This window comes from Streptomyces sp. NPDC042201, from assembly GCF_055582185.1.
This window is the reverse complement of record NZ_JBVJDS010000008.1, coordinates 167181-390549: the sequence shown is the minus strand read 5'-3', so window position 1 is coordinate 390549 and position 223369 is coordinate 167181. Positions and strand designations below refer to the sequence as shown.

Annotated in this window: 203 protein-coding genes, 2 pseudogenes and 1 riboswitch (1 of these 206 running past the window's edge); of the genes and pseudogenes, 92 read left to right on the top strand and 113 right to left on the bottom strand. The window is 70.9% G+C overall.

Annotated elements, in window-relative coordinates:
- Nucleotides 1-19: 19 nt before the first annotated feature.
- The 11 genes from ACZ6MZ_RS21915 to ACZ6MZ_RS21865 form a co-directional block, all read right to left on the bottom strand.
- Complete coding sequence (locus tag ACZ6MZ_RS21915; RefSeq protein WP_469353705.1) at nucleotides 20-250, bottom strand: hypothetical protein; 231 nt, start codon at nucleotides 248-250, stop codon at nucleotides 20-22.
- Nucleotides 251-480: 230 nt separating this feature from the next.
- Entirely contained in the window at nucleotides 481-1587 is a 1107-nt protein-coding gene (locus ACZ6MZ_RS21910) for a response regulator (protein ID WP_469353703.1), read from the bottom strand.
- A gap of 48 nt (nucleotides 1588-1635) precedes the next feature.
- Nucleotides 1636-2985, bottom strand: a complete 1350-nt coding sequence (locus tag ACZ6MZ_RS21905; protein WP_469353701.1) for a sensor histidine kinase — start codon at nucleotides 2983-2985, stop codon at nucleotides 1636-1638.
- Nucleotides 2986-3026: 41 nt separating this feature from the next.
- Entirely contained in the window at nucleotides 3027-3899 is an 873-nt protein-coding gene (locus tag ACZ6MZ_RS21900) for a DUF5936 domain-containing protein (protein ID WP_469353699.1), read from the bottom strand.
- Between the two features lie 11 nt (nucleotides 3900-3910).
- Nucleotides 3911-4849, bottom strand: a complete 939-nt coding sequence (locus ACZ6MZ_RS21895) for a type II secretion system F family protein (protein ID WP_469353698.1) — start codon at nucleotides 4847-4849, stop codon at nucleotides 3911-3913.
- Between the two features lie 17 nt (nucleotides 4850-4866).
- Nucleotides 4867-6204 (bottom strand): CpaF family protein, encoded by a 1338-nt coding sequence (locus ACZ6MZ_RS21890; RefSeq protein ID WP_384181028.1) that lies wholly within the window; start codon nucleotides 6202-6204, stop codon nucleotides 4867-4869.
- A 52-nt stretch (nucleotides 6205-6256) separates the two neighbouring features.
- Entirely contained in the window at nucleotides 6257-6670 is a 414-nt protein-coding gene (locus ACZ6MZ_RS21885) for a TadE family protein (RefSeq protein ID WP_469353696.1), read from the bottom strand.
- 3 nt (nucleotides 6671-6673) lie between these two features.
- Entirely contained in the window at nucleotides 6674-7114 is a 441-nt protein-coding gene (locus tag ACZ6MZ_RS21880; protein WP_469353695.1) for a TadE/TadG family type IV pilus assembly protein, read from the bottom strand.
- On the bottom strand, nucleotides 7111-8394 hold the full coding sequence (locus ACZ6MZ_RS21875; protein WP_389678694.1) for a CpaE/TadZ family protein: 1284 nt from the start codon (nucleotides 8392-8394) through the stop codon (nucleotides 7111-7113). Before ACZ6MZ_RS21875 ends, ACZ6MZ_RS21880 begins: the two co-directional genes overlap by 4 nt.
- A gap of 7 nt (nucleotides 8395-8401) precedes the next feature.
- The gene (gene cpaB, locus ACZ6MZ_RS21870) at nucleotides 8402-9112 is read right to left on the bottom strand and encodes a Flp pilus assembly protein CpaB (RefSeq protein WP_384181021.1); all 711 of its coding nucleotides are present in this window, start codon (nucleotides 9110-9112) and stop codon (nucleotides 8402-8404) included.
- Nucleotides 9113-9241: 129 nt separating this feature from the next.
- Nucleotides 9242-10120, bottom strand: coding sequence for a hypothetical protein (locus ACZ6MZ_RS21865; protein WP_389788977.1), 879 nt, complete (start codon nucleotides 10118-10120; stop codon nucleotides 9242-9244).
- Nucleotides 10121-10465: 345 nt separating this feature from the next.
- On the opposite strand from ACZ6MZ_RS21865, the gene ACZ6MZ_RS21860 reads away from it, so the two are divergent.
- The 6 genes from ACZ6MZ_RS21860 (at nucleotide 10466) to ACZ6MZ_RS21835 (ending at nucleotide 16678) form a co-directional block, all read left to right on the top strand.
- Nucleotides 10466-11968 carry a hypothetical protein gene (locus ACZ6MZ_RS21860; protein WP_469353693.1) on the top strand — a complete coding sequence of 501 codons (1503 nt, stop codon included), beginning with the start codon at nucleotides 10466-10468 and terminating at the stop codon, nucleotides 11966-11968.
- Between the two features lie 25 nt (nucleotides 11969-11993).
- Entirely contained in the window at nucleotides 11994-12545 is a 552-nt protein-coding gene (locus ACZ6MZ_RS21855; RefSeq protein WP_469353692.1) for a hypothetical protein, read from the top strand.
- A gap of 9 nt (nucleotides 12546-12554) precedes the next feature.
- Nucleotides 12555-12977 carry a DUF3592 domain-containing protein gene (locus tag ACZ6MZ_RS21850; protein ID WP_469353690.1) on the top strand — a complete coding sequence of 141 codons (423 nt, stop codon included), beginning with the start codon at nucleotides 12555-12557 and terminating at the stop codon, nucleotides 12975-12977.
- Nucleotides 12978-13083: 106 nt separating this feature from the next.
- Nucleotides 13084-13527 (top strand): hypothetical protein, encoded by a 444-nt coding sequence (locus ACZ6MZ_RS21845; protein WP_469353689.1) that lies wholly within the window; start codon nucleotides 13084-13086, stop codon nucleotides 13525-13527.
- 143 nt (nucleotides 13528-13670) lie between these two features.
- A complete protein-coding gene (locus ACZ6MZ_RS21840; protein ID WP_469353688.1) occupies nucleotides 13671-15386 on the top strand; it encodes a chitinase in 1716 nt (571 codons plus the stop codon).
- Nucleotides 15387-15646: 260 nt separating this feature from the next.
- The gene (locus ACZ6MZ_RS21835; RefSeq protein ID WP_469353686.1) at nucleotides 15647-16678 is read left to right on the top strand and encodes a chitinase; all 1032 of its coding nucleotides are present in this window, start codon (nucleotides 15647-15649) and stop codon (nucleotides 16676-16678) included.
- 156 nt (nucleotides 16679-16834) lie between these two features.
- Here ACZ6MZ_RS21835 and ACZ6MZ_RS21830 read toward each other — a convergent pair whose 3' ends face one another.
- The 3 genes from ACZ6MZ_RS21830 to ACZ6MZ_RS21820 form a co-directional block, all read right to left on the bottom strand.
- Nucleotides 16835-18148: an Nramp family divalent metal transporter gene (locus ACZ6MZ_RS21830; protein ID WP_469353684.1), complete on the bottom strand. Its 1314-nt coding sequence runs from the start codon at nucleotides 18146-18148 to the stop codon at nucleotides 16835-16837.
- A gap of 112 nt (nucleotides 18149-18260) precedes the next feature.
- Nucleotides 18261-18764: a hypothetical protein gene (locus ACZ6MZ_RS21825; RefSeq protein WP_469353682.1), complete on the bottom strand. Its 504-nt coding sequence runs from the start codon at nucleotides 18762-18764 to the stop codon at nucleotides 18261-18263.
- A gap of 150 nt (nucleotides 18765-18914) precedes the next feature.
- Entirely contained in the window at nucleotides 18915-19787 is an 873-nt protein-coding gene (locus ACZ6MZ_RS21820) for a trypsin-like serine peptidase (RefSeq protein WP_386878453.1), read from the bottom strand.
- 257 nt (nucleotides 19788-20044) lie between these two features.
- Between ACZ6MZ_RS21820 and ACZ6MZ_RS21815 the strand changes: the two genes are divergently transcribed.
- Nucleotides 20045-22105 (top strand): serine/threonine-protein kinase, encoded by a 2061-nt coding sequence (locus tag ACZ6MZ_RS21815; RefSeq protein WP_469353680.1) that lies wholly within the window; start codon nucleotides 20045-20047, stop codon nucleotides 22103-22105.
- On the opposite strand, the gene ACZ6MZ_RS21810 is transcribed toward ACZ6MZ_RS21815, so the two are convergent.
- From ACZ6MZ_RS21810 to ACZ6MZ_RS21795, 4 genes are all read right to left on the bottom strand, one after another.
- On the bottom strand, nucleotides 22102-22224 hold the full coding sequence (locus ACZ6MZ_RS21810; protein ID WP_389789045.1) for a hypothetical protein: 123 nt from the start codon (nucleotides 22222-22224) through the stop codon (nucleotides 22102-22104). The genes ACZ6MZ_RS21815 and ACZ6MZ_RS21810 overlap by 4 nt on opposite strands.
- A gap of 81 nt (nucleotides 22225-22305) precedes the next feature.
- Nucleotides 22306-22725, bottom strand: a complete 420-nt coding sequence (locus tag ACZ6MZ_RS21805; protein WP_469353678.1) for a RidA family protein — start codon at nucleotides 22723-22725, stop codon at nucleotides 22306-22308.
- A complete protein-coding gene (locus tag ACZ6MZ_RS21800; protein ID WP_389789002.1) occupies nucleotides 22722-23483 on the bottom strand; it encodes an IclR family transcriptional regulator in 762 nt (253 codons plus the stop codon). Before ACZ6MZ_RS21800 ends, ACZ6MZ_RS21805 begins: the two co-directional genes overlap by 4 nt.
- A complete protein-coding gene (locus ACZ6MZ_RS21795; RefSeq protein ID WP_469353676.1) occupies nucleotides 23480-24631 on the bottom strand; it encodes a sugar kinase in 1152 nt (383 codons plus the stop codon). Before ACZ6MZ_RS21795 ends, ACZ6MZ_RS21800 begins: the two co-directional genes overlap by 4 nt.
- A gap of 139 nt (nucleotides 24632-24770) precedes the next feature.
- Between ACZ6MZ_RS21795 and ACZ6MZ_RS21790 the strand changes: the two genes are divergently transcribed.
- Both ACZ6MZ_RS21790 and ACZ6MZ_RS21785 read left to right on the top strand, forming a co-directional pair.
- Nucleotides 24771-26069, top strand: coding sequence for an alanine racemase (locus ACZ6MZ_RS21790; protein WP_389789006.1), 1299 nt, complete (start codon nucleotides 24771-24773; stop codon nucleotides 26067-26069).
- 11 nt (nucleotides 26070-26080) lie between these two features.
- Nucleotides 26081-27691 carry an N-acyl-D-amino-acid deacylase family protein gene (locus ACZ6MZ_RS21785; protein ID WP_469353674.1) on the top strand — a complete coding sequence of 537 codons (1611 nt, stop codon included), beginning with the start codon at nucleotides 26081-26083 and terminating at the stop codon, nucleotides 27689-27691.
- 44 nt (nucleotides 27692-27735) lie between these two features.
- Here the strand turns inward: ACZ6MZ_RS21785 and ACZ6MZ_RS21780 are convergent, their stop codons facing one another.
- The gene (locus tag ACZ6MZ_RS21780) at nucleotides 27736-28083 is read right to left on the bottom strand and encodes a DoxX family protein (protein WP_469353673.1); all 348 of its coding nucleotides are present in this window, start codon (nucleotides 28081-28083) and stop codon (nucleotides 27736-27738) included.
- Between the two features lie 193 nt (nucleotides 28084-28276).
- On the opposite strand from ACZ6MZ_RS21780, the gene ACZ6MZ_RS21775 reads away from it, so the two are divergent.
- The 4 genes from ACZ6MZ_RS21775 to ACZ6MZ_RS21760 all read left to right on the top strand — a co-directional run bounded on the left by ACZ6MZ_RS21775 (nucleotide 28277) and on the right by ACZ6MZ_RS21760 (nucleotide 31586).
- Nucleotides 28277-29137 (top strand): helix-turn-helix domain-containing protein, encoded by an 861-nt coding sequence (locus ACZ6MZ_RS21775; protein WP_469353671.1) that lies wholly within the window; start codon nucleotides 28277-28279, stop codon nucleotides 29135-29137.
- A 100-nt stretch (nucleotides 29138-29237) separates the two neighbouring features.
- A complete protein-coding gene (locus ACZ6MZ_RS21770) occupies nucleotides 29238-30449 on the top strand; it encodes a pyridoxal phosphate-dependent aminotransferase (RefSeq protein ID WP_384180985.1) in 1212 nt (403 codons plus the stop codon).
- Nucleotides 30450-30553: 104 nt separating this feature from the next.
- On the top strand, nucleotides 30554-30955 hold the full coding sequence (locus ACZ6MZ_RS21765; RefSeq protein ID WP_384336195.1) for an SCO4983 family protein: 402 nt from the start codon (nucleotides 30554-30556) through the stop codon (nucleotides 30953-30955).
- Nucleotides 30956-31133: 178 nt separating this feature from the next.
- Nucleotides 31134-31586, top strand: a complete 453-nt coding sequence (locus ACZ6MZ_RS21760; protein ID WP_469353668.1) for a VOC family protein — start codon at nucleotides 31134-31136, stop codon at nucleotides 31584-31586.
- Nucleotides 31587-31836: 250 nt separating this feature from the next.
- Here ACZ6MZ_RS21760 and ACZ6MZ_RS21755 read toward each other — a convergent pair whose 3' ends face one another.
- Nucleotides 31837-33660 (bottom strand): phosphoenolpyruvate carboxykinase (GTP), encoded by a 1824-nt coding sequence (locus ACZ6MZ_RS21755; protein ID WP_469353666.1) that lies wholly within the window; start codon nucleotides 33658-33660, stop codon nucleotides 31837-31839.
- 298 nt (nucleotides 33661-33958) lie between these two features.
- Here ACZ6MZ_RS21755 and trhA point away from each other — a divergent pair, with 298 nt between their 5' ends.
- Together trhA and ACZ6MZ_RS21745 are read left to right on the top strand one after the other, a co-directional pair.
- A complete protein-coding gene (gene trhA, locus ACZ6MZ_RS21750; RefSeq protein ID WP_384180978.1) occupies nucleotides 33959-34672 on the top strand; it encodes a PAQR family membrane homeostasis protein TrhA in 714 nt (237 codons plus the stop codon).
- 81 nt (nucleotides 34673-34753) lie between these two features.
- Complete coding sequence (locus ACZ6MZ_RS21745) at nucleotides 34754-35377, top strand: TetR/AcrR family transcriptional regulator (RefSeq protein WP_469353665.1); 624 nt, start codon at nucleotides 34754-34756, stop codon at nucleotides 35375-35377.
- Nucleotides 35378-35426: 49 nt separating this feature from the next.
- Here the strand turns inward: ACZ6MZ_RS21745 and ACZ6MZ_RS21740 are convergent, their stop codons facing one another.
- Nucleotides 35427-36224: a hypothetical protein gene (locus ACZ6MZ_RS21740; protein ID WP_469353663.1), complete on the bottom strand. Its 798-nt coding sequence runs from the start codon at nucleotides 36222-36224 to the stop codon at nucleotides 35427-35429.
- Between the two features lie 124 nt (nucleotides 36225-36348).
- Between ACZ6MZ_RS21740 and ACZ6MZ_RS21735 the strand changes: the two genes are divergently transcribed.
- From ACZ6MZ_RS21735 to ACZ6MZ_RS21720, 4 genes are read left to right on the top strand one after another with little or no spacing between them, the layout of a single operon-like run.
- Nucleotides 36349-37824, top strand: a complete 1476-nt coding sequence (locus ACZ6MZ_RS21735) for a hypothetical protein (protein WP_469353662.1) — start codon at nucleotides 36349-36351, stop codon at nucleotides 37822-37824.
- Nucleotides 37824-39017, top strand: coding sequence for a hypothetical protein (locus ACZ6MZ_RS21730; protein ID WP_469353660.1), 1194 nt, complete (start codon nucleotides 37824-37826; stop codon nucleotides 39015-39017). Before ACZ6MZ_RS21735 ends, ACZ6MZ_RS21730 begins: the two co-directional genes overlap by 1 nt.
- Nucleotides 39017-40672: an ATP-binding protein gene (locus ACZ6MZ_RS21725; protein ID WP_469353659.1), complete on the top strand. Its 1656-nt coding sequence runs from the start codon at nucleotides 39017-39019 to the stop codon at nucleotides 40670-40672. The genes ACZ6MZ_RS21730 and ACZ6MZ_RS21725 overlap by 1 nt, the downstream gene beginning before the upstream one ends.
- On the top strand, nucleotides 40666-42003 hold the full coding sequence (locus ACZ6MZ_RS21720; RefSeq protein WP_469353657.1) for a CHAT domain-containing protein: 1338 nt from the start codon (nucleotides 40666-40668) through the stop codon (nucleotides 42001-42003). The genes ACZ6MZ_RS21725 and ACZ6MZ_RS21720 overlap by 7 nt, the downstream gene beginning before the upstream one ends.
- Nucleotides 42004-42102: 99 nt before the next feature.
- On the opposite strand, the gene ACZ6MZ_RS21715 is transcribed toward ACZ6MZ_RS21720, so the two are convergent.
- The 11 genes from ACZ6MZ_RS21715 to ACZ6MZ_RS21665 form a co-directional block, all read right to left on the bottom strand.
- The gene (locus ACZ6MZ_RS21715) at nucleotides 42103-43527 is read right to left on the bottom strand and encodes an aldehyde dehydrogenase family protein (RefSeq protein WP_469353655.1); all 1425 of its coding nucleotides are present in this window, start codon (nucleotides 43525-43527) and stop codon (nucleotides 42103-42105) included.
- Nucleotides 43527-45287 (bottom strand): asparagine synthetase B family protein, encoded by a 1761-nt coding sequence (locus tag ACZ6MZ_RS21710; RefSeq protein ID WP_469353654.1) that lies wholly within the window; start codon nucleotides 45285-45287, stop codon nucleotides 43527-43529. Before ACZ6MZ_RS21710 ends, ACZ6MZ_RS21715 begins: the two co-directional genes overlap by 1 nt.
- Before the next feature lie 57 nt (nucleotides 45288-45344).
- A complete protein-coding gene (locus ACZ6MZ_RS21705) occupies nucleotides 45345-45866 on the bottom strand; it encodes a hypothetical protein (RefSeq protein ID WP_469353652.1) in 522 nt (173 codons plus the stop codon).
- Nucleotides 45832-46776 (bottom strand): hypothetical protein, encoded by a 945-nt coding sequence (locus ACZ6MZ_RS21700; protein ID WP_469353650.1) that lies wholly within the window; start codon nucleotides 46774-46776, stop codon nucleotides 45832-45834. The genes ACZ6MZ_RS21705 and ACZ6MZ_RS21700 overlap by 35 nt, the downstream gene beginning before the upstream one ends.
- Nucleotides 46773-47798 carry a hypothetical protein gene (locus ACZ6MZ_RS21695; protein WP_469353649.1) on the bottom strand — a complete coding sequence of 342 codons (1026 nt, stop codon included), beginning with the start codon at nucleotides 47796-47798 and terminating at the stop codon, nucleotides 46773-46775. Before ACZ6MZ_RS21695 ends, ACZ6MZ_RS21700 begins: the two co-directional genes overlap by 4 nt.
- Nucleotides 47795-48538, bottom strand: a complete 744-nt coding sequence (locus ACZ6MZ_RS21690) for a cupin domain-containing protein (RefSeq protein WP_469353646.1) — start codon at nucleotides 48536-48538, stop codon at nucleotides 47795-47797. The genes ACZ6MZ_RS21695 and ACZ6MZ_RS21690 overlap by 4 nt, the downstream gene beginning before the upstream one ends.
- Before the next feature lie 197 nt (nucleotides 48539-48735).
- A complete protein-coding gene (locus tag ACZ6MZ_RS21685; protein ID WP_469353750.1) occupies nucleotides 48736-51144 on the bottom strand; it encodes a galactose oxidase-like domain-containing protein in 2409 nt (802 codons plus the stop codon).
- 122 nt (nucleotides 51145-51266) lie between these two features.
- Nucleotides 51267-52520, bottom strand: coding sequence for a glycosyltransferase (locus ACZ6MZ_RS21680; RefSeq protein WP_469353644.1), 1254 nt, complete (start codon nucleotides 52518-52520; stop codon nucleotides 51267-51269).
- On the bottom strand, nucleotides 52517-54178 hold the full coding sequence (locus ACZ6MZ_RS21675; RefSeq protein ID WP_469353642.1) for an ArnT family glycosyltransferase: 1662 nt from the start codon (nucleotides 54176-54178) through the stop codon (nucleotides 52517-52519). Before ACZ6MZ_RS21675 ends, ACZ6MZ_RS21680 begins: the two co-directional genes overlap by 4 nt.
- Complete coding sequence (locus ACZ6MZ_RS21670; RefSeq protein WP_469353640.1) at nucleotides 54175-55431, bottom strand: glycosyltransferase; 1257 nt, start codon at nucleotides 55429-55431, stop codon at nucleotides 54175-54177. Before ACZ6MZ_RS21670 ends, ACZ6MZ_RS21675 begins: the two co-directional genes overlap by 4 nt.
- A 202-nt stretch (nucleotides 55432-55633) precedes the next feature.
- Nucleotides 55634-57664: a thioredoxin domain-containing protein gene (locus tag ACZ6MZ_RS21665; protein WP_469353638.1), complete on the bottom strand. Its 2031-nt coding sequence runs from the start codon at nucleotides 57662-57664 to the stop codon at nucleotides 55634-55636.
- Between the two features lie 199 nt (nucleotides 57665-57863).
- Here ACZ6MZ_RS21665 and ACZ6MZ_RS21660 point away from each other — a divergent pair, with 199 nt between their 5' ends.
- Together ACZ6MZ_RS21660 and ACZ6MZ_RS21655 are read left to right on the top strand one after the other, a co-directional pair.
- Entirely contained in the window at nucleotides 57864-58430 is a 567-nt protein-coding gene (locus ACZ6MZ_RS21660) for a Uma2 family endonuclease (protein ID WP_469353637.1), read from the top strand.
- 437 nt (nucleotides 58431-58867) lie between these two features.
- Nucleotides 58868-60088, top strand: coding sequence for an AAA family ATPase (locus ACZ6MZ_RS21655; protein WP_469353635.1), 1221 nt, complete (start codon nucleotides 58868-58870; stop codon nucleotides 60086-60088).
- 34 nt (nucleotides 60089-60122) lie between these two features.
- Here ACZ6MZ_RS21655 and ACZ6MZ_RS21650 read toward each other — a convergent pair whose 3' ends face one another.
- On the bottom strand, nucleotides 60123-61856 hold the full coding sequence (locus tag ACZ6MZ_RS21650) for a phosphodiester glycosidase family protein (RefSeq protein WP_469353633.1): 1734 nt from the start codon (nucleotides 61854-61856) through the stop codon (nucleotides 60123-60125).
- Between the two features lie 224 nt (nucleotides 61857-62080).
- Between ACZ6MZ_RS21650 and ACZ6MZ_RS21645 the strand changes: the two genes are divergently transcribed.
- Nucleotides 62081-65311, top strand: coding sequence for a tetratricopeptide repeat protein (locus ACZ6MZ_RS21645; protein ID WP_469353631.1), 3231 nt, complete (start codon nucleotides 62081-62083; stop codon nucleotides 65309-65311).
- Between the two features lie 70 nt (nucleotides 65312-65381).
- Here the strand turns inward: ACZ6MZ_RS21645 and ACZ6MZ_RS21640 are convergent, their stop codons facing one another.
- Both ACZ6MZ_RS21640 and mca read right to left on the bottom strand, forming a co-directional pair.
- Complete coding sequence (locus ACZ6MZ_RS21640; protein ID WP_389946606.1) at nucleotides 65382-65615, bottom strand: hypothetical protein; 234 nt, start codon at nucleotides 65613-65615, stop codon at nucleotides 65382-65384.
- A gap of 1 nt (nucleotide 65616) precedes the next feature.
- Nucleotides 65617-66498, bottom strand: a complete 882-nt coding sequence (gene mca, locus ACZ6MZ_RS21635; protein ID WP_386878472.1) for a mycothiol conjugate amidase Mca — start codon at nucleotides 66496-66498, stop codon at nucleotides 65617-65619.
- A 98-nt stretch (nucleotides 66499-66596) separates the two neighbouring features.
- Between mca and ACZ6MZ_RS21630 the strand changes: the two genes are divergently transcribed.
- Together ACZ6MZ_RS21630 and greA are read left to right on the top strand one after the other, a co-directional pair.
- Nucleotides 66597-66998 carry a DUF4307 domain-containing protein gene (locus ACZ6MZ_RS21630; RefSeq protein WP_386878473.1) on the top strand — a complete coding sequence of 134 codons (402 nt, stop codon included), beginning with the start codon at nucleotides 66597-66599 and terminating at the stop codon, nucleotides 66996-66998.
- A gap of 249 nt (nucleotides 66999-67247) precedes the next feature.
- Nucleotides 67248-67745, top strand: a complete 498-nt coding sequence (gene greA / locus ACZ6MZ_RS21625) for a transcription elongation factor GreA (protein ID WP_384180929.1) — start codon at nucleotides 67248-67250, stop codon at nucleotides 67743-67745.
- Between the two features lie 83 nt (nucleotides 67746-67828).
- Here greA and ACZ6MZ_RS21620 read toward each other — a convergent pair whose 3' ends face one another.
- The 3 genes from ACZ6MZ_RS21620 to ilvA form a co-directional block, all read right to left on the bottom strand.
- Nucleotides 67829-68677: an ABC transporter permease gene (locus ACZ6MZ_RS21620; protein ID WP_389791088.1), complete on the bottom strand. Its 849-nt coding sequence runs from the start codon at nucleotides 68675-68677 to the stop codon at nucleotides 67829-67831.
- A complete protein-coding gene (locus tag ACZ6MZ_RS21615) occupies nucleotides 68674-69648 on the bottom strand; it encodes an ATP-binding cassette domain-containing protein (protein ID WP_469353629.1) in 975 nt (324 codons plus the stop codon). The genes ACZ6MZ_RS21620 and ACZ6MZ_RS21615 overlap by 4 nt, the downstream gene beginning before the upstream one ends.
- 186 nt (nucleotides 69649-69834) lie before the next feature.
- Nucleotides 69835-71064: a threonine ammonia-lyase gene (gene ilvA, locus ACZ6MZ_RS21610; protein ID WP_469353627.1), complete on the bottom strand. Its 1230-nt coding sequence runs from the start codon at nucleotides 71062-71064 to the stop codon at nucleotides 69835-69837.
- Between the two features lie 145 nt (nucleotides 71065-71209).
- Between ilvA and ACZ6MZ_RS21605 the strand changes: the two are divergent.
- From ACZ6MZ_RS21605 to ACZ6MZ_RS21595, 3 genes and pseudogenes are all read left to right on the top strand, one after another.
- Nucleotides 71210-71719: pseudogene (locus ACZ6MZ_RS21605) on the top strand (MarR family winged helix-turn-helix transcriptional regulator); the annotation flags it as partial.
- A 152-nt stretch (nucleotides 71720-71871) separates the two neighbouring features.
- Nucleotides 71872-72387: a sigma factor-like helix-turn-helix DNA-binding protein gene (locus ACZ6MZ_RS21600; RefSeq protein WP_469353626.1), complete on the top strand. Its 516-nt coding sequence runs from the start codon at nucleotides 71872-71874 to the stop codon at nucleotides 72385-72387.
- Nucleotides 72380-72631, top strand: a complete 252-nt coding sequence (locus ACZ6MZ_RS21595) for a hypothetical protein (RefSeq protein WP_384180920.1) — start codon at nucleotides 72380-72382, stop codon at nucleotides 72629-72631. The genes ACZ6MZ_RS21600 and ACZ6MZ_RS21595 overlap by 8 nt, the downstream gene beginning before the upstream one ends.
- A gap of 49 nt (nucleotides 72632-72680) precedes the next feature.
- Here the strand turns inward: ACZ6MZ_RS21595 and ACZ6MZ_RS21590 are convergent, their stop codons facing one another.
- Nucleotides 72681-73841, bottom strand: coding sequence for a cystathionine gamma-synthase (locus ACZ6MZ_RS21590; RefSeq protein ID WP_384180918.1), 1161 nt, complete (start codon nucleotides 73839-73841; stop codon nucleotides 72681-72683).
- 79 nt (nucleotides 73842-73920) lie between these two features.
- Between ACZ6MZ_RS21590 and ACZ6MZ_RS21585 the strand changes: the two genes are divergently transcribed.
- The 4 genes from ACZ6MZ_RS21585 to msrA all read left to right on the top strand — a co-directional run bounded on the left by ACZ6MZ_RS21585 (nucleotide 73921) and on the right by msrA (nucleotide 78711).
- Nucleotides 73921-75024 (top strand): tetratricopeptide repeat protein, encoded by a 1104-nt coding sequence (locus ACZ6MZ_RS21585; protein WP_384336149.1) that lies wholly within the window; start codon nucleotides 73921-73923, stop codon nucleotides 75022-75024.
- A gap of 123 nt (nucleotides 75025-75147) precedes the next feature.
- A complete protein-coding gene (locus tag ACZ6MZ_RS21580) occupies nucleotides 75148-76734 on the top strand; it encodes a M48 family metallopeptidase (protein ID WP_389791079.1) in 1587 nt (528 codons plus the stop codon).
- Between the two features lie 172 nt (nucleotides 76735-76906).
- Nucleotides 76907-77968 carry a hypothetical protein gene (locus ACZ6MZ_RS21575; RefSeq protein WP_469353624.1) on the top strand — a complete coding sequence of 354 codons (1062 nt, stop codon included), beginning with the start codon at nucleotides 76907-76909 and terminating at the stop codon, nucleotides 77966-77968.
- An 80-nt stretch (nucleotides 77969-78048) separates the two neighbouring features.
- Nucleotides 78049-78711, top strand: a complete 663-nt coding sequence (gene msrA, locus ACZ6MZ_RS21570) for a peptide-methionine (S)-S-oxide reductase MsrA (RefSeq protein WP_469353622.1) — start codon at nucleotides 78049-78051, stop codon at nucleotides 78709-78711.
- 31 nt (nucleotides 78712-78742) lie between these two features.
- Here msrA and ACZ6MZ_RS21565 read toward each other — a convergent pair.
- Nucleotides 78743-79521, bottom strand: a pseudogene (locus ACZ6MZ_RS21565) (ABC transporter permease).
- Between the two features lie 541 nt (nucleotides 79522-80062).
- Nucleotides 80063-81976, bottom strand: a complete 1914-nt coding sequence (locus ACZ6MZ_RS21560; protein WP_469353621.1) for a glycosyl hydrolase family 28-related protein — start codon at nucleotides 81974-81976, stop codon at nucleotides 80063-80065.
- Nucleotides 81977-82683: 707 nt separating this feature from the next.
- On the opposite strand from ACZ6MZ_RS21560, the gene ACZ6MZ_RS21555 reads away from it, so the two are divergent.
- From ACZ6MZ_RS21555 to abc-f, 7 genes are all read left to right on the top strand, one after another.
- On the top strand, nucleotides 82684-83253 hold the full coding sequence (locus tag ACZ6MZ_RS21555; RefSeq protein WP_469353620.1) for an RNA polymerase sigma factor: 570 nt from the start codon (nucleotides 82684-82686) through the stop codon (nucleotides 83251-83253).
- On the top strand, nucleotides 83250-84083 hold the full coding sequence (locus ACZ6MZ_RS21550) for a zf-HC2 domain-containing protein (RefSeq protein WP_469353618.1): 834 nt from the start codon (nucleotides 83250-83252) through the stop codon (nucleotides 84081-84083). The genes ACZ6MZ_RS21555 and ACZ6MZ_RS21550 overlap by 4 nt, the downstream gene beginning before the upstream one ends.
- 133 nt (nucleotides 84084-84216) lie before the next feature.
- Entirely contained in the window at nucleotides 84217-85026 is an 810-nt protein-coding gene (locus ACZ6MZ_RS21545; protein WP_469353617.1) for an ABC transporter ATP-binding protein, read from the top strand.
- A gap of 5 nt (nucleotides 85027-85031) precedes the next feature.
- The gene (locus ACZ6MZ_RS21540; protein ID WP_469353615.1) at nucleotides 85032-86489 is read left to right on the top strand and encodes a hypothetical protein; all 1458 of its coding nucleotides are present in this window, start codon (nucleotides 85032-85034) and stop codon (nucleotides 86487-86489) included.
- The gene (locus tag ACZ6MZ_RS21535; protein ID WP_469353613.1) at nucleotides 86486-87055 is read left to right on the top strand and encodes a hypothetical protein; all 570 of its coding nucleotides are present in this window, start codon (nucleotides 86486-86488) and stop codon (nucleotides 87053-87055) included. The genes ACZ6MZ_RS21540 and ACZ6MZ_RS21535 overlap by 4 nt, the downstream gene beginning before the upstream one ends.
- A gap of 251 nt (nucleotides 87056-87306) precedes the next feature.
- Nucleotides 87307-88740, top strand: coding sequence for a ParB/Srx family N-terminal domain-containing protein (locus tag ACZ6MZ_RS21530; protein WP_469353611.1), 1434 nt, complete (start codon nucleotides 87307-87309; stop codon nucleotides 88738-88740).
- 169 nt (nucleotides 88741-88909) lie between these two features.
- On the top strand, nucleotides 88910-90586 hold the full coding sequence (gene abc-f, locus ACZ6MZ_RS21525; RefSeq protein ID WP_469353609.1) for a ribosomal protection-like ABC-F family protein: 1677 nt from the start codon (nucleotides 88910-88912) through the stop codon (nucleotides 90584-90586).
- An 84-nt stretch (nucleotides 90587-90670) separates the two neighbouring features.
- Here abc-f and ACZ6MZ_RS21520 read toward each other — a convergent pair whose 3' ends face one another.
- The 5 genes from ACZ6MZ_RS21520 to ACZ6MZ_RS21500 form a co-directional block, all read right to left on the bottom strand.
- Nucleotides 90671-91654, bottom strand: a complete 984-nt coding sequence (locus tag ACZ6MZ_RS21520; RefSeq protein ID WP_469353607.1) for a GNAT family N-acetyltransferase — start codon at nucleotides 91652-91654, stop codon at nucleotides 90671-90673.
- Between the two features lie 215 nt (nucleotides 91655-91869).
- Complete coding sequence (locus ACZ6MZ_RS21515; RefSeq protein ID WP_384180892.1) at nucleotides 91870-92553, bottom strand: ABC transporter ATP-binding protein; 684 nt, start codon at nucleotides 92551-92553, stop codon at nucleotides 91870-91872.
- A 57-nt stretch (nucleotides 92554-92610) separates the two neighbouring features.
- Nucleotides 92611-94083 carry an ABC transporter permease gene (locus ACZ6MZ_RS21510; protein ID WP_389678659.1) on the bottom strand — a complete coding sequence of 491 codons (1473 nt, stop codon included), beginning with the start codon at nucleotides 94081-94083 and terminating at the stop codon, nucleotides 92611-92613.
- Between the two features lie 218 nt (nucleotides 94084-94301).
- Entirely contained in the window at nucleotides 94302-95573 is a 1272-nt protein-coding gene (locus ACZ6MZ_RS21505) for a L,D-transpeptidase (protein WP_469353748.1), read from the bottom strand.
- Between the two features lie 163 nt (nucleotides 95574-95736).
- Nucleotides 95737-96126 carry a hypothetical protein gene (locus ACZ6MZ_RS21500; RefSeq protein WP_469353606.1) on the bottom strand — a complete coding sequence of 130 codons (390 nt, stop codon included), beginning with the start codon at nucleotides 96124-96126 and terminating at the stop codon, nucleotides 95737-95739.
- Nucleotides 96127-96235: 109 nt separating this feature from the next.
- On the opposite strand from ACZ6MZ_RS21500, the gene ACZ6MZ_RS21495 reads away from it, so the two are divergent.
- Nucleotides 96236-96526, top strand: a complete 291-nt coding sequence (locus ACZ6MZ_RS21495; protein WP_389793033.1) for a hypothetical protein — start codon at nucleotides 96236-96238, stop codon at nucleotides 96524-96526.
- A gap of 75 nt (nucleotides 96527-96601) precedes the next feature.
- Here ACZ6MZ_RS21495 and hutH read toward each other — a convergent pair whose 3' ends face one another.
- The 5 genes from hutH to ACZ6MZ_RS21470 form a co-directional block, all read right to left on the bottom strand.
- The gene (gene hutH / locus ACZ6MZ_RS21490) at nucleotides 96602-98149 is read right to left on the bottom strand and encodes a histidine ammonia-lyase (protein WP_469353604.1); all 1548 of its coding nucleotides are present in this window, start codon (nucleotides 98147-98149) and stop codon (nucleotides 96602-96604) included.
- Between the two features lie 507 nt (nucleotides 98150-98656).
- On the bottom strand, nucleotides 98657-99796 hold the full coding sequence (locus ACZ6MZ_RS21485; RefSeq protein ID WP_389793031.1) for a GGDEF domain-containing protein: 1140 nt from the start codon (nucleotides 99794-99796) through the stop codon (nucleotides 98657-98659).
- A 50-nt stretch (nucleotides 99797-99846) separates the two neighbouring features.
- Nucleotides 99847-100656: an enoyl-CoA hydratase/isomerase family protein gene (locus tag ACZ6MZ_RS21480; protein WP_469353602.1), complete on the bottom strand. Its 810-nt coding sequence runs from the start codon at nucleotides 100654-100656 to the stop codon at nucleotides 99847-99849.
- A gap of 43 nt (nucleotides 100657-100699) precedes the next feature.
- A complete protein-coding gene (locus ACZ6MZ_RS21475) occupies nucleotides 100700-101851 on the bottom strand; it encodes an adenylate/guanylate cyclase domain-containing protein (protein ID WP_389793027.1) in 1152 nt (383 codons plus the stop codon).
- 471 nt (nucleotides 101852-102322) lie between these two features.
- The gene (locus ACZ6MZ_RS21470) at nucleotides 102323-103180 is read right to left on the bottom strand and encodes a biotin--[acetyl-CoA-carboxylase] ligase (protein WP_469353600.1); all 858 of its coding nucleotides are present in this window, start codon (nucleotides 103178-103180) and stop codon (nucleotides 102323-102325) included.
- A gap of 140 nt (nucleotides 103181-103320) precedes the next feature.
- Between ACZ6MZ_RS21470 and ACZ6MZ_RS21465 the strand changes: the two genes are divergently transcribed.
- From ACZ6MZ_RS21465 to ACZ6MZ_RS21450, 4 genes are all read left to right on the top strand, one after another.
- Entirely contained in the window at nucleotides 103321-104937 is a 1617-nt protein-coding gene (locus ACZ6MZ_RS21465) for an acyl-CoA carboxylase subunit beta (protein WP_389793024.1), read from the top strand.
- A 35-nt stretch (nucleotides 104938-104972) separates the two neighbouring features.
- Nucleotides 104973-105182 carry an acyl-CoA carboxylase epsilon subunit gene (locus tag ACZ6MZ_RS21460; protein ID WP_389793022.1) on the top strand — a complete coding sequence of 70 codons (210 nt, stop codon included), beginning with the start codon at nucleotides 104973-104975 and terminating at the stop codon, nucleotides 105180-105182.
- Nucleotides 105183-105308: 126 nt separating this feature from the next.
- A complete protein-coding gene (gene mmpB / locus ACZ6MZ_RS21455; protein ID WP_384182191.1) occupies nucleotides 105309-105437 on the top strand; it encodes a morphogenic membrane protein MmpB in 129 nt (42 codons plus the stop codon).
- Nucleotides 105438-105478: 41 nt separating this feature from the next.
- On the top strand, nucleotides 105479-106093 hold the full coding sequence (locus ACZ6MZ_RS21450) for a Maf family protein (protein WP_384337677.1): 615 nt from the start codon (nucleotides 105479-105481) through the stop codon (nucleotides 106091-106093).
- A gap of 28 nt (nucleotides 106094-106121) precedes the next feature.
- On the opposite strand, the gene ACZ6MZ_RS21445 is transcribed toward ACZ6MZ_RS21450, so the two are convergent.
- A complete protein-coding gene (locus ACZ6MZ_RS21445; RefSeq protein WP_384182197.1) occupies nucleotides 106122-106565 on the bottom strand; it encodes a hypothetical protein in 444 nt (147 codons plus the stop codon).
- 348 nt (nucleotides 106566-106913) lie between these two features.
- On the opposite strand from ACZ6MZ_RS21445, the gene ACZ6MZ_RS21440 reads away from it, so the two are divergent.
- Entirely contained in the window at nucleotides 106914-108668 is a 1755-nt protein-coding gene (locus tag ACZ6MZ_RS21440) for an acetyl/propionyl/methylcrotonyl-CoA carboxylase subunit alpha (RefSeq protein ID WP_469353596.1), read from the top strand.
- A 113-nt stretch (nucleotides 108669-108781) separates the two neighbouring features.
- A complete protein-coding gene (locus tag ACZ6MZ_RS21435) occupies nucleotides 108782-109372 on the top strand; it encodes a TetR/AcrR family transcriptional regulator (RefSeq protein ID WP_469353595.1) in 591 nt (196 codons plus the stop codon).
- Between the two features lie 62 nt (nucleotides 109373-109434).
- On the opposite strand, the gene ACZ6MZ_RS21430 is transcribed toward ACZ6MZ_RS21435, so the two are convergent.
- Nucleotides 109435-110397 carry a DeoR/GlpR family DNA-binding transcription regulator gene (locus ACZ6MZ_RS21430; protein WP_384182206.1) on the bottom strand — a complete coding sequence of 321 codons (963 nt, stop codon included), beginning with the start codon at nucleotides 110395-110397 and terminating at the stop codon, nucleotides 109435-109437.
- Between the two features lie 123 nt (nucleotides 110398-110520).
- A complete protein-coding gene (locus ACZ6MZ_RS21425; RefSeq protein ID WP_384182209.1) occupies nucleotides 110521-111960 on the bottom strand; it encodes an NAD(P)H-quinone dehydrogenase in 1440 nt (479 codons plus the stop codon).
- A gap of 200 nt (nucleotides 111961-112160) precedes the next feature.
- Between ACZ6MZ_RS21425 and ACZ6MZ_RS21420 the strand changes: the two genes are divergently transcribed.
- From ACZ6MZ_RS21420 to ACZ6MZ_RS21410, 3 genes are all read left to right on the top strand, one after another.
- Entirely contained in the window at nucleotides 112161-112598 is a 438-nt protein-coding gene (locus tag ACZ6MZ_RS21420; RefSeq protein WP_319684561.1) for a gamma-glutamylcyclotransferase family protein, read from the top strand.
- 106 nt (nucleotides 112599-112704) lie between these two features.
- Nucleotides 112705-113541: a purine-nucleoside phosphorylase gene (locus tag ACZ6MZ_RS21415; RefSeq protein ID WP_389784154.1), complete on the top strand. Its 837-nt coding sequence runs from the start codon at nucleotides 112705-112707 to the stop codon at nucleotides 113539-113541.
- A gap of 111 nt (nucleotides 113542-113652) precedes the next feature.
- Nucleotides 113653-115305: a phospho-sugar mutase gene (locus tag ACZ6MZ_RS21410; protein WP_469353592.1), complete on the top strand. Its 1653-nt coding sequence runs from the start codon at nucleotides 113653-113655 to the stop codon at nucleotides 115303-115305.
- Nucleotides 115306-115853: 548 nt separating this feature from the next.
- Here ACZ6MZ_RS21410 and ACZ6MZ_RS21405 read toward each other — a convergent pair.
- Nucleotides 115854-116489, bottom strand: coding sequence for a PH domain-containing protein (locus ACZ6MZ_RS21405; RefSeq protein ID WP_384182214.1), 636 nt, complete (start codon nucleotides 116487-116489; stop codon nucleotides 115854-115856).
- Nucleotides 116490-116625: 136 nt separating this feature from the next.
- Between ACZ6MZ_RS21405 and deoC the strand changes: the two genes are divergently transcribed.
- Genes deoC through ACZ6MZ_RS21390 form a run of 3 tightly spaced genes read left to right on the top strand, consistent with a single transcriptional unit; the run spans nucleotide 116626 to nucleotide 119915 of the window.
- Entirely contained in the window at nucleotides 116626-117573 is a 948-nt protein-coding gene (deoC, locus tag ACZ6MZ_RS21400) for a deoxyribose-phosphate aldolase (protein ID WP_384182464.1), read from the top strand.
- A gap of 7 nt (nucleotides 117574-117580) precedes the next feature.
- Nucleotides 117581-119011, top strand: coding sequence for an aldehyde dehydrogenase family protein (locus tag ACZ6MZ_RS21395; protein WP_469353590.1), 1431 nt, complete (start codon nucleotides 117581-117583; stop codon nucleotides 119009-119011).
- Nucleotides 119004-119915: an aldehyde dehydrogenase family protein gene (locus ACZ6MZ_RS21390; protein WP_469353589.1), complete on the top strand. Its 912-nt coding sequence runs from the start codon at nucleotides 119004-119006 to the stop codon at nucleotides 119913-119915. Before ACZ6MZ_RS21395 ends, ACZ6MZ_RS21390 begins: the two co-directional genes overlap by 8 nt.
- Nucleotides 119916-120021: 106 nt before the next feature.
- Here the strand turns inward: ACZ6MZ_RS21390 and ACZ6MZ_RS21385 are convergent, their stop codons facing one another.
- Nucleotides 120022-120429, bottom strand: a complete 408-nt coding sequence (locus ACZ6MZ_RS21385; protein ID WP_469353587.1) for a hypothetical protein — start codon at nucleotides 120427-120429, stop codon at nucleotides 120022-120024.
- A gap of 157 nt (nucleotides 120430-120586) precedes the next feature.
- Between ACZ6MZ_RS21385 and ACZ6MZ_RS21380 the strand changes: the two genes are divergently transcribed.
- Nucleotides 120587-121252 carry a hypothetical protein gene (locus ACZ6MZ_RS21380; RefSeq protein ID WP_384182467.1) on the top strand — a complete coding sequence of 222 codons (666 nt, stop codon included), beginning with the start codon at nucleotides 120587-120589 and terminating at the stop codon, nucleotides 121250-121252.
- Nucleotides 121253-121457: 205 nt separating this feature from the next.
- Here the strand turns inward: ACZ6MZ_RS21380 and ACZ6MZ_RS21375 are convergent, their stop codons facing one another.
- A complete protein-coding gene (locus tag ACZ6MZ_RS21375; RefSeq protein WP_384182224.1) occupies nucleotides 121458-122210 on the bottom strand; it encodes a SigE family RNA polymerase sigma factor in 753 nt (250 codons plus the stop codon).
- Between the two features lie 192 nt (nucleotides 122211-122402).
- On the opposite strand from ACZ6MZ_RS21375, the gene afsQ1 reads away from it, so the two are divergent.
- The 5 genes from afsQ1 to ACZ6MZ_RS21350 all read left to right on the top strand — a co-directional run bounded on the left by afsQ1 (nucleotide 122403) and on the right by ACZ6MZ_RS21350 (nucleotide 126435).
- Nucleotides 122403-123080: a two-component system response regulator AfsQ1 gene (gene afsQ1, locus ACZ6MZ_RS21370; RefSeq protein WP_173476453.1), complete on the top strand. Its 678-nt coding sequence runs from the start codon at nucleotides 122403-122405 to the stop codon at nucleotides 123078-123080.
- The gene (locus ACZ6MZ_RS21365) at nucleotides 122978-124738 is read left to right on the top strand and encodes an ATP-binding protein (RefSeq protein ID WP_389784117.1); all 1761 of its coding nucleotides are present in this window, start codon (nucleotides 122978-122980) and stop codon (nucleotides 124736-124738) included. Before afsQ1 ends, ACZ6MZ_RS21365 begins: the two co-directional genes overlap by 103 nt.
- A 5-nt stretch (nucleotides 124739-124743) precedes the next feature.
- On the top strand, nucleotides 124744-125400 hold the full coding sequence (locus tag ACZ6MZ_RS21360; RefSeq protein ID WP_384182230.1) for a hypothetical protein: 657 nt from the start codon (nucleotides 124744-124746) through the stop codon (nucleotides 125398-125400).
- A gap of 206 nt (nucleotides 125401-125606) precedes the next feature.
- Nucleotides 125607-126128, top strand: coding sequence for a VanZ family protein (locus ACZ6MZ_RS21355; RefSeq protein WP_389784115.1), 522 nt, complete (start codon nucleotides 125607-125609; stop codon nucleotides 126126-126128).
- A 91-nt stretch (nucleotides 126129-126219) separates the two neighbouring features.
- A complete protein-coding gene (locus ACZ6MZ_RS21350) occupies nucleotides 126220-126435 on the top strand; it encodes a PspC domain-containing protein (RefSeq protein ID WP_384182236.1) in 216 nt (71 codons plus the stop codon).
- Nucleotides 126436-126518: 83 nt separating this feature from the next.
- Here ACZ6MZ_RS21350 and ACZ6MZ_RS21345 read toward each other — a convergent pair whose 3' ends face one another.
- Together ACZ6MZ_RS21345 and ACZ6MZ_RS21340 are read right to left on the bottom strand one after the other, a co-directional pair.
- Nucleotides 126519-126962: an ATP-binding protein gene (locus tag ACZ6MZ_RS21345; protein WP_384182239.1), complete on the bottom strand. Its 444-nt coding sequence runs from the start codon at nucleotides 126960-126962 to the stop codon at nucleotides 126519-126521.
- Between the two features lie 151 nt (nucleotides 126963-127113).
- On the bottom strand, nucleotides 127114-128247 hold the full coding sequence (locus ACZ6MZ_RS21340) for an adenosine deaminase (RefSeq protein ID WP_469353583.1): 1134 nt from the start codon (nucleotides 128245-128247) through the stop codon (nucleotides 127114-127116).
- 241 nt (nucleotides 128248-128488) lie between these two features.
- On the opposite strand from ACZ6MZ_RS21340, the gene ACZ6MZ_RS21335 reads away from it, so the two are divergent.
- Nucleotides 128489-129169 carry an alpha/beta hydrolase gene (locus ACZ6MZ_RS21335; protein WP_386877938.1) on the top strand — a complete coding sequence of 227 codons (681 nt, stop codon included), beginning with the start codon at nucleotides 128489-128491 and terminating at the stop codon, nucleotides 129167-129169.
- A gap of 30 nt (nucleotides 129170-129199) precedes the next feature.
- On the opposite strand, the gene ACZ6MZ_RS21330 is transcribed toward ACZ6MZ_RS21335, so the two are convergent.
- A complete protein-coding gene (locus ACZ6MZ_RS21330; RefSeq protein ID WP_384182246.1) occupies nucleotides 129200-130186 on the bottom strand; it encodes a LysR family transcriptional regulator in 987 nt (328 codons plus the stop codon).
- 62 nt (nucleotides 130187-130248) lie between these two features.
- On the opposite strand from ACZ6MZ_RS21330, the gene ACZ6MZ_RS21325 reads away from it, so the two are divergent.
- Nucleotides 130249-131556: an MFS transporter gene (locus tag ACZ6MZ_RS21325; protein ID WP_469353581.1), complete on the top strand. Its 1308-nt coding sequence runs from the start codon at nucleotides 130249-130251 to the stop codon at nucleotides 131554-131556.
- A gap of 137 nt (nucleotides 131557-131693) precedes the next feature.
- The gene (locus ACZ6MZ_RS21320) at nucleotides 131694-132677 is read left to right on the top strand and encodes a sigma-70 family RNA polymerase sigma factor (protein WP_384182251.1); all 984 of its coding nucleotides are present in this window, start codon (nucleotides 131694-131696) and stop codon (nucleotides 132675-132677) included.
- Nucleotides 132678-132684: 7 nt separating this feature from the next.
- Here the strand turns inward: ACZ6MZ_RS21320 and ACZ6MZ_RS21315 are convergent, their stop codons facing one another.
- From ACZ6MZ_RS21315 to ACZ6MZ_RS21255, 13 genes are all read right to left on the bottom strand, one after another.
- Nucleotides 132685-132990, bottom strand: coding sequence for an STAS domain-containing protein (locus ACZ6MZ_RS21315; RefSeq protein WP_469353579.1), 306 nt, complete (start codon nucleotides 132988-132990; stop codon nucleotides 132685-132687).
- 110 nt (nucleotides 132991-133100) lie between these two features.
- The gene (locus ACZ6MZ_RS21310; protein WP_389784098.1) at nucleotides 133101-133685 is read right to left on the bottom strand and encodes a Uma2 family endonuclease; all 585 of its coding nucleotides are present in this window, start codon (nucleotides 133683-133685) and stop codon (nucleotides 133101-133103) included.
- 97 nt (nucleotides 133686-133782) lie between these two features.
- Entirely contained in the window at nucleotides 133783-135060 is a 1278-nt protein-coding gene (locus ACZ6MZ_RS21305) for a thymidine phosphorylase (RefSeq protein WP_389784096.1), read from the bottom strand.
- Between the two features lie 62 nt (nucleotides 135061-135122).
- On the bottom strand, nucleotides 135123-135530 hold the full coding sequence (locus ACZ6MZ_RS21300; protein WP_389784093.1) for a cytidine deaminase: 408 nt from the start codon (nucleotides 135528-135530) through the stop codon (nucleotides 135123-135125).
- Nucleotides 135527-136816, bottom strand: a complete 1290-nt coding sequence (locus tag ACZ6MZ_RS21295) for an ABC transporter permease (protein ID WP_384182264.1) — start codon at nucleotides 136814-136816, stop codon at nucleotides 135527-135529. The genes ACZ6MZ_RS21300 and ACZ6MZ_RS21295 overlap by 4 nt, the downstream gene beginning before the upstream one ends.
- Nucleotides 136813-137940, bottom strand: a complete 1128-nt coding sequence (locus ACZ6MZ_RS21290) for an ABC transporter permease (protein WP_384182267.1) — start codon at nucleotides 137938-137940, stop codon at nucleotides 136813-136815. The genes ACZ6MZ_RS21295 and ACZ6MZ_RS21290 overlap by 4 nt, the downstream gene beginning before the upstream one ends.
- Entirely contained in the window at nucleotides 137937-139481 is a 1545-nt protein-coding gene (locus ACZ6MZ_RS21285; RefSeq protein ID WP_384182470.1) for an ABC transporter ATP-binding protein, read from the bottom strand. The genes ACZ6MZ_RS21290 and ACZ6MZ_RS21285 overlap by 4 nt, the downstream gene beginning before the upstream one ends.
- Before the next feature lie 212 nt (nucleotides 139482-139693).
- The gene (locus ACZ6MZ_RS21280; RefSeq protein ID WP_384182270.1) at nucleotides 139694-140755 is read right to left on the bottom strand and encodes a BMP family lipoprotein; all 1062 of its coding nucleotides are present in this window, start codon (nucleotides 140753-140755) and stop codon (nucleotides 139694-139696) included.
- Between the two features lie 138 nt (nucleotides 140756-140893).
- The gene (locus tag ACZ6MZ_RS21275; RefSeq protein ID WP_469353745.1) at nucleotides 140894-142117 is read right to left on the bottom strand and encodes an amidohydrolase; all 1224 of its coding nucleotides are present in this window, start codon (nucleotides 142115-142117) and stop codon (nucleotides 140894-140896) included.
- 219 nt (nucleotides 142118-142336) lie between these two features.
- The gene (locus tag ACZ6MZ_RS21270; RefSeq protein ID WP_384182273.1) at nucleotides 142337-143422 is read right to left on the bottom strand and encodes a P-loop NTPase family protein; all 1086 of its coding nucleotides are present in this window, start codon (nucleotides 143420-143422) and stop codon (nucleotides 142337-142339) included.
- Nucleotides 143423-143426: 4 nt separating this feature from the next.
- A complete protein-coding gene (locus ACZ6MZ_RS21265) occupies nucleotides 143427-144353 on the bottom strand; it encodes an N-acetylneuraminate synthase family protein (protein WP_384182276.1) in 927 nt (308 codons plus the stop codon).
- Between the two features lie 10 nt (nucleotides 144354-144363).
- Nucleotides 144364-145566: a cytidylyltransferase domain-containing protein gene (locus tag ACZ6MZ_RS21260; RefSeq protein WP_469353576.1), complete on the bottom strand. Its 1203-nt coding sequence runs from the start codon at nucleotides 145564-145566 to the stop codon at nucleotides 144364-144366.
- Nucleotides 145567-145595: 29 nt separating this feature from the next.
- Nucleotides 145596-146915 carry a DUF6716 putative glycosyltransferase gene (locus ACZ6MZ_RS21255; protein WP_389784085.1) on the bottom strand — a complete coding sequence of 440 codons (1320 nt, stop codon included), beginning with the start codon at nucleotides 146913-146915 and terminating at the stop codon, nucleotides 145596-145598.
- 208 nt (nucleotides 146916-147123) lie between these two features.
- Here ACZ6MZ_RS21255 and ACZ6MZ_RS21250 point away from each other — a divergent pair, with 208 nt between their 5' ends.
- Together ACZ6MZ_RS21250 and ACZ6MZ_RS21245 are read left to right on the top strand one after the other, a co-directional pair.
- Complete coding sequence (locus ACZ6MZ_RS21250; protein WP_384182282.1) at nucleotides 147124-148104, top strand: glycosyltransferase family 2 protein; 981 nt, start codon at nucleotides 147124-147126, stop codon at nucleotides 148102-148104.
- Nucleotides 148104-149486: a polysialyltransferase family glycosyltransferase gene (locus ACZ6MZ_RS21245; protein WP_469353574.1), complete on the top strand. Its 1383-nt coding sequence runs from the start codon at nucleotides 148104-148106 to the stop codon at nucleotides 149484-149486. Before ACZ6MZ_RS21250 ends, ACZ6MZ_RS21245 begins: the two co-directional genes overlap by 1 nt.
- Nucleotides 149487-149628: 142 nt before the next feature.
- On the opposite strand, the gene ACZ6MZ_RS21240 is transcribed toward ACZ6MZ_RS21245, so the two are convergent.
- The 6 genes from ACZ6MZ_RS21240 to ACZ6MZ_RS21215 form a co-directional block, all read right to left on the bottom strand.
- Complete coding sequence (locus tag ACZ6MZ_RS21240) at nucleotides 149629-151872, bottom strand: polysaccharide pyruvyl transferase family protein (protein WP_469353573.1); 2244 nt, start codon at nucleotides 151870-151872, stop codon at nucleotides 149629-149631.
- On the bottom strand, nucleotides 151869-153359 hold the full coding sequence (locus ACZ6MZ_RS21235) for a glycosyltransferase family 29 protein (protein WP_469353571.1): 1491 nt from the start codon (nucleotides 153357-153359) through the stop codon (nucleotides 151869-151871). The genes ACZ6MZ_RS21240 and ACZ6MZ_RS21235 overlap by 4 nt, the downstream gene beginning before the upstream one ends.
- A gap of 399 nt (nucleotides 153360-153758) precedes the next feature.
- A complete protein-coding gene (locus ACZ6MZ_RS21230) occupies nucleotides 153759-154862 on the bottom strand; it encodes a pyridoxal-phosphate dependent enzyme (protein WP_469353569.1) in 1104 nt (367 codons plus the stop codon).
- The gene (gene leuE, locus ACZ6MZ_RS21225; protein WP_469353568.1) at nucleotides 154859-155515 is read right to left on the bottom strand and encodes a leucine efflux protein LeuE; all 657 of its coding nucleotides are present in this window, start codon (nucleotides 155513-155515) and stop codon (nucleotides 154859-154861) included. Before leuE ends, ACZ6MZ_RS21230 begins: the two co-directional genes overlap by 4 nt.
- Nucleotides 155516-155624: 109 nt before the next feature.
- Complete coding sequence (locus ACZ6MZ_RS21220) at nucleotides 155625-157223, bottom strand: acyl-CoA mutase large subunit family protein (protein WP_389784069.1); 1599 nt, start codon at nucleotides 157221-157223, stop codon at nucleotides 155625-155627.
- Between the two features lie 154 nt (nucleotides 157224-157377).
- A complete protein-coding gene (locus ACZ6MZ_RS21215; protein ID WP_469353566.1) occupies nucleotides 157378-158307 on the bottom strand; it encodes a class I SAM-dependent methyltransferase in 930 nt (309 codons plus the stop codon).
- Between the two features lie 399 nt (nucleotides 158308-158706).
- On the opposite strand from ACZ6MZ_RS21215, the gene ACZ6MZ_RS21210 reads away from it, so the two are divergent.
- Nucleotides 158707-159594 carry a L,D-transpeptidase family protein gene (locus ACZ6MZ_RS21210; RefSeq protein WP_469353565.1) on the top strand — a complete coding sequence of 296 codons (888 nt, stop codon included), beginning with the start codon at nucleotides 158707-158709 and terminating at the stop codon, nucleotides 159592-159594.
- A 211-nt stretch (nucleotides 159595-159805) separates the two neighbouring features.
- Here the strand turns inward: ACZ6MZ_RS21210 and ACZ6MZ_RS21205 are convergent, their stop codons facing one another.
- Both ACZ6MZ_RS21205 and ACZ6MZ_RS21200 read right to left on the bottom strand, forming a co-directional pair.
- On the bottom strand, nucleotides 159806-161029 hold the full coding sequence (locus tag ACZ6MZ_RS21205) for a hypothetical protein (protein ID WP_469353563.1): 1224 nt from the start codon (nucleotides 161027-161029) through the stop codon (nucleotides 159806-159808).
- Entirely contained in the window at nucleotides 161029-161832 is an 804-nt protein-coding gene (locus tag ACZ6MZ_RS21200; RefSeq protein ID WP_389784146.1) for an RNA polymerase sigma factor, read from the bottom strand. Before ACZ6MZ_RS21200 ends, ACZ6MZ_RS21205 begins: the two co-directional genes overlap by 1 nt.
- 627 nt (nucleotides 161833-162459) lie before the next feature.
- Here ACZ6MZ_RS21200 and ACZ6MZ_RS21195 point away from each other — a divergent pair.
- The 7 genes from ACZ6MZ_RS21195 to ACZ6MZ_RS21165 all read left to right on the top strand — a co-directional run bounded on the left by ACZ6MZ_RS21195 (nucleotide 162460) and on the right by ACZ6MZ_RS21165 (nucleotide 167213).
- Nucleotides 162460-162723 (top strand): hypothetical protein, encoded by a 264-nt coding sequence (locus tag ACZ6MZ_RS21195; RefSeq protein WP_469353562.1) that lies wholly within the window; start codon nucleotides 162460-162462, stop codon nucleotides 162721-162723.
- Nucleotides 162701-163213 (top strand): DUF6879 family protein, encoded by a 513-nt coding sequence (locus tag ACZ6MZ_RS21190; RefSeq protein WP_469353560.1) that lies wholly within the window; start codon nucleotides 162701-162703, stop codon nucleotides 163211-163213. The genes ACZ6MZ_RS21195 and ACZ6MZ_RS21190 overlap by 23 nt, the downstream gene beginning before the upstream one ends.
- A 27-nt stretch (nucleotides 163214-163240) precedes the next feature.
- Nucleotides 163241-164083 carry a helix-turn-helix domain-containing protein gene (locus ACZ6MZ_RS21185; protein ID WP_469353559.1) on the top strand — a complete coding sequence of 281 codons (843 nt, stop codon included), beginning with the start codon at nucleotides 163241-163243 and terminating at the stop codon, nucleotides 164081-164083.
- Between the two features lie 320 nt (nucleotides 164084-164403).
- The gene (gene dapF / locus ACZ6MZ_RS21180) at nucleotides 164404-165204 is read left to right on the top strand and encodes a diaminopimelate epimerase (protein ID WP_469353557.1); all 801 of its coding nucleotides are present in this window, start codon (nucleotides 164404-164406) and stop codon (nucleotides 165202-165204) included.
- On the top strand, nucleotides 165201-166292 hold the full coding sequence (locus ACZ6MZ_RS21175; protein ID WP_469353556.1) for a D-alanine--D-alanine ligase family protein: 1092 nt from the start codon (nucleotides 165201-165203) through the stop codon (nucleotides 166290-166292). The genes dapF and ACZ6MZ_RS21175 overlap by 4 nt, the downstream gene beginning before the upstream one ends.
- Before the next feature lie 37 nt (nucleotides 166293-166329).
- Nucleotides 166330-166851, top strand: a complete 522-nt coding sequence (locus ACZ6MZ_RS21170; protein WP_469353554.1) for a C39 family peptidase — start codon at nucleotides 166330-166332, stop codon at nucleotides 166849-166851.
- On the top strand, nucleotides 166851-167213 hold the full coding sequence (locus tag ACZ6MZ_RS21165; protein ID WP_469353552.1) for a glutamate ligase domain-containing protein: 363 nt from the start codon (nucleotides 166851-166853) through the stop codon (nucleotides 167211-167213). Before ACZ6MZ_RS21170 ends, ACZ6MZ_RS21165 begins: the two co-directional genes overlap by 1 nt.
- 168 nt (nucleotides 167214-167381) lie before the next feature.
- On the opposite strand, the gene ACZ6MZ_RS21160 is transcribed toward ACZ6MZ_RS21165, so the two are convergent.
- The 3 genes from ACZ6MZ_RS21160 to ACZ6MZ_RS21150 form a co-directional block, all read right to left on the bottom strand.
- Nucleotides 167382-167996, bottom strand: a complete 615-nt coding sequence (locus tag ACZ6MZ_RS21160; protein WP_389784048.1) for a hypothetical protein — start codon at nucleotides 167994-167996, stop codon at nucleotides 167382-167384.
- A gap of 248 nt (nucleotides 167997-168244) precedes the next feature.
- Nucleotides 168245-169072 carry a DUF4328 domain-containing protein gene (locus tag ACZ6MZ_RS21155; RefSeq protein WP_469353550.1) on the bottom strand — a complete coding sequence of 276 codons (828 nt, stop codon included), beginning with the start codon at nucleotides 169070-169072 and terminating at the stop codon, nucleotides 168245-168247.
- A gap of 182 nt (nucleotides 169073-169254) precedes the next feature.
- Nucleotides 169255-170892: a beta-N-acetylhexosaminidase gene (locus ACZ6MZ_RS21150; RefSeq protein WP_469353742.1), complete on the bottom strand. Its 1638-nt coding sequence runs from the start codon at nucleotides 170890-170892 to the stop codon at nucleotides 169255-169257.
- A 291-nt stretch (nucleotides 170893-171183) separates the two neighbouring features.
- Here ACZ6MZ_RS21150 and ACZ6MZ_RS21145 point away from each other — a divergent pair, with 291 nt between their 5' ends.
- The 6 genes from ACZ6MZ_RS21145 to ACZ6MZ_RS21120 all read left to right on the top strand — a co-directional run bounded on the left by ACZ6MZ_RS21145 (nucleotide 171184) and on the right by ACZ6MZ_RS21120 (nucleotide 176126).
- Nucleotides 171184-171807 carry a 2-oxo-4-hydroxy-4-carboxy-5-ureidoimidazoline decarboxylase gene (locus ACZ6MZ_RS21145; protein ID WP_469353549.1) on the top strand — a complete coding sequence of 208 codons (624 nt, stop codon included), beginning with the start codon at nucleotides 171184-171186 and terminating at the stop codon, nucleotides 171805-171807.
- 187 nt (nucleotides 171808-171994) lie between these two features.
- Nucleotides 171995-172375, top strand: coding sequence for a succinate dehydrogenase, cytochrome b556 subunit (gene sdhC / locus ACZ6MZ_RS21140; RefSeq protein WP_384182336.1), 381 nt, complete (start codon nucleotides 171995-171997; stop codon nucleotides 172373-172375).
- A 7-nt stretch (nucleotides 172376-172382) separates the two neighbouring features.
- Nucleotides 172383-172874, top strand: coding sequence for a succinate dehydrogenase hydrophobic membrane anchor subunit (locus ACZ6MZ_RS21135; protein WP_384182339.1), 492 nt, complete (start codon nucleotides 172383-172385; stop codon nucleotides 172872-172874).
- A gap of 21 nt (nucleotides 172875-172895) precedes the next feature.
- Nucleotides 172896-174650 carry a succinate dehydrogenase flavoprotein subunit gene (gene sdhA / locus ACZ6MZ_RS21130; protein WP_384182342.1) on the top strand — a complete coding sequence of 585 codons (1755 nt, stop codon included), beginning with the start codon at nucleotides 172896-172898 and terminating at the stop codon, nucleotides 174648-174650.
- Nucleotides 174650-175408: a succinate dehydrogenase iron-sulfur subunit gene (locus ACZ6MZ_RS21125; protein ID WP_384182343.1), complete on the top strand. Its 759-nt coding sequence runs from the start codon at nucleotides 174650-174652 to the stop codon at nucleotides 175406-175408. Before sdhA ends, ACZ6MZ_RS21125 begins: the two co-directional genes overlap by 1 nt.
- A 127-nt stretch (nucleotides 175409-175535) precedes the next feature.
- Nucleotides 175536-176126, top strand: a complete 591-nt coding sequence (locus tag ACZ6MZ_RS21120; RefSeq protein WP_469353547.1) for a hypothetical protein — start codon at nucleotides 175536-175538, stop codon at nucleotides 176124-176126.
- Between the two features lie 70 nt (nucleotides 176127-176196).
- Here the strand turns inward: ACZ6MZ_RS21120 and ACZ6MZ_RS21115 are convergent, their stop codons facing one another.
- Complete coding sequence (locus tag ACZ6MZ_RS21115; protein ID WP_469353546.1) at nucleotides 176197-177186, bottom strand: nitroreductase/quinone reductase family protein; 990 nt, start codon at nucleotides 177184-177186, stop codon at nucleotides 176197-176199.
- Between the two features lie 385 nt (nucleotides 177187-177571).
- Here ACZ6MZ_RS21115 and ACZ6MZ_RS21110 point away from each other — a divergent pair, with 385 nt between their 5' ends.
- Genes ACZ6MZ_RS21110 through ACZ6MZ_RS21100 form a run of 3 tightly spaced genes read left to right on the top strand, consistent with a single transcriptional unit; the run spans nucleotide 177572 to nucleotide 179223 of the window.
- Nucleotides 177572-178006 carry a hypothetical protein gene (locus tag ACZ6MZ_RS21110; protein WP_389784034.1) on the top strand — a complete coding sequence of 145 codons (435 nt, stop codon included), beginning with the start codon at nucleotides 177572-177574 and terminating at the stop codon, nucleotides 178004-178006.
- A gap of 6 nt (nucleotides 178007-178012) precedes the next feature.
- Complete coding sequence (locus tag ACZ6MZ_RS21105; protein WP_469353544.1) at nucleotides 178013-178450, top strand: thiol-disulfide oxidoreductase DCC family protein; 438 nt, start codon at nucleotides 178013-178015, stop codon at nucleotides 178448-178450.
- Nucleotides 178451-178509: 59 nt separating this feature from the next.
- On the top strand, nucleotides 178510-179223 hold the full coding sequence (locus tag ACZ6MZ_RS21100; protein WP_389784140.1) for a TetR/AcrR family transcriptional regulator: 714 nt from the start codon (nucleotides 178510-178512) through the stop codon (nucleotides 179221-179223).
- Between the two features lie 22 nt (nucleotides 179224-179245).
- On the opposite strand, the gene ACZ6MZ_RS21095 is transcribed toward ACZ6MZ_RS21100, so the two are convergent.
- The 3 genes from ACZ6MZ_RS21095 to ACZ6MZ_RS21085 form a co-directional block, all read right to left on the bottom strand.
- Complete coding sequence (locus tag ACZ6MZ_RS21095) at nucleotides 179246-180799, bottom strand: ABC transporter substrate-binding protein (protein WP_469353543.1); 1554 nt, start codon at nucleotides 180797-180799, stop codon at nucleotides 179246-179248.
- A gap of 167 nt (nucleotides 180800-180966) precedes the next feature.
- Entirely contained in the window at nucleotides 180967-182280 is a 1314-nt protein-coding gene (locus ACZ6MZ_RS21090) for a metallophosphoesterase (protein WP_469353542.1), read from the bottom strand.
- 10 nt (nucleotides 182281-182290) lie between these two features.
- Entirely contained in the window at nucleotides 182291-182548 is a 258-nt protein-coding gene (locus ACZ6MZ_RS21085; RefSeq protein ID WP_384182361.1) for an SCO4848 family membrane protein, read from the bottom strand.
- 79 nt (nucleotides 182549-182627) lie between these two features.
- On the opposite strand from ACZ6MZ_RS21085, the gene ACZ6MZ_RS21080 reads away from it, so the two are divergent.
- Nucleotides 182628-183899, top strand: a complete 1272-nt coding sequence (locus ACZ6MZ_RS21080; protein WP_469353540.1) for a D-alanyl-D-alanine carboxypeptidase family protein — start codon at nucleotides 182628-182630, stop codon at nucleotides 183897-183899.
- On the opposite strand, the gene ACZ6MZ_RS21075 is transcribed toward ACZ6MZ_RS21080, so the two are convergent.
- Nucleotides 183847-184761: a YihY/virulence factor BrkB family protein gene (locus tag ACZ6MZ_RS21075; protein WP_469353539.1), complete on the bottom strand. Its 915-nt coding sequence runs from the start codon at nucleotides 184759-184761 to the stop codon at nucleotides 183847-183849. The genes ACZ6MZ_RS21080 and ACZ6MZ_RS21075 overlap by 53 nt on opposite strands.
- A 128-nt stretch (nucleotides 184762-184889) precedes the next feature.
- Between ACZ6MZ_RS21075 and ACZ6MZ_RS21070 the strand changes: the two genes are divergently transcribed.
- Together ACZ6MZ_RS21070 and ACZ6MZ_RS21065 are read left to right on the top strand one after the other, a co-directional pair.
- Nucleotides 184890-186287 (top strand): FAD-binding protein, encoded by a 1398-nt coding sequence (locus tag ACZ6MZ_RS21070; RefSeq protein WP_469353538.1) that lies wholly within the window; start codon nucleotides 184890-184892, stop codon nucleotides 186285-186287.
- Nucleotides 186288-186353: 66 nt separating this feature from the next.
- Complete coding sequence (locus ACZ6MZ_RS21065) at nucleotides 186354-187109, top strand: decaprenylphospho-beta-D-erythro-pentofuranosid-2-ulose 2-reductase (RefSeq protein ID WP_384182372.1); 756 nt, start codon at nucleotides 186354-186356, stop codon at nucleotides 187107-187109.
- Nucleotides 187110-187290: 181 nt separating this feature from the next.
- Here the strand turns inward: ACZ6MZ_RS21065 and ACZ6MZ_RS21060 are convergent, their stop codons facing one another.
- Both ACZ6MZ_RS21060 and trpS read right to left on the bottom strand, forming a co-directional pair.
- Entirely contained in the window at nucleotides 187291-187878 is a 588-nt protein-coding gene (locus tag ACZ6MZ_RS21060; RefSeq protein WP_469353536.1) for a 2'-5' RNA ligase family protein, read from the bottom strand.
- Between the two features lie 76 nt (nucleotides 187879-187954).
- On the bottom strand, nucleotides 187955-188968 hold the full coding sequence (gene trpS, locus ACZ6MZ_RS21055; protein ID WP_384182378.1) for a tryptophan--tRNA ligase: 1014 nt from the start codon (nucleotides 188966-188968) through the stop codon (nucleotides 187955-187957).
- 155 nt (nucleotides 188969-189123) lie between these two features.
- Between trpS and ACZ6MZ_RS21050 the strand changes: the two genes are divergently transcribed.
- The 3 genes from ACZ6MZ_RS21050 to ACZ6MZ_RS21040 all read left to right on the top strand — a co-directional run bounded on the left by ACZ6MZ_RS21050 (nucleotide 189124) and on the right by ACZ6MZ_RS21040 (nucleotide 191496).
- The gene (locus ACZ6MZ_RS21050) at nucleotides 189124-189753 is read left to right on the top strand and encodes an RNA polymerase sigma factor (RefSeq protein ID WP_469353533.1); all 630 of its coding nucleotides are present in this window, start codon (nucleotides 189124-189126) and stop codon (nucleotides 189751-189753) included.
- Nucleotides 189746-190630 carry a hypothetical protein gene (locus ACZ6MZ_RS21045; RefSeq protein ID WP_469353532.1) on the top strand — a complete coding sequence of 295 codons (885 nt, stop codon included), beginning with the start codon at nucleotides 189746-189748 and terminating at the stop codon, nucleotides 190628-190630. The genes ACZ6MZ_RS21050 and ACZ6MZ_RS21045 overlap by 8 nt, the downstream gene beginning before the upstream one ends.
- Before the next feature lie 167 nt (nucleotides 190631-190797).
- A complete protein-coding gene (locus ACZ6MZ_RS21040; protein ID WP_469353531.1) occupies nucleotides 190798-191496 on the top strand; it encodes a hypothetical protein in 699 nt (232 codons plus the stop codon).
- Here the strand turns inward: ACZ6MZ_RS21040 and ACZ6MZ_RS21035 are convergent.
- Nucleotides 191493-192761 (bottom strand): serine hydroxymethyltransferase, encoded by a 1269-nt coding sequence (locus tag ACZ6MZ_RS21035; protein ID WP_469353530.1) that lies wholly within the window; start codon nucleotides 192759-192761, stop codon nucleotides 191493-191495. The two genes, ACZ6MZ_RS21040 and ACZ6MZ_RS21035, sit on opposite strands and share 4 nt — an antisense overlap.
- 37 nt (nucleotides 192762-192798) lie before the next feature.
- Nucleotides 192799-192889, bottom strand: a riboswitch (ZMP/ZTP riboswitch).
- A 132-nt stretch (nucleotides 192890-193021) separates the two neighbouring features.
- On the opposite strand from ACZ6MZ_RS21035, the gene rocD reads away from it, so the two are divergent.
- Nucleotides 193022-194227, top strand: a complete 1206-nt coding sequence (gene rocD, locus ACZ6MZ_RS21030; RefSeq protein ID WP_384182392.1) for an ornithine--oxo-acid transaminase — start codon at nucleotides 193022-193024, stop codon at nucleotides 194225-194227.
- Between the two features lie 21 nt (nucleotides 194228-194248).
- Here the strand turns inward: rocD and ACZ6MZ_RS21025 are convergent, their stop codons facing one another.
- Both ACZ6MZ_RS21025 and ACZ6MZ_RS21020 read right to left on the bottom strand, forming a co-directional pair.
- Nucleotides 194249-195433 (bottom strand): glutathionylspermidine synthase family protein, encoded by a 1185-nt coding sequence (locus ACZ6MZ_RS21025; RefSeq protein ID WP_384182395.1) that lies wholly within the window; start codon nucleotides 195431-195433, stop codon nucleotides 194249-194251.
- Nucleotides 195434-195461: 28 nt separating this feature from the next.
- Nucleotides 195462-195740, bottom strand: coding sequence for a hypothetical protein (locus ACZ6MZ_RS21020; RefSeq protein ID WP_469353528.1), 279 nt, complete (start codon nucleotides 195738-195740; stop codon nucleotides 195462-195464).
- Between the two features lie 124 nt (nucleotides 195741-195864).
- Between ACZ6MZ_RS21020 and ACZ6MZ_RS21015 the strand changes: the two genes are divergently transcribed.
- A complete protein-coding gene (locus ACZ6MZ_RS21015) occupies nucleotides 195865-196812 on the top strand; it encodes a DMT family protein (RefSeq protein WP_469353526.1) in 948 nt (315 codons plus the stop codon).
- 22 nt (nucleotides 196813-196834) lie between these two features.
- On the opposite strand, the gene pdxR is transcribed toward ACZ6MZ_RS21015, so the two are convergent.
- Nucleotides 196835-198277, bottom strand: a complete 1443-nt coding sequence (gene pdxR, locus ACZ6MZ_RS21010) for a MocR-like pyridoxine biosynthesis transcription factor PdxR (protein WP_469353524.1) — start codon at nucleotides 198275-198277, stop codon at nucleotides 196835-196837.
- Nucleotides 198278-198324: 47 nt separating this feature from the next.
- Here pdxR and ACZ6MZ_RS21005 point away from each other — a divergent pair, with 47 nt between their 5' ends.
- Together ACZ6MZ_RS21005 and ACZ6MZ_RS21000 are read left to right on the top strand one after the other, a co-directional pair.
- Nucleotides 198325-198834, top strand: coding sequence for a carboxymuconolactone decarboxylase family protein (locus ACZ6MZ_RS21005; protein ID WP_384182405.1), 510 nt, complete (start codon nucleotides 198325-198327; stop codon nucleotides 198832-198834).
- Between the two features lie 42 nt (nucleotides 198835-198876).
- Nucleotides 198877-199602, top strand: a complete 726-nt coding sequence (locus ACZ6MZ_RS21000; protein ID WP_389783993.1) for an isocitrate lyase/PEP mutase family protein — start codon at nucleotides 198877-198879, stop codon at nucleotides 199600-199602.
- Between the two features lie 21 nt (nucleotides 199603-199623).
- On the opposite strand, the gene ACZ6MZ_RS20995 is transcribed toward ACZ6MZ_RS21000, so the two are convergent.
- The 15 genes from ACZ6MZ_RS20995 to ACZ6MZ_RS20925 all read right to left on the bottom strand — a co-directional run bounded on the left by ACZ6MZ_RS20995 (nucleotide 199624) and on the right by ACZ6MZ_RS20925 (nucleotide 216397).
- A complete protein-coding gene (locus ACZ6MZ_RS20995) occupies nucleotides 199624-200595 on the bottom strand; it encodes a LysR family transcriptional regulator (RefSeq protein WP_469353522.1) in 972 nt (323 codons plus the stop codon).
- Between the two features lie 69 nt (nucleotides 200596-200664).
- A complete protein-coding gene (locus tag ACZ6MZ_RS20990; protein WP_469353520.1) occupies nucleotides 200665-201660 on the bottom strand; it encodes an ABC transporter substrate-binding protein in 996 nt (331 codons plus the stop codon).
- Nucleotide 201661: 1 nt separating this feature from the next.
- A complete protein-coding gene (locus ACZ6MZ_RS20985; protein ID WP_469353519.1) occupies nucleotides 201662-203620 on the bottom strand; it encodes an ABC transporter permease subunit in 1959 nt (652 codons plus the stop codon).
- A complete protein-coding gene (locus ACZ6MZ_RS20980) occupies nucleotides 203620-204828 on the bottom strand; it encodes a quaternary amine ABC transporter ATP-binding protein (protein WP_469353517.1) in 1209 nt (402 codons plus the stop codon). The genes ACZ6MZ_RS20985 and ACZ6MZ_RS20980 overlap by 1 nt, the downstream gene beginning before the upstream one ends.
- Nucleotides 204825-206363, bottom strand: a complete 1539-nt coding sequence (locus ACZ6MZ_RS20975) for a GMC family oxidoreductase (protein WP_469353515.1) — start codon at nucleotides 206361-206363, stop codon at nucleotides 204825-204827. Before ACZ6MZ_RS20975 ends, ACZ6MZ_RS20980 begins: the two co-directional genes overlap by 4 nt.
- Nucleotides 206364-206436: 73 nt before the next feature.
- A complete protein-coding gene (locus ACZ6MZ_RS20970) occupies nucleotides 206437-207939 on the bottom strand; it encodes an aldehyde dehydrogenase family protein (protein ID WP_469353514.1) in 1503 nt (500 codons plus the stop codon).
- Between the two features lie 165 nt (nucleotides 207940-208104).
- Nucleotides 208105-208647, bottom strand: a complete 543-nt coding sequence (locus ACZ6MZ_RS20965; protein ID WP_469353512.1) for a hypothetical protein — start codon at nucleotides 208645-208647, stop codon at nucleotides 208105-208107.
- On the bottom strand, nucleotides 208644-208892 hold the full coding sequence (locus ACZ6MZ_RS20960; RefSeq protein ID WP_469353511.1) for a helix-turn-helix transcriptional regulator: 249 nt from the start codon (nucleotides 208890-208892) through the stop codon (nucleotides 208644-208646). Before ACZ6MZ_RS20960 ends, ACZ6MZ_RS20965 begins: the two co-directional genes overlap by 4 nt.
- Nucleotides 208893-209017: 125 nt before the next feature.
- On the bottom strand, nucleotides 209018-209941 hold the full coding sequence (locus ACZ6MZ_RS20955) for a hypothetical protein (protein WP_469353509.1): 924 nt from the start codon (nucleotides 209939-209941) through the stop codon (nucleotides 209018-209020).
- Between the two features lie 3 nt (nucleotides 209942-209944).
- The gene (locus tag ACZ6MZ_RS20950; RefSeq protein ID WP_389783976.1) at nucleotides 209945-210319 is read right to left on the bottom strand and encodes a hypothetical protein; all 375 of its coding nucleotides are present in this window, start codon (nucleotides 210317-210319) and stop codon (nucleotides 209945-209947) included.
- On the bottom strand, nucleotides 210306-212027 hold the full coding sequence (locus ACZ6MZ_RS20945) for a hypothetical protein (protein ID WP_469353507.1): 1722 nt from the start codon (nucleotides 212025-212027) through the stop codon (nucleotides 210306-210308). Before ACZ6MZ_RS20945 ends, ACZ6MZ_RS20950 begins: the two co-directional genes overlap by 14 nt.
- 200 nt (nucleotides 212028-212227) lie before the next feature.
- Nucleotides 212228-213217, bottom strand: a complete 990-nt coding sequence (locus ACZ6MZ_RS20940; protein ID WP_384182434.1) for a malate dehydrogenase — start codon at nucleotides 213215-213217, stop codon at nucleotides 212228-212230.
- Between the two features lie 191 nt (nucleotides 213218-213408).
- Complete coding sequence (locus tag ACZ6MZ_RS20935; protein WP_469353506.1) at nucleotides 213409-214464, bottom strand: XRE family transcriptional regulator; 1056 nt, start codon at nucleotides 214462-214464, stop codon at nucleotides 213409-213411.
- A 302-nt stretch (nucleotides 214465-214766) separates the two neighbouring features.
- Nucleotides 214767-215498 (bottom strand): DUF3017 domain-containing protein, encoded by a 732-nt coding sequence (locus ACZ6MZ_RS20930; protein WP_389783966.1) that lies wholly within the window; start codon nucleotides 215496-215498, stop codon nucleotides 214767-214769.
- Between the two features lie 35 nt (nucleotides 215499-215533).
- Entirely contained in the window at nucleotides 215534-216397 is an 864-nt protein-coding gene (locus ACZ6MZ_RS20925; RefSeq protein WP_384182443.1) for a bifunctional methylenetetrahydrofolate dehydrogenase/methenyltetrahydrofolate cyclohydrolase, read from the bottom strand.
- A gap of 254 nt (nucleotides 216398-216651) precedes the next feature.
- Here ACZ6MZ_RS20925 and ACZ6MZ_RS20920 point away from each other — a divergent pair, with 254 nt between their 5' ends.
- Complete coding sequence (locus ACZ6MZ_RS20920; RefSeq protein ID WP_469353503.1) at nucleotides 216652-217260, top strand: hypothetical protein; 609 nt, start codon at nucleotides 216652-216654, stop codon at nucleotides 217258-217260.
- Between the two features lie 115 nt (nucleotides 217261-217375).
- On the opposite strand, the gene purH is transcribed toward ACZ6MZ_RS20920, so the two are convergent.
- Entirely contained in the window at nucleotides 217376-218938 is a 1563-nt protein-coding gene (gene purH, locus ACZ6MZ_RS20915) for a bifunctional phosphoribosylaminoimidazolecarboxamide formyltransferase/IMP cyclohydrolase (protein ID WP_469353501.1), read from the bottom strand.
- Complete coding sequence (gene purN, locus ACZ6MZ_RS20910; RefSeq protein ID WP_384334270.1) at nucleotides 218935-219615, bottom strand: phosphoribosylglycinamide formyltransferase; 681 nt, start codon at nucleotides 219613-219615, stop codon at nucleotides 218935-218937. The genes purH and purN overlap by 4 nt, the downstream gene beginning before the upstream one ends.
- 293 nt (nucleotides 219616-219908) lie before the next feature.
- On the opposite strand from purN, the gene ACZ6MZ_RS20905 reads away from it, so the two are divergent.
- The gene (locus tag ACZ6MZ_RS20905; RefSeq protein ID WP_469353500.1) at nucleotides 219909-220841 is read left to right on the top strand and encodes a hypothetical protein; all 933 of its coding nucleotides are present in this window, start codon (nucleotides 219909-219911) and stop codon (nucleotides 220839-220841) included.
- Here the strand turns inward: ACZ6MZ_RS20905 and ACZ6MZ_RS20900 are convergent.
- Nucleotides 220831-222699, bottom strand: a complete 1869-nt coding sequence (locus ACZ6MZ_RS20900; RefSeq protein WP_469353498.1) for a cell division protein PerM — start codon at nucleotides 222697-222699, stop codon at nucleotides 220831-220833. The two genes, ACZ6MZ_RS20905 and ACZ6MZ_RS20900, sit on opposite strands and share 11 nt — an antisense overlap.
- 116 nt (nucleotides 222700-222815) lie before the next feature.
- Between ACZ6MZ_RS20900 and ACZ6MZ_RS20895 the strand changes: the two genes are divergently transcribed.
- Nucleotides 222816-223369 carry the start of a sigma factor-like helix-turn-helix DNA-binding protein gene (locus tag ACZ6MZ_RS20895; RefSeq protein ID WP_469353496.1) on the top strand. It continues 802 nt past the right edge of the window, so 554 of the gene's 1356 nt are visible here — the first part of the coding sequence; its start codon is at nucleotides 222816-222818; its stop codon lies beyond the right edge, outside the window.

The window sequence follows — 223369 nt, the reverse complement described above, 5'->3', positions numbered from 1 at the left end:
TTCCGTGTGACAGCGATCGTCAGCCGGCCGTTCCGACAACTTCCTTGATCTTCTTGCCGATCTCGTCGCCGATGTCCGTCATGCCGGCGACCACAGCAATGATCGCGATGACCGCGACCAGCATGCCGATGTACTCGACCGCGGTCTGGCCCTTGTCGCCCTTGCGCTGCATCGCCTCGACGGTCGTGTTCGCCCAGCCACTGACACGGACCTTGGTCTCGACGGCAGCCTTCAGAACGATGTTCGACATGATGTTCCCCTCCGCGTTCGGCCGACCGTGTGCCGGCCGACTCGTAAGTCTCTTCGGTGTCTCCGTCGGTTCCGGCTTCCTCCTGGCCGGTGCCGCTTTCGACACGAGAAATGTACGACGCGTCGGGGGTTCCGGAAGAGGGCCCCAGGGCCCAATCCAAGGCCCAAAGCGAAGATTGGGCCCCCCTGTTCACGGTCCTGGCCTCACGGCTCGGACCCGCCGCCCCCCGTTCAGCCATGGCTTGCCGCACCCCTCCCCGTACCGCCGCCGTCGCCCCGCCCGCGAGCCGTGCCGAGCCACATCGCGATGGCTTCACTGCGGCTGGCGCTGCCGAGCTTGGCGAAGATGCGGTTGATGTGATTCTTGACGGTCTTCTCACTGATGAAGCAGGTGGCGGCGATCTGCTGATTGGTCATTCCGGCCGAGATCAGGTCCATCACTTCCACCTCCCTGGAACTCAGTCCGAAGTCTTCCTTGGAACGTGGCTGTTGCGCAGGTACCGACTGTCCCACATTTGATTGCACATGCGAAGACCCCTGGGGTCCTCGCAATGCAATCGGTACCTGACTTCCCGCTCCGCGACCCGAATCGGGGCCCCATGTGGGTGCATCGTGCAACGGAAAACCGTGTGCACTCGCACCGCCCTGCGGTGTGGGGACCGCCTGTCCCGTCCCGAAGGGCACTCCGGTGGTGAACACCGCGCCGAGACCTTCGGGAAGCTGCTGCGGGGTCGCCGGCTGCGCGCCTCCACGCATGTGGGCCAGCAGAGCGTTGGCCGCCGACGCCGTGAAGTGGGCCCTGCCCTCCTTGATGTCCTTGACGGCTCCCACGAGTTGGTCCGCAGTGAACTCCCCGTGGACCAAGTAGCCGCCGGCTCCGAGGCGCAGTGCCTCCCGCACGATCTCGCTCTCGCGGCTGTACGTCAGCATCATCACGGGCGCGATGCGCACCAGGTGCGGCAGCGCGGAAATGCCGTCCACACCCGGCATGCGCACGTCGAGCAGTACGACATCCGGACGGTGCTGCTGGGTTGCTTCATAGGCCTGGCGTCCATCGGCCGCCTCGGCGACCACCGTGATGTCATCACGCCCCGAGAGCAGGACCTGAAGTCCTGCCCGGACGACCGGGTTGTCGTCCGCGATCACCACCCTCAATGGCTGGGACTCAAGGGCGGGCAGAGCGGGGAAGCCTTCGGATGCTGCGGCCGGCTGGGGAATCGGTACCTGCGCGGGTGTGTGCTCCGAACGGATCGGAGTGCTGTGCGACGACGAGTGCTGGGAGACATGCGACGAGGGCGTGTTCTGCTGCCCTGATGCGAAAGACATGTCGTCCGGCATGATGCGGCCTCCTCTCGGGGTGTGGGGTGGAGAGTGCGGGTGAACTGACTACTTCTCGAGCGTTGGTGCCGGTGCCTGCTGCCAGGCCGGTCGCAGGGCCCCGAGGGGGAACTCGAGACGGACCTCGGTGCCTTTGGCCGCGCGCCCTTTTCCGATCCGGATACGGGCGCCGATGCCGGCCGCCCGTTCGACCATGCCGACGAGACCGAAATGGCCCGCCCGCCTGAGCTCGTCCAGTGAGGTGCCCGCCGGAAGCCCGCGGCCGTCGTCGTAGACCCTGATGCGCAGTGCTCCGTCCACCACTCCGGCTCCCACATCCACATACGTCGGGTGGCCATGGCGGTGGGCGTTCTCCATCGCCTCGGAGGCAATGGTGAGCAGGTGTCGCGCGACGGCGTGCGGGACCTCGGGGACCGGAGTGTCACCGAGCTGGTGACAGGAGGCATGGATGCCGCTCCGGCGGGCGAAGTCATCGACGCGCGCGTTCAGTTCGGACATCACATCCACCCCCTCTGCTCCGAGATCGCTCTTGCGGCGCAGGTCGGAGAGAAGTTCACGGGACTCTGCGGCGGCCCGCCGGGCGGAGCGTGCGACGAGTTCGGCCTGATTCCTGACGGTGAGCGGATCCATCCGGCCCGCCGAACTGGCGAGACCGTCGGCGGCCATGGCCACGCCGTGCAGTGTCTTGGCCACTGAGTCGTGCATCTCCCGTGCGAGACGGGCCCGTTCGCCGTCCACGGCCTCGGTGACCGCCAGGCGGGCCCGGACCTCGCTGAGCGCCTCCGTCGCCGTCCCGAAGCGCAGCATCATGCCGCGCAGGGTGACTCCGACCACTCCGACGATGACACAGAGCCCCGGGAGAAGAGTGGAGTCGACGAGAGATACATCGATCCTGTCGTCGGCCAGATACGCCAATGCCATGATCAGCACCGTGAGCGAGGCGAAGAATCCCGCGCCACGCCAGCCGTAGACCAGGCCGGCCAGCAGCGGAGTGCAGATCGTGACATAGCTCAGCGGGCTGGCAGGCGTCGCGGTGAACAGCAGCAGCGCGCCGAAGAACAGGTCTATACCGAGCAGCGCGGGATGCTTCAGCAGAGCGGGCCCGAAGCGCTCCCAGTCACGGAAGAGCAGGTAGGAACCCATGAATGTGACGATGATGGCGAGGCCGACGAGCCAGGTGGGCCAGCCCTTCTCCATTCGATGGAGGGCGAACGGAGTCGCCAGACCGATCATGGCCAGCCGGAAGCCGAAAACCTGTCGGCACATGGCCTGAAGCGCGCTGAGCTGAATCTTGAAAGCGGGCTCTGCGGCAGCATCGGGCACAGGTCCGGTACCCACGAGACTGCCGCCCGCGGTGATCGGCTCCGACGGGCCGGTGGACGCGGAGTGCGCCGACATGGTCTTCACTCCCCTCTTGGTCTGAGTGCCAGGTCTTCTCGTCAGCCGATGCCCATGCCCGACCCCAGGAACATGCCGACACCGATCAGGAGGATCGTGGCCGGGACCATCAGCATCGTCACGATGCCGGTGGCTTGGGGTACGGCCTTGGACGCCTTGCGGCGGGCGTTCTGGGCATCCGTGCGGCGCATGTCGTTGGCGATGGCGATCAGCGTGTCCACGATCGGAGCACCAAGTTCCTCGCCCTGCTGAAGTGCTGTGACGAACTGGGCCACCTGGTCGGATTCGTTGCGCTTGCGGAGTTGCTCGAAGGCATCCCGCCGGCTGACACCCATGTCCATCTGGCGCAGAGTGATCTTGAGCTCGTCGCTCCAGGGACCTACGTACTTCTGGGACACACGATCGAGGGCCTGCCGAAACCCCAGGCCGGCGGAGACGACCACCGCGAGGACGTCGAGAAAGTCAGGCAGTGTCCGTTCAATGGCCGCCTTGCGCTCGCGCATCGCCGACCAGATACCGACGTCGACCCACCAGATGCCGAATGCCGCCATCCCCAGGGCGAAGAACGGATGCGAATTCACGAGCATGGCCAGTGCGCCCAGGAGGCCGACAAAGCCATAGACGGCCCGGCGCGCGGCGTAACGGTCGACGGTCAGACCACCGGGGTTCCCCGCCATGTCGAGCTTCACCCGCAGCTGGTTGACCCGCTTGGGCCCCATCATGCGCAGTATCGAGGGCGCGTACCGCATGCCCAGGCGGTCGATACCCGAACCGACAAGGCTGGTACGGGTAGACCCGACCTCCAGGGCGATGGCGAGATCACCGGGGAGCTTGGCGTCAGCACGGTAGAGCCTGACGCCGTAGAAGACGCCCGCCGTGCAGAGACCGGCGGCGAGAGAAAGCAGCAATTCCATGAGGGCCCCTCTCAAACTTCGATCTTGGCAAGGCGACGGACGAGGAAAAAGCCGAGGCTGTACAGGGCGAGCGACATCAACACCGCCACCTGGCCGAATGCGGATCCGGTGACCTTGTCGAGGGCGCCGGGATAGAGGTTGTCGATGAACAGCAGACAGCCGAGTCCCATAGCGGGGACGATGTAGGCGGTCATGGTCACCTGTGACAACTGGGTCCGGACTTCCCGGCGGGTCTCCTTGCGCTCTTCCAGCGTCTCGGTCAAGTTCCGCAGCGAACTGACGATCGTGCCACCGGAGCGATTGGAGAGTACGAGCGTGGTGACAAGGACGACCAGCTCACGCGAGGGCAGACGTTCGGCCAGATCGCCGAGGGCGTCGTCGAGGGAGTGGCCGACGGCCAGCGCGTTGGCGACCTTGGCGAGTTCCTCACCGGCCGGCTCTTCGAGTTCGTCGGCCGCCATCGTCAGAGCCATCCGGAGCGCAAGCCCCGCCTGGGTGGCATTGGCGAGGATGCGGGACAGCTCGGGCAGCTGGTTGATGAAACGCTCGATGCGCTTCTGCCGCTGCCAGTTGAGGAAGGCAAACGCCGCCCAGAGGGCGATGAGCGCTGCGATCGGTCCGAAGAAAGAGGCCAGCAGGGAACTGGCGACCAGCCAGCAGCCCACGACGGAGACAATCATGTAGACGAAGAACTCGCCGGGCGTCACGTCGAGTCCGGTCGAAGCCAGCTTGAGTTCGACCTTTCTGCCGAAACTCGTATTCCTGACCCTGCGGTCCACGCCCTGGAAGCGCCTGCGGCGCCCCACCACGGGTATCTGCTGGGTGGACGAGAGACGGTGCACGAGCGCCTCGCGCTGGGCCTTGCCCGACACGAATACGTGGACGCCCGCGACCGCGAGCACGCAGAAGACCAGCGTGGCACCGATCGTCAGCTGAGCGAGGTTATCCATTTCTGTCTTCCTACTGGCTACTTGGCTTCGCGGGTGGCGAGCTGTGCGTCGGACGCGGCGACACCGAAGGCCTGCGGGATCGGCTGGCCCGCCATGTAGAGGCGGTCGGCGATCTTGCGCGGGACCGGGTAGTACTCGAACTCTCCGTAGATCTTTCCGTCGGCCGCCATGGGCTGCGCGACGAAGCGGCACACCGAGGTGATCTTGAAGGGCTCGCGGCCGTGCGAGTCGAGGATGGCGATCTCGGTGATCCGACGGGAACCGTCGCCATGCCTGGTCAGCTGGACGATGACGTCCAGGGCGCTGTTGATCTGGTCCTGGAGTGCCACGAAGGGGACTTCGACCTCGGACATGGACGCCAGGGTCTGCAGTCGCATCAGCGCGTCCTCCGCGCTGTTGGCGTGGACGGTGGCGAGCGAGCCGTCGTGACCGGTTGACATTGCCTGGAGCATGTCAAGCGTTTCGCCGCCTCGGACCTCACCGACGATGATGCGGTCCGGGCGCATACGCAGGGAGTTGCGGACCAGGTCACGGATGGTGATCTCGCCCTTGCCCTCCACGTTCGGAGGGCGGGTCTCCAGCCGGATGACATGCGACTGCTGGAGCTGGAGTTCGGCCGAGTCCTCGATGGTGATGATGCGCTCGCCCTCCGGGATCAGTCCGGAGAGGGCGTTGAGCAAGGTCGTCTTTCCGGTACCGGTGGCCCCCGACACGATGACGTTCAGCTTGGCCTGGATGAGTCCGGAGAGCAGATAGAGCATGTGCTCGTCGAGCGAGCCGAGGCCGATCATCTCGCGGAGGGTGAAGGCGCGGGGGAAGCGCCGGATCGTGAGGGTCGCGCCCGTGAGGGACAGCGGCGGGATGATCACGTTGACACGCTCGCCGCTCGGGAGACGGGCGTCGACCATGGGGTTCGCCTCGTCCACCCGCCGGTTCACCGTGGAGACGATGCGCTCGATGGTCTGCATCAGCTGATCGTTGGAGGCGAACCGCATCGGCAGGAGTTCCACCCGGCCGCCGCGCTCCACGAAGATCTGGTCCGGGCCGTTGACCATGATCTCGGAGACGGAGGCGTCTTCGAGGAGGGGTTCGAGAATGCCGAGGCCCAGAGCCTCGTCGACAACCCGCCGGATGAGCTGGGCGCGTTCGACGGTGGAGAGGACCGGGCCCTCGCGGCTGATGATGTGGCCGAGGACCCGCTCCAGGCGGATCCTGCGTTCGGCGGCCGCGAGCGCGGACATCTCCGCGAGATCGATCTCCTGGAGCAGCTTCGACCGGTAGCTGGCGACGAGATGGCCGTCCTCACGGTTCCCCCCGTTCTCCTCGGGGGCGCCCCTGCGCTCCAGAAGACCCATCTGTCCCAACTCCTTATTCCGTGCTCGGCTGTTCCGTCGATCCGTACGTCGGTCAGTCGCGCGGCATCGTCGCCGACCGCTCGATCGGGGCGAAGTCGATCCACGGGATGATCTTCGGGATCTCCACCCGCGCCGTCGCCTTCGCCGCGTCGTACGAACCGCCCGCCATGGAGATCTGGGTTCCGTCGCGGATCCAGTCACTGACCGCGGCCCTGCCCGCCGCCACCGGGTCGCCCGCGTTGTTGTGCGAGGCGATGCGCGCGGCGGTACGGGACGCCGTGCCGGCCTGCTGGATCGCGTACGCCGCCATGCCCAGCTGGATGACCACGATCCCGATCAGGATCAGGAACGGCAGGAAGCCGATGTACTCGACGGCCGTCTGGCCCCGGTCCCTGCCCCGGACCCTGCCCCTGCCCCTGCCGCGGTCCCTTCCCCGGTCCCGTTCTCGTTCGACGGCTGCGAGCATGGGTCAGCCCTCCTGCGGCGAACTGGCTTCGCCGGTCACGTTGAACGGGAAGTCGATGAAGCCGGGGAACAGCACCGGAACGGACACCTCGACCTTGGCCCGCACCGAGCGGTGCTCCTCGTCCAGGTCGCACTCCGCGTCGGCGAGGGTGAAGTCATGGTCGGCGAGGCCCCTGCGCGCACCCTCGGTGCACGTCGCCGCCCAGCCGTCGCCGGCGCGCATGATGCCCACGTCGTGCGCGGCCACGTCCGCCGAGTTCCCGGCCAGCGTGTAGGCGTAGCCGATGAGCACGGCCTGCCAGAGCATGATGCAGGTGCCGAGAATGATCGGCAGCATGCCGATGAACTCGACCGCCGTCTGACCTCGGTCGTGGTCCCTGCCCAGCCTGGTGAAGTTCCTGAGCCCGGTGAGGTTCCTGAGCCTGGTGAACCTGACGGTTCTCATCCCCCCGTCCCCCTCTTCCCTTCTCTGGATGTGGTGCCGCGCGAACGCCGCCCGAAGGCAACCGAGCCGCGGTCGTTCGCGAGCTTTCCGCCCTTGCCCTCGTTCTCCGCGGCGGTGACCAGGCCGAGTTCGGCGGCCAGACCCCACAGCGCCTGCTTGACCGTGCTCTTGGCCTCCAGGTCCTGCATACGGCCGGAGTCGACCACGCCCTGGAGCTCCTTGAAATTCGCCGGGACGACGACCCGCGCCACGCGGGTTCCGGTGATTCGCTCGATCAGCGGCGGCTGGATCTCGGTATTGCGCGAGTAGCGGTTGACGAGGGTGACCGTCTCCTCCGCCTTACGGATCTGCAGCCGGTCCCAGAGCCGCACCATGCGTTTGGCGCCCCGCACGGACACCACGTCCGGAGTCGTCACCAGGACCGCCGTGTCCGCCATCTCGACGGCCGTGGCGTTGGCGCTGTTCATCAGGGCGCCGCAGTCGATGACCACGACCTGGTACCGCTGGCGCAGCGCACTGACGATCTGGCGGGCCACCCGGTCCGTGACCTCCTCGCCGCGCTCGCCCTCCCCCGGCGCGAGCAGCAGTCCCAACCCGGTCGGGTGGGTGTGGACCGCGTCCTGGAGCACCCGGGGTGAGATGTCCTGGATGGAGGCCAGGTCCACGATGGAGCGGCGGAACTGCACATCCAGATAGGAGGCGATGTCACCGGACTGGAGGTCCAGGTCGACCAGTGCGGTGGTCCGGCCCGACGCGTGGGCCGCCAGGGCCAGTTGGACCGCCACCACCGTCGTACCGACACCGCCCTTGCCGCCGGCGACGGCGACCACGGTGCCGCCGGGGCCGGTGAAGGCGTCGCTGCCCTGGCCCAGATGGCGCCGTACCCCGATGGACCAGTTGGCCGCGGCCTGGACCCGGGTCACCAGGTCCTCGTAACTGAGCGGCAGCCCGATCAGCCCGCGCGCGCCCGAGTCCATGGCGGCGGAGAAGAGCCCGGGACTGGCGTCCGTGGTGATGAGTACGACCCCGACCGCGGGGAAGCGCAGGGCCACCTCGCGGATCAGCTCGAGCGCCGGTACCGGTCCGATCCGCTCGTGCACCAGCACGACCTCGGGCAGCTCGTCGATCGACTCGCCCGCCAGCCGGGCCAGGGTGTCGAGGAGCGTCGTCGAGTCGCCCACCGGGCTCGCGGGCTCGGCGTCGGGCAGCTGGCTGAGCAGCGTGGTGATGGACCGGGCCGCGTCGGCGTCACCGACGGCCGAGAGGATGCGTGTCGTCATACCGCCCTCACTTGTTCTTGTCTTCGCTCAGCTCGTACGTACCCTCGCCCGGGCGCAGCGTGGTCGGGCTGCCGTCGGAGAGCAGGGCCAGACGTACGTGTTCGGCGAAGGACTCGGCGTAGGCGACGCGTTGGGCGTCCGTGGTGTTCAGCGCGAAGGTGATCGGTACGGCGTTGGTGGGCTGACCGCGGTCTTCCTCGTTGGGCTCCAGCGCGGTGAGGCGGCCGACATCGATGACCCGGGCGTTGGCGACGATGATCCGCGACTGGTCCGCCTCCCCTTCCCTGCTGCCGGCGAACGTCGCGAAGATGTTCACCGAGGAACCCGGCCTGATCTTGCCCGCGACCCCCGTCGCCGCGTCGATCATGATGGCGATCTCCTGCTCGTCATTCCCGATCTTCGGCCTGGGGACGACCATGTCGTCCTGGAGCAGGGATCCCTTCTTCAGCTGGTTGACGGCGATCTTGCCCTCCACCACCGACAGGTCCGTGACGGCGTTCTCCGACAGCCAGCGCTTCGGCATCGAGATCTTCTCGAACTGGCCCTTGTCCAGGGACGTATAAGGGGCTACGTCCGACTTGATGCGGTACGCCGTCACCTCAGGACCCACCTTGGAGTTCACGTCACTGATCACGGACAGGACGCCGGCGAACACACCAAAGGCGCAGAGAACTGACAGGAGCAGAAGTATGACGCCACGGCGCTGACGTGAATTCATGAGCGGGAAGACCTCGTTCAGAAGCGTTGACTGAGCGGACAGAGATCGGAACGTGGTGTACGAAGTGCCTGAGCCGCGGCGGCCGGTCCGGACGGGGTGAGCGGTCCGGAGAGCGGTACCGGTCGTCGCCTACGAGCCGTGATGCATGGGGGCTCCCTGGTTCAGGACACCTGGAGCGTCGGTTTGGTTCTCGGCGGGGTGGAGCGGGGCCGAGCAGAACCCACAGCGGTCGCCTATGAGTTCGATACCGCACCACGAGCACGATTCCCGTCGCACGGACGAGACCAGCTGATAGATGACGGAGATGTCCGGCAGGAAGGCGGCGAACTCGACCATCTTGGCGGTGCCCCACCAACGGGGCGACCCGGCCGGCAGGGCCGCCTCCTGCACGCCCTGCACCCGCCAGGCGGGGGCCAGGGTTTCGCTGACCCACTCCGACTGCAACTGCCCCTTGGCGATCAGCAGTTGTGTGCCGAACTCGGGACCGGCGAGCTCTCCGCCGCCGATCTTGACCAACTGCGGTACGGGGTTGGCCAGTACGGCGAACTGGGAGCCGGGAACCCAGGACTTGGCATGTGTCTTGAGGCTGACCGGAACGCGGTCGAGCTTGGTGACGGAGCTGAGCAGCGCTCCGGCGTATATGTAGTGCGAGAGCAGGCGAGCCGCCGAGGCGACGACTCCCGGGCTGAAGTCACAGATGGACAACTGCCGCATCTGGCGCACGAGTACGGCGACGCCCAGGGGCGGCAGGTCGAGTTTCAGCAGTGCGATGCGGTCGCTCTCCATGACGGACCGGATGGTGTGCAGCCGGCGCTGGTGCGCCACCGGGATGCTGGCCGGGTAGAGGGCGACGACATAGCCGTGCTGTTCGAGAAGCACCTGCATGTCCGCGAGCGCGGCCTCCAACGGCTGGGCGTCCGGAGACTGGAGCAGCGCCGCGGTCGGCGTCTGCTGATCCGTCGGTGGTAACACCAGATCAGGGCTGGTGACAGCAATCGCGGTCGGCACGCTGGTTCCCCGTTCAGCTCCGGCCGCCGGAGTCCCGGCGACCGCAGATCTCTCCTGCTCCGTGCACCTGCCCCACGCACTTTATCCACGTCCTACGGTGCAGAGAACACCTTTCAGCTCTCAGTGCAACAGTCCACGCGGGTAGGACGCCACCGAAAACGGGCGAAGCAGTCAGCTGTTTACTCACGTTTCAATTGATGACTCATCGGGCGGGACTCCTGACACAACTATGCCGCTTTGGGTCCGAGTTGGGTCCACGGGCCCACGCGAGGGAGGCCGCCCTGTCCGTACGCTCCCTTCCGATCGAGCGTGCGAGAGGCACGCGGTCACCAAGGGGGACAGCGGATGAGACGGGACCGGGGCACCACAGCCACCGAGTACATCGGCATGGTGGTGGTCGTCGTCGCGATCATCGGAGCGGTGGGCACGACGGGCATCGGTGATGCGCTCGGCCAGAAGATCCGCTGCGTGATCGACGGCGGCCGCTGCGGCTCCGGCGGGACGGGGAACGAGGCCGCCCCCAGAACCGACGCCGACTTCGAGCCGCCCCTCTGCCAGATCTCCTCGATCAGCGACAAGGCCGGCGCCAAGGCGAAGGTCCTCTTCATCGAGTGGGGCGAGGAATACGGCTTCCAGCAGCAGACCTTCAGGGCGAAGACCGACGTCAACAAGGACGGCAAGGTCGACGAGAACGACCAGCAGGTCACGATGACCTTCACCGACGCCGCTTCCGTCGCCGCCAAGAAGGACTGGAAACCGGGCGCGAAGATAGGCAAGTTCGGCGCCGACAAGGTCGAACTCGGGGCCGGGATCAAGGTCACCAACGGCGACACCTGGGTCTTCGACAGCGAGGAGGAGGCCGCGTCCTTCCGTGACGACATCGAGGACCTGAAGACGTACGAGCTGGCCAACCGGCACGCCAACTCGCGGGGCGGCGGCCTCGGCAGCGGCATCCTCTACCTCTTCGGCAAGGGCCCGATGGCCGAGGAGGAGAAGCTGCGCGACCGCATCGAGGACAAGCTCGGCAACCGCCACATCAGCTACGGCAAGGTCGGCCTTGAGGCCAGCGCGGCCGGCGGGCTCAAGCTGTCGGCGGGCGACGAGAAGAAGCTGAGCGCCACGCTCGGCGGCAACTTCAAGTTCTCGCCCGAGGCGACCTGGACCGACAACGACTTCAAGGGCACCAAGGCGTACACGTACAGCGCGGCCATCGAGTACGGCTCGAAGGTCGGCTACGAGGCCGGGCCCCTCAGCGGCGAGTCGTCGGCGTCCACCACCCGGACCGGCACGATCACGGTCACCCACGACAAGAAGACCGGCGAGCTGCTGCGTATCGACATGACCCGTACGGTCGAGACCGGCGCCACGAAGGACGGCGTCAAGGTCGGCGGCGACAACGGCAAGAGCGGCGACGACAAGCGCGGCGGCAGCGGCGGGGTGAAGGGCAGCGACCAGTCCACCGGCATCGAGGTCGTCACCAACTCCGTGGTCATCCCGCCGGGCGCGGCGGGCGACCAGCAGCGCAGGACCGCTCAGGAGTGGCTGGACGGCAGCGGCGACAACGCCGCGCCCTTCACCTACATGTTCGACGACCACGCGCCGACGAAGCGGCCCGGCGCGGACGACCCGTTCGGGCAGCTGCTCTTCGACGAGGGTCTGTCGAGCCGGACGAACTACGCCGGTGCGACGGACGCGGCGGAGTACGGCTTCGAGCTGAACCTGGGACTGAGCCTCGGCTTCTCGGTCTCCACGGAGAAGAAGGAAGAGACCCTCGACAAGGCGCAGTTCCTGGGCGCCCCCCACGGGGACAGCCGCAGCTACGTTCCGTACAGCTACTGTGCGAACTGACCCGGGCGACAGGAGCACACACGCCATGAGCAGCAAGAAGATGACCGGATGGCTGGCCTCGGCCGCCGCCTCCGCAGCCGTCGTGCTGACGGCCGGCTGCGGTGCGGACTCCGCGGGCGGCACGGTGCCCGAGGGCTGGGGCACGCTGAAGACCTCGGTGGTCACGGTCGTGCACCCGCCGGCCTTCACTCCGCAGAGCGCGGACGGGCGCAGTAAGTACAACGCGGCGGCCGCGACCCTCTCCGAGGGCGGCAAGGACATCGGAATGATCACGGTCCAGCTCGATTTCACCAACGCCGACTCGGTGGAGGAGGCGGCGATCGGCGCCGAGGCGGGGATCGCTCTCGGCTCGACGCTCCAGGAGCAGCGGGACATCCAGGTCGCGGGCCCCGACGGCACGGAGGAGGCCCGGCGCATCGACTTCGAGTTCACCGAGAAGGGCTCCCGGATCAAGGGCGTGATCATCGCGGGGCTCGACTCCGCGGAGAAGGCGTACGCGGTACGGGTCGACGCGGCCAAGGGGAAGCTCAGCGACGGCGATCTGAAGAAGATCATCGACTCGATCACGGTGAGGTAGGCGGCCGCGATGGAGATTCCCGGTGGTGACTACGTCTTCTTCGTCGGCATGGTCCTGCTGTTCGGCTGGCTGGCGGTCCACTACGCCCGCCGGCTGGCCGCGGTGGCGCGGGCGCTGCGGGCGGGCGGCCGGGCGCCCGGTGTGTGCGTACGGATCGAGACCGAGCCGTTCAACCGCTCCGACGCCCAGCGCCATGTGTTCACTTTCAGCGCCCAGGACGGACGCAGAATCGAGTTCGAGGACCTGGCCACCCGCGCGGTGCGGGTGGGTTCCGAGGTCACGGTGGCGTACGACCCGGCCGCCCCCGAACGTACGGCGACGGTCGCGGGCCGCGGCAGCTGGTCACCGGTGCTGCCGTACGCGCTGCTGGTGACGGGCTGCGGGCTGGCGGCCGCCGGCTTCGCGGCGGTGTTCGTGTTCACGGTGATCTGATGCGCGCCGACGTGACGCGCGCCGGCCCGACGCACGGCGACCCGACACACTACGACCCGACGCGCGCCGGCCTGACACACAACGATCTGATCGGAGGACAGGGGCAATGACGCGGTACGACTACCCGGGGGCGCCCGCCCAGCGGGACGAGGGGCGCGGGGCGGCGGTGTTCGCGCTCGTGCGCGCCTGGGCGGCCGGCATCGTCATCCTGGTCTTCACGGAGTATCTCCAGGCCACGCTGGTCTACGACTATCTGGCCTCGGACGACAGGTTGGAGACGTTCCTCGGCCGGCTGCTGCTGATCCATCTCCCGAACGCCGTGTGCATCGCGCTCGCGGCCTGGGCCGCCGGCCGCCTGCACCGCGATCCCTTCCGCGACGCCCCGATCCAGCACCTGGCGGCGGCCTTCGCCGTGCCGGTGGCGGCCCAGGCGCTCAACATGTCGCTCCAGTGGGACGGCCTCGCGGCGGAGGGCCTGCTGATGTCGAACGCGGTACTGGTGGTGGGCTGTGTGGCGGGCTACGCGGCGGACCAGCTCCAGGAGGAGTGAGGCGGCGGCGGCGCCTTCTCGTATACGGCCTTGTGCCACAGGTCTTGACAACTCGATTGGTCTGGACCAGTTTTACGCCCGACGGTGGCCACCGTTCCCCCTCTCGAGTACCTCCTTCCCCGAAACCCCAGCGGAGGCAGCAAGTGGAACGTGCACCAGGCGGTAGAAGACGCATAAGGACCTGGATCGGCGGGGCGGTGGCTGTGGTGGCCGCCGGTGCGCTGAGTCTGACCGGGCTGGTCGGGACCGCGCAGGCCGCCGACATCAACGTGGCCAAGAACGCGGGCTTCGAGTCCGGGCTCGGCAGCTGGACCTGTTCCGCCGGCAGCGGCGCCACGGTCGGCTCGCCCGTGCACGGCGGAGCCGCCGCGCTGCGGGCCACGCCCGCCGGCCAGGACAACGCCAAGTGCACGCAGGCCGTGGCCGTGCAGCCGAACTCGACGTACACACTGAGCGCCTGGGTGCAGGGCGGGTACGCGTATCTCGGGGCCGAAGGGACCGGGACGACCGATGTGTCGGCCTGGACGCCGGACAGCTCCGGGTGGAAGCAGCTCACGACCAGCTTCAGGACCGGCGCCTCGACCAGGTCGGTGACCGTCTACACGCACGGGTGGTACGGGCAGAGCGCGTACTACGCCGACGACGTGTCCGTGTTCGGCCCCGACGGCGGTGGCGGCGGTGACCCGCAGCCCCAGGTGCCCGGCACGCCCGCCGGGCTCGCGGTCGGGTCCGTGACCTCCTCGTCCGTCACGCTCAACTGGAGCGCGGTGTCCGGGGCGACCGGGTACAACGTCTACCAGGGCGGCGCGAAGATCCAGTCGGCGAGCGGCGCCTCCACGACCGTGACCGGGCTGGCGGCCAACACCTCGTACCAGTTCCAGGTGAGCGCCACCAACGCGGCCGGCGAGTCCGCGAAGTCCTCGGCGGTGACCGGTAAGACCGCCGAGAGCGGCGGCGGGAACCCGGGCAACCCCGCGGTGCCGAAGCACGCGCTGACCGGCTACTGGCAGAACTTCAACAACGGCGCGGCCGTCCAGAAGCTCCGTGACGTCCAGTCGCAGTACGACATCATCGCCGTGTCCTTCGCCGACGCGACGGCCACGCCCGGCCAGCTCACCTTCAATCTCGACCCGGCCGTCGGTTACGGTTCCGTCGCCGACTTCAAGGCGGACATCGCCGCGAAGAAGACCGCGGGCAAGTCCGTGATCCTCTCGGTCGGCGGCGAGAAGGGCAGCGTCGCGGTCAACAGTGACGCCTCCGCGACCGCCTTCGCCAACAGCGCCTACGCGCTGATGCAGGAGTACGGCTTCAGCGGTGTCGACATCGACCTGGAGAACGGCCTCAACTCCACGTACATGACGAAGGCCCTGCGCCAGCTGTCCGCCAAGGCCGGCGCGGGACTGGTGCTGACGATGGCCCCGCAGACCATCGACATGCAGTCGACGGGCGGCGAGTACTTCAAGACCGCGCTGAACGTCAAGGACATCCTCACCGTCGTCAACATGCAGTACTACAACAGCGGTTCGATGCTCGGCTGCGACGGCAAGGTCTACTCGCAGGGCTCCGTCGACTTCCTCACCGCACTCGCCTGCATCCAGCTCGAAGGCGGCCTCGCCCCCTCGCAGGTCGGCCTCGGAGTGCCCGCCTCCACGCGGGGCGCGGGCAGCGGCTATGTCGATCCGTCCATCGTGAAGAACGCCCTGGACTGCCTCGCCAGGGGCACCAACTGCGGTTCGTTCAAGCCCTCCAAGACCTACCCCGGTATCCGTGGCGCGATGACCTGGTCGACCAACTGGGACGCGACGGCGGGCAACGCCTGGTCCAACGCCGTCGGACCGCACGTCCACGGCCTGCCGTAACAGGCACCCCATACCGGCAGCGCCGCCGCTCCCCCGGCGGCGCTGCCGCGGAACCCGACGCACCGCTGGGGGGGGCGGACAGGCCGTCGCGGGAGCGGATCCACCGGGATCCCGTGCGGGCCCTTGACAAGAACAATGGTCTGGACCAGTTTGGAGGACCAACGGTGGCCACCGTCCCGAAACCCCCTCACACGCCGTGCGTCCACGCAGTGCGTCACTGCGCGGTGCGGCGTGCACACTCCCCCCACGGAGGCCATGCAGTGCAGAGGAACGTACGTCCCCACAGACTGAAAGCCGCTCTGGCCGTCGCGGCCGTCTTCACCGCCGCCGGACTCGCGATACCCGCCGCCCAGGCGGCCGACACGGCGACCGGGCCCGCCCCCACAGCGGCCGCCGCGCCCGCCGCCGTACCCGCTCACGCCGTCACCGGCTACTGGCAGAACTTCAACAACGGCGCGACCGTCCAGACCCTCGGCGAGGTCCAGGACCAGTACGACATCATCGCGGTCGCCTTCGCCGACGCCACCGGCACACCGGGCCAGGTCACCTTCGCTCTCGACTCGGCCGGCCTCGGCGGCTACAGCGTCGACCAGTTCAAGTCCGACGTGGCCGCCAAGCAGGCCGCCGGCAAGTCCGTGATCATCTCCATCGGCGGCGAGAAGGGCACGGTCTCGATCAATGACTCCGCCTCCGCCACCGCCTTCGCCGACTCGGTGTACGCGCTGATGCAGGAGTACGGCTTCGACGGCGTCGACATCGACCTGGAGAACGGCCTCAACTCCACCTATATGACGCAGGCGCTGGAGTCGCTCGCGTCAAAGGCGGGCCCGGGATTCGTCCTCACCATGGCGCCGCAGACCATCGACATGCAGTCGACGGCCGGTGAGTACTTCAAGACCGCGCTGAACGTCAAGGACATCCTCACCGTCGTCAACATGCAGTACTACAACAGCGGTTCGATGCTCGGCTGTGACGGTCAGGTCTACTCGCAGGGCTCGGTCGACTTCCTCACCGCGCTCGCCTGTATCCAGCTGGAGGGCGGCCTCGACCCGTCGCAGGTCGGCATCGGGGTACCGGCCTCGCCGAGCGGCGCGGGCAGCGGTTATGTGGCGCCCTCGGTCGTGAACAACGCCCTGGACTGTCTGACGCGGGGCACGAACTGCGGTGCGTTCAAGCCCGCCAAGACCTACCCGGGCCTGCGGGGCGCGATGACCTGGTCGACCAACTGGGACGCGGCCGCGGGCAACGCCTGGTCCGACGCCGTGGGCGCGCACGTCCACGGCCTTCCGTAGCCGCCCGCACCGCAGCAACCGCCCCGCACCGCACGAACGCACCAGACCCGACCGGCCCCCGGACAGCGGCCGGTCGCACAAGCCCCCCACAGGGCCGGCAGCGCCGTCGAAACCCCACCCGACGGCGCTGCCGTGTGTCTGCCCGAGCTTCTTCCTCTACCAGGGGATGTCGCGTACCTGCTGGACACACAGCACCACGAACAGCAGTCCCGCCGCCGTGAGCATCACATTGCTCAGGATGCCGTTGCGCCATTCGGCGGGCGTGCGGGAGGAGTTGAGCAGCCAGACCAGGGTGAGCGCCAGGAACGGCATGAAGAAGGCGCCCAGCACGCCGTAGACCACGACCAGACCGAAGGGCTGGTCGAGGAAGAGCAGCGAGATCGGGGGGAAGGTCAGCCAGAGCAGATACGCGCGGAACGGCACCGAGCGCTCCCGCTCGCCGGCCGCGACCTCCTTCGCCGCCCCGGTGCCCTCGCCCACCGCCAGCCCCACGCGCTCCTTGCGGATCTGCTCCACGAAGTCCGCGAACATCAGGCTCACGCCGTGCCAGACGCCGATCAGCGACGAGAAGGACGTGGCGAAGAAGCCGACGAGGAAGAGCTTCGCGGTGGCCGGGCCGAAGCGGTCCTCCAGGATGGTGCCGAGGTCGATCAGGCCGCGGTCGCCGGTGGTGAGGGCGACATGAGAGCTGTGCAGCAGCTCCGCGCCGATGATCAGCATGGCGACGACGAAGAGGCCGGTGGTGATGTACGCGACCCGGTTGTCCAGGCGCATCACCTTCATCCAGCCGGAGTTGGTCCAGCCCTTGGCGTTGACCCAGTACCCGTACGCCGCCATGGTGATCGTGCCGCCCACGCCGCCGATCAGACCGAGCGTGTAGAGCAGTGAGCCGTCCGGCAGGACCGGGGCGAGACCCGCGAAGGCGGCGCCGAGGTCAGGGGCGACCCGGATCGCGACATACACGACCACCACGAACATCACGCCGATCAGGACCGTCATGACCTTCTCGAAGACGGCGTACTGGTTGAACCAGACGAAGACCAGACCGATGAGACCGGTGATGACCGCCCAGGTCTTGAGGCCGGGGCCGTCCGGGAACAGCGCGACGATCGGCAGGGCGCTGGAGGACATGGCCGTGGCGCCGTAGACGAAGCCCCAGACGAGGACGTACACCGCGAAGTACCCGGTGGTCCACCGGCCGACGCTGCGCCAGCCCTCGAAGAGGGTGCGTCCGGTGGCGAGATGCCAGCGGCCCGCCGCCTCGGCGAGGGAGATCTTGACGACACAGCCGATGACCGCTGCCCACATCAGGGTGTAGCCGAACTTGCTGCCGGCGATGAGCGTCGCGACCAGATCGCCCGCGCCGACGCCGGTCGCCGCGACGACGATGCCCGGGCCGATATAGGTCCAACTCGACTTGCGTGGACGGGAGACGGCCTCGTCCATGCCGGTGTCCGTGGTTCCTGCCATGCGTTTCTTCGCCTCCCGCTCGTCCCCGTACGTGACTCACGTCACCAAATCCCGGTGTCAGTGATCGCGCAAGAGGGCCGTCAGTGAGGGTTCGGTGGCGGGGCCGGGGTGGCTACCGCCCGCTGCGCGCGAGGTACATGGCGAGGACGGGGCCGAGCTGCGCCAGCCACTGCTGAAGCTTCGAGCGGCTACGGGCGTTCACCACGCACTCGTAGAACCTGCCGTCGGGGAGCACCACGGCCACCATGAGGGCATAGCCGTGGTTGCCCGCCTTGTGGTGGACGGTATGAATCTGATGCCAGGCGAATTCAGCGGTCGCGCCGTTGGCCTCGAAAGACACACCGGCGGCGTCGACCACCACGGCGTTGCGGCGGTCGGTCGCGAGGAAGTCGGGCCCGGCGGGCGGCTGCGGGGCGCCGTACTGCGGTTGCGGCGGGCCGTACCCCGGATAGGACTGCTGCTGCGGGGCGGCGTACGCGGGGTGAGGCTGCGGAGCGGCGTACCCGGGATGCGGCTGCTGCGGCGCGTAGGCCGCGGGCGGCGGGCCGAAGCCCGGCTGAGGGGGCGGGGCCGGTATGTCGCTGTCCCGTCCGCCGTTCCGGTCCATGTGCACCATGTGCGGCCTCCCCGGCCCTCGCTCGCCACCTGTCGGCGCTTTCGCCGACCAGTATGGACGAGGCGCACCCCCGTGACCGGCCTGTGCCATGACCGCGCGGCGCCGCCGCCTTCCCGGCGGCGCCGCTGTCCGTGTCCGGGCTGCGGGCCGTTACGGCTTGGGCAGGGTGCAGCCCGCGCGGGACAGGTCGATCTGGTTGCCCGCGGCGACGCACGCCACGATCCCGTAGGTCTCCTGGGCGTAGTTGATGCCCTGGCGCACGGTGACATTGCCGTTCTGGTCGACCTCGCACGGGTTGTTGTCCGTGCAGCGCCCGCCGCTCTCGTTACCGGTGTTGTTGACGGCGACGACCTTGCCGGTGGCGTTGTCGATCACCGGCGAGCCCGAGGTCCCGCCGATCGTGTTGCAGGAGGAGGTGTAGCGGACCGAGTCCTTCCAGGTCCACGCGCCCTCCTTCAACTGGTAGGCGAAACCATCGATGTTGCAGCTGTAGATGCGCTTCCAGTAGCCGGAGACCACCTTGATGGCGGTGCCCTGCACCGGGCGGGCGGCGTTGAGCTCCAGCGCCGCTATCCCGTACGTGCTCTGGATCTGGGCGTAGGTGGTGGTGAGCTGGTAGAGCGAGACGTCGGTGTCGGTCATCGTCCCGTACGCGACCTTGCTCGCGCGCAGGGTTCCGACGCCGGTGCCCGCCGAGTTCAGCAGGGTGAAGGTGCGGGAGGACGGCTTGTTGACGATGACCTCGCCGGCCGCGGGGAAGCCGCTCTCCAGGCAGTGGCCGTTGGAGAGGACCAGCGCGGGGTCGCTCGGCTGCGACGCCGGCGTACGGACGACAGAGCCGGAACAGTTGCTGAGCGCCACCGTCCCGGCGAAGTCGACCGCCTTGACCTTGACTTGGGGGGCTCTCTCGGCCGTGGTGGTGAGCGCCGGCGCGCCCGCGTCGTGGCTGGTCGCCACCGCGGGTGCCGCCCCCGCTCCGAGGAGCAGGACGGCGAGAAGCGCACCAAGGAGAGGCTTCTTCATGTGGGGGATCCCCTCTGTGAACGAAGTACCTTCGTTTTTGTCATGCGCATTGTTGACGCATGCGGGGCGGCGGGCAACCATGCCTCGTGAATTCCGGATCCGCGGCGGGAACGGGGCGGCGGCGCCGAGCGTGTTATCCATCGCGCGGCGAACACGGCGGGACCGTGGGAAGCTCAGGGCACCAGGGGACCGCGGCGCGACGTCGGGAGACACGTCGGGGCAGCGGGGGGCAGGGGCACAGCGGGGGGAGCTGGGGCATGTCCGGGGTAAAGATCATGCGGCTGGGCGAGGACGATCCGGCGACGCTGGGGTCGTACCGCATCATCGGCAGGCTCGGTTCGGGCGGAATGGGCCGGATCTATCTGGCGCGCTCCGCCGACCGGCGGCTGGTGGCGGTCAAGACCCTGCTCGCCGAAGGGCTCGTCAGTGACACCGACCGCCGGCGGTTCGCCCGCGAAGTGGCGCTGGCCCAGCGGGTGGACAGCGGCTACACGGCGCGGGTGCTGGACGCCGACGCCGAAGCGGCCCGCCCGTGGATGGCGATCGAATACATCGCCGCGCCGTCCCTCGACGAACTGGTGCGGACGGCCGGTCACCCGCCCGCCTCGGCGGTGCGGTGGGTGGGCGCGGGGGTGGCGGCGGCCCTGGTCGCCCTGCACGGCCAGGGCATCGTCCACCGTGACATCAAGCCGCCGAACGTACTGCTCCCGCTGAACGGCCCGCGCGTCATCGACTTCGGGATCTCGCACGCCAGCGACCTCACCCGCACCAGCCTCACCCTCGGCACGATCGCCTTCACCTCCCCCGAGCAGGCCAGGGGCGAGCCGTCCACGGCTGCCTCCGACATCTACTCGCTGGGCGCGACCCTCTTCCATCTGGCGGTCGGCCGGCCGCCGTACGCCCCGGACGGCGACACCCTGGGGCTGCTGGCCCGGGTGTCGCGGAGCGAGCTGGACCTGAGCGGGCTGCCGCGCGAGCTGAACCAGCTGATCCGCTCCTGCCTGGCGGCGGACCCGGCCGGCAGGCCCCAACCCGCCGACGTACTGGCCCAGTTCAAGTCGGGCCTCGTCGGCCTTCCGGTGTCGGAGAGCGGCAGCAGATGGCTGCCACCGCGCTGGACGGCGCTGATCGAGGCGTACGACCGGCAGGGGCGGACGCTACGGGAGGGCCCGGAGCCGGGCGCCGGCGCGGAGGGCGCGCACGCGGACGACCCGGCCGCGGACGACCGTACGCGCGGGGTACGGGGCCCCGGACCGACCCGGCAGTACACCCGGGCCGCCGGACAGGAAGAGGAGGAAGAGAAACAGCGACGGGAGAAGGAGCGCGCCGCCCGGGAGCAGGAGCGGGCCGCCCGCGAGCACGACCGGGCGGAACGGGAACGTGCCGAGCGGCGGGCCGAGCGGGAGCGGCGTGCGCGCGAGCGGGCCGAGGCGCGGGCCGAACAGGAAAGCGCCGCGCGGAAACGAGCCGAGCGGGAGGGGCAGGCGCGGCCCGGTCCCGCCGCCGCTGCCGGTCCAGCCGCCGGTTCTTCCAGCGGTTCGTCCGCCGGGCGGACCGCCGGTTCTGCCAGCGGTTCGACCACCGGTTCTTCCACCGGGCGGACCGCCTCCGCCAACCCCAGCCCGACGACGCCCGCGGCCACCGCCGAGAAGTCGTCCTCGGGCTGGGGTTGGCTCCTCATCGGCGTGGCCGTCCTCATGTTCATCTGGCAGCCCTGGGACGCCGACGACTCCACCAGCGGCTCGTCGAGCAGCGGGGGTTCCTCCTACAGCTCCTACACCGATCCCGCCCCCACACCGGCCGCACCCACCCCGAACGAGACGGACCTCGCCTTCCTGGCCGTGGACACCGGAGACTGTCTCAGCTCGCACGACGACGGACGCCTGGGCTGGAACGACCCCGCACCGGAACGCGTCGACTGCGACGCCGCCGACGCCTACAACCGCGTCGCGTTCGCCACCTCGGACTCCGACTGGGAGTGCGATACGGACGCCGACGAGGAGATGTGGAGCAACGTGGGCGACGACAGCGTCGTCACCACGCTCTGCCTCACCCGCCGGTACGAGGTCGGCCAGTGCTTCATCGCCAAGGCCGACAGCGACGGGGCCGGCGACGGCAATCTCCGGACCGTATGGAGCTGCGGCGCCGACACCGTCCCCGAGGGATATTCCTACGTCATGCAGATCACGGGCTACCACACCATGCCGTCGGACGAGAGCGATGTCTCCTGCCGCCGGTACCAGAACGACACCACCCGCTACTCCTGGTACGAGGTCGACGACGGCAAGAACTACGTCTGCTCGAAGATCGTCGACTAAATGATCGGACTCAGCGCCGCGGCGACCACAAAACCGGCCACCGACAGGACCGTCTCCAGCACCGTCCAGGACTTCAGGGTGTCGCGCTCGGAGATCCCGAAGCGGGGGGATCGCGGCACGGCACTCCGCGGGGCGGTTGCCGTGCCGGACGGCGCGGTGAGCGTAAGAGATTCAGCGGTGCGGGTTCCCTGAGAGAGGGGTCAGCCGAGGACGGCCAGCGCGTCGATCTCGATCAACAGCCCCTTGGGCAGGCCGACATAGACCGTCGTACGCGCGGAGGGCGCTTCCTTCAGCGCCTGCTCCTCGAAGTACGTGTTGTAGATCGCGTTCATCTCGGCGAAGTGGTCGACGTCGGTGAGGTAGACGCGCACCATCATGACGTCGTCCCAGCTCGCGTCGCCCTCTTCGAGGATCGCCTTGACGTTGGCCAGGGTCTGGAGGGTCTGCTCACGCAGGGTCGGGCCCGCCGGGGTGGGCGCCTGGCCCTCGACGGCCGGCAGGAAGCCGACCTGGCCGGCGACCTGGAGGATGTTGCCCTTGCGGACGCCGTGCGAGAACTTCGCGGGCGGGGCGGTGTGCGTGGCCGGGGTCAGCGCGGTCTTGGGGGTCTTGTCGCTCATGAAGCTTCCTTGGGGTGGGTGGTTCCGGAGTACTCCCCGCTGATCGCGTCGGCGGTGCGGCGCACCAGCGGGAGCAGGGTGAGGAGTTCCTCGGCGGTGACGACGACATTCGGCGCGGAGACCGACATGGCGGCGACGACCCGTCCTTGCGCACCGCGGATGGGGGCCGCGACGCAGTTGATGGACTCCTCGTGGCCGCCGAGATCGGCGGCCCAGCCCTGTTCGCGTACGGTCGCCAGCTCCGTGAGGAAGGCGGCGGCGTTCGGGATCGAACGGGGCGTGTACAGGGGGAAGTCGAGCCGCTCGGCGAGGGCGCGGCGCTCGGCCTCGGGGAGGTCGGCGAGCAGCAGCTTGGCGACGGCGGCGACGGTGATCGCGACCGGCTTGCCGATCCGGGAGTACATCCGGACCGGGTAGCGGCTCTCGACCTTGTCGATGTAGAGGACTTCGTGCTCCTCGTACACCGCGAGATGGACGGTGTGGCCGCACTGTCCGTTGAGGGCCACGAGATGGGGGTGGGCGATCTCGCGTATGTCGAGGTTCTCGACGGCCTCCTGGGCGAGCGCGAACAGCCGCGCGCCGAGGCGGTAGCGATGGTCCTGCTGGCGGTAGACGAGCCCGTGCTCATGGAGCGTACGGAGCAGCCGGAGCGCGGTGGACTTGTGGACGCCGAGCCGGTCGGCGACCTGCCCGAGGTCGGCGGGGCCCTGGGCGAGCAGCGGCAGGATGCTCAGCGCCCGGTCGACTGTCTGGCTCATGGGGTACGTACCTCCTGCTCCGTGGCCGCCGTCCAGCCGGGGCCGAGACGAAGTGTCCCCCAGGCGTCGGCGTCGAGGTCCGCGAGGCGGTCGGCGTGGGCGCGGGAGGGCGGCGCGCCGAGGTCACCGGGGACGGTGAGGGCGGCGGCGGCCATCAGGTGGCCATGCCGCAGCCGGGCGGCGGCGGGCAGGCCGCGCAGGGTCGCGGAGAGGAAGCCGGCGGCGAAGGCGTCGCCGGCGCCGACGGGTGCCACGACGTCCACGCGCAGCGCGGGTACGGACGTGACGGTGTCGATGCGGAGCGCGGGCACGGACGGGACGGTGGCGGCGTGCGGCGCGGACGCGACGGTGGCGGCGTGCGGCGCGGGCACGGAGCTGACCGGGCCGCGGTCCGTCGCCGCCGGAGCCTCCCGCGTGTACAGCGTCGCGCCCGCGCTGCCGCGCTTGACCACGAGCGTCCCCGGCTCGGGCAGCGCCGCGCGGATCGCGTCCGCGCCGTGCAGGTCCCAGGCTTCCGCCGCCTCGTCCTCGCCGACGAAGACCAGGTCGGCGCCGCGGGCCAGCTCCAGCAGGACGCCGGCGCCCGACCCGTCCCGCCACAGCCCCGGGCGGTGGTTGACGTCGAAGGAGACCGGCGGGCGGCCGGGTCCGCGCCGGGTCAGCTCGCGCATCAGGGCGAGGCAGTCGTCCGAGAGCGCGGCGGTGATGCCCGACACATGCAGGACGCGCCCCGACCACAGGTCCTCGTTCGGCATGTTCCCGGGGGACATCGCGGAGGCGGCGGAGCCCGCCCGGTAGTAGGCGACCTCATGGGCGTCGGTGGCGCGGTCCGTCGCCGTACGGAAATAGATACCGGTCGGCCGGTCCGGATCCCGCCGGACGCCCGACGTATCGACGCCGTACGCGGCGACCGCGTCGACCAGGTGATCACCGAAGCCGTCGGCCCCGACCCGGCTGACCCACTTCACCGGGTGCCCGGCGGCGGCCAGCGCGCAGGCGACATTGGATTCGGCGCCGCCGATCGTACGGGCGAAGGAGGGGACGTCGGCGAGGCGGCCGGGCCGTGAGGGCAGGAAGGTGACCATGGACTCACCGAGGCAGACGACATCCACGCGCGGGTGGGCGTCCACGTCTACGGTTCCGGTCACTCTGGGGCTCCTCGCCGCTCGGCCGATCGGGGAAAGGGTCACCATTGACCCGGTGTCGGCTCGGATGTTAGACAGCGGTGAGCGATATGCGCAATGGGCGTTGCAAATGCTGCAACGACACTGACTAGGGGAGGCTCCCATGGCCGCGGACCGACGGACGGACGAGCGACTCGACCGGCGGCTGACCGACGAGACCGTCGATCACCGCTTCAAGGCGCTCCCGCCGGACGCCGAGGGCCTGACGGTCGGCGCGCTCGCCGCCGAGCGCCGTTCCCTCTTCACCGGCGGCTTCACCACCCCCGTCCTCGCCCTGTCCGCCGAGTCGGTCGAGCACAATCTCGCCCTGCTGGAGACCTACTCCGAGCGCCACGGCCTCGCCTTCGCCCCGCACGGCAAGACCTCCATGTCGCCGCAGCTCTTCGCCCGCCAACTGGCGTACGGCGCCTGGGGCATCACGGCAGCCGTACCCCACCAGGCCCGCGTCTACCGCGCGTTCGGGATCCAGCGCATCTTCCTCGCCAACGAACTGGTCGACGCGCCGGCGCTGCGCTGGCTCGCCACCGAGCTGGACAGCGACCCCGGCTTCCGCTTCCTCTGTTACGTCGACTCCGTGCGCGGCGTCGAGCTGATGGACGAGGCGCTGAGGGCCGCGGGCGCCGCCCGCCCGGTGGAGGTCGTGGTCGAGCTGGGCGCGGGCGAGGGCGCCCGTACCGGAGCCCGTACGGAAGCCGAGTGCGCCGCCGTCGCGGACGCGGTCGCCGCCGCGCCCACGCTGCGGCTGGCCGGAGTGGCCGGCTACGAGGGTGAGGTGCCGGCCGCCGACAGCGACACCGTCCGTGCCTGGCTGCGCCGGCTCACCGCGCTGGCGGCCGACTTCGACACGGCGGGCCGCTTCACGGACGCGCAGGACGAGATCGTGATCAGCGCGGGCGGCAGCGCCTGGTTCGACGCGGTGGCGGACGTCTTCGCCGAGATCCCCGCCCTGTCCCGTCCGGTACTGAAGCTGCTGCGCTCCGGCGCGTACGTCTCGCACGACGACGGCCACTACCGCCATCTCACCCCCTTCAACCGCGTCCCCGAAGAGGGTTCCCTCCAGCCCGCCTTCCGGCTCTGGGCGCAGGTCGTCTCCCGCCCCTCCGACGCCCAGGCGTTCGTCAACGCCGGCAAGCGGGACGCGGCGTACGACCTGGATCTGCCCGAGGCCCAGGTCGTACGGGACGGCAGGACCGGCGAGATCCGCCCGGCCGCCGGTGTCACGGTGACGCGCCTGTCCGACCAGCACGGCTGGCTCGCCACCACGCCCGAGGCGGATCTCGAGGTCGGCGACTGGGTCGGGATGGGTCTTTCGCATCCCTGTACGTCGTTCGACAAGTGGCAGCTGATCCCGCTGGTGGAGGCGGACGGCACGGTCACCGACTTCGTCCGTACGTTCTTCTGAGAGGGCCGGCCATGGATCTCGTCCTGCGCGACGTACGCGTCGTCGACGGCACCGGCGGGGCGTCGTACCGGGCCGATGTCGGCGTCACGGCGGGCCGTATCTCCGGGATACGGCGGGAAGCCGGCGGCGCGCGCCTCAGTGGCGCCCGTGTCCTCGACGCCGCCGGGCTGGCCCTCGCTCCCGGCTTCATCGACATGCACGCGCACAGCGATCTCGCGCTGCTGCGCGACCCCGACCACTCGGCGAAGGCCGCGCAGGGCGTGACCCTCGAAGTGATCGGCCAGGACGGCGTGTCGTACGCGCCCGTCGACGACGCGACCCTCGCCCAGGTCAGGCAGGCGATCACCGGCTGGAACGGCGACGGCTCCGACATCGACTTCGACTGGCGCACGGTCGGCGAGTACCTGGACCGGCTCGACCACGGCTTCGACGGCCGGGGCATCGCGGTCAACGCGGCCTATCTGATCCCGCAGGGCACGGTCCGTATGTACGCGGTCGGCTGGGAAGACAGGCCCGCGACCGACGCCGAACTGGCCCGCATGAAGCGGCTGGTGGCCGAGTCCATGGAACAGGGCGCGGTCGGTCTGTCCTCAGGGCTGACCTACACGCCGGGGATGTACGCGAACGACTCCGAACTGACCGAGCTGTGCCGGGTGGTGGCAGGCTACGACGGCTACTACTGCCCGCACCACCGCTCGTACGGCGCCGGGGCTCTCCAGGCGTACGAGGAGATGGTGACGCTCACTCAGCGGGCGGGCTGCGCGCTCCATCTCGCCCACGCCACCATGAACTTCGGCGTGAACAAGGGCAGGGCTCCCGAACTGCTCGCGCTGCTCGACACGGCGCTGGACGCGGGCGCGGACATCTCCCTCGACACCTATCCGTACACCCCGGGCTGCACCACACTGGTCGCGATGCTGCCCAGCTGGGCGAGCGAGGGCGGCCCCGACGCGATCCTGGAGCGGCTCCGCGACGAGAGCGCCGCCGAGAAGATCCGCCACCACATGGAGGTCATCGGCGCGGACGGCTGCCACGGCGTGCCCATCGAGTGGGACACCATCGAGATCTCGGGGGTCACGGCCCCGGGCCTCGCGGACCACATCGGCAGGACGGTGGCCGAATCGGCGCGGCGGCGCGGTGAGGCTCCGTGGGTGACCGCGCGCAGGCTGCTGATCGACGACGCGCTCGGCTCGACGATCCTCCAGCATGTCGGCCACGAGGAGAACGTCCGGCAGATCATGCGCCACCGCGTCCACACCGGCGGCAGCGACGGCATCCTCCAGGGCGCCAAGCCGCACCCGCGCGCCTACGGCACCTTCCCGCAGTATCTGGGGCGGTACGCACGGGAGTTGGGCGTTCTCACCCTGGAGGAGTGCGTGGCCCATCTGACCTCCCGCCCGGCCGCCCGCCTGCGCCTCACCGACCGCGGCCTGATCCGTGAGGGCTACCGCGCCGACCTGGTCCTCTTCGACCCGGACACCGTCGCGGCCGGCTCGACCTTCGACATCCCGCGCACCCTGCCGACGGGCATCCCGCATGTACTGATCGACGGCCGCTTCGTGATCGAGGACGGCCGCCGTACGGATGTCCTGGCGGGGCGGTCGGTCCGGCGCGGCAACTGAGCGCGCCCAGAGGGGGCGCGGGGGCGCGGGCCGGTCACCGCCCGTCAGGCGGAGGCGAGGCGCAGTACCAGCGCCGCCACACCCAGCAGAGCGAGGACGACGACGGGGGCTATCGCGTAGTCCTTGGCGCGCAGGTGCGTGATCGCGGCGCCGATGAAGTAGAGGACCACGCCGATCGCGGCGGCCGCTCCGATCAGGGGCACCCAGAGCCCGGCCAGGAGGCCCACCGCGCCCAGCGCCTTGAGCGTGGCGAGCCGGGGGAACCACGTGTCCGGCACGCCCAGCGCGGACATCGAGCCGACGACCTTCTCCTGCCGGGTGAAGGTGGCGAGGGCGGAGAACGTCAGGGCGGCGGCGAGCAGGATGCCGACAACGGCGTAGGCGATGAACACGGAAGACCCCTCGGAGGACGTACATGGAAGAGCGGAGAGGGGCCGCGAGCGGCGGAAAGGCAGCAATCGCCGACCGAGCCCCGGTCCAACCTGCCGTGGAAGTCCGCGCCGAGGAAGACCGGGCCGAGGCTAGTAGTGGCAGGGCTATGATCCGGCGGGCCCCGGGCCGGTACACGCCGGTACATTACGTACGGTGAGCGACAACGATCTGGGCCTCTTCCTGCGCACCCGCCGCGAGGCCGTGACGCCGGCCGAGGCCGGGCTCCCGTCCGGCAGCCGGCGCCGTACCCCGGGTCTGCGCCGCTCCGAGCTGGCCACACTCGCCGGGATCAGCGTCGAGTACCTGGCCCGGCTCGAACAGGGCAGGGACCGCAATCCGTCCCCGCAGGTGCTCGCCGCGCTCGCCGACGCCCTGCGGCTGACCGCCGACGAACGCTTCGCCCTGCTGCACGCCGTCAAGGCCACCAATGACACGCTCAAGCTGTGCCCGGGCGCGGGCAGGCCGCCGGCGCGGGTGGTACGGCCCACCATGCGCGCCCTGCTCGACCGGCTGGAGCCGACGCCCGCCGTTCTGCTGAACCGGCTGACCGATGTGCTCGCCTTCACCACCGGTTACGAGCAGCTCGTCGGCCCCCTCGGTCTGCTGGACTCCCCCGCGCCGAACATCGTCCGGTACCTGTTCACGGACCCGCGCGCCCGCACCGCCCATCCGGACTGGTCCCGCGACGCCGATGAGCTGGTCGCCCGCCTCAAGACGGACTCCGTCCCCGACGACTCCCACCTCGCGGCGCTCGTCCAGGAGCTGATCCTCACCGCAGGCACCCCCTTCACGGACCGCTGGACCGCCGCGCCCCTGGTCCTCGCCCACGCGGGCAGCCGGCGGCTGGCCCACCCCGGCGCGGGCGAGCTGCGGCTGATCCACGAGACGCTCTCCCTCCCCGACGCCGACGGCCAGCACCTGGTGGTCCATCTCCCCGCCGACGACGCGACCTCCGCGGCCCTGGACACCCTCACCGGCCGCCGCCCCGGCGCCCTGCGCGCGGTGGCGGGCTGACCCCCCGGATGCCCCGGTCGGCGTAGGTCCTGTCCGGCGGGGCGTCCGCGTGGCGGAAGACACCGCGCGGCGCCGGTGACGCCCCCGTAAGGTGGCCGCCATGCAGGTCATCCAGTCGACGAAGCTCGCCAACGTCTGTTACGAAATCCGGGGCCCGGTCCTCGATGAGGCGATGCGGCTGGAAGCAGCGGGCCATCGCATCCTCAAGCTCAACACCGGCAACCCCGCGGCCTTCGGCTTCGAGTGCCCGCCCGAGATCCTTGAGGACGTGCTCCGCAATCTCGGGGACGCGCACGGCTACGGGGACGCGAAGGGGCTGCTGTCCGCGCGGCGCGCGGTGATGCAGCACTACCAGACCAAGGGCATCGAGCTGGACGTCGAGGACATCTACCTCGGCAACGGTGTCTCCGAGCTGATCCAGATGTCGATGCAGGCGCTGCTCGACGACGGCGACGAGGTGCTCGTACCCGCTCCCGACTATCCGCTGTGGACCGCGTCCGTCTCGCTCGCGGGCGGTACGGCCGTGCACTACCGGTGCGACGAGCAGGCCGACTGGATGCCGGACCTCGCGGACATCGAGCGGAAGATCACCGATCGGACCAAGGCGATCGTGATCATCAACCCGAACAATCCGACGGGGGCGGTGTACGGCGACGAGATGCTCGGCGCGCTCACCGAGATCGCCCGCCGCCACCACCTGGTCGTCTGCTCCGACGAGATCTACGACCGGATCCTGTACGACGGCGCCACGCACACCCCGACCGCCGCCGTCGCGCCCGATCTGCTCACCCTCACCTTCAACGGGCTCTCCAAGAACTACCGGGTGGCCGGGTTCCGCTCCGGATGGCTGGCGGTCTGCGGCCCGAAGGCGCACGCCGCCTCGTACATCGAGGGTCTGACGATCCTGGCCAACATGCGGCTGTGCGCGAACATGCCCTCGCAGCACGCGGTGGCCACCGCGCTCGGCGGCCGGCAGTCGATCAAGGATCTGGTGCTGCCCGGCGGCCGGATCCTGGAACAGCGGAACACCGCGTACGACCTGCTGACCCAGATCCCGGGCGTGACCTGCGTCAAGCCCAAGGGCGCGCTGTATCTCTTCCCGCGCCTCGATCCGAAGGTCTTCAAGATCAAGGACGACCGGCAGATGGTGCTCGACCTGCTGCGGTCCGAGAAGATCATGGTCGTGCACGGTACGGGGTTCAACTGGCCGGAGCCGGATCACTTCCGGATCGTGACGCTGCCCGCCGCGCAGGATCTCGCGGACGCTGTGACCAGGATCGGCAACTTCCTGGACGGCTACTCCCAGCCGTAGCGGCGCCGCGCACCGGCCCCGCGAGGAATCCAATCCCGACTCCACTCAACTTTAGACTGGATCCAATGTAGGATGGCCTCCTGACGACGCCAGGAGGCCATCCCATGTACGAGCCGATCCGCACGAAGTCGCTCCACACGATGGCCGACGCCGATTTCCCGCACCGCAGCCGCGAGGAGGAGCTGGACATCCAGCTCGCCGGACATCTCTCCGCGCTCCTCGCCGTCACGGACGAGCTCGGGCTCGACGAAGCCGCCGAGAGCATCGCCGGGCAGATAGCCAGGCTCCGTGGCACCCCGCCGGCGCGCCACGCGGGACTCACCGGCGCTGCCCCGGCCGATCTGCACCGCCGCGCCCTCGCCCTCGCGGGCCGCGCCCTGGTCGTCGCCGCCTCGCGCGCCGACACGGCGGCCGCGATCCTCTCCGCCGAGCGCATGGACGCGCACACCGCCGCCCTCGCCGCACTCCCGGACCTCCGGGACCAGCGACTGGTCGGCGCCCACTGACGGCCCCGGTCCGCAGGCCGCGGAGGCGCGCGGACCGGGTGCCACCCATCCGGCATCGGCATCGGCATCGGCATCGGCATCGGGGGATATCCCGCCCCGGCGAGCGGCGTGCCCCTCATCTCTTCGCACGCGAATACCGACAATGAATCGGTACCACGGACGGCGAAGAGAGGCATTCATGAAAAGGGAAGATCTTCCAGCACCCACCGAAGGAATTCTGCTGACGCATTTCCTGACGGTGGGTGATGTGGCGCGTTCGCGGGACTTCTACAGCGAGGTGCTCGGCGGCGAGGTCGTCCTCGCGGAGAATCCCTGCATCATCAAGCTCGCCAACAGCTGGATCATCATGAACCCGGGCGGCGGACCCACCCCGGACAAGCCGGACGTCACACTGGTCACGCCCCACGACCTGAATACCGTCTCCAGCTTCATGAACCTCCGGGTCGCCGACATCCAAGCCTGCTATTCCGAATGGAGCGCCAAGGGCGCCGAGTTCCTGACCCCTCCGATCGACCGCATCGCCGAAGTGCGCTGCTATCTGCGCGATCCCGACGGTCATCTGATCGAGGTCGGTCAGTCCACGGGGCTTCTGAAGGGCATTTTCGCTCGCACCGACAGCAATTCCGCCTAAGGGCTGTCCCGTAATCCGTGGTGGATCAGCGCACGGCGTCAGATGGAGGGGGTACCTCCCGTGCCGTCAAGGCTACGGGGGAGCATCGCAAGGCGGAGGGACGTCCGCATACTGGATGTATTCGGGCGTTCCGACAACGCAGCGAGGTGCCGTAGCTGTCGTCGTGCGCCCGCCAGGGATTACGGGACAGCCCTTAGGAACCCCCGGAGCCGCGAAGGGGGTTGTGCGTCGCGGCTCCGGGGGCGCGGGATCAGCCCAGGCGCTGGACGAGCGCGTGGTACTCGTCCCACAGCTCCTTGGGCGCGTGGTCACCGAAGGTGTTGAGGTGCTCGGGGATGAGCGAAGCCTCCTCGCGCCAGACCTCCTTGTCGACCGAGAGCAGGAAGTCCAGTTCGGCCCCGGAGAGCGCCAAGCCGTCCGTGTCCAGGGCTTCCTTGGTCGGCAGGATGCCGATCGGGGTCTCGACGCCCTCGGCCTTGCCCTCCAGCCGCTCCACGATCCACTTCAGGACGCGGCTGTTCTCGCCGAAGCCGGGCCACACGAACTTCCCCGCCTCGTTCTTGCGGAACCAGTTCACGTAGTAGATCTTCGGCAGCTTCGACTGGTCCTTGCCCTGGCCGACCTTGACCCAATGGCCCATGTAGTCGCCCATGTTGTAGCCGCAGAACGGCAGCATGGCGAACGGGTCGCGGCGCAGCTCGCCGACCTTGCCCTCGGCGGCCGCCGTCTTCTCGGAGGCGACATTGGCTCCGAGGAAGACGCCGTGCTGCCAGTCGAAGGACTCGGTCACCAGCGGTACGGCGGAGGCGCGGCGGCCGCCGAAGAGGATCGCCGAGATCGGCACGCCCGTGGGGTCCTCCCACTCGGGCGCGATGATCGGGCACTGGCCGGCCGGGACGGTGAAACGGGCGTTGGGGTGGGCGGCGGGCGTACCGGACTCCGGTGTCCAGTCGTTGCCCTTCCAGTCGGTGAGGTGCGCGGGCGGTTCCTCGGTCATGCCCTCCCACCAGACGTCGCCGTCGTCGGTGAGCGCCACGTTGGTGAAGACCGAGTTGCCCCACATGGTCTTCATGGCATTGGCGTTGGTGTGCTCGCCGGTGCCCGGCGCGACACCGAAGAAGCCCGCCTCGGGGTTGATCGCGTACAGCTGGCCGTCCTCGCCGAACCGCATCCAGGCGATGTCGTCGCCGATGGTCTCCACGGTCCAGCCGGAGATGGTCGGCTCCAGCATGGCGAGGTTGGTCTTGCCGCAGGCCGACGGGAAGGCGGCCGCGACGTACTTGGACTCGCCCCGCGGCGGGGTGAGCTTGAGGATCAGCATGTGCTCCGCGAGCCAGCCCTCGTCACGGGCCATGACGGACGCGATGCGCAGCGCGTAGCACTTCTTGCCCAGCAGGGCGTTGCCGCCGTAGCCGGAACCGTACGACCAGATCTCGCGGGACTCCGGGAAGTGCGAGATGTACTTCGTGGAGTTGCAGGGCCACGGGACATCGGTCTCGCCCGGGGCCAGCGGCGCACCGAGGGTGTGGACGGCCTTGACGAAGAAGCCGTCGGTGCCCAGCTCGTCGAGGACGGGCTGTCCCATCCGGGTCATCGTGCGCATGGAGGCCGCGACATACGCGGAGTCGGTGATCTCGACCCCGATCGCGGAGAGCGGTGAGCCGAGGGGGCCCATGCAGAAGGGCACCACGTACATGGTCCGCCCACGCATCGCACCACGGAAGACGCCGTCGTCACCCGTGAAGATCTCGCGCATCTCGGCCGGGGCTTTCCAGTGGTTGGTCGGGCCGGCGTCCTCCTCCTGCTCGGAGCAGATGAAGGTGCGGTCCTCGACGCGCGCCACATCGGAGGGGTCGGAGGCGGCGTAGTAGGAGTTCGGCCGCTTGACGGGGTCGAGTTTCTTGAACGTTCCCTTGGCGACGAGCTCCCCGCACAGGCGCTCGTACTCGCTCTCGGAACCGTCGCACCAGACCACCCTGTCCGGCTGCGTGATTGCTGCGATCTCGTCTACCCAGGAGATCAACTCCTGGTGGTTGGTGGGGACGGTGGTGGGAGCCGCGATGTCGCGCGCCACGATTGCTCCTTGATGAGGGGTTTTTGGTTTTATGCCCCTTGGGGGCTGCGACCCGGATGCTTCGTAGCCCGCTCATCCGGTGCCGACCGCACTCATTTGATCATCCGACTCCCGCGCCCATATGTCCAGAGGACCTCACACGTGAGCATCGCCACTCCGGCAGCACACGGGCTGCGGGCAGGCGTCATCCAGGAGGCACAGACACGGCGTTCACGCGACATTTCGCGCCGCACACCGTCGCCGCGCGCGCCGATTTGCGCGGGACCGTTACCTACGGTTCCGTAGGTAGCATGAAGACATGACGCATGCCGCATCCGACTCGCTCGCGAACTCCCCGCAGCCGGAAGGGGGACCGGTCGAGATCCAGCTGCCCAGCCCGGTCAAACCGAAGCTGCGCGGCTGGCTGCACGCGGGGATGTTCCCCGCTGTGCTGATCGCGGGACTGGCCCTGATCGTGCTGACCGACTCCACCCGCGCCCGGGTCGCCTGCGGGATCTATGTCCTGACCGCCTGCCTGCTGTTCGGAGTCAGCGCCGTGTACCACCGCGGCACCTGGGGCCCGCGCGGAGAGGCCGTGCTGCGCCGGCTCGACCACGCCAATATCTTTCTGATCATCGCGGGCACCTACACGCCGCTGACCATGCTGCTGCTGCCCGACACGACCGGCAGGACGCTGCTGTGGGCGGTATGGGCGGCCGCCGCGGCGGGCATAGCGTTCCGGGTGTTCTGGGTCGGCGCCCCGCGCTGGCTCTACACGCCCTGCTACATCGCGATGGGCTGGGCCGCCGTCTTCTACCTGCCCGACTTCCTGCGCAGTGGCGGAATCGCCGTACTCGTGCTGGTGGTCGTCGGCGGGCTGCTCTACAGCGCCGGCGGCGTGATCTACGGCCTCAAGCGCCCCAACCCGTCACCGCGGTGGTTCGGCTTCCACGAGGTCTTCCACTCCTTCACCCTGGCCGCCTTCGTCGTGCACTTCGTCGGCATCTCGCTGGTCGCCTACCAGCACTCCTGACCGGACAGGACCTGGCGGCCGCCGGTTCCGCGACCGAAACCGCGTGGTTCCGGCGCTGCCGAATACCGGACAATGAGAACCATGGCCGTCTTCTCTCATCTCCCTCTCGCGGAACAGCGGCCCCAGCTGGGGCTGCGCGAGCGCAAGAAGCTCAAGACCCGGAGCGCGATCCGCCGGGCCACCTACCGGCTGATCGCCGAGCAGGGGTACGAGGCGACGACCGTCGAGCAGATCGCGGAGGCGGCGGAGGTCTCCCCCTCCACCGTCTTCCGCTACTTCCCGGCCAAGGAGGACATCGTCCTCACCGACGAGTACGGCCCGGTCATGGTGTCCGTACTGCGGTCCCGGCCGGCCGGCGAACCTCCGCTGGCGGCTCTGCGCTTCACCCTGGTCGAGGCGCTGGAGACGCTCCTGACCGGCGAGTACGACGAGCTGGTCCAGCGCACCACGCTGATGGCCGAGATCCCGGCGGTCCGCGCCAGGATGACCGAGACCATGTCGGTGACGGCGAAGCTGCTCACCGATGTGCTCGTGGAGCGCACCGGCAGGGAAGCCGGTGACCTGGGGCTGCGGATCTCCGTCGCGGCCGTGCTGGCCGCCCTGCGCGAGGTCTGCCTCTACTGGGGCGAGCGCGGCTGCCAGGACGATCTGCTCGCCCTGGCCAACCAGGCACTGGACAGCCTCGAAGACGGCCTGCGCCTCTGAAGTCCCGGTGGCGGCCTGCGCCTCTGAAGTCCCGGGCCGCACACCGTACTTACGAGTTGGCGGGGAGGGCGAACACCAGGGCTGACTCGTTCTCCGGAAGGTAGTGCACGCTCACGACGCGGCCCACCTGGACCTGCTGAACAGCGCGCGGCGGCAGGTACTTCACCACCTCGACCGTGAACGTGGAGCCGTCGGGGCGGGTGACCCCCAGACCGACCACGAGCCTCGGGTTGCCGTTGCGGATCTCGCCGGGAACCTCCAGGGAGCGCACCACGGCCTGGGCGGCCACCCCGCGCTGCGCGATCTCCAGGTTCTCCCGGGTGGTGACGCCCTGCCGGATCATCGCCTCGTTCAGGGCGCCCTGCGCCTGGGCGAAGTCGCCGGAGCGGTCCAGCTCCACCCGGTCGGTACGGCCCGGCAGATAGCGCACCGGAAGCACCGTGCCCGGCTTGATCATGGCCACGTCCGTCATCGGCACGACCGCCCTGGCGTAGGAGGGGAACACACCGCCGTCCGCACCCTCCACCATCAGGTCGATCCGCAGCTCCGGCTGGTCGTTGAGCGTCATCCCGGTGGGACGCGTGGCGGTGACGGTCCCGACGCCGACCAGGGCGTTGCGGAACGCCGCGCTGTTCCGGCCGGACAGCGCCGCCAGCACGCTGTCGCCGGTGAAGGCGAACGCGATGGGCGTCACGGTGAGGGCGAGGATCGGCGCGATCATCTGCGGGCCGACCCAGGCGAGAAACTCCAGGCCCTCGTCAACGGGCCGGGTGAACCCCTGCCAGAGGTAGTAGCCGATCGAGCCGAAGAGGAACAGCAGCGCCGCGATCCGGATGAGCTTCTTCATGGTTCGTCCTTCCCGTTGGGGGCCGTAGCCGTCGCCGACCGGCCGATACGGGGACAGTAGGAACCGCGCCGGGCCTACCAATCCCAGGTTTGGCACTCCCAGCACCCGCCCCTAGCCTGAGGCCATGCGGACAGGTGTGGAGGTGCCAGAAGCACACGGAGCGGCCGGTCCGCGCACGCCCGATCCAGGGGTGCGGACACCGGATTCCGGGGCGCGCGGCACACGGCCGCGGGCGATGGTGGTGGACGAGGTGTGGCGCGAGCTCGACGGGGTCGGCCCGCTGAGCGGGGCCCAGGGCGGGCCGCTCAGCCGGACGGTGAAGCTCATCCTCGACCCGCTGGTGATCCGGCCCGTCCTCCACCCGCAGTGCGCGGGCCCGTTGGTGACCGCCGAAGGAGCGGCGCTGCTGGCCACGCTGACGCACGCGGCGGCGGACATGCTGCGCTCCACGGCCGCCTGGTTCACTCTGCTCAAACAGGTGCGCAGGGGGCTGCGGATCACCGAGGGAAACCCGCAGGACCTGTACTTCCAGTTCTGCTTCGAACTCGCCGCCACCGCGGGGCCGCCCGACCCGGCGACCGGCCGGCGGACCGCCGAGGAGGCGCTGCGCGAGGTGCACGGCTCCGCCCAGGGCCGTACCACGCGGGCGCTGAGGGAGTACCTCACCGACCCCGCGCACACCGCCGGGCTGACCGCGGCCCTGGAGGCGGCGTGGTCCGACCGCGCCCCTGGGCGGCTGGAGGGCGGAACGCCGGGAGAGGTACGGGACGTCCTCGACGCCTGTCCGGCCGGGCGGCCCCGTTCCCGTACCCAGGGCGCGGACCTCGGAGAGCACCGGGCCAGGGGCGAGGCGGCGTTGGTACGGCTGGTCGACGAGCGTGCCGGTACGGCGGCGGGGCGCGCCCTGTGGGGTACGCAGCCGGAGCCCGAACACCCCGCCAGGGAGCTGGGCCTGACGGCTCATCGGATACCGGTCATGCCCGGTCTGGGCGGCTCCGCCTCCAAAGCGGCCCTGGGGCTGCCGTTCGACCGTACGGTCCACGAGCGGGTCTTCATCGTGTTGCAGGCGTCGAGCGACCGGGCCGGCCTCGCGCCCGTTCCCGAACTCGTCCTGCGGGAGATCCACCGGAGCTGCGCCCCCTGGGCGCTGACCGACGAGTCGCTGCGCGTCGCCGCCACCGTGGGCACCCAACTCGCCCTGGGGCTGCGCCCCTTGGGTGAAGCCGGCGCTGACCCGGGTGCGGCAGGAGGCGACGACGCCGGGACGGGCGCGCACCGGGCGGTCAACAGCCGCTGGCGCCGCGAGGCGTACGTCCTCCAGGCCCGTCGGCTCGCCGTGGACCCCGGCGCCCGCACCGGCCGGGACGCCGTCGCCGAGCCCCTCGCGCGGATCGCGGAGGACCTGCGTACGCCCTGGCGGGCCTATCTGCGGCGGCTGTGGGTGCGGCTGCACGGACGCGATGTACGGGAGGCGCCGATGGGCCCCGTCGAGGAACTGTGGGACGTCCTGGACGGCGTGGCCCGCTCGGTGATCCTGGACCACCGGAGCCGGGTCAGGCACGCGCTCAGCGTCCACCTCGCCCAGGAGGGGACGGGCTGATGGCCGGCGTTGTACGGATCGGGCGCGCCGAGGGCGGGCGGTTGCATGTCATCACCCCGCTGGACCCGGACGGGAGCGGCGGCGGATCGGCGCCGAACGTCCTGGACTCCGCGCCGGGGGTGGACGTGGCGGTGCTGGACGTGGCCGGCGGGCATCTGACCTGGAGCGTTCTGGCCCTGGAGGCCGCCCCGGCGGCGGTGCTCGACGATGTCGGCCTGGCCCAGGAGTGGGTCTGGGCCGTCTACGGCGAACAGGTCGCGCTGGCCCTGGCCGACACCGGTGAGGCGGTCACGGACGCGGCGCCCGCCGGGGCCGTCGCGGAAGCGGAAGCGGAAGCGGCGCCCGCGCTGCCGGGGCTGGTGGCGAGCGCCCGCCGACTGGCGTTCGCGCACTGGGCGGCGCGCTGGTGGCCGGCGTCGGTGATCGACTCCATCCCGGCGCTGGACGAGCGGCTGCTCGATCAGGACATCGGCGACCTGGCCGAGGAGTGCGATCTGCTCTTCGCCGCGCGGGAGACGACCGACTCGCACCCGCCGGTCCGGTCCTACGCCGACACCCACGCGGACGCCGACGCGGATGCCGACGCAGACGCGGATGCCGACGTCACGCCCCGCGCGACCGACTACGCGCTCGCCGCCGGCCCGGCGTCCGCGACGGCGGACCCGGAAGGTGGCCTGACGCTCGCCCGTGGCACGGGCGGCTCCGACTGGCGCCGCTACCCGCCGGGGCTGGTCGACGCCTCCGAGCGGGCCGTGTCCTGGGTGGTCGTACGGGCCGACGCGCGCACGACCGTCACCGTCACCGTTGTCGCCGCCCCCGGACCGCCCCCGGCGCACCCACAGCTGACGCCCCGGGCGGCCGTCAGCGGGACGGCCGATCAGCTCGACTTCGACCTGCGCCTGGTGGCTGACTCCTGGCTGGGTGACGCCCCCTTCGACACCGCGGGGGCAGGAGGTCCCGACCCCTGCGGCGCGGGGCTGGCCGTCGACGTCTACCTGCCGGGGTTCGGCACGCCGGGACCGCCCGACGACCCGGCGGCGCAGGAGGCGGTACGGGCGCGGGTACGGGACCTCGCCCGGAGCCGACTCGCCCGGGCCAGGGCCAGTGGGACCAGCGCCGGGGGCTCGGCCGACGGCCCCGGCTCGCTGCTCCGCGCGGAGATCGCGGCGGCGTCCGACGACACGGACTTCTGATGACGTCCGCCTCCCGCGACGAACCGGGCCCCGAGGAGATCGCGCGGATGTCCGCGCTCATCGACGCGGGCAACGACGCCTTCCTCCGTGGCGAATACCCGGCCGCCCACAGCCTGTTCGACCGGGCCGTCGAGGCCGCCGCGCCCTTCGCCCGTACCCTCGACGTACGGACCCAGGCCCTGATCAACCGGGCGAGCGCGGCCGACCGGCTGGGCGATCACCCGGCGGCGATCACCTCGTTCCGCGAGGCGCTCGGGCTGTGCGACCTGCTGGCCGAGGCGGTCGCCGGTGATGTCACCGTCACCGCGGTCGTCACCGTGCTCCGCGCCTCCGCACTGGTCAACCTGTCCCACCCCCTGCTGCACAGCGGGGACTTCGACGGGGCGCACACCGCGCTGGAGCAGGCCCGCGCCCTGCTGGCCTCCCCGGCGGACGAGACCACGCTCCTGGGGCCGGACACCGCCGATCTGCTCATCGGCTGCCTGGTCTCGCTCACCGCCCTCACGATCCAGCGCGAGCAGTGGGCCAGGGCGAACGAGCTGGCGACCGAGTCCCTGGATGTGGTCCTGCGGCATCAGCCCGAGCTGGCGGGGCGCCCGCTGATGAATCTGTCGGCGATCGGCCTGGCGACCGGCCGACCGGAGCTCGCCGAGGACTTCGCACACCAGGCGGTCACCGCGTTCCAGGCGGCGGACACGCCGGCCGGGGTCGCCGAGGCGCGGCAGAGCCTGGCCCAGATCTATCTGCGGTCGGGCCGCCTCGATGAGGCGGAGCCGCTGCTCACCGCCGGGCAGGCGTTCTTCGACCGGGCCGGGATGAGCCACCAGTCGGGCATCGGCCTCGACCTGCTCGGGCTGCTGGCCGCGCTGCGCGGGGATCCGGCCGGGGCCGGTGAGCTGTACGTCCAGGGCGTGGCGCGGTTCGAGGCGTGCGGGGCGGTGGTCGCCGCCGCGGAGGTGCGGGTGCGGCTCGCAGCTGTCCTGCACGCCGAGGGCCGCTACGAGGAGAGCGAGGCCCAACTCGCCCAGGCCGTGGCGGCGTTCGCCGCGACCCGGTCCGGACTGCGCTGCGCCCAGGCGGACTTCTTCCACGCCACGCTGCTGGAGGACCGGTTGTCCATGGGCTCCGCCGCCGACCCCGGGCTGCTGGGCCGGGCCGTCGGACTGGCCGTGCCGGCGGCGCTCGCCATCGACGCGGTGCGGTTCACCCTGGCCAACGGCGCGCAGCGCGAGCGGTGGAACCGCGAGATCGCGGCGCCCGCCATGCGGCTGGCGTTCCGGCTCGCCGTCAGAGCCGGGGCCGCGGGGCTGGTGGGCGAGCTGATCGAATCGCAGTGCGCGGGAACCCCGCTGATGGACGCCTCCCCCGGTGGCGGCGCGGCGGGCGGCCCGACGCTGGAACCTCCGCAGTTCCTGGGGCCGTTGACCTTCCCGGACCCCGGTCCCGGAACTGACGCGCGGGGGGACTCCACGGACACGTTCCAGCTCGGCGCGGCCCTCGCCGATGTCGCGGCGAGCGTGGGGCTGCGGGTCTCCCCGCCGCCGCGGCTGGCGCTGAACCCGGCCGGTGCGGTGGCGCTGGACCCGTACATCGCCCAGGCGGAGGCCCGGTACGGCGGCCGCGTCCGTGACACCTGGGTGGTGCCGACATGGTGAGCCCGGCGAGCCCTCTGGGCCGGTCCTGGCGGCAGGAGGGCGTGGCGGCGCAGCCGACGGCGCTGGTCCGGATGGCGGACGCCGGGGACCTCTACATCTCCTGGCGGTGGACCCACGACATGGCGGCGACGGGCATCGGGCTCGTCCCGCAGTCCCAACTCACCGAGACCCTGCGCGCGTTGGACGACGCGCTGCCCGGCGAGGCGCTCGGGCACGCGCTGACGGCCGGAGCCTTCGCCTCGTACGAGAGCGAACTCGCCCTGGCCGAACGGCTGGCGCGGACCTTCCTGCCGTACGGCCTGGCCAAGCAGCTGTACGACCTGTACCGGAGCGGGGTACGCCCGCATCTGCGGATCCAGCCGTCGCCGCGCGTGGCGCAGGTCCCGTGGGAGCTGCTGGCACCCGATCCCCAGGTGCGGCTGGTGGAGATCGCGGACATCAGCCTCCTGGCGCCGGTGAGCGTCGTGCACGCCGACGCCAGGCCGTCCCGCCCCTGGGCGGCGACCCGGCACCTGCCCGTGGTGGGCGTCCTCGATCCGCGGGTGCCGGGGTTCCGGGCGGACTCCGGTCTCGGCTCGGTGCTGGGGCGGATGCCGGCCGACGCGCCGCTCGCCCGGATGGTCGCCGGGTACGCAGCCGAGGGACGCTGGCGGCCCGCCGTACAGGAGCCGGTCGAGGCGTTCCGCCGCACCGATCTGGACCGGGAGTGGCTGGGCTCGGCGCTGCGCGCGGGCGCGGCGCGGCTGCTGTACGTCGGCCATGTGACCGCCGCGGCGCCCGGCACGGGGCTGAGCGAGAACGCCCAGCTGCACCTGGCCTGCACGGCGGACACGATCGGCTTCGCCGCGCCGGTACGGGCCCATCGCCCGCTGTCCGCCAAGGACTTGCTGCTGGGCTCCTACGGACTCGACGCCGACACCGACCGGAACGTTGCCGACCCCGACCCCGACGCCGTCCCGGAGCCGGGCAGGACCCGGTGGCCGATCCCCAGCCGGGTGGCGCTCATCGCCTGTGAGAGCGGCGGGGATCTGCGGTTCGGCGAGGCACTCGGGCTGGCCACCGCGATGATCCACGGCGGCGCGGAGACCGTCACCGCGGGCCGCTGGACGCTCCCCACCGACCTGGCCTTCCACCGGCTCGCGGGCGCCGACCCGGCGGCCCGCCCGCTCCAGGACGCGGTCTGCGCGATCGACTCCGCGCACGAGCGGGAGGACGCGGTGCTCGCCCACAGCGACTGGCAGCGGGAGCGGCTGACCGCCTGGCGTGAGCTGCGTACGATCGAGCACTCCCCCGTGCTGTGGGGCGCGTTCGCCACGATCAGCACGGTATGAGGGGGCACGGTCCAAGGCAGCACGGTCCGAGGCAGTGCGGACCGAGGCATTACGCTCCGAGGCCGCACGGTCCGAGGAGGCGCCGGTTCAGCCCCCGCGTCACCGGAACCGGGGCGCGAGCCGTACGCGCGCGGTGATCGTCTTCGGGCGCTGATACTCGTGCAGCGCCAGCGTGCTGAGGTCCGTGCCATGGCCCGAGGAGCCCCGGCCGCCGTGCGGAAGCTCCGCCGTCTGGACCAGATGGCAGTTGAGCCAGGCCTCGCCCGCGTTCAGCCGCCCGGCGAGGTCGAGTCCCGCCGCCACGTCCCGCGTCCACACACTCGCGGCCAGCGCCTGCGGCACCCCGTTCGCCAGGGCCACGGCGTCCTCGACGCTCTCCGCCGCCTGCACCGTCAGCAGCGGGCCGAACACCTCCCCCACCACCGCCGGATCGTCGTCCGGCAGATCCGCGAGCACACACGCGGGGCGCCAGAAGCCGCCCTCCTCGCCCTCGCCGAGGGTCATCTCGGCCGTCGCCGTCACCATCGCCGCAGAGGCGGCCACGATCCGGTCGTACCGCGCCGCCTGGTCGGCGTTGTTGAGCGGGCCGAAGTCCCGGCCCGCCCGGCGCTCGCGCATCGCGTCGGTGAGCAGGGCCACGGCGGAGTCGTAGTTCTCGCGGAGCGTGATCACCCGCGCGGGGACGGCGCAGCTCTGCCCCGCGTTGTACGTGGCCGCTCGCGCGAGCTCGGTCCAGGTGTCCTCGGGCGCGTCCGCCAGGACAATGACCGGGCTGTTGCCGCCCAGTTCCAGGCTGACGCGCTTCGTGCCCGCGCGGGCCGCCACATCGGCTCCGGCCGCCGCGCTTCCGGTGAAGGCGACCATGTCCACCTCGCTCGCCACCAGCAGACGCCCGGTCTCCCGGTCGCCGGGGAGCGTCCGTACGACGTCCTCGCCCAGCGCCTCCCGCGCGTGGTCGGCGAACAGCAGCAGCGAGTCGGGGGTCGTCTCCGCCGGTTTCGCCACGACCGTGTTCCCGGCGGCGAGGGCGGGCGCGCAGCGCCATGTGGCCATCATCAGCGGGTAGTTCCAGGGGACGACGACCCCGACGACACCGATCGGCTCCCAGCGCACCCAGCTCTCATGGCCCGCGACGAAGCTTCCCGCGGCGGGAGCCGACTGGGTGCGCGCCGCCCAGGCGTAGAAGCGGAACAGGTCCGCCGCCTGCTCCACCTCACCGGCCGCCTCGTCCGCCGGCTTGCCCGTGCCCGCCCGCTCCAGGGCGGCGTACGCGGCGGCGTGCTCCTCGATCAGAGCGGCGAGGCGGTCGAGCCGCCGGGACCGCTCCCTCGGTGTCAGGGCCCGCCAGCCGGGGAAGGCCCGGCGGCTCGCCCCCACCACGGCGCTGATCTCCCGCTCCCGGGCGACGGCGGCGCTGCCGCGCACCCGGCCCGTACGGGGGTCGATGAGCGGGGCGGTGCCCGTCGGCCGGTCCGACGGCATCGCGGGAGAGGGGTTCTGCGAGGTGTCCAACGGGGCCTCCATCAGCTGATGTCGTAGGCGCGCAGCCACAGTTCCAAGGTGAGCACGAGCCACAGTTTGCCGCCCTGCCTGGGCAGCAGCGCTCCCTCGCCGCGCATCCACGAGCGCACGGTGTCCTGCCGGAAGAGCCCACGGGCGCGTGCCTCCCGGCCCAGCAGGAGATCGCCCGCCAGCTCGCGCAGCGGCCCGCCGAGCCACTGCTGCACCGGTACGCGCATCCCGCTCTTCGGCCGGTCCACGACCGTGCCGGGCAGCAGGTCCCGTACGGCTTCCTTCAGCACCCACTTCTCCACGGCGCCGTTCAGCTTCCACCGTGGCGGTGTGGCGAAGGCGTGGTCCACCACCCGGCGGTCGAACAGCGGGGAGCGGCCCTGGATGGACCGGGAGGCGGTGAGCCGTTCGACCTTGGTGAGGATGTGGTGGGCGCCCTTGGTCCGCAGATTGCAGTGCAGCAGCTGGTTGAGGAGATGGTCCATCCGGCCGTCCCTGGCCCCGGGCCGCAGATACGGGGTGACGAACCGCTGCGGGCGCGGCGCGGTGGCGAGGGCGTCCAGCGCCTCGGCGGTGAGCAGGTCGGGCAGATCGGTGAAGCACTTGCGGTACGAGCGCAGATACGCGGTCTCGCGCGCGTCGTCGGCGTCCCCGCCGGCCACGTCGTCGCGGTGCATCTCCTGGACGAGCATGGGCAGGTTCTTCGGCCCGCCGAACACCGGGTCGCCGCCCTCCCCGTTGAGCACGACGCGCAGCCCGTCGCCCGCCACGGCCTCGGCGAGCATCAGATTGGGCACGGTCAGCGGATCGCCCACAGGGCTGTCGAGCAGCGCGGCCGCCTCCGCGAGGCGCGCGGCGACGGCGGCGCCCGACACGGTGAGCACCCGGTGCCGGGTGTGGCAGTGCGTGGCGACGAGACCCGAGTAGCCCAGTTCGTTGGGGAGTTCCTCGCCGAAGCTGATCGAGTACGTGTGCACGGGATGCGCGTGCAGCTTGGCGGCGAGGGCGGTCACCAGCGAGCTGTCGACGCCGCCGGAGAGCAGGACGCCCACCGCCTCGGCCGCCGGCAGCCGCCGCGCCGTCGCCTCCTCCAGCAGCCCGCGCAGGCGCAGGGCGTAGGTCTCGGGCGGCGCTCCGTCGTCCTCGATCCGCTCCTCCGGCTCCCAGTAGTGCTCCTCCGCCACGGCTCCGTCCACCGAGAGCCGCAGACAGCGCCCGGGGAGCACTTCACGCACTCCGCGCAGCAGCGTCTCCTCGCCGGGGAGGTAGGCGAACGTGAGGAAGGAGCGTACGGCGGCCAGTTCCAGACCTGTCCCGAGCGCGGGCCAGCGGCGCAGGGCGCGGAGCGAGGTCGACGCGGCCCAGCAGTCCTCGGCGCGCGCGTAGAAGAGGGTGCGGGCGCCCATATGGTCGCGGATCAGGACGAGTTCGTCGTTTTCCCGTACGGCGAGCGCGAACATGCCCTCCGCCGCGCGGATCCCGGCCGGGCCGAGCCGCGCCCAGCAGCGCAGCAGCAGTTCGCCGTCCGGGCAGTCGGGCGGGGTGGGGGCGCCGGCCCCGGCGAGCGCGGCGAGCAGTTCGGGCCGGTTGTGCAGGGTGACCTCGCCGACGGCGGTGCGTCCGTACGCGGTGAACGGCCCGGTGGCATGGCCCGGTTCGTCCTCGATCAGCGCCAGCGCGGCGCCGTCGGGGCGTACGGAGGCGCCCGTAGCGGCCAGTTGGTCCCTGGCCCGCTCGGGGTCCGCCGCCAGGCAGGCGCTGAACCGCGCCATGGTCACCCTCCTCCTGCCGATCAACAGTCGTACGCCGTACGGCTCACTCCTCGCGGCTCACCCGAAGTCGTCGTCGCTCCAGCCGCCGCCGTCGTCGGAGTTCCAGCCGTCACCGGAGTCCCAGTCACCGCCGCTGTCCCCGCCGCCCCCGTCACCACCGGAGGAGGAGCTCTGGGCCGCCTGCTGCCGCAGCTCCTCCTCTTCCTCGGGGCTGAGGCTGACCGGCGGGTACTGGGCGGCCGTGACGGCGAGGGTCACCAGGCCGAGTCCGCCCAGCAGCACGCCCATGCGGCCGCCGAACGACGTCCTGTTGACGAGCACCGTCTCGCCTTGGCCCCAGAGCGTACGTCCGTAGCCGATGTCCCGGCCGTACGTCGCGGTGCCGTCCGCGTGCAGGCGCTTGATGATCCGCCGGCCGAGCGCTTCGTCGGTGCCGGAAGCGCCCCGGTTGTCCTGCCAGTGCACCCGGGTGCCGCCCTCACGCCGCCGCCACTCCTCGTGCCCGTCCTCGTACCTGCGGTGCACGCTGCCGTCGGCGAGCAGTTCATCTCGGTACGGGATCGACCGTGGCCGGTTCATCGCCTCGTGTCCTTCTGTCGCCTGGTTGGTTCGTCGGCCATGTCATGAATCCCGCCGTACGCAGATCGCGGAGCCCGGTCCACCGGGAATGGCCGGGTGTCCTCGGTCCGCGCACCAGGCGCAGGACGGTGCGCAGCAGACGCGCCGGGGGGACGGATTCCACCTCGGCGAAACGCCCTCCCGCGAGCCATTCCAGCTCGCGCGGTTCGAGCGCGGACGGCAGGGTGTCCCGGCCGGCCTCCGGTGCCGGGCCGCGCACCGAGATCAGGTGCAGCGCGGCGGCGTGCCGGGGTACGAGACCCATCGAGGCGACCCGTACACCGGAGCCACCGGGGCCACTGGGGACGCCGGGGACACCTAGGACGTCGGCGCGCACCCGCGCGGTGAGGGCGATCCCGGCCACGCTCGCGTCGTGCAGGACGTGCACGGTGGCGCCCTCGACGCTGCCGAGCCCGGCCACCAGCCGGGGGTCGAGCGGCAGGTCGTCGGAGGCGAACACCGGGCAGGCGGCCTCCAGATGCACATCGTTCGCGAGGAGCATCCGGGCCACGGAGCGGCTCTGGCAGACGAGCAGCCGGGGCAGCCCGTAGTCGTAGAGATCGGGCTCCTGAGGCGCCCGGGACTCGCGCCGCGCACCCGCGGTACCGGCGGGAACGGGCGTCAGCAGCCCCGGCACCTCCCCCTTCCGGCCCAGCGCCTCCGCGAAGCGCTCGTACCGTACGGGCGGGGCCGGCGTGAGCGGAACCGCGCGCGGCACGGCGTGCGGCGGGCGCAGGACGCGGCACAGCTCGTAGTACAGCTGCCGCTCGGTGAACCGGATCCGGCCCGGCGCGCCCGCGCGGGCCACGGCGATACTGAGGGCGCGGCCGAGGAGACGGTCGCCGAGGCCGGCGGTCGTGCGCGCGGTCATCGGCCACTCTCGCCGGGCCAGGTGAGAAAGCCGACGGCCTCGGCCCTGCGCCGGTCGGGGTCGGTCGTGGCACCGACGCGTTCGACGGCCCTGACGACGACGGCGATGAGCCTGACGGGCGGCACGGCGATGAGGAGGACGGTCCAGCCCTTGGCCAGCCAGGAGAGTTCGGCCTCGGTCAGCGTGCCGCTGTCGCGCAGCCGCCCGATGAGGTCCGGCGCGGGCTTGGGACGGCGTACCGCCACCGCGCCCTTCGCGTTCATCACGGCGCGCGGCGGCAGCCCCGCGTCGACGACTCTCCGGCCCGGCAGCGCCGCGCGGGTCCGCAGCGGCAGCTGGCAGCCGGCCGGGCTCGCGTCGTGCAGGACGATGACGGGCACCGCGTCCGGGAGCTGCTGGATCTCGGTGGCGACGGCGACTCCGTACCGCTGCGGGATCTCGTTGGCGATCAGGAAGGCGGCGATGGACTTGTCGTGGCACAGCAGCGCGACATGCGCACCCTCCGGCTGCTGGACGGCCGGGGCGGTGTAGTGCTCGATGACCCCGGGCGGCAGCGAACCGTAGATCTGCTTCCAGTCGGTCAGCAGGCTGGTGCGGAAGGTACTCAGCGTGCTCTCGTTCAGCGCGCGCCGGTCGCTCACGGTCGAGACCACGGCGCCGACGACGAACACGAGGAGCAGGGCGCCGAGGACGACGAGCACGACGGCCGCCCCACCGATGGAGACTCCGGCGGCGATCAGGGCGACGGCCACCGGCACCCCGAGCACCGTGCAGCCGATGCCCCCCGCGATCGACTTCCCGGCCTGCTGTGTCGTGCGTGCCGCGGCGGCCCAGAGCTGGTTGACGGAGATCGTCAGCTGTCCGCCGTCGGTGAGCTTCTCGACGAGCCGCTTGATCCGTGCGTCGCTGAGCCGCAGTGAGTTGGTCTTGGGATCCAGGGCGTACCGCCGCCCGCACTTGGAGCAGACACGGCCGGGCCGCTCCTTGAGGAGCAGGTTCCGCTGGCAGTGGGGACAGATCATCGGGGGCCCTCCAGTGCGGCCGCGGCGCGGCGCAGACCGGCGGCGAGGCGCTCCTTCACGGAGGTGGCGCCGACGCCCCTGACGCGCTGGATCCGCTCGATGTCGCGCAGCGCGGCGGCGAGCAGCCCGTAGTCGGTGGCGACGCGGTCGACGGTGCCGAGAGCGCCGCGGCCGTCGGCCCCGGCATCATGCGTGGCGCGGCGCTCGGCCTCCTCGGCTGTGATGGCGTAGTCCTCGTGATCGATACCGAAGCCGGTGTTGGCGGCGAGGATGTTCAGCGGCTTCGCCCCGCGATTGGCGAAGGAGTGGGGCATCATCTCGGGGATGCGGATCATCGCCCCGGGAAAGAGCCTGATCTCGGTGACCCGGCCGCGCGGGGCGTCGTAGAGACCGCAGGCGGCGTGGCCGAGGCTGAGCACGATGTGCTCGCCGCCGTGCGCGTGCGGGGTGAACGCGCTGCGCGGACCCACCACCCCGAGCTTGAAGGTGGCGTTGGACGGCCGTTCGGGCGAGGTCCGCGCGTCACCGACGAGGTAGTGGGCGAACTGCCCCTCGTCGATGAAGCGGAGGAACTCCTCCCGCGGGCCGAGCTCGCGCGCCCCGTCGCGGTCGGCGAACAGCACGCTGCCCTCGGGCCGGAGATGGAAGAGCTCCACCCCGTACGGCAGCTCCCGCGAAAGCCGCTCCATACCCCGCAGCCCGGGCCGGCCGGAACCGGAGCCGGAATTCATGTCGGACATCAACGCCCCCCATCGCGCTGTCGACCACGATCGCATCGTAGAGCGGTGACCGGGAACACCCGGAGCGGAAGAAATGACCGGCACCCGGCATCGCGATGAAGTGCGGGTGTCCACGACCGCCGCGTCAGCCGCGGCGGTCGTGGACACCGTGGCCGCCGCGGCCGCCGTGGACACCAACTCCTGTCCGGTCGGGGCGCTCAGCCCCTGGCCCGCTTCAGGTCGCCCTTCCCGCAGGCCGTGCCGTCCCGGTCCGGGTCGAGCCGGAGGGGATCGTCCTTGCCGTTGAGCTTCAGCCGTCCGTAGTCGTTCGCCGCGAGCCACGCACAGCGGGCCTTCGTCGTCGCCCTCACCGTCGCGGGGAAGACCGTGGGGACGCAGACGCCCGCCGGGCCGTAGTGCCGGTCACAGCCCGCGACCTGCGGGCCCACCGGCTCCGACGTCCGCTCCGTGCGCGGCTTCCTCGGGGACTTCGCCAGGTCCCCGGCGAAGTCATGGACATGCGCCGACTCCCCCGGCTGCCCCGACTGCGCCGACTGCCCCGACTCTCCAGCCTGCCCGGCGAGCGCCGCTGGGCCGCCGAGGTGCACCCACCGCGCCACCGAGGGAACGCCGTTGGCGTCGACCGCGAACAGCATGTACCAGCCGGGCGGCGCCAGGTTGGGATTGCTCGTCACATTGAGATCGACGGTGTTCCCGTCGACCGAGAGCGGCAGGTCCACGAACCGCTGGTTGGGGTCGGAGGAGTGGGTCACCGCGGCCGGCCGGATCAGCTCCGCCTTGGCGATGGGCCGGTCGACCGTGATCCGCTGGGTGTCGCCGTACTGCCACTGGTTGCCGGACAGCGACGTGATCTCCGGCCGTGGCCCCTTGAGCAGATACGGCGGGGTGTAGAGCGACACCTTGTGGTTCCAGGAGCCGTTGCCCGGATTGTCGCCCGTCGTCATCACCCGGCCGTCCGGCAGCAGGAACGCCGAGGAGTGGTAACCGCGCGCCTCGGGGTCCACCGCCACCGGGTCGAACGTGTCCGTCAGCGGGTCGAACAGCGAGGACTCGTAGACGGTGTTGGCACGGTTGTGCAGCCCGCCCCCGGTCTCCAGCACCTTGCCGTCGGGCAGCAGCACCGCCGAGCCGTACATCTTGCCCTGCGCCCCGGTCTGCGGCTGCGGGCCGTTGCCGAGGTCGACCGTGCCCTGCGGCAGCGGCGGGCCCGGCGTGTAGCGGGGGTTGGGCTCCTTGAGATCGATGAGGTCGGTGAGCCGGTTCGCCTCCGGGTTGGAGTCGATGTTGCCGCCGCCCATGGTCAGCACCCGCTGGTCCTGCGCGGGCGGCAGCAGCACGCTCGCCGACTGGTCGCGCTCGTCCTTGTTCCGCAGCCCCGGCACGTCGGTGATCGTGTTGGCGTCGTAGTCGTAGACCGAGGACCCCGTTCCCGGGGTGCCGTTGCCGAAGGAATGGCTGCCCGTGTAGAACAGCCGGCCGTCCTGCAAGAGGATCATCGCGGGATACAGACCCCAGTACGACCAGGTCTGGTTGACCTGCCAGGCGGGCAGCCACCTGTTCTGCGCGGCCGACCAGCGGTCGGCGGTCACCGAGCCGGTGGAGTCCTCGCGCAGCCCGCCGAAGGACATCACATCGCCATTGCCCATGATCGTGGCCGACGGGTACCAATGGCCGTCGTTCATGTCATTGGTCCTGCTGTACGTCTCGGTGGCGGGGTCGAAGAGGTACGAGTCCTTGTAGCCCTGGTAGCCGAGGGTGCCGTCCGCCGACGGATAGCCCTTGTTGCCGCTCATCACCAGCACCCGGCCGTCGGACAGCTGGACATGGCCGGAGCAGAACATGTCGTCGGGGGTGGGGATCGTACGGTACGAACCGTCCTCGGGGTCGTACACCGCGGAGGTGAACGTACCGGCCTCGAACATCTCCGGGTCGTTGCCGGAGCCGGCGATCAGCAGCACCTTGCCGTTGTGGAGCACCACCGAGTGCATCGAGCGCACGGGATTCTCCGTCGGCAGGACCTCCCACTTTCCGTCGGCGCACTCCTCGGTGGTCCCGGTGCACTCGGGCTCGACGGGCGGCGGGGCGACCTCCTCCATGCCGTAGTCGTCGGTGGTCACACTGCCCGTGCCGTACACCGAAACGCCCCAGCTGATCCGGTCGGTGCCGGGCGGGACGACCGGGGTGCGGACCTCGGCCCGCTGGTAACCGGCGCTCAGGTCAAGGGTTTTGAGGTCGGTCCAGTACTGCCAGCCCGTCGTGGTGTCATGCCGGAAGAGCGTGATCGCCGCGTCCGGAGTCGTCGATCTGTACCAGAGCGACAGGTCGTACTGCCGCTCGGCCACCACCCCGGGCGCGCACGCCGCGGACTCCGTGATCAGCGCCTTGCGGTCGCCCTCGGTCCTGCGGGTCAGCTCGACCTTGAGCGCCTTGGCGCCGGAGTGGGCGTCGGCGACGGTGGCGAAGGTGAAGTCGTTGTCGCCCCAGCCGGACCGCTCCCAGCAGTACGGCATCCCGTCGGTGCCCGCCGTCTCGAAGCCGGGGTTCTTGACGAGGTTCGCCCCGGCCACGGCGGGCTGCTGCGCGCTGAGCAGCAGCCCGCCGGTCAGCGCGGCGACGGCGAGCAGCGCGGTACGGCGCCGGCGCCGAGCAGGCGCGGCGCGGAAGGGTGACGTACGGAAGGGTGACGTACGGAAAGGTGACGTACGGAAAGGTGACGTACGGAAGCGTCTCACCGGCTGACCTCCTTCTCGACACGGTCACCACGGTCGCCCGTCTCCGAGCTCCCCGGCCGCACCCCGGCACGCGTCCGGCCGGGCTCACGGCCCCGCTTCGGCAGATAGACCAGCGCTTCCGTCCCCACGAAGCGCAGCACGAACGTCGCCAGCAGCGCGCACCCGGTCGCTGTCAGCACCCCCATGCCGAACTGGGAGACGAACAGCGCGATCAGCGGGATACGCAGCAGCAGATCGGCGTTGGCGAGCAGCGCGAACCGGCCCACCCGGTCCGCCCAGTGCCGGTGCGCCCGCCGGCTGCGGAAGAGCAGCACCTCGATCAGCAGGAAGTTCCATCCCACGCCGAACTGGTTGGCCAGCACCTCGGCCGGCAGATAGTGCAGACCCGCCGCCGTCAGTCCGTACAGCGCGAGCAGATTCGGTACGAAGCCGGTGAGCCCGATCAGTCCGAAGGCGATCATCCGGGCGAGCGGCGCGGCCGTGCGCAGCTCCACCAGATGGCGCAGGAACCGCAGCCCTTCCCGCGCCGTCGACTTGGACTCGCCCGCGAACCGGTCGCGGAAGACGAACGGCACCTCGGCCGGCGACTCGGGCCGGCAGCGCACCGTCAGCTCCAGCAGGATCTTGTAGCCGAGCGGACGCAGCGCCTCCGAGGTGACCGCGGAGCGCCGGATCGCGAAGAACCCGCTCATCGGGTCGCTGATCCCGCGCAGCCTCCCCGGGAAGATGCCCTTGGTCAGCCAGGTCGCGGCGCGCGAGACCGCGACGCGGTAGCCGCCGGCCAGCCCGGCTCTGCTTCCGCCGGCGAGGTAGCGGCTGGCCACGACGAGGTCCGCGGATTCCCGCTCACCGGCCGCGACCAGGTCGGGGACGAGTGCGGGCGGATGCTGGAGGTCGGCGTCCATGACGACGATCCAGTCGGATCCGGCGGCCTTGAGCCCCTCGACGACGGCCCCGCCGAGGCCGCCGTCCGGGGTGTCCCGGTGGATCACACCGACCGGGAACGGGCAGTCCTGCGCGGCGGCGGCGATCACCTCGGGGGTGTCGTCCGTCGAGTCGTCGACGAAGAGCACCTCGCAGGGCAGCCTGGCCGGTACGGCGTCGGTCAGCTGCCGGAGCAACTCCCGTACGTTCCCCGACTCGTTGAAGGTCGGGATGATGACGGTGACGGCTCCCGGCTCGGCCACCGCGGTCGCTTCGAGGTCCGGATCGCCGAGCTCCCCGGCACCGATGGGGGGAAGAATGCTCATCGTTCGCCTCCCACGATCTGCCGGATCTCGATCCGGTCCGCACCCTCGCCGAAGACGGCGACGGCGGTCGAATGGTTGAGCGCGTCCCGCACCGTGGGCAGATCGCGCGCGTCGCGCCGTACGGTCGGGGAGGCGACCACATAGTCCAGGTCGCGCCAGCCGCCCGGCATCGTCTCCGTCACGGCCGGGTCGAGGTCGGCCTTGTAGAACCAGATCGCGCCCAGACCCGGTTCATACCCGGAGTGCACCAGGTCCAGCCAGAGCGCGTCGTCGACGAGCACCCGGGCCCGGGACGGCTCCGGCACCTCCTTCGCCATCCAGGAAGCAGCCGCCCGGTAGGGCGCGTTGGCGTCGGCGGTCAGCGCGGTGCGGTTGCCGTCGTACCACCGCGGCGCCACATACACGGCCGCGGTGGCGGCCAGCGCCACCAGGACCGTCCAGCGCACGGTGGTCAGCGTCCGCCCCTCCTGGGGGCCGCGCCGTCTGCGCAGTACGGCGTGGGTGACGCTCGCCGCGCCGCCCGCCAGCACCAGCGCCAGGAACGGCAGCCCCTGGATGACATACATCGCGGGCAGATAGCCGGACGGGCGCAGGGCGACGGCGGTGAGGATCAGTACGGCCAGCGCCGGGCCCGCCAGCGCCCGCGCGGTGACCGACCAGCGGAAGGTCACCATCAGCAAGGCGGCCCCGGCGATACCCCCCAGCAGCAGCACCCGGTCGTAGTACAGCCAGGACTGGAGGACGCCGTACGAACCGCTGCCGGGGTCGAGTACGAAGCCGGAGCCGGGACGGCCCATCTGGTACGTGATCCCGTCCCAGAGCGACACATGTCCGGCGCCCGGCAGCAACTCGCCCTTGAGCAGGGCGAACAGCGGATAGAAGAGCCCGGTCAGCACGCAGGCGGTGATCGCGCCGGTGAGCGCGAATTTACGGGTGTCCCGATGGCCGAACCGCCACATCGTCACCAGCAGCGCGGGCAGCACGACCAGCATGGTCTCCTTGGTCAGCACCCCGACGGCGGCCGCGAGTCCGGCCGCGAAGTGGTGCCAGAGATGACGGCTGGGCGAGGCCGCCAGGCAGAACGCGAGCAGCAGCCACATCACGGCGATGTTGTCGAGGAAGATCTCCCGCTGGAGCACCACGGACAGCGGGGAGAGCCCGAAGAGGACCATGGCCAGGCCGGCCGCCCAGCGCGGCAGCCAGAGCCGCCGGGCCAGTACGTAGAGGAGCACCGCGCTGGCCGCGCTGACCAGCAGCATCGAGAACCGCATCGGGGCGACGGTCATCGACTCGGGCGAGAAGAGCGACGGCAGCCAGGTCAGAAAGGCGATCTGCATCCAGCCGAGCGGCGGATGGTCGTACCAGTACGTGTAGTGGGCGAGGCCCTTGCCTTCCCGCACCGCCCAGGCCTGCGCGAGATAGGTGCCCTCGTCGTCGCTGAGCGTCGGATAGTGCTGGATGTTCCAGCCCTGGACCAGCAGGATCGCGACGAGGAGCACCCCGCACAGCACCAGATCGGCGCGTGAGCTCCGGAATCGCACCACCGGCCGGACCGTGAGATGTCTGCCGCTGGGAACCCGGCCGGCCCGAGCATGACCGGGCCGCGCGGTGACGGCCGGTTCGAACTCCGTCGTCACCGCGGGGAGAGTGGAGGTCACGCGTGGACGTCCTCTCGGATGAGATGCGCGCCGACATGACTGGTCAGCTCCCAGTCGCTGCGTCCCCGCTGCTCACGCCAGACGGCACGGATCGCCGCGCCGGCGAGAAGCACCTGATAGAAGGGGCCGCCGACGATGAGCTTGAGGTAGTGCGCGAGCCGGACCCGCAGTCCGTACTGCCTGCCGAAGTCATGGAGCCCGACGATCTCGAAGACGAAGGTGACCATGGCGGTGACCAGCGGCAGGAACGTCACGAACGCGATCGTCACCGGTACGTCGAGGAAGAGCGCGATGCCCACGTTCAGCGGGATGATCAGGCCGGTGAACGCTTGCAGGAACGGCGTCATCAGGGTGTAGCGGGCGAGCATCCGCTGTCCGCGCGTGGGCAGTTGGCGCCAGTCCTTCTTGCGGTAGACCTGAAGGAAGCCCTGGTTCCAGCGGGTGCGCTGTTTGAGCAGGGACATCAGTGAGCCCGGGGTCTCCTCGCGGGTCACCATGTCGGAGTCGTAGGCGACGACGACCTTCTTGCCGGTGCTGGAGAGCCGTACGCCCAGATCGCAGTCCTCGGCCAGGCAGTCCTGGTCCCAGCCGCCGGCCTCGCGCAGGACATCGGTCCGTACGAAGACGGTGTTGCCGCCGAGCGGTATGAAGCCCTTCTGGGCGTGCAGATGGAGCCGGCTGCGGAACCAGAAGAAGTACTCCAGGCAGTTGCGCAGGCTGTACCAGCTGGTGTGGAAGTTGATCAGCTGGACGCCGCCCTGGACGACATCGGCGCCGGTGGAGCGGAAGGCGTGATCCACATGGGTCAGCAGCTCGGGATGGACCTGGTCCTCGGCGTCGAAGACCCCGACGACCTCGCCCGTGCAGTACGGCAGCGCGGTGTTGAGCGCCTTGGGTTTGTTCTTCGCCTCGTGCGTGTCGACGACGACCCTGACCCGGCCGGGATCACGGGCCGCGGCCCGCTCGGCGACCGCCGCCGTCTCCGGGTCGTCGTGTCCGACGATGACGATGATCTCGAAGTCGGTGTGGCTGGACTCCAGCAGCCGTTCGACGGTGTGCCGCAGCACCGCCTGTTCGTGCCGGGCGGGCAGAAGCAGGGAGAACGATCTCTCCCGGCCGCCGTCGGGCCGGTCGAATCTGGTGGCGGCCAGCGTCTCGGGTGTACGCCAGGCGTGCATCTGCCACCAGAGCGTGAACGCGGCCATCCAGAAAAGCGCCAGTGAAACGGCAGCGATGAACACGGACGTGAACACAAGGCCCCCCTCGGCCAGGGCGAACCGACGGCAGGCCCCCCGGCCGCCGGCTCACCCGTCATCCCCCTGCGCGCAGGTCCCCCATGCGCACCTGTTGTGCCTCTTGTGAAGACAATAAGGGGGACCTGTGACGACCGTAGGGCCGATTGGGTGAATGCTGCGTTTCAGTCCGATTCCCCACCGGTCAGAAACCGGCCACGCCCTACTCGAAAACAGCCAACTCGCCCCTCAGTACGCCGACTTCGGTCGTCGGCGCCGCACACACGAACTGCCGGCAGACATAGGCGGCGGGCCGCCCGTCGACCAGCGGACGATCCGTCAGCAGCGGGAATTCGTCGCTGCCCGCCGCACCGGCCGCGACCACCGCGCCGGGGGCCGTGCCCAGCAGCGCCGTACGGTGCAGCTCAGCCGTCCCCGCGTCGCCCGCGGGCCCCACGACGGCGACCTCACGCGGCCCGTCCAGCAGCGCCTCCGCGACCGCCAGACCCCAGCCGATGAAGCGCGGCGCCCGCGGCCCCAGGGCCTTCACCACTCCCAACGCCCCTTCGGCGGCGCCGCGATGACGCTCCGAGCCGGTGTACGCGGCGTACGAGAGCAGCGCCCCGGCAGCGGCCGTCCAGCCGGACGGCGTGGCATTGTCCGTCGGATCCTGCGGCCTGCGGATCAACCGCTCGGCGTCATCAGCGGTGTCGAACAGCGCCCCGCCCTCCCCCACGAACCGGTCGAGAACAATGTCCAGCAAGAACCCGGCGAATTCCAGCCACGCGCCCTCGCCGGTGACCCCCGCGAGCGCCAGGAATCCTTCCGCGACATCGCCGTAGTCCTCCAGCACACCCGCGTTGGCGCCGGCCCTGCCGTCCTTCGAGGTACGGGCGAGCCGCGCCGCGTCGTCCAGGTGCACCCGCACCAGCAGATCGGCGGCCTCCGTGGCCCGCTCCACCAGATCGGGCCGGTCGAAGTACGCGCCGGTCTCGGCCAGCGCGGCGATGGCGAGACCGTTCCAGGCGGCCACGATCTTGTCGTCCCGCCCGGGCCGCGGCCGCTCCTCACGCGCCGCGAGCAGCCGCTGCCGCACCGACTCGACGCGCCCGGCATCCACCACCTCGCCGCCCTGCGGGAGTTGCAGCACCGAGGCACCCTCCTCGAACGTGCCCTCCTCGGTCACCCCGAAGTACTGAGCGGCGAACTCCGCGTCCGACTCCCCCAGCACCGCCCGCAGTTGCTCCGGCGTCCACACGTAGAAGGCGCCCTCGACATGCTTCCCGCCGCCGTCATCACTGTCCGCGTCCAACGCCGAGGCGAACCCGCCCTCGGGCGTGCGCAGTTCCCGCACCATGAAGTCCGCGGTCTCCACCGCCACCCGCCGCGCCAGATCGGAACCGGTGGCCCGCCACAGATGCGCGTACACCCGGCACAGCAGGGCATTGTCATACAACATTTTTTCGAAGTGCGGCACCACCCAGTCACGGTCCACCGAGTAGCGGGCGAACCCGCCGCCGAGCTGGTCGTAGATCCCGCCGCGGGCCATCGCCTTGCAGGTGTCGGCGGCCATCTGGAGCGCACCCTCGGCGCCGGTACGCGCGTGATGACGCAGCAGGAACTCCACCACCATCGACGACGGGAACTTCGGCGCCCCGCCGAACCCGCCCCGCTGCGCGTCGTACTCCCGGGTCAGCCCCAGCAGCGCCTGCGCGAGCTCCTCCTCACCGGGCACCCCGCCCCCGCCGTGCGCCAGCGACCGCCCGGCCAGCTCCCGTACGATCCGCCCGGCAACCTCCGCGACCTCCTCGCGCCGCCCGGTCCACGCGGCGGTCACGCCTTCCAGAACCTGCGGGAAGGAGGCCATGCCGTGCCGGGGCGCGGGCGGGAAGTACGTCCCGAAGTAGAAGGGCTCGCCGTCGGCCGTCAGAAACACGGTCATGGGCCACCCACCCTGCCCGGTGGCGGCCTGCACAGCCTCCATATAGACGGCGTCGACATCCGGCCGCTCCTCGCGGTCGACCTTGATATTGACGAAGTGCTCGTTCATATAGCCGGCAGTCGCCTCGTCCTCGAAGCTCTCGCCCGCCATGACATGACACCAGTGACACGCCGAGTAGCCGACCGACAGCAGAACGGGCACATCACGCCGCCTCGCTTCCTCAAAAGCCTCCGGCCCCCAGGGCCACCAATCGACCGGATTCTCGGCATGCTGAAGCAGATAAGGCGAGGTCGTGCCACCCAAGCGGTTCACGGTAATCACCCTCTCATGCGACGCCCAGCAGCCTGGTAGATCAGGCCTCAACCAGAGAATGCGCCCTCGCCGGTCGACCGGGTTGTCAGCGCACTGGAGCAGAGACGGGGCCTCCGCTCTCACCCGAATCGGGCACGCCGGACAGTAGGCTGAGCCGGGCGGCACCGGAACTGACGAGCATCCTCGAAGGAGGTACGCCATGACCGCCGAGATGGTCGCACCCGCATGGATGCACTTGCAGATCAGCGCAGAACAGTACGACTCCTGGTCCGAGGAGCAGTGTGTCGGCATTGAGATCGTGGACGGGATGGTCGTCGTGAGTCCGAGTGCGTCCAAGCGGCACAATCGGCTGGCCCGGATCCTGGCCAATGCCCTGGACGCCGCCGCAGGCCCGGACTGGAACGCCGACACGGACTTCGACGTCCGCCTTCAGGACGTTCCGCTCACCAACCGCCGTCCGGACGTCGTCGTCTACCGGGCGGAGACCATCGACCTCACGCCCACCCGCCCGGAACACGTACTCCTGGTCGTCGAGGTCGTGTCGCCCGGCTCGGAGACCACCGACCGGATCGTGAAGGTCGACCAGTACGCCAAGGCCGGCATCCCCTTCTACTGGCGGATCGAACAGGCCGCCACCGGTGTCCCGATCGTCTACACCTACGTTCTCGACCCCGCCACCAAGGCCTACAGGGACGGAGAGATGTTCACCGGCCTGATCAAGGCTGCCGCGCCCTTCTCCGTCACCGTCGACCTGGGAGCCATCTGACAGCGCTGGACGATTATTCCCTCATGACTGAGCACAAGGGAAAGCGGAAATTCCGGGAGCACCTGGAGGCGCTTTTCGCTGCGGCCGGCTCTCCTAAGCCAGCCGCGATCTGCTCTGCGAGCAGGGAATCGCCTTGGGCCCGCTGTCCAGGGGACATTTTAGGTAGAACGAATCTACATAGATTGGATCTACCAAGGAGAGCCTCCATGGCCGCCACCCCATTCGTGGGCCGCAGCTGAGCTCACGCTGTTGCGTAAACGTCTGGACCGGACCGTCGCCACGGGTTCTGGCATCGCCCTTGCCATCCGGGGACGGCGGCAGGTCGGCAAGTCGCGGCTGGTCCAGGAGTTCTGCGACCGCGCGCGGATCCCCTTCTCTTCTTCAGCGCCACCAAGGGCGCCTCACCCCTGGAAGCTCTCGACGCGTTCCACACCGAATTGCGCGAGTCACAGCTGCCGGGGAAGGAAGCGCTCCTCCCGGCGAACCCTCCCACGGACTGGCCGGACGCCTTCCGGCTGCTCTCGGCCGCGCTTCCGGACTCGCCCACGGTCGTCGTTCTCGACGAACTGCCCTGGCTGGCGGAGCAGGACCCGGTCTTCGACGGGGCTTTGCAGACGGCGTGGGACCGGCTGCTGTCGCGGCAGCCCGTGCTGCTCATCCTGCTCGGCAGCGATCTGCACATGATGGAGCGCCTCACGGCGTACGACCGCCCCTTCTACGGCCGCGCCGACAATCTCGTACTCGGCCCGCTCAACCCGGCGGAGACCGGGAGCGCCCTCGGGCTCGATGCCGCGGACGCCATCGACGCCCACCTGGTCTCCGGAGGCCTGCCCGGCATCCTGCGTGCCTGGCCGCATGCCACCCCGGCCCTCGACTTCATCGAGGCGGAGTGCGCCGATCCCGCGTCCCCGCTGTTCAGCGTCCCGGAGTCGGCGCTCATGGCCGAGTTCCCGGCGCCCGACCGGTCCCGCCGGGTGCTGGAGGCGATCGGCAGCGGGGACCGTACGCACGCCAATATCGCCGCTACGGCCGGAAGCCAGAGCGGGGCTCTCCCGTCCGGGGTGCTCTCCCCGCTGCTGCGGCGGCTCACGGAAGAGAAACGGGTGCTGGCGGTGGACAGCCCGCTGTCCACCACGCCCGGGAGACCCGCTCTCCACCGGGTGGCCGACAGCAGTCTTCGGCTGTATCTCGCCGCCCTGCGGTCCGCTCAGGAACAGACCCGGCGTGGCCGTCCCGAGGCGGCGTTCCGCCTGGTACAGCGGCGCTGGGCGGCCTGGCGGGGCCGCGCCGTCGAGCCGTTGATCCGCGAATCGCTCGAACTCGCCGCTGCCGCAGGCGACTTCCCGTGGCCGGAGACCGAGGTCGTGGGGGGCTGGTGGAACCGCCGGTTCAGCCCGGAGATCGACCTGATCGGCGGCGACCGCGCGCCGGTGGCTCGGACTCTCTTCTTCGCCGGCTCGGTCAAATGGCTGGGCAGCCCCTTCGACCACCACGATCTGGCCGCCCTGGAGCAGGGCGCGGCCCAGGTGCCGGGCTTCGCCCCGGACATCGGCGGTCTGGTCGTCGCCACCCTCAGCGGTACCACGGGCATCACGGGAACCGATCGCGTCGACCTGGCGTGGGGGCCTCGCGACGTCGTCGCCGCCTGGCCCGGGTGAGTGTCTCCGCGGCGCCTTCGAAAAGTCGGGCGGGTCAGTTGTGGTGGGGTGGGAGGACCTGGATTGTGTCGCCCACTGGGCGTTCGCCCGTGGTGTCCGAGGTGATGTTGACGAGTTTGCCGCCGACCGCCATCGCGCTCGAGCCGCCGCCGTCCAGGTTAAGGGCCTGTTCCGCTCCCAGGGAGCGCATGAAGGTCGCGCCCTCGGCCAGGGTGAATCCCTCGCTGACGCCGGGCTGCCGCCCGTCCACCGTGACCAGGAGCAGGCGTCCCCGCCGGTCAATGCCGGCCATGGTGCGGGGCTGGCGTACGTTCGACCAGGCGAAGCCGAAGGAGAGGTCGAGGGGGTCGAGCGTCCCCTCGGCGGTGGCGTCGATGTCGGCCCGGCCGTTCTTCACCAGGGTCGGCGCGGCGCTGACGATGCTGTCGCGGGAGCCGAGCTCGACCCGCCAGCCGGCGGTGTCGCGGATGTCCTCGCGCACGGAGATCCGCTCGCCCTTCCGGCTGTGCGCCGATAGCCAGTCGGCCGCGGCGCCGATGCCCTGGAGTACCGAGCCGCCGGCCGGGACCGTGCCGCCGCGGGGGCCGGCGGAGACCACGCGGTGCGTGGCGTCGAGCACGACCTGGGTGCCTGCTCCCTCGGGCAGGGCGGCGCGGAACCTCGGGGTGAACTTCACCAGGTCGTCGGGCTCGGAGCAGGTGAGGTCGTGGCGAGGCTGCTCGGTGGGGGTGGCGCCGGGGCGGCCGCAGTTGCGCACCTTGCCGGGCACCCGGTTGATGCCCTGTACCGCGTAGCTGGACGATCCCGCCCGCGCGGTGACCGTGGTGGACAGGTCGGCGATACGGGGGCGCCGCCCGCCGTCCGCGAGGATCAGCGCGGCCCGAGTACCGGAGGCCATCGACTCCAGCGTGCCGTCGTAGGCGGCGAGACCGGCGTTCGTGCCCTGCACTCCGTCGGCGTCGGCGGTGATGAAGAAGCCGCCGTTGACGGCGACCAGGGAGCCGGTCCTCGCGGCGACCGCGGAGGTCGTCTCACGGTCCGCGACACTGCTGTCGTGGGTGGACTCGACGGTGCCGCGGAAGGTAGCGGGGTCGATGACCGCCACATGGACGCTCTGCCGGTCGGCGGCCTGCCGGCCGTCGTAGCCCGTCCACTCCACCGCCACCCGGAACCCGCCCGCGGTGACCGCCTGGCTCGCGCTCTGCGCCTCGGCCTGGGTGGCGTACGAGCCCACCCGCACCTGCCATCCCATGGTGCCGCGCGGCGTGTCCGCGTAGCCCTCCCAGGGCACCCGCTCCACGCGCGGCCGGAAACCGGCGTCGGTCAGCTGCCGCGCGGTGGTGTCGGCCCAGGTCCGGTCGGCGAGCGGGGCCCATGTCGGGGCGCCCGTCAGCCGGTTGACGGCGGGCGCCTGGACGGTGACCGTCCAGACCGGCGTGACACCCGTGTTCCGGATGACGCCGGTGCGCACCTGTACGCCGGGGGCCACACGCTCCGTCGTCCACCGCACCGAATCGGAACCAGAAGCCGAACCGGAAGCCGAACCGAAACCGGAAGCGGAAGCGGAGACCGGGGCGGCAGCCTGCGCCACATCCGCGACGGTCCAGGGGTTGACGGCCGCGAGCACCACGGCCGTACCCAGCGCGATCCGTACCCGGATGCCGCGACCGGCCAGGCCGGCTCGGCGCGGCAGTCCGGCTCGACGCGGCAGGCTGCCTCGGCGCGCCAGGCCACCTCGGCGCGGCACTCCGCCGTCTTCGTCGTGCATGGTCTCCCCTTGGGTCGCGTCGGCCACGGTGCGGACGCCAGTCCAGCCCCGTCCGGGGTCCGGAACAGTAACGGCGGGGGACGGCGCGCGGAAGGCCCGGTGAAGGACGTCGGGAACGGACGTGCGGGTCCACTCCGTCCTGTACACGCGGCGGGCTCCCTCGCGTTCACGCTCCGCACGCAGGACAATGTCCCCTCACCCGAAGCTCTCGGAGGGGGACGCACATGCGGGAAAGCCACCGGGCCGAAGCGGAGAGGCTGTTGGTACGCGCCGTCGAGGAAGAGGTACGGCGCTCCGGCGGACGGACCGAAGGGAACGCGCTGCTGGCGCGCGGCCGGAGCGCCCTGGACGCCATGGCGGCCGGCGCGGGCGAGGAGTACGCCGCCTACGTACAGGCGCTGGACGCGGCGGAGGCGGAACAGCAGCCGCTGTCCGGGCGGTTCAGCAAGCAGTCCCTCGGAACGCCCGTCCTGGTCACGGCCGTTGCCACCGTCGCGGCGATCGGCGCGGATGTCGCGCTGGGTACGGCGCCGGGCACCGCGCTCGGCGCCGGGGCGGTCGTCGCCGTCGCCGGGGCCGCGACCACCGTCGCCAAGGTCACCGCGTCCCACTGGCCGGCCGCGCACCGCAGAGCGGGCGCCGCGGGCCGCCCGGGCGGCGCCGAGCAGCTGCGGCTGCAGTGGCTGACGGCGCTGGAGGTACGGGGCATCCGCCCGTTCCTCGACCAGCAGCGGGTGCTGACGTCCGCGACCCGGCACACCGCGAAGAAGTCCTCCGTCGTCCCGCAGTTGCGCGGCGGGGACCGCAGCGCGGCCGCGCGCCGCCGCAGTGTGCTGGAGCAGTCCTTCGGTCATCTGCCGCAGCCGGCCGGGCCGTTCGTGGGCCGTCGCGGGCAACTGGCCCGGATCGCGCAGTGGGTGCACGCGGCCCGCGCGTCGACGGAGACGAAGCCGACGGTGGTCGTGCTGTACGGCGACCCGGGCTCCGGGCGTACGACGCTGGCCGTACGGGCCGCGCACCAGCTCAAGGACCAGTTCCGCGGCGCGTGCGTCGTCGATCTGCGCGGCGGCGGGGCGGGTGAGCCGCCGCTGTCGACGCGGGACGCGCTGCTGCATCTGCTGAACCGGCTGGGTGCGCCGCGCGAGCAGTTGCTGTTCCGTGAGCGGTCGTCTCCCGAGCAGCAGGTACGGCGGCTGAGCGAGCTGTACCACCAGCATCTGACGGGTCTTCCGGTGACGGTCGTCCTGGACGACGCGTCCGACCCCGAGCAGGTCAGGACGCTGGTGCCCGAGCGGTCGGACAGTCTGGTGCTGGTGACGGCGCGGCGCCCCATGGAGCTGCCGGCCGATGTCCCGGCGTGGGTGCACCAGCTGCCGGTGGAGGCGCTGGACGGGGCGGGCGCCGAGGAGCTGCTGCGGGCGGCGGCCGCGGAGTCGGCGGCGGGCCCCTACGACGCCCAGGCGGCAGACGAGGTAAGGGAGTTGTGCGGCGGTCTGCCGCTCGCGCTGCGCGTCGCGGGGTCCTCACTGGGCGCCCGTACGGCCCATCAGCTGGCCTCGGATCTCGCCTCCTACGGCCCGGTGGACCCGGTCGAGCGGGTGCTGTGGCTGCGCTACACCGACCAGAGCGACCAGGCCCGCCGGCTGCTGCGCCGGCTGGCGCTCGCCGGTCGCGCCTCGCTGGGCGCGGCCGCGGCGGCGGCGCTGCTGGCGACGGACGAGCAGGAGGCGGGGCGGCTGCTCGCCACGCTGTCGCGGGCCGGGCTGATCGACCATGTGCGGGCGAGCCGCTACCGGCTGCACGACGCCGTGCGGACGTTCGCGCAGGCACGGCTGCTGGACGAGGAGGAGGCGGCGAACCGTACGGCCGCGCAGGAGCGGCTGATCCAGAACTACGCCGAGCTGGCCGACTCCGTGATCCGGCTGGTCGACGGCAAGACGTCGACCCGCGCGGATCTGTTCAAGAGCGCGGCGGGCGCGCACGGCTTCTCCTCGCTGGACGCCGCGCTGCGCTGGCTGGACGACGAGTCGAGCTTCATCACGGCCGCGCTGCGCCATGCCGAGGGCGTCGACCAGCAGGCCGTACTGAACCTGCTGGGCGCGCTCTGCGACTACTGCCTGCTGCGCGGGGACCTCTACCGGCTGGGCGAGATCAACGATCTGACGCAGGCGGTGGGCCAGGGGCTGCTGGTCCGCTCGGTCCAGTGGCGTACGGGCATCGCGGCCCGGCAGCTCGGTGAGCTGGACAAGGCGCGTACGACCCTGACCTCGGTGGTCGACCTGTACCGGGAGGCGCAGCACGACGCGGGGGCGGCCCGCGCGCTGTGTTCGCTGGGCATCACGCTGCACCACCAGGGCAATCTGACCGAGGCGTCGGCGAAGCTGCGCGAGGCGATCGAGCTCCAGTCGTCGCAGGAGCTGGCGGCGGACCGGGCCTGGACGCTGCACGCGCTGGCCGCGGTCGAGCGCGACCGCGCCCATCTCGACGAGGCGCACACGCTGCTCTCCACGGCGCTGGTGCTGCACCGCGAGAGCGAGTCCGTGCACGGCGAGGCCTGGACGCACTTCCAGCTGGGCCAGGTGTGTCTGCGCATGGGCGACGTGCCACGGGCGGAGGGAGAGCTGCGCGCGGCCCTCGATCTGTACGGCAGGACCCGCGACGGCCGCGGTGAGGCCTGGGCGATGACGCAGCTGGCGCGGGCGCGGCTGGTGGACGGCGAGCCGGCTCCGGCGGTCGACCAGCTCAGCGAGGCGCTCGCCCGCCACCGGGAGAACGAGGACGCGCGCGGCGAGGCGTGGACGCTCTACTACCTGGGCCAGGCCCTGGAGGAGCGCGGCGACCGCGACCAGGCGGTACGGGAGCTGGAGCGGGCGCGCACGATGTTCTCGCGGATGCGCGATGTGTACGGTCTGGCCTGCGCCCGGCACCACTCGGGCCGGGTCACCCGCGACCAGCGCGCCGCCCAGACCGGCAATCTCCGCAACTCGGGCTTCGCGCGGCAGCTGCTGGTCGACGCCCGCGCGGACTTCCGCCGCATCGGGGTGGCGCACGGGGAGGCGTGGACCTGTCTGGAGCTCGCGATCATCGAGGCGGGCAACAGCCGTCCGGCGCAGGCGCTGCCGCTGTGCGACGAGGCGACGGCGCTCTTCGCCTCGTACGGCGACCGGCGCGGCGCCGACTGGTCCCGCTTTCTGCGCTGCACCCTGCTGCCGTACGCCTCGGCGGGCGGCATCGAGGTGGGCTCGGTGGTGGCCGAACAGGAGCTGTCGGATCTCGCCGCCGCCCGCCACGCCTCCCGCGACGGCAAGCTGGAGGACTGCGTGGAAGCGTTCGCGGTCATGCTGGCCCGCGGCGTCACGCTGGAGGACGGCTGGCAGGCCTGGCAGCTCGGCATGGTCCCGAACCGGCACGCGCGCGAGGTCATGGGCGTCCCGGTGGGGGCCACGCCTTCCTGACCGCCCGGGCCCGGTATCCCGGCTGCCCCGAGGGGGCGGCCGGGGTACGGGACGCGGGGTGCGGGACGCGCTACTCGCCGTGCGGAGCAGCGGCCGCCGCGGGAGCGGCGGACACCTTCTCCGAGGCGGGGGACTCCTCGAAGTCGACCTTGCCCATGTGGCGGTTCATCGACTTCATCAGCAGCCACACGCCGCCCGCCATCACCGCGAACACGACGAACCCGAGAAGTCCGGGTGTCACCTTGTTCTCGTCGAGCTCCTTGGCGAGCGGAATCACGTGCGTCAGTGCCTGGGTCGCATACATATCAGGCATTGTCGCGGATGCCCGCGAAGAGGTCGCTCTCGGGGAGGGACGTATCGACGAGGGACTTCGCCAGCTCGTACTCCTCGGTGGGCCAGACGTCCCGCTGGATGTCCATCGGCACCTTGAACCAGCCGCCGTCCGGGTCGATCTGCGTGGCGTGCGCGATCAGGGCCTTGTCGCGGATCTCGAAGAAGTCCGCGCACGGGACATGCGTGGTCAGCGTCCGCTCCGCGCGGACGAACTCCTTCCAGCGCTCCAGCCAGTCGCCGTACGGGGACTCCAGTCCGCGCGCCAGCAGCGCTTCGTGCAGCGCGACCGTGCGCGGCCGGTTGAAGCCCTGGTTGTAGTAGAGCTTCTGCGGCTGCCAGACCGGCCCGAACTCGTCCTCCGGGTACTTCTCCTTGTCGGCCGCCGCCTCGAACGCCACCATCGAGATCTTGTGGGTCATGATGTGGTCGGGGTGCGGATACCCGCCGTTCTCGTCGTACGTCGTAATGACCTGTGGGCGGAACGAGCGGATCGACCGTACGAGCCGGCCGGCCGCCTCGTCGATGTCCTCCAGCGCGAAGCAGCCCTCGGGCAGCGGCGGCAGCGGGTCGCCCTCGGGCAGCCCGGAGTCGACGAAGCCCAGCCACTCCTGGTCGACGCCGAGGATCTCGCGCGCCTCGTCCATCTCCTTTTTGCGGACCTCGTGGATGTTCTCCTCGATATAGGCGTCACCCTGGAGTCTGGGGTTGAGGATGGAGCCGCGCTCGCCTCCCGTGCAGGTCACGACCAGCACGTCCACCCCCTCGGACACGTACTTGGCCATGGTGGCCGCGCCCTTGCTCGACTCGTCGTCGGGGTGGGCGTGAACGGCCATCAATCGCAGCTGCTCAGTCAAGACTCGATCCTCAGTGATTTGTCGCATCAGACGGCTTCTATAGTGACGGATATCGGGGGGCGGAAAATTCCGGCTGCCCGAATCCGAGAGGAACGATCATGGCCGTGGTACGCGAGGAGCTTCCCCCGGGCCGCTACGGCCGCTCGGCGGACGAGCGCGCGGACCACAAGCTCAAGATCGTGGGCGCGGTTCTCGGCGTCGCGTTGATCGCCATGATCGGCTGGTTCGGCTACCACTATGTGGTGGACCGGAGTGTCTCCGGAGAACTCATCAAGTTCAAGAGGGTGTCCGCCACCTCGGTCGAGGCGCATCTCGAGGTCCGCAAGGACCGGGATGCCACCGGCATCTGCACACTGCGCTCCCTCGCCGAGAGCGGCGCCGAGGTCGGCCGCAAGGACGTCCGCTTCGGTCCCGGCGAGACCCGGATCGACCGGGTCGTCACGCTGCGTACGACGCAGAGCGCGACCAGCACCGAGCTGCTGGGCTGTACGTCGGACTGACCCCGGCCGGCCGCCGCCGGGCCGTACGCCGGACTGCCTCCGCCCGGCCGCCCCTGCCCGGCTGACGCTGGACCCGCCGTCCCTCCGACCGCACGTCTCCTCGCTGACCTGCGCCGATGTAATTCTGACGGCATTCGTCCTCCCCCTCGCGCCACGAAATTGTTAGGCTCGTGGTTTCGCCCACCCGAGAAGGCACATCCTTCTGGGTAGGGCGTTGCTTTGTTATCCCAGTACCTACGAGGAGCAGCTGTGACCCAGACCAGCGAGAACGTCACCTGGCTTACCCAGGAGGCGTACAACCAGCTGAAGGCCGAGCTGGAATACCTGTCTGGTCCCGCCCGCACGGAGATCTCCACGAAGATCGCGGCGGCCCGTGAGGAGGGCGACCTGCGGGAGAACGGCGGGTACCACGCGGCCAAGGAGGAGCAGGGCAAGCAGGAGCTCCGGGTCCGGCAGCTGACCCAGCTCCTGCAGAGCGCGAAGGTCGGCGAGGCCCCGGCTGACGACGGCGTCGTCGAGCCGGGCATGGTCGTGACCATCGCGTTCGACGGGGACGAGGACGACACCCTCGCCTTCCTGCTGGCCTCACGCGAATACGCGAGCTCCGACATCGAGACGTACTCCCCGCAGTCCCCTCTCGGCTCCGGCGTGAACGGCAAGAAGGTCGGCGACGACGCGGAGTACGAGCTGCCGAACGGGAAGAAGGCCGCGGTGAAGATCCTCGCGGCCAAGCCCTACACGGGCTGAGCCACACTTCGGCGAGGGCCGCGGGGGAGCTCCCCCGCGGCCCTCTTCTGTCCGCAGACCCGGCGGCGTCCGGTGCCGGGGCGTCAGGCCGTGGCCGAGCGGTACTTGCGGACCGCCAGGGTCCGGAAGACCACGATGATCAGGAGCGACCAGAGCAGCGAGGCCCACACCGGATGCTGCATCGGCCAGGCGTCGGACTGGGAGACCCCGGGGTTGCCGAACAGCACCCGGCTGGCCTGCACGGTGGCGCTGAACGGATTCCACTCGGCGACATGCCGCAGCCACGGAGTCATCTGGCCGGTGTCCACGAAGGCGTTCGAGACGAATGTCACCGGGAAGAGCCAGATCAGCCCGCCCGAGGTGGCGGCCTCCGGCGTCCGGACGGAGAGGCCGATCAGCGCGCCGATCCAGGAGAAGGCGTAACCGAGCAGGAGCAGCAGCCCGAACGCGCCGAGCGCCTTGGGCACGCCCTCGTGGATGCGCCAGCCGACGAGTACGGCGACGATCGCGAGCACCACGACCGTGAGCGCGGTCTGCACGAGGTCGGCGAGGGTACGGCCGGTGAGGACGGCCCCGCGCGCCATGGGCAGGGAGCGGAACCGGTCGATGAGGCCCTTGTGCATGTCGTCGGCGATTCCGGCGCCCGCGCCCGCCGTGGCGAAGGTGACGGTCTGGGCGAAGATGCCGGCCATCAGGAAGTTGCGGTAGACGTCGGCGCTGGTGCTGCCGCCGACCTCCAGGGAGCCGCCGAAGACATAGCTGAACAGCACCACGAACATGATCGGCTGGATCAGTCCGAAGAGGACCACTTCGGGGATCCGGGTCATCCGGATCAGATTGCGTCTCGCGACGACCAGCGAGTCGCCCACCGACTGGACGAGTCCGCCGCGGGGTCTGGGGGCCGCGACCCCGGTGGCTTCCGTGACGGTCACGTCCTGTCCTCCTTCGACTCGGCCGCGTCCTCGGCCGCGTGGCCGGTCAGCGAGATGAACACGTCGTCGAGGGTGGGCCGGCGCAGACCGATGTCGTCGATCTCGACACCGCGGCTGTCCAGCTCCCTGATGACCTCGGCGAGCAGTTTGGCGCCGCCGCTGACCGGGACGGTCAGCTTGCGGGTGTGCTCGGCGACCGATACCTCGCCGCCCTTGCCGAAGCCGGCCAGCACCGCGCGGGTGGGCTCGATCTGCTCGCGTTCGTGGACGACGACCTCGACGCGCTCGCCGCCGATCTGCGCCTTGAGCTGGTCGGCGGTGCCGCGGGCGATGACCCGGCCGTGGTCCACGACGCAGATGTCGTGGGCCAGGTGGTCGGCCTCCTCCAGATACTGGGTGGTGAGCAGCAGGGTCGTACCCCCGGCCACCAGCTCCTGGATGATCCCCCACAGCTGCTGGCGGTTGCGCGGGTCGAGGCCCGTCGTCGGCTCGTCCATGAACATCACGGGCGGGGAGACGACGAGCGCCGCGGCGAGGTCGAGCCTGCGGCGCATCCCGCCGGAGTAGGTCTTGGCCGTACGGTCCGCCGCGTCGGAGAGATGGAAGCGCTCCAGCAGCTGGTCCGCGCGCGCCTTCGCGTCGCGCCCGCTCATCTGGTAGAGCCGGCCGACCATCCGGAGGTTCTCCCGGCCGGTCAGATATTCGTCGACCGCCGCGAACTGGCCGGAGAGGCCGATGGAGCGGCGTACTTCGTCGGGGTTCTTGAGGACGTCGATTCCCGCGACCACCGCGGTGCCGCTGTCGGGCTGGAGCAGGGTGGTCAGGACCCGTACGGCGGTGGTCTTGCCGGCGCCGTTGGGTCCGAGCAGCCCGAGGACCGTGCCTTCGGGTACATCGAGGTCGACGCCGTCCAGAGCCCTTACCTCACCGAAGGTCTTCACCAGGCCTTCGGCATAGATGGCGCCTGGCATGTGGGTTCTCCAAGGGTGGCGACTTGCTGTCGGTGCGCTGCGCACGCAGAGCCTAGGTTTGCCGGCCGCCGACGACCGGCATCTGCGAAAGCCCGGTCGTGGCAAGCCAGGAGCGGAACGGTAACGCGATACATCGCGACCCACAAGGGATAAGAAAGGGATACACCGGATCCTTCCGGCGCGGCCTCAGCCGAGGATCGTGTAGCCCGCCTCACGCAGCGCCGCCTCGACCTCCGCGCAGTGCGCCGGGCCCTTCGTCTCCAGGTGCACTTCCACATCCGCCTCCGCGAGACCGAGCCGCGGATCGGTCCGCACATGGCTCACATCGAGCACATTGGCATCGGCCACCGACAGCACCCCGAGCATCGTGGCGAGCGCCCCTGGCCGGTCCGTCACCCGCAGCCGCAGGCTCAGATAACGCCCGGCCGCCGCCATGCCGTGCCGCAGGATCCGCTGCATCAGCACCGGGTCCACATTGCCGCCCGACAGCACCGCGACCACCGGACCGCGGAAGGCCCCGGGATCGCTCAGCAGCGCGGCCACCGGGCTCGCCCCCGCCGGTTCCACGACCAGCTTCGCCCGTTCGAGACAGAGCAGCAGGGCGCTGGACAGGTCGTCCTCGGAGACCGTACGTACCTCGTCGACCAGCTCCTGGATCAGCTCGAACGGTACGTCGCCGGGGCGGCCCACCTTGATGCCGTCCGCCATCGTCTGCGGCGCCTCGATCACCATCGGCCGGCCCGCCCTGAGCGAGGGCGGATACGCCGCCGCGCCCTCCGCCTGCACCCCGACCAGCCGCACATCGGGCCGTACCGACTTCACCGCGAGGGCGATGCCCGCGGCCAGCCCGCCGCCGCCGATGCCGACGACGATGGTTTTTACCTCCGGGCACTGCTCCAGGATCTCCAGGCCGACCGTGCCCTGGCCGGCGATGATGTCCGGGTGGTCGAAGGGGTGGATGAAGACCGCGCCCGTGTCGCGCGCGTACTCCTGCGCGGCGGCCAGCGTCTCGTCCACGACCTGTCCGTGCAGCCGCACCTCGGCGCCGTAGTCACGGGTCGCCGCGACCTTGGGCAGCGGCGCCCCGACCGGCATGAACACCGTCGAGCGGACGCCCAGCAGGGTGGAGGCGAGCGCGACGCCCTGCGCGTGGTTGCCCGCGCTGGCTGCCACGACACCGGCCGCGCGCTCCTCCGGGGACAGGCCCGCGATCCGCACGTACGCGCCGCGGAGCTTGAACGAACCGGTCCGCTGGAGGTTCTCGCACTTCAGATGGACCGGGGCGCCGACCAGCTGGGTCAGATACCGGCTCCCCTCCATCGCGGTCATCCTCGCCACGCCGGAGAGCATCTTCTGCGCCCCTCGGATGTCATCGAGGATCAGGGAACGCGCGGGGCGGGACGTACCGAAGCTCATGACCGCCAGTCTCGCAGCTCACGGGCCCGGCGGCGGTGGCTGTCCAAGCCCTGGCCACTGGTTTGCTCAGCGCCGGTACGGTGCGGGTCGTTGCCGCGTACTCTGTCCCCCACCAACCGACCACCGCACGAGAGAGCCCCCAGCCATGCCCCCCATTCAGGACATGACTTCCGCTGCGTCGGCCTCCGCGGAGACGGCCTCCGAACCTTCGGACGGCGCCCGTCTCCTCGACGCCCTCCAGCACCAGGTGGCCGTCTTCGCCCGGCGGGCCGAACAGACCCGGCTCGGCGGTGTCGGCCAGGTCCGCAACTCGATGGACCGCGCCGCCTATCTGCTGCTCAACCGGCTCGACCTGGAAGGCCCGATGGGCGTCAAGGCGCTGGCCGCCGGGATGGGCATCGACTCCTCGACCGTCACCCGGCAGGTCGCGCCGCTCGTCGACACCGGTCTGGTCAAGCGCACCTCGCATCCGGAGGACGGCCGCGCGGTCGTGCTCCAGCTGTCGGCGCGCGGACTGGCCAGGCTCGAAGAGGTCCGCTCGTCGCGGCGCGAGCTGATGGCGCAGGTCACGGACGGCTGGACGGAGGAGGAGCGGAACTCTTTCGCCACCCTGCTCACCCGCTTCAACGGAGCGCTGTCGGCACGGGCCGCCGCTCCGGCGGCCGCGGACGCGGGGCCGGACGAGACGGACGGGACGGTTGGCGCGGAGAAGACGGCCGGCGCGGAGAAGGGGACGGAAACGGATCCGGGGACGGAACCGGGGACGCCCTCTTGACCCTGGCCCCCTGACTGGCCTCATATGAGGTCGTGCGACAGCGGCAGGTGGTCACGGATCGCCGGCGGGCCCGGGAGTTCGAGGCGTTCGTAGCGGGTGCGGCCGGCCGGCTTCTGCATGCGGCCGCGCTGCTGACGGGCGAACCGGCCGACGCCACCCCGCGCGCCCAGCGGCTGCTGACCGACGCGCTGGCCCGTACGTACGCGGACTGGGACCGGCTGCGCGGCGAGGATCCGTACGACCGCACCCGCCAGGAACTGGCCCTGCGCTTCGCCCGCGGGGCCTGGCACCGCCGCCGTGGCCGCCGGGCGGGCGGTGTCCTGGCCGGGCTCGGCCCGCAGGAACGCCTCGTCCTGGTGCTGCGGCTGTACGAGGGCGTGGCCGAGGAGCAGACGGCGGCACTGATCGGCCTCCCGGTGGAACGGGTCCGCGCGATCTGCGCACGGGCGGTCACGATGATGCGGGAGTCCCCTGCGGGTCGGCCGGCGGCGGGTGGGACGCGGGCTGCCTCCGGCAGCGCGGGCGCCGAGAGGCCCGCTCATGAATAGCGCCGACCGCAAGGAGGCCGAGGTCCGGCGGATGCTGGATCTGCCGCATCCGGTCGTACCGGCCGATCTCGTACTGCGGGCCGCGGAGCGCGGCACCCGGCTGCTGAACCGCCGCCGCACCGCGCATCGCGTGCTGTGGATGCTGCTGGTCGCCGCGGTGATCGTGTTCACCGTCTGGGCATCGGCCACGGACCCGTGGTCCGCGCCGCCGACGGAGACGACGCCACCGCTGGAGGGCTGGTAGTCCTACGCCGCCGATGGTCCACCGGCGGCGTAGAGAACGACAGGAAGACCTAGCCCAGCGCCTGCTTCAGGTCGGCCAGCAGGTCGTCGCCGGACTCGATGCCCACGGAGAGCCTGACCAGGTCGGACGGCACCTCCAGCGCAGAACCCGCCGCCGAGGCGTGCGTCATCCGGCCGGGGTGCTCGATCAGGGACTCGACGCCGCCCAGGGACTCGCCCAGCGTGAACAGCTTGGCGCGGTCGCAGACCGCGACCGCGGCCTCCTCGCCGTCCGTGACCTGGAAGGAGATCATCCCGCCGAACGCCTTCATCTGCTTGGCGGCGACCTCGTGGCCCGGGTGCCCGGGCAGGCCCGGGTAGAGGACCTTGGAGACGCGGGGGTGCCGGGTGAGCATCTCCGCGATCCGGGTCGCGTTCTCGCTGTGCCGGTCCATCCGGACCGCGAGCGTCTTGATCCCGCGCAGCACCAGCCACGCGTCGAAGGGGCCGGCGACCGCGCCCATCGCGTTCTGGTGGTAGACCAGTTCCTCGGCCAGCCCGGCGTCGTCGACGATCAGCGCGCCACCGACCACGTCCGAGTGCCCGCCCATGTACTTCGTCGTCGAGTGGACGACGACATCCGCGCCCAGCGCGAGCGGCTGTTGCAGATACGGGCTGGCGAAGGTGTTGTCCACGACGAGCTTCACGCCGGCCGCGCGCGCGATGCCCGCGAGGCCCGCGATGTCGGTGATGTTGAGGAGCGGGTTCGACGGGGTCTCGACCCAGATCGCCTTCGTACGGGGGGTGAGCGCGGCGCGGACCGCCGCCGGGTCCGAGGTGTCCGCGACCGACCACTCCACGCCCCAGCGGGAGACGACCTTCGCGAACAGCCGGTAGGTACCGCCGTAGGCGTCGTTGGGGATCACCACATGGTCGCCGGGCGCCAGCAGCGTACGCAGCAGGCAGTCCTCGGCCGCCAGCCCCGACGCGAAGGCGAGCCCGCGCCGGCCGCCCTCCAGGGCCGCCAGGTTCTCCTCGAGCGCGGTACGGGTGGGGTTGGCGCTGCGGCTGTACTCATAACCGCCGCGCAGGCCGCCCACGCCGTCCTGCTTGTACGTGGAGACCTGATAGATCGGGGGGACGACCGCGCCGGTGAGCGGGTCCGCGGTATTGCCCGCGTGGATGGCGAGAGTCTCGAAGTGGTGCTGCTCGCTGCTGTGCTGGTGGCTCATGAGGCCAGAGCGTAGCGCCGCTCACAGACCGGCGGGACCGGGCGGGACCGGGCGATGGGCCGTCCGGGACAATGGGGCCATGGAGATTCTCTGGTTCCTGATCGCGATGGGCCTGCTGGCCGCGGTCATCGGCCCGTACGTCAGGCGCCGCCGCGGCGGTGTCCACCAGGTCGCCCCCGGCTCGCCGGACGCCGCCGACCCGGCCGACTACGGCTTCGTACGGCAGGAGGAGCTGGACATCCGGCTGCCAGGACCCGATCAGGACCTCCTCGACGTGCTCGATGTCGTCCAGCGCACCCAGGACTGGCGGGCCGCCGCGCAGCTGCTCGCCGGCACCGGCAAGGACGGCGAGGTGCGCTGGCAGCGGGTCCAGGCCTTCGCCGGGGCGGCCTCACTGGAACTCCAGCAGCGGCCCGGCGTCGGCGGCGGATGGCTGCGGGCGTGGCGGTCGGAGTCGCCGAAGGACGCGGGCGGGGCGGCCGTGCACGCGGAGTTCCTGGTGCAGCAGGCGTGGCGGTCCTCGGCCGCTGGGACCGACGACTTCCGGATCATCCTGGAGGAGGCCCTCGCGGTCTGCGGTCAGGCGGCCCTGCTGGCGCCAGGCGACCCGGTCCCCTACATCACCGAGCTGGCCATCGGACGCGGACTCGGCTATCCGCCGGAGCGGTTCGACCAGCTGTGGGCGAAGGTGATCGACCGCGCCCCGGCGCACATGGGGGCGCATCTGGCCGCGCTGCACTACTGGTGCGAGAAGTGGCACGGCTCCCGCGAGGAGGCCGACCACTTCGCGACGACGGCCGCGGCGCGCGCCCCGCAGGGGTCACTGCTGGCGGCGCTGCCGCTGTTCGCGGTGTACGAGCATCTGCCCGAGATCAATCTCGTGCAGGGCTTCTACCGGAGCGCGGTGGTCACCAAGGCGGTGGAGGGCGCGCTCTTCGCGGTCCACGCCGCGCGCCAGGACGACCCGATGCTCCCGCACGTACGGCATCTGCTGATCCTCTTCCTCGTACGGTCGGAGCGCTGGGCGGAGGCCATGAACCAGCTGCTGCGGGTGGACGGCCACGTCGGGGCGCTGCCGTGGACGTACAACGGGGATCCGGCGGCGGAGTACACGGTGTACCGGGCGCTGGCGGTGGCGGGCTACGAGGCGAACGGCGGCAGCCCGGCGACGCTGCCGCACTGACACCGGGGGCGTCACGGCGTCGATCCCGCGCGGGCATTGCCCTCGTTACCCGCGGTAGGGGATACTCCACCTCCCCCCCACGGCCGATCATGATGTCCATTTCCTGTGGGGGGAAACTGTCCGATGGGCGCTACTCTGCGCGCGCTGCGCGCCCTCGTCCTGCTTGCCGGCTTCTATCTGCTCGGTCTCGTCATGCTCGGCGCTCTCGCCGTCGCCGACTGGACCGCGACGCTCTGGACCCCCGGCAGCGTCTATCTGAAGCTCTACTTCATCACCGCGCTCCTCGCGATCCCCATCGTGCACGGCATGTTGCTGCTCCGTACGCCGAAGGACGACGGGCTCTCCGGCCTGCCGGTCACCGACGCGCAGGAGCCGCGGCTGTGGCAGACCGTACGCACCCTCGCCGACCAGGTCGGCACCCGCGCCCCCGACGAGATCATCCTGTTCGGCGACGCCAACGCGGCGGTCAGCGAGGAGGCCCGCTTCCTGGGCCTGCGCGGCGGCAGGCGGCGCCTCTACCTCGGCCTGCCGCTCATGGCCGGGCTGACGGAGGCGCAGCTGCGGGCCGTACTCGCCCATGAACTCGGCCACTACAGCAACGCCGACACCCGGCTGTCCGCCATCACCGTGCGCGGCCGGATCCAGGTGCTGCGCACCGTCGCCCACTTCGAGGAGAAGGCCGGGAAGACGGCCGCCAAGGAGCGGGCCCGGCAGGAGAAGAAGGCCGCGAAGGCCCTGGCCAGGGGCAAGTCGGCCAAAGAGGTCGACACCGCGGGCGCCGGGATCACCTACCGCGCGATGGCCGGGATCTACACCGCGTACGCCAAGGTCTACATCCGCGCCACCGAGTCGGGTTCCCGCCGCCAGGAGCTGGCGGCCGACCGGGCGGCCGCCAGAATCGCGGGACGCGACGCGACGGCCTCCGCGCTGCGCGAGATCCCCGTCCTCGACGCCGCGCACGGCTTCTACATGAACGCGTACGCCACGCTCGGCGTCGACGCGGGGCTGCTGCCCCCTCGGGGCGAGGTCTTCGGCGGCATCCGGCGTCTGCTGGCGGCGCGCCACGAGGAACTGGACGCGATGCGGCGCGACCTGCCGACCGAACGCTCCTCGCCGTACGACTCGCATCCGCCGATCGCCGAGCGGGTCGCCCGTATCGAGGCGCTGCCCGACGACGGCCGCGCCTTCGAGCCGGCGTACCCCTCGCTCGGCCTGCTGAGCTCCCCCGACCAGACCCTCGCCGCGCTCGAACTGGCCGTCCTCACCCCCGAAGCGCTGAGGATGCGCCGCGCCGACTGGCCCGAGCTGGTGCACGAGTCCATGACCGCCTACGCGAACAGGTCGGCGGAGCCGCTGCGCCGGGCGACGGCCGCGGTCACCGGCGACCCGTCGCTGTCCTCCCTGCTCGGCGTGATCGACGCGGGCGCGCTCTGGCAGCTCGCCGAGCAGCTGCCCGCGTCGGAGGAGGCGCGGGCGGCCACCGGCCGCGCGGCCCGCGAATTCGCCCGCCCGGCGCTGCGCCGCGGCCTGTCCCAGCTGGTGGCGACCGAATTCACGCAGGCCGGCCGCGCGCACTGGCAGCTCTCCTGGACGGAGTCCGCGCGGCTGCGCCTGCCCGAGGGGTACGAGGAGTCCCTGAGCGCGGCGCTGGACGCGGCGGTCGCCGACCAGCCGGACAGCGAGCCGCTGCGCAAGCTGCTCGCCGCATGACCCGCCGTCCGCCGGGCTTCGTTCATGAGCGCTTTCACCAGCGCTTCGTTCACCGGCGCTTCGTTCACCAGCGTTTTGTTCACGAGCGCTTTGTTCCGGCACGCTGTGTTGTGGAGCGTCCTATTCCGGAACACTTCACTCCGGCACCCGACACCGAACTGGTGGAATCCCCATGGCCCGACTCCTCCCGCTGATCATCATCGCGACCGGCGTCTACTTCTGGTTCAAGAGCCGCCGCAGCGCGTCCTCGCTCACCGATACCCACCCCTTCAAACGGTCCGCACGCTCCGCGGAACTCGGCTTCCTCCCCCCGGAGCAGCTGGACGACCAGCACGCCGGGCCTCCCATACCCGAACGGGAGCGCGCCCTCGCCGGGGTCAGGGCCGGCGAGTGGCAGCAGGCCGCCGCCCTCCTCGCCGACACGGGCCAGGACTGGGAGCGGCGCTCGATGTACGCGTACGACCTCGGCGCCGCCGCCGCCAAGGACGACGGCTGGCTCCTGGCCTGGGAGAGTGCCCGCCCCGACGACCCGGACGCGGCGGTCGTACGGGCCCGCAGCACGGTGGTCCTGGCGTGGGAGCTGCGCGGCGGCGACTGGGCCAAGAACACGAGCGGTGAACAGTTCGACGCCTTCCACCGCACGCTGGCGCGCTCGCGCGAGGAGATCGCACGGGCCGCGGAACTGAATCCGCAGGACCCGACCCCGTACATCACCGAGATCGCGACGGCGACCGGCTTCGGCTACTCGCCCCAGGAGATGCACCGCGTGTGGGCGGAGGTCTCGGCCCGGGCGCCGCACCACTACGAGGCCCACTTCATGGCGCTCCAGTACTGGTGCGCCAAGTGGTGCGGCTCGGACGAAGAGGCCCGCGAGTTCGCGGGCCGCGCGGCGGCGGGCGCCCCGCTCGGCAGCCTGCTGTCGGCGTTCCCGCTGATCGCGTGGTTCGAGGCCCGTCTCAACGACTCGGTGACGGACGCGGAGTACCGCGACCCCGGGCTGACCGCCCTGGTCGACGCGGCCCTCGTGGACGCGGCGGCCGCCCCCGCCGACCACCCGCGCCTGGTGGAGCTGCGCCATCTGCTCGCGTATTTCCTGTACAGGCAGGCCCGGTACGACGCGGCGCTGGAGCAGTTCCGGCTGGTGGACGGCTATACGGACGCGCTGCCGTGGCGCTACTACGAGAAGCGTTTCTACGTGGCCGCCCGCGAGGCCACGGTCCGCAAAACGGGGTGAGAGCGCGGGACCGCGCGGCGGAATGACCGGTGCCGTCCATACGTTCTTCCATCAGGACCCCACAGCCGAGGAGACCTGAAATGTTCCTGTCCCGCCGCACCCCCGAGCTCCCCACCCCCGAGCAGGCCTTGCCGGGCCGCCCCGAGCCCGAGTTCTCGGTGCCCTCCCGTCACACGGTCCTCGGCAACCCCCTGCTCGGCCCGTACCCCGAAGGCCTGGAGATCGCCGACTTCGGCATGGGCTGTTTCTGGGGCGCCGAGCGCATCTTCTGGCAGACGAACGGCGTCTGGACGACCCTCGTCGGCTACCAGGGCGGCAGCACGCCGAACCCCTCGTACGAGGAGGCCTGCTCGGGCCTCACGGGCCACACCGAAGCGGTCCGCGTCGTCTACGACCCCAAGATCGTCTCCTATGCGGAGCTGCTGAAGATCTTCTGGGAGTCCCACAACCCGACCCAGGGCTTCCGCCAGGGTAACGACGTGGGCACCCAGTACCGCTCGGCGATCTACACCCACTCCCCCGCCCAGGCCGCGGCCGCGGAATCCTCCCGCGAGTCCTACCAGCAGGTCCTGACGGACTCCGGCCACTCCATGATCACCACGGAGATCCTCCCCGCGGAAGGCCGCGCGTTCTATCCCGCGGAGGCATATCACCAGCAGTACCTGGACAAGAACCCGGGCGGCTACTGCGGCATCGGCGGCACCGGCGTCTCCTGCCCCATCGGCATCGCCAGGACCGCCTGAGCAGACCAGCCACAGCCCGGCGCCGACGCGGTCAGCGGTCGGCGTCGCGGTTGAAGGCTGTTCGTGCCCAGAGGTAGCCGAGCAGGCTGAGGCCGGTGCACCAAGCGAGGGCGGCGAGGGCGCTGGTGCCGATCGGTGTGCCCATCAGCAGGCCGCGCAGCGTCTCGATGACCGGGGTGAAGGGCTGGTACTCCGCGAACCAGCGCAGTCCGGTGGGCATGGACTCCGGCGGGACGATGGCGCTGCCGGTGAAGGGGAGGAACTGCATCGGCAGCGGGATGTTGCTGGCGGTTTCCGGGCTCTTGGCGACCAGGCCGACCGCGGCGGACAGCCAGGTGAGCGCCAGGGTGAGGAGGCCGGCGGCCGCGAGATTCGACGGGCCCGGCGTCGGGCCGGAAGCCCATGAGCAGCGCGACGCCGATGACGACCGCGATGCTGACCATCGTCTGGATCACGCTGCCGACGACATGCCCGGTCAGGAACGACGCCCGGGAGATCGCCATCGTGCGGAACCGGTTGACGATGCCTTCGGTCATGCCGACGAAGACGCCGACCGCAGTGACCACGGCTCCGGACATCGCGGCCATCAGGATGATGCCGGGGGTGACGTAGTCGATGTAGTCGTTGCCGCCGGTGGAGGTGCCGGCGATGCCGGTGCCCAGGGCGCCGCCGAAGACAATTGAAGAGCAGAAGCATCAGCACCGGCATCGCGCCGACCGAGACCGTCATGGAGGGGTAGCGCAGCGCGTGCTTCAGGTTGCGGCGCAGCATCGTCGCCGAATCGCTGACAGCGTAGGACAGGGTGGTCATCGGGCTTTCTCCTTCTGGGAGTTGACCGCGTTGCCGAGCTGAGGGCGGCCGGTGAGGGCATCTCTTTGGCGCCACCGCTCCACAGCCGCGGCCTGGCTGTCCTGTCTCGTTGAACCTGCTCTGCCCCGGACGTGGTGAGCTGCGCGGAGCCCGGGGCGCGCCGTTGGCGCGGGTGAAGAGGACAGTCGCGCCCGGCGCTCTCGCCGCGCACGGCAGCGTGGTCTGTGTGAACTGCGGCGTGGCTGTCCGCGGTGACCACGCTCAGGTCACGTCCCCGGCCATGCGGCAGTCCGTCGGGCTGGGGACGCCTGCCTTCCCGGGGGCGCGGCGGGACTCGGTGCGCCGGGACGGTGTGGGGTGGTTCCGAGGCAGGGGACGGGCCTCCGGGAGCAATTGGGGCAGGCTGCGGGGAGCACAGGAAATCACCGGACTCCGAGAAGCACATGAATCCCCGCTTCACGCACTCGGCGCCTTCCGCTGTCTCCTGGGACAGACGGAAGGCGCCGAGCGGTACCGATCCCGAATCAAGCCTGCTCCGGGCTTACTCGGGCACCTTCTTCGCGCCGGGGCCGCCCGTGATCACGAAGCTCGATCCCGGCTCGATCAGCACGTCGCCCTGCGCCGAGTTGGTGATCGTCACGTCCGTCAGTGTCGCGCTGCCGCGAGCGCCGCCCATCGCGAGGATGCCGGAGCCGTTGTTGGACTTGTCGATCTCCACGTTGCTGATCTTGACGTCAGGTACGTTGCCGCCACCGTTCTTGAACTGGATCCCGTCGTAGGTCGAATCCAGGATCTCGGTGTCCCGGATGGTGACGCCGGTGATGTCCCGGCTCGCCGGGAAGATCGTGATGGCACCGAACTCCTGCGCCTCGCCCCAGAACGCGCCGCCGGTGCGGTGGAGCGCGTTGCCCGCAAGCAGGGTCTCGCCGGAGAAGGGCAGCGGGTCGTGGTCGGTCGCGAGCATGATGCCCGGGTAGTTCGCGGTGTCGGCGATCAGATTGTTCTCGACCTTGTTGCCGTAGCCGCCGTAGATGGCGACACCGTTGGCACGCCAGGGCAGTTGGATGGTGTTGTTGGTGAACGAGTTGTCGTGCGCGATATCGACCGCCGGGTCCTTCACATAGCGGTTGGCCCAGATGGCCAGCGAGTCGTCACCGGTGGTGCGGAAGGACGAGTTGGTCACCGACGAATTACGGGTGCCGTTGGTGAAGTTGATGCCGTCGGCGTACGTGTCGCGGATCCGCATCCCGCTGAACTCAAGTCCGTCGGCCGGGCCCCACAGCGACTGGATGTTGTCGTAGTCACGGCCGACCCATACACCCACATTCGCGTGCTCGATCCACACGTTGGAGATCTTGGTGCCCTCGCCGAAGCGTCCGTTGAGCCCCACTCCGCCCTCGGCGCCGCCGCCGCCACGGATACGGCCCGAGCCGAAGATGGCGATGTCGGAGATCTGGGTGTTCTTGTCGATGTCGAAACCGAAGTTGCCCTCGTGCGGGTGGTTGATCCCGCCCGCATTCTGCGGCTCGGTCAGGGTGTAGAGCTGCGAGTGCCACATGCCGGCGCCCCGGACCGTCACATCGCTGATGCCGATCTGGTTGTACTGGCCCTGGTTGAGCGGGTCGTCGGTCAGGATCTTCTGCTCCTGGCGCCACTGCCCCGGCCCGATCCAGACGCACTCGATGTCGCCGTTCTGGTCCGCCGTCACGGCGTCCTGGATGGCCTTCGTGTCGTCCTGACCGTCGTCGGGCACCGCCCCGTACTCGGTGATCGAGGTGCACTCGGCCGGCTTGCTCGCCGGGGGCGCCACCTGCTCCAGATCGATCAGGTCGACGATGTAGAACGACGCGGTGTCGTCCGCGTCGCGCTGCACCTTGAACGTGGTGCCCGCCGGATAGCTCTTGTCGAGCAGCGCGTGCGACTCGTCGAAGAGCCGGCGGGCGTCGGCCTGGGGGGTGTTGGTCAGCGACTCGGGGTCGTCCGTGTTGCCGTACAGCCAACTGTGCTTGGACGACAGGTCCAGCTTCTGCACAAAGACGCCGTCCGCGTAGAGGCTCACGGTGGCGTCGATGCCGCCGCCGCCCGGCGCGTCGGGTATGGAATTGCGCACGACAATCGAGTTGGCGGCGTTGGTGGAGGTGAACTCCACGAATTCGCCTGTGCTGTTGAGCCGTACCGACTTGCGCCCGGACGACTCGCTGGCGAAGTTGGTGTGCCCGAAGGTGCGCTCCGGGTCGGCCTCCAGCAACGTGCCCTCGTACTGGCCGGCTTCGGCCTCGTACCCGACGTACGGAAGCGTCGCTCCGCGCTCGGCCGCAGCCGGGCGCGCGAACGCGCTGTCGGTCCCGCGGGTGATGTCGGCCGCGGCGACGGGGGCGGGCAGCAGCCCGACGACGAGCAGACCGGCCAGGGGTACGCCGCCGAGCAGGCGTCGTCTCAATTGCTTCGACTTCATGGTGTCCTCTGTTTCCGTGGGGTCGACAGAGTGATTGCCGTGGGGGTGGGGGCGGCAGGGTCGCAGATGAACAGGACGACAAGCCTGCCGTTATCTTGCAAAAGAACCGCACATATTTGAGCTGTTCAGTCCATGTAATGCGGTGGAGCAGTGCGAGTTTTCAAGCATGTCACCGGTTTGTCAACAGTGTGCGCACGCCGGTTACCGAGCGCCGCACCGTCAACTCACGCCCCCGCTGCTCCCACTTGCCGCACCGGACAGCGCGATTCGCGTTCCTGGCCCGGCCGGCTCGTTCGCCAAGACGCGCCCACCAGGACCACCAGGACCACCAGGGCCAGGCCTGCCCTGCCCCGACAGTGGGAGGGACAGGAGGCGGCGTCGCCGACCAGGCAACACGGCCCTTCGTTTCTATGCGGCACGGGACAAGCGAGCGCAAAATGTCCAACTGGGGCCTCAAACGCGCCCACCACCGCACCTGGCCCCAGCCCGTCACCCCGCCCGCCGACGCGGTCACCATCGTTCCCGCATCCAAGACCGCCCCGACCACGTGAAAACCCAAGGTCACGGCCCGGATCGGATCAGCTTTGCTGAGATTGGAGCAGGTCGCTTGAGACGGGACACTGGCACCATCCAGGCACCGTCCACGTGCTGTGACGCAGGACACACCCGCAGGAAAACCCGGCGCCGGGCCCGGGCGTCTTAAAGGTGTGGGAGTAAGCAGGAAGACACCAGCGGAGCTGGACGAGGAGAGACTCGTCCGGCTCGTCGCCAAGGGCGACCGCGCCGCGTTCGAGGAGCTCTACCGGCGTACGGCGCCGTGGCTGGCGGTGCGGTTGCGCCGGCGCTGCGCCGATGAGCAGATCGTCGCCGAGGTCATGCAGGAGACGTATCTGGCGGTGTGGCGCGCGGCGAGCGCGTTCGCGGGGGCCGCGGTCGGCGGGACCGCCGTCGGCTGGCTGTGGACGATCGCGGCACGCCGTCTCGTCGACGCCTTCCGCCGGCGCGCGCACCAGGCCAGGCTGCCGGCCGCCCTGACCGCCGAGCCGGCCAGGACCGCCGCACCGGCGGCCGAGGACGAGATGCTCGCCGCCAGGGTCGACGGTGAGGTCGGTGACGCCCTGGGGCGGCTGGCTCCCGAACTGCGGGACGTACTGCGGGCCATGGTCCTCGACGGGTTGTCCGTACGGGAGACCGCCGTCCTGCTCGGGCTGCCGGAAGGCACCGTCAAGACCCGCGCCCGGCGGGCACGGAGAGCGATGCGGGAGGCGCTGTCATGAGCGTGGAACATGCGTCCGAACGGCTCATCAGCCGCTATGCGCGCGGCGATACGGGGATCGCGAGCGACGAGGTGTGGGCGCTGGAAGCCCATCTGGAGTCGTGCGCGGTGTGCCGAGGCCGGCTCTCCGCCGTCGTCGGCGAGCGGGCGCCGGCGGTGACCGCGCTGGTCGACGGCGTCTGGTCGGAGCTGGCGCCCCTGCTGCCACGCGTCCACCCGATGCCGCCACGGCGCCGGTGGGCCCTGACGCTCTCGACCTGGGCGTCGCCGGTGATGGTGCCGTGGCTGTGCATGACGGCTGTCGTCATCGCACTCGCCGTGCTCCTCGACCTGACGAGCGGACAGTCCGCCGGGCAGTCCGGCCAGGGCATCTCGGTGGTGGTGCTGCTGGCTCCGGTGCTGCCCGTGCTGGGCGTCGCCGCCTCCTGGGCACGCGGGCTGGACCCCGCGTACGAACTCACCGCCGCGACGCCGCGCGCCGGGCTGCACCTGGTGCTCCGGCGCACGACCTCCGTACTCGTGCTGGTGATCTCCGTGCTGCTGGTGGCCGGGTGGCTGACCGGCACCTCGGTCGCGCAGTGGCTGCTGCCCTGTCTGGCCTTCACCACCGGCACGCTCGCGCTCGGCGGGCTGATCGGGGTGACGCGCGCCGCGCTCGGGCTGGTGGCGGTCTGGGCGGCGGTGATCGTGGGGCCGACCCTGGCCGTGAGCCGTACGTCCTTCGCCCTGGAGACGGACGCCCTGCCCGTGTGGGGCGCTCTCTTCGCGCTGGGGACGGTGGTCGTGATCGCCCGCAGAGGCGCGTACACCCTGCTGGCCGCTCACCGCTGACACGCGCCCACCGCTGACACGCGCCCGCCGCGCTGAAGCGCGCTCACCACTCAAGCGCGCCGCTGACACGCGCCCACCACTGACACGTACACACAGAAGAGAGGCCCGCACCGATGACCGAAGGAACGACGACATGACGCGCGGTGTGACCGCCGCCGAGGTGGCGCCCACGGCCTACGCCTGGGAGATCCGGGCCGAGGGACTGACCGTCAGGGCCGGCGGCCGCAAGACGGCCGTCGACGGCCTGGATCTCACCCTCGGAACCGGCGTGCACGGTCTGCTCGGGCCGAACGGCGCCGGGAAGACCACCCTCATCCGGGCTCTCGCCACGGTCCTCCGCCCGGCCGGAGGAACCCTCGAACTGCTGGGCACGGCCGCCGGGGCCCAGGAGGGCCGGCGCGAGCTGCGCCGCCGGATCGGCTATCTGCCGCAGGAGTTCGGGTACTACCGGCGCTTCACCGTCCGGGAGTTCGTCGAGTACATGGCGTGGCTCAAGGAGGTCCCCGGGGCGGACATCCCGGCGGCGGTCCAGCGTGCCGTCGAGCGCGTCGGCCTCGCGGACCGGGCCGACGACCGGATGAAGACCCTCTCCGGAGGCATGGTGCGGCGCGTGGGGATCGCCCAGGCCATCGTCAACGACCCGGTGATTCTACTGCTCGACGAGCCGACGGCCGGTCTCGACCCGGCGCAGCGGCTGCGCTTCCGCGGGCTGTTGCAGCAACTCGGCACGGACAGCTGTGTCGTCGTCTCCACCCATCTCGTGGAGGATGTCGCGGCCGCCTGTACGGATGTGGTGCTGATGGCGGACGGCCGGCTGGTGTTCCGGGGCACCCCGGACCAACTCGCCGACGCCGGAGGCCCGGACGACCCGGGTGACAGCCCGATCGAGCGGGGTTACGCGGCGCTGCTCATGCGCTCCGGGCCGGACAGGGGTGCCTGGTGAACCCGGTGTCCACGAAGACGGCCGAGGCCCCCGGGAACCCGGTGGCTCCGGTGGGCCGGAAGACCCCGGCGAAGGCACGGATCCTGCGGACCGAGCTGCGCCGGTCGACCGCCCTGTGGCTGGGCGGGCTGCTCCTGGTGGGCTCGCTCGCCGGTCTGGAGCTGATGAGCGGACCGTGGACGAAGGGCGCCGAGAGCTGGACGGCGCAGTGGACATCCACCGCGTGGTGGCACCGGTTCCTGCTGGTGCTTCTGTGGCCCCTGGCGGTGGCCGGCGGGGCGGTGCAGGGGCTACGGGACCACCGCTCCGGCACGTCCGAGCTCCTCTCGGCCACCTCGCGGCCCCCGTGGCACCGTGCCGCCAGGACGGCGGGCGCGTCGGCGCTCACGCTGTCCGTCGCCTATCTGCTGGTGTTCGGGTACGGCGGGGTGCGGGTGCTCGTCAACGACGGCTACGCCGGCCTCAGTTGGCTGCCGATCCTGCTCGTCGGGGCGTTGGCGATGGTCGCCGGTGCCTGGCTGGGCATGGGGGTCACCAGGACTTTGCCGTCCGCGCTCACCCCTCCGGTGCTCGCCGTGGCGGCGCTGATGTCCTCGGTCCTGCTCAGCGACGTGGTGCTGAAGGACGTGGTGCCCAACGGGATCATGCTGCTCACCCCGTCGTTGTCCCTGGTGCACAGCGAGTTCCTGACCGTCTCCTGGCGCGTCAATGCCGGACAGGCGCTCTGGCTCCTCGGGGTGGCCGCCACCGGATTCCTGCTGCTGGTGGCCGGGAAGCCGCGGGCCCGGCTGCTCGCGCTGCTGCCGATGGTGCTGGGCGCGGCGGTCGCGCTGCCGGTCCTGCCCTCGGATCCGGAGCGCAACTACGTGGTCGACACGGCGGCGGCAAAACTGGTCTGCGACGGCCGGGTCTGTGTCACCCGGCTGCACGAGCAACGGCTGGCCGCGCTCACCGGTCCCGCCGAGGAAGCGCTGCGCCTGCTGGGCCGGCTGCCCGACCCGCCGTCGGCGGTGCACGAGAGCGTCGACGCCTGGCCCCGGGACACGAAGCGGCCGCGCACCGCCGACGTCGTACCCGTCGACTTCGAAGCCCAGGCTCTCGAATACACCACAGGGGACGAGTCCACCCGGACTCTGCTGGGCGGCGCCGGAACAGCGCCGTGTCTCGAAGCGGAGTTGACCGACCCGACCGAGGAGGAACTGCGCGCGTACGACGAGACGCGGGTGGTGCGCGAACTGGCCGCGCGGACCGTGGCCGCCGCCTGGTTCACCGGGGATCTGAAGCCCCTGGCCGGCACGCTGTGGCTGCGCGCCGACGTCGACGCACTGACCCGTCCGGCCTGGAACGCCTTGCGCGCGCTGCCCGCGGACGAACAGCGGCTACGGATCGCCGCCCTGCGAACGGCCGCGCTGTCCTGCGACGGTGACCTGCTGACGGTGCTGGCGGACGGCGGTCCGCGGTGAGGTGGCTGACGCTCTACGCGCGCTCCCGTCACGTTCCCGCCTCGCTCGCCGCGGTCCTGGTCTGCACCCTCGCGGCGTGGCCGCTCGCCCAAGGCGCGACGCCCGGCGACCCGAGGGTGCACACCCTGCTGCTGACCACGGCGGTGGCGGCGGCCACGACCGGGCTGAGCGGGCAGGACCTGGCCCTCGACCGTACGGGGGCGATCCGCTGGGCACCCCGTCGCGCGGCGCATGTGCTGCTCATCGGCGTGCTCGCCGGGGCCGTGCTGCTGGCTCTGCTGACCACGGGCGACGGGCCGGTGCCGACCGGTCAGGTGGTACGGAACAGCGCGGGCATGGCGGGGGTCGCGGCGCTCGCGGCGACGGTGTGGGGCGGCCGGTCCGCCTGGACCCTGCCGCTGGGCTGGTGCGCGGTCGCGCTCTTCGTACCGTCGACGGGCGGGGCGGCGGAGCAGGTGGCGGCCTGGATGCTCCAGCCGTCCGGCACGGCCGCCGCCAGCTGGACGGCGCTGCTCCTCGCGGCCGTCGGCGGACCGGCGTACGCGCTGGCCGGGCCCCGGCGCTGAACTCGGTCCGGAGAGACGCTGCTTGGCCCCGCGCGTCCGGGTGCCCTGGAGCATCTCCGGTTGCCGGAGGCGTCCTTGCGTCCCGCCCCGCCGTACAGCACCGTCGGGTGTCAGCGTTCACCTGGCTGCCACCCTCCCGACGGCCGGGAGTCACCGGGCGGGACGGGGAGGGGTGAGTGGATACGCACGACCCCCGACCGCGCCGCTCGTACGGGCGGCGCGGTTACGCCAACACGCCACGTGGAGACCGTATGACCGGCTCAGCCCGTACGCAGCCCCTGCCGAGCAGGGAATCCATACGGACCGGCAGGCGGCCGGGCGGCGCCGCTCGTGGCACGGCGCGCGGCCTGGCGGCAGGGCTGGCCGCGGGAGCGCTCGCGCTGGGCAGCGTCCTCGTGGGCGGTGTCCCGGCCGCCGCGGCGAGCGGCCCCGACTGTTCCGGAGCGAAGGGCACGGCGCTCTGCGCGGCGGCCGGCGACCTGCTCGACGTCACGCTGGACCAGCTGCGCCCCACCCAGCCCTCCATCGGCTTCGACCAGATCTACTACAAGCTCGGCCGGTACGGCAGCACCAAGGACGAGCAGAACGGCGACTTCAACAAGCGGTTCGACGACTGGTGCGAGACGAACGGCCAGGAGGAGGCGGCGACGGTGCAGGCCGGCGCCACGCTCGCCGACCCGGCCAGCTTCACCTGCACCGTCCCGGTCGGCGAGGAGACCGACGAGACGCGGGCCGCGATGAAGACGGTCGTCGTCGGCCCCGGCGGCGAGCTGTATCTCACCGACGGGCACCACACCCTGACGTCCTTCCTGGAGACGTCCGACGGCGGCCCCTCAATGCACATCCGGCTGCGGGTCACCGGCAATCTGAGCGACCTCTCGCCCGCCGCCTTCTGGCAGAGCATGCAGGACCGCAAGTGGGTCTGGCTGCGCGACGAGAACAACCGCCCCATCACCACGGACCAGCTCCCGCGCCGCCTGGGCCTGGCGAGCTTCCACGACGACCGCTACCGCAGCCTCGTCTACTTCACGCGCGACATCGGCTACCAGGCTCCCGACGACGCGGCGGAGTATCTGGAGTTCCTGTGGGGCACCTGGCTGCGCGAGCGCGTGGACCTCGGCACGTACGACCTGAACGACTCCGCCGCCTACCTCAGCGCCGTCCGCACCGCCTCCGAGGCCATGTCCGGGGTGGCCGGTGACACCGTCATCGCCGACGGGCGCACCGCCGACGAGCTGGGCCGGATGGACGAGTGGAACGACGGGAAAAAGCCGACCGGCGGTGAGTTCGGGAAGCTGAGCGCTCCGATCTCCGACGCGAAGCCCGGCAAGCTCGCCTACGCCCTGGGCTTCCGCGGCCGGGTCGCGCCCACGCCCGCCTGCACGAAGACGCTGACCGGCACGCACACCGGCCCGCTGGTCGTCTCCTCCGGTGTCACCTGCCTGGACCGCACCAAGCTGACCGGCCCTGTCGTGGTCGTCGCGGGCGCCGGCCTGGTGGCGAAGGGCGCCGACATCACCGGGCCCGTCCAGGCGGTCGGCGCCACTACCGTGCAGCTGTGCGGCACCTCGCTGACCGGGCCGCTCTCCATCGTGAACACGAAGCAGCGGGTGACCCTGTCGGGCCCCGGCTGCACCGCGAACACCCTGAACGGCCCGGTCCAGCTCGTCGGCAATCCCCGATAGAGGCAATTCCCGCCGCGGAGGCCCGGTCTATTTCCAGGGGCCTCCGCGACGGGGCGCGGCTACACTCGTCGCCATGTTCGTTCACTACTACTTCCTGTGATTTCGGGCCCGCTCCTCAGGCCCGAGTCGGTCCAGCCCTGCACCAGGGCGTGACAATCCAGGAAGAAGCATGCGCGAACGCGCCCAATTGGCGATGAAAGACGTGTCCAAGGCGTACGGCGACCGGTCGGTTCTCGACCAGGTGTCGCTGACCGTACGTCCCGGCGAGAAGGCCGGAATCATCGGGGAGAACGGCTCCGGCAAGTCGACGCTGCTGCGGCTGCTGGCCGGGGCCGAACGGCCGGACAGCGGCGAGATCACCGTCAGCTTCCCCGGCGGCATCGGCCATCTCGCCCAGACCCTCGACCTCGATCCCGCGTGCACCGTGCGGGACGCCGTCGACGCGGCCCTCGCCGATCTGCGCGAGATGGAGCGCGGACTGCGGGCGGCCGAAGCGGCACTCGGCACCACGAGCGACGACGAACTGGCCGCGTACGGCGATCTGTTGACGGTGTACGAGGAGCGCGGCGGCTACCGGGCCGATGCCCGGGTCGATGCTGCGCTCCATGGACTCGGGCTCACCCGGGTGGCACGGGACCGCCCGCTGGGCTCGCTCTCCGGCGGGGAGCAGTCCCGGCTGGCGCTGGCGTGCGTGCTGGCCTCGGCGCCCGAGCTGCTGCTGCTCGACGAACCCACCAACCATCTCGATCGCCGGGCCACCGGCTGGCTGGAAGAACGGCTCATCGCGCATCGCGGGACGGTGCTGGCCGTCACCCACGACCGTGCGTTCCTGGAGCGGATCGCGACGACGATCCTCGATGTCGACCGGGACACCCGGACGGTGACGCGGTACGGCGACGGCTGGCTCGGCTACCGGACGGCGAAGGCCGCCGCGCGCCGCCGCCGGGAGCAGGAGTACCAGGAGTGGCTGGCCGAGGTGGCCCGTACGGAAGAGCTGGTCAGCGCGGCCGGACAGCGGCTCGCGGCCACCGGCAAGGACCCGCGCGAGGGCTTCGGCAAGTTCCGCCGGTCACATGAGGCGAAGCTGTCCGGGCATGTCAGGGCGGCGCGGCAGCGGCTGTGGCGGCTGCGTCAGGAGCCGGTGCCGGCGCCTCCGGAGCCACTGAGGTTCGCGGCGACGCTGCGCTCCGGCGGCGCGGAAGGAGCGGCCGCCGAGTGCGGTTTCGGCGAAGGCGTGGTGGCCGAGCTGAAGAACGTGGTGGTCGCGGGCCGGCTGAGGGTGGCCGGCCTGCGGGTGACGGCGGGCGAACGGCTGCTGGTGACCGGTCCCAACGGGGCGGGCAAGAGCACGCTGCTCCGGGTCCTGGCCGGTGAACTGGAGCCGGACAGCGGCTCGGTGCGCCGTCCGGCCCTGACCGGCTATCTGCCGCAGGAGCTGCCCGCCGTACCGTCCGGGCTCCCGCTGCTGCGGGCGTTCGCGGCGGGGCGTCCCGGCCTGCCGGAGGAGTACGCGGACGAACTGCTGGGCCTCGGCCTCTTCCGCCAGGACGACCTGGCCGTACCGGTCGCGGCGCTCTCGGCCGGCCAGCGGCGCAGGCTGGAGCTGGCGCGGCTGGTGACCCGCCCCGCTGATCTGCTCGTCCTCGACGAGCCGACGAACCATGTGGCGCTCAGCCTCGTGGAGGAGCTGGAGGAGGCGCTGACCGGGTACGAGGGAGCGGTGGTGGTGGTCTCCCACGACCGCCGCTTCCGCGCCGGCTTCCGGGGCGCCCGGCTGGAACTGCGGTCCGGCCACGTCGTCCCCGAAACGACCGACGCGACCGACGCGGGGCAGCGGCTCCGGTAAGGCCCGGTGTGTCCCGCCCGACGCCCGGGCGGGACACACCACGGGACACGAACGGCTGTAGCCAGGGCTGATCCCCGCGGCGCTCTAAAGCTTTACCTGGAAGACCCCGGCCGGGCGTTCGCGCCGGTAGCCCAGGCCTTCGTTCACGGCCAGCATCGCCGTGTTGTCGTCGGCGACGGTCGTGCTGATCTCCCGTACGCCGGGATGCAGTTCGCTCAGTCTCCCGAGCAGATGGCGTTTGACCGCGCGCCCCAGCCCGCGGCCCCGGTGGGCCGGGACGACCACCGTGTCGTACTGGAGCGCGCGGGTGTCCGCGGGGTCGCGCAGGACGACCTCCGTGTACGCGACGACGGCGTCGCCGTCCGTGGTGTCGAGCACCGCGGAGGTCAGGAGCACCCCGCCGCGGTCCTCGATCAGCCGGGCCGCGGCCCGGATTCTCTGCGCGTCCCAGCGTGGCGGCCGCTCGTCCATGTCGCCGGTCGGCGCGTCCCGCATCGCCTCGTGCGCCACGGCGAGCGCCTCGGCGGATTCGTCGGGGACGACGCCCGGCCAGTGGACGAAGCGGAGGCCGTCGGGCAGCGCGGGCTGCGGGATCTCGTCCATCGCCTGCCGGACGCGCTGCACGTACCAGCCGAGCTGAAGCACGTTCGAGAAGCCGAGACTGTCGACGAACGCCTGCCCCGCGCCGCCGAGTTCGAGCACCGTCGAGACCGAGGCCCGCCCCTCCGCCGCGAGTTCGCGACGTATCGCGGCCCAGAGCGCGGCGCCGACGCCGTGCCGCCGGAAGTCGGGATGCACCACCAGGGCGTCCAGGAAGGCCGTGTGCCGGTTCTCCTCGTCGGTATGGAGGAGCAGCGAGGCGACGCCCTGGTACGAGCCGTCCGGCGCCGTGGCCGCGAGATGAACGTTTCTCCCGTGGGCCGGCGGCACCCGCAGCTTCCCCACGGTCTCCGCCTTGCCGGGCTCGGGCACCGAGGCCGGCAGATCGAGCACATGCGCCGCGGTGATCACCGCGTGCCAGGCGGCTGTCTCGGCGTCCGAGGGCGGGCTTCCCAGAGTGATCAGCATGGACCGAACCTACGCGTACGAGGGTGGTGACGCCCCCGAGTTACGGGGACGTCCGGACGGCCGGACGGGACCGGGCCGGATGCTTGCGCCCCAGGCGCCACACGGGCTCCCGGGCGCCACGCAGACTCCCTGGAGCCACAGGCGCCCCCGTGGAGCACAAGCACCCCTTACAACCGAGGCGTGACGGGCAGCGCGGCCCGTACCGGCGGTGTGCCTCAGGCGGCCGCGTTCTCGGTGACCGTGACCCGTCCCTTCCGGATCGTGGCGAGCCGTGGGGCGCGGCGGGCGATCGAGCTGTCGTGCGTCACCATGATGAAGGTCAGGCCGTGCTCCTTCCAGAGGCCCTCCAGCAGCTCCATGATCTCGTCACGCATCGACTCGTCGAGGTTTCCCGTGGGTTCATCGGCGAGCAGCACCTTCGGCTGCTTCACCAGGGCGCGGGCGATGGCGACGCGCTGCTGCTGGCCGCCGGAGAGCTCACCCGGCACATGGCCGAGCCGCTCGCCGAGGCCGACCGAGTCCAGCGCCTCCGCCGCCCGTGCGCGCCGGGCGGCGCCCTTGAGGCCGAGCGGCACGAGCGCCGTCTCGACGTTCTCCTGGGCGGTCAGCGTGGGGATGAGGTTGAAGCTCTGGAAGACGAAGCCGATGCTCTCGGCCCTGACCTTGGTGAGCCGGGCCTCGGGCAGCTTCGCCAGGTCCACCCCGTCGAATTCGATACTGCCCTCGGTCGGCCGGTCGAGGCCGCCGAGCATCTGGAGAAGGGTGGACTTCCCGCCGCCGGTGGGGCCCTGGATGACGAGCCTGCCGCCGTCCTCGATGGTCAGATCGACCCCGGCGAGCGCGTTGACGGTCTTCTTGCCGCGCATATAGCGCTTGGTGACGCCGCTGAGCTGGTACATGGTTCAACTCCTGCTGTGCACAAGGATGGTGAGGTCGCGCGAGAGGGGCCGGCGGTCCTACTCGACACGGCGCAGCGCGTCCGCGGGGCGCAGCCGGGAGGCGCGCCAGCCGCCGAAGCCGCCCGCGATCAGGCCACCCGCGACGGCGAGCGCCACGGCGATGCCGATGGTGGTGAGGGAGACGGGCGCGGTGAGAGCGATGTCGAGCCCCTTGGACGCGGTCTGCCGCGCCGGCCCGCCGCCTCCCATGGCCCCGGCGAAACCGCCACCGCCGCCACCCCCGCCACCGCCGCCGCCCGTGGAGCCGAGCTGCGCCGTGAGGGTGGGGCTGATGGCCGTGACCAGATAGGCGCCGCCGAGGCCCAGCGCGATACCGAGTACGCCGCCGAGCAGTCCGTTCACCAGCGCCTCACCGACCACCTGACGGGTGACCCGGCCGCTCTTCCAGCCGAGCGCCTTGAGGGTGCCGAACTCCCGTACCCGGCGGCTGACCGCCGAGGAGGTGAGCAGGCCGGCCACCAGGAAGGCGGCGATCAGCACGGCGATGGACAGCCACTTGCCGACGTTCGCGGCGAGGTCGGACGCGGTGGACAGGGAGCCGGAGACGGTGTCCGCGAGATCCGCCGAGGTGGTGACCGTCGTGCCCGAGATGTTCTTCTGGATGGCGGACTTGACGCTGTCGATCCGCTGCGAGTCGGCGGCCTTGACGTAGACCGTGGTGACCTTGTCCTTGGAGTCGGCCAGGGTCTGGGCCCGCTTCAGCGGGATGTAGAGGTTGGCGGCGGAGTCCCCGCTGTCCGCGGTGGCGACCCCGACGATGCTGAACTTCGTCCCGGAGATGGTGACGGTCTTGCCGACCGCGAGGCTCTTCTCCTTGGCGTACGCGCTGTCCACGACCGCCACCGCCGCGTCGGTCTCGGTGCTCTCGAACGTACGGCCGTCGGTGATCTTGGAGGAGGTCAGCGGGCCGAGCGCGGGCGCGGTGACATCGGTGCCGTACACCGAGTAGGAGTTGACGTCGAACGCGGCTCCGCCGCCCCGGACTTCGCCTCCGCCACCGCCCGTACCACCGCCCTGGCCGGTCCGTGCGCCGCCCTCGGGCGGGGTGAACTCGCCGGGCTTGAACTCGCCGTTGACCTTCAGCACGTTCAGGCTGAGCCCGCCGACGGCGTCGGCGACCCCGCTCTGGTCGCCGACCTTCGTGACGGTCGAGGAGGCCAGGGTCTGGAAGCCCTGCACCAGCACCCGGTCACTGCTCTGTTCGGCGTCGCCGTCGCCCTTGGCGTCGAACTCGAAGCGGGGCCGGCGGGCCGTGTCGCCTTCGCCGGGCGGGGCAGCGGCCTTGGTGACGGTCATGTCCGTGCCGAGGCCGTACAACGATTGCAGGACCTTGTCCTGCGCTTGGCTCATACCGGCGGAGACCGAGCTGACGACGATCACCAGCGCGATGCCCAGGGCAAGCCCGGAGGCGACGACGAGCGCCGCCTTTCTGCGACGGCGCAGCTCGCGCCGGAGGTAGGTGAAGAACATGAGGTGAAGCTAGGCACCGCTCGTGATGAGGAGTTGAGGCTGCGGTGAGAGCCGCATGAGAACGCGAACGGCGGCGGCACCGTGAGGGTGCCGCCGCCGTTCGCGTACGCATCGGGCGGGCCGGGGCGGGAGAGAGCCGAATCGGCTCGGCTCAACCCGCTTCAGCGGCCGTTACCGCTCCCCGCACCCGTATCGACATCGGGTGGGGCGGGCCGGAGTCAGACGGCGGAGCCGGCCTGCCAGTCGGCCCAGTTCAGGTTCCAGCCGTTGAGACCGTTGTCGGGCTTGATGGTCTTGTCGGGGGAGTTCTTGACGATGACCACGTCACCGATGAGCGAGTTGTTGTAGAACCACGCCGCCGGCTGGTTGGGGTCGCCCGCGCCCTTCACGTCCTGCAGGCCGACACAGCCGTGGCTGGTGTTGGTGTTGCCGAAGGCGGAGCCGCCCCAGTAGCTGCCGTGGATGAAGGTGCCCGACGTGGACAGCCGCATGGCGTGCGGGACGTCCTTGATGTCGTACTCGCCCTTGCCGTCGTCGTCCGTGAAGCCGACCGTCGCACCGTTCATCCGGGTCTCCTTGAACTTCTCGGAGATCACCATCTGACCGTTGTACGTCGGGTTGTCGGGCGAACCGGCGGAGATCGGGATGGTCTTGATCGTCTTGCCGTCCTGCGCCACGGTCATGGTGTGGGCCTTGGTGTCCACCGTGCTGACCTGGTTGCGGCCGATCTTGAAGGTGACCGTCTTCTGCTGGACACCGAAGACGCCGCCGGCGCCCTCGACCCCGTCGAGGTTCAGCTTGAGGGTGACCGTAGAGCCGCCCTGCCAGTACTGCTCGGGACGGAAGTCGAGACGCTGCCCGCTGAACCAGTGGCCGACGACCTGCTGGCCGCTGCTCGACGTGACCGTGATGCCGTCCTGCACGGCCTTCTGGTTGGTTATCGCCTTGTCGAAGTTGATCGAGACCGGCATTCCGACGCCGACCGTGGAGCCGTCCTCGGGGGTGAAGTTCCCGATGAAGCTGTTGGTGGGCGAGACGGTGGTGAAGGAGCCGTTCTCATGGGCCTCGCGGCCCTTGGTGTCCTTCGCCGTCGCGGCGATCTTGTACGTGGTGGAGCGCTGGAGCTGACCGTCGGGCTGCCAGCTCTTGGCGTCGGCGGCCAGGGTTCCCTGGACGGCGGTGCCGTCCGCGGTGGTCATGGTGACGCTGGTGAGGCTGCCCTTGGTGACCGAGACCTTGGCGTCGTTGTTGATGCCCACATTCGTCGCGCCGTTCTTCGGCGCGATGGCTATCTGGGCCTCGGAGGTCTCCTTGGCGGCCGCTTCATCGACCTGGGCCTGCGACGACGGTTTCTTCGAGCTGTCGGCGCCACCGCCGTCGGTGGCCTGGCCCTCCGAACAAGCCGTGAGTACCAGTACGCCGCCGAGCAGTGCGGACGCGGCCACGAGGCCCCTGCGCCGCTTGCTGTCCGTCATCACACGCTTCTCCATCATCGCCGTTACCCTGCCGATAACCTTTAAGAACACCCGTACCGGTTCGTCCGGTTCCACATCAGCCGAAGATGTGGTGCATACCACTAGCCACTGCACGTGGGTAAGCCCCGGCCCGTCGGCTGCGGCGGTCCGGGGCTTACCAGAGTGTCACGCTCGCTCGCTATACCCGACCAGCGCGGACCCCACCACCGCTCTCACCGCTGCTCTCGCTGTCCTCGTCGCCGTCGTACGCCTCGTCCTCGTCGTCGTCATCGAGGTCCCACTCCATCGCGTCGGGGTCGTACTCGATCTGCTCACTGGTCCAGGACGCCTGCGCGAGCTCCACCCCCGGAACCTCTCTGACCAGGTCGAACGGTTCCACGAGATACGCGAGGGCCTCCGCCTCGTCTTCTCGCACCGTCGACTCGGCAAGCGCGCGCTCGTCGTCCGGCAGGGATTCGTCCGCGACGATGCGCGCGAGGGCAGCGCCGCCCAGTTTTCCGGGGTCGTCGATCTCCAGCACCAATTCCACCCGTAGCCGTACATACCGTGATGTCTCTGAAGTGGTCATACGACGGAGCGTAGGGCTCCGGACCCTCTCGACTTTCCTGCGACCCGCTGCTTTCACTAGCATCAGCCCACCCAGCCAATTCGGCGTCGTCACAAGGGGGATCGATTCCGTGTCCGTCGTACGCCGGCCACTGCTGACAGCCACCGCCGCCGGGACACTGCTCTGCGCACTGTGGTTCGTTCCGTCCGCGAACGCCACCGTCGAGCAGGGCGGTCCGGGGCAGCAGCCAGCGGCATCCGCTCAGAGCTTCACCACCGAGGGGCCGAACGGCGCACAGCCGGCCCTCGCCGAGACGGGCAGCGTGGACACCACGCCCTATCTGATCGGCGGAAGCACCTTCCTCGCGCTCGGCGCGGCATTCGTCGCGTACTCGGTCCGCAGAGGCGCGCACACGCTCTGACCAGCACACGCTCCGACCCTACGGAAGGGGCCGTCCGGCACGCCGGACGGCCCCTTCCGCACGTTCCCGCACGCCTCAGGCCAGCGGTCCCGTCACCGGCTCCACCGCCGCGACCAGACCGCCCGCGCGTACGAACGCGTCCGCCGCCGCCAGATCGGGGGCGAGGAAGCGGTCCGGGCCCGGGCCCTGGACGCCCGCGGCGCGCAGCGCGTCGATGGCGGCCCGCGAGGCGGGCGCGGGCGTCAGACCGGCCCGCAGCTCGATCGCGCGCGTCGCCGCGTACAGCTCCACCGCGATGATGCGGGTCAGGTTGTCGACGGCCGTCCTGAGCTTGCGCGCGGCCGACCAGCCCATGGAGACATGGTCCTCCTGCATCGCGGAGGACGGGATCGAGTCGACGGAGGCCGGCACGGCCAGCCGCTTCATCTCGCTGACCAGGGCGGCCTGGGTGTACTGGGCGATCATCAGGCCCGAGTCGACACCGGCGTCGTCGGCGAGGAAGGCCGGCAGCCCGTGCGACCGGTTCTTGTCGAGGAGCCGGTCCGTACGGCGCTCCGCGATGGAGCCGAGGTCGGCGGCGGCGATGGCCAGGAAGTCCAGGACGTACGCCACGGGGGCGCCGTGGAAGTTGCCGTTGGACTCCACGCGGCCGTCGGGCAGGACCACGGGGTTGTCGACGGCGGAGGCCAGCTCGCGGTCGGCGACGATCCTGGCGTACGCGAGCGTGTCCCGGCCCGCGCCGGCGACCTGCGGGGCGCAGCGCACGGAGTACGCGTCCTGGACGCGGGGAGCGGCGTCCTCCTGGTAGTGGCCGGTGAGACCGGACCCGGCGAGCACCCGCAGCATGTTGTCGGCGCTGGCGCCCTGACCGGGGTGCGGGCGGATGGCGTGCAGCTCGGGCGCGAGGACCTTGGCGGTGCCGAGCAGGGCCTCCAGGCTCAGCGCGGCGGTGATGTCGGCCGAGGTGTAGAGGCGGTGCAGGTCGGCGAGGGCCATGACCAGCATGCCGAGCATGCCGTCGGTGCCGTTGAGCAGCGCGAGGCCCTCCTTCTCCCGCAGCTCGACGGGGGCGATGCCGTGCGCGGCGAGAAGCTCACCGGCGGGCCGCACGACGCCGTCGGGGCCCTCGGCGTCGCCCTCGCCCATGAGGGTCAGCGCGCAGTGCGAGAGCGGCGCGAGGTCGCCCGAGCAGCCGAGGGAGCCGAACTCGTGCACGACCGGCGTGATCCCGGCGTTCAGCACGTCGGCCATGGTCTGCGCGACCTGCGGGCGTACGCCGGTGCGCCCGGAGGCGACGGTCTTGAGCCGCAGGAACATCAGCGCGCGGACGACGTCCCGCTCGACGTGCGGGCCCATACCGGCGGCGTGCGACCGCACGATGTTGCGCTGCAGCTGGGCCCGGAGGTCCTGGCCGATGTGCCGGGTCGCGAGTGCGCCGAACCCGGTGGAGACGCCGTACACGGGCTCGGGCTTGGCGGCCAGCGCCTCCACGATCTCCCGCGAGGCGGCGAGCGCGGCGACGGCCTCGGCGGAGAGCTCGACCCGGGCGCGGCGGCGGGCCACGGCGATGACGTCCTCGGCGGTCGTCCCGGACGTCCCCACCACGACAGTGTGCATATCCATATTCAGGAGCGTACGGATTGAATCTCTACCTGTCACTACCGGGTCGCCGTCCGGCGGGGGTGCGGGGTGTCTTGGGCGGGGCCGGTTGTCCGGGTGCGGGTTGTCGCCGGGTGCCGGGTAGGGGTGGTGTCCTGGACTGCATGATTTACGGCGCGTGCGGGCCGGATCCCGGGTGCGGGATTGTTGAGCGCCACAAATCACGCTCTACGTCCTGGACACCACCCCTACCCGTCCCCCTCCACCACCCGCACAGACCCCCCGGCCCCAGGCCCCCCGGCTCGTTCGGCGCGGGGCCACCGGCGGGAGGGGGTCGGGGGTGCAGGAGGTGCGTGACCGGACGTAAAGCGTGATTTGTGGCGCACGACGAGCCGCACCCGAGAACCGGTCCGCACGGCGCCGTAAATCATGCAGTCCGGACACGCACCTCCGGAACCCCCGGCACCCGCACCCCAACGAACGGCCCGCACCCGCACCCCCCGCCGGACGGCGACCCGCCACGCCCGCCGGTCACGTCGACGGAGGTGCGTCGCGGAAGCGTCGGCGGTCGCCCGTTCTGGGTGGCGGGGAGTCCGCCAGCCGTAGCACCGCGCCGTCCCGCCCCGCCACCACCGGCTCCCGTGAACGCGCCGCCTTCGCCCGGTACTGGGCCGCGTCCGCCAGCCGGAACAGCCGCCGCGCCGACCTGACCTCCCCGATCGGATCCCCCGTCGAGGCGATCCCGCACGCCACCCCCTCCCCCAGGTCCAGCTCCGCCGCCCGCGCGCACAGTTCGCCCGCCACCGCGATCACCTCGTCCGCCGTCGGCCCGAGCGTCAGCAGACAGAACTCGTCCCCGCCCAGCCGCGCCGCCAGTGCGCCGGGAAGCCGCGCGCCGCATACCGAGAGCACCGAGCCGAACCGTTCCAGCAGCCGGTCACCCACCGCGTGCCCATGCGTGTCGTTGACCCGCTTGAGGCCGTTCAGATCGCAGACGACGAGACTGACGACTGCCCCGTCCTCCCGATGCCGCCCCACCGCCTCGTCCAGCCGCATATCGACCGCGCGCCGGTTCGCGAGCCCGGTCAGCGGATCCGTGAAGGCGAGGCGGCGCACCTCTTCGAGCCGCTCGGTCTGGGCGATCCCGGACGCCACCACGGACGCGACGACGGTCGCGAAGTCCGCGTCGTCCGCGCCGAAGACCGGCGCCCCCCGGGGCCGGGCCACATACAGCTCGCCCCAGGCCCGCCCGTGCAGCACGATCGGGGCGACGACGCAGCAGCCGCGACCGCGCCGGCGCAGCGCGGCGACGCGCTGCTGGCAGTAGCCGGGATCCCCGGAGGCGGGGCCCGCCGCCGTCTCGACCCAGGCGTTGGGGCCGCCGCCCCCCGCCCACCGTTCATGCAGGAATTCCGCGATCTCGGGGAACTGGTGGACGGGGTACGCCTCGTCCTCGGGGAACTCGTCCTCCCCTTCGGCCCGCTCCCCCGCGTTCACGAGCACTTTGAGCCGTCCGACGTCCCGCTCCCACACCGACAGCGCCGCGAAGCTCCCCGCGAGCGCCTCGCACGCGCCCTGCGCCGCGGCCCGCCAGGAATCGCGTGGTGTGTGGGCCGACGCCATCGCCTGCGCCAGTGCCACCACGGATCGCAGTCGACCATCCACTCCCATTGCCCCAGCTTAGGGCGGATTGGGATGGTTTGATCACGATCATGCCGCGTTTACTCGCCGGGCCACTCCGGCCTCCGCTTCTCGTTGAAGGCGGCCACACCTTCGGCCCGGTCGCCGGAGAAAGCGACGGAGCGCCAGGCCGCGTCCTCGACCTCAAGACCGGCGCGCAGGTCGAGTCCGTGGCCGAGCCGCAGCGCGCGCTTGGCGGCCCGCAGGCCGACGGGCGAGTTCGCGGCGATCCGGTCCGCCAGGGCGAGGGCCTCGTCCCGGTCGGCGCCCTCGTCCACCAGCTGGTCGACGAGACCCAGCTCCCGCGCCTCGGCGGCCGGCACCCGCCGCGCGGTGAAGACCAGCTCGGCGGCGCGCGCGGCGCCGACCCGGCGCGGCAGCAGCTGCGTACCGCCGCCGCCGGGGATCACGCCGACCGACACCTCCGGCAGTCCGACGACCGCCGTGCTGTCGGCGACGATCAGATCGCAGGCGAGCGCGAGCTCGAAGCCGCCGCCCAGCGCGAAGCCGTGCACCGCGGCGATGGTCGGCATCGGCAGTTCCAGTACGCCGGTGTACGCGCCCCGCGCGGTCGGCCGCTGCCGTACCAGCTCGGCGTCGCTGAAGGAGTTCCGCTCCTTGAGGTCCGCGCCGACGCAGAAGGCCCGCGCGTGGGTGGAGGTCAGCACGGTGACCCGTACGCCCTGATCGGCGCCGAGCGCCGCGCACGCGGCCCCGAGGGACCGGGCCATTTCCGTGGACACGGCGTTCATGGCCTTGGGGCGGTCGAGGACCAGCTCCGCGACATGACCGTGCCGCCGTACGACGACGAACTCCCCGAACCGCTGCTCAGTCTCTTCGGCCTCGGCCATGACCGCACCCTCCCGGTTAACGATGGTTCACCGGGAGCCGATCCTAAGTCGTACGGCGGGCCAGAAGCCATGGCTCCACGACGCCCAGACCACGCACCGGCCGCTGCCACATCGGCTGGAGCCCGAAGCGGTACGAGGGCGGCGCCTCGCCCTCCTTCTCCGCCTTCGCGGCCGCCTCCGACGCCTGGGCCTCGGAGGCCGGGGCCTCGCCCGAACGGATCAGGTCCTCCGCGAACGCGCCGTCGACCAGGACCGTGTCCTTCGGGGCTATCGACGTGAGCCGGCTCGCGAGGTTCACCGTCGTACCGAACACGTCGCCCATCCGCGTGGTGACCGTGCCGAAGGCGATGCCGACGCGCAGCGCCGGCATCGACTCGTCATGGGTCATCGTCTCTATCAGACGCAGCGCTATCTCCGCGGCCGTACCGGCGTCGTCCGCCGCGAACAGGACTTCGTCACCGAGCGTCTTGATCAGCCGGCCGCCGTGTGCGGCGACCAGGTCGGCGCAGGTCGTCTCGAACGCCTCGACCAGCTCGCCGAGCTCCTCCTCCTCCAGCCGGCGGGTCAGCCGGGTGAACCCGACGAGGTCGGCGAAGCCGACGGCCAGCCGCCGGTCGACCATCTCCTCGTCGTCCGCGGCCTGCACGACACGGCCGGTCGCGGCGGCGAGCTGGCGCCGCCAGACGTAGACGATGAACTCCTCCAGCTCGGGCAGGAGCAGCTCCACCAGGGGGTACGTGACTTCGGTACGGGTCATTCCCGGCTCGGGCGGCTCGGTCAGCCCCTCCAGGAACGAGTCGATCTGCCACTCCGCCAACCGGGCCGTGGTCTGCCCGGTCGACCGGGCGACCTGCACGGCCATCGGCTCACTGAGCAGCCCGGCCTCCACCAGACCGGCCAGCCGCCGCAGCGCGAGGACGTCCGCCTCGGTGAGGGCCTTGGCCTGGCCGATGTCGGCGAAGCCCATGGCACGCCAGAAGCGGGAGGCGAGCTCCATCGAGACGCCGGCGGTACGGGCCGCCTGGAAGGGCGTGTAGCGGCGCTCCGCACCGAGGATCAGCTGTTCGAGGCGGATGGCGAGCGGGTCGTCGGTCGGCTCTACCGTGTGGTCGACGACGTGGTGCGGGGTCGGGTAACCGGAGGAGTCCGACGGCGGCTGCGCGTCCTCGCCGGAAGTCGAATCGTCGACGGTCACCAGCCGCCTCCTGCCCGTTCCCTGCGCACTGCCCTGCCGATCTGTCGTGGATCGCCTCAACGATACGGCAGATGTGCCCTGGCTCACGTCCCACCCACCAGCGTATGCGCGCTTCGCCATCCGGCGGGGGGTGGGGGTGTGGGGTTGTTCGTCGTGGTGCGGGTGCCGGGGGGTCTGTGGCGGGCGGCGAAGGGGGACGGGTAGGGGTGGTGTCCAGGACGTAAAGCGTGATTTGTGGCGCTCAACAAGCTGTCACATCACCACCGGCCCGCACGCGCCGTAAATCATGCAGTCCAGGACACCACCCCTACCCGGCACCCGGCGACAACCCGCACCCGGACAACCGGCCCCCGCCCAAGACAACCGCACCCGGCCAACCGCCGGACGGCGACCCGCACCCGGCGACAACCCGCACCCGAACACCGGCCCCCGCCCAAGACAACCCGCACCCGCACCCCCCGCCGGACGGCGTCAGGCGCCGCGTACGTGCACGATGTCCCCCGCGCCCACCGCATGCCTCTCGCCGTCCGGCGTCCTCAGCACCAGACGGCCGTCCCCGTCGATCGCCACCGCCTCGCCCACCAGCTCCCGGTCCCCCGGCAGCTCCGCCCGCACCACGCGCCCCAGCGTCGCGCAGCCCGCCGCGTACGCCTCCTGCAGCCCGGACGCCCCCGGGTCGCCCCCCGCCGCCCGCCACTCCCCGTACCACCGCTCCAGCGACCGCAGCACCGCCCGCAGCAGCGTGTCGCGGTCCAGGGACACCGCGTCCGCCAGCGCCAGTGAGCCCGCCGTCGGGACCGGCAGCTCCGGGGTCCGGAGGGAGACGTTCAGGCCGATGCCGACGACCACCGCGTCGTCCCCCGCGCGCTCCGCGAGGATCCCGCCCGCCTTGCGCTCCTCACCGTCCACGGTCACCAGCAGGTCGTTGGGCCATTTGAGGGACGTGTCCACGCCGGCCGCCCGCGCCAGCCCCGTCGCGACGGCCACCCCGGTCAGCAGCGGCAGCCAGCCGAGGCGGTGCACCGGCACGTCGGGCCCCGGCCGCAGCAGCACGGAGAAGAAGAGCCCCGAGCGCGCCGGCGCCGACCACCGCCGGTCCAGCCGTCCGCGCCCCGCCGTCTGCTCCTCGGCGACCAGCACCGCGCCCTCGGCCGCTCCCGCCGCGGCCCGGGCCGCCAGATCGGAATTGGTGGATCCGGTGGCGGTGACCACGTCGAGCGAGGTCCACAGACCGCCGGGACGGATCAGCCCATGGCGCAGCGCGCGCACGTTCAGCGGGGGGCGTTCGAGGTCGGACCAGCGGCTTGAAGGGTCATTCGGCTCCGTCATGCAAGCCACCCTAGGTGTGGCAAACACCGCACTGCCGAACGGTATCCGCGCCGATACCCTACGGATCAGTAGCAACCGCCTCTCGTGTCCCAGCCCGCACCTGAACCCGCATCCGTGACCCCGCAGGGAGCCGCATCCCGATGTCCGAGCCGGAAATCGCCCACGGAACCGCCCACGGCGCCGAAGCCAGCCACACCACCGCGGGCAAGATCGCGGATCTCCGGCGCCGTATCGAGGAAGCCACGCACGCGGGGTCCGCGCGCGCCGTGGAGAAGCAGCACGCGAAGGGCAAGCTGACCGCCAGGGAGCGGATCGACCTGCTGCTCGACGAGGGGTCCTTCGTCGAGCTGGACGAGTTCGCCCGGCACCGCTCCACCAATTTCGGCATCGAGAAGAACCGCCCGTACGGAGACGGGGTCGTCACCGGTTACGGCACGGTCGACGGCCGCCCGGTCTGCGTCTACTCCCAGGACTTCACGATCTTCGGCGGCTCGCTCGGCGAGGTCTACGGCGAGAAGATCGTCAAGGTCATGGACTTCGCGCTCAAGACGGGCTGCCCGATCGTCGGCATCAACGACGGCGGTGGCGCCCGTATCCAGGAGGGCGTGGCCGCCCTCGGTCTCTTCGCCGAGATCTTCCGCCGCAATGTGCACGCCTCGGGTGTCGTGCCGCAGATCAGCCTGATCGTCGGTCCGTGCGCGGGCGGCGCGGTCTACTCCCCGGCGATCACCGACTTCACGGTGATGGTCGACCAGACCTCGCACATGTTCATCACGGGCCCTGACGTCATCAAGACGGTGACCGGCGAGGACGTGGGCTTCGAGGAGCTGGGCGGCGCCCGTACCCACAACACCACCTCGGGCGTCGCGCATCACATGGCGGGTGACGAGAAGGACGCCATCGAGTACGTCAAGTCCCTGCTGTCGTACCTGCCGTCGAACAATCTCTCCGAGCCGCCCGCCTTCCCCGAGGAGGCCCTGCTGGAGCCGACGGACGAGGACCGCGAGCTGGACACCCTGATCCCGGACTCCGCGAACCAGCCGTACGACATGCACACGGCGATCGAGCATGTGCTGGACGACGGTGAATTCCTGGAGACGCAGGCGCTGTTCGCGCCGAACATCATCACCGGCTTCGGCCGGGTCGAGGGCTTTCCGGTCGGTATCGTCGCCAACCAGCCGATGCAGTTCGCGGGCTGTCTGGACATCAACGCCTCGGAGAAGGCCGCGCGTTTCGTCCGTACGTGCGACGCCTTCAATGTCCCGGTGCTGACGTTCGTGGACGTCCCGGGCTTCCTGCCGGGCGTCGACCAGGAGTACGGCGGCATCATCCGGCGCGGCGCGAAGCTGATCTACGCGTACGCCGAGGCCACGGTCCCGCTGATCACGGTGATCACCCGCAAGGCCTTCGGCGGCGCGTACGACGTCATGGGCTCCAAGCACCTGGGCGCCGACCTCAATGTGGCATGGCCGACCGCACAGATCGCGGTGATGGGCGCGCAGGGAGCGGTGAACATCCTGCACCGCCGTACGATCGCCGCCGCCGGAGACGAGGCGGCGCAGGAGGCGGCGCGTGCCGCGCTGATCCAGGAGTACGAGGACGCGCTGCTCAACCCGTATGTGGCGGCGGAGCGCGGCTACGTCGACGCGGTGATCATGCCGTCGGACACCCGGGGGCACATCGTGAAGGGCCTGCGCCAGCTGCGTACGAAGCGGGAGAGCCTGCCTCCCAAGAAGCACGGCAACATCCCCCTCTAGCCCGTAGTTTCCAGCTTCTAGGAAGGGACCTGGCGATGATCAAGGTCGTACGAGGAAACCCGACCCGGGAGGAACTGGCCGCCGCACTGGCGGTGGTCCAGGCCCGCGCCGCGGCGGTGGCCAACTCCCCGTCGGGCGCGGCCGAGCCTCCTCCCCCCGAGTGGTCGGCCCCCACCCGGATCGCCCGGCATCGAACCCCTCGCCCGGGGCCACGGGCGTGGGCGCGTACGTACTGGCCCGGATAACGACCTGGCACGCCGTCGCGGGCCCGCCGCCCATCGCGCACCAGGTCGTGCGGCCGGATACGCGCCCGCGGCGCCTGAGTACCGGTACTCAGGCGCCGCGGGCGCGTCGGCCGGAGGATCGGTTGCATGCTGTGGTCCGAGCCCGAGAACGAACCGCCCGAGGAACTGCGCGAGACGCAGTCGATGATGCGTCGCGCCGGCGTCCTGCTCGCCCTCGCGGTCTTTCTGGCGATGATCGTGCTCGGCCTGCGGTGAGAGGGACCACCCGGGGCCCCGCCTCCACCCCGCGACCTACGATGTCCCGCATGACTGATCAGCGCCGCCGGCTCGTCCTCGCCTCCGCCTCCCCCGCCCGTCTCGGACTGCTCCGGCAGGCCGGGCTCGCCCCCGAGGTGATCGTCAGCGGCGTCGACGAGGACGCGCTGTCCGCCCCGACCCCCGCCGAACTGGCGCGTGTTCTCGCCGAGGCCAAGGCCGTCGCGGTGGCCGGCCGGCCCGACGCGGCCGGCGCTCTGGTCGTCGGCTGCGACTCCGTCCTCGAACTCGACGGCGAGGCGTTCGGCAAGCCCGCCGACGCCGAGGAGGCCACCGCCCGCTGGAAGTCGATGAGCGGCCGCGCGGGCATTCTGCGGACCGGCCACTGCGTGATCGACACCGCGACCGGCCGCCGCGCCTCCGAGACCGCCTCGACCACGGTCACCTTCGGGAGCCCGACGGACGCCGAGATCGCCGCCTATGTCGCGTCCGGCGAACCCCTCCATGTCGCGGGCGCCTTCACCCTGGACGGCCGCTCCGCGCCCTTCGTCGAGTCGATCGACGGCAATCACGGCAATGTCATCGGCCTCTCGCTGCCCCTGCTGCGCCGGCTGCTCGCCGAGCACGGGGTCGCGATCACCGATCTGTGGGTCTGAACCTGCCCTGCGCGCAGGATGGTTGGGCTCAGGCGGCGGCCGGGCCGTTCGCGGGCGCCGGCTCCGTGTCCCGGCGCTGCGGCTCGCTTCCGTACGCCAGCAGCACCAGCACGATCAGCCCCACCACGACCATCATGAACGCGAAGGCCGACCAGCCCACCAGGCCCACCGTCACCGCGCCCAGCACCCCGTGCACGACCGCGCAGGCGATCAGCACGATCCTGCCGAAGCGGCCCGGCGCGCGGTCCTTGACGGCCGTACGCACCAGAATCCCCGCGCACAGCGCGAGGTAGACACCGAAGACGCCGCCCATCACCCATGTGCCGATCGACATGGCATCAGGGTCGAGCCCGGCCAGGGACATCCGCTGATTGTCCACGACCGTAGCCAGCACGCCGTTGACAAGGACGATGCCCAGCCCTTCCACCAGCAGCACGATCGCGGCCAACCAGGCCACCGGTCTGCGCGCCACGGCACCCACCCTCTTCCCCTGTTACCGGTAGTACAGACGACATCGCGCACGCTACTAATCGGTAAACCGGCGGACAAGAGCCCGGGCAGGGGCAAAGAATCATTGGGCCATTCGTAGGGACTCGACAAAGAAACACGATCGGCCGAGGGGCACTCGGACAGAGAGCTGGACCACATCCGACCGCTACTGTGCGACGGGGGATCCCGGCGTACCGTGGTGTCACAAGGGATTTCGCGACCTGAGCGAGCCTCGGATCACTCTCTGTGTGGGCAAGCTCACCACTCGGGACGGGTCGAGCGGGCGTGTCGGCAGTCCCTAAACTCAGCTTGTCTCAAGGAGGGAGCCATCGTGCGCAAGGTGCTCATCGCCAACCGTGGCGAAATCGCTGTCCGCGTTGCCCGTGCCTGCCGGGATGCCGGGATCGCGAGCGTAGCCGTCTACGCCGACCCGGACCGGGATGCCCTGCATGTCCGCGCGGCCGACGAGGCATTCGCTCTGGGCGGTGACACCCCGGCTGCCAGCTATCTGGACATGGCCAAGGTGCTTCAAGCCGCGAAGGATTCGGGTGCGGACGCCATCCATCCCGGATACGGCTTCCTCTCGGAGAACGCCGACTTCGCGCAGGCCGTCCTGGACGCGGACCTGACCTGGATCGGCCCGCCCCCGCAGGCCATCCGCGACCTGGGCGACAAGGTCGCCGCCCGCCATATCGCCCAGCGCGCCGGCGCCCCGCTCGTCGCCGGCACCCCCGACCCGGTCTCCGGCTCGGACGAGGTGGTGACGTTCGCTCAGGAGCACGGCCTCCCGATCGCCATCAAGGCCGCCTTCGGCGGTGGCGGCCGCGGCCTCAAGGTCGCCCGCACGATGGAGGAGATCCCCGAGCTCTACGACTCCGCCGTCCGCGAGGCGGTGGCCGCGTTCGGCCGCGGTGAGTGCTTCGTCGAGCGCTACCTCGACAGGCCCCGGCACGTGGAGACCCAGTGCCTGGCCGACTCGCACGGCAATGTCGTCGTCGTATCGACGCGTGACTGCTCGCTCCAGCGCCGCCACCAGAAGCTGGTCGAGGAGGCCCCCGCGCCGTTCCTCTCCGAGGCGCAGAACGCCGAGCTGTACGCGGCGTCGAAGGCGATCCTCAAGGAGGCCGGCTACGTCGGCGCCGGCACCGTCGAGTTCCTCGTCGGCACCGACGGCACGATCTCCTTCCTGGAGGTCAACACCCGCCTTCAGGTGGAACACCCGGTCACCGAAGAGGTCACCGGCCTCGACCTGGTCCGTGAGATGTTCCGGATCGCCGACGGCGAGCAGCTCGGCTACGACGACCCGGCCGTGCGCGGGCACTCCTTCGAGTTCCGTATCAACGGCGAGGACCCGGGCCGCGGCTTCCTGCCCGCCCCCGGTACGGTCACCACCTTCGCGCCGCCCAGCGGCCCCGGCGTCCGGCTGGACGCGGGCGTCGAGTCCGGCTCGGTCATCGGCCCGGCGTGGGACTCCCTGCTCGCCAAGCTGATCGTCACCGGCGCGACCCGCGAGCAGGCGCTGCAGCGCGCGGCCCGCGCGCTGGCGGAGTTCGACGTCGAGGGCATGGCCACCGCGATCCCCTTCCACCGCAAGGTGGTTGTCGACCCGGCGTTCACCAGCGACCCGTTCCAGATCCACACCCGCTGGATCGAGACCGAGTTCGTCAACGACATCCCGGCCTTCGCCGTCCCCACCGACGTGGACACGGACGACGAGCCGGGCCGCGAGACGGTGGTGGTCGAGGTCGGCGGCAAGCGCCTCGAGGTCTCCCTGCCGATCAGCCTGGGCATGTCGCTGGCCCGCACCGGCCTCGCCGCCGGTGCCAAGCCCAAGCGCCGCGCCGCCAAGAAGTCCGCCTCCGCGGCCTCCGGCGACACCCTCGCCTCCCCGATGCAGGGGACGATCGTCAAGGTCGCCGTCGAGGAGGGCCAGGAGGTCAAGGAAGGCGATCTGGTCGTCGTCCTGGAAGCCATGAAGATGGAACAGCCGCTGAACGCGCACCGCTCCGGCACCGTCAAGGGCCTGGCCGCCGCCGTCGGCGAGTCCGTCACCTCCGGCGCCACCATCTGCGAGATCAAGGACTGACACCCCTGCCGTCCGTACGTCGAGGCCCCGCCCGGTCTGATCCGGGCGGGGCCTCGGCTGTGCCGCGCGATGGCATCCTTGACGCCACGGGTGGCGACAGAAGGGACCGCGCCATGGCGAGGAGTACGGCACAGGCACTGCCGCGGCCCATGCGCGCCGACGCGCGCCGCAACTATGAGCGGCTGCTCACCGAGGCCCGCATCAGCTTCGCGGAGCACGGCACGGACGCCTCGCTGGAGGACGTGGCGCGGCGCGCGGGCGTGGGCATCGGCACGCTCTACCGGCACTTCCCCAACCGGCACGCGCTGATGAACGCGGTCTTCCAGGAGGCGCTCACGTCCCTGCTGGAACGGTCACGTGAGCTCGCGGGGGCGGACCGGCCCTGCGGCGCGCTGGTGGAGTGGCTGCGCGCCATCATCACCCATGCGGGTGAGTACCGCGGGCTCTCGCGGGCGCTCATGTCGGCCTCGCACGACGCGAGTTCGGCGCTGTCACAGTGCAGCGTGCCGATGCGTGAGGCGGGCGAGCGGCTGCTCGTACGCGCGCAGCGGGCGGGCAACGTACGGCCGGACGTCTCCATCGACGACCTGATGCAGCTCACGAACGCGATTGCCCTGGCCGCGGAACAGACCCCGGACGACCCCCAGTTGGCCGATCGCCTCCTGACGCTGACCCTGACGGGCCTCCGAGCCCCGTCGACCTGAGCTCCCCCGTCGGCCGAGCTCCCTCTTCGTCCTGAGCTCCCCCGCCGCCGCCCGCGGCGCGGTCAGCGGCGACGCAGGTCCGCCACGCGCGCCCGCTCGCCCGGCTCCTGCGGCGTGAGCGGTGTCCCCGCGCTCCGCAGTGTCGGCCCCGGACCCGCCGCGTGCGTACGGCGCTGTCCCGGGAGCGGGACATCCCGGCGGGCCTGGCGCCCCGGCGGAACGGCGTCACCGCCGGAACCGGCCGCCGCGCCCGCCACCGCGATCTGCACCCCTTGGTCCGCGAGCGCCTGAAGCTCGGTCGCCGCGCGGTCGTCGTGCGCGGGCGGCTCGTCGGTGACCAGCCGGCTGATCAGGTCCGTCGGCACGGTCTGGAACATCGTGTCGGTGCCGAGCTTGGTGTGGTCGGCCAGCACCACGACCTCCGCCGCGGCCTGCACCAGCGCCCGGTCGACGCTTGCCGAGAGCATGTTGGACGTGGACAGCCCGCGCTCGGCCGTGAGCCCGCTCCCGGAGAGGAACGCACGGGTGACCCGCAGCCCCTGGAGGGACTGCTCGGCCCCGCTGCCGACCAGCGCGTAGTTCGAGCCACGCAGCGTGCCGCCCGTCATGACGACTTCGACCCGGTTGGCGTGCGCCAGCGCCTGTGCGACCAGCAGCGAGTTGGTGACGACGGTCAGCCCGGGGATCCGCGCGAGCCGGCGGGCCAGCTCCTGCGTGGTCGTACCGGCGCCGACGACCACGGCATCGCCCTCTTCGACGAAGCTCGCGGCGAGGTCGGCGATGGCCGTCTTCTCCGCCGTTGCGAGATGGGACTTTTGCGGAAAGCCGGATTCTCGCGTGAATCCGCCCGGCAGTACCGCACCGCCGTGCCGGCGGTCGAGGAGTCCTTCTGCCTCCAGCGCCCGCACGTCCCGCCGTACGGTCACTTCGGAGGTCTGGACGACGCGGGCGAGCTCACGGAGCGACACGGCCCCGTTGGCGCGCACCATTTCGAGGATCAATTGGCGACGTTCTGCAGCGAACACGAAACTGACAGTAACCCCAACGACCGTCTGCTTTCAGCAGTTTGCGCCGAATAACAGAAGTTGTACACAGACGAGCGTCCCAAGTGGTATAGAACGATCTCGCCGGTCACCCGGGCCGGTTGGTCAGCTCTCGTCGGCCGTCTTCCGGGTGTGCAACTGCCGTGCCACCTCGGCGATCGAGCCCGACAGGGACGGGTACACGGTGAAGGCGTTGGCGATCTGCTCGACCGTCAGATTGTTGTCGACCGCGAGCGAGATCGGATGGATCAGCTCACTCGCGCGCGGCGCGACGACCACACCGCCGACCACGATGCCGGTACCCGGACGGGCGAAGATCTTGACGAAGCCGTCCCTGATGCCCTGCATCTTGGCGCGCGGGTTACGCAGCAGCGGCAGCTTGACGACACGGGCGTCGATCTTGCCGCCGTCGACATCCGCCTGGCTGAAGCCGACGGTGGCGATCTCCGGGTCGGTGAAGACGTTCGACGAGACGGTCTTGAGATTGAGCGGCGCCACCGCGTCGCCCAGGAAGTGGTACATCGCGATCCGGCCCTGCATGGCCGCCACCGAGGCGAGCGCGAAGATCCCGGTGACGTCGCCCGCGGCGTAGACGCCGGGCGCGGAGGTACGGGAGACCCGGTCGGTCTTGATGTGGCCCGAGTCCTTGACCAGGACGCCGGCCTCCTCCAGGCCCATGCCCGCGGTGTTCGGGATCGCGCCGACCGCCATCAGACAGTGCGTACCGGTGATGACCCGGCCGTCGGAGAGGGTGACCTCGACCCGGTCGTCCACCCGCTTGGCGGCCTCCGCGCGGGAGCGCGACATCACATTCATGCCGCGGCGCCGGAAGACGTCCTCCAGCACGGCGGCGGCGTCCGGGTCCTCGCCGGGCAGCACCCGGTCACGCGAGGAGACGAGCGTGACCCGCGAGCCCAGCGCCTGGTACGCGCCGGCGAACTCGGCACCGGTGACACCGGAGCCGACCACGATCAGCTCCTCGGGGAGCTCGGTCAGGTCGTACACCTGGGTCCAGTTGAGGATGCGCTCGCCGTCCGGCAGCGCGTCCGGGATCTCGCGCGGGTGCGCGCCGGTGGCGATCAGTACGGCGTCGGCGGTGAGCGACTCCTCGCTGCCGTCCGCCGTGGTCACGATCACCTGGCGGGAGCCGTCCATGGCCTGCTGCCCGTGGAGCCGGGCGCGGCCGCGCATGACGCGGGCGCCGGCCCGGGTGACGGAGGCGGTGATGTCGTGGGACTGGGCGAGGGCGAGCCGCTTCACCCGTCGGTTGACCTTGCCCAGATCGACACCGACGACGCGGGCCGCCTGTTCGAGGGGCGGGGTGTCGTCGGCGACGATGATGCCCAGCTCCTCGTACGAGGAGTCGAAGGTGGTCATCACCTCGGCCGTCGCGATGAGGGTCTTCGACGGCACGCAGTCGGTGAGCACCGACGCGCCGCCGAGGCCGTCGCAGTCGACGACGGTCACCTCCGCGCCGAGCTGGGCGCCCACCAGGGCAGCCTCGTAGCCGCCGGGTCCGCCACCGATGATCACGATCCGGGTCACGAAAAAGTCCGCCTCGCGTTGTCAACCCGGCCCGTCTGCCACCCCGGCCGGGGTTCCGGGGTGTCCCCCGGGGGATGCAGTACGTACTCCATTGTCCCGCACGCTTCAAGCAGCTTCGCCCCGGGGCCCTCCCCGAGGGAAGCCTTAGGTACGGCCGGTGCACCGGCGGCCACGCCCGCACCTCCCGTACCCTCGACCTCATGTCGCTCTACGCCGCGTACGCCGGCAACCTCGACGCGCGGCTGATGACCCGCCGCGCCCCGCACTCCCCGTTGCGCGGCACCGGCTGGCTCAACGGCTGGCGGCTCACCTTCGGCGGAGAGCAGATGGGCTGGGAGGGCGCGCTGGCCACGGTCGTGGAGGCCCCGCGCTCGCAGGTCTTCGTCGCGCTGTACGACATCGCTCCGATGGACGAGGACTCCATGGACCGCTGGGAAGGCGTCGGGCTCGACATCTACCGCCGGATGCGCGTCCGGGTGCACACCCTGGACGGCGAGGAGCCGGCCTGGATGTACGTCCTGAACGGCTACGAGGGCGGTCTGCCCTCCGCCCGCTACCTGGGCGAGCTGGCCGACGCGGCGGAATCGGCCGGCGCCCCGCACGACTATGTGATGGAACTGCGCAAGCGCCCCTGCTGAGCCGCACCCGCCCCTCGGACCGGGTGTTTCGTCGGAAACGACAGCACAACGATGTCAAGCGTGTATGCACATCATCTACGCGCGTAGGGCATTACCGGCTACCCTCATCCGCGTGAACGCATCTGTTATCCCGGCCAACGCCGACGGATCCGCCGACCCCCTTGCCGCCGCCGACGCCGCCGCGGCTCGCCTGCGCGAGCTCACCGGCTCCGAGTCCCACGACGTCGCTATTGTGATGGGCTCAGGGTGGGCTCCCGCCGTCGACGCCCTCGGTGCCCCCGAGGCGGAGTTCGCGGTGACCGAGCTCCCCGGGTTCCCGCCGGCCGCCGTGCCCGGCCACGGCGGCCGGATCCGCTCGTACAAGATCGCCGAAAAGCGCGCGCTGGTCTTCCTGGGCCGTACGCACTATTACGAGGGCCGCGGCGTCGCCGCCGTCGCCCACGGCGTACGTACCGCGGTCGCCGCCGGCTGCAAGACCATCGTCCTGACCAACGGCTGCGGCGGACTGCGCCAGGGCATGCGCCCCGGCCAGCCCGTGCTGATCAGCGACCACATCAACCTGACGGCCGTCTCCCCGATCGTGGGCGCGAACTTCGTGGACCTGACGGACCTGTACTCACCGCGGCTGCGCACGCTGTGCAAGGAGATCGACCCGGCCCTGGAAGAGGGCGTGTACGTCCAGTTCCCCGGCCCGCACTACGAGACCCCGGCCGAGATCAACATGGTCCGCGTCATGGGCGGCGACCTGGTCGGCATGTCCACGGTCCTGGAGGCCATCGCGGCCCGCGAGGCCGGCGCCGAGGTGCTCGGCATCTCGCTGGTCACCAACCTCGCCGCGGGCCTGTCGGGCGAACCCCTCAACCACGAGGAGGTCCTCCAGGCCGGCCGCGACTCGGCGACGCAGATGGGTGCCCTGCTGGCTCAGGTGCTTGAGCGCATCTGAGCCGGGAATGACATCAGGCCCGGGCACTCCACCCTGACCCGGTACCGCGGCAACCACTGATCGAGCAATCCCGAGCGGCGCCGGCATCGGCGCGAGGAGGTGCCCCCCACCGTGCAGCAGCAGGACATCGTCGCGCGAGCCAAGGCCTGGCTGGCCGAGGACCCCGACAGCGACACCCGCGAAGAACTCGGCAAGATCATCGATGCCGGGGATCCCGGCACCCTCGCCGAGATGTTCTCCGGCACGCTGCAGTTCGGCACGGCCGGACTGCGCGGGGAGCTGGGCCCCGGGCCCATGCGGATGAACCGCGCCGTGGTCATCCGGGCGGCGGCGGGTCTCGCCGCGTATCTGAAGGCCCAGGGCGACGGCGACGGCCTGGTCGTCATCGGATACGACGCCCGCTACAAGTCCGCGGACTTCGCCCGGGACACCGCGGCCGTGATGACCGGCGCGGGACTGCGCGCCGCCGTGCTGCCACGGCCCCTGCCCACGCCCGTACTGGCCTTCGCCATCCGGCACCTGGGCGCCGTCGCCGGCGTCGAGGTCACTGCCAGCCACAACCCGCCCCGGGACAACGGCTACAAGGTCTATCTCGGCGGCGGCTCGCAGATCGTGCCGCCCGCCGACGGCGAGATCGCGGCCGCGATCGACGCGGTCGGCCCGCTGAAGACGGTGGAGCGCCCCGACGACGGCTGGGAGATCCTCGGGGACGAGGTCCTGGCCGCCTATCTGGAGCGTACGGACACCGTCCTGACACCCGGTACGCCGCGGACCGCGCGGGTCGTCCACACCGCCCTGCACGGCGTCGGCACGGAAACCCTCACCGCGGCCTTCGCACGGGCCGGCTTCCCCGCGCCCGTCCTGGTGGCGGAGCAGGCTGAGCCCGATCCGGCCTTCCCGACGGTCGCGTTCCCCAACCCGGAGGAGCCGGGCGCGATGGATCTCGCCTTCGCCACGGCCCGGCGCGTCCAGCCCGACCTCATCATCGCCAACGACCCGGACGCCGACCGCTGCGCGGTGGCCGTCCCCGACGACGCGGCCGACGGCGGCTGGCGGATGCTGCGCGGCGACGAGGTCGGCGCGCTGCTCGCCGCCCACCTCGTCCACAAGGGCGCGACGGGCACCTTCGCCGAGTCGATCGTCTCGTCCTCGCTGCTGGGCCGGATCGCCGAGGCGGCGGAGCTGGGCTACGAGGAGACGCTGACCGGCTTCAAGTGGATCGCCCGCGTCGAGGGTCTGCGGTACGGGTACGAGGAGGCGCTCGGCTACTGCGTCGACCCGGACGGCGTACGCGACAAGGACGGCATCACGGCCGCGCTGCTCGTCGCCGAGCTGGCCTCGGAGCTGAAGGCGCACGACCGTACGCTCACCGACCTCCTCGACGATCTCGCCGTCACCCACGGCCTGCACGCCACGGACCAGCTCTCGGTCCGCGTCAAGGACCTGTCGCTGATCGCGGACGCGATGCACCGGCTGCGCGCGCACCCGCCGACGGTGCTGGCCGGTCTGACCGTCACCTCCACGGAGGACCTGACGCGGGGCACGGACGCCCTCCCGCCGACGGACGGCCTGCGCTACCGCCTGGAGGGCACGTACGGCGCCCGCGTCATCGTCCGCCCGAGCGGCACCGAGCCCAAGCTCAAGTGCTACCTGGAGGTCGTGATCCCGGTGGCGGACGCGACGGCCCTGTCCACGGCGCGCGCGGCCGGCACGGAGGTACTGACGGCGCTGAAGCGAGACTTGTCGGTCGCGGCGGGCATCTGAACCCGTTGTCTTGGCCGGGGCCGCCGTCCGGCGTTTCGCCGTCCGGCGGGGGTGCGGGTACGGGTTGTCTTGGGCGGGGGCCGGTTCTCGGGTGCGGGTCGCCGTCCGGCGGGGTGCGGGTTGTCTTGGGCGGCGGGCCGGTGTTCGGGTGCGGGTTGTCGCCGGGTGCCGGGTAGGGGTGGTGTCCTGGACTGCATGATTTACGGCGCGTGCGGGCCGGTGGTGACGTGACCGGTTGTCGAGCGCCACAAATCACGCTCTACGTCCTGGACACCACCCCTACCCGTCCCCCTCCACCACCCGCACAGACCCCCCCGGCCCCAGGCCCACGAGCCGCCTGGCGCGGGCCCACCGGCGGGAGGGGGTCGGGGGTGCAGGAGGTGCGTGACCGGACGTAAAGCGTGATTTGTGGCGCGCGACGAGCCGCACCCTTCATCCGGTCCGCAGGGCGCCGTAAATCATGCAGTCCGGACACGCACCTCCGGAACCCCCGACACCCGCACCACGACAAACGGCCCGCACCTGCACCCTCGCCGGACGGCGAAACGTCAGGGCAGAAGCAGCAGCACGATCAGGAGAATCAGGCCCGCCGCCGCCGGGGCCATGATCTCGTAGGCCCAGCGGATCGTCGGTGCGCCCTGCGCGGTGGGGCGGGTGGCGGAGCGCTCGGCCAGGTCGCGCAGCTCGACCACCGTCCGGTCCGCCTGCGCCAGCCGGGCCTGGGTGTCGGTGACGTCCGCCTGTACGGAGGTCCTGCCGTACGGGTCGTCGTGCGCGAGGTGCGTCTGACGGCGGGCGGCGCGCTTGCGCTGACGGAGGGAGACGGGGACCGCCCAGAGCTGGAACTTCCCGTCGTTCTCGGTGAACACCTCGCACGAGTACGCGGCCCGCACATTCGTGACCGTCCCCCAGGGGAGGGTGATCGTCCGGAAGGGGTTCCTGATCCGCAGCCGGTCCGCGTTGGCGAAGACGGCCGGGCGCAGGCTGAACGCGACGACGAGCGGGACGACGAGCAGCAGCCCGGCGAGCGCCAGCCAGGGGGTGCGGCCCGTCCCCCGGGCGAGCGCGTCACCGCCGATCCAGGCGGCGATCAGGAGCAGCGCGACACCGCCCATGATCCCGCCGGCCGACCGGAAGACGCGGTCGGCGTAGGTCGGCTCGGTGGGCTCATCGGGGCTCGTCATATGCCCGATTCTGCCGCATGCCCCCGGCAAGCCGGAACGAGCGGCCCCCCGGTCACAGCTCGGGAACGGCTCGCCCGGCAACCTCACACCCCCCTGTACAGGTTGCTACGCGCGTAGATATGCTCATCTGGTGACCATGCCCATCATCACCCCCGCATTCGCTGACGTGGCCGCGTCCGACAGCACATTGCGCCGCTTCCTCCACGGGCTGCCCGGCGTCGACGCCGTCGGCCTGGAGGCACGCGCCGCATCGCTCGGTACGCGCTCGATCAAGACCACGGCCAAGGCGTACGCCATCGACCTGGCCATCTCCATGATCGACCTGACGACGCTCGAAGGCGCGGACACCCCGGGCAAGGTCCGGGCGCTCGCCGCCAAGGCCCTTCGTCCCGATCCGACCGACCGCACCACGCCCTCCACCGCCGCGGTCTGTGTCTATCCGGACATGGCGGAGACGGCCGTGGCCGTGCTGGCCGGCTCCGGGGTGAAGGTCGCCTCCGTGGCCACCGCCTTCCCGGCCGGCCGCGCCGCGCTGGGCGTGAAGCTCGCGGACACCCGCGACGCCGTGGCCGCGGGCGCCGACGAGATCGACATGGTCATCGATCGCGGCGCGTTCCTCGCGGGTCACTATCTGAAGGTCTACGAGGAGATCCGCGCCGTGAAGGAGGCGGCGGGGGCCGCCCGCCTCAAGGTCATCTTCGAGACCGGCGAGCTCTCCACGTACGACAACATCCGCCGTGCCTCCTGGCTCGGCATGATCGCCGGCGCGGACTTCATCAAGACGTCCACCGGCAAGGTCGGGGTCAACGCCACCCCGGCCAACACCCTCCTGCTGCTGGAGGCCGTACGCGACTTCCGCGCGCAGACCGGGGTGCAGATCGGCGTGAAGCCGGCCGGCGGCATCCGCACCAGCAAGGACGCGCTCAAGTTCCTGGTGCTGGTCAATGAGACCGTCGGCGAGGACTGGCTGGACAACCACTGGTTCCGCTTCGGCGCTTCCAGCCTGCTGAACGACCTGCTGATGCAGCGTCAGAAGCTGGCGACCGGCCGGTACTCCGGCCCCGATTACGTCACGGTGGACTGAGGCAGAGATGGCATTCGAATACGCACCCGCTCCGGAGTCCCGCTCCGTCGTCGACATCGCGCCGAGCTACGGCCTGTTCATCGACGGCGAGTTCACCGAGGCAGCCGACGGCAAGGTCTTCAAGACCGTCAGCCCGTCCACCGAAGAGGTCCTCTCCGAGGTCGCCCAGGCCGGCGCCGAGGACGTGGACCGCGCCGTACAGGCGGCCCGTAAGGCGTTCGAGAAGTGGTCGGCGCTGCCCGGCGCCGAGCGCGCCAAGTACCTGTTCCGTATCGCGCGGATCATCCAGGAGCGCTCGCGCGAGCTGGCCGTCCTGGAAACGCTCGACAACGGCAAGCCGATCAGGGAGACCCGCGACGCGGACCTCCCGCTGGTCGCCGCGCACTTCTTCTACTACGCGGGCTGGGCCGACAAGCTCGATCACGCTGGGTATGGGGCGAGCCCCCGGCCACTCGGCGTGGCCGGACAGGTCATCCCCTGGAACTTCCCGCTGCTGATGCTCGCGTGGAAGATCGCCCCGGCGCTCGCCACCGGCAACACGGTGGTCCTGAAGCCCGCCGAGACGACCCCGCTCTCCGCCCTGTTCTTCGCGGACATCTGCCGCCAGGCCGGGCTGCCCAGGGGCGTCGTCAACATCCTTCCCGGATACGGCGACGCCGGCGCCGCGCTCGTGCGGCACCCGGACGTCAACAAGGTCGCCTTCACCGGCTCCACCGCGGTCGGCAAGGCCATCGCCCGCGAGATCGCCGGCACGGACAAGAAGGTCACGCTCGAACTGGGCGGCAAGGGCGCCAACATCGTCTTCGACGACGCCCCCATCGACCAGGCCGTCGAAGGCATCGTCACCGGCATCTTCTTCAACCAGGGCCAGGTCTGCTGCGCCGGATCGCGGCTGCTGGTCCAGGAGTCGATCCAGGACGAGCTGCTGGACTCGCTCAAGCGCCGGCTGTCCACGCTGCGCGTCGGTGATCCGCTGGACAAGAACACCGACCTGGGCGCGATCAACTCCGCCGAGCAGCTGGCCCGTATCAAGACGCTGACCGAGACAGGCGAGGCGGAGGGCGCGGAGCGCTGGTCGCCCGCGTGCGAACTCCCCTCCTCCGGATACTGGTTCGCGCCGACGCTCTTCACGAACGTCACCCAGGCGCACACCATCGCCCGGGACGAGATCTTCGGTCCTGTGTTGTCGGTGCTGACCTTCCGTACGCCCGACGAGGCCGTCGCGAAGGCCAACAACACGCAGTACGGCCTCTCGGCCGGTATCTGGACGGAGAAGGGCTCCCGCATCCTCGCGGTCGCCGGCAAGCTCCGGGCGGGTGTCGTCTGGGCCAATACGTTCAACAAGTTCGACCCGACCTCGCCCTTCGGCGGCTACAAGGAATCGGGCTTCGGCCGCGAAGGCGGCCGCCACGGCCTGGAGGCGTACCTCGATGTCTAAGGAATCCATCAGCGGCTCCGCCGCGGGCCGGCTGAGCGTCTTCAAGACCTACAAGCTGTACGTCGGGGGCAAGTTCCCCCGCAGCGAGAGCGGCCGGGTGTACGAAGTGACCGACTCCAAGGGCACCTGGCTGGCCAACGCCCCGCTGTCCTCACGCAAGGACGCGCGTGACGCGGTCGTCGCGGCCCGCAAGGCGTTCGGCGGCTGGTCGGGCGCGACCGCGTACAACCGCGGCCAGGTCCTCTACCGCGTCGCCGAGATGCTGGAAGGCCGTCGCGACCAGTTCGTACGGGAAGTGGCGGAGGCCGAGGGCCTGTCCAAGGCGAAGGCCGGGGCGGTCGTCGACGCCGCGATCGACCGCTGGGTCTGGTACGCGGGCTGGACCGACAAGATCGGGCAGGTCGTGGGCGGGGCGAACCCGGTCGCGGGTCCGTTCTTCAATCTCTCCACCCCGGAGCCGACCGGGGTCATCACGGTCCTGGCGCCGCAGGACTCGTCCTTCCTCGGCCTCGTCTCGGTCGTCGCCCCGGTGATCGCCACGGGCAACACCGCGATCGTCGTCGCGAGCGAGAAGTCGCCGCTCCCGGCGCTCTCCCTGGGCGAGGTGCTGGCCACCTCCGACCTCCCGGGCGGCGTGGTCAACGTCCTCTCCGGGAAGACCGCCGAGATCGCGGCCCCGCTGGCCGCGCACCAGGACGTCAACGCGATCGACCTGACCGGCGCGGACGAGGTCCTCGCCAAGGAGCTGGAGATCGCGGCGGCGGACAATCTGAAGCGGGTGCTGCGTCCGCGGTCCGCGGACTGGTCGGCCGATCCGGGCACGCACCGCCTGACGGCCTTCCTGGAGACGAAGACGGTCTGGCACCCCACGGGCAGCCTGGGCGCGTCCGGTTCGGCCTACTGAGCCGCTCACGCATCCCGCCGGTACGGGAGGACCCCCGCCGCTCCGAGGAGTGGCGGGGGTCCTCCCGTATATCTGAGGTCCTCCCGTATATCTGTACGGGAGCGGATCAGCCGGGCAGCATCCCCGCCGCCGGGCCGGCCGCCGGCAGGTCCGTGAGCGTGCCGCCCCGGGTCACGGGACCGGTCACCATCGTCGTGGACAGCGGCTTGAAGTCGGCGACCTGCGTACCCGCCGAGTTGTCCAGCGGGTCCACGCCCGTGCCGGCCAGCGGGTTGAGCTTGAGGCGCTTGGCGGGGGTCACCGCGCCGGTCGTCCCGTGCCCGAGGGCGTCGCTGAGGTCCTGGCCCATCACCGCGCTCGCGGTGTCGGTGCCCGTCGCGGGCGCGAGGGCGGCCGGCTCCGCCGCCTGGGCCGCCGCACCGCCCAGACCGAGGGCGGCGCCCGCCGCCGTGACGGTCAGACCGGCGCGCAGCAGAGTGCGGCGCGGGGAGGTGGGAGCTGCGTGACGTGCCATGGGATTTCCTGCCTGGCGGGTGAGTGAGTAATCGAGCTGACACGCAGCGTAGTTGAGGCGGGGTGTCCGAGGCCAATAAACCCGGCCGATCGGTCCCCGGGGGTTCCCTGCTCGGGCGTATGCCGCACACTGGTGTCCCGTGAGTCCCCAATCCCCCATGACCCGGGTCGTGCTGCTCGCCGGCCCCTCAGGCTCCGGAAAGTCGTCCCTCGCCGCCCGTACGGGCCTGCCCGTGCTGCGCCTCGACGACTTCTACAAGGAGGGCGACGACCCGACGCTCCCGCTGGTCCCGGACAGTACGGACATCGACTGGGACTCTCCGCTGTCCTGGGACGCGGACGCCGCGGTCGCGGCGGTCATGGAGCTGTGCCGTACGGGCCGTACGACCGTTCCCGTCTACTCGATCGCCACCAGTTCACGGGTGGACACGGAGGCGCTGGACATCGAGCGCACCCCGCTGTTCCTCGCGGAGGGCATCTTCGCGGCCGATATCGTCGCGCGCTGCCAGGAGCTCGATGTGCTGGCCGACGCGCTCTGTCTGCGCGGCCGTCCCTCGACCACGTTCCGGCGGCGGCTGCTGCGCGACCTGCGCGAGGGACGGAAGTCGGTTCCGTTCCTGGTGCGGCGCGGCTGGCGGCTGATGCGCGCGGAGCGTGTGATCGTCGGCCGGCAGACGGCGCTCGGCGCGTACGCGTGCGGCAAGGCGGAGGCGCTGGGCCGTATCGCGGCCGCGGCGGCCGGCCGGTGCCCGGGGCAGCGTGGCGCGCGGCCGCCCGCGGCGGAGATCACGGACGCGGCAGCCCGTACGGCGAGCGGTCACTGAACGACGCGTGCGGCGGGCGACCGCCCGCGCGGCATCGTCTCGACAGCACAGAGAAGCGGGACCGGACAAGACCCCCCGGCCTGTTCGGTCCCGCTTCCTTTTTCTGTGCTCCCCCGTGGTGTCCCCCCGGACTCCCCCGTGTTTCCCCCGTACTCCCGCCGTCTCCCCCCGGAGACGACAGGCCCCCCGTTTCCCCCTACTGCCCTCAAGCGACCAGTTCGCCGAAGGACTCTTCCTCGTCACGGCCGAAGCTGAGGACCTCGTCCTCGCGCAGCCGGCGGAGCGACCGCCAGATGCTCGACTTCACCGTGCCGACACTGATGTCGAGGATGTCCGCGATCTCCGGGTCGGTGCGGCCCTCGTAGTAGCGCAGTACCAGCATCGTGCGCTGCAGCTCGGGAAGGCGCGAGAGCGCCTGCCAGAGCACCGCGCGCAGTTCCGTGCCGCGCATCGCGTCGGTGTCGCCCGCCGTCTCCGGCAGCTCCTCCGTCGGGTACTCGTTGAGCTTGCGCCTGCGCCAGGCGCTGATGTGCAGATTGGTCATGGTGCGGCGGAGATAGCCGCCGACCGCTGCCTTGTCGCTGATCCTGTCCCACGCCCGGTACGTGGAGAACAGCGCGCTCTGGAGCAGGTCCTCGGCCTCGAAGCGGTCCCCGGTCAGGTGGTAGGCCGTCGCGTACAGGGAGGCGCGGCGCTCCTGGACGTAGGCGGTGAACGCCGCTTCGGCGTCCGCCGTCCCCGCCGGGTCCTTCCGCTCCCCCGTGACCTCCCCGTACGCGGCCGCCACGTTGCTCACCTGCGGCGCGTCAACCACCGTCATGTACGACGGCTTGTGCTGACGCCCGGCGCCGCGAACGCACCCCCGCCCGTTCACGGCGCCGGACTTCTCGCTGCTCCGCGTGACGTCGTGGAGACGCGTGACTACCGCGCTCGAGGTCGTGCCGTGCGGTGCGTTCATCTCGCGCCCCCCGTCGGTTGGAGTCTGATTCGTTCCGTGTGCCAATGAGCTTGCCGGGGCAGTTTCATGGCGCTGTCCGCCGACTGTCACAGGCCTGTCACAGGGGACTTCGGAGCTTGCGCGCCCCGCGCGGGAAGGTACGGCCGCTCCAACTGTCGAACTCCGGTCCCCCCATGGGACAGAATGACCTCTGTGCCTTTCCTGTTGCTGATCGAGGACGACGACGCCATCCGCACGGCCCTCGAACTCTCGCTGTCACGCCAGGGCCACCGTGTGGCCACCGCGGCGACGGGAGAGGACGGCCTGAAACTGCTGCGGGAACAGCGGCCGGATCTGATCGTGCTGGACGTGATGCTCCCCGGGATCGACGGTTTCGAGGTGTGCCGTCGCATCAGGCGTACCGACCAGTTGCCGATCATCCTGCTGACCGCGCGCAGTGACGACATCGATGTGGTGGTCGGCCTGGAGTCCGGGGCCGACGACTATGTGGTGAAGCCGGTGCAGGGGCGGGTGCTGGACGCCAGGATCCGCGCGGTACTGCGGCGCGGCGAGCGGGAGTCCACGGATTCCGCGACGTTCGGCAGTCTGGTGATCGACCGGTCCGCGATGACCGTCACGAAGAACGGCGAGGATCTGCAGCTCACGCCGACCGAGCTGCGGCTGCTGCTGGAGCTGAGCCGACGGCCGGGCCAGGCGCTGTCGCGGCAGCAGCTGCTGCGGCTGGTGTGGGAGCACGACTACCTGGGCGACTCGCGTCTGGTGGACGCGTGTGTGCAGCGGCTGCGGGCGAAGGTGGAGGACGTACCGTCCTCGCCGACCCTGATCCGTACGGTGCGCGGAGTGGGCTATCGGCTGGACGCGCCTTCGTGAGGGACGCACCCGCGGCGGGCGGGCCCGGCAGTTCGGCGCAGAGCGGCCCGGTACAGAACGGCGCGACGAGGTACGACGCGGAGCGCGCCGCCGGCGGCCCGGAGCCGACCGGTGCGGAGAGCGGCGCCGCGAAGACCGGCGCGGCGAAGAAGGCGATCATCGCGGGGCTCCGCTGGACCAGTCTGCGGCTGCGGCTCGTGGTCGTCTTCGGGGCCGTCGCGCTGACCGCCGCGGTCTCCGCGTCGGGGATCGCGTACTGGCTCAACCGCGAGGCCGTGCTGACCCGGACGCAGGACTCGGCCCTGGACGACTTCCGGCAGGAGATGCAGAACCGCGCCGCGGAACTGCCCCTGCGGCCGAGCCAGAGCGATCTGGAGAACACGGCCCAGCGGATCGAGGGCGACAGCCCCGGCTACAGCGTGCTGCTGATCGGTGAACGCGCCGAGGGCAAGCCCATCGTCGGCGCCTCCGATCCGGACGCGTTCACCCTCAGTGATGTGCCCGCCTCGCTCCAGCGGGCCGTGAACGAGAAGCAGAAGGTCACGTCGGGGAACGCCTATCCGTACCACCTCTTCTGGCAGCGCACCGAGCGCGCCGGCACGCCCTATCTGGTGGGCGGTACGCGAATCATCGACGGCGGCCTGACCGGATACATGTTCAAGTCCCTCGACCAGGAGCGCGCGGACCTCAACTCGCTCGCCTGGTCGCTGGGGATCGCCACGGCGCTCGCGCTCGTCGGGTCGGCGCTGCTCGCCCAGGCCGCGGCCACGACCGTGCTCAAGCCGGTACAGCGGCTGGGCGAGGCGGCGCGGCAGCTCGGTGAGGGCAGGCTCGGTACCCGGCTGCGGGTGTCGGGAACGGACGAACTGGCCGATCTGTCCCGTACGTTCAACAAAGCCGCGGAGTCGTTGCAGAAGAAGGTCGCGGACATGAGCGCGCGGGAGGAGTCCAGCCGCCGCTTCGTCGCCGACATGTCGCACGAGCTGCGTACCCCGCTGACCGCGCTCACCGCCGTGACGGAGGTCCTGGAGGAAGAGGCAGACAACCTCGACCCGATGATCGCGCCGGCCGTGACCCTGGTGGTGAGCGAGACCCGCAGGCTCAACGTCCTGGTGGAGAACCTGATGGAGGTCACCCGCTTCGACGCGGGTACGGCCCGGCTCGTCCTCGACGATGTCGATGTCGCCGACCAGGTCACGGCCTGTATCGACGCGCGTGCCTGGCTGGACGCGGTGGACCTGGACGCGGCGCGCGGGATCATGGCGCGGCTGGATCCGCGCCGGCTCGATGTGATCCTGGCGAATCTGATCGGCAACGCGCTCAAGCACGGCGGTTCGCCGGTGCGGGTGGCGGTGCGGACGGAGGGCGACGAACTCGTCATCGAGGTACGGGACCACGGGCCCGGTATCCCCGAGGACGTACTGCCGCATGTCTTCGACCGGTTCTACAAGGCGAGCGCGTCCCGGCCACGCTCCGAGGGCAGTGGGCTCGGCCTGTCGATCGCGATGGAGAACGCCCATATCCACGGCGGCGACATCACGGCGTCCAATGTGCCGGACGGCGGCGCGATGTTCGTCCTGCGGCTGCCGCGGGACGGCTCGGAGACGGCGGGGCTGGATCAGGAACAGGGACGGGGAGAGGAAGGCGACGTACCGTGACGCCCATGAGCCGGCCGCGCGGGATCCGGACGGGCGGGGGCCGCACCGGCGGGAGCCGGCCGGCCGTCGCGTTCGCGCGGCTCGCGGGCGCGGTGGCGCTCGCGGTCTGCGCCGCGGGGTGCGGGATCAGGACCACCTCGGTCCCGGTGGACGCCGGGCCCGCGCCGTCCCGGGTGCCGTGCGAGGTCTCCGGCAAGGACGTGATCACGCAGACACACCCGGGCATCCCGGTGTTCATCTATCTGGTGTGCGCCTCCGAGCTGGCCGCGGTGGAGCGTACGGCGCGGATCCCCGAGGAGAAGGTGTTCGACAGCCGGGTGCAGATCGGGCAGGCGCTGCTCGACGAGCTTCAGGCGCAGCCGTCGTCCGCCGAGCGGGAAGCGGGCTTCACCACGTCCGTACGGGGGACGCTGCTCGTGTCCGCGCCGCGCGAGGGCGATCCCGCGGGCACGCTGCGGCTCAGCCTCCAGCCGGAGGACCTGCCGGCGGCCGCGCTCGCGCAGATCGTCTGTACGTTCGCCGAGAGCGACGCCACGGACGGCCAGGTGGTGCTGGGCGGGCCCGGGGACTATCCGCCGCGCCGGTACGGGTGCGACCAGGAGACGAAGCGCCGTCCGGACTCCACGGCGCCGACGCTCGCCCCGCTGCCCTCGGCGTCGTAACGGCCATCGGGCTGTCGTCGGCGTCGTAGCTGCTTACGGGCTGTCGTCGGCGTAACGGCGAACGGGTGATGCCCGTCTCATGAGGCCGTTCGTCCGGAACCGGCGGAACCGATCCCGCTTACGGCCGCGTCTTGGGGTGCGTGCGTCAAGGTCCGGGCGGCAGTGCCGCCATCCGCTTCCGCAGGGCGGGACTCGCCCTTCTCCTCATGCATCTCCTGATGGTGGGGTGGCTGACGCTCCGTCCGCTGGATGTCACGTGGGTGACCGCGGCCAACCTGCGGCCGTTCGCCGGTATCCGGGCGGATCTGGCGCTGGCCCCCCTGCACGCCGCACGGCGCATCGGTGAGGGACTGCTGCTGCTGGCCCCGCTCGGCGTGCTGCTGCCGATGGCGGGGGGCAGGCTCACCGTCTCCCCCTGGGCGTCCCTGGCGCGTACGGTCGCGGCCGGCGCGTTGCTCTCCCTGGGGATCGAGCTGCTGCAGACCGGAGTGCCGGGTCAGGTGGTCGACGTGGACTCGCTGCTGCTCAACACCGCGGGTGTCGCGCTGGCGCACCTGGTGGTCGTGCCCGCGGGCCGGGCCAGAATGCGCCGCAGACGGCGCTCCCACCCCGTCTCCGCGGCGGTCTACGGGGCGCGGCGCCCGGAAGGCGTACGGCACGCCGTTCCCTGGGATGACGCCTCTCAGGGCGCGACCCCGACGATTCCCAGGGTCGGGGTCGCCCCATAGAGCGACGCTTTGCCCCCTTCTCCGGGGGCACCATGGAAACAACGGGAGCACAAGGAGAGGCTCCCGCCTCGGTCTCGTGAAGGAGCCCACCATGGCCGCATTGGTCCGCCCGGTCCGCCCCCGTGCCGGACGCATGATCGGCGGAGTGTGCGCGGCGCTGGCACAGCGTTTCGGCACCTCCGCGAGCACGATGCGGGTGATCTTCCTGGTCTCGTGTCTGCTGCCGGGCCCGCAGTTCCTGCTCTACCTGGCGCTGTGGGTGCTGCTGCCGAGCGAGAAGAACCGCACTGCCACGACCGCCTGGTAGCCGGCCGCGGCCTCGTTCCCGCACCGTGGGGGCGCTCACCCGTAGGCGGGTGGGCGCCCCCACGGTCGTGGTTCCGGAGGCGATCAGCCGCCGAGGGCCGTCCCGTTGACCGGGAGGCCGCCCTTCGCCAGACCGTTCACGGGCAGTCCGCCCTTGCCCGGACCGTTGACCGGCAGTCCGCCCTTGCCCAGACCGTTGACCGGCAGCCCGCCCTTGCCCAGACCGTTCACCGGCAGTCCGCCGAGCAGCGTGTTGGGGGGATTGGTGGTCCCGGCGGCCCGGAGCGCGTAGGGGCCGGTCTGCTGGACGGCGCCGAGCGCGGTCCGGCCCGCGGTCGCCGAGGCGGAGGTGGGTACGGGGAGCTGCCCGGCGGCCTCGTCCATCGGCAGCGTCTTGGTGACGAGGTCCAGCCCGGTGCCGGCGTCGGGGGCGGCGGGCGCGGCGGCGGAGGCACTGCCGGCGGCGGTGGCGGCGAAGGCGACGCCGAGGGCGGCGACACCGAGCGTCTTGACAGCGGACTTCTTCATCTGGGTTTTCGTCCTTGGGGAATGAGGGGAATGCGAGCGGCTCTCCAAGGTAGCCAGCCGCGCGCGGAGCCCGCAAACACCGGGAAGCGGCCGGGAATCCGTATCCCCGACCGCTTCCAGGTCTATGTGATCGAGCCGATCCAAGCGGAGATCAGCTGGTCACAGCTGTCTGCTTGAACAGCCATTCGGATTTCAGCTCGGCATATCCGGGCTTGATCACGTCGTTGATCATGGCCAGTCGTTCATCGAAAGGAATGAATGCTGATTTCATCGCATTGACGGTGAACCACTGCATGTCATCGAGCGTGTAGTCGAATGCCTCGACCAACAGCTCGAATTCACGGCTCATGCTCGTGCCGCTCATCAGCCGGTTGTCGGTGTTCACGGTCGCGCGGAAGTGCAGCTTGCGCAGCAGACCGATGGGGTGCTCGCCGATCGAGGTGGCGGCGCCCGTCTGCAGATTGGAGCTGGGGCACAGCTCCAGCGGGACGCGCTTGTCCCGTACGTACGCGGCGAGCCGGCCCAGCTTCACCGACCCGTCCTCGGCGACCTCGATGTCGTCGATGATGCGCACGCCGTGACCGAGCCGGTCGGCGCCGCACCACTGGAGCGCCTGCCAGATGGACGGCAGCCCGAAGGCCTCGCCGGCGTGGATGGTGAAGTGGTTGTTCTCCCGCTTCAGATACTCGAACGCGTCGAGGTGGCGGGTGGGCGGGAAGCCGGCCTCGGCGCCCGCGATGTCGAAGCCGACGACGCCCGAGTCGCGGTAGCGGTTGGCGAGTTCGGCGATCTCCAGGGCGCGGGCCGCGTGCCGCATGGCGGTGAGCAGCGCGCCGACGCGGATACGGTTTCCGCTCTCGCGGGCGCGTCGCTCGCCCTCCCGGAAGCCCTCGTTGACGGCCTCGACGACCTCTTCGAGGGTGAGCCCGTGCTCCAGGTGCTGCTCGGGGGCGTACCGCACCTCGGCGTAGACGACGCCGTCCTCGGCGAGATCCTCGGCGCACTCCGCGGCGACCCGGAAGAGCGCGTCGCGGGTCTGCATGACGGCGCAGGTGTGCGCGAAGGTCTCCAGATAGCGCTCCAGCGAGCCGGAGTCGGCGGCCTCGCGGAACCAGAGGCCGAGCTTGTCGGACTCGTGCTCGGGCAGGGCCTCGTAGCCGACCTCGTGGGCGAGGTCGATGATCGTGCCGGGGCGCAGCCCGCCGTCCAGGTGGTCGTGGAGAAGGACCTTGGGGGCGCGGCGGATCTGTTCGGCTGTGGGTGGACGGTAGGTCTGGCTCGTCATCTTCGCACTCTAACGCCTACGCGCGTAGATCGGCGGGGGTCGATACGTAACAGTGACCGCGCGGACGGGTGGCGTACACCTGCCCTTCTGAGACTGTTCTGTTATGGGATGGCACGCAGTTCCCGGGCCGGGGGAGCGTACGGCAGGCCGGGACGGGTGGGCACGCGGGCGTCGCGCGGAGCCTCAGGCACGGCTGGGGCGGGCGGTCACCGCACTCGCCGCGGGATCGGCGGTAGGGGGCGTGGTCCTGGTACTTCCCGAGGGCGAGCCGGTCTCGGCCCGCCGCGCCTCGGCCGTCGCGTACGCAGGGATGCTGCCGCTCGCGCGGTCGCTGGCCAGGTCAGGGGCGGCCGAAGGGCTGGTCGTGCATGTGGTCCACTACCGCGGGCGCGGCTGGAACGGACCGGACGCGCGCCTCGCGGCGGACGCCGACTGGGCGGCGGAGGAGGCCGTGCGGCGCTACGGCGACATACCGGTGTGCCTCGCGGGACACGGGATGGGCGGCCGGGCCGCCCTGCACGCCGCAGGCCACACGGCCGTCAACTCCGTGCTGGCGATGGCCCCGTGGCTGCCGGAGGACGACCGGGCGGTCGAACCGGAGCCGGTACGGCAGCTGGCGGGGCGTCAGGTGATGATCGTGCACGGTACGACGGACGCGCGTACCGATCCCGAACTCTCCTACCGGCTGGCCGAACGCGCCAAGAAGGTCAACCGGGACACCTGCCGCTTCGAGGTCCACTCCGACGGCCACGCGCTGCGTCAGCACCACGGCGAAGTCCTGGCCCTGGCAGCGGACTTCGTGCTCGGCGCGCTGCTCTCGCGTACGTACTCCCGGCCGGTCGCGGACGCGCTCGCGGCGCCGCCGCCGCTGGGGTTGCGGATGCCGCTGGCGGCGGGGTTCGGCCGGTCACTGCGGCCGTAGGTCAGGGCGGGCCTGGCCGCTGAGGTCCCGTCAGTCCGGCAGCAGGTGGCCGCGGCGGGAGATCAGGAAGCGTTTGAAGGCGGCCACCGGCGGGGTGTCCGGGTGGCCGTCGAGCCAGGCGACGCCGATCTCGCGTACCGCGCGCGGCGCCGTGACCGTCAGTTCGACCACCCCGGGGCGGGCCACGGCGGGCGGCGGCAGCAGGGCGACGCCCAGGCCCGCCGCGACCAGGCCGCGCAGCGTCTCGGCCTCCTCGCCCTCGAAGGCGACGCGCGGCCGGAAGCCGGCCTCGGCGCAGAGGTCGTCGGTGATCCGGCGCAGTCCGTAACCCGGTTCGAGGGTGACGAAGGTTTCGTCGGCGGCCTCGGCGAGGCGGACGCGGCGGCGCCGGGCGAGCCGGTGGTCGTCGGGGACGACCAGCCGCAGCCGCTGTTCGTCCAGCCTGCGGGCGACCAGATCGGGGGCGTCCGGTACCGGTGAGGTGAGACAGAGGTCCAGATCGCCCGCGCGCAGGCGTTCGATCATCGCCTCGCCGTAGTTCTGGACCAGTTGGAAGCGCACGCGCGGATGGTCGGCGCGGAAGGCCCGGATCAGTCCGGGCACGGTCTCCGACCCCATGGTGTGCAGAAAGCCGAAGGCGACCTTGCCGGACGCCGGGTCCGCGTCGGCCCGTACGGTCTCGGCGGCCCGTTCCACCTCCGCGAGCGCGCGTTCGACGGAGGAGAGGAAGGTCCGGCCCGCGTGGGTGAGGGAGACCGTACGGCCCTTGCGGGCGAACAGGGCGATGCCCAGGTCCTTTTCGAGCCTGACCATCGCCCGGGAGAGGGTGGACTGCGGGACGCCCATGTCCTGCGCGGCGCGGGTCACATGTTCATGGCGGGCCACCCCGGCGAAGTACGCGAGACGGGGCGCGAGGACCGCGGACCAGGACTCGGGGTCCAGTTCGGCCGTCACCGGCATGTCGTCTTCGTAACTGTTCCATGACACGCGCGCTCGTGAGCTGGGTTCATGCACCATGGGAACGATTATCTCCATTCCATGCATTGGACGCATGAAGACGGGGTGCCTACGGTCGTCGTATGCCTTCAGTCAGTACCGAGGCGCCCGTCATCCCGGGTGCCTCCGCCGCGCCGTCCGCTCAGCCTTCGCCTTCCTCGCCGTCCGCCCCGTCGCAGCTCTCCCCCGGCGGCCCCGGCTACCGCCGGATGAGCTTCGCGCTCTTCGCCGCGGGGGTCGCGACCTTCGCCCTCCTTTACTCCACGCAGGCCCTGCTGCCCGCCATCTCCGCCGACCTCGGCGTGACGGCCGGCCAGGCGAGCTGGACGGTCTCGGCGGCGACGGGCGCGCTGGCCCTGTTCGTCCTGCCGCTGAGCGCGCTGTCCGAGCGGTTCGGCAGGCGCACCCTGATGACCGCGTCGCTGGTGATCGCGGTGGCGGTCGGGCTGCTGGTGCCGTTCGCGCCGGACATCGAGTGGCTGGTGGCGCTGCGCGCCGTGCAGGGCGCGGCGCTCGCCGGGCTCCCGGCGTCGGCGATGGCGTTTCTCGCGGAGGAGGTACGGCCGAAGGCGCTGGTCGCCGCGATCGGGCTGTTCGTCGCGGGCAACAGCGTCGGCGGGATGAGCGGCCGTATCGTCACCGGCTGGGTCGCCCAGCTGTGGGGCTGGCGCGCGGCGCTGGGCGCGGTCGGGCTGATGGCGGTGGTGTGCGCGGTGGCCTTCCGCGTCCTGATCCCGAAGGCACGGAACTTCACCTCGCGGTCGCTGAGCCCGCGGGCGCTGGCGAAGACCGTCGGCGGGCATCTGGCCGACCCGCTGCTGCGACGGCTGTACGCGATCGGCGCGCTCTTCATGACGGTGTTCGGCGCGGTCTACACCGTGATCGGCTACCGGCTGGTGGAGGCGCCCTTCAACCTCCCGCAGGGCATCATCGGCTCGATCTTCCTGGTCTATCTGGTCGGTACGGTCTCCTCGGCGGCGGCCGGGCGGCTGGTCGCGCGGCTGGGCCGGCGCGGGGCGCTGTATCTGGCCGTGGGGACGACGGCGGCCGGCCTGCTGCTGTCGCTGTCGGACACGCTGGCCGCGGTGCTGCTCGGTCTGGTGCTGATCACGGCGGGCTTCTTCGCGGGCCACGCGGTCGCCTCGTCGTCGGTGAGCCGTACGGCGAAGACGGGCCGCGCGCAGGCCTCGGCGCTCTACCAGTCGGCGTACTACCTGGGCAGCAGCGCGGGCGGCACGCTGGGCGCGGTCGCGTTCCACGCCGGCGGCTGGGAGGCAACGGTGCTGCTGGGACTGGTGGCGGTGCTCGGGGTCGTCTCGATCACGCTGTACGGGACGCACGCGGCGCGGACCGAGGCCGCGAGGCGGCCGGTGCCGGCGGTACAGCGGTAGGCGGTGCCGCACGGCGCCCGGGGCTCCACGGCGCCTCGGGCGCCATTTTTCATCCTTTTGACCCGAAACCGGCGATTGTCAGTGGCCTGCGGTAGCTTCCGAGAGATGGGTTACAAGGGGGCGACTGGGGTGAGCCGATGAGTGATCTCGCGACAACAGAGGATCTGGATTCCCGGCTGGAGAAGCACCGGACGGAGCTGACGGGCTACTGCTACCGGATGCTGGGCTCCGCCTTCGAGGCCGAGGACGCCGTGCAGGACACGATGGTGCGCGCGTGGCGCAGCTTCGACAAGTTCGAGGGCCGGTCCTCGCTGAGGTCCTGGCTCTACCGCATCGCGACGAATGTGTGCCTGGACATGCTCAGCGCGGGAAACCGCCGGGCGCGCCCGATGGATCTGACCGCCGCGCAGCCGGTGGCCCAGGCCCAGCTGAACGGGCGCCCGGAGATCACCTGGCTGGAGCCCGTGCCGGACGGCCGGGTGCTGCCTTCGGTGGCGGACCCGGCGGAGACGGCGGTGGAGCGGGAGTCGATCCGGCTGGCGTTCGTCGCCGCGCTGCAGCATCTGCCGCCGAAGCAGCGGGCGGTGCTGATCCTGCGCGAGGTGCTGGCGTGGAAGGCCGCCGAGGTCGCCGAGCTGCTGGGCACGACGGTCGCCTCGGTCAACAGCGCGCTCCAGCGGGCACGCGCGACGCTCGCCGACTGCGGTCCCGCCGCGACCGAGGCGGCGGACCCGCTCGACGAGGGGCAGAAGGAGCTGCTGGAGCGGTATGTGGCGGCCTTCGAGGGCTACGACATGAAGGCGCTGACGGCGCTGCTCCACGAGGACGCGACGCTGTCGATGCCGCCGTACGACCTGTGGCTTCAGGGCCATGCCGACATAGTCGGCTGGATGCTCGGCGTCGGCTCCGTCTGCCGTGGCTCACGGCTCGTCCCGACGGTGGCCAACGGCACTCCGGCGTTCGCCCACTACCACTCGAGCAAGGACGGCACCGGCTATACGCCGTGGGCGCTCATGGTGATCGAGATAGAGGACGGCCGGATCACCGGGATCAACTCCTTCCTGGACACGGCGCGCTGGTTCCCGCTGTTCGATCTCCCCCAGCGGCTGACAAAGGAGTGATCGCTACCTAGAAGGTGTCGGGCGGGTCGTGGTCCCCGTCGGGGGCCACTTCCTGGATCAGGTCCGCGAGGCCAACGAGATCCAGCAGCAGCCGCAGCTCCCGCCCGGTGCCGGTCAGCCGGATCCGACAGCCCTGTCTGCGGGCGGTGAGCCGCAGCCTGGCCAGCGCGTCGACGGCGGCCAGATTCGGCGGGACCAGGCCGCCGACGTCACAGATCGCCTCGCCGCCGCCCGTCTCCCGCAGCCGCGCGGCCAGCTCCTCACACAGCCGGGGCCCATCGGCCGGGGTGAGCCGGCCGGCGATGACGAGCACGATCGGTTCCGTAACGTCCACAGACAGAAAGACCGGCCCCCCGCCCGGAACTCATCGCAGCCCCCCGGACACACCCGGTACAGACCCAGAGCCGCCGGCGTGCCGGGCTGTCAGCTGACGGGGAAGACGCCCGTGTCGATCACCACGTCGAAGGGTGCCGGCAGGGTCAGCTTGTCTCCGTACTCGACCGAGGCGAGGACCCGGTACGTGCCGCCCTCGGGTTCACCGTAGAGCGTGGCGGTCGGGCGGCCGGAAAGCCACGGGTCGAGCAGCAGATAGAGCGGAACACCGGCCTGGGCGTAGCCATGGGCCTTGCTGATGCGGTCGTGGTTGGCGTTCCCCCGCGAGGTGATCTCGGCGACGAGTTTCGCCTGCCCCGCCGGGATCCGATGACCGGGCCCGATCGCGTCCTCCCCCGCCACCACCAGCAGATCGGGCACGTACAGGCCCTGCCGGCCCGGAACGACCACGTCCTGCGTCTGGAGAATCTCCCAGTCCTCCGGGATCACGGAGTACAGCCGGCGCTGCAGCATGGAGGCGGTGACGTTGTGGTCCCTGGACGGCGACGGTGACACGGTGATGATCCCCTCGATGATCTCCACCTTGCAGCCCTCGGGTGCGTCCGTCTCCTCCCGGATACGGACGAGGTCGTCCCAGCCCTGATCCGGCTCGTGGTCGACGGTGAGTGCGCTCATGGCGGTCTCCTCTATCGGTGCGTCACCGATCCCAGCATGGCGAACGGGACCGGTGGGCGTCCACCGGTCCCGTTCATCCGAATGGGGAAACGCCTGGTCAGGCGATGCGCTCCAGGACCACCGGCGTCGCCTTGTACTGCGTGTCGCCCGCCACGATGTCGTACGCGCCGTCCAGCGCGCCGCGTGCGTAGTCGAACTTCTCCGGGGTGTCCGTGTGCAGCGTCAGCAGCGGCTGGCCGGCGGTGACCGTGTCGCCCGGCTTGGCGTGCAGTTCGACGCCCGCGCCCGCCTGGACCGGGTCCTCCTTGCGGGCGCGGCCCGCGCCGAGGCGCCAGGCGGCGACGCCGACGCCGTACGCGTCGAGACGGGTGAGGACACCCGACGACGGGGCCGTGATCACCTGCTGCTCGCGGGCCACCGGCAGCGCCGCGTCCGGGTCGCCGCCCTGGGCCGCGATCATGCGGCGCCAGACGTCCATCGCCGAGCCGTCGGCCAGTGCCTTCGCCGGGTCGGCGTCCCGGAGACCCGCCGCGTCGAGCATCTCGCGCGCCAGGGCGAGGGTCAGCTCGACCACATCGGCAGGGCCGCCGCCGGCCAGGACCTCGACGGACTCGCGGATCTCCAGCGCGTTGCCCGCGGTGAGCCCGAGCGGCGTGGACATGTCGGTGAGCAGGGCGACCGTCCGTACCCCGTGGTCGGTGCCCAGGCCCACCATGGTCGAGGCGAGTTCGCGGGCGTCCTCGATGGTCTTCATGAAGGCGCCGGTGCCGACCTTGACGTCCAGGACCAGCGATCCGGTGCCCTCGGCGATCTTCTTGGACATGATCGAGGAGGCGATCAGCGGGATGGCCTCGACGGTGCCGGTGACATCGCGCAGCGCGTACAGCTTCTTGTCCGCGGGGGCCAGTCCGTCGCCCGCCGCGCAGATCACCGCGCCGGCGGTGTTCAGGACGTCCAGCATCTCGGCGTTGGAGAGCAGCGCCCGCCATCCGGGGATGGACTCCAGCTTGTCGAGCGTCCCGCCGGTGTGGCCGAGGCCCCGCCCGCTGAGCTGCGGTACGGCCGCGCCGCACGCGGCCACCAGCGGCGCCAGCGGCAGGGTGATCTTGTCGCCCACGCCGCCCGTGGAGTGCTTGTCGGCCGTGGGGCGCGACAGCGCGGAGAAGTCCATGCGCTCGCCCGAGGCGATCATGGCGGCGGTCCAGCGGGCGATCTCCGTACGGTTCATGCCGTTGAGCAGGATCGCCATCGCGAGCGCCGACATCTGCTCGTCGGCGACCTCGCCGCGCGTATAGGCGTCGATCACCCAGTCGATCTGCTCCGGGGACAGTTCGCCCCGGTCCCGCTTGGTGCGGATGACGGAGATGACGTCCATCACGTTCCTTTCGATGGGTACGGCCCCTCCGCCGCCGGATCGCGACGACGGAGAGGCCGAGTTCAGTTGAGGTGCCCGGGCCCGAAGGCCTGCGGAAGCATCTCGTCCAGCGTGCGGATTCCGTCCGGGGTCTCCAGGACCAGGGCCGGGCCGCCGAATTCGTACAGCAGCTGGCGGCAGCGGCCGCACGGCACCAGCACCTCGCCCGCGCCGTCGACGCAGGTGAAGTGGGTGAGCCGGCCGCCGCCGCTCAGGTGGAGCGCGGAGACCAGACCGCACTCGGCGCACAGTCCGAGTCCGTACGACGCGTTCTCGACGTTGCAGCCGGTGATCGTACGGCCGTCGTCGACCAGCGCCGCGACCCCGACCGGATATTTCGAGTACGGCACATACGCGCGGGACATGGCGTCCCGCGCCGCGGCCCGCAGGGTCTCCCAGTCGATGCCCGCGGCGTCCGCGGCGGCCGTCACTTGCCTTGTCCTCTGCGATAGCGCATACCGTCAGCTTTGGGCATACGCAGCCGCTGCGCCGACAGCGACAGCACCAGAAGGGTCACGACATACGGAGTGGCGCCCACGAAGTCCTCGGGGACGGTGTCCGTCAGCAGGTACCAGACCAGGATGAGCGCGGCCACGACCGCGCTCGCCACGGCCTGGAACATGACCTTCTTGTACGCCTTCCACACGGCGAGCAGCACCAGCAGGACGACCAGCAGGAGCAGCAGCGCGTGGACGGTCTCGCCGCCGTTGCGCAGCTGGAGCGCGTCGGAGAAGCCGAACAGGCCCGCGCCCATGGCGAGGCCGCCGGGACGCCAGTTGCCGAAGATCATCGCGGCGAGACCGATATAGCCGCGCCCACCGGTCTGGCCCTCCAGGTAGATGTGCGAGGGCACGGTCGCGAGGAACGCGCCGCCGAGGCCGGCCAGTCCGCCGGAGATCGCGACGGCCGCGTACTTGTACGAGTAGACGTTGACGCCCAGCGACTCGGCGGCCATCGGGTTCTCACCGCAGGAGCGCAGCCGCAGACCGAACGGGGTCCGCCACAGCAGCCACCCGGTGGCGACGAAGAGCAGCACCGCGAAGATCGTCAGCACCGAGACATTGGTGACGAGGCCGCCGAGGATGCCCGCGAGGTCCGAGATCAGGAACCAGTGGTGGCCGGCGAGGGTGGCGAGGCCGTCCGAGAGCCCTGGCACGGTGACGTCAGGGATGGAGTCGACCGGTGGGGACTGCTTGGGGTTGCCGCCCATGGTCTGGGCCTCGCCGGAGTTGAAGAAGATCTTGGCGAGGTACTGGGTGACACCGAGCGCGAGCAGGTTGATGGCCACACCGGAGACGATGTGGTCGACGCCGAAGGTGACGGTCACGACCGCGTGGAGCAGTCCGCCCAGGACACCGAAGGCGACACCCGCGACCAGGCCCAGCCAGGGGCTGGTCTGCCAGCCGATCCAGCCGGCGCCGAAGGTGCCGAGGATCATCATGCCTTCGAGACCGATGTTGACCACACCGGCCCGTTCGGACCACAGACCGGCCAGACCGGCGAGGCCGATCGGTACGGCGAGGCCGAGGGAGGCGCTGATCTGGCCCGCGGAGGTGAGCTGGTCGGCGCCGGTGAGGACGCGTACGGCGGAGATCAGCACCAGGGCGCCCGCGACGATCAGCAGGATCCGCGCGACCGACAGCCGGGAGCGTGCGGGCTTGGCGCCCGGGGCCTTCGGGGCCGTAGGAGGCGGAGTGGCGGTCATCGTGGCGGTCATCGCGCCACCTCCAGCTTCTCGGTCTTCGCGGCCTGGGCGGCGAGCTCGGCGCCGACCTGCTGCTGCTGGCGCTTGAGGCCGTAGCGGCGTACGAGTTCGTAGGCGATGACGACGCACAGGACGATGACGCCCTGGAGCACGCCGAGGATCTCCTTGTCGTAGCCGATCACTTCAAGGTGGTTGGTGGTGCGCTCCAGGTAGCCCCAGAGGAGGGCCGCTAGGGCGATGCCGATCGGGTTGTTGCGGCCGAGCAGCGCGATGGCGATACCGGTGAAGCCGATGCCCAGCGGGAAGTCGTTGCTGTACATGTGGCTCTCGTTGAGCAGCGTCGGCATGCCGATCAGGCCGGCCATGGCGCCCGAGAGGATCATGCTGGTGACGACCATCTTCTTGACGCTGACACCGCTCGCGGCGGCCGCGGACTCGGACTGGCCGACGGCGCGCAGGTCGAAGCCGAAGCGGGTGCGGCCGAGGACGAACCAGTAGGCGAGACCCGCGAGCAGGGCGATGAAGAGGAAGCCCCACAGCATGCCGGCCGGGCCCAGGTCGATGGTGAAGAACCACGACGACTCGGACAGCGGCTTGGTGGAGACCAGGGTGCCCGCCTCGTCGAGCTGGCCGAGCCGCTCGGGCTGGATCAGATAGCCGATGATCGCAGTTGCGATCGAGTTCAGCATGATCGTGGAGATGACCTCGCTGACCCCGCGAGAGGTCTTGAGGACACCCGCGATACCGGCCCACATGGCGCCGACGAGCATCGCGACGATGATGATCACAGGGATCTGGATGATGCCCGGCAGGTTCAGCGTGCCGCCGACGACCGCGGCGAAGAAGGCCGCGATGCGGTACTGACCGTCGACGCCGATGTTGAACAGGTTCATCCGGAAGCCGATGGCCACCGCGACGCCCGCGATGTAGTACGTGGTCGCCTTGTTGAGGATGTAGACCTGGCTGTCGCTGGCAGAGCCGTACGACAGCATGTCGTTGAACGCCTCGAAGGGGTTCTTGCCGGTGACGGCGATGACCAGCGCGGTGACGACCAGCGCGGTGATCACGGCCAGTACGGGCGCCGCTATCGCGAGGAGCAGCCGCTCCTTGTCGACCCGGGAGGTGAGCTTCTTCATCGGTCCTCTTCCCCAGCTACGGCGGACTCGGCGCCGTGCTCGAGGTGTCCGGTGGCGGCCCCCGTCATGGCGGAGCCCAGCTCCTCGGGGGTGATCGTGGCGGGGTCGGCGTCGGCGACCAGACGGCCGCGGTACATGACCCGCAGGGTGTCGGACAGGCCGATCAGCTCGTCCAGGTCGGCGGAGATCAGCAGGACGGCGAGACCTTCGCGGCGCGCCTCCCTGATCTGGTCCCAGATCTGGGCCTGCGCGCCGACGTCGACACCCCGGGTGGGGTGCGCGGCGATCAGCAGCTTGGGGCTGTGGCTCATCTCGCGGCCGACGATCAGCTTCTGCTGGTTGCCGCCGGACAGGGAGCCCGCGGTGACCTCGATACCGGGGGTGCGTACGTCGTACTCGCGCACGATCCGCTCCGTGTCGAGCCGGGCGGCCTTGGCGTCGAGCAGTCCGCCCTTGGAGTTGGGGCGCTCGGTGACATGGCCGAGGATGCGGTTCTCCCAGAGGGAGGCCTCCAGCAGCAGGCCGTGCCGGTGGCGGTCCTCGGGGATGTAGCCGATGCCGCTCTCGCGCCGCTTGCGGGTCGGCGCGTGGGAGATGTCGGCGGTGTCGAGGGTGATGACACCGCCGTCCGGGTCGCGCATGCCCATGATCGCTTCGACGAGTTCGGCCTGGCCGTTGCCCTCGACACCGGCGATGCCGAGGACCTCGCCGCGGTGGATGGTGAAGTCGATCCCGGCGAGGACGTCACGGACGACACCGTCGGTGTCGGTCGCGGTCAGCTTCAGGTCCTGGACCCGCAGCGTGGGTATGTCCGTGACGGTCGACTCGCGCGTCTCCGGGGAGGGCAGCTCGCTGCCCACCATCAGCTCGGCGAGCTGCTTGGAGGTGGTGGAGCGCGGGTCCGCGGTGCCCACGGTCGTACCGCGGCGGATGACGGTGATCTCGTCGGCCACCGAGAGCACTTCGCCCAGCTTGTGGGAGATGAAGATGACCGTCAGGCCCTCGGACTTCAGCCCGCGCAGGTTGTCGAAGAGCGCTTCGACCTCCTGCGGGACGAGGACCGCGGTGGGCTCGTCGAGGATCAGGGTGCGGGCGCCCCGGTAGAGGACCTTGAGGATCTCCACGCGCTGCCGGTCGGCGACGCCGAGCTCCTCGACGAGGACGTCGGGGCGGACGTTCAGGCCGTACGCGTCCGAGATCTCCTTGATCTTGTTGCGGGCCTTGGTGCCGATGCCGTAGAGCTTCTCGCCGCCGAGGGCGACGTTCTCCAGCACGGTGAGGTTGTCGGCCAGCATGAAGTGCTGGTGCACCATGCCGATGCCGCGCGCGATGGCGTCCGCGGGGCTGCCGAAGGTGACCTGCTCGCCGTCGACGGTGATGGTTCCCTCGTCGGGCTTCTGCATGCCGTAGAGGATCTTCATCAGGGTTGACTTGCCGGCACCGTTCTCGCCGCAGAGGGCATGCACGGTGCCTCTGCGAACGGTGATGTCGATATCGCTGTTGGCGACGACACCGGGGAAGCGTTTGGTGATGCCGCGCAGTTCGACGGCGGGAGGGCTGGACGCGTTGATGGCGCACTCTCCTCGGAGAAGGAGCGTTGGGGCGGGGGGCGTTCGGTGACGCTACTGCGTCAACCCATGCCTACGCGCGTAGAGTTGACACATTGTTATCGGCCCGGCGAAAGGGGAAGCCCCTTTCACCGGGCCGTACACTCAGCCGGCCGCGAGCGTTCTGATCCGCGGACCGGAGCAGGTCACGGGGTCGTCTTGACCGTGACGGAGCCGTCGATGATCTTCGCCTTGGCAGCGTCGATCTTCGGCTGGATGTCCTTGATGAAGCCACCGCTGGCGGACAGTGAGACGCCGTCCTTGGCGAGCGAGTAGCTGTTGGTGCCGACCAACGGCTTCTTGTCGTGGATCGACTTGATCAGGTCGTAGACGCCGACATCGACGTTCTTGACGACCGAGGTCAGGATCGAGTCCTTGTACTTGGCCAGGGAAGCCTGGTTGTACTGGTCGGAGTCGACACCGATCGCCCAGGCGCCCTTGGCGCCGTTGACGGCCTCGATGGAGCCGGAGCCCGAGGAGCCCGCGGCGCTGTAGATCACGTCGGCGCCCTTGTCGAGCATGCCCTGCGCAGCGGCCTTGCCCTTGTCGGGGCTGGCGAAGCCGGAGGTGTCAGAACCGTGCGACAGGTACTGGACGTCGACCTTCATGCTCTTGTCGGTGTCCTTGACACCCTGCACGAAGCCCGCCTCGAACTTCTTGATCAGCGGAACGTCGACGCCGCCGATGAAGCCGACGTGCTTCGACTTCGTCTTCAGCGCCGCGGCGACACCCGCGAGGTAGGAGCCCTGCTCCTCGGTGAAGACGATGTTGTCGACGTTCTTCGCGTCGACGACCGAGTCGACGATGCCGAAGGTGGTGTCGGGGAACTTGACCGCCACCTGCTTCATCGAGTTGGAGTAGGCGTAGCCGATGCCGACGACCGGGTTGTATCCGGCCTGGGCGAGCTGGGTGAGGCGCTCGACGCGGTCCGCCTCGGTGTCGGTGGTCTTGGCGGTCAGTTCCTTGACCTCACCACCGAACTCGGCCTTGGACTTGTCTATGCCGCGCGCGGCGGAGTCGTTGAAGGAGTGGTCGCCGCGGCCGCCCACGTCATAGGCCACACCGACCTTGACGCCGTCCTTGGCGGAACTCGACGCGTCACTGCTGTCCTTGGCCTTGTCGGCCGACGTGCTGCCACAAGCGGTGGCAGTCAGAGCGAGCGCGGCGGAGGCGATCCCCGCCGCAGCGATCTTGGTTACCCGGCGCAAGAGGGTGGTCCCTTCAACCTGACCGAAGCGCCTCTTCCGGCGCTGGTTTCGCGGCGATCGTAACGCGCGTAGATGTCAGATAATGACCTGTACGGAAGCTGTTATCGGATCGTCGCGAACGGGAGGTGTCATGGCCGATTACAAACGGTTGCCGTCGATCAACGCGGCGGCGGTGAAAAGCTCCACGCCGACCTCGATCGCCTGCTCGTCGGCGTCGAAATCCCCACGATGCAGGTCGTAGTGGACCGGGTCTCCCGGCGTCCGCACGCCGAGCCTCGCCATCGCGCCAGGCACCTGTTCCAGATACCAGGAGAAGTCCTCTCCGCCGAGACTCTGCTCGGTGTCCTCGATTGCGTACGAACCGCGGCGGGCGGCCTGGGCGGCGCGCAGCAGTTCCGTGATGACCGGGTCGTTGACGACCGGCGGGACTCCACGGATGTAGTTGATCTGCGACTTCGCGTGATGGAGCGTGGCGATCTCGTCGATCGCGGCATGGACCAGGTCCGGCGCGTCCCGCCAGGCGGGCAGATCCAGGCAGCGGACCGTACCGGAGAGCTCGGCGTGCTGCGGGATGACATTGCAGGCGTGCCCGGACTCGATCCGGCCCCAGGTGACGGCGAGCCCGGAGCGGGCGTCGACCCGGCGGGCCAGCAGCGCGGGGACGTCGGTGACCACCTTCGCCGCGGCGGTGACCAGATCGGTGGTGAGATGCGGGCGTGCGGTGTGGCCGCCGGGGCCGTCGAGGCTGATTTCCAGCCGGTCGCAGGCGGAGGTGATCGGGCCGGGGCGCAGCCCGATCAGACCGGCGTCGACGCGGGGGTCGCAGTGCACCGCGATGATCCTTCCGACGCCGTCCAGGACGCCGGATTCGATGGCGTCGGGCGCGCCGCCGGGCAGCACCTCCTCGGCGGGCTGGAAGATCAGCCGCACCGCGTTCGGCAGGAGACCCTGCCGGTCGAGGCCGGCCAGGACCAGTCCGGCGCCGAGGACGGCGGTGGTGTGGATGTCGTGGCCGCAGGCGTGCGCGCGGTTGGCCACGGTGGAGCGGTACGGCACCCCTGTCTTGGTGTCCGGGATGGGGAGCGCGTCGATGTCGGCGCGCAGCGCCAGCATGGGACGGACGCCGTCCCAGGTCCCTACGTCGCAGATGAGCCCGGTGCCCGTGTTGAGCACCCGGGGCCTGAGCCCGGCCTGCTCCAGCCGGTGCTTGAGCGCGCTGGTGGTGCGGAACTCCTGGTTGCCCAGCTCGGGATGCATGTGCATGTCCCGGCGGAAGGCGATCAGCTCGGCGCGCAGTGCCTCGGGCAGCGCACCGGGAAGTACGGCGTCGCCGGGCAGGTCGGTCTCGGACTCACGGGACATCAACTGGCTCACCTGTTGAAGGGTAGGCCCCTTCGGGGGTCAACTGATCAGCGATCAACAAAATTTCAGCCCGTTAGGCCAAGAAATCTGCCCGTGAACGTATGACGGACCGCCGGGGTGGGTAAGCTGCCGCCCTTTCCCAGTGCCCCAATTTTATGGGTTGATCACTGTTCCCGCCCCGCGAGGCACGGCCGGCCGGGTGTCCCGGCCGGCCGTGCCTCAGGCCGGTGACGGCAGCCGGGGCAGCCGGTGGACGTCGCGGGCCGTGCCCGTGACCCCGGACAGGAAGCCCTGTGCCCGGGGCGAGGCCGTCTCCTTGAGCCACTCCGGTGCGATGTCGCACACCGCGACCCGTACGCCGGTCCCGGCGAGGGCCAGCGGGAGGGTGTGCACCACGGTGGAGGGGAAGCTCAGGACGGTGCTCCCGATCGGGCCGCGCCGCGCGATGAGCTCCAGCGGCAGGTCCGGGCGGACGATCTCCAGACCGGTCGCCGCGTGCAGCCGGTGCAGCTTGTCCACGTTCTCGCGGCGGTGCGCGAAGTACCGGGTGGCGCCGTGGGTGCGGGCGAGCGCGATGACCGCCTCGGTGTACTGGTCCGCGTCGACCACGCCCGTCTCGACCAGTGAGGTGCCGACCATGTCCGCGCCCGCGGTGATCCGGGGCGGGCCGAAGGTGGCCCGCGTCCACGCGAAGCGGTTGGCCGTCACGGTGACGCCCTCCGGCACCTCCTCGACGGGCATCGACGTGAAGACCTCGACCGTACGGGTGGCGGACGGGGTCAGCCGGCGCCGCGCGGCCGCGGTGACGGGCGCGAGGACCAGTTCCCTCGGCCCGCGGCCGCCGCCGCGCCGGTGCCAGCGCACCAGCCGCTCACCGCGGGCGAGCTGCCCGATGAACTCCATCGTGGCCGTGCCGTCGTCCACGACCGTCAGCTCCTTGCCGCCGACCAGGGTCAGCAGCAGCTGTACGTAGCGGGAGAACGGATCGCCGATGACGATCCGGCCGGCCCGGCGCAGCAGCGGCGCCAGCTCCCGGACGGTCCGCAGGGGCGCCCCCGCTCCACCGCGCGCCTCTTGCCAGCGCACGGTGAAGCCCTCGTCGCGGGCCAGCTCGGCCATCCGGCGGAGCTGGCCGCGTGACATGGGATCGGTCGGCGACAGCACGACGACGGTGAGGGCGTCACCGGTCGCGCTCGCCCTGGCCCACTCCAGCACGTTCAGCAGCTGGACCGGGCTCTCCACGAAAGCAATCGCCGGAGCGGTCGCACGAGGCTGCGGGGAGCGGCCCCCGCCGGCACCGGTCATGGCGTCAGACCGCCACCGGCTCGGCGGCCTCGGCGATGACGCCCGCGACGCGGCGGAGCTTCTTCATCGGGCCGAGCTCCGACTCGTACACCTTCTTGACACCGTCACCGAGGGACTCCTCGATGGTGCGGATGTCGCGGACCAGGCGCTGCAGGCCCTGCGGCTCGACCGAGGCGGCCTGGTCGGAGCCCCACATGGCGCGGTCGAGGGTGATGTGACGCTCGACGAAGGCGGCGCCGAGGGCGACGGCGGCGAGGGTGGTCTGCAGACCGGTCTCGTGGCCGCTGTAGCCGATCGGCACGTTCGGGTACTCGGCCTGGAGGGTGTTGATCACGCGCAGGTTGAGCTCCTCGGCCTTGGCCGGGTACGTCGACGTGGCGTGGCAGAGCAGGATGTTCTCGCTGCCCAGGACCTCGACCGCGTGGCGGATCTGCTTCGGCGTCGACATGCCGGTGGAGAGGATGACCGTACGGCCGGTGGCGCGCAGGGCGCGCAGCAGCTCGTCGTCGGTGAGGGAGGCGGAGGCCACCTTGTGGGCGGGCAGGTCGAACTTCTCCAGGAAGGCGACGGCCTCGGTGTCCCACGGGGAGGCGAACCAGTCGATACCGCGCTTGCGGCAGTGCTCGTCGATGGTGCGGTACTCGTCCTCGCCGAACTCGACGCGGTGGCGGTAGTCGATGTACGTCATCCGGCCCCAGGGGGTGTCGCGCTCGATGTCCCACTGGTCGCGCGGGGTGCAGATCTCCGGGGTGCGCTTCTGGAACTTGACCGCGTCGCAGCCGGCGTCGGCGGCCACGTCGATCAGGGCGAGGGCGTTGTCCAGCTCGCCGTTGTGGTTGATGCCGATCTCACCCGTGACATAGACGGGGCGGCCGGGCCCGGCCGTCCGCGTGCCGAAGGTCCGCAGGCGGGAGGTGGCGTCGGTGCTCATGGGTGGGTCCTTACTTGTTGAGGGTGTTGTGGGGGGTGTGCAGACCCGGACCGAGGAGCCAGGCGGCGATCTCACGGATCGCCCCTTCGCCGCCGGGGGTCGTGGTGACGGCACGCGCCGCGGCGCGTACGGCGTCATGGGCGCTCGCGACGGCCACCGGCCAGCCGACGAGGCCGAAGCACGGGAGATCGTTGACGTCGTTGCCGACGTAGAGCACACGCTCGGGCGTGATCCCGTGCTCGTCGCACCACTGCTTGAGTGCGAGGTCCTTGCGGTCGATGCCGTGGAGTACCGGCACCTGAAGCTTTCTCGCGCGGGCCGCGACGACCGGGTTCTGCTCGGTGGAAAGGATGAGCAGCTCCAGGCCGGAGCGGCGCAGCGCGGCGATGCCGAGGCCGTCGCCGCGGTGGACGGCGACCATTTCGCGGCCGTCCGAGTCGACGAAGACTTTGTCGTCGGTCTGGGTTCCGTCGAAGTCGAGTACGACGGCGTCGATGTCGTCGTAGCCGGGCAGGACGGCCGGGTCGAGCAGCGGCGCGAGGGCGCGGGCGCGGGCCAGATCGTGCGGATCGTCGATCTCCAGGACCCGCGCGGGGTCCGTCCTGACGAGCGCGGTCCTGCCGAAGAAGCGGTGCTTGGCCTCGCGGAAGCCCTCGGCGCGCATCGCGTACGCGGCGCCGGTCTCCAGGTACTCCTGGGGACGGTCCTGGCGGCGCGGCCGGTTCGCCTTGTCGTGGTTGACGCCGTAGCCGTCCAGCTCGGCGCTCGCCGCGCCGTCGTGGCGCCAGATGAAGCCGTGGGTCGGCGCGACGGTCAGGGCGGTGTCGGCGCCGTCCTCGGTGACGGCGCTCGTGACGCCGTCCAGGTCCTCGCCGGTGATGAACGGGCTGGTGCACTGGACCAGCAGGACGACGTCCGCGCTCGCGCCGCGCATCACCCCGTAGGCGTCCATCGCGTGCAGCACCGCGGCCTCGCTGGTCGCGGTGTCCCCCGCGATGGCGGCGGGACGCAGGACGACCTCGGCCCCGGCGGAGCGGGCCGCGTCGGCTATCGCCGCGTCGTCCGTGGAGACGACGACATCGGTCACCCGCCGGGCCGCCAGGCAGGCGCGGACCGCGCGCACGACCAGCGGGACACCGCCGACGGGGGCGAGATTCTTGGCGGGGACGCCCTTGGATCCACCGCGGGCGGGGATCACGGCGAGGACGGTCATCGGTACTCCTTGGTCGGCGGCTCGGCGGTTCACAGCTCGCCCATCCGGCGGATGACGGGGGCCACGCGCTGCACGCCGTGGCGGTAGGCGCCGCGCGCCGCTCCGCGTACGGCCTCGCGCACCACACGGCGGACCCCGCTGGTGCCGCTCGAAGCGGCCGGGGTGGTCAGCGGGGTGCCGTCGGCCGCCAGGTGGTAGCGGGCGAGCAGCCCCGGCAGATATCCGGGCGCGGTGGTGGCCGTGTAGTACGGGCTGACGGCGGGGAGCTCGGTCTCGTCGAGCAGCTCGGCGACACGCTCGCGGGCCGTGTCGAAGGCCGAGGAGTACGAGCCGTCCGCGGCGACGCCCTGCTGGTCCGCCCAGACGGGATCGGGGCGCGGCCGGTAGCCGCTGTCCAGCTGGTCCCAGGAGGCCAGGCAGCCCGAGCCGATGAAGTGGTGGTTGCCGAGCGGCTCGCGCACCCCGAAGTCGGTGAGGATCGCGGTGGGGATGCGCCGGTGCAGGGACTCCAGGGCCGCCGTGGAGGAGACGGTGACCAGCAGATCGGTGCGGTCGAGGACCTCGCCCATGTTCCCGTACACGAGCCTGAAGTTGGGCGGCAGACCGCCGGGCAGCTTCTCGGCGAGCCGCTGGTACGGGAACTCCTCCACGTGCGTGGTGTGCTCGCCGACCCGGCTGCGCAGCTTCAGCAGGACCTCGCGCCGCGGGTGCAGCTGGGCGTGCTGGACGAGGCGCCGCAGCAGATACGTACGGTCGGCGCGGCTGGCCGGCACGGACGGCTGGGCGGCGAAGACGACGGTGTCGCGGGCTTCCTCGGAGACGTACCGCTCGCCGCCGAGGAACGGCAGCGCGGCCTCGGTCACCGAGGAGGCGTCGGCGCCCACTCCCTCGTACACGGCGCGGAACCGCTTCGCGTCGTAACGGGAGTTGGCGAGGACGACATCCGCGCCGTGCCGCAGCAGCAGGCCGTCGGAGAGCTTCTCGTAGACGACTCCGACGTAGCCGGTGACGACGACGGGTCTGCTCGGCAGCTTCAGTGCCGCTATCCCGTGCAGCATCGCCTGTACGGCGCCGCCGACCAGGGCCAGCACGACCACGTCGTACTGCTCCTCCCGCAGCGTCCGCAGGAAGTCGGTGCCGGTCATCTCGCGCAGGGCGTCAGCCTCCGCGCCGACCTCCGCGAGCTGTCGGGCGGTGGGCGTAGCTCGTCCGCGCAGCAGAAACCCGCTGAGCTCTGTGGAGCGGCCTGCCGGGGCGATGCGGCGCGCGGTGAGCGCACCCCACTTCCACCGGGTGTCGGAGTCGGCGAGCACGGCGACCCGGACCGCTTGGCTGGTACGTGATGGCACGACGAGGACGTTAGGAAGTCATTCCGTTTGTCGTCCCAACTCAATGGCAATAAAGGGTTAACAGAACATCTACGAATGGCGTCGGAGCCCCGGAAACGGTCCGGAACGGCCGGGAAACGGGCTGGTTCACCGTTCCGCCATTCTTCGTTCACCTTCCATGCGTCCGGATGTCAGGCCGAATGACGGGCCGCCGCCTAGCGTCAGGTGAGTGGTCAAGCTCTCCGTCGTCGTGCCGTTCTACAACGTGCAGACATACGCCCTCGAAACCCTTAGAAGCCTCCGAGCGAACAGCCGTGAGGACTTCGAGTTCCTTCTTGTCGACGATTGTTCGACCGACGGAACCCCGGAGATCCTCGAACGCGCGGAGCGCGAGCTTCCGGGGGCGGTCCTGCTCAGACATGAACGGAACGGTGGACTGGCGACCGCGCGCAATACGGGCCTCGACGCCTCACGCGGCGAGTACGTCACGTACCTCGACGGTGACGACTGGGTGGCCCCCGGCTACTACGAGCGGCTGCTCGCGACCATCGAGGGGCTGGGCTGCGACTTCGTCCGTACGGACCACGTCCAGTTCACGGCCAGGGCCCGTACGGTCCAGCGCGTCCCCGTCGGCCGGCGCGACGAGGTGCTGCGGCCGCGGGACTGGATCCTGCCCTCCCACCGGTCCACCTCCGTCGACTATCCGTTCGCCTGGGCGGGCATCTACCACCGGCGTCTGGTCGACCGCGGTCTCATCCACTTCACGGACGGGCTGCGGACCGCCGAGGACCGGCCGTGGATCTGGCGGCTGCACCGCGAGGCGGAGTCCTTCGCCGCGGTCGGCCTGCTGGGAATCTTCTACCGGCGCGGGGTCGCCACGTCGCTCACCCAGATCGGGGACGTACGGCAGCTCGATTTCATCCGGGCTTTCGACCAGGTCATCGAGGAAACCTCGAAGGACGAGGAAGCGGACCGTTTCCTGGGGAAGGCCGTACGCACCTACTGCGCCATCATCGCCCACCATCTGGGATCGAAAGAGCGGTTCGAGCCGGCGGTGGCCCGCCAATTGCGCTCCATGAGCGCCGCCGCTCTGAAACGACTGCCCCAGGACATCTTGAAGGAAGCGCTGGATTCGATGGACCTGGACCGTTCCGTCCTGCTGCGCCGCCTGCGAAGGCGGCCGGTGTCCGGCGGGAAGGCGGCAGCGTGATGGCGTCGTCCCTCCTCTTCCCGGCCCGCGGTACGCACGCCGGCACCGGCACCACGCAGGTCTTCTGTGTCTCCACGCTCTACGGGGCCGCCACCCTGGCCGCCGCGATCGACGCCGGTCTCTTCCGGCCGGTCGGCCGGCGCCTGCTGGTCGTCAGCAACAACGCGGGATCACCCGAGCTGTCGCCGTCCGTCGACGAGATGCCGGGGTTCGAGCAGCTGCGCGGCCGGTTCGACGACCTGGTGTCGTGGAACGAGACCATCGCGCCCTTCCATCCGGGCGGCTGGGCCCCGCGCCCCGACGACATCCCCATCTGGGAGCGCCATCTGCGGCTGGCCTGGCACCTCGGCGACGACAGCGTGGAGCTGATCGTCGAGTCGATCCAGGTCAACCCGGCGCTCGCCATCGCGCAGATCTTCACCGGCGCACCGGTCGAGGTGTACGCGGACGGGCTGATGAGCTACGGCCCCACCCGGTCCAAGATCGAGCCGCTGGTCGGCGAACGGGTGCGCAGACTGCTCCATCTCGATCTCGTACCGGGGCTCAAGCCGCTGCTTCTCACCGAGTTCGGTGTCGAACCCGAGCTGGTGCCCACGGACGCGTTCACCCGAGTCCTTGACGAACTCACCGACGACGTGAGCGCGACCGGCATCGAGACGCCGTCGGTGCCTCCGGCGCTGCTGCTCGGCCAGTACCTCTCGGCGCTGGGCATCCTCAGCGAGCGCGAGGAGGAGGACCTGCACATCCGGATGGTCCGGGGGGCGGTCGCTCTCGGGCACACCCAGGTGGTGTTCAAGCCGCACCCCAGCGCCCCGGCCGTCTGGTCGCGGCTGCTGGAGCGGGAAGCGGAGAAGCTCGGCGCCGATCTGACCATCCTGGACAGTCCGGTGCTCGCCGAGGTGCTGTACCGGCGGCTGAAGCCGGCGCTGGTCGTCGGCTGTTTCTCCACAGCCCTGTTCACGGCGTCCGCCTTCTACGGCCTCCCGGTGGCGCGTACCGGCACGGAACTGCTGCTGGAGCGGCTCGCTCCGTACCAGAACAGCAACCGCGTGCCGGTGACAATCGTGGACGCGCTGCTGCCGCCGCTGGACGACGACGGGAAGCACCGGCCCGACGCCCGGGTGGCGGAGCTGGTCGCGGCCGTCGGTTACGCGATGCAGCCGCAGATCTATCCCGAGCTGCGGCCCGCGGCGGAGGCGTATCTCTCGCAGCAGCTGAACCAGTACACCTGGCGCTACTTCAAGCGGCGCCGGCTCACGGCGCTCGCGCTGCCGGGCGCGGTCCCGGCGCAGCTGGCGCGCCTGCCGCGGAACGCGACGGCGCGGCGGATGGTGCGGCGGGCGCGGAAGCTGCGGCGGACGGTGCTGCGCACGGGTTCCTGACGGGCGCTGATGTACGGGGATGACGTACGGGGAGGGCGGGCCACTGACGAGTGGCCCGCCCTCCTTCATGTCCCGGCTCAGGTCGTGGCTCAGGTTCCGGCTCAGGTCCCGGCTCGTGTCCCGGTGGAGCGGGTGCGGCGGCTCAGCCGGCCGAGGTCCCCAGGATTGCCCGCAGATCCGCCGCGTTCGCCTGCGTGATCTTCCACAGCTCCTGCTGCCGGCCGTGTACGTCGGCCACGGCCGCGGCGTGGTCGTCCAGCAGCCCGAGCGCCCGCTCGGTGAGCAGCGCCCCGAGGTTCTTGTCGTGGACGGAGACGCCCCACTCCGGGCGCTCGATGTCGGACAGGAAGTACGCCATCTTGGGGTGCGAGATCAGGCTGATGATCGGCGTCCCGCAGCCGAACGGGATCATCCCCGCGTGCCCGCGCATCCCGATCACCAGCTTCGTACGGGCGTACAGGTCCCGGATCGCGTCGTTCCCGAAGTCGTACATCGGGATCACCGGCAGCGAGATGCCGTGCTCGCGCCGCAGGTCGAAGGCGATCCGCTCGTCGTCGAGCGAATGCGCCACGCACTTCACCTCGGCGTGGGCGCCCAGCGCCCGTACCGCCGTGGCCATCTCGGCGAGGAAGTGCCCGTAGTCATGGCCGAAGCGCAGCCCGGCCCGGTCGTACGCGGCGTTGACCAGAACGGTGTTCTCGCGGTGCTCGGGATCGGTCCAGCCGTCCACCAGCTGCCGGGTGACGGTGGTCGGGCAGGGCTGGAAGCGCACCTTGTCGTGCAGTCCGGCGGGCAGCAGCGCGCGGACCTTCTCGATCGAACCGTGGTTGCGGAGCCCGAAGAAGGCGGCACGCTCGACGAGTTGACGCAGACTGGCGGCGAAGCGCTCACGCCGGTAGGACTGCCCGTCGAAGGCGTTGAAGCCCACCGCGTACACCATCACGGGTACGTCGATGCGCTTCAGCAGCGCGTCGGGGACGTTCCACTGCCAGGCGCTGTTCCCGTTGGGCGCGGTGTCCGGGATGAACAGTCCGCCGCCGCCGATGACCAGACCGCGCCGGGCGTTGACCCGCTCCAGCGCCGCTTCGTCGAAGAGCCGGTGGGCGTGGATCGAGTGCCAGTGGCGCGGGCCGGTGTCGGTGCCGAAGGTCAGGCGTACGGACTCGGGCAGCAGCTTGTCCCCGGCGTTGCCCTGCTGGGGCATGTAGAAGGCGACATGGGCGAGCTGGTCCTCGGCCGCGCCCTCCCGCGGCGTCGGCAGGACCGGCGTACGGCGGAGCATCTCCCGGCCCCCCGGGTGGGCGGGGTCGGTGGCGAGGCCGGCGAGCGCGTACTCCCGCGCCGCGCCGTCGTCGCCGTGGACCCAGGCGATCTGGGCCAGCCGGGCGAAGGCGGTCGCGGCGCGCTTGGGGGCGGCGGTGGCCAGCAGCAGCTGGGCCCTGGCCTCGTCGTAGCGCGAGACGCTCATCAGCGCGTGTCCGAACACCTCGTGCGGCCACGCCTCGTTCACCGGGATACGGACCTGGCCGAGCAGGTCGGCCGCCTCCTGGAACTCGCCCGCGCCGATATGGGCCAGGGCGACGCGCCGGGCGCTCTCCACATCCCCGGTGCGGGCGACGTGCGCGGTGCCGTAGCGCACGATCAGGTCGTGGTGCGTGGTCCCGTTCAGCGCCATGTACGCGGCGTGGAACGCGGCGTCCGAGAGCTCGAATTTCCGCCGGTCGTCCTCGGCCGCGCTGTACTTCGCCGTACCGTCGAGGGGGACGAGGTCCCCGTCCAGCACGGCGTCGAGCAGGCCGCGGAAGGTCCGCTCTCGGTCGTACGCACCGCTGCGGCCCAGGGCGTCGAGCCGTGCGCAGAACGCGTCGGTCAGATATTCGCGCTGGATGACCAGCGGTCCCGCGGCGGTGAGCCCGTCGGCCGCGGCCAGCCCCTCGCGCAGCACCAGCAGCTCACCGAGGTCGCCCAGGACGGCGATGCCCGGGTCCAGGCTGATCACGGTGTCGTAGTCGCGGACGCGGAACACGTCGAGGCCGAAGAAGGCCGTACGGGACGAACCGTCGCAGGCGTACGACGCGTAGCGCTCGCCGGCCACCGGCCGCAGCTCGATCCGCGGATGCAGCGCGCTGATGCGGTCGGCGGCGTCCGACGGCAGACCGTCGTGCAGGACGATGAAGTCCTCGCAGAGGCCCGGGTTGGACAGGGCGAGGCTGCGCAGCAGTACGAGGAAGGCGGGCACGTCGTCGTCTGCGACGAAGGAGGCGAAGGCGATACGGCGCTTCCCGGTCAGCGCGTGCGACGCGTGGGCGGCAGCGGGGGCCGGGACAGCGACGCCGGCAGCGGCGTCGGCGCCGGTGTCGGCGCCGGAGAGGCTGGTGGCGGTCATCTCAGGGATATCCTCATATCGGTGACGCTCTGTGCGCGTTCCATGACCCAGGACTTCTCGCTCGCCCGTTCGCGCTCGGAGGTGACGGGTATCCGCATCGCTCCGGGCAGGCGGTGGACACCGCTCTCGTAGAAGTCGAAGCCGATCAGATCGAGCGTCGGGCTGACGTCCAGGAAGTCCAGCAGCCAGAGCGTGTTGAAGCCGCTCGTCGGGACGGACGGCCAGGCGTCCCAGTCCACCCCGCCGATATGGCGGAGCGGCCAGCGCAGCGAGTCGTCGGCCACGTACCGCTGCGCCCCGGGCACCAGCCGCTCGCGCAACGCGTACCTCCACTCGTCGGAGGCACCACCGAACACCAGCCGTGTGGTCACCTTCCGGTCCCAGTTGAAGTGGTGCTCGTGGCTGGTGGCATGGATGTCGGTCCGGGTGCCGGTGGCCGCCGCGTCGATCCGGTACGAGCTGAAGCGGACGACCAGGTCGTACGCGTCGATCTCCGGGCCCAGGGTGCCGGCGCCGAGGCTCTGGGAGTTGGCGACCAGGCAGACGGACCGGCCCGCGATCAGATTGCGCAGCTCACCGAGGCTGATCCAGTCGACGCCGCCGAAGGTGGGGTCGACGACCGGCGGCCGCATCCGGTTCCTGCGCTGTTCGGCGTAGAGGCCGATGAGTCCGCTCAGCTCGGAGGCGTCGCCACCGGCCGCCTCGATCCGCAGGTCGAGGTAGTGGCCGACGGCGTTCTGGAGTTCCGGCACCGGTCCGCCGCCCCGGCCCAGGGCCAGCAGGGCGCCGACCAGGCGCGGCTCCGCCTGCTCCCGGTCGCCCCGGCCGTGCAGCTCCAGCCCCTCGGCCCATACGTCGGTCGCGGGCGCGGCGGAGAACTCCTCGGCCCGGGGGCACTCACGGGCCAGCAGCTGGAGCATCTCCTCCTGGGACCGTGCGGCGATCCGCAGTCCGGCGAGCCGGGGAGCGACGCCGTACGTGTCGTCGGAGGTGAGCGTGAGGTAGCGGTCGTACGCCTCGACGGCCGCGGCCTCGTCGCCGAGGGCCTCCAGCGTCCGGGCGCGCAGCCGCCAGCCGGCGCGGGAGTTCCCGCGTTCGGTCAGCACGGTGTCGCTGATGAGCAGGGCGAGCTTCAGCTCGTCGCCGCCGGCCTCCATGGCTTTGGTGCCGACGCCGAGCAGCGCGTCGAACAGCTCGGCGCCCATACCGGACGCCGGGAGGGGCGCCGCGGCGTGGACGGCTGTGAGCTGCCGCAGCTTCCCGGCGAGCTCGGTACGCCTACGGTCGTCACCGTCACCCGCCACGAGCCTCTCGCTGTGCAGCGCACAGGCACGCAGGCAGTCCGCGGGCGCCGTCGGACTGATCCGGGCGCCGTGCGTCGGACCGCCCGGTGGGACGGCGGCGCTCTTCGTGCTCTTGGCGGCCTTGGTGGCCTTGGCGTATTTGCCGCCGCGCCATCTCGGCCACAGGCTGCGGGCCTTCGTCATGCTGCTCCCGGCGTCTACTCCCCCACGGACAGATGGTGGGTGGGTGACAGGGTAGGAAACCTCCCGGCCCCTGAGGTGAACTCGCACCGTCGGTCAGGCGAACGAACCGCTTCGGGCGTCACTCAGGCCCTGTCCGGTCGATCTTCGCGGGCCCGCGACGCCCGGCACGGCACCTCGCCGCGTTGTCGGAGTCGTCCAAGTACGTCCAGTACGAGGACGATCCTCCGCCTTGCGATGTACCGCACCAGACGCCGCGGGCTGATCCACGAAGATCGACCGGACAGGCCCTAGGCCCCATGGAGCGGACCGAGCATGCCGCGGTGACGCTCGACCTCCCCCGGTTCGGCGAGATCACGACCAGCACGGACCTGCGCTTCGGCTAGGGGGCGTCCGGTCGGGTCACTGGAGCCCGGGGTTCTTCGCCCAGGTCACTGTGGCGCTGTGGCCGAAGAAGCCCGGCAGTCCTCCGCTGTGGAGGAAGACCGTCCGCCGGCCAGGACGTACGTCTCCGTCCTTGACCGCCGCGATCAGGCCCGCCATCGCCCGGCCCGTGTAGACCGGGTCCAGGATGATTCCCTCGGTACGCGCCGCGATGCTCATGGCGGCCTTCACCGGTTCCGTGAGGCTCGGGTATCCGTCCCCGACCTGGTCGAGCCGGATCCTCAGCCGGTCCGGCGCGACGCCGTCCGGCGAGACACGTTCCGGCGCTTCACCTTCCGGCGCTTCACCTTCCGGCACGACGCCGTCCGGCACGACGCCGTCCGCCGTCGCAGCCTCCGCCGACAGTCCGGCCACGAGGTCGCTCACGGTCCGCACCGGGTCCGGAACCGCGCCGCAATGGACGCCGAGCACCCGCTCGCCGCCCAGCGAGTGCACCAGCCCCGCCATCGTGCCTCCGGAACCGACCGCCGTGATCACCTGCGACAGGTCGGGTGCCTGGGCGAGCAGTTCGCGGCCGCACTCGGCGTAGCCGAGGGCTCCCGTCACGCTCGATCCGCCGAACGGGATCAGCGCGGGCGCTGCCCCTTCGCGCCGCAGGCGTTCCGTGACCTCCTTCAGCGTCTCGGCGAGCGCGGCCCCGTCCGCGTCTCCCGCCCATACGATCTCCGCGCCGAGGAGTCCGTCGAGCGCGAGGTTGCCCGAGGCGGAGTCATCCGGGTTTCCGGCGAGGACCAGGACGACACCCAGTCCGAGCCTGGCGCCCGCGGCCGCCGTGAGACGGGCATGGTTGCTCTGCGGGGCCCCGCTAGTGACCAGCGTCTTCGCGCCCGCCGCCAGCGCCGCGCCGCAGAGCCACTCCAGCTTGCGGACCTTGTTCCCACCGCCGCCGAGCCCGATGAGGTCGTCGCGCTTGATCCACAGGTCGTCGGGGCCGAGCCCCACCGCACGCGCCAGCCGGGGTGCCGGTTCCAGCGGTGTCGGCCAGCTCGCCAGCACCACGCGGGACGCCGGGCCGTGGTCCGTACCGCCCGCCCCGGCCGTCCCCGCCATCCCCGCCGTCATACGCTGCTCACCGAAAGCTTCACGGCGAAGCCGAGGAACAGCGCTCCGGCCGCGCTCGTCACCCCCGCCGAGAGGCGCTTGCGGCGGCGGAAGGCCGCGGCCAGCTTCGTACCGCCGAAGATCAGGGCCGAGAGATAGAGCGCGCTGGCCACGTTGGCGAGGATTCCCAGCACCACGAACGACAGCGCGGGATGCGCGTAGCCGGGATCCACGAACTGCACGAAGAACGAGATGAAGAACAGGATCGCCTTCGGATTGAACAGGCTTATCACCAAGGCCCGGCGGTACGGCCGCTCGACGGCCTCCGGCGCGCTACCGGGTTCGCCGGCCCCCTCCGTACTCTCGTGCCGGCTGCGCCACAGCGACCACGCCGCCCGCATCATCCCGATGGCCAGCCAGGTCAGATACCCGGCGCCCGCGTACTTCACGATCCCGAAGAGCAGTGCGTTGCCCTGGAGCAGCGACGCGACGCCCGCGGCGGAGAGCACCATGAGCACGGTGTCACCGCACCAGACGCCCGCGGCGGCCTTGTATCCGGGCCCGGTCCCGCGGCGGGCCGCGACCGAGAGCACATAGAGCGAGTTCGGTCCCGGCAGCAGGACGATCAGGACGAGGCCGATCAGATAGGTCGGCAGATCAGTAACACCCAGCATGTGCCGGAGTGTCGCACATGCGCCCGCCCCTCACACCAGGCGTCCGGCGACCGGACTCACGCTCCCCTTCCGTGGCCCGCGCCGGATGCGGAACGTCAGAACGCCTCGGTCAGAACGCGTCGGTCGGCACGTACGTCCCCCACACCTGCCGCAGCGCGTCGCAGACCTCCCCCACCGTCGCCCGCGCCTTGAGCGCCGACTTCATCGGGTGAAGGACGTTCTCCGTGCCCTCCGCGGCCTTCCGCAGCGCGGTGAGCGCCGCGTTCACCGCGCCCTGGTCGCGTTCCGCCCGCAACCGGGCCAGCCGGGCCGCCTGCTGGGCCTCGATCGCCGGGTCGACGCGCAGGGGTTCGTACGGTTCCTCCTCGTCCATCGCGTAGCGGTTGACGCCCACGACCACGCGCTCGCCGCTGTCCGTCTCCCGCGCGACGGCGTACGCGCTGCGCTCGATCTCGCCCTTCTGGAAGCCCCGTTCGATGGCCTCGACCGCGCCGCCCATGTCCTCGATCCGGGTCATCAGCGCGACCGCGGCGGCCTCCACCTCGTCCGTCATCCGCTCGACGGCGTACGAGCCGGCGAAGGGATCGACGGTCGCGGTGACATCCGTCTCGTACGCCAGCACCTGCTGTGTACGCAGCGCGAGCCGCGCCGACTTGTCCGTCGGCAGGGCGATGGCCTCGTCGAAGGAGTTGGTGTGCAGCGACTGCGTACCCCCGAGGACCGCCGCCAGCCCCTGGACCGCCACCCGTACGAGATTGACCTCGGGCTGCTGCGCGGTCAGCTGCACCCCGGCCGTCTGGGTGTGGAAGCGCAGCATCAGCGACTTGGGGTCCTTCGCGCCGAACTCGTCGCGCATCACCCGGGCCCAGACGCGGCGCGCGGCGCGGAACTTGGCGACCTCTTCGAGGAGGGTCGTACGCGCCACGAAGAAGAAGGAGAGCCTGGGCGCGAAGTCGTCGACGTCCATGCCCGCGGCGACCGCCGTCCGTACGTACTCGATGCCGTCGGCCAGCGTGAACGCGATCTCCTGCGCGGGCGAGGCCCCGGCCTCCGCCATGTGGTAGCCGGAGATCGAGATGGTGTTCCACCGGGGGATCTCGGCCCGGCAGTACTGGAAGATGTCCGCGGTCAGCCGCAGCGAGGGCTTGGGCGGGAAGATGTACGTGCCCCGCGCGATGTACTCCTTGAGCACGTCGTTCTGGATGGTGCCGGTCAGCCGCGCCGCCGGGACGCCCTGCTCCTCCGCCACCAGTTGGTAGAGAAGGAGCAGGAGGGCGGCGGGCGCGTTGATCGTCATCGAGGTGGAGACCTGGTCCAGCGGAATCCCGTCGAGCAGTACGCGCATGTCGTCGAGCGAGTCGATCGCGACCCCGACCTTGCCGACCTCACCGCTCGCGATCGGCGCGTCGCTGTCGTGCCCCATCTGGGTCGGCAGGTCGAAGGCGACGGACAGACCCGTCGTGCCGTGCGCGATCAGCTGCCGGTAGCGGGCGTTGGACTCGACCGCGGTGCCGAAGCCCGCGTACTGACGCATCGTCCAGGGCCGGCCCGTGTACATCGTCGGGTAGACGCCGCGGGTGAAGGGGTACGAGCCCGGCTCGCCGAGCTTCTCCCGGGGATCCCACCCGTCCAGCGCGTCAGGGCCGTAGACCGGCTCGATGGGCAGTCCGCTCTCGGTGACTCGTACGCTGCCGGGCTCGCGCGCCATCTGCTGTGCCTCCCGCTGGACCGACCGCCGCCATCCGCCGGCCGCCGCCGCCTTCCGGTGACGACGGCCTTCGCGACAGCCTTCGCGACGGACTGTAGCGGCGGGTGCGCGCCGAGTAGCGGGCCACACGCGGGAAGCCGCCTCGCAGCGGCGCTCACGCCCGGCGCTGGGCCCTGCTGCGCTGGACCGCGCGGGTGATCACGGGCGGCAGGACATCGATGGCGACGCGCCGGACCCGGGACCGGGCCGACCTGCGCCGGGGCGCCGCGGGGGACGCGACCGGCTCGGGTCCTGGCAGCTCGGCCGGGACCGGTGTCTCCTCCGTGTGGTACTTGGAGAAGGGGAAGTCCGGCGCCGTCATGCCCCGGCTCTTCAGCCGTACGATCCGGTGGCCCGCCGCCTGCTGGACGCTGAGGTCGCAGTCCTCGCGCTCCTCGGCCATGGCGATCAGTTCGTCCTGGATCGGCTCGGGGTCGTCCCAGGTGCCGTACAGCTTCTGGGTGCTCAGACAGATCGGGCGCAGTCCGCGCGTGAGCACCGCCTCCCAGGTGGCGATGGAGACGCCGGGGGTGTGCTCGGAGCGGAAGTCGTCGAGGACGACGATGCCGCCCGGCTTCAGGAGCTCCCGGGCCGCACCGATGTCCCCGTACACGTGCTCGTAGAGATGCGAGGCGTCGATGTGCACGAAACGGCACGACTTCGGCTCGACTTCGCCGGGGATGACGGAGCTGGGCGCCTGGAGCACGCGCGGCAGCTCGTCGTGGAAGGAGAGGTAGTTCCGCTCGAACGCGTCCCGGGTCAGCGTCGGATAGGACTTCGCCGTCTCCGCGCTGTTGGCCAGGTCGGGGGCCTCCGACTCGAAGAGGTCGCAGACGGTGAACCGGTCCCCGTCCCGCAGATGGTGGCCCAGGAAGATCGCGCTCTTGCCCATGAAGACGCCGAGCTCCAGCAGATCGCCCCGCTCGCCTCGGTCTTCCTGACGGGTGAGCAGCCTCTCGAAGAGAACCTGATCAAGAGGGGGGAACCAGCCGCGAACGTCATTGAGTTCACGCGGGCGCGGCTTGTCTTCGTATGCGGTCGTCATGACAGAGAACCCTCACGAGGAAACAGGAATTACTGAAAGTGCGCTTCTGTTATGTCTCTTATGTCTCTTGGGTAGGTCTCTTGGGCTTGTCTCGTGGACTGGATGATCTTCCGCGAGGCGCGGCGGGCGGTTTCCGGCTCACCGCCGCGCGGGAGAACGGGCAGCGCCGCTCTCCATGCGCGGGATCATGTCAGCCCGGCCGGAGAACATGGCGGAAAGTACTTTCTTTTTGGCGAACCGCCCGCTGGAATTCACCTCCCGTCAAGGGAAGATGACTCCGGCGGGAGGCTCCGTACGCGCTACGCAACCGCGCCGGACGGAAAACCGTCTGAACCACAGAACAGCCGCCAACCACAGAACAGCTGCCTTGGGACACGGGAAATACTTGGGGGGACGAGAATGCTCACGAAATCCGGCCTGTGCAGAGGGTTCGCCACGGCCGCCGTGCTGGCCGTGAGCGTCGGCTGTACGGTGCAGCCGGCCAACAGCGGGCCGGTGGCCGACGCCAAGCCGGCCGGCGGCGCGCGTGTCACGCCCACGCCCGAGCCGGCCGAGCCCAGCGAGCCGGCCGAGCCTTCTGAGCCGTCGACCGCGCCGCCGCGGCCCATCGCCGACACCAGGACGACCCCGGCGCCCACCCCGAGCGCGGCGAAGCCCAAGACGCTGATGGCGAGCGGCGCGGAGAGCGAGCAGGTACGGGAGCTCCAGGCCAGGCTGCGCCAGATAGGCCACTTCGACCGCAGCCCCACCGGTTACTACGGCTCCGTCACGGTCACCGCCGTCTCCTCGTTCCAGGGCAAGCGCGGTCTGCCGCGCACCGGCACGACGGACACGGACACCTGGCAGAAGCTGCTCGGGATGACCAGGAAGCCGACGCGCGACGAACTGCGTCCGCCCACCACCAAGCCGGTCGCCAAGCCCGATCCGCGGTGCATGACGGGGCGGGTGCTGTGCATCAGCAAGAACAGCCGCACGCTCTCGTGGATGATCGACGGCACGGTGAAGTCGTCGATGGACGTCCGCTTCGGCTCGCAGTACACCCCGACCCGCGAGGGCACGTTCGAGGTGTACTGGAAGTCCCGGCACCACGTCTCGACGCTGTACGACACCCCGATGCCGTACGCGATGTTCTTCAGCGGCGGCCAGGCGGTGCACTACTCCGCGGACTTCGCGGCCCGCGGCTACTCCGGCGCCTCGCACGGCTGCGTCAATGTCCGGGACGAGAAGAAGATCGCGTCGCTCTTCGGGCAGGTCCGCAACGGCGACAAGGTCGTCATCTACTGGTAGCGGCCGCACGCGGCGCCGGCTCACGGCGCGGAGGGAGAGGTGGCGCGGGCGGGACCGGGGGAACGTGTCCCGCCCGCGCCGATGCGCTGAGCCGAAGGTACGGGGGGAACCTCGGCTCGATGCGCGGCCGATGACCAGTCGGCTCACTCACTACTGCGTCACGGTCCGGAAAAACGTCACACCTGATCTCTGAACGGGGAGAACCAGCAGGTCAGGAGCGGGCGAGGGGCGATATGCCGAGGCTCAGGCCGACGTGCGCGTCCACATCCACGTCTACGTTCAGGTTCAGGTTCACGTCCGCGTCCGCGTCCGCGTCCACGGCACCATCGACGTTCAGGTTCACGTCCACGTCCACGTCCGCGTCCGCGTCCGCGTCAGGGGAAGCGTCGGGCGCCAGGGTCAGCTGAGGCGTGGCCGTCGGCTCGGGCGGCGAGGTCGGCTCGAGTGTCACGGTCGGCGTCGGCGTTGGCGCCGGAGGCTCGAACGGGGACGGCGACCAGGAGATGGGCGGCACGGTCGGGGGCGCGGTGGGCACGCCCGGTGAACCGTCCCCGTCCCCGTCGTCCTTACCGCCCTCGTCCTTACCGCCCTTGTCCCCGCCGCCGCCCTTGCCGTCGCCGGCCAGCAGCCGGCCGCAGAAGCGCTCGACCCCCTGCGGCCCCTTGGCCGCCGACTCCAGCGCGTCCCTGCGCGCCGCGTCGATCTCGCCGCTGAGGTAGTCGCGGCAGGCCTCGACCGTCTTGAGGTACCACGCGCCGGCGTCGTTGTCCGGCGAACCCGGCCGGTCGCCGTGCCCGCTGTCCGGTCCCGCCGGTTCGCCCTTCCCGCGCTTTCCGTGCTTGCCGTCCTGCGCCGCGCCGTGCCCCTTCCCGGGGTCCGCCGCCGACGAGGATTCGGGCGTGGGCTGCCCCGTACCGGCCGGGGCGTCCGACGGACCGGCCGAGCTGCCGCCGTCGGACGAGCCGGATGCGAGCGGTCTCGGAGAAGGGACCGACGAGACGGAGTTCGCCGGCACGGGGTTGTGCTCGCCGCCGAACAGAGAGGGCAGCGCGCCGGCGCCCGTGGCGGCGGCCATCCCGCCCAGCGCGCATCCGGCCACCGCGGCGACGAGTCCCATCCGCACCGGCCGGCCGACCGCCGCGCGCCGGGCCCGGGGCGCGGGAGCGAGCCGTACCGTCCCGAGCAGTTCCCCCGCCCGCATCCGGCCCGCGCGCTCGCCGCCGGCGCTCCTGGCACGCTGAAAGGCAGCCAGGGCGGCCGCCTCGCCCGGGAGTTCGGCATCGTTTGCGTACGTGACGGCCGCCACATCGCGCAAGGCACCGGAGAGCCGTTCCGCCCGGGCGCGGACAGCTTCGTCCGCGGCCTCGACCGGCTCACCGCGCAGCAATCTCTCCGCCGCGTCCTTGTCGAGCCACGCGTCACGCTCGTCGGCCATCACATGTCCTTCTGCGTCCGCAGGCGCGAATGCGTCACACCCGCGGAGGCCGCGGCCTCCGGCCGAGCGCTGCGCTGCGGCGGTACGACGCTGAGTCCCGCGCCCTGACCTGCGGAGGCGTGGACCGGGTCGGCGGCCGTACCCTCGGCAGGTCCCGTATCCCTGGAGTAAGCGGTTTCGCCGGCGCCACCGGAAACGGGTCCGTCTCCCCCGCCACCCGCACCGCACACGACGTCCGAGCCACCGGGGCAGTCGTCCGTACCGAGCAGTTCTGCCAGCCGTTTGAGCCCCCGGTGGGCGGCCGTCCGTACCGCGCCGGGACGTTTCCCCAGCGTCTTGGCCGCGCTCTTCGCGTCGAGCCCGACCACGACCCGCAGCACAACAGCCTCGGCCTGGTCCTGGGGCAACTGCGCTATCAGCGCCATCGTCCGGCCGGTGGCGAGCGCCTCGATGGCCTCGTCCGCCGTGTCCGACTCGGCCGGCTTCCCGGACAGCTCCGTCTCGTCGGCGCCGACCGCGGGGCGCCTGCCCCGCATCCGGATGTGATCGAGGGCACGGTTACGGGCTATCCGGGCGGCCCAGCCACGGAACCGGTCGGCGTCACCGCTGAAGCGGTCGAGGTCGCGGGCGATCTGCAGCCATGCCTCGGAGGCCACGTCCTCGGCGTCGGGTTCGCCGACGAGCGTCCGGATATAGCCCAACAGCCGCGGGTGCACGGCGCGGTACACAGTCCGGAAGGCGTCCTCGTCCCCGTCCTGTGCCGCGAGCACCGCGGCGGTCAGCTCCGCGTCGTCCCCCAGCACTCCCACAACCTGTCCTGAAATCGCGGCTGGTCACTGCCGCGCCGCCCACGCGTTTCTGCACGCTACGGCCTTGTCGGGGGCCGCGTCCATGACTTGTACAACCAGCAACAACTTGCTGACGTTGTGCGGTGTGACAGAAAACGCATCCATGGCGCTGATATGAGTACGGGGCCGCACTGCGGCCCCGGCGGACGGCGACCGGGGCCTCTCCTGTGGGGGGTGGCGGCCCCGGTCGTCCTCCCGATGTCTCCCGTTATGACCTGGGGAGATACGGGCCGCCGCCCGCCGCTGTGACCAATCGCGTGACCAACCGACCCGGCGCTTCATGCGAGGTGCCTCACATTCGCGGAGACCTCCACGGGGTTCTCCCCCGCGTCCAGGTCGTTGGTGACCTTGCTGTGACGCCGGTCGGGGATGCGGAACCGCTCGGGAAGGTCCAGCCTCTCTCTGGCCTGTCGCGCCTTGTCCTGGGACGGGGCAGCCGATCAGTCGCTCGTCGCTCTTTCCCCGCCGCACAAGCTGCATCCTCGACGGGTCCTGGCACGTTTCGGCAAGTTCCTCGCTCCGCAGGTCAGTCGTGGGCAAGCTCTGCCACACAGATCGTCATCGGCGTTCGAGGAGAACCTCATGGCCCTGATCAAGCTCGGCAAAGACCCGGAGAGCCCTAGCGGCGGCTCGCCCACGATCTACCTCGACGAGGAGAAGGACAACTACCTCGTGCAGGGGTGGAAGGTGGAGGACACCGAGCGCCTCGGGCAGATGGACATCCCCGGCCATGAGTCGGTGGTGGAGATCCCCCGGCGCATGGTGCAGTTCTTCCTGGAGATGGAGCAGAGCGCCAAGGACGCCGAACCGGAGGTGAAAGAGGATGACGAGGACTCCGACGTTTGAGGAGCTGTTCCGCGACTGCCAGAGGACGGCTGTCCATCTGGAGATGCGCGACGCGTACATGAAGTCGGACCCGGCCTTCATCGACTGGAAGGCCGGTAAGACCCTCGACCCCGCTGAGCGCTGGGCCAACTGGCACAGCATCGTCACAGAGGCGACCGCACGAGGTGTCGCGGTCCGCCGGGCACGCATCGTGTCGACGCCCGTCAGCGAGTACATCCGGTTCGAGCACGCCGTGACGGACGGGCTGAACATTGCCGCCGGCGAAGACGTGCGCTGGCTCTCGCGTCGCCGAGCGACGGCTGTCGCACTCCCCGGCAACGACTTCTGGCTGTTCGACTCCAGCCTCGTTCTCCTCAACCACTTCGACGGCGAGGGCGAGAACATGGACATGGAACTCACCGAAGACCCAGAGGTGGCGAAGCTCTGCGAATCTGCCTTCGAGGCCGTGTGGACGCGAGCAACGCCACACTCAGAGTTCGAGTTGTCCTGACAGGTCGAACAGCGCCGTCGCGACGACATGACATCGCCATCCTCAAGCGTTCAGGAAGCCCGCAAGGCGCTCGGGAAACGCCTGGCTGAGATCCGGAGCACAGCCGGAATCAGCAAGCGGGAATTGGCCAGACGCTGTGGCTGGCACGAGTCGAAGGCTTCGCGCTTCGAGAGCGGCACCCGTGCGCCCTCGGAACGCGACCTTCGCGATTGGTGCTCTGCCTGCGGGGCGGAGAGCAAGGCCGAAGACCTCATCTCGACAGCCCGCGGAATCGACGGCATGTACGTCGAGTGGCAAAGGATGGAACGCGACGGACTCACGTTGGCGCAGGAGTCGGTTCTCCCCCTGTGGGAACGCACCCAACGGTTTCGCATCTACTCGCCGTGGCTCATCCCTGGCCCGGTACAGACGGCGTCGTACATCACCGCCCTTCTGACTTCCATCCGTGACCGTCGCGGCCTCAAGGACGATGTGCCGGCGGCCGTGAAGGTTCGCGTGGAAAAGCAGAACATCGTCTACGGGAACCACACGTTCGCCATCCTCTTGGAGGAGAGCGCACTCCGGTACCGCATCGGCGGAGCGGACGTGCTGGCAGGGCAGTTGGGATACTTGCTCAGCGTCATGGCGCTGCCCTCGGTGAGCCTCGGGATCATTCCGCAGGATGTCGACCGCACGCTCTGGCCCGTCGAGGGATTCTTCCTGTACGACGACACCACCGTGAACGTCGAGCTGGTCTCCGCACACCTCACCGTCGTACAGGACCACGAACTTTCCATGTATTCGCGGACGTTTGCCGAGTTGAAGGAACTCGCCGTCTACGGCGCGGCAGCAAGGCAGATCATTACGGCTGCGATCGAATCTCTCGGGTGAACTCCGGGCACGTTCCGGCACACTCGTGGAGCCTCGCCTCTCTCCCTTCCTAGCTTGTGCAGCACGGCTCAAATCGTGCTCCGGAGGGGCGAAGCGGTGATGACTGTGGCAAGTACCGGCAAGGCACTGGGAGCAGCCGGAGTAACGGCATTCGCCCCTCCCCCATCGACGTTGAGACAATCTCCTCGCGCACCGATGTCGTGCTCGGGATGCAGATGGCCACCACAACCCACGCAACCAGTAACTCATCTACTGCGGGACTCTCTTGGCGCTTGCTGCCTACATCTTGCTTGTCACCGCACGACACGAGGAGCTTTGCCATGCGCTTCCGGAAGATCCACGGAGCGGGAAACGATTTCGTCCTGTTCTCCGATCTCGAACCGGGCATCGACAAGGACTGGTCGAAGGAGGCCGAGCGCCTCTGCGCCAGACGAACCGGAGTCGGTGCGGATGGCCTGGTCGTCAGCAGCCTGATTGCGAACAGCCCTGCCCTTCTCGAAGTCGGCTGCTTCAACGCGGATGGGTCAATCGCAGCCATGTGCGGCAACGCCTTGCGGTGTACCGCGTGGGCCGCGCACCGTGATCACGGCTTCCAGGAGATGGGCCTCCGCATGGCGGGGGTCACGCACGAAGCGGTCGTCAGCGACGACTCGGTGTGGGTAACGGCCGAGGTCGGCGCGATCCGCCCGCGACGGGTGCAGGCCATGGTCAACGGCAAGCCGACGTGGTTCGACAGTGCGTACACGGGCACCGAGCACGTCGTTGCCGTCGTGGACGACGTTGAGGCCATCGACGCCGTTCTGGTGGGGCGATTGATCCGCCATCACGTCGACCTTGCCCCGCTCGGCACGAACGTCAACTTCGTCCAGGCCGCCGGCAACCAGGCGCTCACGATCCGCACCTACGAACGCGGAGTCGAAGCGGAAACCCTGTCGTGCGGCAGTGGAGCCGTCGCGGCCGTCGTCATCGCCACCATGCGGGGACTCGTTTCTGCGCGCCCCGTCACCGTTCACAACCGCGCCGGGGAACCACTCAGCGTCCGGCCACATAGCGACCGGCCGGAGCAAACGCGATGGGTTGGCGGCCCGGTCACCCACACCTTCGAAGGGTTACTCGCATGAGTCTCTTCCTCAACCCAGGCACGGACCCCACTACGCAGAAGGCCATCCACGACCTTCGCGCCTGGGGGCACAGCCGCCAGGGTCTCGGCGTCGCTCTCATCCACGGCCCGGTCTCGGCCGAGGATCGGCTCTACCACTCGAAGTGCCCCATCGAGCAGCGCTCCGTGACCGCCCTGTCCCAGGCTCTGGACGAGATCGGCGCACGCTGGACTGTGCTCAACCCCTGCGAGCCGAGCTTCATCGAGGAGCTGGCCTCGTACGACGTGGCCCTCTCCAACCTTCACGGCCCGTACGGCGAGGACGGACGCTTGCAGGGCCTCCTCGACTACCTCCGCGTGCCGTACTGCGGGAGCGGGGTCTCGGCGTCCGCAGTGGCCGCCGACAAGATCCTCTGCAAGAGGGTGATGCTCAGTCTCGGGGTGCCCACCCCAGGCTGGTCCGTATGGTCGGGTGGGCCGGCGGCCTGGACCGGGCGGCCCGTGATGGTGAAGCCGCCCTTCGGAGGCTCCAGCGTCGGCATGAGCCTCGTTCGCGAGCAGGCGGACCTCGGACGAGCGCTGACCGACGCGGCCGGCGAAACGGGCGACGACGTACTCGTGGAGGAGTACCTGACCGGCACGCCGCTGACCGTGGGGCTCCTGGAACTGCCGGGCGGCTCCGTCGCCACCTTCCCACCGCTGGCGACGGAAGCCACCGACGCCGAGTTCTACGACGCCGACACCAAGCTCGACGCCGACTCCCGTGGAGCCGTCGCCGTGCAGGTCGCAGACCTGGCACCCAAGGTGCTGAGCGAGATCACCCGGCAGGTCAAGACGCTGTGGGACGGTCTCGGGCTGCGCGGCTCGGCTCGCATCGACTTCATGCTCACCTCGGACGGCCAGCCGTACGTGTTGGAGGTCAACTCCACCCCCGGCATGTCGCGTGTCAGCAACTTCGTGGTGGGCGCCGCTACGCTCGGCTTCACGCACACGGATGTCGTCCTGGCGATGCTTCACGAGGCGCTCGCCCGCCAGCCTTACGATGTCCCCCTGCCCACTCCCGCGTTCCCCAGCACCAAGTCGACTCGGGAGGCTGCCGTCTCACCGTAGGAGCCAGCCCGCTGTGCCGCGCGTCCACGATGTCCCCATGTGCCGACAGCTCATCGACTCCGCCGAGTGGGATCTACACGGAGGCTGGGCCCTCGGGGATCGGATCGCATGGTCCAACCGGGCGTGCGGCCTGGCGTCACTCCGGATGATCTTGCTCGCCTACGGGCGCGAAGCTCCAACGGTTACGGAGCTGCTGAAACTCGCGGAAAAGGACAAGGTCCTGACCCCGCGTGGAGCACTTCACGCGGGGATCGCCAACCTCGCCACCGACCTCGGCGTCCCCTCCCGCGCCGAGCCGATCCCGGCGGGGAACCTCCTCGAACGCCTCGGCCAAGCACCCATGATCGTGTCAGTGACAGAACAGTTCCCCGACGACGGCCGCTCAGGCGGCCACCTCGTAATTCTGCACGGCTACGAGGACGGCCCCGACCCCGCGGTCTTCATCCGAGACCCTTCCGCGTGGGGCCAGACGCATGATCGAGTCCCCCTCAGCCGCCTGTCCCTTTCTTACACGGGCCGCGCGATCACCTTCGCGCCTCTGAACAACGGAGAGTCTTGATGACCGAGGCGGTCGGCGACACGACCGAGGCCGAGGGCGGCCGAAAGATCGCCGTACTCGGGGAGATGCTTGAGCTGGGCGACGGGGCAGCAGAAGCCCACCGCGAGATCGGGCGCTTCGCAGCCGAGAGCGGTGTCGATCTCGTGGTGGCAGTCGGCGGTCCCATGGCGAAGCAGCTCGCCCTCTCAGCGGGCGCGGCAGGCGTTCCGGATATCGCGCTGGTGGGCGACAACACGACCGCTGCCGCCTACCTCGACTCCATCCTCAAGCCCGGCGACGTGGTACTCGTGAAGGCATCGCGCGCCAGTCAGCTCTGGCAGATCGCGCAAGCCCTCACCGGACAACCCATCACCGGCTTCTGAGCCGCCTTCCGCTCGCTCACCCCGTCGCTGTCTCCTGAACCGGCGGGTCGACGAGACCGCTGGGGCATGTCTGTGGCGGCCCCGGTCGTCCTCCCGAGGCCGCCGAGCGGACGCAGCGGTTCGACGGCGGACCGGCCGGAACCGGTCACCTCAGCGGCTCCCGGGATGTCAGCTCTCTGCCCTCGCTCGGCGTGAGACCACCGCGCGCAGTACCCGCTGTCCCTCGGTCGAGTGGTCCATGGCCAGGCGCAGTCCCGGCGCCCCCGGCGTCTCGGCCAGGATCTCCAGGATCCTTATCTGGCGCCGCAGTTCACTGGCGACCAGCGGGCCGACGCCGTACGCGCCCTCGGCCCCGTCCACCGCGTCCGCTACCTCCGCCGTGTCCTCGCGGCAGCGCGCCAGCCGCTCCGCGGCGGCGTCGTTCCCGTCCTCACTCACCGCGTCGAACGTCCGGTGGATCTCCAGCGCGACGACGGAGCAGGTGTCCGCCCAGAGCCGCAGCGGTTCCGCCGACCATTGCGACGGCGCGGAACCGAGCATGGTCCGTACGAGCGCGGTGGCGACGTTCTCGGCGGGTTCCTCGTCGACGGCGTGGTCCAGGGCGACCCTGGCCGCCGCCAGCCGTACGGACCAGTCCTGTTCACCGTCCACGATGCCCGCCCACAGCGGCCGCAGGACATCGGGCTCCTCGGCGAGCAGCGGCAGACACCGGTCGAGGCAGGCGAGCCCGCTCGCGGCCAGACCGCGCTCGTCCGCTTGTGCGATCAGCTTCACCAGGCTCATTCACGTCTCCCGTCGCGGACGCAGTACTGACCCCTACAGCGCCGAACGGCTGGAATACGTCACTCGTAGATCATGCAACCCGGGGCGTTAGGCCAGGAAGGCCCGGTACGCCGGAATTGCCTGCCGCCGAGGAAGGGGAGAAACGGATCTTCGACGAATGAATCCGGCCGCCGACCGCCGGGTGCTGCCCGAGGTCCGGTCCGGCGGGATCGCGCCGGTGGCGTGCCGGACCCGGGCAGCGGCGTCCGCTACAGCGGCGGGGCCGGCGCGAGCGGTCCCTGCGTCGCCTTCAGGTGCTGCATACGCGTCAGCTTCCGTACGAAGAGGATCGCGAGCACGGCGGCCAGCACATCCACCAGGTCCGCGGCGAACAGCACACCCGCCGCCTCCCTGACCGCGTCGGCCTCCTCTGCCTGGTCGTACATACGAGAGCCGTACCGCCCCAGCAGCAGCGTGCAGACCCACGCCGCCCACCAGGCGTTGACCAGTGCGTACGAGACCGGGCGCCGGCTTCCGTCCGGCTCGTCCTGCGTGCTCGCCGCCCAGATGTCGCCCGCGACCCGGCGCGGCAGCCAGAAGTTGCCGAACGGCACGAACCACGAGCCGATGGCCCAGCCGGGCCCCATCCGGTGCCGGTCCGGGGCGAAGACACCCGCGTTCTTGCGCACCCTGACGAACCAGACGATGAAGACGACGGCCGCCGCCAGCAGCGCGAGGAGCTGCGCGACGCCGGACCCGGCGTAGAGCCAGTCGGCCCGGTCCAGGTCCGCGTCGGTGAAGGCCCCGAAGTCCTCGGCCAGGACATCGGACATCAGCCCGTAGACATTGGCTCCGGCAGCCAGCGCGAAGATATCCGCCGCGATGACCGCACAGAGCAGTACGACAACGGCCCGCGACAGCCCGACCGGTGAGGCCAGCTGCGGCGGAGCGACAGCGGGCGCGGCCGGGTAGCCGTACGCGGGCGCAGGCGCGGGCGGGGGCGCCGGCGGCGCGAGGTGTCCCGCCGTCCCGCCCGTCCGCGCCCGCTCGGTGGCACATATGTCGCACAGTCCGTCCGCGGTGACCGCGGCTCGCATACGGCAGTCCGTACACAGCATGGTGTGGAACCCCCCAAGGTTCTTGAACGCGCCCTCCCCGGGCGCCAGCGGAAGATATGTGTCCGCCGCACGCCCTGTCCACAGGGTTCGGCGCGGCGCGCGGTCCGTATCCGCCGCGCGCCGTGCGCCGCCCACCCTCCGCCGCCGACTCCGCCGTCGCCTCAGCCGTTCCCGTCGACCTTCGCGGCGAGCGCCGTGAACCCGCTCCAGCTCAGCGGCGGCTTGCCCGGATCCCAGAGCTTCTGGGACACCGCCGCCAGCGGCAGCCTGATCCCGTTGGCCACCTGGTCCTGGGTCTGCGCGTTCGGGAAGTCGCCCCAGACCGCGAACACTCCGCCCAGGATCTGCTTCGAGTAGCGCGCGGGCACCGCGTTCGTGCCGCGCAGGACCAGCGGGGTCCACTGCTCGTAGATCCGCTGCCCGGTGGGATAGCGGAAGTCGTTGGGCTGGCCGAGCACGTAGTAGAGGTACTCGTCGTTGTAGTTGACCATCGTGCGGCCGGCGCTCAGATACTCCTCCGGCGGCCGCGCCCCGATCTCCTTGCCCGTCCAGTACGCGACCTGCAGGTTCTTGTCGGCCTGGACGGAACCGCCCCTGAAGATGCCGTCGTTCCACACCCTGAGCTGCCGCTTGAACGGACGCATCACCGCGGCGCGGTCATTCGTCCAGCCGGTCGTCAGATCCTGGACGGTGCCCCCGCTTCCGTACTTCTTGACCGCGAGCTGGGCGAGCTTCGGAAAGGACGCCTGGGGGTCCGCGACGACCAGCGCCTGGTACTCGTCCGCGCCGAGATGCCAGTACGGGCCGGGGAACAGCCCGGCGAACTCACGCAGCAGATCGTCCAGGAGCCGCGCGGACGCCGCCTGGGAGATGTCGATCGCGCCGCGCGTGGGCGTGCCGTTGACGTTGCGCAGCTGGAGCGCGGGGTACACCTGCAGCACCGCGCCGAGGTGGCCCGGGTTGTCGATCTCCGGGACGACGTTGATGTGCAGCCGCTTGGCCAGCGCCAGGATGTGCCGCACCTCGGCCTTGGACAGGTGCTGCTTGGAGACGATCTCGGGATGGCTGGTGGACTCGATACGGAAGCCCTGGTCGTCGGAGAAGTGCAGCCCCAGCTGATTGAGCTTGAGGTCGGCCATCTCCCGCAGCCGGTCCTCGATCCAGCCCGGGGTGTAGTACTTGCGTGCGATGTCGAGGTTCAGCCCGCGCTGCGGACGGCCGGGACGGTCCCGTACGACGCCTTCCGGCATCGCGCCGTCGGCGCGCACGGACTGCTTGAGCGTGCGGGTGCCGTAGAAGACCCCGGCCTGGTCGGGACCGGTGATCCGGACCCGGCCGGCGCGCACGCTCAGGGTGTACGACTCCGCCGCGCCGCCCCCGCTCGCGAGGGCCAGCTCGACATCTCCGGCGCGCGCCTTGGCGGTGCCCCGGTAGGCGATCTTCAGCTCCTGGGAGAGCAGCTTGCCCTCGTCGGCGAGTCCCTCGCTGCCGGTCGCGATCACGACCCCGCTCTTCGCGCCGGGCCGCCAGCCGGGACCGCGGGCCGCCTCGTGCGTGCGGACGGAGGGTATGGATCGCGGCGCGACCGAGAGTGCGTACGTCGGTGAGGGGGAGGCCGCGGAGGAGAGGGTGGAGGAACGAGCCGCCGCCGAAGAGGCGGAGGCGGAGGCGGCGGACGCCGACCGCACGTCGTCCGGCGAGCCGACACGCGCGCCCCCGGAGCCGCATCCCACCACGGTGAAGGTGGCGGCCACCGCGACAACCGTGCCCACGACCTGGGTACCCCGGGATATCCACATCACTCAGAAACCTCCCATGTGCGGGGAAAGCGCGGCAAAAGCATGACGCAGTTACGGCGAAGGTCCCACGCCCACGTCCACGGCGCGCGGTGAAACTCTCCCGTCCGGGTGAAAATCGAGCATCCCTGGGACAATTCACTCCAGGCGTCGATACGGTTGCGGCAGATTCATCCGTTCACCGCTCAACCACCGCGTCCGCCATGACGTCTGCCAGGGCGTCTGCCGCATCCGGCACGCCCGGCACGTCCGCCGTCACGTCTGCGCCCCGCGCACGCCGCGTTCGAGGAGCCCATGCTGTCCAGTGCATCCCAGGCCGGCCCTCCGGACGGCCTCCGCCTCCTCAACGCCGCCCCGGCCTGCGCCGCGGAAGCCGCGTTCCTCACGTGCTGCGGCAGCCACCGCTGGGCCCAGCGGCTCGCCGCCCACCGCCCCTACGCCGATCTCGACACCCTGCTCGCCGCGTCCGACGAGGCCAGCTACGACCTCTCGCACGCCGACCTCACCGAGGCGCTCGCCGACGAATCGTCCTCGGGGCCGCCCCACAGCGCCCCGCCCGCGGCCATCACCGCGCTGCGCGCCGCGCACGCCGCGTACGAGAGCAGCTTCGGCCACGCCTTCGTGATCAGCCCCGACGGACACCGGCCGGAGGAGTACCTCGACCACATGCTGGCCGTCATCCGGACCCGGCTCGGCCACGACCCCGACCACGAGCGGGCCGTCGCCGCCGACGAGCTGCGCCGGCTCGCCAGGGGCCGGATCACCCGGCTGCTCGTCCGCCACCCGGGACACGATCCAGGACACGATCCGGGACGCCACCCGGGACACGATCCGGAATACCCCCCGGAAACCGGCCATTCGGGTGATCGAGCGACGATAGGTTCATATGGAATGCAGGGATTTCGGGCACCCCAGTAGCCCGTCCGTGGCTGTTTGATTGCCTGTTTGATCACACCTACGGACCCCGGGCGAACGAACCGACAACTCGTCGCTACGATGGCCGGGGCCGGTGGACCGTACCCGGCCGGGCGCGACCGACACCACTGTGCTTGATTGAGTAGAAGATGGCGGCCGGCCCCGATCACCGCTCCCGGAGGGTTTTTCCGTGCCGGCTGGAACGCTGTACCGCGGCCGGGAAGGAATGTGGTCCTGGGTGGCTCATCGAGTCACCGGCGTCCTCATCTTCTTCTTCCTGTTCGTACACGTGCTGGACACCGCTCTCGTCCGTGTCTCCCCCGAGGCCTACGACGATGTCGTAGCGACCTACAAGAACCCGGTCGTCGCGCTGCTCGAGTACGGCCTTGTGGCCGCCATCCTCTTTCACGCGCTCAACGGCCTGCGTGTCATCGCCGTGGACTTCTGGTCGAAGGGCCCGCGCTATCAGAAGCAGATGCTCTGGAGCGTCATGGGCATCTGGATCGTCCTGATGGTGGGCGCCCTCTACCCCGTGCTCGGCCACGCCGCACGCCAAGTCTTCGGGAGCTGAGTCCGCAATGTCTTCGAACAACGCAGTGGCTGACACCTCTTCCCAGATCAGTCCCGTCGAGGGCGCGAGCCTGTACGACGCCGACTTCCCGGCCCCCCTCATCGAGGCGCCGCGCAAGCGCACCGGCAGGACCCCGAAGTCGACCCGCGGCAACTTCGAGATGGCCGCGTGGCTCTTCATGCGGCTGTCCGGTGTCCTGCTGGTCGTCCTGGTCCTCGGCCATCTGCTCATCCAGCTGGTGCTGGACGGCGGCGTCTCCAAGATCGGCTTCGCCTTCGTGGCCGGCCGCTGGGCGTCCCCGTTCTGGCAGGTCTGGGATCTGCTGATGCTGTGGCTGGCGATGCTGCACGGCGGCAACGGCCTCCGTACGGTCATCAACGACTACGCGGAGCGCACCACGACGCGTCTGTGGCTCAAGGGCCTGCTGTACACCGCCACGGTGTTCACCATCCTTCTGGGCTCGCTGGTGATCTTCACCTTCGACCCGAACATCCGCTAAAGCCGGGGCTGGACGAGACCAATGAAGATCCATAAGTACGACACCGTCATCGTCGGCGCCGGCGGCGCCGGCATGCGCGCGGCCATCGAGTCGACCAAGCGCAGCCGTACCGCCGTGCTGACGAAGCTCTACCCGACCCGGTCCCACACGGGCGCCGCGCAGGGCGGTATGGCCGCCGCGCTCGCCAATGTGGAAGAGGACAACTGGGAGTGGCACACCTTCGACACGATCAAGGGCGGTGACTACCTGGTCGACCAGGACGCCGCCGAGATCCTGGCGAAGGAGGCCATCGACGCGGTCCTCGACCTGGAGAAGATGGGCCTGCCGTTCAACCGGACCCCGGACGGCACCATCGACCAGCGCCGCTTCGGCGGCCACTCCCGCAACCACGGCGAGGCGCCGGTCCGCCGGTCCTGCTACGCCGCGGACCGTACGGGGCACATGATCCTCCAGACGCTGTACCAGAACTGCGTCAAGGAGGGCGTGGAGTTCTTCAACGAGTTCTACGTCCTGGACCAGCTGATCGTCGAGGTCGACGGGGTCAAGAAGTCCGCCGGCGTGGTCGCCTACGAGCTGGCCACCGGCGAGATCCATGTCTTCCAGGCGAAGTCGGTCATCTACGCCTCCGGCGGCACCGGCAAGTTCTTCAAGGTGACCTCCAACGCGCACACCCTGACCGGTGACGGCCAGGCCGCGTGCTACCGGCGCGGACTGCCGCTGGAGGACATGGAGTTCTTCCAGTTCCACCCGACGGGCATCTGGCGCATGGGCATCCTGCTCACGGAGGGCGCCCGCGGTGAGGGCGGCATCCTGCGCAACAAGGACGGCGAGCGCTTCATGGAGAAGTACGCGCCCGTCATGAAGGACCTCGCCTCGCGCGATGTCGTCTCGCGCTCCATCTACACGGAGATCCGCGAGGGCCGTGGCTGCGGTCCCGAGGGCGACCACGTCTACCTCGACCTCACGCACCTGCCGCCGGAGCAGCTGGACGCCAAGCTGCCCGACATCACCGAGTTCGCGCGGACCTACCTGGGCATCGAGCCGTACACGGACCCGATCCCGATCCAGCCGACCGCGCACTACGCCATGGGCGGCATCCCCACCAACGTCCAGGGCGAGGTCCTCGCGGACAACACGACGGTCGTCCCGGGCCTGTACGCGGCCGGCGAGGTCGCGTGCGTCTCGGTGCACGGCGCCAACCGTCTGGGCACCAACTCGCTGCTGGACATCAATGTCTTCGGCCGCCGCTCCGGTATCGCCGCCGCGGAGTACGCCGCGAAGAGCGAGTACGTCGAGCTGCCCGAGAACCCGGCGGAGCTGGTCGAGGCGCAGGTCGAGCGACTGCGCAACTCCACGGGCAAGGAGCGGGTCGCCGACCTGCGCCTGGAGCTCCAGGAGACCATGGACGCCAATGTCATGGTGTTCCGTACCGAGCAGACGATCAAGACGGCCGTCGAGAAGATCGGCGAGCTGCGCGAGCGCTACCTGAACGTGTCCGTCCAGGACAAGGGCCGGCGCTTCAACACCGATCTTCTGGAGGCCGTCGAGCTGGGCAACCTGCTCGACCTGGCCGAGGTGATGGCCGTCTCGGCGCTCGCCCGCAAGGAGTCCCGCGGCGGTCACTACCGCGAGGACTTCCCCAACCGTGACGACGTGAACTTCATGCGCCACACCATGGCGTACCGCGAGGTCGGCGACGACGGCATCGAGTCCATCCGTCTCGACTACAAGCCGGTCGTCCAGACCCGCTACCAGCCGATGGAGCGTAAGTACTGATGGCTACCCCGACCCTGGACCGGGTGGAGGCGGCGTCCGCCGCCTCGCACCTCATCACGGTCACCTTCCGGATCCGCCGCTTCAACCCGGAGGTCTCGGACGAGGCCCAGTGGCAGGACTTCCAGATCGACATCGACCCGAAGGAGCGGGTGCTCGACGGTCTCCACAAGATCAAGTGGGAACTGGACGGCACCCTCACCTTCCGGCGCTCCTGCGCGCACGGCATCTGCGGCTCCGACGCGATGCGGATCAACGGCCGTAACCGGCTGGCGTGCAAGACGCTGATCAAGGACATCAACCCCGCCAAGCCGATCACGGTCGAGCCCATAAAGGGCCTCACGGTCCTCAAGGACCTGATCGTGGACATGGATCCGTTCTTCCAGGCGTACCGCGATGTGATGCCCTTCCTCGTCACCAGCGGCAACGAGCCGACGCGTGAGCGCCTGCAGTCCTCCGAGGACCGCGAGCGCTTCGACGACACCACCAAGTGCATTCTGTGCGCCGCGTGCACGTCGTCCTGCCCGGTGTTCTGGAACGACGGCCAGTACTTCGGTCCCGCCGCGATCGTAAACGCGCACCGCTTCATCTTCGACTCGCGTGACGAGGCCGGGGAGCAGCGTCTTGAGATCCTCAACGACAAGGACGGGGTGTGGCGTTGCCGCACGACGTTCAACTGCACGGACGCCTGCCCGCGTGGTATCGAGGTCACGAAGGCGATCCAGGAAGTCAAGCGCGCGCTGATCACCCGCCGGTTCTGACGGCTCGGCCCTGTCCGGGGCCGTTGCCGCTTCGAGGGCCCGTTTCTGTTCGGTACGCCGTACAGGAGCGGGCCCTTGTTGTGCCAGGATCAATGCAGCCGAGAAGGACCACGGAAAGCGGGGAGAGATGACCGAGCCGAATCCGTACGCGGACGGGGAGTACAACTGGGGGCCGCCGCAGCAGCCGGCACGGCAGCCGGGAGCGACGGGCGCCCCGGGCACTCCGGGCACTCCGGAGTACGACTTCCCGAATCCGACCCTCGCCGACGGCCAGTTGGGCGCGGCGCCCGGCTACGGCTACCCCAACCCGGCTCCCGGGTACGGCTATCCGCAGTCCGGCGCCCCGATGCCCGTACCGGTGGGCGGCGCGGGGGCGCCGCTGGTCTCCATCGGTGACATCACCGTCATGAACGACTCGATCATCACCCCGTCGGGCACGCTGCCGCTCAGGGGCGCGGTGTGGAACGCGACGGACATGTCCCGCACGGAGGAGAAGATCCCGACGCACGCCATCATCCTGGCGGTCGTCTTCTTCCTGTTCTGCCTGCTCGGTCTGCTCTTCCTGCTGATGAAGGAGAAGACGACGACCGGGTTCATCCAGATCACGGTGACCAGCGGCGGCAGGCATCACTCGACCATGGTGCCGGCCACCCACGAGGGAGCCTTCCAGATGATCATGGGGCAGATCTCGTACGCCCGGTCGCTCAGCAGCATGTGAGTGGGGGCGGCGACGGACCGGGTACCGGCACGCCGGGTACGAGGTCCGTCACCGCCTTCGTGACCACCCGTCAGTCAGCGACGCTTTCCGCCGCGCCGGGTACGGGCGGAGCCGGCGGGAACGGGATCCCGGCCAGGACCGGGAGAAGTGACTCCTCCTCGTAGTCGAGGTGCGCCGTCAGCTCCTCGGACATCCGGTCCAGCTCCGTGAGGAAACGCTCCGGGTCGGCGCTGCCGAGGTCGGCCAGCAGGGCGAGCAGCTCGCCCTGGATGCGCGCGACCGTACGGTGTTCGTCGCGCAGCCGGTCGAGGGCGCCGGCCAGGTGGGGATGGTGGACCGCGAGCGCCGGGAAGACATGTGCGTCCTCCCCCGTGTGGTGGAACTCCAGGGACTCGCAGAACGCCAGACAGTGCTGCCGGAGCTGGAGGCCCAGACCCGGCGCCGGCGGTTCGCCGGGGCCCTGGTGGGCCGCCCGCGCGGCGAAGTGGGCGCCGGCCTCGGCGCGTACGGACCGCAGCTGCGCGCGCAGCCAGGTATGGACCTCGATGAGCTTGTCGGCGAGATTGCTGATCTCACGAGGGCCCTGCGCCGCCGCTGATCCCTCCCCCGCCTCTGATCCCTCCCCCGCCTCTGGTCCCTCCCCCACCTCGGGATCGGAGCGTTCCAGGACCACGACCGGCAGGATCCGGGAGGTGTTGGCCTGGTAGTCGGCGTATCCGGGCGCCGCGCGTACCACCCGCGCGAACAGCCGGTCGCGTCGCGCGCCCTCGGCGGGGACCGCGACCGCTTCGAAGACCTCGGTGCCGATCTCCACGCGCACCAAGGGGTGGGCGAGCATGTTGTGGTACCAGGCGGGATGACGGGGCGCGCCTCCGGCGGACCCGACGACGAGCAGCAGCTCGTCGTCGCGGACATAGCCGAGCGGAACGGTGTGCTCCGCCCCCGACTTCGCGCCGGTGGTGGTCAGCAGGAGCAGGTCGCCGCCCTCGAAGGGACCACCGACCTTTCCCGCGTTGGCCCGGAACTCCTCGATGACCGAATGGTTGAAGGACAGGGACATACGGTGTCGGATCTCCAATGACATGGGTGGCCCGGAACTGGACACCGACCGGCATACGGAGCCGTGGACGGTCGCCGGGACAAGGGACTGCGCGCGGACGGCGCGGACGTCAGACGCGTTAGGCGGAGTGAGAACTCATGGCGTCGCCCCTTAATGAAAGGTGCCGCCCACCCACCGACCCACCCAGAGCTCTCTGGTCGGAGTCACGCGACACGCGCACCATTACAGCCACCGGAACGCGGCGTGTCAACGCAGCCTGTCAATGCGGTCGGACGTGGCCCGGCGTGGGCGTCGCGGCGCACGCGATCCCCACTTGAACATGTTCAAAAGTAGGTCTACAGTCCAGGACAACAGCTTTTGAACACGTTCAAAGGGAGGGTGGGGGATGGACCTCACTGTTGTCGCGTATCTGGTCTACCTGGCGATCAGCGTGGCGCTCACCGTGTGGGTGGCCCGGACGCTGAGCCGCAACGGACGCGTCTTTCTCGCCGACGTACTGCACGGGAACGAGAAGCTCGCCGAAGCCGTGAACCACCTGCTGGTGGTGGGCTTCTATCTGGTCAACCTCGGCTTCGTCGCGCTCTATCTGAAGAACGCCGACGCCGTCGAGAACGCCCGCGGGCTCTTCGAGGCGCTCTCGGTGAAGGTCGGCGTCGTCCTGCTCGTCCTCGGGGTGATGCACCTCGGCAACGTGTACGTACTCAACAAGATCCGGCGGCGCGGGATCATGGAGCGCGAGCAGACGCCGCCGGTGCCGCCGCAGGGCTGGACGGGGCCGGTGGACAAGGGTCCGTGGGCCACGCCGGCCACCGGGGTGTGAGCGGCCGTGGCCAGGGAGTCGAGGCCCGCGCACCGACTGTCCGCGCACCGGCTGCCCGTACGGCGGCTGACCGTGCTGTACGACGCGGACTGCCCGCTCTGTGTCCATCTGCGGCACTGGCTGCTGCGTCAGCCCCAGCTCGTACCGATCGATCCGGTACCCGCCAACTCGCAGGAGGCGCGGCGGCGGTTCCCGGACCTCGATCACCGCTCCACGCTGAAGGAGATCACCGTCATCGGTGACGGCGGCCAGGTCTACCGCGGGACCGCCGCCTGGATCGTCTGCCTCTGGGCGCTGGCCGAACACCGGCCCAAGGCCCACTGGCTGGCCACCCCGGCCGGCGCCCCCTTCGCCCGGGTCAGTGTGCTCGCCGCCTCGAAATACCGGGAGCTGACGGCGGCGCCCTGCGACGGCGTGTGCGAGGCGCCCTCGCCGTCGCATTAGGCTCGGGCAGCGTGAGGGACGAGAAGGACACGCAGGATACGAAGGACGTCAAGGACGCCGTGAAGGACGCGAAGGACCCCAAGGCCCCGAAGAGCGAGCAGACCCGCACGCTCATCCTCGAAACCGCGCTGCGGCTCTTCCAGGAGCGCGGTTACGACAAGACGACCATGCGGGCCATCGCCAAGGAGGCCGGGGTCTCCGTCGGGAACGCGTACTACTACTTCTCGTCCAAGGAACATCTCGTCCAGGGCTTCTACGACCGGATCGCCGCCGAACACCGGGTGGCGGTCCGGCCGGTGCTCGACCGGGAGACCGAACTCGAGGCGCGGATGGCCGGGGTGCTGAAGGCCTGGCTCGACATCGCGGAGCCGTACCACGAGTTCGCCGCCCAGTTCTTCAAGAACGCGGCGGACCCGGAGAGCCCGCTGAGCCCGTTCTCCCCCGAATCCGACCACGCCCGCGAGGCGGCCATCGCGGTTCACCGGGAGGCGCTGGCCGGCTCCCGGTCCAAGGTCGCCGACGACCTGGTGGACATACTCCCCGAGCTGATGTGGCTGTCCCAGATGGGCCTTGTCCTGTTCTGGGTCTTCGACCGCTCCGAGGACAGCGAGCGCAGCCGCCGCCTCGCCGAACGCGGCGCCCGGCTGACCAGCCGGGGTGTCGCGCTCTCCCGCTTCCGGGTACTGCGGCCGCTCGTACGCGAAGTGCACGAGCTGTTCACGGACTTCCTGCCGGGCATGGCGGAAGTGGCCGCCTCCCGCAAGAAGAGCTGACCGGCCGGAGCCGGCCCACCGGTCAGATCCAGCCCAGCTGCCACAGCCGCCAGATGCCGGTGCCGTCCGAGAGGTACTGCGAGCCCGTGACGTCCTGCGTGCTCAGGACGTAGTCCTTCTTCTGCCACAGCGGCAGGAGTGGCACGTCCTGCGCCACCACCTGCTGCAGGGACTTGAAGTCCGCCGAGGCGCGGGAGCGTTCGCTGAACCGCTGGGTGGACCGGATCAGTTCGTCGACGCGGTCGCTCGCGTAGCCGCTGTGCAGCGTGGCGTCCCGGCCGACCAGCGGCTGGATGAAGTTGTCGGGATCGGGGAAGTCCGGCAGCCAGCTGACGGTGTACGCGTCGTACTCCCCGGCGGCGAAGCCCTTCTGGAAGGCCGTCCACTCCTTCTCGACGGTCTTCACCGTGAACAGCCCGGTGGCTTCCAGCTGCTCGCGCAGCTCGTCGGCCTCCGGCGCGGCCGAGCCGCCCTCCGCGTGCGCGAGCGTGAAACGCACCGGGGTCACCACTCCCGCGTCCGCCAGGAGTGTTTTGGCGCGCTCGGGATCGGGCTTCGGATAGGCGTCGAAGAACGGCGTGGTGTGGGACGGGATGCCCTGCGGGATCAGCGAGTAGAGCGGATCGACCGTGGAGTGGTAGACACCGGAGACGATCTTGGGCCGGTCGACGATCGCGGCGACCGCCGCGCGTACCGCCTTGTCGGCCATCGGCGAGCCCTCGCGCACGTTGAAGACGAGATTGCGGATCGCGGCGCTGTCGGCCTCGTTGACCCGGATGTCGTCCTGGCTCTCGTCCAGCCCGGCGATCAGCGCCGGGGGCAGCTGGCGGTGGGTGACGTCGACGGTGCGGGCCTTCCACGCCGCGGCCAGCGCGTCGGGCGTCTTGAAGTACCGGACGTCCACCGGACCACCGGTCTCGGCGATCGAGCCGCGGTACGCGGGGTTGGGCTCCAGATGGGCGGTGGCCCCCGGGGCGTACCTCTTGAGGATGTACGGCCCCGAGCCGTCCACCTCGTTGCCCGCGCGCAGTTGACCCGCCGGGTACTGGGTGCGGTCGACGATCGAACCGGCCCCCGTGGCCACCTTCAGCGGGAAGGTCGCATCCCCGGAACCGAGGTGGAAGGTGACGGTCTGCCCCTTGGCCACAACCGACTTGAGCGTGGAGAAGAGGGGCAGCGGACCGACATCCGCCTTGATCGCCAGGACCCGGTCGAAGGAGTACTTGACGTCCGCTCCGGTGAGCTTGCGGCCGCCGGGGAAGGTGAGATCGTCCCTGACCTCGCAGCGATAGGTCCGGAGTTCCGTCCCGACGAAGCCGCAGCTGCGCGCCGCGTCCGGCACCGGCGTGATGGAACTTGGTTTGAACGTCAGCAGTGATTGGTAGATGTTGCTGAACAACGCCCAGGAGCCGGCGTCGTACGCTCCCGCCGGATCGAGCGAGGTGACCACGTCCGTCGTACCGACGGTGATCGCCTTCTGCTCGGCATTGTCGGACGGGAGCAGCTGCCAGCCGCCCACACCCGCAATCACCAGCACAAGACATGTGATGAGAATCCGCAGACGGATCGGCCGCATTGCTGTGCCCCTCTATCACGCCCACCCCTGACCGTGATGGCGATCACCCAACCACAAGGGTTTCACCAGTGGAAGGGAAATCCCGGCTCTCACAGGCAACAGTCAGGTCAAGGTGTGAGAGCCGGATCGGCGGCCGGCGCAAGAGCGGGAACAAGCCGTCTCCGAGGTCATGCCTGGCGCGAAGCCAGCTCCACGACGGTGATGTCGGAGGGGGCCCCGACACGGACCGGCGGACCCCAGGCGCCCGCGCCCCGGGACACGTACAGCTGGGTGTCGCCGTACCGCTCCAGACCGGCCACGGTGGGGTTGGCGAGCTCCGCGAGGTAGTTTCCCGGCCAGAGCTGACCGCCGTGCGTGTGTCCGGAAAGCTGTAGGTCGACGCCGTGGCGTACGGCGTCGTCGATGACCACGGGCTGATGCGCGAGGAGTACGGACGTCCTGGCCCGGTCGCGGTCGCCGAGCGCCTTCGCGAAGTCGGGGCCCGCGCCCTCGCTCTCGCCTGCGATGTCGTTGACCCCGGCGAGATCGAAGCCGGGCAGCTCCACGCGGTCGTTCTCCAGGGGCCGCAGTCCCAGCTCCCGCACATGGTCGACCCACGCCTCGGCGCCCGAGAAGTACTCGTGGTTGCCGGTGACGAAGAACGTGCCGTGCGCTGCCTCCAGGCCGGCGAGCGGCTCCGCCGCCGGGCCCAGGTCCTCGACGGTGCCGTCCACCAGGTCACCGACGACGGCGATCAGATCGGGCCGGGTGGAGTTGATGGTGTCGACGATGCGCTGGGTGTGCGCGCGGCCCAGGATCGGGCCGAGGTGGATATCGCTGACGACGGCGATGCGGAAGCCATGGGCGCCGCGCGGCAGCTTCGCGAGCGGGACGGTGAGGCGCTTGACCCGGGGGCCCCGCAGCACGCCGTAGGTGCCGTATCCGACGGTGGCGAGCGCCGCGGTCGCGGCTGCGCCGCCGACGACACGGGAGACGAAGAGCCTGCGGGAGGGCGCGGCGGGTGCGGCCGTGGCACCGACGGCGGCGCCGGCAGGCGGCGTTGACCGCTCTGTCGTACCTTCAGGTATGACCGCGCCCGCCCCGGACGCGGTACGGGCCCCGACCACGGCCGGTGTCTCCGCCGCGACGGCGGATTCCCCGGCAGCGCGCCCGGCCTCCCCGCGCTCCGGCAGCCGCCGCAGCAGCAGGGGCCGTACGACCTCACCCACCACCAGCGCCAGCACCAGGTACAGCAGCACCGCCAGCCACAGGAAGCCCGGCCAGGCGAGTACCTGCTGGAGCCAGAAGGGCGCCCCGGCTCGTCCCGAGCTCACGGCGCCGACGGCCAGGAACGGCATCAGCACGACGGCTGCCGTGCCCAGCCCGCGGCCGAGGCCGCGCGGCTTCGTCGTGTCACGCACCAGGCGCCGCCACACGTACCAGTGCGCGGCGACCACCAGCGCGACGGCCGCGACCACCACCAGAACGACCACTACGACCACGAACGGCCCCCTATCCGAGTTGTGTGTGCTGTTCGCGCCGCAGTGCGCGGACGCCACGGAACCCGATCACTCCCACGGCCGTCCCCAGAAGGAAGGACACGATGGCGAGCACCAGATGCACCCAGAAATATCCGGTCGGATCACCGGCGTCGTCGAAGGCGAGTCCGCTGCCGTCCTGCCACAGGTTCTTGACGAAGGTGATCCAGATGAACCAGCTCCAGATACCGAACGTGAGCAGGAACCAGGACACGGGACGGCTGAGCTTCATATGCTCAGTATCGCCGTCGCCCTCAGGGCGGCCGCAGCGGGGTCCTCAGGGCCGGGGGCCGGACCAGCTGTCGGAATCGATGTCCGCGCCATGTACGTTTCCGATCGTGTCCGCTCTGAAAAAGACCGCCCTGACGGTCATAACTGCCGCGTTGCTGCCCGTGCTTACCGCCGCGCCCTCGTTCGCGGACAGCGCGTCCGACGGTCCTGACGAGAAGCAGCCCCAGCCACCCGTCGCCATGTCCACGGTCGGCGGGGCCAAGCTCGGTCTGGCGGGCACGCAGGTGAATCTCGGCCCCGGCGTCCCTGTCCTGCCCAAGGAGCTGAGCGGCCGGTCCTGGATCGTCGCGGACGCCGAGTCCGGCGCGGTACTGGCCTCCCACAACGCCCACTGGCGACTGCCGCCGGCCTCCACCCTCAAGATGCTCTTCGCGGACACGCTGCTGCCCAAGCTGCCCAAGGAGGAGAAGCACAAGGTGCGGACCGCCGAGCTGGAGAGCGTGGGCGAGGGCAGCAGCCTGGTCGGGGTGAAGGAAAACCTCACGTACAGCGTCCACGATCTGTGGCTGGGCGTCTTCCTGCGCTCCGGCAACGACGCCGTGCACGTGCTCTCCGAGATGAACGGCGGGATCCCCAAGACCGTCCGGGACATGCAGCAGCACGCCGATGATCTCCAGGCGCTCGACACACATGTGGTCACGCCCGACGGCTACGACGAGAAGAACCAGGTCTCCAGCGCGTACGACCTCACCCTGTTCGCCCGCTCCGGTCTGCAGAAGAAGGACTTCCGGGAGTACTGCTCGACCTCGTCGGCCAAGTTCCCCGGCGAGCAGAAGAAGGGCAAGAAGCGCGAGACCTTCGAGATCCAGAACACCAACCGGCTGCTGACCGGCACCAGCGGTATCCCGGCCTACAAGGGCATCGCGGGCGTGAAGAACGGCAACACCACCCACGCCGGCTCGACCTTCACCGGGGTGGCCGAACGCAACGGCAAGGTGCTGCTGGTCACCGTCATGAACCCGTCCTCCGGCGAGGGCCAGGCGGTCTACCAGGAGACAGCGCGCCTGCTGGACTGGGGCTTCGCGGCGGCGGCCAAGGTCAAGCCGGTCGGCGAACTGGTGGCTCCCAAGTCGGTGAAGTCGAGCGCCTCCCCGGCCCCGACCAAGGCGGGCGCCGACCAGGCGGGTCCGAGCGGCGCCGCCAAGCCGCGGGCCGCATCGAGCGGCGCCGGCGGCGCCGGGATCGCCCTCGCCATCACGGGCGGGGCGATGATCGTACTGGCGGGCGGGGTGTTCCTCGTCAACCGGCGCTGGCCGCTGCCCGACCTGGTCCGTCGCCTGCCCCGTCCCTGACGCCCTGCTGCTCCTTGCTGGGGGTCGCCGTCCAGGCGGCACAGAACAGCAGCAGCTTCGCTGTGAAGTTGATCCACAGCAGCAGCGCCACCGGCACACCGAACGCGCCGTACATACTCTTCGCCGCCACGTCCTTCATATAGCCGCCGAGCAGCAGCTTGAGCAGTTCGAAGCCGACGGCCCCGACGAGTGCGGCGACGACGAGCCGGTGGCGTGACGGCCGCACCCGGGGCAGCAGCGTCAGGACGTACAGCAGGATCAGGAAGTCGGCGAGGACCGCCACCGCGAGCGCGGCGATCCGGAGCAGCACACCGCCCGCACCGTTCTCGGGGATGCCGAGCAGGCGGACGGTCCAGCCGACGGCCGTGGAACCGAAGGTGGAGGCGCCGAAGGAGGCGAGTCCGACGACGCCCAGGCCCAGGAGCACCACGCCGTCCTTGGCCCTGAGCAGGACCGGATTGCCTTCTTCCGCCTCGTCCAGCTCCCAGACGGCCCGCAGGCACTCCCGCATCGAGCCGACCCAGCCGATGCCGGTGAAGAGCAGCAGCGCGCCGGCCACCACCCCGACCGTGCCGGCGTTGGCCACCAGACCGCCGATGTCGAGCTGCGCGGAGATGCCGGGCACCTGCTTCGTGACGGTGTTCTGCAACCGGTCGAGCTGGTCCTGGCTGAGGAGCGCGGCACCGATCGCCGCGCCCACGGTGATCAGCGGGAAGAGTGCGAGAAAGCTGATGAAGGTGATGGCGGCGGCCAGGCGCGACCAGTGGACCCGGTCGAGCGTCTCGTACGAACGCCAGGCGTGCGTCCGCATCAGCCGGGCCATGAGCGGGCCGATGACGGGGAGTTTTTTCAGCCAGTCCATGAAGGAGACCTACCCCCGGATCGCGGAACCAGTGGACGGGCTCCCCGGCACTCACCCGGCCACCCATTCATACGAGCAGCGCAACAAAGGCGCTGAATAATGCGGTATGGGGCGATACGGTCACCTCCATGTCTGCCGACGCCGCTGCCGCCACCGATGCCGAGACGACCGGGGACGGCCCCGACTCCTTCGTCTCCCTGACCGGCTGGGGCCGCACCGCCCCGACGACCGCCCTGCTGGTCCGCCCCCGCTCGTACGAGGAGGCGGCCGACGCCGTACGCGACAGCGGGACACGGGGCTCCATCGCGCGCGGTCTCGGCCGGGCGTACGGCGACGCGGCGCAGAACGCGGGCGGCTCCGTCCTCGACATGACCGCCCTGGACCGTATCCGCACGATCGACGCGGCGGCGGGTGTCGTGGTGTGCGACGCGGGGGTGAGCCTGCACCGGCTGATGGACGTGCTGCTGCCGCTCGGCTGGTTCGTACCGGTGACGCCCGCGACCCGCTATGTGACGGTCGGCGGGGCCATCGGCGCCGACATCCACGGCACGAACCACGAGGTGGCCGGCTCCTTCGCCCGCCATGTGCGGGCCCTGGAGCTGCTGACCGCCGACGGCGAGGTCCGTACGGTCCTGCCCGGCACCCCGCTCTTCGACGCGACAGCGGGCGGCATGGGCCTGACAGGCGTGATCCTTTCGGCGACCGTACGACTTCACCGCGTCGAGACCTCCCTGATGTCCGTCGACACCGAACGCGCCACGGACCTGGACGACCTGCTCGCCCGCCTCACCGCGGCCGGCCACCACCACCGCTATTCGGTCGCCTGGATCGACCTGCTGGCGCGCGGGGCGGCCCTGGGGCGCGCGGTGCTGACGCGCGGGGATCACGCGCCGCTGGACGCGCTCCCGGCGCGCGCCCGGCGGCGGCCGCTCGCCTTCCGGCCGGGGCAGCTCCCGGCCGGCCCCGCCTTCGTACCGTCAGGGCTGCTGGGACGCGCCACGGCCGGGCTCTTCAACGAGCTGTGGTACCGCGGGGCACCGCGGCGGCGGACCGGCGAGCTGCAACGGCTCTCGGCGTTCTTCCATCCGCTGGACGGTGTCCCGCACTGGAACCGGCTCTACGGGCGGGCCGGCTTCGTCCAGTACCAGTTCGTCGTCGGGTACGGGCAGGAGGAGGCGCTGCGGCGGATCGTGCGGCGCATCGCGCGGCGCGGCTGCCCGTCCTTCCTCGCCGTACTCAAACGCTTCGGCACGGGGGATCCGGGGTGGCTGTCGTTCCCGATGGCCGGCTGGACGCTGGCCCTGGGCCTCCCCACGGGGCTGACCGGCCTCGGCTCGTTCCTCGACGAGCTGGACGAGGACGTCGCGGCGGCGGGCGGCCGGGTCTGCCTCGCGAAGGACGCGCGGCTGCGGCCGGATCTGCTGACCGCGATGTATCCGCGCGTGGACGAATTCCGCGCGCTGCGGGCCGAGCTGGACCCGCGTTCCGTCTTCACCTCGGACCTGTCCCGCCGGCTGGCCCTCTAGACCCTTCTCCCCCCGGCCCCAGCCCTTAGCCCCGTAGCCCGCGAGCCCCCCAAGGAGCACTGAACGATGAAGGACGCCTTCGGCACCCCGCAGTCCCTGCTCATCCTCGGCGGTACGTCGGAGATCGGTCTCGCCACCGCGCGCCGGCTGATCGCCCGCCGGACCCGTACGGTCTGGCTGGCCGGCCGCCCCTCCCCCGCCCTGGACCGCGCGGCCGGCCGGCTGCGGACCCTGGGCGCGGACGTCCGTACGGTCGACTTCGACGCCCTGGACCCCGCCTCGCACGAGGAGGCGCTCGGGAAGGTCTTCGCGGAGGGCGACATCGACATGGTGCTGCTCGCCTTCGGTGTCCTCGGCGACCAGGCGCACGACGAGGCCGAGCCGCTCGCGGCGGTCCGGGTCGCGCAGACCAATTACACCGGCGCGATCTCGGCGGGGCTGGTGTGCGCGGGCGCGTTGCAGACGCAGGGGCACGGTTCGCTGGTGGTGCTGTCGTCGGTGGCCGGCGAGCGGGCCCGCCGCGCCAATTTCATCTACGGGTCGAGCAAGGCGGGGCTCGACGCGTTCGCCCAGGGGCTGGGGGACGCCATGCAGGGCACGGGGGTGCAGGTGATGATCGTGCGGCCCGGCTTCGTACGGTCGAAGATGACGGCCGGGCTGGACGAGGCGCCGCTGGCCACCACGCCGGAGGCGGTGGCGGCGGCCATCGAACTGGGGCTGCGGCGGCGCTCGGAGACGGTGTGGGTGCCGGGGGCGCTGCGGGTGGTGATGGCGACGCTGCGGCATCTGCCGCGGCCGGTGTTCCGCAGGCTGCCGGTCTGAGGTCCCGGAGCCCGGCTCAGAGCCTGTCGGGTGACCTTCGATCGGAGAGCGGACGCGGTCTGGTGCGTGCGATTCCAAGGCGCCGGGATGTCCTCGTAGCGGAGCTACTAGGGCATTTCGGCAACGCGGGAAGCGTGCGTGCCAGGGCGTGGCCGCCCGATCAGAGGCATCCGACAGGCTCTCAGGGCAGCGAGGCGGGGTGGTCGACGGGGGCGCTCTGCGAGGGCACTACGGAGACCTCCCCGTCGCCGCCGAACGCGTACTCGTGAAGCTTGCGCCACACGCCGTCGGCGCCCTGCTCGTAGAGCGCGAAGGAGGCGCAGCTCCATGCCGCGCCGTACTCGGACAGCTCCTCGTAGGCGCGGTCCATCGCCTCCTCGGCGATGCCGTGCGCCACGGTCACATGGGGGTGGTACGGGAACTGGAGCTCACGGACGAGCGGTCCCGTGCTGTCCCTGACCCGCTTCTGCAGCCAGGCGCAGGCCGACGCGCCCTCGACGACCTGGATGAAGACGACCGGCGAGAGCGGGCGGAACGTACCGGTACCGGACAGGCGCATCGGGAACGGCCTGCTGGCCGAGGCGACCTCGGCGAGATGCGCCTCGACGGCGGGCAGCAGCGACGCGTCGACCTCGGTGGGCGGCAGGAGGGTGACGTGCGTGGGGATGCCGTGCGCGGCCGGATCGCCGAAGCCCGCACGCTGCTCCTGGATCAGGCTGCCGTACGGCTCCGGGACCGCGATCGAAACGCCGAGCGTTACGGTCCCCACATCGTTCTCCTCAGTCCGTGTGCCGGGTTGCTGTGGCGGTGCCGCCCGCCAGTGTGACGGCTGTCAGCGCTCGCTGTCAGTGTTTGGCGGGCAGGAAGCCGACCTTGTCGTACGTCTGGGCCAGGGTCTCGGCGGCGACCGCGCGGGCCTTCTCCGCGCCCTCGGCCAGGATCGAGTCCAGCGTCTCCGGGTCGTCCAGGTACTCCTGGGTGCGGGTCCTGAACGGGGTGACGAAATCGACCATGACGTCCGCCAGGTCCGTCTTCAGCGCACCGTAACCCTTACCGGTGTATTTCTGCTCCAGATCCGCGACGGAGGTTCCCGTGAGCGTGGAGTAGATGCTGAGCAGATTGCTGATGCCCGGCTTGCCCTGGGGGTCGAAAAGGATCTCGGTGCCGGTGTCGGTGACCGCACTCTTGATCTTCTTCGCAGTGGCCTTCGGCTCGTCGAGCAGATTCACCAGGCCCTTGGGCGTGGACGCCGACTTGCTCATCTTGCTCGTCGGGTCCTGGAGGTCGTAGATCTTCCCGACCTCCTTGACGATGTACGGCGCCGGGACGGTGAAGGTCCGGCCGAAGCGGCTGTTGAACCGCTCGGCGAGATCGCGGGTGAGCTCGACGTGCTGCCGCTGGTCCTCGCCGACCGGGACGGCGTTGGCCTGGTACAGCAGGATGTCCGCGACCTGGAGGATCGGGTAGGTGAAGAGGCCGACCGTGGCACGGTCCGCGCCCTGCTTGGCGGACTTGTCCTTGAACTGCGTCATCCGGGAGGCTTCACCGAAGCCGGTGATGCAGTTCATGACCCAGGCGAGCTGCGCGTGCTCGGGGACATGGCTCTGGACGAAGAGCGTGCAGCGCTGCGGGTCGAGGCCGGCGGCGAGCAGCTGGGCGACCGCGAGCCGGGTATTGGCGCGCAGCTCCGCGGGGTCCTGCGGAACGGTGATCGCGTGCAGGTCCACGACCATGTAGAAGGCGTCGTGGGTGTCTTGCAGCGCCACGTACTGACGCACCGCACCGAGGTAGTTCCCGAGGTGGAACGAGCCTGCGGTGGGCTGGATACCGGACAGCGCGCGGGGGCGATCAGAGGCCATGTTCACCATTCTCTCAGGTGTGGCCGACAGCTCGGGAACGGATCTCCGACAGGCTGTGACCGATCTCGGGCGGATCGGGAATCGGACCCGGACGGATCGGGAACCGAAGTCCGGCGGATCGGGAACCGAAGTCCGGCGAGCGGTGTATCAAAGCTGTGAGCGCTCGGGAGGGGACTCTGGAGGGGGGCCGCACCCTGACGGTTGCGGATGAGGCGACGGCAATCGCGCGCGTGCGTTCCGGTGAGCCGGAGGCGTATGCGGAGCTGGTGCGCGCATATACGGGCGTCGCACTCCGCGCCGCCGTGGCCTGTGGCGCGGGGTCGGACGCGGAGGATGTGGTGCAGGCCGCGTTCTTCAAGGCGTATCGCTCGCTGGCGAGCTTCAAGGACGGCTCGTCCTTCCGCCCCTGGCTGCTGCGGATTGTCGTCAATGAGACAAGGAACACAGTGCGCTCGGCGGTGCGGCTGCGGGCCCTGGCGGGCCGGGAGGCGATGCTGCTGGGCGCCGAGCCGCGGATACCCGAGTCGGCGGATCCGGCGGTGGCGGCCGTGGCGGAGGAGCGGCGTGTGCTGCTGGCGTCCGCGCTGGAGGAGCTGAGCGAGGCGCAGCGGCAGGTGGTGACGTACCGCTATCTGCTGGAGATGGACGAGGCGGAGACGGCCGACGCGCTGGGCTGGCCACGTGGCACGGTCAAGTCCCGGCTGAACCGTGCGCTGAAGAAGCTGAGCGGGATCGTGCCGACGCCGGAGCGGGACAGCCGGGAGGGGGGTGGGGGGCATGAGTGACGAGGACGACCAGGACTGGCTGCGCGAGGAGCTGCGGGCGCTGGGGCGCGGGATCAGGATTCCCGAGGTCGACGGCGAGACGATGGCCGAGCGGGTGCTCGCGCAGCTCCTCGCCGAGGCCGTGCCCACGCCGGTCGCCGAGCCACCCGGGCGGCCGGGACGGCTGGAACGGCTGGGACGGCTGCGCGGATGGCTGCGCAGGCGGGGGCGGATGCTGGCGGCGGCGCTCTCCGGGCTGCTGGTGGTGCTGGTCCTGACGCCTCCCGTGCGGGCGACGGTGGCGGACTGGTTCGACTTCGGCGGGGTCGAGGTGCGGTACGACCCGTCGGCGAGCCCGCGTCCGGCGGCGCCCGCGCCTGCGACCACGCCCATGCCTGCGGCCACGCCCACGCCGGTGCCGGCGCCGGTGCCTCGTTGCGAGCGGCCGGTGACGATGGCGGAGGCGGCGCGCGGGGCCGGTTTCACCCCCCGGGTGCCTGCCGCTCTCGGCGACCCGGACGCGGTGTCGCTGACCGAGGGGCCGCGGGGCAGATCCATGGTCAGTCTGTGCTGGACCGAGCGGGGGCGGACGGTGCGTCTGGACGAGTTCGCGGCGTCGCTGGACCCCTACTTCGTGAAGCTGGTCGGGGTCATGCCGCAGTGGATCGAGCTGAGCGGCGGCACCGCCCTCTGGTTCGAGGAGCCGCATCAGCTGCGGTTCCGGCTGATCGACGGCGCCGGCAAGGGCTGGACCCGGTCCGTCCGGATGGCCGGCCCCACGCTGCTGTGGGAGCGCGACAGCGCGGCGGGGGCGGCGAGCGGCGACCAACTGACCCTGCGGCTGGAAGGAGTCGAGTCGGCGGCGCGGGCGAAAGACATCGCGGAATCGGTCCGTTGAGTCCGGTCCGTCGAGACGGCTCGCGGGGAGTGGGAACCGGAAGCGGTCGGGCGGTGTAAAGGAGATGACGCGGAGGGAGTGCGGACGGCCCGCACCGCGCGTCGGCAGGGGGATCCATGCGACAGCGATGTACGCGAACGCTCCAGCGGCTTGCGGCACTTGCGGCGGTGCTCGCACTGGCCTGGGTGTTCGCCCCGGGCGCGGTGGCCGGAGGTCCGACCAGCGTGCTGATCACCTCACCGGAGAGCGGCGAGACGGCCGCTCTCTACAACACGGACAAGGACTACGCGGAGCTGCTGAAGCAGCTCGGCCCGCTGGAGGATCTGGCGGCGACAGGGGGGCAGAAGAAGCTGCCGCCTTCCCTGGACACATCAGTGGCGTCGCGGCAGATCAATGTGACCTGGATGGTCCATGATGTGCAGCCCTGGCGGGTGGACCAGGTGCACCTGAGCACGGACACCCCGACGGTCTGGATATCCACGGCGTCCCAGATGCCCTCGCCGCAGGGCGGCACCTGGCACAAGGCGAAGCAACCGGCCGCGGTGCACGCGCTGATGAGGAAGCTGGGCCTGATGGGCAAGAAGAACGGCTCGGGCGGCGCCATATCCCCGCCGGCCTGGGAGACGGGCGTGAGCGCCGCGCCCGCCGACCCGAACGCTCAGGCCGGCGAGCGGAAACCGGAGACCCGGCCGGCGGCGGCCAGCGGCGAGGCGGCCTCCTGGTGGTGGGCGGCGGCGGGGCTGGCGGCCGGTACGGCGCTCGGTCTGGTGCTGCGGCCGCTGGCCGGCCGGCTGCCGCGCCCACCCTTCGGGCGTGGCGGCGAACCGGGGGCCGGCGGACCGCGTCAGCAACTGCTGGATCTCTAGACGGGCAGGCCCGGGGCGGGGAACGCGGCCATGAGTTCGGCGACCTCGGCGCGGATCGTGGTCAGCGCGTCCTCGTCCCCCTTGCCCGCGGCGGCGACGCCCCGGTCGATCCAGTCGGCGACGGCCGCCATCTGCGCGGTGCCGAGACCACGGGAGGTGAGGGACGGAGTGCCGATCCGGACGCCGGAGGGGTCGAAGGGCTTCCGCCGGTCGTAGGGCACGGTGTTGTAGTTGACGACGAGCCCGGCCCGGTCCAGCGCCTTCGCGGCCACCTTGCCGGGGACGTCCTTGGGGGTGAGGTCCATCAGGATCAGATGGTTGTCGGTGCCGCCGGAGACCAGGTCGAAGCCGCGGGCGAGCAGCTCCTCGGCGAGCGCACCGGCGTTGGCGACGACCGAGCGCGCGTAGTCATGGAAGGAGGGCCGGGCCGCCTCGTGCAGGGCGACGGCGATGGCGGCGGTGGTCTGGTTGTGCGGGCCGCCCTGGAGACCGGGGAAGACGGCCTTGTCGATGGCCTTGGCGTGCTGCTCGCGTGACATCAGCATCGCTCCGCGCGGGCCGCGCAGGGTCTTGTGGGTGGTCGTGGAGATCACGTCGGCGTACGGCACCGGAGAGGGATGGGCGCCGCCCGCGATCAGACCGGCGATATGGGCGATGTCGGCGACGAGCACCGCGCCGGACTCCTGGGCGATCTCACCGAAGGCCGCGAAGTCGATGGTGCGGGGAAGGGCGGTGCCACCACAGAAGATGATCTTGGGGCGCTCCTTGAGGGCGAGGCGCCGCACCTCGTCGAAGTCGATCAGGCCGGTGTCCTGGCGCACTCCGTACTGGACACCCCGGAACCACTTGCCGGTGGCCGAGACACCCCAGCCGTGGGTGAGATGGCCGCCCATCGGCAGGGACATGCCCATCACGGTGTCGCCGGGCTCGGCGAAGGCGAGATACACGGCGAGGTTGGCCGGGGAGCCGGAGTAGGGCTGAACGTTGGCGTGCTCGACACCGAAGAGGGCCTTGGCGCGGGCGACGGCGAGCAGCTCGACCTGGTCGATGATCTGCTGGCCCTCGTAGTAGCGCCGGCCCGGGTAGCCCTCGCTGTACTTGTTCTGCAGGACGGTGCCGGAGGCTTCGAGGACCGCCTGCGAGACATAGTTCTCGCTGGGGATCAGCCGCAGCGTCTCGGCCTGGAGCTGTTCCTCGGCGCCGACGAGGGCGGCCAGCTCGGGGTCGGCTGCCGACAGGGCGGGATGGCGGGACGGGTGCGTCATGGTGTCCTCCGGGACGATCCGCTGCTCGGTCGTGGTCCCGGGGTGCCCAGGCGGGCGGCACCTCGTGCGTTCTGCCGCGCACGGCTCCACCGCGGTTCGTTCCGCGTACGCCAGTCGCCGTGCGTACCGCCCAGCGTATGCCTTGTTCAGCCGAGGCACGCCGTGAGCGAGGTTTCTTCGTCCACACTGCGAGCGACGATAGAAACTGGGGCACCGCCCCGCTCATGCCGGACAGCTTGTCCTGACCGATCGGAGAACCCGTGTCGACAACGGAGAGTGCCATCGCCTCGGCCGAGGCCCACAGTGCGCACAACTACCACCCGCTGCCCGTCGTCGTCGCCTCGGCGGAGGGTGCGTGGATGACCGATGTCGAGGGGCGGCGCTTCCTCGACATGCTCGCCGGCTACTCGGCGCTCAACTTCGGCCATGGCAACCGGCGGCTCATCGATGCCGCGAAAGCCCAGCTGGAGCGGGTGACACTCACCTCCCGGGCGTTCCACCACGACCGGTTCGCCGACTTCTGTACACAGCTGGCCGAGCTGTGCGGCATGGAGATGGTCCTGCCGATGAACACCGGCGCGGAGGCGGTGGAGACCGCCGTGAAGACCGCCAGGAAGTGGGGCTACCGGGTCAAGGGCGTGCCCGACAGCATGGCGAAGATCGTGGTGGCGGCCAATAACTTCCACGGCCGCACCACCACGATCATCAGCTTCTCCACGGACGCGGAGGCTCGGGCGGACTACGGGCCCTACACCCCCGGCTTCGAGATCGTTCCGTACGGGGATCTCACGGCGCTGGACGCGGCGATGACCGAGAACACCGTGGCCGTGCTGCTGGAGCCGATCCAGGGCGAGGCCGGCGTGCTGGTACCACCGCCCGGCTATCTCGCCGGGGTGCGGGAGCTGACCCGGGCGCGGAATGTGCTCTTCATCGCGGATGAGATCCAGTCGGGCCTGGGCCGGACGGGGAAGACCTTCGCGTGTGAGCACGAGGACGTCGTGCCCGACATGTACGTCCTCGGCAAGGCGCTGGGCGGCGGGGTGGTGCCGGTGTCGGCCGTGGTGTCCTCGGCCGAGGTGCTCGGGGTGTTCCGCCCGGGCGAGCACGGCTCGACGTTCGGCGGCAATCCGCTCGCCTGCGCGGTGGCGCTGGAGGTCATCGCGATGCTGCGGACCGGCGAGTTCCAGCAGCGCGCGGCGGAGCTGGGCGACCATCTCCACCATGAGCTCGGTCTGCTGGTGGGCGGTGGAGCCGTGGAGGCGGTGCGCGGCCGTGGCCTGTGGGCCGGCGTGGACATCGTGCCGTCGCGCGGGACGGGCCGGGAGATCTCGCAGCGGCTGATGGACCGGGGCGTGCTGGTGAAGGACACGCACGGGTCCACGATCCGGATCGCTCCGCCGCTGGTGATCAGCAAGGAGGACCTGGACTGGGGCCTGGACCAGCTGCGGGCGGTGCTCGCGGACTAATGAGAAGTCCCGGGACACGCGTCAGAGGATGACGTGGGGCAGGAAGCGGGCGTACTCGTCCGTGATCGGGCCTGCCGACTCCCGGATGCCGAGCCCCGCCGCCTCGTCCTCGACGACCCACGCACCGAGCACCACGCGGTTGCCGTCGAAGTCGGGCAGCGGGGCCAGTTCCTGGTAGCAGCACGCCTCGTCCCCCACCACGGGCGGCGCCGAGCCCGGCTCGTGGAGGGTGACCCCGGCGCCCTCCCGGCCGAGCAGGGGCTTGGCGACGTAGCCGCGCGAGGCGGCGAGTTCGCGGGGCCCGTCGAGATAGGTGGGGAGCAGATGGGGGTGGCCGGGGTGCAGCTCCCAGAGGATCGCCAGCAGCGCCTTGTTGGAGAGGAGCATCTTCCAGGCGGGTTCGATCCAGCAGGTGGTGCCGGTGCCGCCGCCGTTGTCGAGGGTGTCCAGGACATGCGGCCCGAACCGGTCGGTGGCCAGCCACTCCCACGGGTAGAGCTTGAAACAGCTGCGGACGAAGCGCAGCCGGTCGTCGACGAAGCGGCCGGACAGCCGGTCCCAGCCGATCTGTTCCACGGAGAGCGCCTCGGTGTCGAGGCCGGCCTGCTCGGCGGTCTCGCGCAGATACGCGACGGTCATCAGGTCCTCGCCCAGCTCGTCCCCGTCGGAGTGCGCGAAGTGCACGGGTCCTGGCGGAAGGAGGGCGGACTGCCGCTTCCAGGCGGCGACGAGCCGTTCGTGGAGGGAATTCCACTGGTCGGCGCCGGGGAACCGCTCCTCCATCCAGAACCACTGCGCGCTCGCGGCCTCGACCAGTGAGGTGGGGGTGTCGGCGTTGTACTCCAGCATCTTGGCCGGTCCCGTGCCGTCGTAACGCAGGTCGAACCGGCCGTAGAGGGACGGCAGTTCGGCCCGTCGCCGCCAGGACTCGGCTATCAGCCCGGCCAGCCGGGGGTCGGTGATGCCGAGGTCGGCGAACCGGTCGTGCTCCACGATGTGCGCGGCGGCGCCCAGACACAGGGCGTGCAGCTCCTCGACGACCTCTTCGAGGGCCTCGACCTCGGGCAGGGTGAACGAGTAGTAGGCGCTCTCGTCCCAGTACGGACGCAGCGAGCCGTCCGGGTGCCGGGTGAGTGGATAGACGACGCCCTGTTCCTCGACGGTCTGCTGCCAGCCGGGACGAGGTTCGGTCGCGTGACGTTTCATCAGCGGGTTACCGGTCGGTGCGGATCACTCAGCCGCCGCCGGAGCCCGAGCAGCCGAAGCCGCCGCGGTCGACCGCCGACTTGTCGAAACTGCCCCCGCCGACCTTGCCCTGGCTCTTGGATCCGCCGTAGTAGTAGGTGCCGGTGCCGCCGCTCCTGCACTCGGAGCTGGGCAGTGTCTCCCGGGTCGACCGGTCGGCGCAGCGCTTGTCGGGCTCCGAGCCGCAGGACGTGATCGCGACCGCGAGTACGCCCATGCTGCCCAGCACCACCGTGCTCGACCTCAGCCTCCGTTGCCGCGCCGCCATGCGCCGCCCTCCCCCGATGTATTCGAACTGATGGATCGCCCTCACACACTAGAGGGCCGCGCCGCCCTGTCGTAAAGGCGGTGCGCGATCTCTTCCGCACTAGAGTCGCTTTGTGCTTCTTGGGATGATCTGTGCTCTGGGTTCCGCGGTCTGCTTCGGCAGCGCCTCCGTACTGCAGGCCGTCGCCGCCCGCGCGGCCGTGCCGGGGACGGGTGCGGGCGTCGACCCGGGGCTGCTGCTGCGGGCGCTGCGCGAGTGGCGCTTTGTCGCCGGACTCGCCCTGGACGGGCTGGGGTTCGCGCTACAGGTCCTCGCGCTGCGCGCGCTGCCGATCTACACCGTCGGCGCGGCGCTCGCCGCGAGCCTCGCGGTCACGGCGGTGGCCGCCGCCCGCGTCCTCGGGGTACGGCTCAGCTCGGCGGAGTGGACGGCGGTGGGGGTGGTCTGCGGTGGCCTGGCCCTGCTCGGCCTGGCCTCGGGCGCGGAGGGCGGGGGTACGGGCCCGACGGAGCTGCGCTGGTCCATGCTCGTCGTCGCGGCGGCGGTCCTTCTGATCGGCGCGCTCGCGGGCGGCCTCCCCGACAAGCCGCGCGCGCTGGTTCTCGGCCTCGGCGCGGGCACGGGCTTCGGCGTGGTCGAGGTGGCGGTCCGTCTCATCGACTCACCCGACCCCGCCGATCCCGCGATCTACGCCCTGCTCCTGGGCGGCGGCTCGGCGTTCCTGCTGCTCACCACGGCCCTCCAGCGCGGCTCGGTCACCACGGCCACGGCGGGCATGGTCATCGGCGAGACGATCGGCCCGGCCCTGGTGGGCGTGGTCTGGCTCGGCGACCGCACCCGCGGCGGCCTCGCATGGGCGGCGGTCATGGGCTTCGTGGTGGCGGTGGCGGGAGCCCTGATGCTCGCCCGCTTCGGCGAACCGCCGACGACGGAGGAACCGGCGACGGAGAAGCCGGCGAAGGAGGAGCCGGCGCAGACGAAACCGGCGGCATCCGCGGAGAAGCCGAAAGCGACGGCGCCGGCGAAACCCGCGGAACCGGCCGCGCCGACGGAGCCGGCGAAGCCGGTGTGAGCGGGCTCCGGCGCGGCCGGTCTCATGGCAGTACCCGGCACAGCGCGTCCAGCGCGCCCGCCCACGCGCTGTCCGTCGGCGTGGCGTAACCGACCACCAGGGCGTCCCGCCCCGACGGCGCCGACGGATGGCGGAAGCGGGCCAAGCCCTCCAGACCCAGGCCCTGCCAGGCCGCCGCCTCGATGACCGGGCACTCGGTGCCCGGCGGAAGTTCGACGACGGCGTGCAGGCCCGCCGCGATCCCGGTTACCCGGATGCCGGGCGCCCGCTCCGCCAGAGCGGCAACCAGCTGGTCACGGCGGCGCCGGTAGCGCAGGCGCATCGAGCGGACATGACGGTCGTACGCGCCGGAGGCGATGAACTGCGCGAGCGTGAGCTGATCCAGCACGCTCGACGCCCGGTCCGCCTCCCCCTTCGTCTCCGCCACCTCCCCCACCAGCTCCTCCGGCAGCACCATCCACCCGAGCCGCAGCCCCGGCGCCAGGGACTTGCTCGCCGTGCCGAGGTACACCACCCGTTCGGGGTCGAGGCCCTGGAGCGCGCCGACCGGCTGCCGGTCGTAGCGGAACTCCCCGTCGTAGTCGTCCTCCAGGATCAGCCCGTCCGTGCCGCGCGCCCAGTCGACGGCCGCCGCGCGCCGGTCGGGGTGGAGCGCCACGCCCGTCGGGAACTGGTGCGCCGGTGTCATCAGTACCGCGCCGACGTCCCGCGCGTCCGCCAGTCCCTCGGTCCTGGTGCCACGTTCGTCCAGCGGGAGTGCCGGCGTCCGCATCCCCGCCTCCGTCAGCAGGTTCCGGTGCTGGTCGAGCCCGTACGACTCGACCGCCACCGACCGCACCCGCCAGGCCCTGAGCACCGTCCCCAGCAGCGTCAGCCCGTGGACGAAGCCGGCGCAGATCACGATCCGCTCCGGACCGGCGTACACCCCGCGCGCCCGCGCCAGATAGTCGGCGAGGACGGTGCGCAGTTCGATGCGGCCGTACGCGTCGCCGTACCCGAAGGCCTCGTTCGGCGCGGCCGTCAGCGCGCGGCGGGCGGCCGTCAGCCATTGCCCTCGCGGGAATGCTCCCAGGTCGGGGGAGCCCGGCAGCAGGCTGTAGGCGGCCCCGCCACGAGCCGGTCGGGTCCTGGGCGCCGCGGCCGCGGGCCTGCGGGGCGCGGCCCGCCGGGCCACCCGCGTCCCCGAGCCCTGCCGTGCGGTGAGCCATCCCTCGGCGACCAGCTCCGCGTAGGCGTCGGCCACGGTGTTCCGGGCGATGCCCAGATCGGCGGCGAGCGTACGGGAGGACGGCAGCCGGGTGCCCGGCGCGAGCCGGCCCGTACGGACGGCTTCGCGCAAGGCGTCCATGATCCCGGCGCGCAGCCCGGAGCCGCGCAGCTCCAGATGCAGATCGGCGCCCAGGCCCTGTCCGGTGCCGAGGGCCGGACCGGGTTCGGCGGGCGGATTGGCCCAGGATTCCGTCATGGAAGTGGACCATACCGCTGCGCCACCCGGCGCGTAGCGTCGGACGCATGACGACGAACACAGCGGACGAAGCCAAGGAATACGCCCCCGAGCACACCCCCCGGCTGGAGCTGGCCAAGCTCGCCCCCGAGGTCTACAAGGCCATGGTCAAACTGGACGCGGCGGCCCGGCAGGGCGTCGATCCGGTCCTGCTCGAACTCGTGAAGATCCGTGCCTCGCAGCTCAATCACTGCGCGTTCTGCCTCGACATGCACAGCAAGGACGCGCTGGCGGCCGGCGAGTCGGCGGAGCGCCTCATCCAGCTCAGCGCCTGGGAGGAGTCGCGGCACTACTACACGCCGAAGGAGATCGCGGCGATCGAGCTGACCGAGGCGATCACCGTACTGACCGACGGTTTCGTGCCGGACGAGGTGTACGAGCGGGCCGCCGCGCACTTCGACGAGACCGAGCTCGCCCAGCTGATCGCCGCGATCACGGTGATCAATGCCTGGAACCGGTTCGGCGTGTCCACTCGGATGGTCCCCGGCCACTACACGCCCGGCGCGTTCAAGCACTGACGTACGTCTCCACCACCGAGCCTCCTGGACGGCGAGCACCTCATGACGGCCGCGACCTTCCGTGCCCTGCACCACGACCGCGCCCCCGGCGACCCGCTCGTCCTCCCCGGCCCGTGGGACGCGGGCAGCGCCCGCGTCTTCGCGGACGCGGGGTTCCCGGCACTCGCCACGCCGAGCGCGGGGGTCGCCGCCTCGCTCGGTTACGAGGACGGCGCGACCCCGCCCGAGGAGATGTTCGCCGCGGTCGCCCGGATCGTCCGCGCCGTGTCCGTACCCGTATCGGCCGACATCGAGGACGGCTACGGCCTGGCCCCCGAGGAGCTGGTCGCCCGGCTCCTGGACACGGGCGCCGTCGCCTGCAATCTGGAGGACTCCTCCGGCGGGGCGCTCGTCGATCCGCGCCGGCACGCGGACCGGCTGGCGGCGGTACGGGCCGCGGCGGGCGACGCTCTCTTCATCAACGCGCGCGTCGACACCTTCATCCGCGGTGTGAGCGACCCGGCACCAGCGGTGGCCCGCGCCCGGCTCTATATCGCGGCGGGCGCCGACTGCGTCTACCCGATCGCCGCGCCCGCCGAGGTACTCCCCGCGCTCCGGGCGGGCATCGACGGCCCCCTCAACGCGCTGTTCCTGCCGGCCGGCCCGTCGCTCGCGGACCTGGGCCGGCTGGGCGCGACCCGCGTCACCTTCGGCCCCGGCCCGCACCGGCGGGCGATGGCGGCGGTCAAGGACATCGCGCAGGACATCACAGGCCGGCTCCCGCGCTGAGCACGCGGGAGCGGCCCTCGTTCAGAGGACCTCTGTAGTGGTGCCCGGCGCCGCCCCGGACCGGGCGGCCCCGGGCTCCGGTGCGCCGCGCCCCTCCCGCGCGGCCGTCGCCACGTCCCGGAGCGCGGCGAGCAGGCCGCGCAGCGCCGGTCCTTCCGGAGAGGTGTCGCGTACCGCCGCGTAGATGGACCTGACCGGCTCCGGCCTGCGGACCTTGCGTACGACGACGTCGGGATGACGGTTTCCCAGGACCGTGCCGGGCATCAGGCTGACGCCGAGACCGGCGGCGACGAAGCCCTGGGCGGTGGGGTAATCCTCGCTCTCCACCACGAAGTCGGGGGCGAATCCGGCGCCGGCGCACGCTTCGAGGACGGCCTCCAGGCACGGACCCGCCGGCCATTCATTGCCGACCCAGGGCTCGTCCGCGAGATCGGCCAGGTCGAGCACGCGCTTGGCGGCGAGCCGGTGGCCCTTCGGCAGAACGGCGCGGTACGGGTCGTCGAGCAGCGGGACCAGGCGCACGCCTTCGAGGCGCCCGTCGCGCGGGCCGACCACCACGGCCAGATCCGCCGGCCCCTTGCGCACCTCCCGCAGCGAGTCCTCGGTATCGCCGAGCCGGAGAGCGACCTGTACGCCCGGATGCTCGTGGCGGAAGCGGGCCAGCGCGGGAGCCACCAGCGCGGCGCCCGCCGTGGCGAAGTAGCGGACCTCCAGCCGGCCCGTGCGCCCGGCCCGCAGATCGGCCAGCGCCGTCTCCGCCTCGGCGACCTGCCTGCTGATGACGGCCGCGTGTTCGGTGAGGAGCCGCCCGGCCGCCGTCGGCCGTACGCCACGGCCGACCCGTTCGAGCAGCTCCATGCCCGCCTGCTTCTCCAGCGCCGCCACCTGCTGGCTGATGGCGGACGGGGTGTAGCCCAGATTGGCCGCTGCCGCGGTCACCGAACCGCTGATGACCACGGCCCGCAGGACCTGCATGCGTCGCACATCCATCATGCAGCTGAGGTTAACCGTGCATGCGGGACCTTTCACCCGTCCTGTTGAATAGCGGCTACTGGATCGCGGCTACTTCTTCGGCAGCCACTTCTCCCACGTCGCCTTGTTCGCCGCTGTCCACTTCGCGGCAGCCGCCTCCGGCGAGAGCTTCTGGTCCGCGATCATCAGGGCGACCTCGTTCTGCTGCCCGGTCGTCCAGGCGAAGTTCTTCAGGAGCTCGGCCGCGCCGCCGCCCTTCTTCTCGAAGTCCGCGTTGAGGAACTTCCGCAGCGGGGTGTGCGGATAGGCGCACGCCACCTTCTGGGGATCGGCGTCGCAGCCCTCCTTGTACGCCGGCAGCTCGACCTCGGTCATCGGCACCTTCTGGAACAGCCACTGCGGCTTGTACCAGTAGCTCAGGAAGGGCTTCTTCTCCTTGGCGAACTGCTTGATCTGGGTGATCTGCGCCGCCTCCGAGCCCGCGAAGACGACCTGGTAGTCCAGACCCAGGTTGTCCACCAGCGCCTTGTCGTTGGTGACGTATGAGGGCGAGCCGTCCAGCAGCTGGCCCTTGCCGCCGCTCTCCGGGGTACGCAGCTGGTCGGCGTACTTGTCCAGGTTGCGCCAGTCGGTGACGTCCGGGTGCTGCTTCGCGAAGTACGTCGGTACGAACCAGCCGATGTGCCCGGTGACCCCGAGCTCCCCGCCGGACGTGATCGTCTTCTTGTCGTCGACGTACCGCTTCTCCTGGTCGGGGTGGCCCCAGTCCTCCAGGATGGCGTCGACCCGGCCCTGGCTGAGGGCGTCCCAGGCGGGGACCTCGTCGATCTGGACGGTGTCCACGCGATAACCCAGCTCGTGTTCGAGCAGATAGGTCGCGACGGCCACATTGGCCTGGGCACCGACCCAGGACTGGACGGAGAGCGTGACGGTCTTCGAGCCCTGCGCGTTGGCGTACGGGGACGCCTGCTTGGTCATGTCGGCCGCGCCGCAGCCGGTGACCGCGAGCAGGGCGGCCGCCGAGGCGAGCGCCCCGGCCGCGTACATACGGGGACGGCGGCGGCCACGGGTACGGGTACGGGCCATGTCAGGCCACCTTCCGGCGTTCGGTGGGCTGGGTGACCCGGTCGAGCATCAGCCCGAGACAGACGATGGCGGCGCCGGCGACGAGTCCGGTCGCCAAGTCGCCCTGGGCCAGGCCGAACACGACGTCGTACCCGAGCGCTCCGCCGCCGACCAGACCGCCGATGATGACGACGGCGAGCACCAGGACCACGCCCTGGTTGAGCGCGAGGAGCAGCGCCGGACTGGCCAGTGGCAGCTGTACCTGGCGCAGCTGCTGGCCGCTGGTCGCGCCGAGCGAGCGCGCCGCCTCGAGGGCCGCCGGGTCGACCTGGCGCAGCCCCTGCGTGGTGATGCGTACGACGGCGGGCAGCGCGTAGACGACGGCGGCGGCGACCGCCGGAGCGCGCCCCACGCCGAAGAGCGCGACCACCGGAATCAGATAGACGAACTGCGGCAGGGTCTGGAAGACGTCCAGGACGGGACGGAGCAGCGCTTCCACCCGCGTGCTGCGGGCCGCCGCGATACCGGCGGCGAAGCCGATGACCACGGTCACCGCGACGGCGGCCAGCACCTGGGACAGCGTGTCCAGCGACGGCTTCCACACGCCGAGTACGCCGATGGCGGCCATGGCGAGGACAGCGGTCAGCGCCGTCCGCCAGGTGCCGATCAGCAGGGCGAGCCCGGCGACGACCAGCAGGACGGCCCACCAGGGCAGGCCCTGGAGACCGCCGCGCAGCGGGTCGAGGACCCAGGTGGTGAAGCGTCCCGCCCAGTCGGCGGTGCCGCCGACGACGGGAACCCCGGTGTAGAGATGGCCCGTCATCCAGTCGACGGCGCGGTTGACGGGTTCGGCGATGTCCACGGTCCAGGTACCGGGCCACGTGAGCCGGTCGGCGAACCGTCCCGCGGCCGCGACCAGGACGGTCGCCGCGGCGACGATCGCCCAGCCGCGCCATCCCGTACGGAGCCGGGCCGCACCCGGGCGGTCCAGGCCGGAGCCGGCGGCCGCCGTCGTACGGTCGAGGACGACCGCGAGCAGCACGATCGGCAGCCCCGCGGCCAGCGCCGCGCCCACATCGACCGAGGCCAGCGCCTGGTAGACCCGGTCACCGAGGCCGCCGGCGCCGATCACCGACGCGATCACGGCCATCGAGAGCGCCATCATGATCGTCTGGTTGAGGCCGAGCAGCAGCTCCTTGCGGGCGAGCGGCAGCCGCGCGGTCAATAGCCGCTGCCGCCCGGTCGCGCCGAGCGAGGCGACGGCCTCCATCACGCCCCGGTCGGCGTCGCGCAGGCCGAGCGCGGTGAGCCGGGCCATCGGCGGAGCCGCGTACACGACGGTCGCGAGGACCGCCGCCGGGACGCCGATGCCGAAGATCAGCACCACGGGCAGCAGATAGGCGAAGGCGGGCAGCACCTGCATGGTGTCGAGCAGTGGCCGCAGCGCCCGGTACAGCCGGTCCGAGAGTCCGGCGGCGAGGCCGAGCAGCGCTCCCAGCACCACGGACACGGTGACCGCCACGATCATCAGCGCCAGGGTCTGCATGGTCGGCACCCACATGCCGAGCAGCCCGCAGACGGCGATCGAGACGACCGCGGTCAGGGCGAGCCGTACGCCCGCGACCCGCCAGGCGATCAGCCCCGCCGCCGCGGTGACCCCGGCCCAGCCGGCGGCGAGCAGCAGCAGATACACCCCGCGCACGGAGAGCACGACGGCGTTGCTGATGTGCCCGAAGAAGTAGAGGAAGAGGGGGTGGCTGTCGCGGTTGTCGATGATCCAGTCGCTGGCGCTTCCGAGCGGGCCCGACAGATCGACGGTCAGCGCGCCGGGCCAGGCGGTGCCCGGCCAGCGGGTGAGGGCCAGCGGTACGAGGACCGCGGCGAAGACGGCGAGCAGCAGCAGCTTGCCCGCCGTACGGTTCCTGAGCGCGGAGGCGAGTCCGCCGCGCGGGACGGACGCGGGGGCGGTGGCGGTGGTCATCAGAGGACCGCCGTTCCCACCCCGGCCGTCGCTTCGGGCGGCGCCTGCGAACCTCCCGTTCCCGCCACCACTGCCAGCAGGCACGCGTGGTCGACGACGCCGAGCAGCCTGCCGTTGTCGACCACGCGCGCCGCGGCGTCCCCGGAGCGCGCGACCGCCTCGATCGCCTCGGAGACGGTCGCGGTCGGGGCCAGTGCGGGGCCGGAGTCGGCGTCACCGGCCACCGCGCGCCGCATGGCGGCCGCGACGGTGATGACCTGCTCGCGCGGTACGTCGCGGACGAAGTCCCGTACGTACGCGTCGGCCGGCCGGCCCACGATCTCTTCCGGCGTGCCCAGCTGCACGATGCGGCCGTCGCGCATCAGCGCGATCCGGTCGCCGAGGCGCAGCGCCTCGTTCAGATCGTGGGTGATGAAGACCATCGTGCGGCCCTCCTCGCGGTGCAGCCGGATGACCTCCTCCTGCATGTCGCGGCGGATCAGCGGGTCGAGCGCGCTGAACGGCTCGTCGAACAGCAGTACTTGGGGGTCGACGGCGAGCGCGCGGGCCAGCCCGACCCGCTGCTGCTGACCGCCGGAGAGCTGGCCGGGACGGCGGCTCTCCAAGCCGTCGAGGCCCACCTTGCCGACGACCTCGGCGGCCTTCTCCCGCCGCTCGGCCCGCCCCATGCCCTGGATCTCCAGGCCGTAGGCGACATTGTCGAGGACCGAGCGGTGCGGCAGCAGGCCGAAGTGCTGGAAGACCATGGCGGCGCGGTGGCGGCGCAGTTCGCGCAGCCGGGCCTTGTCCATGGCGAGGACCTCCTCGCCGTCGATGGCGATCTCGCCGGCCGTGGGCTCGATGAGCCGGGTCAGACAGCGCACCAGCGTGGACTTGCCGGAGCCTGACAGGCCCATGACGACGAAGACCTCGCCCTTGCGGACGTCGAAGGAGACATCGCGTACGGCGGCGGTGCAGCCGGTCTGCTCGCGCAGCTCGGCCGGGGTGAGCGCGCCGAGTGCGGGGTCGGCCGGGACGCGGTGCGCCTTGGGGCCGAAGACCTTCCACAGGTGGCGTACGGAGAAGACCGGCGGCCGGTCCGGCACATCGGCCGCCCTGCCCGGTGCGGTGAGGTCCTTGGCCAGGGCGTCCGCGCGCGTCGCCGCCCGGTCGCGTGCGTCGCTTCCGTCGGTCCCGTCGAGTCCCGCGTGTCCCGCGTGTCCGCTCATCGGTTCGAGCCCTTCTTCTCGGTGCCCGCCTCGGCAAGCAGTTCGGCGCATTTCTCCCCGACCATCAGGACCCCGATCATCGGATTCACCGCGGGCATCGTCGGGAAGACGGACGCGTCGGCGATACGGATGCCGTCGAGTCCGCGGATCTTCAAGTCCGGTGAGACCACGGCCTGTTCATCGGTCACGGCGCCCATCCGGCAGGTGCCGGCCGGGTGGTACACGGTGTGCGCGCACTTACGGGCGTACTCGCTCAGCTCCTCGTCGGAGGTGACGCCGGGCCCCGGGCAGACCTCGCGCTTGAGCCAGGTCGCCAGCGGCTCGGACGCGGCGACCTGCCGCGCGATCCTGATTCCGTCGACCAGGGTCCGGCCGTCGTAGTCGTCTTCGTCCGTGAAGTAGCGGAAATCCAGGGCCGGTTTGACCGCCGGGTCCGCGCTTGTCAGGGAGAGCCGGCCGCGGCTGCGCGGCTTGGGGATGTTCGGGGTCATCGACACGCCGTGCTCGGGGCGTTCGTACCCCAGCCGCTCCGGGTTGTCGGTGAACGGGATCTGGTAGAAGTGGAACATCAGGTCCGGGCCCTCGGCGTGTGCGTCGCGCCGGACGAAGAGGCCGGCGTCGGAGTCCATCGCGGAGTTCTCCGGTATCGGCCCGTGCGTCTCCCAGACGATCACCGATTCCGGGTGGTCGAGGAGGTTCTCCCCGACGCCCGGCAGATCATGGACGACGGGAATACCGAGCTTCTCCAGGTCCGCGCGGGGCCCGATGCCGGAGTGCAGCAGCAGTCTCGGCGTGTCCACCGCGCCCGCGCAGACGAGGACCTCGCGCCGGGCCTCGATCAGCCGTTCCTCGCCGTCCTCGGTCCTCACCCGCACGCCCGTCGCGCGCGTGCCGTCCAGCTCCAGCCTGAACGCCCAGGTCTCCAGCAGCAGATGGAGATTGGGCCGGTCCAGGAAGGGATGGAGATAGGCGACCGACGCCGAGGACCGCTTGTTGTTCTCCGGGTGGTACGCGAGGTCGAAGAAGCCCACGCCCTCGTGGAAGGGCTGCTTGTTGAAGCCCTCGACGCGCGGGAGGCCCAGCGCCGTCTGCGCCGCGTCCACGAAGTCGCGGGCGATGGCGTTACGGTCCCGCTCGTCCACCGGCACGATGTTGTTGCGCAGCCGGTCGAAGTACGGGTCCATGGAACCGGCGTCCCAGCCTTCGGCCCCGGCCGCCGCCCACTCGTCCCAGTCCGACGGCAGCGGCTTGAAGGCGATGAGCGTGTTGTGGGAGGAGCAGCCGCCGAGCACCCGGGCCCTGCTGTGCCGGATGTGTGAATTGCCCCGCGGCTGTTCCGTCGTCGGGTAGTCGTAGTCCAGTTCACCGCCGAGCAGCCCCATCCAGCGCCGCAGGGTCAGCACGTCCTCGCGGCCGACGTCGGAGGGCCCGCCCTCGATGACGGCGACGCTGATGTCCGGGTTCTCGGTGAGCCGGGAGGCGATCACCGATCCCGCGGTACCGCCCCCGACGACGACGTAGTCGTATTCGGCCATAGCTGCTCTGCTCCTCTTCCCGAGGTGGTGCGAGGTTCTGTCGCTCGTGGGCGCGCGCCGGCGCGCGGGGTGGTCAGCCCGCGAACCAGCGCACCGGGCGCGGCTCCAGGTTCTGGTAGATGTGCTTGGCCTCGCGGTACTCGGCCAGCCCGGCGGGCCCCAGCTCCCGGCCGATGCCGGACTTGCCGAAGCCGCCCCACTCCGCCTGCGGGAGATAGGGGTGGAAGTCGTTGATCCATACGGTGCCGTGCCGTAGCCGCCCGGCCACGCGCCGCGCGCGCCCCGGGTCCGCGCTCCACACGCCGCCCGCCAGTCCGTATTCGGTGTCGTTGGCGAGGGCGACGGCTTCGTCCTCCGTACGGAAGGTCTCCACCGTCAGCACGGGTCCGAAGACCTCCTCGCGGACGACGCGCATCTCGCGGTGACACTGGTCGAGGACGGTCGGCTCGTAGAAGTAGCCGTCGGCGGACCGTACGTCGGACGGCTCGGGCCGCTTGCCGCCGGAGCGCAGGACGGCGCCCTCAGCCAGCGCCGAGGCGACATACTCCTCGGTCTTCGCCAACTGCTGTGCGGAGACGAGCGGTCCGCACTCCACGCCCTTGCCGGTGCCGCGTCCGAGCCGGATCCGCTGGGCGCGGCGGGCGAGTTCGCCGACGAAGCGCTCGCGTAGGGACTCCTCGATGATGAGGCGTGAGCCGGCCGAGCAGACCTGACCGCTGTGGATGAAGGCGGCGTTGAGCGCCTGGTCGACGGCGGTGTCGAAGGACTCGTCCGTGGCGCAGGCGTCGGCGAAGACCACGTTGGGGTTCTTGCCGCCGAGTTCGAGGGCGACCTTCTTCACTCCGGCGGCGGCCGCCCGCATCACCTTCGTACCGCTGCTGAGTCCACCGGTGAACGAGACGAGGTCCACCTCGGGGTGCTCGGACATCCGGGCGCCCACGGGGTCGCCCGCGCCGGTCACGACATTGGCGACGCCGGGCGGCAGCCCCGCCTCGCCGAGCAGATCGATGAGGTCGACCGTGGAGAGCGGGGTGATCTCGCTCGGCTTGATCACAAAGGTGTTGCCCGCGGCGAGCGCCGGAGCGATCTTCCAACTCGCCTGGAGGAGGGGGTAGTTCCAGGGGGTGATCAGCGCGCACACACCGACGGGCTCATGCACGACGACGCTGTGGACGGTGTCGGATCCGGCGTCGACGACCCGGCCGCCACTCTCGTTCATCACGAGGTCCGCGAAGTAGCGGAAGGCGTCGGCGACGCAGTCGACGTCGACGCGGCCTTCCTCCAGGGTCTTGCCCGAGTCCTTGCTCTCCAGCAGCGCTATCTTCTCGCGGTCGCGGATCAGCAGGTCGGCGGTCCGCCGCAGCAGCCCGGCCCGCTCGGCGACCGGGGTACGGGGCCACGGGCCCTCGTCGAAGGCCGTACGCGCTGCGGCGACCGCCGCGTCCACGTCCTCGGCCCCGCCTTCGGAGACGACGGCGAGCACCGTGGCGTCGGCGGGGTCGAGAATGTCGCGGGTGGCACCGGAGGCGGCTTCTCGCCACTCTCCGCCCACATGAATTGTCTGTTGTGCCGACACGTCGCGTCTTGCCTTCCATTCCCGGATCGTTCTCCACCAGCGAGAACTGGCGACTCCGGCGCCTGCCCCGAAGGGCGGAAAGCATGCCTGCCCCGTGACCCGAAGTGCGTCGGGTCACGGGGCATACACGCGATATGAGGGCATATGGCCCGTATGGAAGGTCGGTTACTCCTCGATGAGCTCCTCGGCGGGCTCGTCCTCGACCAGCAGCCCGGCCACCCACAGCGGCATCAGCCAGTGCACGACGAGGACCCCGACCAGGACGGGTGCGAGCAGCACCTCGACCCGCACCTCGGCCTGCACCTCTCCGAGCCAGCCGACCGCACCCGCGGCGAGCGCGCCGGCCAGCAGCAGAAACGAGGTCGCCCGGTGGGCGCGGGCCTGGACGCGGTGGCGCTCCGCGCGCTGCCGCTCGTCGAGGACGCGGCCGCGCAGCTCAAGCAGCCCGCGTGTGGCGGAGTTGATCAGGCCGGTCGCGAGGCACCACGGCAGCCCCACCCCGACCAGCACGAAGAGGGCCCACCGCTGGTCGGAGAAGCCCACCATGATCCAGGCCGCGGCGCCGAGCGCGGTCAGCGCGATATGCGCGCAGACGATGCCGCGCCTGCGGGCCGCCGTCGCGTAGAAGGACCGCCCCTCACCCTTGTTCATCAGCGCGTACATCCGCCGGTCGTACGCCGTCGGCTCCGGCATCTGCCGTGTGGTCATCGCTGTTTCCTCCCGTAGACCTCGTCCGTGAGCGGGCTGAAGGGTTCGAGGGAGAACAGCGCCTCCACGGGGAGACCGAAGAACTCCGCGATCTTCAGTGCCAGGTCAAGACTGGGGTTGTACTGACCCCGCTCGATGTAGCCGACGGTCTGGTAGTGGGCACCCACCGCCTCGGCCAGCTGCTGGCGGGACACTTTCCGCTCAGCCCTGACCACCGCCAGCCTGTTGTGTACCTGCTCGCTCATGTATAAGAAGTACTACATTCGGGTGGAGGTCCGCAACCGTGGACAGGCGAAAGGCCCCGACCCGCGGTGTCGCGGTGTCGGGGCCTCCGGCGGTGGTCCTGCTGCGGTCCTGGGCGGGGCCGGCCTCAGCTCCAGCCGGGCTCGAAGTGCTCCAGAGCCGTCTCCAGCGTGCGCCGCTGGGACGAGATCTCCCCGGCGGGAGCGGCCACCAGCACGGCGTACCGCTGCCCGTCGGTCGCGGTGAAGACCCGCTCGATGCCCTGGCGGCGGCCACCGGTCTTCTCGCTGTCGTACGAGTAGACGAGCTCGGCGGCGTCACCGGCCGGGTTCTCGTCCCCGCCGCTCACCGCGCCGACGCCGGCTTCCGTATAGCCGTCGTTGCTCTCGGCGAGGTTCGCCGACGACTGCCGGACCAGCTCCTCCGACGTCATGCCCTCCTCCGCGATCGTGAAGACCTGGATCAGGCTGAGCTCGTCGGGCGCGGTGTAGAAGACACCGGTACTGCCCGAGGTCCGCTCCCAGCCTTCGGGTACGGCGAGGGTGAAGCCCTTGGGGTCCTCGGCCACCCGGAAACCGGGCGGCAGCGAGGCGGAGCCGGGGTCGCCCGGGTCGCCCGTTCCTTCCGTGCTCTCCGTGGCGGCCGGGTCGTCCGTGACCGACGGTGCGTCCGTGAGGTCCGTGGCATACGAGCCGTCCGTGGCGCTGACGCCCGGCTGCGGGGACGCCTCGTCCGTGGCACTGTCCCGGCCCCAGGAGAGCCAGGCGGCCACGCTGCCCGCGCCCAGCACGGCGGCGACGGCGATCACGACGACGGATGTGCGGTGGGAGCCCGCCCCCCACGGACCGCCACGCGGGCCGCCCGCCCCGCCGCCGGCGCCGTCGTGCCCGGGACCGGACCCGGCGTCAGAGGCGTCCGGGCCGTACGGCGCGAACAGCGGCAGCGGGGGCGGCGGCGGTCGGTACGCCGCCGGCGCCTCGCCGCTCTCCCAGCGCTGGGTGTCGGCGTTCCAGCGCGGCCGGTCCCCGGCCGCCCGTCCCTCTCCCGTCACCTGTCAGCCGCCCAGCAGCGCGCCGACGGCCTGGCCGACGGCGACCCCGGACGCGAGCGTCCCCGCGACGCCGCCGGCCACCGCCAGCGCGTCACGGAGCCGGGCGAGTCTGCCGGGGCCCGCGGCGCCGGCCGTGGTGATCTCCTCCTCGGCGGCGACGAGTTCGGCGTCGAGCGCGGCGGTGTCGTCGGTGGCGACGAAGCGCGCCAGGTCCGCGCGCAGCGCCTGCACGGCGGCCAGCAACTCCGCCTGGGCCGGGTCGCCCGCCGCTTCCGCGCCATTGGTGTTGGTGACGGTGTTGTGGTCACCGATGCTGAACGCGCTGCCGCTCACCGAGCCGATACGCACGCCCGGACGGCCCTCGTCAGTCCCTGCCATTGCTGCTCCCCGCTCCCTCGTTGCGGTTGCTGACGCTGTTGTGATCGCCGATGCCGATGGCGCTGTCCTGCGCGGTCTCGATGAAGACTCCGCCGTTGGCGACGTTCACGATCTTCTGTTCGAACTCGGCCGTCTGCCAGCCCGCTTCGTACAGGGCGAGCCGCACTCCGCCCGCCACGCGGTCCTCGACGCTCTTGAGATACCGGCTCACGTCCATCTCCTGGAAGAGGGACGCCTCGGAGTCGGAACCGAGTTCCCGGACGGAGACGGCCGGTCCGTCCGGCAGCGCGCCGGCCTGTCCGCCGGTGAGCAGTTCCCACGCGCTGACGAGGTAGCGCACCAGGGCCAGCAGGGCCTGCCCCATCGACTCCGGCGCGTGCGCCAGCGCCCAGGCCGCCTTGCCGATGAAGGAGTTGTTCAGATACCGGTGCGCCACCCGGTCCGCCTCGCGGAACTGGGGGCGTACGGGCATCAGCACATGGGGGGCGACCTCCAGCATGAGCATGCCGCCCTGGGTGTGGACGCGTACGAAGACGGTGACGACCAGCTCCTCGTGCCAGCCGCCCACCCTGATGCGCAGGAAGTGGCGCCGCGCCTCGCCGCCCTCCTCGACGGAGCCGTCGCGGTGCGGGCCGAAGCTCGCGTCGTCGTACGGGGCTCCGTCCCGCCGCGTGAGCCCGTCGACCGGCAGGAACACGCACTCGTCGACGCGCAGTTCGCGCAGCCGGTCACGTACCGCGTCCGCCGCTTCCGGCGAACCGTGCGGGGAAGGCACCCGCAGGGCCTCCAGCAGCGGGACGATCCGGCGCAGGATCTCGCCGTTGTCGACGGGCACCGGCTTGCGGTCCTTGCGGGGGCGCAGCTCCACGGCGAGCGTCCAGGGGCGGAACGGCTCTCCGACACCGCGGAACGGGTTCGCCGAGTGGTACATCACCAGCGGCGCGTGCTGCTCGGCGCGGATGCGGGCGCGCAGCCGCTGATAGCGGGCGCCGGAGGCCAGCTCGGCGGGGTCGGAGGAGACCTCGGGGAAGCGGCGGGCGGAGAGTTCGTTCGTCATCACCCGGGCGAACTGGCCGCGCCGCAGGCCGACTCCGACCATGATCAGCAGGAACAGGATCAGGGCGGCCCAGGCCCGGCCCGGCTCGGCGAAGGAGTCGAAGCCGCCCGACAGGCCGGGCACCAGGGAGCCGCCCTCCGACACCAGCTCCACCTCGCTCGGCGGGTCCTCGCCGGAGAAGCCCACCAGGACGAGACTCACCAGGACGCCGACCAGCAGGAACCGTCCGTACCAGAGCACCAGGAAGCCCGCGGCCTTGCGGTACCAGGGGGCTCGGGGCGAGCGGCCCGAGATCCACGGCGCGAGCGCGAGCAGGACACACGGCGGCACCAGGAGCAGGAACAGGCCGCTGGTGAGGGGTACGGCGGAGATCCACAGGGCCAGCATGCCGACGGCCCAGCCGAGTTCGGTCCTGCGGGCGCGCAACGCGTGCGCGAGCACCCGGGCCGCGTCGATCCCGGTCGAGGGGGCGACGAACCGCTCCTCGTGGAGGTACAGCTCGTCGAGGACGGCGTCCCGGTAGCCGCCGTCCAGATGGACCCCGGCACAGAGCAGCCGGCACGCCTCGCTCGCGGCGGGCTCCACCGGTGCTCTGCCCTGCGCTTGACTGTCCCCGCCGCCGGGCTGCCGGGCCATCGCGATTTCGGTCAACGATATCCCCTTGAAGAGTCAACTACCCATGCGGCACAGGGGCGTTGGCAGCTACGGAAGCTGACATCGTAGGGCACCGGCCGACGCCGCGTGCCCCTTCGCACGCAGAACGCCCCCGGCGCGTGCCGGGGGCGTCCAGTCGTACGAGGAGATCGGATCAGACCGGGACCGGATCAGCCGGAGATCGGATCAGACCGGGATCAGATCAGGCCGAGCCCGCGCACCGCGTCGCGCTCCTCGGTCAGCTCCTGCACCGAGGCGTCGATCCGGGCCCGGGAGAAGTCGTTGATGTCCAGGCCCTGGACGATCTCGTACGCGCCGTCCTTGGTGGTGACCGGGAAGGAGGAGATCAGGCCCTCCGCCACACCGTAGGAGCCGTCGGACGGGATGCCCATGGAGGTCCAGTCGCCCTCGGCGGTGCCGTTGACCCACGTGTACACGTGGTCGATGGCCGCGTTGGCGGCGGAGGCGGCCGAGGAGGCGCCACGGGCCTCGATGATCGCGGCGCCGCGCTTGGCGACGGTCGGGATGAAGGTGTCGGCCAGCCAGGCCTGGTCGTTGACGGTCTCCGCGGCGTTCTTGCCGGCGATCTCCGCGTGGAAGATGTCGGGGTACTGCGTGGCGGAGTGGTTGCCCCAGATCGTCAGGCGCTTGATGTCGGAGACCGCGGCGCCGGTCTTCCGCGCGAGCTGCGAGATGGCGCGGTTGTGGTCGAGGCGGGTCATCGCGGTGAAGCGCTCGGCCGGTACGTCGGGGGCGGCGGCCTGCGCGATCAGCGCGTTCGTGTTGGCCGGGTTGCCGACGACGAGGACCTTGATGTCGTCCGCGGCATGGTCGTTGATCGCCTTGCCCTGCGGCTTGAAGATGCCGCCGTTGGCGGAGAGCAGGTCGCCGCGCTCCATGCCCTTCGTACGGGGGCGGGCACCGACCAGCAGGGCCACATTCGCGCCGTCGAAGCCGACGTTCGGGTCGTCCGTGATCTCGATGCCGCGGAGCAGCGGGAAGGCGCAGTCGTCGAGCTCCATCGCGGTGCCCTCGGCGGCCTTGAGACCCTGCGGGATCTCCAGAAGGCGCAGCTTGACCGGCACATCCGCGCCGAGCAGGTGGCCGGAGGCGATGCGGAAGAGCAGCGCGTAGCCGATCTGGCCGGCCGCGCCGGTGACGGTGACATTCACGGGAGTGCGGGTCATGGCGATCTCCGTAAGACAGCTGGCGGTGGGGGCCCTGCCCCTGATGCGGGACATCTCCCCGCCGCCGATCTGAATCTTGACGTGAAGAGATATCCGGCGATCAGGCTATCCGACCCGGGACTCCCCGCACCGCCGCCCCCTTGTGGCACGGCTCACGGCGTTTCTGATGCGCCGGGGTGCGGCCCGTCTCCCTACTGCGCCGGGGTGCAGCCCGTTTCGCCGTTCGCGAGTGTCGCGCACGCCGTGGCGCCCGCGGCGTCCGGCACGGCGACCATCGGGGTGTACGCGTCCATGCTGGCGTCGACGGAACCGCTGTGGCCCTCCCCCGCGCCGGAGGTGATCTGGACCGTGTCACCGACGGACGCCTGGGTGATCCGTCCCCAGGCCGCCCCGCAGGTCTCGCTGTAGCGGACCTCGATCAGGGCCGTACCGACCGTGGCGCTGGCGACGGTCTTCGCGAACTCGCCGCCGCAGCCCATGTCTTCCGGGTCCTGGCCGGCGCAGTCGTCGGCGGCGCACTTCACCCCGGCCGGCAGCGCGGGGTCGCTGGTGGACGGGGAGGGCGACGGGGACGCGGCGACGGGCTTGGCGTCGTCGCCGTCACCACCGAGGCCGGTCAGCAGCACGGCCGTCGCGGCCACCAGCAGCACGCCGACGACACCCGCCACGACGAGCGTCGCCCTGCGCCGTCCGCGTGCCTGGCCGGGGGAGGCGGCGGGCGCGTGGCCCGGCGGCTGTCCCGGGCCGGCGGGGCCGCGCCCCTGCGGTACGGCGGACGGCCGGGGCCTGCCCGCGTCGGCGCCGGGGCCGGCCGACGCGGCGTCACGGCCACCGGGGAAGCCACCGGGAAAACCGCCGGGAGCACCGGCGCCACGGCGGCCGGTGGGGTCACCGGCCGGTGGCCGGCCGAACTCGCCCAGGGCCTCGCGCGCCTGGGAGATCCGTATCTGTTCCATGGTCATGTCGTGGCGCATCTCGGACCGGCTCCAGGCGCGCTCCGCCAGCTCCCACATGGTGGTCAGATGCACCGGATGCGTGCCGGTCACCTCGGCCAGCGCGAGGATCGCGCCCTTGGGCGGGAGCAGCCGCCCGTTCAGATAGCGCTCCCACGACGTCTTGCTGTAGCCGGTCCGGTCCGCCAGCGCGGCGATGCCCAGACCGCTGCGGTCGACCAGCCTGCGCAGTTGGCTCGCGAACTCCCTGACCTGTGGGTCGAGTTCGTCCGGTAGCGCCTTCCAACGAGGCATTGCCTCCCCCTTGTCCCCCGCACGTGCCCGATGTGCCCCGCGCTCTGCTCCCCCACCGCCGGCCCGGCCGTTCCCGGCGGCCTCCGGCGCTCCCGCCCCAGTCTCCCATCCGTAGCGGGCTGATCACACCGTGGCGGAATGGTCACCTCCGTGCCACAGGCACCGGGTAACCCTTGAACCCTTTTGGCGCGTCCATGACTCTGATGCCTGTGCCGGGAGGCACCACCACAACGGACGGCGCCCGTCCTCCCACGGGGGAGAGGACGGGCGCCGTCATGGGTACGTACCGAAGCGTCGGTGGGCTACGGCACGGTCGAGTGGACGATGTCCTCCAGGAACGGGATCTCCAGCCATGGCTCGGGCTGTGTCATCAGGGAGAGCATCACGATGGCGACGCCGAGCAGGCCGTACGTGACCATGTCGGTGAAGCGCGAGCGCACGGCCAGCATGCCCACGGAAGGCAGCACGCGGCGCAGCACCGCGCCGCCGATCAGGGCCACGCCGATCAGTATCGTGCCGATCCGGGACGCCTCGGGGAAGGGATGCAGCCCGACGATCAGCAGCCCGAGCCCGGTCGTGCCGAGCACGCTGAGCAGCGGCCACTGCCGCGCCGGCGCGGGCGCGTCCCGGGGGGCGGCGCGACCGCCGCCCTCGGGCCGTGCGGTGTCCCGGGTGAAGGTGGGGAAGCGCCGGGTCCGCCCTGCGGGCGCCGCGTCGGCGCCGTCGGAACCGGCTCCTTCGGCAGGGGCGCCACCGGACGGCTCACCGGCCCCATCGACAGAGTCCCCGCCGACAGAACCCCCATCGACAGAGCCCCCGGCGACAGGGTCTCCGCCGCCAGAGCCCTCGCCGGTGCGGCTCTCGCCCACCGGGGCGGCCGGCTCGGCGCGGTCAGTTGTCACGGCCGGGGCGACCGGCTCGGGGACGTCCCGTACCGGCGCGACCGCGTCCGGCACCGCCGTGTCCCGCGCGGCCGCGTTTCCTGCCCCGCGCCGCGACCGGGCCGCGTCGCCCGCGCTCGTACCAGCACCCATGCGGTGCCCCTTTCCGGATTCGGTTCCGCCGTCGTTCAGCCCGCGTCCGCGACGGCGCGTTCGGCCGCCTCGACCACGTTGACCAGCAGCTGGGCGCGGGTCATCGGGCCGACGCCGCCCGGGTTCGGCGAGATCCAGCCGGCCACCTCGGCGACGCCCGGGTGGACATCCCCGACGATCTTGCCGTTCTCGTCACGGCTGACGCCGACGTCGAGGACCGCCGCGCCCGGCTTCACATCCTCGGGCTTGATGATGTGCGGCACACCCGCGGCGGCCACGATGATGTCGGCCTGCCGGAGCTGCGCCGACAGATCGCGGGTGCCGGTGTGGCACTGCGTCACCGTCGCGTTCTCCGACTTACGGGTCAGCAGCAGCGGGATCGACCGGCCGACGGTGATACCGCGGCCCACGACCACGACATGCGCGCCCTTGATCTCGACGCCGTGGTGGCGCAGCAGCTGGATGATGCCGTACGGAGTGCAGGGCAGCGGCCCGGTCTCGTTCAGCACCAGCCGGCCGAGGCTCATCGGGTGCAGCCCGTCGGCGTCCTTGGCCGGGTTCATCAACTCCAGCACCCGGTTGGTGTCGATGCCCTTGGGCAGCGGCAGCTGCACGATGTATCCGGTGCACTCGGGGTTGGCGTTCAGCTCCCCGACGACCGATTCGATCTCCTCCTGGGTGGCCGTGTCGGGCAGCTCACGCTGGATCGAGGAGATACCGACCTCGGCGCAGTCGCGGTGTTTGCCGTTCACGTACCAGCGGCTGCCCGGGTCGTCCCCGACGAGCAGCGTCCCCAGGCCGGGGGTGACACCCCTCGCCTTGAGAGCCGCCACGCGGACGGTCAGATCGGACTTGATCGCGGCTGCGGTGGCCTTGCCATCGAGAATCTGGGCGGTCATACCCCCATCCTCGCGGATGACCCCTCCCGGTCCCAATTCGTGTCCGCCTGGTGTGCGCCCGCGCGGTCACCGGCGGCTCCACAGGAGGTTGCACTTGCACAACACCTGCGGAAAGCGACTGGACAGAAAGGAGATGTGAAGACCACGATTGCCGCGCAGTGCGCGGGCAGCGTCGGGGGGCAGACCGCTCAGAGTGGAGTTATTCCTCGGCGCGGGCCGTGTCGTCCCCGCATCACCAACGGAGGAATCCCGCCATGAGCTTCGGCGACCCCAACAATCCGTACGGCCAGCCGCAGGGTCAGCAGCCGGGCCAGCAGCCGGGCTACGGCTACCCGCAGGGGCAGCCCCAGGGCCAGCCCGGGTACGGCTACCCGCAGGCCCCGCCGGTGCAGGAGCCGTACGGCGGCTACCCGGGCGGCTACCCCGGCGGTCACATGGAGATGCCGGGCGGCGTCAAGGCGGCCCGCGTGATGCTCTACATCCTGGGCGGCCTCCAGGTCCTGGGTGCCATCGGGATAGTCGTCGCCGGTGCGTGGCTCAGCGACCGGCTGACGGAGTCCGCCGACACCTACGGCACCAATGACAATGCGGCCAGCATCGGCATGGGCGTCATGGTCATCCTCGGCATCCTCACCCTCGGTGTCGCACTGTGGGCGATCCTCACCGCCGGCAAGTTCGCCACCGGCGGCAACGGCATCCGCATCTCGGCGATCGTCTACGGTTCGGTGATGACAGCGCTCAGCCTCCTCAGCCTGCTGAGCGCGAACATTTTCGCCATAGTCAGCGTCGCTCTCGGCGTCATGATCATCGTCTTCTGCGCCAAGTCGGACGGCGCGGCCTGGTTCCAGCGCCCGCGCCACTGACGCCCCGTCAGTGCGTCCATTACGGGCACTTCACGAAGGCACGAAGGCCGTAAACCCCGCTCAGGGTTTACGGCCTTCGGCTTTTCAACAACTCGACGCGCTCAGTGGATGAGGCTCAGTGGAAGAAGTGGCGCGTCCCCGTGAAGTACATCGTCGCGCCCGCCTTCCGCGCCGCCTCCACCGCCAGCTCGTCGCGGACCGAACCGCCCGGCTGGACCACGGCCCTGACGCCCGCGTTCAGCAGGATCTCCAGGCCGTCGGGGAACGGGAAGAACGCGTCGGACGCGGCGTACGCGCCCCGGGCCCGCTCCTCGCCCGCCCGCTCGACCGCGAGCTTCGCGGAGTCGACGCGGTTGACCTGGCCCATGCCGACGCCCACCGACGCGCCGCCCTTGGCGAGCAGGATCGCGTTGGACTTGACCGCGCGGCACGCGCGCCAGGCGAAGGCCAGCTCGGCGAGCTCGGCCTCGGAGAGCGCCTCGCCGGTCGCGAGGGTCCAGTCCGCCGGGTCGTCGCCGTCGGCCTGGAGCCGGTCGGTGACCTGGAGCAGCGCACCGCCGTCGATGGGCTTCACCTCGACCGGGGCGGACGGGGCCTCCGGGCAGCGCAGCACGCGGATGTTCTTCTTGCGGGCCAGCACCTCGACCGCGCCGTCCTCGTAGCCGGGGGCCACGATGACCTCGGTGAAGATCTCGGCGACCTGCTCGGCCATCGCGACGGAGACCGGCCGGTTGACGGCGATCACGCCGCCGAACGCGGACAGCGGGTCGCAGTCGTGGGCCTTGCGGTGCGCCTCGGCGACATCGTCACCGATCGCGATCCCGCACGGGTTGGCGTGCTTGATGATCGCGACGCAGGGCTCGGCGTGGTCGTACGCGGCACGGCGCGCGGCGTCCGTGTCCGTGTAGTTGTTGTACGACATCTCCTTGCCGTGCAGCTGCACGGCCTCGGCCAGGCCGCCTTCCGCGCCGGTGTAGAGCGCGGCGGGCTGGTGCGGGTTCTCGCCGTAGCGGAGCACGTTCTTACGGGCGTACGTGGCGCCGAGGAAGTCCGGGAAGCCGGAATCGTCCGCGGCCGCGTAGCCGTCGGCGAACCAGGAGGCCACGGCCACGTCGTACGCGGCGGTGTGCTGGAACGCCTCCGCCGCCAGCCGCTTGCGGGTCGTCAGGTCGAACCCGCCGTCCCGTACGGCTCCGAGGACATCCGCGTACCGCTCGGGGCTGGTGACGACCGCGACGGAGGGGTGGTTCTTGGCGGCGGCCCGGACCATCGAGGGCCCGCCGATGTCGATCTGCTCGACACACTCGTCGGCGGTGGCCCCGGAGGCGACCGTCTCGCGGAACGGATAGAGGTTCACGACGACCAGATCGAACGGCTCGATGTCCAGCTCGGCCAGCTGCTCGCGGTGCGAGTCGAGCCGGAGGTCGGCGAGGATGCCGGCGTGGACGCGCGGGTGCAGCGTCTTGACCCGGCCGTCCAGGCACTCGGGGAAGCCGGTCAGCTCCTCGACCTTGGTGACAGGCACCTCGGCAGCGGCGATCTTCGAGGCGGTGGAGCCGGTCGAGACCAGGGTGACGCCCGCCTCGTGCAGCCCACGGGCCAGCTCTTCGAGGCCCGTCTTGTCGTAGACGCTGACCAGCGCGCGGCGGATCGGCCGCTTCGTACCTTCGGCGGTCACTGGATCGTTACCTTTCGTCCCTCAATGCGGTAGCCGTGCCGGGCCAGACGCCCCACGACCTCGACGAGCAGGCGTCGCTCGACTTCCTTGATGCGCTCATGGAGAGCGTCTTCATCGTCCTCGTCCCGCACCTCGACCACGCCCTGCGCGATGATCGGGCCGGTGTCGACGCCGTCGTCGACGAAGTGGACGGTGCAGCCGGTGACCTTCGCGCCGTACGCGAGCGCCTCACGTACGCCATGGGCACCGGGAAAACTGGGGAGCAGGGCGGGATGCGTGTTGACGAACCGCCCGCCGAAGCGCGCGAGGAACTCCTTCCCCACGATCTTCATGAAGCCGGCGGAGACCACCAGGTCCGGTTCGTACGCCGCCGTCGCCTCGGCGAGCGCGGCGTCCCACGCGTCACGCGTCCCGTAGTCCTTCACCCGTCGGACGAAGGTCGGCAGCCCGGCGCGCTCCGCACGCGCCAGGCCCTCGATGGAGCCACGGTCCGCGCCGACGGCGACGACGCGCGCCCCGAAGGCCTCGGGGTCGTCGCCGATGGCGTCGAGCAGGGCCTGCAGGTTCGTACCCGACCCGGAGACCAGCACCACGAGACGGGCCGGTCCTGCCGGGCGGACCGGACGGCCGGGGTCCGCGGCGGGGGGCGGGGAGGCGGAGGAAGGCGGGGAGGCCACAGCGGGCGCCTTTCTGGGAGCGAGCACAGCCTCGCGGGGTCGTGCGGCGTGGTCGTACGGCGGCTGGCGTGGTCGTGCGGCTTTGTGTGGTCGTACGAAGGAATCGTGTTCCCCGATACGGGGAACTCTACAAAGGCGCCGACCGTCAGCAACGATACCGGCACACCAGGCGGCCCCCACGGGACGGGGGCTTGGCCGGGAGGTAGCGTCTGGGGACAGGGTTCCGTCTCCGTGACGGGCCGTACGAGACAAAGAGCCCCGCTCGCCGGGTCTGAGGGGAAGACGTTCACCAGATGCCGGACCGACGCCGCCGCACGGCACTCCACCTCCCGCTGCCCTCTGGGCTGGTGCTGCTGCCACGGGAACGCCAGTCCTCTTCCACCGGGCCTTCGGGGCCCTCCGAGCCCCCTGGGGACTCGGGTTCTTCAGGCTCCTCAGGCTCCTCGGGCTCCTCAGGGACGGGCGGGTCCTCGGGCTCCGGCGGGCCCTCCGGGTCCGGCGGCTCCTCCGACGACAATCCGTTCGCACCGCCGCCCGAGGGCAGGCCCGACCAGCCGTGGCAGCCCCGCCGCCCCGAGAACGGTGACTCCCCGGACGAGAGTTCGAGCTCCGGCCGGGGCTGGGGCGGCCAGTGGAGCAGCCATCAGCCGGGACGCTCCTCCGGCGGCTTCGGCACCCGCCCCGGAAACCAGAGCGGACAGAAGGGCCAGGGAGGCGGCCAGGACGGCCCCGAGGGCGGCCGCGGCAGTGGGCTGCGCTGGGATCCGACGGACCCGGTCCAGCGCCGGGCCCGCTATGCCCTGCTCTCCGGGATGTGGGCCTTCTTCTTCGCGCTCTTCGACTTCCCCGAGATCGCTCTGCTGCTCGGGGCGCTGGCCCTGTACTGGGGCATCAGCTCGCTGCGCAACAAGCCCGGAAGGCACACCTCCGGCTCGGACAGTGCGGCGTCCGAGGGCTCGTCCCCTGTTCCGGCGCGATCGGAACAGCCGGAGCAGCGGAACGCGGCTCAGAGCCCGACCTCGAACAGACCGCAGACCACGGCAGCGGTGAGCGGCCTGGTGACGGCCGCTCTCGCGCTGGCGATCGTGGCGGCGACCTTCACCGTGCAGCTCGTCTACCGCGACTACTACACGTGTGTGAACGACGCCCTGACGAAGACGGGCCAGCTCTCCTGCAACGACCTGCTGCCGCATTCGCTGGTCCCGATCTTCGGCGTCAAGGAGTAGGACCCGGGTCTCCCCCCGCGTCGCCCTCGTCGGAGCCGCTCTTCTCGGAAGAGGCCGGCTCCGACGGCCGTTCCGGGGACAGCCTCGCTTTCGGGGACGGTCTCGGTTCCGGGGACGGCCTCGATTCCGGGGAAAGCGGCGGCGCGGCCGCGAAGTCGGCCAGCAGATCGCCGGGCGCCCCCGCGGCCGGCGCCCATCGCGTCCCTCGCGTACCGCGCTCGTACCAGGCGTCGGCCGGCAGGAAGTCGTACGGCTCGAAATCCGGATCGGACGCTTCCGCCAACTCCGCCCGCGCCTCCGCCCGCGCTGCCGCACCCCCCTCCGCCCGTGCCCCGCTTCCGCCGCCCGCGACGTCCTGGGCGTCGTGGCCACCGGCCGTGTCCGAGGCCCGCGACCCTGCGGCGGGCACCTCGGCCTCGGCGCCACGCCACCACATCAGCCGTCGCCATGCCGACGGCCGCCATACCGACGGCCGCCGCACCAGCCGCCACACCAGCCGCCAGGGCGCCCGCCACCAGGCCACCGCGGGGACGCCCGGTTCCGCTCCCCCGGTCGCGGCCTTCGTACGCGGCTCCCGCAGCCGCCAGGCGCGCAGCAACAGCGCGGCCGGTACGCCGAGCGTCACCGTCCACCCCAGCGCCGCCGCCCCCGTCAGCCACCACACAGGGCCGAAGGCCGCCAGGTCCGCGTTGCCCAGCGGCCCGCCCGACAGCGCCGCCACAACCGCCATGAGCACCCCGCACACCGCGCCTCCGAGTGCGGCCGTCAGCGCGGTCTCGCCGGTGCCCCAGGCCTCCGCCCGAACGGCGTAACGCGGCGCGGCCACCCGCACCGTGAACCAGCCGACCGCCGGTCCCGCGACCACCGGCACCGCCGCCGCGGCCCAGTTCAGCGCGGTCGGCGGGCCCGCGGGCACCGCGGCGAGCAGCGGGAAGACGGGCACCTGGGGGGCGCCCACGACCCCGAGCGGGGTGACGGTCGCCGCCGTACCGAGCGCGAAGCCGGGCCCCAGGCCGTACGCGGCCCCCCAGACCGCGGCGTTCGGCACCAGCGCGAGACCCAGTAGCAGCACGGCGAACCGCCCCGACCAGTCCCCGGCGAGCCGGCTGAACGACGCGTGCGCCAGGTCCCCGTGCCAGACCAGCGAGGCCCCGACGAGCAGCGCACCGCCGCCCACCAGCACCAGAGCGGCCGCGGCCCCGGACCGCAGCGCGACCACGCTCCCGCGGCGTGCCGCGAGCTGCCCCACGGCGCGGACGAGACGGTTCTGCTCGGCCCCCGGCAGCCACAACGGCGCGGGACCGAGCCGGCGTCCCCTCGCCGTCCACGCCCCGGCGGCCGTGGACAGCAGGGTCACGACCGGCAGCGTGAGCGCCGCGCGCAGCGGATGCGCGGTGAGCGGCCCGTCCGCCACATAGACCAACACAGCCCCGCCGACCAGCAGATATCCACCGGTGACCAGGCACACGGCGCCGAGCGCGGTGAGCTGCGGCCGCCCCTCGGCGGGTTCGAGGGCGTCCCGGGCCGACCGGTACATCAGCCACACCGGCAGCGCCACGAGCAGTATCGGTACGACTCCGAGCGGCGCGGGGGCCCCTGAGAGGGTGTCGGGTCGTACCAGCTCGACGCCGTGGGCCAGCAGCCACAGCGCGGCCGCGACCCGAAGGGCCCCGCCGGCGCCGTTGTCGGGGTACGGCGAGCTGATCCACATCACCAGCACCAGCACGGCGAACACGCCGAGCCCGAGGCCCGCCGCGATGATCCCGCGGAGAAAAGAGGTCGTCAGCACAACGGCCCGGCCCCGCTCCACGGCCGAGGCTGAGGACAACGACGCGGTGCGATCGGTCAATTGGGTCACGCCGTCATGCTGCCAACGACGGGCACTTTATTCGCGTAAGAGGCGGATAGCCGCTGTGTCGCCCAATATATGTTTATGTGCTTTTTCGGCCAATTCAGTGCTGCGGGGAGTACCTCATGACGCAGAGCACCACGCCCAGAGCTTCCGCTTCCGCTACCCCGCTGCCCTCTCCCGAGGAGAGGCGCAGGCTGCGGGAGGCGAAGCCGATGACCGAGAAGCAGGTCGCGAGGGCGGTGGGTGTCGCGCGGTCGACGATCCGGTCCTGGGAGACCGGCCGTACCCCTCCGCGGGGACGCAAGGGAGAGGTGTACGCGAAGCTGCTGGCCGGCTTCGAGGCGGAGCGCCAGGACAAGGAAGCCCAGGCCGCGAAGGCAGCGGCGGAGGCGGCGGCCGAGGCGGCGGAGGCGGCCGAGGTGCGGTCCGCGGCCCGTCAGCAGGGCAGGGAGCAGGACAGACCCGCTGCTCAGGACCGTACGAAGGATACGAAGGAACGGGAATCCGCCGCGCGCCGGCCGCGCCGGTCGCGGCACTCCCCCCGGCGGGTGCCCACGGCCTCCCCCATCACGGCCGCCGCCGCCATCGCCCTCGCCGGACGGGAGAAGGCCGCACACCCCGGGATGTGGGGCGGCGCCGGGCCCCGGATGGCCGATGACATGGCTGCGGCGCTCAC

Excerpts from the sequence above, each read along its gene's own strand:
- ACZ6MZ_RS21915 (WP_469353705.1), bottom strand. The coding sequence starts at position 250 with ATGTCGAACATCGTTCTGAAGGCTGCCGTCGAGACCAAGGTCCGTGTC.
- ACZ6MZ_RS21910 (WP_469353703.1), bottom strand. The coding sequence starts at position 1,587 with ATGCCGGACGACATGTCTTTCGCATCAGGGCAGCAGAACACGCCCTCG.
- ACZ6MZ_RS21905 (WP_469353701.1), bottom strand. The coding sequence starts at position 2,985 with ATGTCGGCGCACTCCGCGTCCACCGGCCCGTCGGAGCCGATCACCGCG.
- ACZ6MZ_RS21900 (WP_469353699.1), bottom strand. The coding sequence starts at position 3,899 with ATGGAATTGCTGCTTTCTCTCGCCGCCGGTCTCTGCACGGCGGGCGTC.
- ACZ6MZ_RS21895 (WP_469353698.1), bottom strand. The coding sequence starts at position 4,849 with ATGGATAACCTCGCTCAGCTGACGATCGGTGCCACGCTGGTCTTCTGC.
- ACZ6MZ_RS21890 (WP_384181028.1), bottom strand. The coding sequence starts at position 6,204 with ATGGGTCTTCTGGAGCGCAGGGGCGCCCCCGAGGAGAACGGGGGGAAC.
- ACZ6MZ_RS21885 (WP_469353696.1), bottom strand. The coding sequence starts at position 6,670 with ATGCTCGCAGCCGTCGAACGAGAACGGGACCGGGGAAGGGACCGCGGC.
- ACZ6MZ_RS21880 (WP_469353695.1), bottom strand. The coding sequence starts at position 7,114 with ATGAGAACCGTCAGGTTCACCAGGCTCAGGAACCTCACCGGGCTCAGG.
- ACZ6MZ_RS21875 (WP_389678694.1), bottom strand. The coding sequence starts at position 8,394 with ATGACGACACGCATCCTCTCGGCCGTCGGTGACGCCGACGCGGCCCGG.
- cpaB (WP_384181021.1), bottom strand. The coding sequence starts at position 9,112 with ATGAATTCACGTCAGCGCCGTGGCGTCATACTTCTGCTCCTGTCAGTT.
- ACZ6MZ_RS21860 (WP_469353693.1), top strand. The coding sequence starts at position 10,466 with ATGAGACGGGACCGGGGCACCACAGCCACCGAGTACATCGGCATGGTG.
- ACZ6MZ_RS21855 (WP_469353692.1), top strand. The coding sequence starts at position 11,994 with ATGAGCAGCAAGAAGATGACCGGATGGCTGGCCTCGGCCGCCGCCTCC.
- ACZ6MZ_RS21850 (WP_469353690.1), top strand. The coding sequence starts at position 12,555 with ATGGAGATTCCCGGTGGTGACTACGTCTTCTTCGTCGGCATGGTCCTG.
- ACZ6MZ_RS21845 (WP_469353689.1), top strand. The coding sequence starts at position 13,084 with ATGACGCGGTACGACTACCCGGGGGCGCCCGCCCAGCGGGACGAGGGG.
- ACZ6MZ_RS21830 (WP_469353684.1), bottom strand. The coding sequence starts at position 18,148 with ATGGCAGGAACCACGGACACCGGCATGGACGAGGCCGTCTCCCGTCCA.
- ACZ6MZ_RS21825 (WP_469353682.1), bottom strand. The coding sequence starts at position 18,764 with ATGGTGCACATGGACCGGAACGGCGGACGGGACAGCGACATACCGGCC.
- ACZ6MZ_RS21820 (WP_386878453.1), bottom strand. The coding sequence starts at position 19,787 with ATGAAGAAGCCTCTCCTTGGTGCGCTTCTCGCCGTCCTGCTCCTCGGA.
- ACZ6MZ_RS21815 (WP_469353680.1), top strand. The coding sequence starts at position 20,045 with ATGTCCGGGGTAAAGATCATGCGGCTGGGCGAGGACGATCCGGCGACG.
- ACZ6MZ_RS21805 (WP_469353678.1), bottom strand. The coding sequence starts at position 22,725 with ATGAGCGACAAGACCCCCAAGACCGCGCTGACCCCGGCCACGCACACC.
- ACZ6MZ_RS21800 (WP_389789002.1), bottom strand. The coding sequence starts at position 23,483 with ATGAGCCAGACAGTCGACCGGGCGCTGAGCATCCTGCCGCTGCTCGCC.
- ACZ6MZ_RS21790 (WP_389789006.1), top strand. The coding sequence starts at position 24,771 with ATGGCCGCGGACCGACGGACGGACGAGCGACTCGACCGGCGGCTGACC.
- ACZ6MZ_RS21785 (WP_469353674.1), top strand. The coding sequence starts at position 26,081 with ATGGATCTCGTCCTGCGCGACGTACGCGTCGTCGACGGCACCGGCGGG.
- ACZ6MZ_RS21770 (WP_384180985.1), top strand. The coding sequence starts at position 29,238 with ATGCAGGTCATCCAGTCGACGAAGCTCGCCAACGTCTGTTACGAAATC.
- ACZ6MZ_RS21765 (WP_384336195.1), top strand. The coding sequence starts at position 30,554 with ATGTACGAGCCGATCCGCACGAAGTCGCTCCACACGATGGCCGACGCC.
- ACZ6MZ_RS21760 (WP_469353668.1), top strand. The coding sequence starts at position 31,134 with ATGAAAAGGGAAGATCTTCCAGCACCCACCGAAGGAATTCTGCTGACG.
- trhA (WP_384180978.1), top strand. The coding sequence starts at position 33,959 with ATGACGCATGCCGCATCCGACTCGCTCGCGAACTCCCCGCAGCCGGAA.
- ACZ6MZ_RS21745 (WP_469353665.1), top strand. The coding sequence starts at position 34,754 with ATGGCCGTCTTCTCTCATCTCCCTCTCGCGGAACAGCGGCCCCAGCTG.
- ACZ6MZ_RS21740 (WP_469353663.1), bottom strand. The coding sequence starts at position 36,224 with ATGAAGAAGCTCATCCGGATCGCGGCGCTGCTGTTCCTCTTCGGCTCG.
- ACZ6MZ_RS21735 (WP_469353662.1), top strand. The coding sequence starts at position 36,349 with ATGCGGACAGGTGTGGAGGTGCCAGAAGCACACGGAGCGGCCGGTCCG.
- ACZ6MZ_RS21730 (WP_469353660.1), top strand. The coding sequence starts at position 37,824 with ATGGCCGGCGTTGTACGGATCGGGCGCGCCGAGGGCGGGCGGTTGCAT.
- ACZ6MZ_RS21725 (WP_469353659.1), top strand. The coding sequence starts at position 39,017 with ATGACGTCCGCCTCCCGCGACGAACCGGGCCCCGAGGAGATCGCGCGG.
- ACZ6MZ_RS21720 (WP_469353657.1), top strand. The coding sequence starts at position 40,666 with ATGGTGAGCCCGGCGAGCCCTCTGGGCCGGTCCTGGCGGCAGGAGGGC.
- ACZ6MZ_RS21715 (WP_469353655.1), bottom strand. The coding sequence starts at position 43,527 with ATGGAGGCCCCGTTGGACACCTCGCAGAACCCCTCTCCCGCGATGCCG.
- ACZ6MZ_RS21710 (WP_469353654.1), bottom strand. The coding sequence starts at position 45,287 with ATGGCGCGGTTCAGCGCCTGCCTGGCGGCGGACCCCGAGCGGGCCAGG.
- ACZ6MZ_RS21705 (WP_469353652.1), bottom strand. The coding sequence starts at position 45,866 with ATGAACCGGCCACGGTCGATCCCGTACCGAGATGAACTGCTCGCCGAC.
- ACZ6MZ_RS21700 (WP_469353650.1), bottom strand. The coding sequence starts at position 46,776 with ATGACCGCGCGCACGACCGCCGGCCTCGGCGACCGTCTCCTCGGCCGC.
- ACZ6MZ_RS21695 (WP_469353649.1), bottom strand. The coding sequence starts at position 47,798 with ATGATCTGTCCCCACTGCCAGCGGAACCTGCTCCTCAAGGAGCGGCCC.
- ACZ6MZ_RS21690 (WP_469353646.1), bottom strand. The coding sequence starts at position 48,538 with ATGTCCGACATGAATTCCGGCTCCGGTTCCGGCCGGCCCGGGCTGCGG.
- ACZ6MZ_RS21680 (WP_469353644.1), bottom strand. The coding sequence starts at position 52,520 with ATGAGCATTCTTCCCCCCATCGGTGCCGGGGAGCTCGGCGATCCGGAC.
- ACZ6MZ_RS21660 (WP_469353637.1), top strand. The coding sequence starts at position 57,864 with ATGACCGCCGAGATGGTCGCACCCGCATGGATGCACTTGCAGATCAGC.
- ACZ6MZ_RS21650 (WP_469353633.1), bottom strand. The coding sequence starts at position 61,856 with ATGCACGACGAAGACGGCGGAGTGCCGCGCCGAGGTGGCCTGGCGCGC.
- ACZ6MZ_RS21645 (WP_469353631.1), top strand. The coding sequence starts at position 62,081 with ATGCGGGAAAGCCACCGGGCCGAAGCGGAGAGGCTGTTGGTACGCGCC.
- ACZ6MZ_RS21640 (WP_389946606.1), bottom strand. The coding sequence starts at position 65,615 with ATGTATGCGACCCAGGCACTGACGCACGTGATTCCGCTCGCCAAGGAG.
- ACZ6MZ_RS21630 (WP_386878473.1), top strand. The coding sequence starts at position 66,597 with ATGGCCGTGGTACGCGAGGAGCTTCCCCCGGGCCGCTACGGCCGCTCG.
- ACZ6MZ_RS21615 (WP_469353629.1), bottom strand. The coding sequence starts at position 69,648 with ATGCCAGGCGCCATCTATGCCGAAGGCCTGGTGAAGACCTTCGGTGAG.
- ilvA (WP_469353627.1), bottom strand. The coding sequence starts at position 71,064 with ATGAGCTTCGGTACGTCCCGCCCCGCGCGTTCCCTGATCCTCGATGAC.
- ACZ6MZ_RS21595 (WP_384180920.1), top strand. The coding sequence starts at position 72,380 with ATGAATAGCGCCGACCGCAAGGAGGCCGAGGTCCGGCGGATGCTGGAT.
- ACZ6MZ_RS21590 (WP_384180918.1), bottom strand. The coding sequence starts at position 73,841 with ATGAGCCACCAGCACAGCAGCGAGCAGCACCACTTCGAGACTCTCGCC.
- ACZ6MZ_RS21585 (WP_384336149.1), top strand. The coding sequence starts at position 73,921 with ATGGAGATTCTCTGGTTCCTGATCGCGATGGGCCTGCTGGCCGCGGTC.
- ACZ6MZ_RS21580 (WP_389791079.1), top strand. The coding sequence starts at position 75,148 with ATGGGCGCTACTCTGCGCGCGCTGCGCGCCCTCGTCCTGCTTGCCGGC.
- ACZ6MZ_RS21575 (WP_469353624.1), top strand. The coding sequence starts at position 76,907 with ATGGCCCGACTCCTCCCGCTGATCATCATCGCGACCGGCGTCTACTTC.
- msrA (WP_469353622.1), top strand. The coding sequence starts at position 78,049 with ATGTTCCTGTCCCGCCGCACCCCCGAGCTCCCCACCCCCGAGCAGGCC.
- ACZ6MZ_RS21560 (WP_469353621.1), bottom strand. The coding sequence starts at position 81,976 with ATGAAGTCGAAGCAATTGAGACGACGCCTGCTCGGCGGCGTACCCCTG.
- ACZ6MZ_RS21550 (WP_469353618.1), top strand. The coding sequence starts at position 83,250 with ATGAGCGTGGAACATGCGTCCGAACGGCTCATCAGCCGCTATGCGCGC.
- ACZ6MZ_RS21545 (WP_469353617.1), top strand. The coding sequence starts at position 84,217 with ATGACGCGCGGTGTGACCGCCGCCGAGGTGGCGCCCACGGCCTACGCC.
- ACZ6MZ_RS21530 (WP_469353611.1), top strand. The coding sequence starts at position 87,307 with ATGACCGGCTCAGCCCGTACGCAGCCCCTGCCGAGCAGGGAATCCATA.
- abc-f (WP_469353609.1), top strand. The coding sequence starts at position 88,910 with ATGCGCGAACGCGCCCAATTGGCGATGAAAGACGTGTCCAAGGCGTAC.
- ACZ6MZ_RS21520 (WP_469353607.1), bottom strand. The coding sequence starts at position 91,654 with ATGCTGATCACTCTGGGAAGCCCGCCCTCGGACGCCGAGACAGCCGCC.
- ACZ6MZ_RS21515 (WP_384180892.1), bottom strand. The coding sequence starts at position 92,553 with ATGTACCAGCTCAGCGGCGTCACCAAGCGCTATATGCGCGGCAAGAAG.
- ACZ6MZ_RS21510 (WP_389678659.1), bottom strand. The coding sequence starts at position 94,083 with ATGTTCTTCACCTACCTCCGGCGCGAGCTGCGCCGTCGCAGAAAGGCG.
- ACZ6MZ_RS21505 (WP_469353748.1), bottom strand. The coding sequence starts at position 95,573 with ATGGAGAAGCGTGTGATGACGGACAGCAAGCGGCGCAGGGGCCTCGTG.
- ACZ6MZ_RS21500 (WP_469353606.1), bottom strand. The coding sequence starts at position 96,126 with ATGACCACTTCAGAGACATCACGGTATGTACGGCTACGGGTGGAATTG.
- hutH (WP_469353604.1), bottom strand. The coding sequence starts at position 98,149 with ATGGATATGCACACTGTCGTGGTGGGGACGTCCGGGACGACCGCCGAG.
- ACZ6MZ_RS21485 (WP_389793031.1), bottom strand. The coding sequence starts at position 99,796 with ATGGGAGTGGATGGTCGACTGCGATCCGTGGTGGCACTGGCGCAGGCG.
- ACZ6MZ_RS21480 (WP_469353602.1), bottom strand. The coding sequence starts at position 100,656 with ATGGCCGAGGCCGAAGAGACTGAGCAGCGGTTCGGGGAGTTCGTCGTC.
- ACZ6MZ_RS21470 (WP_469353600.1), bottom strand. The coding sequence starts at position 103,180 with ATGACGGAGCCGAATGACCCTTCAAGCCGCTGGTCCGACCTCGAACGC.
- ACZ6MZ_RS21465 (WP_389793024.1), top strand. The coding sequence starts at position 103,321 with ATGTCCGAGCCGGAAATCGCCCACGGAACCGCCCACGGCGCCGAAGCC.
- ACZ6MZ_RS21460 (WP_389793022.1), top strand. The coding sequence starts at position 104,973 with ATGATCAAGGTCGTACGAGGAAACCCGACCCGGGAGGAACTGGCCGCC.
- mmpB (WP_384182191.1), top strand. The coding sequence starts at position 105,309 with ATGCTGTGGTCCGAGCCCGAGAACGAACCGCCCGAGGAACTGCGCGAG.
- ACZ6MZ_RS21450 (WP_384337677.1), top strand. The coding sequence starts at position 105,479 with ATGTCCCGCATGACTGATCAGCGCCGCCGGCTCGTCCTCGCCTCCGCC.
- ACZ6MZ_RS21435 (WP_469353595.1), top strand. The coding sequence starts at position 108,782 with ATGGCGAGGAGTACGGCACAGGCACTGCCGCGGCCCATGCGCGCCGAC.
- ACZ6MZ_RS21420 (WP_319684561.1), top strand. The coding sequence starts at position 112,161 with ATGTCGCTCTACGCCGCGTACGCCGGCAACCTCGACGCGCGGCTGATG.
- ACZ6MZ_RS21405 (WP_384182214.1), bottom strand. The coding sequence starts at position 116,489 with ATGACGAGCCCCGATGAGCCCACCGAGCCGACCTACGCCGACCGCGTC.
- deoC (WP_384182464.1), top strand. The coding sequence starts at position 116,626 with ATGCCCATCATCACCCCCGCATTCGCTGACGTGGCCGCGTCCGACAGC.
- ACZ6MZ_RS21395 (WP_469353590.1), top strand. The coding sequence starts at position 117,581 with ATGGCATTCGAATACGCACCCGCTCCGGAGTCCCGCTCCGTCGTCGAC.
- ACZ6MZ_RS21390 (WP_469353589.1), top strand. The coding sequence starts at position 119,004 with ATGTCTAAGGAATCCATCAGCGGCTCCGCCGCGGGCCGGCTGAGCGTC.
- ACZ6MZ_RS21385 (WP_469353587.1), bottom strand. The coding sequence starts at position 120,429 with ATGGCACGTCACGCAGCTCCCACCTCCCCGCGCCGCACTCTGCTGCGC.
- ACZ6MZ_RS21380 (WP_384182467.1), top strand. The coding sequence starts at position 120,587 with ATGACCCGGGTCGTGCTGCTCGCCGGCCCCTCAGGCTCCGGAAAGTCG.
- ACZ6MZ_RS21375 (WP_384182224.1), bottom strand. The coding sequence starts at position 122,210 with ATGAACGCACCGCACGGCACGACCTCGAGCGCGGTAGTCACGCGTCTC.
- ACZ6MZ_RS21360 (WP_384182230.1), top strand. The coding sequence starts at position 124,744 with ATGAGCCGGCCGCGCGGGATCCGGACGGGCGGGGGCCGCACCGGCGGG.
- ACZ6MZ_RS21355 (WP_389784115.1), top strand. The coding sequence starts at position 125,607 with ATGCATCTCCTGATGGTGGGGTGGCTGACGCTCCGTCCGCTGGATGTC.
- ACZ6MZ_RS21350 (WP_384182236.1), top strand. The coding sequence starts at position 126,220 with ATGGCCGCATTGGTCCGCCCGGTCCGCCCCCGTGCCGGACGCATGATC.
- ACZ6MZ_RS21345 (WP_384182239.1), bottom strand. The coding sequence starts at position 126,962 with ATGAAGAAGTCCGCTGTCAAGACGCTCGGTGTCGCCGCCCTCGGCGTC.
- ACZ6MZ_RS21340 (WP_469353583.1), bottom strand. The coding sequence starts at position 128,247 with ATGACGAGCCAGACCTACCGTCCACCCACAGCCGAACAGATCCGCCGC.
- ACZ6MZ_RS21330 (WP_384182246.1), bottom strand. The coding sequence starts at position 130,186 with ATGGTGCATGAACCCAGCTCACGAGCGCGCGTGTCATGGAACAGTTAC.
- ACZ6MZ_RS21325 (WP_469353581.1), top strand. The coding sequence starts at position 130,249 with ATGCCTTCAGTCAGTACCGAGGCGCCCGTCATCCCGGGTGCCTCCGCC.
- ACZ6MZ_RS21320 (WP_384182251.1), top strand. The coding sequence starts at position 131,694 with ATGAGTGATCTCGCGACAACAGAGGATCTGGATTCCCGGCTGGAGAAG.
- ACZ6MZ_RS21310 (WP_389784098.1), bottom strand. The coding sequence starts at position 133,685 with ATGAGCGCACTCACCGTCGACCACGAGCCGGATCAGGGCTGGGACGAC.
- ACZ6MZ_RS21305 (WP_389784096.1), bottom strand. The coding sequence starts at position 135,060 with ATGGACGTCATCTCCGTCATCCGCACCAAGCGGGACCGGGGCGAACTG.
- ACZ6MZ_RS21295 (WP_384182264.1), bottom strand. The coding sequence starts at position 136,816 with ATGACCGCCACGATGACCGCCACTCCGCCTCCTACGGCCCCGAAGGCC.
- ACZ6MZ_RS21290 (WP_384182267.1), bottom strand. The coding sequence starts at position 137,940 with ATGAAGAAGCTCACCTCCCGGGTCGACAAGGAGCGGCTGCTCCTCGCG.
- ACZ6MZ_RS21275 (WP_469353745.1), bottom strand. The coding sequence starts at position 142,117 with ATGTCCCGTGAGTCCGAGACCGACCTGCCCGGCGACGCCGTACTTCCC.
- ACZ6MZ_RS21270 (WP_384182273.1), bottom strand. The coding sequence starts at position 143,422 with ATGACCGGTGCCGGCGGGGGCCGCTCCCCGCAGCCTCGTGCGACCGCT.
- ACZ6MZ_RS21265 (WP_384182276.1), bottom strand. The coding sequence starts at position 144,353 with ATGAGCACCGACGCCACCTCCCGCCTGCGGACCTTCGGCACGCGGACG.
- ACZ6MZ_RS21260 (WP_469353576.1), bottom strand. The coding sequence starts at position 145,566 with ATGACCGTCCTCGCCGTGATCCCCGCCCGCGGTGGATCCAAGGGCGTC.
- ACZ6MZ_RS21245 (WP_469353574.1), top strand. The coding sequence starts at position 148,104 with ATGGCGTCGTCCCTCCTCTTCCCGGCCCGCGGTACGCACGCCGGCACC.
- ACZ6MZ_RS21240 (WP_469353573.1), bottom strand. The coding sequence starts at position 151,872 with ATGACCGCCACCAGCCTCTCCGGCGCCGACACCGGCGCCGACGCCGCT.
- ACZ6MZ_RS21235 (WP_469353571.1), bottom strand. The coding sequence starts at position 153,359 with ATGACGAAGGCCCGCAGCCTGTGGCCGAGATGGCGCGGCGGCAAATAC.
- ACZ6MZ_RS21230 (WP_469353569.1), bottom strand. The coding sequence starts at position 154,862 with ATGACGGCGGGGATGGCGGGGACGGCCGGGGCGGGCGGTACGGACCAC.
- leuE (WP_469353568.1), bottom strand. The coding sequence starts at position 155,515 with ATGCTGGGTGTTACTGATCTGCCGACCTATCTGATCGGCCTCGTCCTG.
- ACZ6MZ_RS21220 (WP_389784069.1), bottom strand. The coding sequence starts at position 157,223 with ATGGCGCGCGAGCCCGGCAGCGTACGAGTCACCGAGAGCGGACTGCCC.
- ACZ6MZ_RS21215 (WP_469353566.1), bottom strand. The coding sequence starts at position 158,307 with ATGACGACCGCATACGAAGACAAGCCGCGCCCGCGTGAACTCAATGAC.
- ACZ6MZ_RS21210 (WP_469353565.1), top strand. The coding sequence starts at position 158,707 with ATGCTCACGAAATCCGGCCTGTGCAGAGGGTTCGCCACGGCCGCCGTG.
- ACZ6MZ_RS21205 (WP_469353563.1), bottom strand. The coding sequence starts at position 161,029 with ATGGCCGACGAGCGTGACGCGTGGCTCGACAAGGACGCGGCGGAGAGA.
- ACZ6MZ_RS21195 (WP_469353562.1), top strand. The coding sequence starts at position 162,460 with ATGGCCCTGATCAAGCTCGGCAAAGACCCGGAGAGCCCTAGCGGCGGC.
- ACZ6MZ_RS21190 (WP_469353560.1), top strand. The coding sequence starts at position 162,701 with ATGACGAGGACTCCGACGTTTGAGGAGCTGTTCCGCGACTGCCAGAGG.
- ACZ6MZ_RS21185 (WP_469353559.1), top strand. The coding sequence starts at position 163,241 with ATGACATCGCCATCCTCAAGCGTTCAGGAAGCCCGCAAGGCGCTCGGG.
- dapF (WP_469353557.1), top strand. The coding sequence starts at position 164,404 with ATGCGCTTCCGGAAGATCCACGGAGCGGGAAACGATTTCGTCCTGTTC.
- ACZ6MZ_RS21175 (WP_469353556.1), top strand. The coding sequence starts at position 165,201 with ATGAGTCTCTTCCTCAACCCAGGCACGGACCCCACTACGCAGAAGGCC.
- ACZ6MZ_RS21170 (WP_469353554.1), top strand. The coding sequence starts at position 166,330 with ATGTGCCGACAGCTCATCGACTCCGCCGAGTGGGATCTACACGGAGGC.
- ACZ6MZ_RS21165 (WP_469353552.1), top strand. The coding sequence starts at position 166,851 with ATGACCGAGGCGGTCGGCGACACGACCGAGGCCGAGGGCGGCCGAAAG.
- ACZ6MZ_RS21160 (WP_389784048.1), bottom strand. The coding sequence starts at position 167,996 with ATGAGCCTGGTGAAGCTGATCGCACAAGCGGACGAGCGCGGTCTGGCC.
- ACZ6MZ_RS21155 (WP_469353550.1), bottom strand. The coding sequence starts at position 169,072 with ATGCGAGCCGCGGTCACCGCGGACGGACTGTGCGACATATGTGCCACC.
- ACZ6MZ_RS21150 (WP_469353742.1), bottom strand. The coding sequence starts at position 170,892 with ATGTGGATATCCCGGGGTACCCAGGTCGTGGGCACGGTTGTCGCGGTG.
- ACZ6MZ_RS21145 (WP_469353549.1), top strand. The coding sequence starts at position 171,184 with ATGCTGTCCAGTGCATCCCAGGCCGGCCCTCCGGACGGCCTCCGCCTC.
- ACZ6MZ_RS21135 (WP_384182339.1), top strand. The coding sequence starts at position 172,383 with ATGTCTTCGAACAACGCAGTGGCTGACACCTCTTCCCAGATCAGTCCC.
- sdhA (WP_384182342.1), top strand. The coding sequence starts at position 172,896 with ATGAAGATCCATAAGTACGACACCGTCATCGTCGGCGCCGGCGGCGCC.
- ACZ6MZ_RS21125 (WP_384182343.1), top strand. The coding sequence starts at position 174,650 with ATGGCTACCCCGACCCTGGACCGGGTGGAGGCGGCGTCCGCCGCCTCG.
- ACZ6MZ_RS21120 (WP_469353547.1), top strand. The coding sequence starts at position 175,536 with ATGACCGAGCCGAATCCGTACGCGGACGGGGAGTACAACTGGGGGCCG.
- ACZ6MZ_RS21115 (WP_469353546.1), bottom strand. The coding sequence starts at position 177,186 with ATGTCCCTGTCCTTCAACCATTCGGTCATCGAGGAGTTCCGGGCCAAC.
- ACZ6MZ_RS21110 (WP_389784034.1), top strand. The coding sequence starts at position 177,572 with ATGGACCTCACTGTTGTCGCGTATCTGGTCTACCTGGCGATCAGCGTG.
- ACZ6MZ_RS21095 (WP_469353543.1), bottom strand. The coding sequence starts at position 180,799 with ATGCGGCCGATCCGTCTGCGGATTCTCATCACATGTCTTGTGCTGGTG.
- ACZ6MZ_RS21085 (WP_384182361.1), bottom strand. The coding sequence starts at position 182,548 with ATGAAGCTCAGCCGTCCCGTGTCCTGGTTCCTGCTCACGTTCGGTATC.
- ACZ6MZ_RS21080 (WP_469353540.1), top strand. The coding sequence starts at position 182,628 with ATGTCCGCGCCATGTACGTTTCCGATCGTGTCCGCTCTGAAAAAGACC.
- ACZ6MZ_RS21075 (WP_469353539.1), bottom strand. The coding sequence starts at position 184,761 with ATGGACTGGCTGAAAAAACTCCCCGTCATCGGCCCGCTCATGGCCCGG.
- ACZ6MZ_RS21070 (WP_469353538.1), top strand. The coding sequence starts at position 184,890 with ATGTCTGCCGACGCCGCTGCCGCCACCGATGCCGAGACGACCGGGGAC.
- ACZ6MZ_RS21065 (WP_384182372.1), top strand. The coding sequence starts at position 186,354 with ATGAAGGACGCCTTCGGCACCCCGCAGTCCCTGCTCATCCTCGGCGGT.
- trpS (WP_384182378.1), bottom strand. The coding sequence starts at position 188,968 with ATGGCCTCTGATCGCCCCCGCGCGCTGTCCGGTATCCAGCCCACCGCA.
- ACZ6MZ_RS21045 (WP_469353532.1), top strand. The coding sequence starts at position 189,746 with ATGAGTGACGAGGACGACCAGGACTGGCTGCGCGAGGAGCTGCGGGCG.
- ACZ6MZ_RS21035 (WP_469353530.1), bottom strand. The coding sequence starts at position 192,761 with ATGACGCACCCGTCCCGCCATCCCGCCCTGTCGGCAGCCGACCCCGAG.
- ACZ6MZ_RS21025 (WP_384182395.1), bottom strand. The coding sequence starts at position 195,433 with ATGAAACGTCACGCGACCGAACCTCGTCCCGGCTGGCAGCAGACCGTC.
- ACZ6MZ_RS21020 (WP_469353528.1), bottom strand. The coding sequence starts at position 195,740 with ATGGCGGCGCGGCAACGGAGGCTGAGGTCGAGCACGGTGGTGCTGGGC.
- ACZ6MZ_RS21015 (WP_469353526.1), top strand. The coding sequence starts at position 195,865 with ATGATCTGTGCTCTGGGTTCCGCGGTCTGCTTCGGCAGCGCCTCCGTA.
- pdxR (WP_469353524.1), bottom strand. The coding sequence starts at position 198,277 with ATGACGGAATCCTGGGCCAATCCGCCCGCCGAACCCGGTCCGGCCCTC.
- ACZ6MZ_RS21005 (WP_384182405.1), top strand. The coding sequence starts at position 198,325 with ATGACGACGAACACAGCGGACGAAGCCAAGGAATACGCCCCCGAGCAC.
- ACZ6MZ_RS21000 (WP_389783993.1), top strand. The coding sequence starts at position 198,877 with ATGACGGCCGCGACCTTCCGTGCCCTGCACCACGACCGCGCCCCCGGC.
- ACZ6MZ_RS20995 (WP_469353522.1), bottom strand. The coding sequence starts at position 200,595 with ATGATGGATGTGCGACGCATGCAGGTCCTGCGGGCCGTGGTCATCAGC.
- ACZ6MZ_RS20990 (WP_469353520.1), bottom strand. The coding sequence starts at position 201,660 with ATGGCCCGTACCCGTACCCGTGGCCGCCGCCGTCCCCGTATGTACGCG.
- ACZ6MZ_RS20985 (WP_469353519.1), bottom strand. The coding sequence starts at position 203,620 with ATGACCACCGCCACCGCCCCCGCGTCCGTCCCGCGCGGCGGACTCGCC.
- ACZ6MZ_RS20980 (WP_469353517.1), bottom strand. The coding sequence starts at position 204,828 with ATGAGCGGACACGCGGGACACGCGGGACTCGACGGGACCGACGGAAGC.
- ACZ6MZ_RS20975 (WP_469353515.1), bottom strand. The coding sequence starts at position 206,363 with ATGGCCGAATACGACTACGTCGTCGTCGGGGGCGGTACCGCGGGATCG.
- ACZ6MZ_RS20965 (WP_469353512.1), bottom strand. The coding sequence starts at position 208,647 with ATGACCACACGGCAGATGCCGGAGCCGACGGCGTACGACCGGCGGATG.
- ACZ6MZ_RS20960 (WP_469353511.1), bottom strand. The coding sequence starts at position 208,892 with ATGAGCGAGCAGGTACACAACAGGCTGGCGGTGGTCAGGGCTGAGCGG.
- ACZ6MZ_RS20950 (WP_389783976.1), bottom strand. The coding sequence starts at position 210,319 with ATGGCAGGGACTGACGAGGGCCGTCCGGGCGTGCGTATCGGCTCGGTG.
- ACZ6MZ_RS20940 (WP_384182434.1), bottom strand. The coding sequence starts at position 213,217 with ATGACCCGCACTCCCGTGAATGTCACCGTCACCGGCGCGGCCGGCCAG.
- ACZ6MZ_RS20935 (WP_469353506.1), bottom strand. The coding sequence starts at position 214,464 with ATGCCTCGTTGGAAGGCGCTACCGGACGAACTCGACCCACAGGTCAGG.
- ACZ6MZ_RS20930 (WP_389783966.1), bottom strand. The coding sequence starts at position 215,498 with ATGGGTGCTGGTACGAGCGCGGGCGACGCGGCCCGGTCGCGGCGCGGG.
- ACZ6MZ_RS20925 (WP_384182443.1), bottom strand. The coding sequence starts at position 216,397 with ATGACCGCCCAGATTCTCGATGGCAAGGCCACCGCAGCCGCGATCAAG.
- ACZ6MZ_RS20920 (WP_469353503.1), top strand. The coding sequence starts at position 216,652 with ATGAGCTTCGGCGACCCCAACAATCCGTACGGCCAGCCGCAGGGTCAG.
- ACZ6MZ_RS20905 (WP_469353500.1), top strand. The coding sequence starts at position 219,909 with ATGCCGGACCGACGCCGCCGCACGGCACTCCACCTCCCGCTGCCCTCT.